Annotated in this window: 212 protein-coding genes and 1 riboswitch; of the genes, 107 read left to right on the top strand and 105 right to left on the bottom strand. The window is 67.8% G+C overall.

Translation table 11 applies throughout. From position 1 onward, the window contains the following. Positions 1-11 precede the first annotated feature (11 nt). The 5 genes from NRB20_RS01055 (at position 12) to NRB20_RS01035 (ending at position 7,188) form a co-directional block, all read left to right on the top strand. Positions 12-1,652, top strand: a complete 1,641-nt coding sequence (locus NRB20_RS01055) for a hotdog family protein (RefSeq protein WP_319944283.1) — start codon at positions 12-14, stop codon at positions 1,650-1,652. 88 nt (positions 1,653-1,740) lie between these two features. Further along, entirely contained in the window at positions 1,741-3,309 is a 1,569-nt protein-coding gene (locus NRB20_RS01050; protein ID WP_153407290.1) for a PfaD family polyunsaturated fatty acid/polyketide biosynthesis protein, read from the top strand. Continuing rightward, positions 3,306-5,285, top strand: coding sequence for an acetyl-CoA carboxylase, carboxyltransferase subunit beta (gene accD / locus NRB20_RS01045; protein ID WP_153407289.1), 1,980 nt, complete (start codon positions 3,306-3,308; stop codon positions 5,283-5,285). The genes NRB20_RS01050 and accD overlap by 4 nt, the downstream gene beginning before the upstream one ends. 14 nt (positions 5,286-5,299) lie before the next feature. After that, the gene (locus NRB20_RS01040) at positions 5,300-5,818 is read left to right on the top strand and encodes an acetyl-CoA carboxylase biotin carboxyl carrier protein (RefSeq protein ID WP_227833097.1); all 519 of its coding nucleotides are present in this window, start codon (positions 5,300-5,302) and stop codon (positions 5,816-5,818) included. Further along, the gene (locus tag NRB20_RS01035; protein WP_319944282.1) at positions 5,815-7,188 is read left to right on the top strand and encodes an acetyl-CoA carboxylase biotin carboxylase subunit; all 1,374 of its coding nucleotides are present in this window, start codon (positions 5,815-5,817) and stop codon (positions 7,186-7,188) included. Before NRB20_RS01040 ends, NRB20_RS01035 begins: the two co-directional genes overlap by 4 nt. 75 nt (positions 7,189-7,263) lie before the next feature. Here the strand turns inward: NRB20_RS01035 and NRB20_RS01030 are convergent, their stop codons facing one another. The 8 genes from NRB20_RS01030 to NRB20_RS00995 are packed head-to-tail and all read right to left on the bottom strand — an operon-like array spanning position 7,264 to position 15,035. Continuing rightward, positions 7,264-8,079, bottom strand: a complete 816-nt coding sequence (locus NRB20_RS01030) for a carbohydrate ABC transporter permease (protein ID WP_153407288.1) — start codon at positions 8,077-8,079, stop codon at positions 7,264-7,266. Beyond that, complete coding sequence (locus NRB20_RS01025) at positions 8,069-9,022, bottom strand: carbohydrate ABC transporter permease (RefSeq protein ID WP_153407287.1); 954 nt, start codon at positions 9,020-9,022, stop codon at positions 8,069-8,071. The genes NRB20_RS01030 and NRB20_RS01025 overlap by 11 nt, the downstream gene beginning before the upstream one ends. Further along, positions 9,022-9,876, bottom strand: coding sequence for a metallophosphoesterase (locus tag NRB20_RS01020; RefSeq protein ID WP_153407286.1), 855 nt, complete (start codon positions 9,874-9,876; stop codon positions 9,022-9,024). Before NRB20_RS01020 ends, NRB20_RS01025 begins: the two co-directional genes overlap by 1 nt. Then, positions 9,873-11,249 carry an ABC transporter substrate-binding protein gene (locus tag NRB20_RS01015; RefSeq protein ID WP_319944281.1) on the bottom strand — a complete coding sequence of 459 codons (1,377 nt, stop codon included), beginning with the start codon at positions 11,247-11,249 and terminating at the stop codon, positions 9,873-9,875. Before NRB20_RS01015 ends, NRB20_RS01020 begins: the two co-directional genes overlap by 4 nt. Before the next feature lie 30 nt (positions 11,250-11,279). After that, positions 11,280-12,422: an ABC transporter ATP-binding protein gene (locus NRB20_RS01010; protein WP_319944280.1), complete on the bottom strand. Its 1,143-nt coding sequence runs from the start codon at positions 12,420-12,422 to the stop codon at positions 11,280-11,282. Continuing rightward, a complete protein-coding gene (locus NRB20_RS01005; protein WP_153407284.1) occupies positions 12,423-13,328 on the bottom strand; it encodes an alpha/beta hydrolase family protein in 906 nt (301 codons plus the stop codon). Beyond that, entirely contained in the window at positions 13,325-13,849 is a 525-nt protein-coding gene (locus NRB20_RS01000; RefSeq protein WP_153407283.1) for a YiiD C-terminal domain-containing protein, read from the bottom strand. The genes NRB20_RS01005 and NRB20_RS01000 overlap by 4 nt, the downstream gene beginning before the upstream one ends. A 25-nt stretch (positions 13,850-13,874) precedes the next feature. Next, entirely contained in the window at positions 13,875-15,035 is a 1,161-nt protein-coding gene (locus NRB20_RS00995) for an acyl-CoA dehydrogenase family protein (protein WP_153407282.1), read from the bottom strand. Between the two features lie 147 nt (positions 15,036-15,182). On the opposite strand from NRB20_RS00995, the gene NRB20_RS00990 reads away from it, so the two are divergent. Together NRB20_RS00990 and NRB20_RS00985 are read left to right on the top strand one after the other, a co-directional pair. Further along, positions 15,183-16,115 (top strand): PDR/VanB family oxidoreductase, encoded by a 933-nt coding sequence (locus NRB20_RS00990; RefSeq protein WP_153407281.1) that lies wholly within the window; start codon positions 15,183-15,185, stop codon positions 16,113-16,115. Positions 16,116-16,194: 79 nt separating this feature from the next. Continuing rightward, entirely contained in the window at positions 16,195-16,890 is a 696-nt protein-coding gene (locus NRB20_RS00985) for a hypothetical protein (protein ID WP_153407280.1), read from the top strand. 99 nt (positions 16,891-16,989) lie between these two features. Here NRB20_RS00985 and NRB20_RS00980 read toward each other — a convergent pair whose 3' ends face one another. Then, positions 16,990-18,189, bottom strand: coding sequence for a cytochrome P450 family protein (locus NRB20_RS00980; protein ID WP_319944279.1), 1,200 nt, complete (start codon positions 18,187-18,189; stop codon positions 16,990-16,992). Positions 18,190-18,343: 154 nt separating this feature from the next. On the opposite strand from NRB20_RS00980, the gene NRB20_RS00975 reads away from it, so the two are divergent. Continuing rightward, positions 18,344-18,811 (top strand): PaaI family thioesterase, encoded by a 468-nt coding sequence (locus NRB20_RS00975; RefSeq protein WP_153407279.1) that lies wholly within the window; start codon positions 18,344-18,346, stop codon positions 18,809-18,811. 51 nt (positions 18,812-18,862) lie between these two features. Here the strand turns inward: NRB20_RS00975 and NRB20_RS00970 are convergent, their stop codons facing one another. From NRB20_RS00970 to NRB20_RS00945, 6 genes are read right to left on the bottom strand one after another with little or no spacing between them, the layout of a single operon-like run. Next, a complete protein-coding gene (locus NRB20_RS00970) occupies positions 18,863-19,732 on the bottom strand; it encodes an acyl-ACP desaturase (protein ID WP_153407278.1) in 870 nt (289 codons plus the stop codon). A 13-nt stretch (positions 19,733-19,745) separates the two neighbouring features. Further along, positions 19,746-20,579, bottom strand: coding sequence for an SAM-dependent methyltransferase (locus NRB20_RS00965; RefSeq protein WP_153407277.1), 834 nt, complete (start codon positions 20,577-20,579; stop codon positions 19,746-19,748). Continuing rightward, the gene (locus NRB20_RS00960; protein WP_153407276.1) at positions 20,576-20,842 is read right to left on the bottom strand and encodes an acyl carrier protein; all 267 of its coding nucleotides are present in this window, start codon (positions 20,840-20,842) and stop codon (positions 20,576-20,578) included. Before NRB20_RS00960 ends, NRB20_RS00965 begins: the two co-directional genes overlap by 4 nt. After that, positions 20,839-21,399: a PaaI family thioesterase gene (locus NRB20_RS00955; protein WP_153407275.1), complete on the bottom strand. Its 561-nt coding sequence runs from the start codon at positions 21,397-21,399 to the stop codon at positions 20,839-20,841. Before NRB20_RS00955 ends, NRB20_RS00960 begins: the two co-directional genes overlap by 4 nt. Beyond that, positions 21,386-22,174, bottom strand: coding sequence for a ferritin-like domain-containing protein (locus NRB20_RS00950; RefSeq protein WP_319944278.1), 789 nt, complete (start codon positions 22,172-22,174; stop codon positions 21,386-21,388). Before NRB20_RS00950 ends, NRB20_RS00955 begins: the two co-directional genes overlap by 14 nt. A gap of 16 nt (positions 22,175-22,190) precedes the next feature. Next, entirely contained in the window at positions 22,191-23,852 is a 1,662-nt protein-coding gene (locus NRB20_RS00945; protein ID WP_153407273.1) for an AMP-binding protein, read from the bottom strand. Between the two features lie 254 nt (positions 23,853-24,106). On the opposite strand from NRB20_RS00945, the gene NRB20_RS00940 reads away from it, so the two are divergent. The 11 genes from NRB20_RS00940 to NRB20_RS00890 all read left to right on the top strand — a co-directional run bounded on the left by NRB20_RS00940 (position 24,107) and on the right by NRB20_RS00890 (position 35,549). Continuing rightward, positions 24,107-25,537 carry an NAD(P)/FAD-dependent oxidoreductase gene (locus NRB20_RS00940; RefSeq protein WP_319944277.1) on the top strand — a complete coding sequence of 477 codons (1,431 nt, stop codon included), beginning with the start codon at positions 24,107-24,109 and terminating at the stop codon, positions 25,535-25,537. A 17-nt stretch (positions 25,538-25,554) separates the two neighbouring features. Continuing rightward, complete coding sequence (locus NRB20_RS00935; protein ID WP_153407272.1) at positions 25,555-26,820, top strand: cytochrome P450; 1,266 nt, start codon at positions 25,555-25,557, stop codon at positions 26,818-26,820. Positions 26,821-27,275: 455 nt separating this feature from the next. After that, positions 27,276-28,283, top strand: a complete 1,008-nt coding sequence (locus tag NRB20_RS00930) for an acyl-CoA desaturase (RefSeq protein WP_153407271.1) — start codon at positions 27,276-27,278, stop codon at positions 28,281-28,283. A gap of 12 nt (positions 28,284-28,295) precedes the next feature. Next, positions 28,296-28,553, top strand: a complete 258-nt coding sequence (locus tag NRB20_RS00925) for an acyl carrier protein (RefSeq protein WP_319944276.1) — start codon at positions 28,296-28,298, stop codon at positions 28,551-28,553. A 2-nt stretch (positions 28,554-28,555) separates the two neighbouring features. Beyond that, complete coding sequence (locus NRB20_RS00920) at positions 28,556-29,443, top strand: SAM-dependent methyltransferase (RefSeq protein ID WP_153407270.1); 888 nt, start codon at positions 28,556-28,558, stop codon at positions 29,441-29,443. Beyond that, positions 29,440-30,675 carry a cytochrome P450 gene (locus NRB20_RS00915; RefSeq protein WP_153407269.1) on the top strand — a complete coding sequence of 412 codons (1,236 nt, stop codon included), beginning with the start codon at positions 29,440-29,442 and terminating at the stop codon, positions 30,673-30,675. The genes NRB20_RS00920 and NRB20_RS00915 overlap by 4 nt, the downstream gene beginning before the upstream one ends. Beyond that, positions 30,672-32,414 (top strand): fatty acyl-AMP ligase, encoded by a 1,743-nt coding sequence (locus tag NRB20_RS00910; RefSeq protein ID WP_153407268.1) that lies wholly within the window; start codon positions 30,672-30,674, stop codon positions 32,412-32,414. Before NRB20_RS00915 ends, NRB20_RS00910 begins: the two co-directional genes overlap by 4 nt. A gap of 1 nt (position 32,415) precedes the next feature. Next, the gene (locus NRB20_RS00905) at positions 32,416-32,865 is read left to right on the top strand and encodes a PaaI family thioesterase (RefSeq protein WP_153407267.1); all 450 of its coding nucleotides are present in this window, start codon (positions 32,416-32,418) and stop codon (positions 32,863-32,865) included. Between the two features lie 12 nt (positions 32,866-32,877). Then, the gene (locus tag NRB20_RS00900) at positions 32,878-34,086 is read left to right on the top strand and encodes a cytochrome P450 (protein ID WP_153407266.1); all 1,209 of its coding nucleotides are present in this window, start codon (positions 32,878-32,880) and stop codon (positions 34,084-34,086) included. 35 nt (positions 34,087-34,121) lie between these two features. After that, positions 34,122-34,979: an alpha/beta fold hydrolase gene (locus NRB20_RS00895; RefSeq protein ID WP_153407265.1), complete on the top strand. Its 858-nt coding sequence runs from the start codon at positions 34,122-34,124 to the stop codon at positions 34,977-34,979. Between the two features lie 45 nt (positions 34,980-35,024). Beyond that, the gene (locus NRB20_RS00890) at positions 35,025-35,549 is read left to right on the top strand and encodes an AAA family ATPase (RefSeq protein ID WP_153407264.1); all 525 of its coding nucleotides are present in this window, start codon (positions 35,025-35,027) and stop codon (positions 35,547-35,549) included. Between the two features lie 3 nt (positions 35,550-35,552). Here the strand turns inward: NRB20_RS00890 and NRB20_RS00885 are convergent, their stop codons facing one another. Next, on the bottom strand, positions 35,553-36,602 hold the full coding sequence (locus tag NRB20_RS00885) for an alpha/beta hydrolase (protein WP_153407740.1): 1,050 nt from the start codon (positions 36,600-36,602) through the stop codon (positions 35,553-35,555). A 295-nt stretch (positions 36,603-36,897) separates the two neighbouring features. Here NRB20_RS00885 and NRB20_RS00880 point away from each other — a divergent pair, with 295 nt between their 5' ends. From NRB20_RS00880 to NRB20_RS39195, 5 genes are all read left to right on the top strand, one after another. Further along, on the top strand, positions 36,898-38,316 hold the full coding sequence (locus NRB20_RS00880) for a condensation domain-containing protein (RefSeq protein WP_153407263.1): 1,419 nt from the start codon (positions 36,898-36,900) through the stop codon (positions 38,314-38,316). A 2-nt stretch (positions 38,317-38,318) separates the two neighbouring features. Beyond that, complete coding sequence (locus tag NRB20_RS00875; RefSeq protein ID WP_153407262.1) at positions 38,319-39,965, top strand: MFS transporter; 1,647 nt, start codon at positions 38,319-38,321, stop codon at positions 39,963-39,965. Next, positions 39,962-41,614 carry an ArnT family glycosyltransferase gene (locus NRB20_RS00870; RefSeq protein ID WP_194289678.1) on the top strand — a complete coding sequence of 551 codons (1,653 nt, stop codon included), beginning with the start codon at positions 39,962-39,964 and terminating at the stop codon, positions 41,612-41,614. The genes NRB20_RS00875 and NRB20_RS00870 overlap by 4 nt, the downstream gene beginning before the upstream one ends. A 19-nt stretch (positions 41,615-41,633) precedes the next feature. Further along, complete coding sequence (locus tag NRB20_RS00865) at positions 41,634-42,596, top strand: glucosyl-3-phosphoglycerate synthase (RefSeq protein WP_153407260.1); 963 nt, start codon at positions 41,634-41,636, stop codon at positions 42,594-42,596. Positions 42,597-43,052: 456 nt separating this feature from the next. Beyond that, positions 43,053-44,660: a PucR family transcriptional regulator gene (locus tag NRB20_RS39195; protein WP_153407259.1), complete on the top strand. Its 1,608-nt coding sequence runs from the start codon at positions 43,053-43,055 to the stop codon at positions 44,658-44,660. A 246-nt stretch (positions 44,661-44,906) separates the two neighbouring features. Here NRB20_RS39195 and NRB20_RS37835 read toward each other — a convergent pair whose 3' ends face one another. Further along, positions 44,907-45,440, bottom strand: coding sequence for a LysR family substrate-binding domain-containing protein (locus NRB20_RS37835; RefSeq protein ID WP_319944275.1), 534 nt, complete (start codon positions 45,438-45,440; stop codon positions 44,907-44,909). Here NRB20_RS37835 and NRB20_RS00850 point away from each other — a divergent pair. The 3 genes from NRB20_RS00850 to NRB20_RS00840 all read left to right on the top strand — a co-directional run bounded on the left by NRB20_RS00850 (position 45,322) and on the right by NRB20_RS00840 (position 48,060). After that, entirely contained in the window at positions 45,322-45,948 is a 627-nt protein-coding gene (locus NRB20_RS00850) for an SDR family NAD(P)-dependent oxidoreductase (RefSeq protein WP_227833096.1), read from the top strand. The two genes, NRB20_RS37835 and NRB20_RS00850, sit on opposite strands and share 119 nt — an antisense overlap. 157 nt (positions 45,949-46,105) lie before the next feature. Then, positions 46,106-47,434, top strand: a complete 1,329-nt coding sequence (locus NRB20_RS00845) for a class I SAM-dependent methyltransferase (RefSeq protein ID WP_153407257.1) — start codon at positions 46,106-46,108, stop codon at positions 47,432-47,434. A gap of 173 nt (positions 47,435-47,607) precedes the next feature. Continuing rightward, entirely contained in the window at positions 47,608-48,060 is a 453-nt protein-coding gene (locus NRB20_RS00840) for a hypothetical protein (protein ID WP_153407256.1), read from the top strand. 66 nt (positions 48,061-48,126) lie between these two features. Here the strand turns inward: NRB20_RS00840 and NRB20_RS00835 are convergent, their stop codons facing one another. The 4 genes from NRB20_RS00835 to NRB20_RS00820 all read right to left on the bottom strand — a co-directional run bounded on the left by NRB20_RS00835 (position 48,127) and on the right by NRB20_RS00820 (position 50,989). Continuing rightward, positions 48,127-48,804, bottom strand: a complete 678-nt coding sequence (locus NRB20_RS00835) for a CPBP family intramembrane glutamic endopeptidase (RefSeq protein WP_153407255.1) — start codon at positions 48,802-48,804, stop codon at positions 48,127-48,129. 36 nt (positions 48,805-48,840) lie between these two features. After that, positions 48,841-49,632 (bottom strand): SGNH/GDSL hydrolase family protein, encoded by a 792-nt coding sequence (locus NRB20_RS00830; protein ID WP_153407254.1) that lies wholly within the window; start codon positions 49,630-49,632, stop codon positions 48,841-48,843. Positions 49,633-49,759: 127 nt separating this feature from the next. Next, positions 49,760-50,416 (bottom strand): maleylpyruvate isomerase N-terminal domain-containing protein, encoded by a 657-nt coding sequence (locus NRB20_RS00825; protein ID WP_319944274.1) that lies wholly within the window; start codon positions 50,414-50,416, stop codon positions 49,760-49,762. Positions 50,417-50,512: 96 nt separating this feature from the next. Further along, positions 50,513-50,989: a hypothetical protein gene (locus NRB20_RS00820; protein WP_194289677.1), complete on the bottom strand. Its 477-nt coding sequence runs from the start codon at positions 50,987-50,989 to the stop codon at positions 50,513-50,515. Here NRB20_RS00820 and NRB20_RS37430 point away from each other — a divergent pair. Further along, on the top strand, positions 50,969-51,241 hold the full coding sequence (locus NRB20_RS37430; protein ID WP_194289676.1) for a hypothetical protein: 273 nt from the start codon (positions 50,969-50,971) through the stop codon (positions 51,239-51,241). The two genes, NRB20_RS00820 and NRB20_RS37430, sit on opposite strands and share 21 nt — an antisense overlap. A 38-nt stretch (positions 51,242-51,279) precedes the next feature. Here NRB20_RS37430 and NRB20_RS00815 read toward each other — a convergent pair whose 3' ends face one another. The 4 genes from NRB20_RS00815 to NRB20_RS00800 all read right to left on the bottom strand — a co-directional run bounded on the left by NRB20_RS00815 (position 51,280) and on the right by NRB20_RS00800 (position 54,482). Beyond that, entirely contained in the window at positions 51,280-51,888 is a 609-nt protein-coding gene (locus NRB20_RS00815) for a TetR/AcrR family transcriptional regulator (RefSeq protein ID WP_319944273.1), read from the bottom strand. Between the two features lie 74 nt (positions 51,889-51,962). Further along, on the bottom strand, positions 51,963-53,303 hold the full coding sequence (locus tag NRB20_RS00810; RefSeq protein WP_153407252.1) for a cytochrome P450: 1,341 nt from the start codon (positions 53,301-53,303) through the stop codon (positions 51,963-51,965). Positions 53,304-53,384: 81 nt separating this feature from the next. Further along, positions 53,385-53,627: a hypothetical protein gene (locus NRB20_RS00805; protein WP_153407251.1), complete on the bottom strand. Its 243-nt coding sequence runs from the start codon at positions 53,625-53,627 to the stop codon at positions 53,385-53,387. A gap of 207 nt (positions 53,628-53,834) precedes the next feature. Further along, positions 53,835-54,482, bottom strand: a complete 648-nt coding sequence (locus NRB20_RS00800; RefSeq protein WP_153407250.1) for a TetR/AcrR family transcriptional regulator — start codon at positions 54,480-54,482, stop codon at positions 53,835-53,837. Positions 54,483-54,641: 159 nt separating this feature from the next. Here NRB20_RS00800 and NRB20_RS00795 point away from each other — a divergent pair, with 159 nt between their 5' ends. Both NRB20_RS00795 and NRB20_RS00790 read left to right on the top strand, forming a co-directional pair. Continuing rightward, complete coding sequence (locus tag NRB20_RS00795) at positions 54,642-56,021, top strand: NAD(P)/FAD-dependent oxidoreductase (protein WP_319944272.1); 1,380 nt, start codon at positions 54,642-54,644, stop codon at positions 56,019-56,021. Positions 56,022-56,763: 742 nt separating this feature from the next. After that, entirely contained in the window at positions 56,764-58,839 is a 2,076-nt protein-coding gene (locus NRB20_RS00790; RefSeq protein ID WP_153407248.1) for an AMP-binding protein, read from the top strand. A 206-nt stretch (positions 58,840-59,045) separates the two neighbouring features. Here the strand turns inward: NRB20_RS00790 and NRB20_RS00785 are convergent, their stop codons facing one another. The 3 genes from NRB20_RS00785 to NRB20_RS00775 all read right to left on the bottom strand — a co-directional run bounded on the left by NRB20_RS00785 (position 59,046) and on the right by NRB20_RS00775 (position 61,215). After that, on the bottom strand, positions 59,046-59,996 hold the full coding sequence (locus NRB20_RS00785) for an FAS1-like dehydratase domain-containing protein (RefSeq protein ID WP_194289675.1): 951 nt from the start codon (positions 59,994-59,996) through the stop codon (positions 59,046-59,048). Positions 59,997-60,747: 751 nt separating this feature from the next. Further along, positions 60,748-60,894, bottom strand: coding sequence for a DUF1059 domain-containing protein (locus tag NRB20_RS00780; RefSeq protein WP_153407246.1), 147 nt, complete (start codon positions 60,892-60,894; stop codon positions 60,748-60,750). Between the two features lie 54 nt (positions 60,895-60,948). Next, positions 60,949-61,215 carry a hypothetical protein gene (locus NRB20_RS00775; RefSeq protein WP_153407245.1) on the bottom strand — a complete coding sequence of 89 codons (267 nt, stop codon included), beginning with the start codon at positions 61,213-61,215 and terminating at the stop codon, positions 60,949-60,951. A 133-nt stretch (positions 61,216-61,348) separates the two neighbouring features. Here NRB20_RS00775 and NRB20_RS00770 point away from each other — a divergent pair, with 133 nt between their 5' ends. After that, positions 61,349-63,013, top strand: a complete 1,665-nt coding sequence (locus NRB20_RS00770) for a 4Fe-4S binding protein (protein ID WP_153407244.1) — start codon at positions 61,349-61,351, stop codon at positions 63,011-63,013. 28 nt (positions 63,014-63,041) lie between these two features. On the opposite strand, the gene NRB20_RS00765 is transcribed toward NRB20_RS00770, so the two are convergent. Next, positions 63,042-63,917, bottom strand: a complete 876-nt coding sequence (locus tag NRB20_RS00765; RefSeq protein WP_153407243.1) for an SDR family NAD(P)-dependent oxidoreductase — start codon at positions 63,915-63,917, stop codon at positions 63,042-63,044. A gap of 142 nt (positions 63,918-64,059) precedes the next feature. Next, positions 64,060-65,529 carry an aldehyde dehydrogenase gene (locus NRB20_RS00760; RefSeq protein WP_153407242.1) on the bottom strand — a complete coding sequence of 490 codons (1,470 nt, stop codon included), beginning with the start codon at positions 65,527-65,529 and terminating at the stop codon, positions 64,060-64,062. 266 nt (positions 65,530-65,795) lie between these two features. Here NRB20_RS00760 and NRB20_RS00755 point away from each other — a divergent pair, with 266 nt between their 5' ends. The 5 genes from NRB20_RS00755 (at position 65,796) to NRB20_RS00735 (ending at position 70,518) form a co-directional block, all read left to right on the top strand. Beyond that, complete coding sequence (locus NRB20_RS00755) at positions 65,796-66,998, top strand: cytochrome P450 (RefSeq protein ID WP_153407241.1); 1,203 nt, start codon at positions 65,796-65,798, stop codon at positions 66,996-66,998. 1 nt (position 66,999) lies between these two features. Further along, positions 67,000-67,797, top strand: coding sequence for an SDR family oxidoreductase (locus NRB20_RS00750; protein ID WP_153407240.1), 798 nt, complete (start codon positions 67,000-67,002; stop codon positions 67,795-67,797). Positions 67,798-67,873: 76 nt separating this feature from the next. Next, positions 67,874-68,422 (top strand): Cif family virulence factor, encoded by a 549-nt coding sequence (locus tag NRB20_RS00745; RefSeq protein ID WP_319944425.1) that lies wholly within the window; start codon positions 67,874-67,876, stop codon positions 68,420-68,422. A gap of 20 nt (positions 68,423-68,442) precedes the next feature. Next, positions 68,443-69,018, top strand: a complete 576-nt coding sequence (locus NRB20_RS00740) for a TetR/AcrR family transcriptional regulator (protein WP_153407238.1) — start codon at positions 68,443-68,445, stop codon at positions 69,016-69,018. 255 nt (positions 69,019-69,273) lie between these two features. Then, positions 69,274-70,518: a cytochrome P450 gene (locus NRB20_RS00735; RefSeq protein WP_319944424.1), complete on the top strand. Its 1,245-nt coding sequence runs from the start codon at positions 69,274-69,276 to the stop codon at positions 70,516-70,518. A 663-nt stretch (positions 70,519-71,181) separates the two neighbouring features. Here NRB20_RS00735 and NRB20_RS00730 read toward each other — a convergent pair. From NRB20_RS00730 to NRB20_RS00715, 4 genes are all read right to left on the bottom strand, one after another. Further along, a complete protein-coding gene (locus tag NRB20_RS00730; RefSeq protein WP_153407237.1) occupies positions 71,182-72,723 on the bottom strand; it encodes an HNH endonuclease signature motif containing protein in 1,542 nt (513 codons plus the stop codon). 481 nt (positions 72,724-73,204) lie between these two features. Then, positions 73,205-73,837, bottom strand: a complete 633-nt coding sequence (locus NRB20_RS00725) for an MBL fold metallo-hydrolase (RefSeq protein WP_319944271.1) — start codon at positions 73,835-73,837, stop codon at positions 73,205-73,207. Next, positions 73,834-74,919 (bottom strand): S-(hydroxymethyl)mycothiol dehydrogenase, encoded by a 1,086-nt coding sequence (locus tag NRB20_RS00720; RefSeq protein WP_153407236.1) that lies wholly within the window; start codon positions 74,917-74,919, stop codon positions 73,834-73,836. Before NRB20_RS00720 ends, NRB20_RS00725 begins: the two co-directional genes overlap by 4 nt. Positions 74,920-74,991: 72 nt before the next feature. Continuing rightward, complete coding sequence (locus NRB20_RS00715; protein ID WP_153407235.1) at positions 74,992-75,729, bottom strand: glucose 1-dehydrogenase; 738 nt, start codon at positions 75,727-75,729, stop codon at positions 74,992-74,994. A 114-nt stretch (positions 75,730-75,843) separates the two neighbouring features. Between NRB20_RS00715 and NRB20_RS00710 the strand changes: the two genes are divergently transcribed. Then, positions 75,844-76,920, top strand: coding sequence for an NAD(P)H-dependent amine dehydrogenase family protein (locus NRB20_RS00710; protein ID WP_153407234.1), 1,077 nt, complete (start codon positions 75,844-75,846; stop codon positions 76,918-76,920). A gap of 63 nt (positions 76,921-76,983) precedes the next feature. Here NRB20_RS00710 and NRB20_RS00705 read toward each other — a convergent pair whose 3' ends face one another. The 9 genes from NRB20_RS00705 to NRB20_RS00665 are packed head-to-tail and all read right to left on the bottom strand — an operon-like array spanning position 76,984 to position 85,665. Next, a complete protein-coding gene (locus tag NRB20_RS00705; RefSeq protein ID WP_227833095.1) occupies positions 76,984-77,640 on the bottom strand; it encodes a hypothetical protein in 657 nt (218 codons plus the stop codon). Between the two features lie 44 nt (positions 77,641-77,684). Continuing rightward, positions 77,685-78,623, bottom strand: a complete 939-nt coding sequence (locus NRB20_RS00700) for an MlaD family protein (RefSeq protein ID WP_319944270.1) — start codon at positions 78,621-78,623, stop codon at positions 77,685-77,687. Positions 78,624-78,637: 14 nt separating this feature from the next. After that, positions 78,638-79,735: an MlaD family protein gene (locus tag NRB20_RS00695; RefSeq protein ID WP_153407233.1), complete on the bottom strand. Its 1,098-nt coding sequence runs from the start codon at positions 79,733-79,735 to the stop codon at positions 78,638-78,640. Continuing rightward, positions 79,732-80,835 (bottom strand): MlaD family protein, encoded by a 1,104-nt coding sequence (locus NRB20_RS00690; RefSeq protein ID WP_227833094.1) that lies wholly within the window; start codon positions 80,833-80,835, stop codon positions 79,732-79,734. The genes NRB20_RS00695 and NRB20_RS00690 overlap by 4 nt, the downstream gene beginning before the upstream one ends. Continuing rightward, entirely contained in the window at positions 80,835-81,872 is a 1,038-nt protein-coding gene (locus tag NRB20_RS00685; protein WP_319944269.1) for an MlaD family protein, read from the bottom strand. The genes NRB20_RS00690 and NRB20_RS00685 overlap by 1 nt, the downstream gene beginning before the upstream one ends. After that, complete coding sequence (locus tag NRB20_RS00680) at positions 81,860-82,864, bottom strand: MlaD family protein (RefSeq protein ID WP_153407231.1); 1,005 nt, start codon at positions 82,862-82,864, stop codon at positions 81,860-81,862. The genes NRB20_RS00685 and NRB20_RS00680 overlap by 13 nt, the downstream gene beginning before the upstream one ends. Then, positions 82,864-83,922: an MlaD family protein gene (locus NRB20_RS00675; protein ID WP_153407230.1), complete on the bottom strand. Its 1,059-nt coding sequence runs from the start codon at positions 83,920-83,922 to the stop codon at positions 82,864-82,866. Before NRB20_RS00675 ends, NRB20_RS00680 begins: the two co-directional genes overlap by 1 nt. A gap of 4 nt (positions 83,923-83,926) precedes the next feature. Continuing rightward, positions 83,927-84,790 (bottom strand): ABC transporter permease, encoded by an 864-nt coding sequence (locus tag NRB20_RS00670; RefSeq protein ID WP_153407229.1) that lies wholly within the window; start codon positions 84,788-84,790, stop codon positions 83,927-83,929. Beyond that, entirely contained in the window at positions 84,790-85,665 is an 876-nt protein-coding gene (locus NRB20_RS00665; protein ID WP_153407228.1) for an MlaE family ABC transporter permease, read from the bottom strand. Before NRB20_RS00665 ends, NRB20_RS00670 begins: the two co-directional genes overlap by 1 nt. 257 nt (positions 85,666-85,922) lie before the next feature. On the opposite strand from NRB20_RS00665, the gene NRB20_RS00660 reads away from it, so the two are divergent. Next, entirely contained in the window at positions 85,923-86,543 is a 621-nt protein-coding gene (locus tag NRB20_RS00660; protein ID WP_319944268.1) for a TetR/AcrR family transcriptional regulator, read from the top strand. A gap of 22 nt (positions 86,544-86,565) precedes the next feature. Here NRB20_RS00660 and NRB20_RS00655 read toward each other — a convergent pair whose 3' ends face one another. From NRB20_RS00655 to NRB20_RS00635, 5 genes are all read right to left on the bottom strand, one after another. Next, positions 86,566-87,330 (bottom strand): hypothetical protein, encoded by a 765-nt coding sequence (locus tag NRB20_RS00655; protein ID WP_227833093.1) that lies wholly within the window; start codon positions 87,328-87,330, stop codon positions 86,566-86,568. A 30-nt stretch (positions 87,331-87,360) separates the two neighbouring features. Then, entirely contained in the window at positions 87,361-89,163 is a 1,803-nt protein-coding gene (locus NRB20_RS00650; protein ID WP_153407227.1) for a serine/threonine-protein kinase, read from the bottom strand. A gap of 440 nt (positions 89,164-89,603) precedes the next feature. After that, on the bottom strand, positions 89,604-90,971 hold the full coding sequence (locus NRB20_RS00645; protein WP_319944267.1) for an amidohydrolase family protein: 1,368 nt from the start codon (positions 90,969-90,971) through the stop codon (positions 89,604-89,606). Positions 90,972-91,740: 769 nt separating this feature from the next. Further along, positions 91,741-92,985: a CoA transferase gene (locus tag NRB20_RS00640; protein WP_153407225.1), complete on the bottom strand. Its 1,245-nt coding sequence runs from the start codon at positions 92,983-92,985 to the stop codon at positions 91,741-91,743. After that, a complete protein-coding gene (locus tag NRB20_RS00635) occupies positions 92,972-94,033 on the bottom strand; it encodes an enoyl-CoA hydratase/isomerase family protein (protein ID WP_227833092.1) in 1,062 nt (353 codons plus the stop codon). Before NRB20_RS00635 ends, NRB20_RS00640 begins: the two co-directional genes overlap by 14 nt. A 369-nt stretch (positions 94,034-94,402) precedes the next feature. Between NRB20_RS00635 and NRB20_RS00630 the strand changes: the two genes are divergently transcribed. Further along, positions 94,403-95,158 carry an SDR family NAD(P)-dependent oxidoreductase gene (locus NRB20_RS00630; RefSeq protein WP_153407224.1) on the top strand — a complete coding sequence of 252 codons (756 nt, stop codon included), beginning with the start codon at positions 94,403-94,405 and terminating at the stop codon, positions 95,156-95,158. Between the two features lie 351 nt (positions 95,159-95,509). Here the strand turns inward: NRB20_RS00630 and NRB20_RS00625 are convergent, their stop codons facing one another. From NRB20_RS00625 to msrB, 5 genes are all read right to left on the bottom strand, one after another. Next, positions 95,510-97,540 (bottom strand): ArnT family glycosyltransferase, encoded by a 2,031-nt coding sequence (locus tag NRB20_RS00625; protein ID WP_153407223.1) that lies wholly within the window; start codon positions 97,538-97,540, stop codon positions 95,510-95,512. A 74-nt stretch (positions 97,541-97,614) separates the two neighbouring features. Next, the gene (locus NRB20_RS00620) at positions 97,615-98,514 is read right to left on the bottom strand and encodes an alpha/beta hydrolase (RefSeq protein ID WP_153407222.1); all 900 of its coding nucleotides are present in this window, start codon (positions 98,512-98,514) and stop codon (positions 97,615-97,617) included. 16 nt (positions 98,515-98,530) lie between these two features. Beyond that, on the bottom strand, positions 98,531-100,096 hold the full coding sequence (locus NRB20_RS00615) for an aldehyde dehydrogenase family protein (RefSeq protein WP_319944266.1): 1,566 nt from the start codon (positions 100,094-100,096) through the stop codon (positions 98,531-98,533). 101 nt (positions 100,097-100,197) lie between these two features. Next, positions 100,198-100,713, bottom strand: coding sequence for a peptide-methionine (S)-S-oxide reductase MsrA (gene msrA / locus NRB20_RS00610; protein WP_319944265.1), 516 nt, complete (start codon positions 100,711-100,713; stop codon positions 100,198-100,200). After that, positions 100,710-101,165 (bottom strand): peptide-methionine (R)-S-oxide reductase MsrB, encoded by a 456-nt coding sequence (gene msrB, locus NRB20_RS00605; RefSeq protein ID WP_319944264.1) that lies wholly within the window; start codon positions 101,163-101,165, stop codon positions 100,710-100,712. Before msrB ends, msrA begins: the two co-directional genes overlap by 4 nt. Before the next feature lie 253 nt (positions 101,166-101,418). Here msrB and NRB20_RS00600 point away from each other — a divergent pair, with 253 nt between their 5' ends. The 6 genes from NRB20_RS00600 to NRB20_RS00575 all read left to right on the top strand — a co-directional run bounded on the left by NRB20_RS00600 (position 101,419) and on the right by NRB20_RS00575 (position 107,046). Continuing rightward, a complete protein-coding gene (locus NRB20_RS00600; RefSeq protein ID WP_153407221.1) occupies positions 101,419-102,060 on the top strand; it encodes a hypothetical protein in 642 nt (213 codons plus the stop codon). A gap of 105 nt (positions 102,061-102,165) precedes the next feature. Then, the gene (locus tag NRB20_RS00595) at positions 102,166-103,104 is read left to right on the top strand and encodes a TauD/TfdA dioxygenase family protein (RefSeq protein WP_153407220.1); all 939 of its coding nucleotides are present in this window, start codon (positions 102,166-102,168) and stop codon (positions 103,102-103,104) included. 273 nt (positions 103,105-103,377) lie between these two features. Next, on the top strand, positions 103,378-104,022 hold the full coding sequence (locus NRB20_RS00590; protein WP_153407219.1) for an ABC transporter permease: 645 nt from the start codon (positions 103,378-103,380) through the stop codon (positions 104,020-104,022). After that, on the top strand, positions 104,019-105,338 hold the full coding sequence (locus NRB20_RS00585; RefSeq protein ID WP_153407218.1) for an ABC transporter ATP-binding protein: 1,320 nt from the start codon (positions 104,019-104,021) through the stop codon (positions 105,336-105,338). The genes NRB20_RS00590 and NRB20_RS00585 overlap by 4 nt, the downstream gene beginning before the upstream one ends. Beyond that, positions 105,335-106,072, top strand: a complete 738-nt coding sequence (locus tag NRB20_RS00580; RefSeq protein ID WP_153407217.1) for an ABC transporter permease — start codon at positions 105,335-105,337, stop codon at positions 106,070-106,072. Before NRB20_RS00585 ends, NRB20_RS00580 begins: the two co-directional genes overlap by 4 nt. Then, positions 106,069-107,046, top strand: a complete 978-nt coding sequence (locus tag NRB20_RS00575; protein WP_153407216.1) for a glycine betaine ABC transporter substrate-binding protein — start codon at positions 106,069-106,071, stop codon at positions 107,044-107,046. Before NRB20_RS00580 ends, NRB20_RS00575 begins: the two co-directional genes overlap by 4 nt. A 171-nt stretch (positions 107,047-107,217) precedes the next feature. On the opposite strand, the gene NRB20_RS00570 is transcribed toward NRB20_RS00575, so the two are convergent. From NRB20_RS00570 to NRB20_RS00535, 8 genes are all read right to left on the bottom strand, one after another. Further along, positions 107,218-107,922: a TetR/AcrR family transcriptional regulator gene (locus tag NRB20_RS00570; protein ID WP_153407215.1), complete on the bottom strand. Its 705-nt coding sequence runs from the start codon at positions 107,920-107,922 to the stop codon at positions 107,218-107,220. Positions 107,923-108,015: 93 nt separating this feature from the next. Then, a complete protein-coding gene (locus NRB20_RS00565) occupies positions 108,016-109,203 on the bottom strand; it encodes a phosphotransferase family protein (protein ID WP_319944263.1) in 1,188 nt (395 codons plus the stop codon). 33 nt (positions 109,204-109,236) lie between these two features. Beyond that, positions 109,237-109,671 carry a hypothetical protein gene (locus NRB20_RS00560; protein ID WP_153407214.1) on the bottom strand — a complete coding sequence of 145 codons (435 nt, stop codon included), beginning with the start codon at positions 109,669-109,671 and terminating at the stop codon, positions 109,237-109,239. A gap of 27 nt (positions 109,672-109,698) precedes the next feature. Further along, complete coding sequence (locus tag NRB20_RS00555; protein WP_153407213.1) at positions 109,699-110,424, bottom strand: hypothetical protein; 726 nt, start codon at positions 110,422-110,424, stop codon at positions 109,699-109,701. Positions 110,425-110,548: 124 nt separating this feature from the next. Continuing rightward, entirely contained in the window at positions 110,549-111,346 is a 798-nt protein-coding gene (locus NRB20_RS00550) for an AAA family ATPase (RefSeq protein ID WP_153407212.1), read from the bottom strand. A 14-nt stretch (positions 111,347-111,360) separates the two neighbouring features. Next, entirely contained in the window at positions 111,361-112,884 is a 1,524-nt protein-coding gene (locus NRB20_RS00545) for a nitric oxide reductase activation protein NorD (RefSeq protein WP_153407211.1), read from the bottom strand. Between the two features lie 187 nt (positions 112,885-113,071). Next, positions 113,072-113,680 carry a TetR family transcriptional regulator gene (locus NRB20_RS00540; RefSeq protein ID WP_153407210.1) on the bottom strand — a complete coding sequence of 203 codons (609 nt, stop codon included), beginning with the start codon at positions 113,678-113,680 and terminating at the stop codon, positions 113,072-113,074. A 303-nt stretch (positions 113,681-113,983) separates the two neighbouring features. Beyond that, complete coding sequence (locus tag NRB20_RS00535; protein ID WP_153407209.1) at positions 113,984-114,424, bottom strand: hypothetical protein; 441 nt, start codon at positions 114,422-114,424, stop codon at positions 113,984-113,986. Between the two features lie 548 nt (positions 114,425-114,972). Here NRB20_RS00535 and NRB20_RS00530 point away from each other — a divergent pair. Continuing rightward, positions 114,973-115,434: an NUDIX hydrolase gene (locus NRB20_RS00530; protein ID WP_227833091.1), complete on the top strand. Its 462-nt coding sequence runs from the start codon at positions 114,973-114,975 to the stop codon at positions 115,432-115,434. 169 nt (positions 115,435-115,603) lie between these two features. On the opposite strand, the gene NRB20_RS00525 is transcribed toward NRB20_RS00530, so the two are convergent. Both NRB20_RS00525 and NRB20_RS00520 read right to left on the bottom strand, forming a co-directional pair. Continuing rightward, a complete protein-coding gene (locus NRB20_RS00525; protein WP_153407208.1) occupies positions 115,604-116,839 on the bottom strand; it encodes a cytochrome P450 family protein in 1,236 nt (411 codons plus the stop codon). A gap of 321 nt (positions 116,840-117,160) precedes the next feature. Next, complete coding sequence (locus NRB20_RS00520; RefSeq protein WP_153407207.1) at positions 117,161-118,258, bottom strand: LacI family DNA-binding transcriptional regulator; 1,098 nt, start codon at positions 118,256-118,258, stop codon at positions 117,161-117,163. 116 nt (positions 118,259-118,374) lie between these two features. Here NRB20_RS00520 and NRB20_RS00515 point away from each other — a divergent pair, with 116 nt between their 5' ends. From NRB20_RS00515 to NRB20_RS00500, 4 genes are read left to right on the top strand one after another with little or no spacing between them, the layout of a single operon-like run. Further along, positions 118,375-119,706, top strand: coding sequence for an arylsulfotransferase family protein (locus NRB20_RS00515; protein ID WP_153407206.1), 1,332 nt, complete (start codon positions 118,375-118,377; stop codon positions 119,704-119,706). Positions 119,707-119,721: 15 nt separating this feature from the next. Continuing rightward, positions 119,722-120,576 (top strand): ABC transporter permease, encoded by an 855-nt coding sequence (locus tag NRB20_RS00510; RefSeq protein WP_153407205.1) that lies wholly within the window; start codon positions 119,722-119,724, stop codon positions 120,574-120,576. A 1-nt stretch (position 120,577) separates the two neighbouring features. Next, a complete protein-coding gene (locus NRB20_RS00505) occupies positions 120,578-121,351 on the top strand; it encodes an ABC transporter ATP-binding protein (protein WP_153407204.1) in 774 nt (257 codons plus the stop codon). Positions 121,352-121,380: 29 nt separating this feature from the next. Beyond that, positions 121,381-122,346, top strand: a complete 966-nt coding sequence (locus tag NRB20_RS00500) for an ABC transporter substrate-binding protein (protein ID WP_153407203.1) — start codon at positions 121,381-121,383, stop codon at positions 122,344-122,346. A gap of 355 nt (positions 122,347-122,701) precedes the next feature. Here the strand turns inward: NRB20_RS00500 and NRB20_RS00495 are convergent, their stop codons facing one another. Together NRB20_RS00495 and NRB20_RS00490 are read right to left on the bottom strand one after the other, a co-directional pair. Next, the gene (locus tag NRB20_RS00495) at positions 122,702-123,163 is read right to left on the bottom strand and encodes a VOC family protein (RefSeq protein WP_153407202.1); all 462 of its coding nucleotides are present in this window, start codon (positions 123,161-123,163) and stop codon (positions 122,702-122,704) included. After that, on the bottom strand, positions 123,160-123,735 hold the full coding sequence (locus NRB20_RS00490) for a DinB family protein (protein ID WP_153407201.1): 576 nt from the start codon (positions 123,733-123,735) through the stop codon (positions 123,160-123,162). The genes NRB20_RS00495 and NRB20_RS00490 overlap by 4 nt, the downstream gene beginning before the upstream one ends. A gap of 61 nt (positions 123,736-123,796) precedes the next feature. On the opposite strand from NRB20_RS00490, the gene NRB20_RS00485 reads away from it, so the two are divergent. Then, positions 123,797-124,768 (top strand): helix-turn-helix transcriptional regulator, encoded by a 972-nt coding sequence (locus NRB20_RS00485; RefSeq protein WP_153407200.1) that lies wholly within the window; start codon positions 123,797-123,799, stop codon positions 124,766-124,768. A 10-nt stretch (positions 124,769-124,778) separates the two neighbouring features. Here the strand turns inward: NRB20_RS00485 and NRB20_RS00480 are convergent, their stop codons facing one another. The 3 genes from NRB20_RS00480 to NRB20_RS00470 all read right to left on the bottom strand — a co-directional run bounded on the left by NRB20_RS00480 (position 124,779) and on the right by NRB20_RS00470 (position 127,830). Further along, on the bottom strand, positions 124,779-126,095 hold the full coding sequence (locus tag NRB20_RS00480) for a DUF1003 domain-containing protein (RefSeq protein ID WP_153407199.1): 1,317 nt from the start codon (positions 126,093-126,095) through the stop codon (positions 124,779-124,781). Between the two features lie 183 nt (positions 126,096-126,278). After that, positions 126,279-126,584, bottom strand: coding sequence for a hypothetical protein (locus NRB20_RS00475; RefSeq protein WP_153407198.1), 306 nt, complete (start codon positions 126,582-126,584; stop codon positions 126,279-126,281). A gap of 214 nt (positions 126,585-126,798) precedes the next feature. Next, complete coding sequence (locus tag NRB20_RS00470; protein ID WP_153407197.1) at positions 126,799-127,830, bottom strand: zinc-binding dehydrogenase; 1,032 nt, start codon at positions 127,828-127,830, stop codon at positions 126,799-126,801. 54 nt (positions 127,831-127,884) lie between these two features. Between NRB20_RS00470 and NRB20_RS39190 the strand changes: the two genes are divergently transcribed. The 3 genes from NRB20_RS39190 to NRB20_RS00455 all read left to right on the top strand — a co-directional run bounded on the left by NRB20_RS39190 (position 127,885) and on the right by NRB20_RS00455 (position 131,891). Next, on the top strand, positions 127,885-128,664 hold the full coding sequence (locus tag NRB20_RS39190) for an AraC family transcriptional regulator (protein ID WP_319944262.1): 780 nt from the start codon (positions 127,885-127,887) through the stop codon (positions 128,662-128,664). A 353-nt stretch (positions 128,665-129,017) separates the two neighbouring features. Then, positions 129,018-130,925 carry an FUSC family protein gene (locus NRB20_RS00460; protein ID WP_153407196.1) on the top strand — a complete coding sequence of 636 codons (1,908 nt, stop codon included), beginning with the start codon at positions 129,018-129,020 and terminating at the stop codon, positions 130,923-130,925. A gap of 72 nt (positions 130,926-130,997) precedes the next feature. After that, positions 130,998-131,891 carry a TIGR03621 family F420-dependent LLM class oxidoreductase gene (locus tag NRB20_RS00455; RefSeq protein WP_319944261.1) on the top strand — a complete coding sequence of 298 codons (894 nt, stop codon included), beginning with the start codon at positions 130,998-131,000 and terminating at the stop codon, positions 131,889-131,891. Positions 131,892-131,921: 30 nt separating this feature from the next. Here NRB20_RS00455 and NRB20_RS00450 read toward each other — a convergent pair whose 3' ends face one another. Beyond that, complete coding sequence (locus NRB20_RS00450; protein WP_227833090.1) at positions 131,922-132,131, bottom strand: hypothetical protein; 210 nt, start codon at positions 132,129-132,131, stop codon at positions 131,922-131,924. Between the two features lie 288 nt (positions 132,132-132,419). Here NRB20_RS00450 and NRB20_RS00445 point away from each other — a divergent pair, with 288 nt between their 5' ends. Continuing rightward, a complete protein-coding gene (locus NRB20_RS00445; RefSeq protein WP_153407722.1) occupies positions 132,420-133,292 on the top strand; it encodes a TIGR03619 family F420-dependent LLM class oxidoreductase in 873 nt (290 codons plus the stop codon). Between the two features lie 54 nt (positions 133,293-133,346). Here NRB20_RS00445 and NRB20_RS00440 read toward each other — a convergent pair whose 3' ends face one another. The 8 genes from NRB20_RS00440 to NRB20_RS00405 form a co-directional block, all read right to left on the bottom strand. Then, complete coding sequence (locus NRB20_RS00440; RefSeq protein WP_319944260.1) at positions 133,347-133,814, bottom strand: nuclear transport factor 2 family protein; 468 nt, start codon at positions 133,812-133,814, stop codon at positions 133,347-133,349. Next, positions 133,807-134,646, bottom strand: coding sequence for an SDR family NAD(P)-dependent oxidoreductase (locus NRB20_RS00435; RefSeq protein WP_153407195.1), 840 nt, complete (start codon positions 134,644-134,646; stop codon positions 133,807-133,809). Before NRB20_RS00435 ends, NRB20_RS00440 begins: the two co-directional genes overlap by 8 nt. Positions 134,647-134,789: 143 nt before the next feature. After that, positions 134,790-135,191 carry a cupin domain-containing protein gene (locus NRB20_RS00430; RefSeq protein ID WP_227833089.1) on the bottom strand — a complete coding sequence of 134 codons (402 nt, stop codon included), beginning with the start codon at positions 135,189-135,191 and terminating at the stop codon, positions 134,790-134,792. A gap of 127 nt (positions 135,192-135,318) precedes the next feature. Continuing rightward, the gene (locus tag NRB20_RS00425; protein ID WP_153407194.1) at positions 135,319-136,257 is read right to left on the bottom strand and encodes a polysaccharide deacetylase family protein; all 939 of its coding nucleotides are present in this window, start codon (positions 136,255-136,257) and stop codon (positions 135,319-135,321) included. Further along, on the bottom strand, positions 136,250-137,689 hold the full coding sequence (locus NRB20_RS00420; protein ID WP_153407193.1) for an NCS1 family nucleobase:cation symporter-1: 1,440 nt from the start codon (positions 137,687-137,689) through the stop codon (positions 136,250-136,252). Before NRB20_RS00420 ends, NRB20_RS00425 begins: the two co-directional genes overlap by 8 nt. Positions 137,690-137,706: 17 nt before the next feature. After that, a complete protein-coding gene (locus tag NRB20_RS00415; protein ID WP_194289674.1) occupies positions 137,707-138,135 on the bottom strand; it encodes a GAF domain-containing protein in 429 nt (142 codons plus the stop codon). Beyond that, positions 138,135-139,454, bottom strand: a complete 1,320-nt coding sequence (locus tag NRB20_RS00410; protein WP_153407191.1) for an MFS transporter — start codon at positions 139,452-139,454, stop codon at positions 138,135-138,137. The genes NRB20_RS00415 and NRB20_RS00410 overlap by 1 nt, the downstream gene beginning before the upstream one ends. Then, positions 139,451-140,392, bottom strand: coding sequence for a polysaccharide deacetylase family protein (locus tag NRB20_RS00405; protein ID WP_153407190.1), 942 nt, complete (start codon positions 140,390-140,392; stop codon positions 139,451-139,453). The genes NRB20_RS00410 and NRB20_RS00405 overlap by 4 nt, the downstream gene beginning before the upstream one ends. Before the next feature lie 170 nt (positions 140,393-140,562). Here NRB20_RS00405 and NRB20_RS00400 point away from each other — a divergent pair, with 170 nt between their 5' ends. The 3 genes from NRB20_RS00400 to NRB20_RS00390 all read left to right on the top strand — a co-directional run bounded on the left by NRB20_RS00400 (position 140,563) and on the right by NRB20_RS00390 (position 144,340). After that, positions 140,563-141,276 (top strand): GntR family transcriptional regulator, encoded by a 714-nt coding sequence (locus NRB20_RS00400; protein ID WP_194289673.1) that lies wholly within the window; start codon positions 140,563-140,565, stop codon positions 141,274-141,276. Between the two features lie 245 nt (positions 141,277-141,521). After that, positions 141,522-142,694, top strand: a complete 1,173-nt coding sequence (locus NRB20_RS00395) for an aminoglycoside phosphotransferase family protein (protein WP_153407188.1) — start codon at positions 141,522-141,524, stop codon at positions 142,692-142,694. Between the two features lie 353 nt (positions 142,695-143,047). Beyond that, entirely contained in the window at positions 143,048-144,340 is a 1,293-nt protein-coding gene (locus NRB20_RS00390) for a cytochrome P450 (protein ID WP_227833088.1), read from the top strand. Between the two features lie 14 nt (positions 144,341-144,354). On the opposite strand, the gene NRB20_RS00385 is transcribed toward NRB20_RS00390, so the two are convergent. Then, entirely contained in the window at positions 144,355-144,801 is a 447-nt protein-coding gene (locus tag NRB20_RS00385; RefSeq protein ID WP_194289712.1) for a peroxiredoxin, read from the bottom strand. Between the two features lie 263 nt (positions 144,802-145,064). Between NRB20_RS00385 and NRB20_RS00380 the strand changes: the two genes are divergently transcribed. Then, positions 145,065-147,896: a tetratricopeptide repeat protein gene (locus tag NRB20_RS00380; protein ID WP_194289672.1), complete on the top strand. Its 2,832-nt coding sequence runs from the start codon at positions 145,065-145,067 to the stop codon at positions 147,894-147,896. A 17-nt stretch (positions 147,897-147,913) separates the two neighbouring features. Here NRB20_RS00380 and prpB read toward each other — a convergent pair whose 3' ends face one another. Then, the gene (prpB, locus tag NRB20_RS00375) at positions 147,914-148,828 is read right to left on the bottom strand and encodes a methylisocitrate lyase (protein ID WP_153407184.1); all 915 of its coding nucleotides are present in this window, start codon (positions 148,826-148,828) and stop codon (positions 147,914-147,916) included. Between the two features lie 11 nt (positions 148,829-148,839). Then, entirely contained in the window at positions 148,840-149,202 is a 363-nt protein-coding gene (locus NRB20_RS00370; protein WP_153407183.1) for an ArsR/SmtB family transcription factor, read from the bottom strand. Positions 149,203-149,299: 97 nt separating this feature from the next. Between NRB20_RS00370 and NRB20_RS00365 the strand changes: the two genes are divergently transcribed. Continuing rightward, complete coding sequence (locus tag NRB20_RS00365) at positions 149,300-151,261, top strand: heavy metal translocating P-type ATPase (protein ID WP_319944259.1); 1,962 nt, start codon at positions 149,300-149,302, stop codon at positions 151,259-151,261. 30 nt (positions 151,262-151,291) lie between these two features. Here NRB20_RS00365 and NRB20_RS00360 read toward each other — a convergent pair whose 3' ends face one another. Further along, the gene (locus NRB20_RS00360) at positions 151,292-152,347 is read right to left on the bottom strand and encodes an LLM class flavin-dependent oxidoreductase (RefSeq protein WP_153407182.1); all 1,056 of its coding nucleotides are present in this window, start codon (positions 152,345-152,347) and stop codon (positions 151,292-151,294) included. Between the two features lie 383 nt (positions 152,348-152,730). Between NRB20_RS00360 and NRB20_RS00355 the strand changes: the two genes are divergently transcribed. Beyond that, positions 152,731-154,323: an FAD-dependent oxidoreductase gene (locus NRB20_RS00355; protein WP_153407181.1), complete on the top strand. Its 1,593-nt coding sequence runs from the start codon at positions 152,731-152,733 to the stop codon at positions 154,321-154,323. Then, a complete protein-coding gene (locus NRB20_RS00350; RefSeq protein WP_153407180.1) occupies positions 154,323-154,658 on the top strand; it encodes a 4Fe-4S binding protein in 336 nt (111 codons plus the stop codon). The genes NRB20_RS00355 and NRB20_RS00350 overlap by 1 nt, the downstream gene beginning before the upstream one ends. Before the next feature lie 70 nt (positions 154,659-154,728). Here NRB20_RS00350 and NRB20_RS00345 read toward each other — a convergent pair whose 3' ends face one another. Then, on the bottom strand, positions 154,729-155,232 hold the full coding sequence (locus NRB20_RS00345; RefSeq protein WP_153407179.1) for a thioesterase family protein: 504 nt from the start codon (positions 155,230-155,232) through the stop codon (positions 154,729-154,731). A 478-nt stretch (positions 155,233-155,710) separates the two neighbouring features. Then, positions 155,711-156,568, bottom strand: a complete 858-nt coding sequence (locus tag NRB20_RS00340) for an SCO6745 family protein (protein ID WP_153407178.1) — start codon at positions 156,566-156,568, stop codon at positions 155,711-155,713. Between the two features lie 374 nt (positions 156,569-156,942). On the opposite strand from NRB20_RS00340, the gene NRB20_RS00335 reads away from it, so the two are divergent. Continuing rightward, a complete protein-coding gene (locus NRB20_RS00335; protein ID WP_153407177.1) occupies positions 156,943-157,485 on the top strand; it encodes a hypothetical protein in 543 nt (180 codons plus the stop codon). A gap of 48 nt (positions 157,486-157,533) precedes the next feature. Here NRB20_RS00335 and NRB20_RS00330 read toward each other — a convergent pair whose 3' ends face one another. Then, positions 157,534-158,205, bottom strand: coding sequence for a class I SAM-dependent DNA methyltransferase (locus NRB20_RS00330; RefSeq protein WP_153407176.1), 672 nt, complete (start codon positions 158,203-158,205; stop codon positions 157,534-157,536). A gap of 322 nt (positions 158,206-158,527) precedes the next feature. Between NRB20_RS00330 and NRB20_RS00325 the strand changes: the two genes are divergently transcribed. The 13 genes from NRB20_RS00325 to NRB20_RS00265 all read left to right on the top strand — a co-directional run bounded on the left by NRB20_RS00325 (position 158,528) and on the right by NRB20_RS00265 (position 171,040). Next, positions 158,528-159,136 carry a TetR/AcrR family transcriptional regulator gene (locus NRB20_RS00325; RefSeq protein WP_153407718.1) on the top strand — a complete coding sequence of 203 codons (609 nt, stop codon included), beginning with the start codon at positions 158,528-158,530 and terminating at the stop codon, positions 159,134-159,136. 188 nt (positions 159,137-159,324) lie between these two features. Further along, positions 159,325-160,605 carry a cytochrome P450 gene (locus tag NRB20_RS00320; protein WP_319944257.1) on the top strand — a complete coding sequence of 427 codons (1,281 nt, stop codon included), beginning with the start codon at positions 159,325-159,327 and terminating at the stop codon, positions 160,603-160,605. 16 nt (positions 160,606-160,621) lie between these two features. Continuing rightward, positions 160,622-161,392: an SDR family NAD(P)-dependent oxidoreductase gene (locus NRB20_RS00315; RefSeq protein ID WP_153407174.1), complete on the top strand. Its 771-nt coding sequence runs from the start codon at positions 160,622-160,624 to the stop codon at positions 161,390-161,392. A 33-nt stretch (positions 161,393-161,425) separates the two neighbouring features. Beyond that, on the top strand, positions 161,426-161,626 hold the full coding sequence (locus tag NRB20_RS00310; RefSeq protein ID WP_153407173.1) for a ferredoxin: 201 nt from the start codon (positions 161,426-161,428) through the stop codon (positions 161,624-161,626). A 32-nt stretch (positions 161,627-161,658) separates the two neighbouring features. After that, the gene (locus NRB20_RS00305; RefSeq protein WP_319944256.1) at positions 161,659-162,948 is read left to right on the top strand and encodes an MlaD family protein; all 1,290 of its coding nucleotides are present in this window, start codon (positions 161,659-161,661) and stop codon (positions 162,946-162,948) included. Then, positions 162,945-163,982: an MlaD family protein gene (locus NRB20_RS00300; RefSeq protein WP_319944255.1), complete on the top strand. Its 1,038-nt coding sequence runs from the start codon at positions 162,945-162,947 to the stop codon at positions 163,980-163,982. Before NRB20_RS00305 ends, NRB20_RS00300 begins: the two co-directional genes overlap by 4 nt. Before the next feature lie 5 nt (positions 163,983-163,987). After that, entirely contained in the window at positions 163,988-165,016 is a 1,029-nt protein-coding gene (locus tag NRB20_RS00295) for an MCE family protein (RefSeq protein ID WP_153407172.1), read from the top strand. Beyond that, positions 165,013-166,137: an MCE family protein gene (locus NRB20_RS00290; protein WP_153407171.1), complete on the top strand. Its 1,125-nt coding sequence runs from the start codon at positions 165,013-165,015 to the stop codon at positions 166,135-166,137. Before NRB20_RS00295 ends, NRB20_RS00290 begins: the two co-directional genes overlap by 4 nt. Then, on the top strand, positions 166,134-167,243 hold the full coding sequence (locus NRB20_RS00285; protein WP_153407170.1) for an MCE family protein: 1,110 nt from the start codon (positions 166,134-166,136) through the stop codon (positions 167,241-167,243). Before NRB20_RS00290 ends, NRB20_RS00285 begins: the two co-directional genes overlap by 4 nt. Before the next feature lie 29 nt (positions 167,244-167,272). Beyond that, positions 167,273-168,505, top strand: coding sequence for an MlaD family protein (locus tag NRB20_RS00280; RefSeq protein WP_153407169.1), 1,233 nt, complete (start codon positions 167,273-167,275; stop codon positions 168,503-168,505). Between the two features lie 428 nt (positions 168,506-168,933). Next, on the top strand, positions 168,934-169,353 hold the full coding sequence (locus NRB20_RS00275; protein ID WP_153407168.1) for an Mce protein: 420 nt from the start codon (positions 168,934-168,936) through the stop codon (positions 169,351-169,353). Then, positions 169,353-170,183, top strand: coding sequence for an MlaE family ABC transporter permease (locus NRB20_RS00270; protein ID WP_153407167.1), 831 nt, complete (start codon positions 169,353-169,355; stop codon positions 170,181-170,183). The genes NRB20_RS00275 and NRB20_RS00270 overlap by 1 nt, the downstream gene beginning before the upstream one ends. Before the next feature lie 2 nt (positions 170,184-170,185). Further along, a complete protein-coding gene (locus NRB20_RS00265; RefSeq protein ID WP_153407166.1) occupies positions 170,186-171,040 on the top strand; it encodes an ABC transporter permease in 855 nt (284 codons plus the stop codon). 6 nt (positions 171,041-171,046) lie between these two features. On the opposite strand, the gene NRB20_RS00260 is transcribed toward NRB20_RS00265, so the two are convergent. Next, on the bottom strand, positions 171,047-172,435 hold the full coding sequence (locus NRB20_RS00260) for an MFS transporter (protein WP_319944254.1): 1,389 nt from the start codon (positions 172,433-172,435) through the stop codon (positions 171,047-171,049). A gap of 191 nt (positions 172,436-172,626) precedes the next feature. Between NRB20_RS00260 and NRB20_RS00255 the strand changes: the two genes are divergently transcribed. The 3 genes from NRB20_RS00255 to NRB20_RS00245 all read left to right on the top strand — a co-directional run bounded on the left by NRB20_RS00255 (position 172,627) and on the right by NRB20_RS00245 (position 175,499). Further along, positions 172,627-172,998 carry an ArsR/SmtB family transcription factor gene (locus NRB20_RS00255; RefSeq protein WP_153407165.1) on the top strand — a complete coding sequence of 124 codons (372 nt, stop codon included), beginning with the start codon at positions 172,627-172,629 and terminating at the stop codon, positions 172,996-172,998. 825 nt (positions 172,999-173,823) lie between these two features. After that, entirely contained in the window at positions 173,824-174,438 is a 615-nt protein-coding gene (locus NRB20_RS00250) for a class I SAM-dependent methyltransferase (RefSeq protein WP_153407164.1), read from the top strand. Positions 174,439-174,533: 95 nt separating this feature from the next. Beyond that, complete coding sequence (locus NRB20_RS00245; protein ID WP_153407163.1) at positions 174,534-175,499, top strand: esterase/lipase family protein; 966 nt, start codon at positions 174,534-174,536, stop codon at positions 175,497-175,499. 404 nt (positions 175,500-175,903) lie between these two features. Here the strand turns inward: NRB20_RS00245 and NRB20_RS00240 are convergent, their stop codons facing one another. Next, positions 175,904-177,130, bottom strand: coding sequence for a PucR family transcriptional regulator (locus NRB20_RS00240; RefSeq protein WP_153407162.1), 1,227 nt, complete (start codon positions 177,128-177,130; stop codon positions 175,904-175,906). A 329-nt stretch (positions 177,131-177,459) separates the two neighbouring features. Beyond that, the gene (locus tag NRB20_RS39185) at positions 177,460-178,092 is read right to left on the bottom strand and encodes a TetR/AcrR family transcriptional regulator (protein WP_319944253.1); all 633 of its coding nucleotides are present in this window, start codon (positions 178,090-178,092) and stop codon (positions 177,460-177,462) included. Between the two features lie 321 nt (positions 178,093-178,413). On the opposite strand from NRB20_RS39185, the gene NRB20_RS00230 reads away from it, so the two are divergent. The 6 genes from NRB20_RS00230 (at position 178,414) to NRB20_RS00205 (ending at position 185,074) form a co-directional block, all read left to right on the top strand. Continuing rightward, complete coding sequence (locus NRB20_RS00230; RefSeq protein ID WP_406603765.1) at positions 178,414-178,794, top strand: Zn-ribbon domain-containing OB-fold protein; 381 nt, start codon at positions 178,414-178,416, stop codon at positions 178,792-178,794. Next, positions 178,787-179,989, top strand: a complete 1,203-nt coding sequence (locus NRB20_RS00225) for a lipid-transfer protein (RefSeq protein WP_153407161.1) — start codon at positions 178,787-178,789, stop codon at positions 179,987-179,989. The genes NRB20_RS00230 and NRB20_RS00225 overlap by 8 nt, the downstream gene beginning before the upstream one ends. Positions 179,990-180,073: 84 nt before the next feature. Next, positions 180,074-180,182, top strand: a riboswitch (cobalamin riboswitch). A gap of 166 nt (positions 180,183-180,348) precedes the next feature. Beyond that, on the top strand, positions 180,349-181,806 hold the full coding sequence (locus NRB20_RS00220) for an ABC transporter substrate-binding protein (RefSeq protein WP_319944252.1): 1,458 nt from the start codon (positions 180,349-180,351) through the stop codon (positions 181,804-181,806). Positions 181,807-181,840: 34 nt separating this feature from the next. Then, a complete protein-coding gene (locus NRB20_RS00215) occupies positions 181,841-182,797 on the top strand; it encodes an ABC transporter permease (protein ID WP_319944251.1) in 957 nt (318 codons plus the stop codon). Beyond that, positions 182,794-183,618, top strand: coding sequence for an ABC transporter permease (locus NRB20_RS00210; RefSeq protein WP_319944250.1), 825 nt, complete (start codon positions 182,794-182,796; stop codon positions 183,616-183,618). The genes NRB20_RS00215 and NRB20_RS00210 overlap by 4 nt, the downstream gene beginning before the upstream one ends. Before the next feature lie 61 nt (positions 183,619-183,679). Next, complete coding sequence (locus NRB20_RS00205) at positions 183,680-185,074, top strand: ABC transporter ATP-binding protein (RefSeq protein WP_194289671.1); 1,395 nt, start codon at positions 183,680-183,682, stop codon at positions 185,072-185,074. Positions 185,075-185,686: 612 nt separating this feature from the next. Here the strand turns inward: NRB20_RS00205 and NRB20_RS00200 are convergent. After that, positions 185,687-186,187: a cupin domain-containing protein gene (locus NRB20_RS00200; protein ID WP_153407158.1), complete on the bottom strand. Its 501-nt coding sequence runs from the start codon at positions 186,185-186,187 to the stop codon at positions 185,687-185,689. A 311-nt stretch (positions 186,188-186,498) separates the two neighbouring features. Here NRB20_RS00200 and NRB20_RS00195 point away from each other — a divergent pair, with 311 nt between their 5' ends. Together NRB20_RS00195 and NRB20_RS00190 are read left to right on the top strand one after the other, a co-directional pair. Then, a complete protein-coding gene (locus NRB20_RS00195; RefSeq protein ID WP_153407712.1) occupies positions 186,499-187,665 on the top strand; it encodes an MFS transporter in 1,167 nt (388 codons plus the stop codon). After that, positions 187,662-188,426, top strand: coding sequence for an AraC family transcriptional regulator (locus NRB20_RS00190; RefSeq protein ID WP_153407157.1), 765 nt, complete (start codon positions 187,662-187,664; stop codon positions 188,424-188,426). The genes NRB20_RS00195 and NRB20_RS00190 overlap by 4 nt, the downstream gene beginning before the upstream one ends. Before the next feature lie 23 nt (positions 188,427-188,449). Here NRB20_RS00190 and NRB20_RS00185 read toward each other — a convergent pair whose 3' ends face one another. The 6 genes from NRB20_RS00185 to NRB20_RS00160 all read right to left on the bottom strand — a co-directional run bounded on the left by NRB20_RS00185 (position 188,450) and on the right by NRB20_RS00160 (position 194,930). Next, on the bottom strand, positions 188,450-189,730 hold the full coding sequence (locus tag NRB20_RS00185; RefSeq protein ID WP_153407156.1) for an MFS transporter: 1,281 nt from the start codon (positions 189,728-189,730) through the stop codon (positions 188,450-188,452). Positions 189,731-189,863: 133 nt separating this feature from the next. Then, positions 189,864-191,276: an MmgE/PrpD family protein gene (locus NRB20_RS00180; RefSeq protein ID WP_319944249.1), complete on the bottom strand. Its 1,413-nt coding sequence runs from the start codon at positions 191,274-191,276 to the stop codon at positions 189,864-189,866. Then, on the bottom strand, positions 191,273-192,094 hold the full coding sequence (locus tag NRB20_RS00175; RefSeq protein ID WP_153407155.1) for a cyclase family protein: 822 nt from the start codon (positions 192,092-192,094) through the stop codon (positions 191,273-191,275). The genes NRB20_RS00180 and NRB20_RS00175 overlap by 4 nt, the downstream gene beginning before the upstream one ends. After that, the gene (locus NRB20_RS00170; protein WP_319944248.1) at positions 192,091-192,951 is read right to left on the bottom strand and encodes an HpcH/HpaI aldolase/citrate lyase family protein; all 861 of its coding nucleotides are present in this window, start codon (positions 192,949-192,951) and stop codon (positions 192,091-192,093) included. The genes NRB20_RS00175 and NRB20_RS00170 overlap by 4 nt, the downstream gene beginning before the upstream one ends. Continuing rightward, positions 192,948-194,135, bottom strand: coding sequence for a CaiB/BaiF CoA transferase family protein (locus NRB20_RS00165; RefSeq protein WP_153407154.1), 1,188 nt, complete (start codon positions 194,133-194,135; stop codon positions 192,948-192,950). Before NRB20_RS00165 ends, NRB20_RS00170 begins: the two co-directional genes overlap by 4 nt. 27 nt (positions 194,136-194,162) lie before the next feature. Next, complete coding sequence (locus tag NRB20_RS00160) at positions 194,163-194,930, bottom strand: IclR family transcriptional regulator (RefSeq protein ID WP_153407153.1); 768 nt, start codon at positions 194,928-194,930, stop codon at positions 194,163-194,165. Between the two features lie 211 nt (positions 194,931-195,141). Between NRB20_RS00160 and NRB20_RS00155 the strand changes: the two genes are divergently transcribed. The 6 genes from NRB20_RS00155 (at position 195,142) to NRB20_RS00130 (ending at position 203,321) form a co-directional block, all read left to right on the top strand. Further along, positions 195,142-196,500: an MmgE/PrpD family protein gene (locus NRB20_RS00155; protein WP_153407152.1), complete on the top strand. Its 1,359-nt coding sequence runs from the start codon at positions 195,142-195,144 to the stop codon at positions 196,498-196,500. 26 nt (positions 196,501-196,526) lie between these two features. Next, a complete protein-coding gene (locus NRB20_RS00150; protein ID WP_153407151.1) occupies positions 196,527-197,135 on the top strand; it encodes an aspartate/glutamate racemase family protein in 609 nt (202 codons plus the stop codon). A gap of 124 nt (positions 197,136-197,259) precedes the next feature. Continuing rightward, positions 197,260-198,633 carry an FAD-dependent oxidoreductase gene (locus NRB20_RS00145; protein ID WP_153407150.1) on the top strand — a complete coding sequence of 458 codons (1,374 nt, stop codon included), beginning with the start codon at positions 197,260-197,262 and terminating at the stop codon, positions 198,631-198,633. A gap of 3 nt (positions 198,634-198,636) precedes the next feature. Further along, positions 198,637-200,103: a dihydroorotase gene (locus tag NRB20_RS00140; protein ID WP_153407149.1), complete on the top strand. Its 1,467-nt coding sequence runs from the start codon at positions 198,637-198,639 to the stop codon at positions 200,101-200,103. A gap of 266 nt (positions 200,104-200,369) precedes the next feature. Next, entirely contained in the window at positions 200,370-202,019 is a 1,650-nt protein-coding gene (locus NRB20_RS39180) for a hypothetical protein (RefSeq protein WP_319944247.1), read from the top strand. A gap of 156 nt (positions 202,020-202,175) precedes the next feature. Next, positions 202,176-203,321 (top strand): alpha/beta hydrolase, encoded by a 1,146-nt coding sequence (locus NRB20_RS00130; RefSeq protein ID WP_153407148.1) that lies wholly within the window; start codon positions 202,176-202,178, stop codon positions 203,319-203,321. Here NRB20_RS00130 and NRB20_RS00125 read toward each other — a convergent pair whose 3' ends face one another. Further along, on the bottom strand, positions 203,322-204,542 hold the full coding sequence (locus NRB20_RS00125; protein ID WP_319944246.1) for an MFS transporter: 1,221 nt from the start codon (positions 204,540-204,542) through the stop codon (positions 203,322-203,324). An 80-nt stretch (positions 204,543-204,622) separates the two neighbouring features. Here NRB20_RS00125 and NRB20_RS00120 point away from each other — a divergent pair, with 80 nt between their 5' ends. Together NRB20_RS00120 and NRB20_RS00115 are read left to right on the top strand one after the other, a co-directional pair. After that, complete coding sequence (locus NRB20_RS00120; protein WP_153407147.1) at positions 204,623-205,534, top strand: LysR family transcriptional regulator; 912 nt, start codon at positions 204,623-204,625, stop codon at positions 205,532-205,534. A gap of 198 nt (positions 205,535-205,732) precedes the next feature. After that, positions 205,733-207,778 carry a CocE/NonD family hydrolase gene (locus NRB20_RS00115; RefSeq protein ID WP_227833087.1) on the top strand — a complete coding sequence of 682 codons (2,046 nt, stop codon included), beginning with the start codon at positions 205,733-205,735 and terminating at the stop codon, positions 207,776-207,778. Between the two features lie 475 nt (positions 207,779-208,253). Here the strand turns inward: NRB20_RS00115 and NRB20_RS00110 are convergent, their stop codons facing one another. From NRB20_RS00110 to NRB20_RS00090, 5 genes are all read right to left on the bottom strand, one after another. Then, complete coding sequence (locus NRB20_RS00110; RefSeq protein ID WP_153407146.1) at positions 208,254-208,529, bottom strand: hypothetical protein; 276 nt, start codon at positions 208,527-208,529, stop codon at positions 208,254-208,256. Positions 208,530-208,541: 12 nt separating this feature from the next. Further along, positions 208,542-209,792, bottom strand: a complete 1,251-nt coding sequence (locus NRB20_RS00105) for a bifunctional 3,4-dihydroxy-2-butanone-4-phosphate synthase/GTP cyclohydrolase II (protein WP_319944245.1) — start codon at positions 209,790-209,792, stop codon at positions 208,542-208,544. After that, entirely contained in the window at positions 209,789-211,252 is a 1,464-nt protein-coding gene (locus NRB20_RS00100) for a purine-cytosine permease family protein (protein WP_153407145.1), read from the bottom strand. The genes NRB20_RS00105 and NRB20_RS00100 overlap by 4 nt, the downstream gene beginning before the upstream one ends. 67 nt (positions 211,253-211,319) lie before the next feature. Beyond that, complete coding sequence (locus tag NRB20_RS00095) at positions 211,320-211,826, bottom strand: flavin reductase family protein (RefSeq protein WP_153407144.1); 507 nt, start codon at positions 211,824-211,826, stop codon at positions 211,320-211,322. Between the two features lie 29 nt (positions 211,827-211,855). Beyond that, positions 211,856-212,281 (bottom strand): ester cyclase, encoded by a 426-nt coding sequence (locus NRB20_RS00090; protein WP_153407143.1) that lies wholly within the window; start codon positions 212,279-212,281, stop codon positions 211,856-211,858. A 388-nt stretch (positions 212,282-212,669) separates the two neighbouring features. Between NRB20_RS00090 and NRB20_RS00085 the strand changes: the two genes are divergently transcribed. The 6 genes from NRB20_RS00085 to NRB20_RS00060 all read left to right on the top strand — a co-directional run bounded on the left by NRB20_RS00085 (position 212,670) and on the right by NRB20_RS00060 (position 218,001). Continuing rightward, entirely contained in the window at positions 212,670-213,293 is a 624-nt protein-coding gene (locus tag NRB20_RS00085) for an amino acid synthesis family protein (RefSeq protein ID WP_153407142.1), read from the top strand. Further along, a complete protein-coding gene (locus tag NRB20_RS00080) occupies positions 213,290-213,841 on the top strand; it encodes an amino acid synthesis family protein (protein WP_153407141.1) in 552 nt (183 codons plus the stop codon). The genes NRB20_RS00085 and NRB20_RS00080 overlap by 4 nt, the downstream gene beginning before the upstream one ends. Positions 213,842-213,843: 2 nt before the next feature. After that, positions 213,844-214,575 carry an alpha/beta fold hydrolase gene (locus tag NRB20_RS00075; RefSeq protein WP_153407140.1) on the top strand — a complete coding sequence of 244 codons (732 nt, stop codon included), beginning with the start codon at positions 213,844-213,846 and terminating at the stop codon, positions 214,573-214,575. After that, positions 214,568-216,055: an aldehyde dehydrogenase gene (locus NRB20_RS00070; protein WP_153407139.1), complete on the top strand. Its 1,488-nt coding sequence runs from the start codon at positions 214,568-214,570 to the stop codon at positions 216,053-216,055. Before NRB20_RS00075 ends, NRB20_RS00070 begins: the two co-directional genes overlap by 8 nt. 12 nt (positions 216,056-216,067) lie before the next feature. After that, complete coding sequence (locus tag NRB20_RS00065) at positions 216,068-217,111, top strand: LLM class flavin-dependent oxidoreductase (protein ID WP_153407138.1); 1,044 nt, start codon at positions 216,068-216,070, stop codon at positions 217,109-217,111. Positions 217,112-217,272: 161 nt separating this feature from the next. Continuing rightward, a complete protein-coding gene (locus NRB20_RS00060; RefSeq protein ID WP_227833086.1) occupies positions 217,273-218,001 on the top strand; it encodes a GntR family transcriptional regulator in 729 nt (242 codons plus the stop codon). A gap of 32 nt (positions 218,002-218,033) precedes the next feature. Here the strand turns inward: NRB20_RS00060 and NRB20_RS00055 are convergent, their stop codons facing one another. Next, entirely contained in the window at positions 218,034-218,789 is a 756-nt protein-coding gene (locus NRB20_RS00055; protein WP_319944244.1) for an amino acid ABC transporter ATP-binding protein, read from the bottom strand. Between the two features lie 152 nt (positions 218,790-218,941). Here NRB20_RS00055 and NRB20_RS00050 point away from each other — a divergent pair, with 152 nt between their 5' ends. From NRB20_RS00050 to NRB20_RS00030, 5 genes are all read left to right on the top strand, one after another. Further along, a complete protein-coding gene (locus NRB20_RS00050; protein ID WP_153407137.1) occupies positions 218,942-219,877 on the top strand; it encodes an ABC transporter ATP-binding protein in 936 nt (311 codons plus the stop codon). Further along, positions 219,874-220,713 carry an ABC transporter permease subunit gene (locus tag NRB20_RS00045; RefSeq protein ID WP_153407136.1) on the top strand — a complete coding sequence of 280 codons (840 nt, stop codon included), beginning with the start codon at positions 219,874-219,876 and terminating at the stop codon, positions 220,711-220,713. The genes NRB20_RS00050 and NRB20_RS00045 overlap by 4 nt, the downstream gene beginning before the upstream one ends. Positions 220,714-220,804: 91 nt before the next feature. After that, positions 220,805-222,136 carry a sensor histidine kinase gene (locus NRB20_RS00040; protein WP_153407704.1) on the top strand — a complete coding sequence of 444 codons (1,332 nt, stop codon included), beginning with the start codon at positions 220,805-220,807 and terminating at the stop codon, positions 222,134-222,136. Then, positions 222,133-222,810, top strand: a complete 678-nt coding sequence (locus NRB20_RS00035; RefSeq protein WP_319944243.1) for a response regulator transcription factor — start codon at positions 222,133-222,135, stop codon at positions 222,808-222,810. Before NRB20_RS00040 ends, NRB20_RS00035 begins: the two co-directional genes overlap by 4 nt. A 426-nt stretch (positions 222,811-223,236) precedes the next feature. Beyond that, positions 223,237-224,979: a hypothetical protein gene (locus NRB20_RS00030; protein ID WP_227833085.1), complete on the top strand. Its 1,743-nt coding sequence runs from the start codon at positions 223,237-223,239 to the stop codon at positions 224,977-224,979. A 68-nt stretch (positions 224,980-225,047) separates the two neighbouring features. On the opposite strand, the gene NRB20_RS00025 is transcribed toward NRB20_RS00030, so the two are convergent. Then, positions 225,048-226,496 (bottom strand): aldehyde dehydrogenase family protein, encoded by a 1,449-nt coding sequence (locus tag NRB20_RS00025; RefSeq protein ID WP_319944242.1) that lies wholly within the window; start codon positions 226,494-226,496, stop codon positions 225,048-225,050. A 218-nt stretch (positions 226,497-226,714) separates the two neighbouring features. Here NRB20_RS00025 and NRB20_RS00020 point away from each other — a divergent pair, with 218 nt between their 5' ends. Beyond that, entirely contained in the window at positions 226,715-227,818 is a 1,104-nt protein-coding gene (locus NRB20_RS00020) for a 4Fe-4S binding protein (RefSeq protein ID WP_227833084.1), read from the top strand. A gap of 3 nt (positions 227,819-227,821) precedes the next feature. On the opposite strand, the gene dhaL is transcribed toward NRB20_RS00020, so the two are convergent. From dhaL to NRB20_RS00005, 3 genes are all read right to left on the bottom strand, one after another. After that, complete coding sequence (dhaL, locus tag NRB20_RS00015) at positions 227,822-228,433, bottom strand: dihydroxyacetone kinase subunit DhaL (protein WP_153407135.1); 612 nt, start codon at positions 228,431-228,433, stop codon at positions 227,822-227,824. Next, complete coding sequence (locus NRB20_RS00010) at positions 228,430-229,452, bottom strand: dihydroxyacetone kinase subunit DhaK (RefSeq protein ID WP_153407134.1); 1,023 nt, start codon at positions 229,450-229,452, stop codon at positions 228,430-228,432. Before NRB20_RS00010 ends, dhaL begins: the two co-directional genes overlap by 4 nt. A 138-nt stretch (positions 229,453-229,590) precedes the next feature. Further along, positions 229,591-230,451, bottom strand: a complete 861-nt coding sequence (locus NRB20_RS00005) for a hypothetical protein (protein ID WP_319944241.1) — start codon at positions 230,449-230,451, stop codon at positions 229,591-229,593. Positions 230,452-230,686: the final 235 nt, after the last annotated feature.

Below are 230,686 nucleotides of genomic sequence, written 5' to 3'. Positions count from 1 at the left end.
TGGCGGCCGGCGTGTCGATCGCCGCCGAGGACGCCTTCAAACCGCTGGCTCGTTCCGCACGCACCACTCTCGACCGGACTGCGCTCGAGCAACTCACCCGAGGCGAGGTGACCGAGGTGTTCGGTCCGGCATACCGGCGGGCGGGCACGGTGTCGGCGGTTCGCCTGGCCGCCGCGCAGCCGTTGGTCCTGACGCGGGTCGAGGCGTTGGAATTGCGCGGTGGTAACGGAAAAGGTCGGCTGGCAGCCGAATTCGAGGGTGATGTGCGGGCGGCGGCGGTACAGGCCGCCGAGGTGTTCGCGATCTTCACGGGTATGCACCTGTGCCTGTCCGGCTGCACGCTGACCGCCGTGGTCGAGGGTGTGGACGGCACGGGCGCGGGGCGGATCGAACTGGTCGTCGGTGATGTCGACCTGATTCCCCGGCCGCACGTGGAGGCCATCGCGCACACCGCCGCCGGAACACTCACGGTGACGGTGACGGCCGGGGAACCCACCGGTGCCGGAGTAGGTCCGGGTGCGGTCTCAACGGGCTTGCTGCTCAACGAATTTCACATGGTGCACCTCTCGCGTGGCGATCAGGCCATCGCGATGGGCCCGGAATTCGCGGAGTACACCGGGGTCCGTGCGACCCGGCTGCCGACCGGTGGACTGCTGCTGGTGGACCGGGTGATCACTTCCGACGGCGCCCGCGGCGTCCTCGAGGGCGTCTCCTACACCAGCGAATACGACTCACCGGCCGATTCCTGGTACTACGGCGACACCGCCAACGATTCCATGCCGCACTTCGTCTACATGGAGACCTCATTGCAGGCGGCGCTGCTGATGGGCTACTACGCCGGTCCGACGCTGACCCAGCCGGGCACCACGCTGAGCCTGCGCAACCTCGGCGGCAGCGCACGGGTACTGCGCCGGATCGACCTGCGGGACAAGACGATTCAGCAATTCTCGCGCCTGCTGTCGACCACGCTGCTGCCCGGATCCTCATTGCAGACCTTCGACTACACGCTCGCGGTCGACGGCGAGCCGTTCTATGTCGGCGAGACCATGTTCGGCTACTTCAGCGACGAGGCCCTGGCCAATCAGACCGGCCTCGACGCGGGCCGCTCGGTGCCCAGCTGGCGGGCCGAACATCCGCGGGTTCCGGCCCGGGTGATCGACGTGGCCGCGCGCCGCGCCGATCCGGCCGCACCGCTGTGCGCCCGCGATACGCTGGCGCTTATCGACCGTGTCGAGGTGATCGACGACGGCGGCAGATATCAGGCCGGGTACCTGCACTCGCTACGCGAGATCGACGGCACAGATTGGTATTTCGCGCGTCACTTCCATCTCGATCCGGTGATTCCGGGCTCGCTCGGGGTGGAGTCGGTGATCCACGCGGTGCAGGCGTGGATGCTCGACGCGGGATTCGCGGCGGGGATGACCGATCCGGTGTTCCGCATTCCGTGCGGTATCGAATTCTCCTGGCGTTATCGCGGACAGTTCCTGCCCAGCGACGGCACCGTGGAACTCGAGGCGCACATCAAGCAGGTGTGCCGGGAAACGCACACCGTCACCGTGGTGGTGGACGGTTCGCTGTGGAAGCCGGGCCTGCGCATCTACGAACTCACCGATCTCGCAATCGAACTCGCCGACCGGGCGGTGCTGCCGTGAGCGTCGCCATGCGGTCGGGCGCGCGCGGCCACAGTCCCCACGGGCGGAGAAAACCGGCATCCGGTGCCGGAGGCAGGACGGAACGGCCATGACGACCTTCGGGACTCCCGCGCTCGCCGAGAGCGAGGCGGACATCTCGGCGATACTGCTGGATCTGGCGATACCCTGCTGGGTGGTCCGGCACGAGGGCCGGACCGGGGTGACCTCCTCCCAGGCGCTGGCGGTGCGCTCGCAGATCCTCACTGCCGTCGGCCCACTGCCGCCGGAACGGCTGGGCGACAGTGCCTTCCGGGCGGCACACGGCGTGCGCGCCGCCTACGCCGCGGGCGCGATGGCCAACGGGATCGCCTCGCCCGCCCTGGTGGCCGCCATGTCGCGGGCGGGATATCTGGCCTCCTACGGCGCGGCCGGGGTGACACCGGCGGTGGTGGACGCCGCGCTGGGCGAACTCGGCCGCACGCTGTCCGGAAATCCGTTCGCCTGCAATCTGATTCACAGCCCCTCCGAACCCGCGCTGGAACGCGCCATCGTCGATGCCTGCCTGCGGCACGGCGTGCGGTGCGTGGAGGCGTCGGCGTTCATGGACCTCACCACCGAGGTGGTGCGGTACCGCGCGGCCGGGCTCGCGGTGGACCGGCAGGGCAATATCGAACGCCGACATCGGTTGATAGCCAAGGTATCCCGGGTGGAGGTCGCCGAACTGTTCCTGCGGCCCGCCCCCGCGCGGCTGCTCGCGGTCCTCACCGAACGCGGTGAGATCACCGCCGAGCAGGCCCGGCTGGCCGCGCGGATTCCGATGGCCGACGACATCACCGCCGAGGCCGATTCCGGCGGACACACCGACCGCCGCCCGCTCACGGTGCTGTTCCCGGAGATCGTCGCGGCCCGCGACCGGATCGCCCGCGACCTGCCCGACGTGGCGGCGGTGCGGATCGGCGTGGGCGGCGGGATCGGCACCCCGGACGCGGTCGCCGCGGCCTTCGCGCTCGGCGCGGCCTACGTGGTGACCGGCTCGGTGAACCAGTCCTGCCGCGAGGCCGCGCAGTGCGACCACACCAAGAAGCTCTTGGCCGCAGCCGAATTCGCGGACTGCACGATGGCCCCGTCCTCGGACATGTTCGAGCTCGGGGTACAGGTGCAGGTGCTGCGCCGGGGCACCATGTTCGCCGCCCGCGCGCAGCGGCTCTACGACCTGTACCGGGCGTACGGCGGACTCGACGACATTCCCGCCGAGCAGCGGTCGGACCTGGAGCGGACCGTGCTGCGCCGGCCGGTGGACGATATCTGGCGCGACTGCGTCGAATTCTTCACCGAGCGCGATCCGGCGCAGCTGGCCGGCGCCGCGCAGGACCCGAAACACCGGATGGCCCTGGTGTTCCGGTGGTATCTCGGGCTGTCGTCGGGGTGGAGCATCCGCGGCGAGGCCGACCGCGCCGCGGACTATCAGATCTGGTGCGGCCCGGCGATGGGCGCGTTCAACACCTGGGTGGCGGGCACCTACCTGGCCGCCCCCAGCCACCGCTACGTCGCGGATGTCGCCGACGAATTGATGTGCGGCGCGGCGTACCTCACCCGCGTGGCCCAGCTGCGGACCGCCGGGGTCCGGCTGCCCGCGGCCTGCACCCGCTACGTGCCTCGGCCTCTGGAGGATCGATGACCATACTCGAGACCCGCCCGGCCACATCCAACGCCTGGATGCGGTGCCCCGGTTGCGGCGACATGATCTACCGCAAGCGTTACGACCGCGCCGACCGGGTGTGCCCGGAGTGCGACAGCCACGGCCCGCTCACCGCCGACGAGCGCATCGCCCTGCTGCTGGACGCGGATTCCGCCGAGCAGATCGTGACCGCGCCGACGATCCCGGATCCGTTGCGGTTCACCGACACTCGCGACTATCCCGCACGGCTGGCCGACGCCCGGCGACGCACCGGGATGTCGGATGCGGCCCGCTGTGTGCGCGGCCGGATGGGCGGCGTCCCGGTCGTACTGGTCGTGCTGGACTTCCGCTTCTTCGGCGGCAGCCTGGGCGCGGCGGTGGGGGAGGCGGTGACCACGGCCGCCGAGACCGCGCTCGCCGACCGCGCCCCGCTCGTCATCGTCAGCGCCTCCGGCGGCGCCCGGATGCAGGAGGGCATCCTGGCGCTCATGCAGATGGCCAAGACCAGCCACGCACTACAGCGGCTGGACGAGGCCGGAGTACTGACCGTCTCGGTCGTCACCGACCCCACCTACGGCGGCGTGGCGGCCTCCTTCGCCACCTCCACCGACATCATCATCGCGGAACCCGGTGCGCGCCTGGGCTTCGCGGGGCCCCGGGTGATCGCCCAAACCATCGGCGAAACCCTGCCCGAAGGCTTCCAAACCGCCGAATTCCTCCTCGCCCACGGCTGCATAGACCTCATCTGCCACCGCAACACCCTCCGCGACCGGCTCACCCGCCTGGTCGCGACGACCGTCCGTGAAGCGGCGGAAGATATTGCAGCACAGTCAAATATGTCGACCACGATGGGCTTCTGTGAGTCCTCGGTGAACGTGTCGCCCGATACGTCGGCGCAGCCGGGCTCCTCGGCGGAGATGCCCGGAGAGCCACGGGCGACCATTGCGGTCGGCATGCAGGCCGAGCCGGGTTCGGAGGTTGCGGCAGGCTTTCACGATGACGTTGTGGTGCAACCGGACTCGTCGGGTGCACGCGACATGGTGGAGCAGTTCGGTCGGCTGGGTGAGATGCCCGAGGACGAGTCGGCCGATGCGTCGCGGCAGCCCGATCCGCTCGTGGTGACCGATCCTGACTCGGTGGCCGAACGGGATCCCTGGGAATGTGTGAGGGCCGCACGGGAATTGGGCCGGCCGACGACATTGGACTACCTTGCCGGTGCCTTCGATGAATTCATCGAACTGCACGGGGATCGGCTCGCCGCCGACTGCCCGGCATTGATCGCGGGCCTGGCGCGGCTGGACGGTAAGCCGGTGGTCGCCATCGGCACCCAGAAGGGCCACACCGCAGCCGAATTGACCCGGCACAACTACGGGATGCCCACTCCGGCGGGGTATCGCAAAGCGGCGCGACTCGCGCGGCTGGCGGCCAAGCTGGAGTTGCCGGTGGTCACCCTGATCGACACCGCCGGTGCCTATCCGGGCGTGGCCGCGGAGGAGAACGGTCAGGCGGTGGCCATCGCCGAGTCCCTCAAACTCTTTGCCGGACTTGATGTCCCGGTGGTGGCCGTGATCACCGGTGAAGGCGGCAGCGGTGGGGCGCTGGCGCTCGGCGTGGCCGATCGGGTGCTGGTGTGCGAGAACGCCGTCTACTCGGTGATCAGTCCGGAAGGGTGCGCGTCGATCCTGTGGAAGGACGCCGCCGCTGCCCCGCGTGCGGCCCGCGCGCTGCGGGTGGACTCCGGATCACTGCTGCGGTTGGGCGTCGCCGACGCCGTACTGCTCGAACCGCCCGGCGGCGCGCACCGCGATCCGGTCGCGATGATCGGCCGGGTGCGCACCGCGGTCACCCGGATGCTGTCCACCTTGCGCGCGCTTTCGCCCGACGAGCTGTCCGAGGCCCGCTACCAGCGCTTCCGCGCCTTCGGCCGCGTGAGTGCCGACGGGCCGGACGCCACCACCACGACCCCTGACGCGTAACCCGAGGAGATGCGATGACCGACACCGTCACCACCGAGACCATCGGCCGCGCCGTGGACGCGACCGCCGCCGACCGCACCCTCACCGTGCTCACCCGGCACGCCCTGGGCGTGCGCTCGGCCTCCACCGCCACCTCCGTGACCGTCGCGAACGGCCCGGTCTCGCTGCGGATCAGCTGGGACGCGGATACGGCGACCGAGCCGAATGCCACACCGCCCGCCGGGACCGTGCCGCAGCCCGCGCTCGCCACCGCCGAACCGGCGCACGTCGAGACCACCAGCCCCGCAGACACATTCACCATCACCACCGAAACCGTCGGCGTCTTCTACCGCGCCACCGAGCCCGGCGCGGACCCGTTCGTCAGCGAGGGCGATCCGGTGCGCGTGGGCCAGCAGGTCGGCATCGTCGAGGCGATGAAGCTGATGATCCCGGTGATCGCCGAGCAGGAGGGCCGGGTGGTGCGGTTCCTGGCCGAGAACGGCGACGCCGTCGAACACGGTCAGGGCCTACTGGTCCTCGAGGTGGTGCGGTGACCGCCCGCCCGATCGGCAAGCTGCTGGTCGCCAATCGCGGCGAGATCGCGGTGCGGATCATCCGCACCTGCGCCGAACTCGGAATCCCCACGGTCGCAGCGTATTCCGCCGCCGACCGGGACAGCGCCGCGGTGCGGCTGGCCGACGAACGCATTCGCATCGGCCCCGGCCCCGCCAAACGCAGCTACCTCTACATCCCGGCGATCATCGAGGCGGCCCGCGCCACCGGGGCCGACGCCATCCACCCGGGCTACGGATTCCTTTCGGAGAACCCGGATTTCGCGGAGGTGTGCGAGAGCGAGGGGCTGGTCTTCGTGGGCGCACCGGCCCCGGTGATGGCCGAACTGGGCGACAAGTCCAGCGCCCGCGCGTTGATGACGGCGGCCGGACTGCCCCTGCTGCCCGGCAGCCGCGACCCGATCGACGCGGTCGAGGACGCCGAGGCGCTGGCCGACGAGATCGGCTATCCGGTGATCATCAAGGCCGTCGCGGGCGGCGGCGGCCGCGGTATGCGGGTGGTGCGCGACCACGCCGATTTCGCCGCGGCCTGGCAGGAGACCAGGGCCAATGCCGCCGCAGTCTTCGGCGACGGCCGCCTGTACGTCGAGCGTTACCTGGACTCCGCGCGGCACGTGGAGGCGCAGATCCTCGCCGACACCCACGGCACCGTCGTACATCTGGGCCTGCGCGACTGCTCCCTGCAACGCCGCCACCAGAAACTCGTCGAGGAGTCACCCGCGCCGGGCCTGTCCCCGGAACTCGTCGAGCGCATCGGCGCGACGGCCGTGCGCGGCGCCGAGGCGGTCGGCTACGTCGGCGCGGGCACCTTCGAATTCCTGCTCGCCCCCGACGGCCGGTTCTACTTCATGGAGGTGAATTGCCGTCTGCAAGTGGAACATCCGGTCACCGAGATGGTCACCGGCCTGGATCTGGTTGCCGAACAGCTGCGCATAGCGGCGGGGGAGCGCCTGTCGATCCCGCCCGCTGCGGCCCACCCGAACGGCGTGTCGATCGAATGCCGGATCAACGCGGAGGACCCGCGCCGCGAATTCGCCCCGGCCCCGGGCACTCTCACCGAATGTGTGCTGCCCGGCGGCCCGTTCGTGCGGGTGGACACCCATATCGAGACCGGGTATTCGATTCCGCCGCACTATGATTCGCTGCTGGCGAAGATCGTGGTGTGGGCCCCGACCCGGGACGCGGCCATCGCGCGCATGCGACGTGCGCTGGCGGAGACCAGGATCGACGGCCGCGGCGTCGCCACCACCACCGAATTCCTGCACGACATCCTCGACCATCCCCGCTTCCGGGCGGGCGAACACGACACCGCGCTCATCGGCTCGCTCACCACGCCGGTCGCGACGCGCTGAGACCGAACGAATCGGGGCCGGTCCGGGAATCTCCCGGACCGGCCCCGATTCCGTTGTCCCCGTACGTGATCCGCGCTATTTCAACCCGGACCGCACGAAGGCGTTGACGATCTGCCGCTGCAACACCAGATACAGCACCATCACCGGCAGACACGCCAGACTGGCCACCGCCATCATCGGCCCCCACTGATCCTGCTCGGCACTGCTGAGGAAACTCCGCAGGCCCAGCTGCAACACCCCGTTGGACTTGCGCAGCACCACCGCGGGCCAGAAATACTCGTTCCACTCGTTGATGAACAGCAGAATCGCCAGCGCGGCCAGCGCGGGCCGCAGATTCGGCACCACCACGGTCCACAGGATCGACCAGGACGAGCGCCCGTCCATCTTCGCCGCCGCCACCAACTCCTTCGGAAACGCCGCCAGATGCTGCCGCAGCAGCAGCACCGCCAATGCCGAACACAATGTCGGCAGCACCACGCCGACCAGCGTGTTCAGCAACCCCAGCTGATTGAGCAGGATGTAGTTGGGCAGCATGGTCACCTGGAACGGCACCAGCCAGGTCCCGACGAACGCCAGGTACAAGATCCGTTGCAGCGGAAAGGTGTACATGGTGAACGCGTACGAGGCCAGCAGCGCCACCAGCAGTTGCCCGGCCGCGGACAGCGCGGCGATGAAGAACGTATTCCCGATCAGCCCGAGCACATCGACCTGACGAGCGGCATCGAGGTAGTTCGCCGTGGACAGCGGCCAGGGGATCGGCGACAGCGACCACACGTCCTGCGGCCGCCGCAACGCCGTGGCGAACAACCAGTAGATCGGGAACGCGCACAGCAGCGCCGTCACCGCCAGCAGCAGATGGCTGCCGGCGCCGCGCAGGCGGTCAATCATCATGGAAGGACACCCTTTCCGAGACCCACACCAGCACCCCGGCCACCATCCCGAACCCGAGGAACAGCAGCACCCCCGCCGCCGCGCTGAGCCCGGCGTCGAAACTGTGGAAGGCGTAGTCCCACAACAGGTAATAGATATTCGTGGTGGACTGCGTCGGCCCGCCCTGGGTGAGGGTGTCGATCAGCGGGAAGGTCAGCACCGGGCTGAGCAGCACCGTGGTCAACGTCAGGAACAGCAGCGTCGGCGTCAGCAGCGGCAGGGTGATCCAGCGCAGGATCTGCCCGGGCCGCGCGCCGTCCACCCGGGCCGCCTCGTCGTAATCCCCACTGATACCGGCGAATCCGGCCCACACCACCAGTACCGCGAACCCCAGCAATTGCCAGCCGGTGATCACGATGATCACCCACGGCGCACTGGACGGCTCGTACACCCAGTTGCGATTCGACCCCAGCGCCCGATCCACCGCGCCGCTGCCGGGATTGAGCAGCCAGCGCCACACCGCGGCGGCCGCGACCGGCGCGACCAGGAACGGCGCGAAGACGAATGCCTGGTAGACGGTGCGCGCCCGCTCGGACACCCGCCGCGCGGCCAGCGCGAGCAGCAGCGGCAGCACCACCGTGAACGGCAGCAGCCCGAGAATGAGCACGGCGGTGCGCCCGATGGAGTCGGTGAACGACGGAAGATCCAGCAGCCGACGGTAATTCGACATCCCCACCGCCTCGGCCGGTGAGGTGGGCAGCAGATTCCACGAGTACGTCGAGAGCTGCACCGCCTGCACCAGCGGCCGATAGGTCCACACCACCAGCAGCACCAGCGCCGGCGCCAGGTACAGATACGGCACGGCGCGCCGCCCCGCCCGGCGAAGGGCAGAGCGGCGCGCCGGAACCGACTGGGCCGCAACAGTTTCGGGTTGCGACTCGGCGGTGGTGTCGATGACCAGCATCACTGCTGTTCGGCGGCCGACGCCGCCAGCTGAGCGAGTATCTCGGACTGCGGCCGGTCGTAGACCACCGACACCGGAGTCGCCTCCACCGCCGTGGCCACGAACGCCGAACCCACCACATCGATGCGGCTGTAACCGAATCCGCTGATGCCGCGGTGCCGTCCTTCCGGCGCCATCGGGTCGAGCCGATAGGCCACCGCCGGTCCCAACCACACCGGGATCCCGGCCAGCGACGAGGCCGCCGTGAAGTGGTTGTGCCCGCACACGATCATCCGCACGTCGGTGCCGACGACGACCGCCGCCAGTTCCTCGGCCCGCTGGAGTTTGAGCACCTCGGCCGCCGGATTCGCGGACGGAATCGGCGGATGATGCAGCACCAGCAACGTGCCGCGCGGCGCGGGCGTGCTCAATTGCGCTGCGAGCCACTCCAATTGGTCCGCGTCGAGATGGCCGTTGTGGCAACCCTGGCTCGAGCTGTCCAGCGCGACGATCCGCAACCCCTCGACCATGACGACCGAATCGTGCGGCTGCTCCGGATCCAGGCCCTCGGCGTCCATACCGAGCAACTCCACGCCGAACGCGACCCGCTCGTCGTGATTGCCCATGGCGTAGACGACCGCCGCGCCGAGTTCGGCCGCCACCGGTTCCACGGCCGCGGCCAGCCGCCGGTACGCCTCGGGCGACCCGTTGTCGGTGAGATCGCCGGACAACACCAGCGCGTCGATTCGTGTCCCGTTGCGCAACCCGTCCAGCACGACGTTCAGATTCGCCATCGTGTCGACGCAGCCGTGCAGCAGTTCCCCGGCGGCGCGGATGTGGGTGTCGGTCAGCTGGATGATGGTGAGCGTGTTCATGACGCGGGCAGCAGTCGTGCACCGGCCTGCTGGGCGGTGCTGAGGGTGGAGCGGGCGTCCTTGCCCTGGAACACCACCGATTCGACGGCGTCCATCATGTTGTCCCGGATCTGGAGATAGTTGGCGCCCGGCATGGACACCCACGGCTCCATCCGCTCGAGCTGCGCGACGTTCGGCGTGACCAGCGGGTTCTGCTCGGCCCAGGGCCGCAGGCCGTCGGGGTCGTCGAGCAGGCCGGTGCGCAGCGGCAGGTAGCCGATGCCCTTGGAGATCATGGTGAACGCCTCCGGACTGGTGAGGAACTTGATCAACTCCCACGCGGCGCGCTGCTTGGCCGGGTCGTTGGACAGAATGTGCAGTCCCGCACCGGAATTCGTGGGGACCGTGGGCTTGCCGTCGAAGCTGGGCATTTGCGCGTCGCGCAGATCCCACTTGCCCTTCGCGCCCTTCTCGAACACGCCCTGCACCGAACTGGTCTCCAGGATCATCCCGACGTCACCGCGCGCGAAACCCTCGTAACCCTGCTTCTGGTCGAGCTTGGGCATCACGCCGCTCGCGACCAGCTGCTGCCCGAACTGCGCGACCTGCACCGCGGGCGCGTCGGCGTAGGTGAGCGTCTTGCGATCCGCGGAGATCACCCGGCCGCCGTTGGAGCGGACCATCGACTGGAAGCACCAGTCCTTCGCGGTCTTGGTCAGGCAGTCGATGTAGACCCCGCCCTTACCGGTCTTGTCCACGATGGCGCGCGCGGCGTCGGAGACCTGCTGCCAGGTGGTCGGCGGCGTGGCCGGATCCAGTCCGGCCTGCTGGAACAGCGAGGCGTTGTAGTACAGCACCGGCGTGGAGAACACGAACGGGACTCCGTAGGTGTGCCCGTCCCAGTCGTCGAGCGTGCGGGCGCGCGCCGCGTAGGGGTACTTCGGTCCGTCGAACTCGGCCTGCACCTCCTGCTTGCCGACCAGTTCGTCCAGCGGCTTGGCGCCCAGCTGGTGGATGGTGAAATCCAGGTCGCTGAAACCCAATTGGGCGACGTCCGGCGGGGTGCCCGCGGCCATCTGGTTCTGGATGCTGGAGATGGTGTCGGTCGCCGGGTTGGGGCTGTTGCCCTGCGGCTTCTGCGCGGTGACCTTGATATTCGGATGTTCCTTGGAGAACGCGGCGATCAGCGCGTTGAAGGTGTCGGTCCACGATCCGGCCAGGCCGTAGTTGTAGGACTCGAACACGATCGACACCTGCTGATCCGGCTTCAGCTGCGGGATCTGCGCGACGCTCGTCGCGGTGGTGCCTCCGGTGGTGCCGCCGATACCACCGCAGGCGCTCAATGCCAGGGTGCAGGCGAGTACCAGGCCCAGGACGGGCATGGTGCGTTTCACGGTTTCTCTCCTCATCGAGTGGTGGCTGAGTCAGGGGACCGGCACGACGGGACGGGCGTCCTCGGGTGCGGCCGGGATCTCGGACTGCTGCGGGCGCAGTCGCAGTCCGGATTCGGGATCGAACAGGTGGATGCGGTCGGGCGCGACCCGGGCGCCGATCTGCGCGCCGACCGCGACTCCGGCCGGACGCGCGACCCGCGCGCACAGCGACAGCTCGCCGATCGAGAAGTGCACCAGCTCTTCGCTGCCCAGATTCTCGACCATGGTCACGGTGCCGCGGATGTCGGTGGCGTCGGCGTCCAGGAGCAGATGTTCCGGACGGACGCCCGCGACGACCGGTTGCTCGTCGGTGTCCGGGTCGTCCTCCGACGCGAAAATGCCCAGGGCGGTGTCGATTCCGTCGGCGATCACCCGCAACTCGCCGTCGCGCTCGCGCGCCACGGCGGGAAACAGATTCATCGGCGGCGACCCCAGGAATCCGGCCACGAAGACCGACCGCGGCCGGTCGTACAGCTCCTCGGGCGCGCCCACCTGCTCGACCCGGCCCGCGTTCAGCAGCGCGATCCGGGTCGCCATCGTCATCGCCTCGACCTGGTCGTGCGTGACGTACAGGAAGGTCGCCCCGAGCCGCCGATGCAGCGCGATCAGTTCGGCGCGGGTGGCGCTGCGCAGTTTGGCGTCCAGATTCGAGAGCGGTTCGTCCATCAGGAACGCGCCAGGATCGCGAACCATGGCCCGCGCCAACGCGACTCGCTGCCGCTGGCCACCGGACAGCGCGGCCGGGCGGCGACCCAGCAACTCGTCCAGTTGCAGCGTGGCGGCCACCTCGGCGACCCGCTCGCGGATCCACGCCCGCCGCCGCCGACGGGCCCGCAGCGGGAACGCGATGTTCTGCGCGACGGTCAGGTGCGGATACAGCGCGTAACTCTGGAACACCATCGCCAGATCCCGGCGTTGCGCCGGGGCGTCGGTGATATCGTTGCCGTCCAACAGGATTCGACCCGAACTGGGTTCCTCCAGTCCCGCGATCATGCGCAGCAGCGTCGATTTACCGCATCCGCTGGGGCCGAGCAGCACCAGGAATTCACCGTCCGCGATGTCCAGGCTCACCTCGTCCACGGCGGAGGTGCCGCCGAACCGCTTGGAAACCGCCTCGAGGCGTAGTCCGGCCACCTAACGCTCCTCGGGCTCGGGCACGGTCCCGGACGAAATCCATTGCGCCACACCGGCCGCGATCGCGGGCGCATCCTTGATCCAGGCGAAGTGATCGCGGTGCACGACCGCCGAGCGCTCGTCCAGATGCCAGCTGGTCACCCGCGCGGACGGCATCCGCGACACCAGGAAGTCCACATTGGATTTCGGGCCGAGCGAATCCTCCGACAGTGAGATCGCCAGCACCGGCAGCCGCATCGCGGCCAGCAGCGTGTTGTACCGGCGACGGGTGCCGCGCGGGCGGTAGTAGCTGGTCAGCGAGTGCAGCGACCAGTCCCGCATGACGCCCCCGGCCATCGGCGCCGGGATCAGCACACCACCGGGCCAGTGCCCCTTGACCCGCGCCACCAGCCCGATCCACTGGATCCGGCTCAATGCCTCGAACCAGCGGCGGATGCCGAACGCCCACCAGAACACGGTGCCGGTGCCGATCACGGCCACCCCGGCCACGCGCTCGGGTTCGGCCGCGGCGAACAGCAGCGCGACCTGACCGCCCAGGCTGTGCCCGAACAGCCGCAGCGGTGCGTCCGGAAAACGCCGCTCGACCGCCGAGACGACGGCGGGCATATCGACCTCGAGCAACTCCCGGTAACCGAAGTCGGCGTGCTCACCGAACGGCGGCCGGGCCTCGCCCTGGGCCCGCAGATCGCAGGTCGCCACCGAAAGTCCCTGTGCGTGCAGCGCTTTCGCGAGGAAGAAATACGCCTTGGCCTTCATCGCCATGGCCGGCAGCAGCAGCACCACGGGCGCGTCGGCGCGTTCGGCGGGCAGCCAGCGCAGCGTGAACTCCACCCCGTCCGCACTGGTCACGGTGGTGGATTCCAGAGTGCCGAAGCCGGAACGGGATTCGGGGGTGGCGGTGGTCATGACCGGCCCTCGCCGAGGGTGACGTCCACGACGTAGTCGAAGGTGAATTTCGCGACCACCACGTCGTTGTCGTCCCGCAGCAATGCCTTGACGCCCAGTTCGAAACGTGCGGACCGCTCGGCGGCCAGCATGTCGGCCAACTCGCGCTGATCCACCGTGGCGATCGCGCGGATCCGGCCCACGGCGGGCTTGCGGTAGGAGGCGGTGCCGCCGCGCAGCACCAGCCGCTCGACGATGGTCAGCCGGGTCGCGGCCGCGCCCACGAACGCCGCCGCGCCCGCGATATCCGCGGCGGTGAACAGCGCGCCCGCGTGCACGGTGCCCATGTGGTTGCGGGCGTGGTCGATCGCGGGGATCTCCACGACGGCCTGGTCAGGGCTGATCTCGGTGATCAGGGTGCCCACGTGCCGACCGAAGGGCACCATGTCCTGCGACGCCGCGCGCAGGTATTCGTAATCGACCGCGGCCGGGTCGAGGTCGGGATAGGCGGCGGCGAATCCGCCGGTCACATGCGTGGTCATGAGGTTCTCCTGGGGTCGGCTCGGGTCAGCGGGGTCCGCGCAGGGCACGGCGGGCGATCGACCACCGCAGCACCTCCGACGGACCCTCGTAGATGCGGAATGCCCTGGCCTCCACCAGGAATCGGGCCACCAGGTGGTCCTCGCAGACGCCGAGTCCGCCGTGCAGCTGCACCGCGCGATCCAGCACCCGCCAGACCGCCTCGGAGACGAAGGTCTTGGCGATCGAGGTCTCGTGCCGGGCCTGTGCGGAGACCGCGCCCTCGGTGTCGATGGTGGTGGCCGCGGTGCGGATCAGGCCGCGCGCGGCGGCGATATCGATCTCGCTGTCCGCGATCAGCCCCTGGGCCAGGCCGTGTTCGGCGATCGGCGCGCCGAATGCGGTGCGGCGCACCACATGATCCACGGTCAGCTGCTGGGCTCGCACGGCCAGACCGAGCCAGTTCATGCAGAACGTCAGCCGCGAGGGCGCCAGGCGCACCGCGGCCAGTTCCAGTCCGTGCCCGACCGTGCCGAGCACCGCCGAGTCGGGGACCTCGCAGTCGGCGAATTCGACCTCGCAGTGGCCGCCGGGCGCGCTGCTGTGGTCCAGGGTCGGCATCCGGCGGCCGACGCGCAGTCCGGGATTGTCCCGGTCGACCAGGAACATGGTCGGACCGTCGGGGGTGCGGGCCACGCAGATGACGAAGGCCGCGCCCTGCGCGCCGGTGGTGAAGTGCTTGGCGCCGTTGATGATCCAGCCCGCGTCGGTCTCCTCGGCGACGGTGCGCAGCATCCGCGGATCCGAGCCCGCGCCGGGCGCCGGTTCGGTCATCGCGATCGCCGAGCGAACCTCACCGGAGGCCAGCGGCGCGAGATAACGCTCCCGTTGCTCGGCGTCGGCGACGTGGGCCAGCAGGTGGATGTTGCCGTCGTCGGGGGCCCAGGCGTTCACCGCGAGCGGGCCGATCAGACTGGCGCCGGCGGCCTCCAGCACCTGAGCCTGGGCGCGGGTGTCCAGGCCCAGACCGCCGTACTCGGGGGCGGACAGCGGGCCGAAGACGCCCGCCTCCTTGGCCTTCTTCTGCAGGTCCAGGCGGAGCGCGTCGTCCATGACGCGGCCGCCGACCACTATCTCGCGCTCGATCGGTATGACATGCTCTCGAACAAACTCGCTGGTCTTGTCGACCAGTTCCGTCACCGGGGTCATGCGCTCAGTGTCGGTCCGGTTCGTCCCGATACTCCGGACGATAGTCAATGCCGATCGGTCTAGAAGAGTCCGCGCAACCATCGTGCATCCGGTTCGCGCGTCGGCCACGGTGGTGGCGACGAACGACAGGGCCGAGGGGACTGCAGGATGACGGAGTTCGGGGTGCGGGTCCAGGCCCGCCGGGACGAGGCCGAGGGCGTGTTCGGCCTCGAGCTCGCCGCCACCGACGGCACGCCACTACCGGCCTGGTCACCGGGTGCGCACATCGATATCGGCGTGGGTTCGTACGGCGTGCGGCAGTATTCGCTGTGCGGGGATCCCGCCGATGCACGGTGCTGGCGGGTCGCGATTCTGCGCGAACCGGCCGGACGTGGCGGTTCGGAGCACCTGTTCCGGACCGCGCTGCCGGGCACGGAACTTCGGGTTTCGCTGCCGCGCAACAACTTCGAGCTGCTGGAGCGGCCGTCCTACGTATTCGTCGCGGGCGGCATCGGCATCACGCCGCTGCTGCCGATGGTCGCCGCCGCGGCCGCCGCGGGCGCGGACTGGACGCTCTACTACGGCGCGCGCAGCCGGGCGCACCTGGCCTTCACCGCCGAACTGGCCCGCCACGGCGACCGGGTGACGCTGGTGCCGCAGGATCGGGACGGTCTGCTGCCGATCGCGCGAATCATCGGCGCGGCCGGGGCCGCGGCGGTCTACTGCTGCGGCCCCGAACCCCTGCTGGCGGCGGTGGAGGATGCGGGCCGCGCGTCCGATGTCCCGGTGCACCTCGAACGATTCGCGCCGAAAGCGTTGTCGCACACTGAGAACCGCCCCTTCGAGGTGCGACTCTCGGGCAGCGGCGACACCTTCCGGATCGGGGCCGGGCAGTCGATCGCCGACGTGCTCGAGTCCGCCGGAATCCCGATCGTCACCTCGTGTCGCGAGGGCGCCTGCGGCAGTTGCGAAACCCCCGTCCTGTCCGGCGCGGTCGACCATCGCGACAGCGTGCTCACCGAGGCCGAGCGCGAGCGCGGCGACACCATGATGCTCTGCGTCTCCCGAGCCCACTCGCAGGTCCTGGTCCTGGATCTGTGACCGCGTCGTCACCACAGACGTGCGCGCAACCGCGCGCCGATCCGATTCGAAGAACAGCACGAGAAGAAGGCAGCAAAGGATGAGGAAATTCGCTGCGGCGTCGACCCTGCTGGCCACGACGCTGGCCGTCACGGCCGGTGTGGCCGGTGCGACGCCCGCGGACAGCGGTGCGGTGAACTACAAGGCCACCACCACCCAGCAGGCAACCATCATCTCGACCGACGCGGGCTCGATGACCGCGCAGGACGGGGTTTTCAAGATCCGGGCCGCCGACGGCAAGGTGCTCGCGGGCACCGAATTGTCGTTCCGGGTGGACGATTTCGTCTTCCCGATCGCGGCCGACATCCACGGTCACACCGCGACGCTGACCCCCCAGTTCGATATGGCGCACGCGACCTACAAGCCGGTCGCGCTGCCCTACGAGAACACCGCGCCGTGGAAGACCCCCTACGACCGTGAACAGGCGGCCTGGAACCGCATGGTGACCACCATCTCCACCGGTGCCGCGATCGGCACCCTGGTCGGTGGCATCGCCGGTGGCGCTGTGGGCTGCGTGCTCGGCGGCGTCGCGGGTGCGACGGTGGCCTCGGCGGCCATCGTCGGACTGTTCGGCGCCTTCGTGCCGGCCGCTGTGGTCGGTTGTGTCGGTGGCATCCTCGCCGTCGGCGCGCTGGGCACCCTGGCCGGTCAGTTGCTGATCACCGCCCCGGTCGCGATCGCGGCCGCGGCGCAGTACTTCACCACCATCAATCAGCCGTTCACCCCGGCCAAGTAGAAGACGCCCCGGCGGCGAGCGCCGGGGGGACACCAGGCCCCGCTCCGGAATTTCCGGGCGGGGCTTTCGGTCCGTGTTGGCACCTCCAGTGCGAATTACTCAGTCGCGCAACAGGACCGGCAGTTCCACCAGTCCGCGGATCAGGGTGCTCTCGTGCCAGCGCAGGGGAGCGGCGTCCGGATCCGGGCGCAGCGCCGGAAAGCGTCGCAGCAGTGCGGTGAAGGCGACGGCCGCCTCCATCCGGGCCAGCGGTGCGCCGAGACAGTGGTGGATGCCGTGGCCGAAGGCGAGATGGCCGGTGCGGTCGGCGGCGGGGTCCAGGACGTCCGGCCGCCCGAAGCGGGACGGGTCGTGATCGGCGGCGGCCAGCGCGACGTAGACGATCTCACCGGCCGGAATCTCGGTGTCGCCCAGGGTGATCGGTGCGGCGGTGAAGCGGGCCATGGACAGACCCACGGGCCCGTCGAAGCGCAGGAATTCCTCGACGGCGGCGGGGATCAGGGTCGGGTCGGCGCGCAGTCCGGTCACGTGCTCGGGGTGGCGCAGCAGTGCCAGGGCGCCGTTGCCGATCAGGTTCACGGTGGTCTCGTGCCCGGCCACCAGCAGCAGGAAGGCCATCGACACCAGTTCGGCCGGAGTGAGGCGATCGCCGTCGTCGGTGGTGTGGGCCAGCGCGGACAGCAGATCCTCGCCGGGGCGGGAGAGCTTGTCCCGCACCAGATCTCGCAGGAACTCGGCCATCGCCGCGGTGGATTCGCGGCGCTGCTGCTCCCGTCCGGCCACCCCGACCACATCGGTGGTCCAGCGGCGGAAGGAGTCGCGGTCGGTGACGGCGACTCCGAGGATTTCGCAGATGACCGTGATCGGCAGTGGCACAGCGAATTCCGCGATCAGGTCCGTTCGCTCCCGACCGCGCAGGGCGTCGAGCAACTCGTCGGCGATCTGCTCGACGCGCGGTCGCAACAGCGCGATCCGGCGCGCGGTGAACGCCTTGGTGACCAGTTTGCGCAAGCGGGTGTGCGCGGGCGGATCGCTGTTGAGCAGGTGCGAGAGCAGGGCCAGCGTGCGCGGATCGGCCCCGGGCTCGCCGCGCTGGGCGCTGATCAACGCGTCCAGGCGGCTGAAATCCTTGCACAGCCGCGAATCGGCCAGTGCCGCACGGGCTTCCGGATACCCGATCACCACCCAGCGATCGGTGCCGTCGGGGAAGCGCACCCGGTGCACCGGCCCCCGGGCGCGCCAGCGCCGGTAGTAGGACTGCGGATCGGCGAAGAAATCGGCACCCAGCGTCTCGGCCACGGCCGCGACGGTACCGGCCGGGCCCGCCGTCGGGGGTCCGCCGCGCGTGTTCCGATCAGCCGATCGGACCTGGATATCGAGGCCCGCGTGGCAATACGCAGTTCACCGCGCGCTGTTCGAATGAACCGACATCGTTCGCACGGGAGGAAAACCTATGACCAGCACCGATATTCAGGCCGCCGATACGGTGGCGGCCCGGGTCGGCGAACTCACCGAGATCTTCGAGCGCGGCCTGCGCGAGAAGCTCGGCGTCGGGGCCTCGCTCGGCATCCGGCTCGACTCCGCGGGCGCCGGATTCACCCGGTACCACCTGGACCCGAACGCGGCGACGATCAACGCCATGTTCACCGTGCACGGCGGCGTGCTGGCGACGCTGATGGACACCGCGATGGGCAGCGCGGTGTTCACCATGCTCGGCGACGGGGTGGCGTACACGACGCTCGAGCTGAAGGTGAACTTCATCCGCCCGGTCGCCCTCGACGGCAGTCGGCTCACCTGTGAGGCCACCGCCGTGCACGTCGGTCGCCGGACCGCGACCGCGGAGGGCCGGATCACCGATGCCGCGGGCAAATTGATCGCGCACGGCTCCACCACGATCCTGGTGTTGCAGCCGCAGCAGTAGCGCGCGAATCGGCCCGGTCGCGGTGTGGCGACCGGGCCGAGGCCGGCGGTGTCAGGTCAGTGCGCGGCAGCGGTCCAGGAATCGGACCAGCTCGTCCAGCGGCTCGGTGCGGGTGTCCACCGCCCGATCGATGATCCTCACCAGATGCGCGTAGGCGGCGGTGTGGTCGTAGTCCGCGACGTCGGCGATCCGCAGCGCCCACCGCCAGTAGCCACGCATGGTGTCCGCCAACGGCATTCGGAATCCGGCGACCACCTCCCGGATCGGTTCCACCACCGCGTCACCCTGCGTGCGCAGGTAGCGACCCACCACGTCGGCCATGAAACTGAAGTGCCGGGCCTCGTCCCGGGCCAGCCGGGACAGCACCGCCGCCAGCACCGGATCGCCCGAAACCTCGCGCAGCGACTGGTAATACAGCTGCGTCGCCTTCTCCTGCACCAGCGCGTAGGCGAAGAACTGCACCGGATGCCGGTACGGCAGATCGAACGGTTTACGCCCTTCCACCGCGAGTTCGTCTCGGAGCGTCGACCTTTCGGCCATCCCGGCGGCCTGCTGATACCGCGCCAGCGCGCGGGCGTGGGTGTCCTCCTCGAGCGCCCACCGCACCGTGAAGTGGTACAGCTCCCGATTGTGCACGAAGGTGTCCTGGTCGACGCGGCCGTCCACCGGGAAATACCGTTGGTACACATCAAAATAGCCGGGGAGATGATCCTCGATGTAGGTGACGAACTGCACCGCCGACCGCTGCCCCTCGGTGAGCCGGTCCGCGGCGGCGCGGTCCCAGTCGAACGCGGTCTCCACGTCCCAGGCGCGCGCGGCCGGTGACGCGGCCAGGAAGCCGTCCACCGCCGCGCACATCTCGTCGGTGGGCAGCAGGATCGCCGCGGTGGGGATTTCGGTCCCGGGAAGCTCTCGCGTCATCGGCTTGCTCCCGTCAGCGCGCGTTGCGGCAGGTCAGCGCGTAATGCTTGGTGGTGTAACCCCAACCGGCATTGGCGATTTCGAGATAGCGCCGCAGGGTCGCGGCCAGCTCCGGGCGGTGCGCGTCGATCCGGTCCGCGGCGGCGTCCACGTTGGCGATCCACGCCTCGATGGTGCGGCGGTAGTCCGTGGTCAGATCGTCCACCGCGATCACCGAGAATCCGGCGTTCTCGGCGGCGGTGATCAGTTCCGAGAGCGGGCGCAGCTCACCGAAGCCGAAGATGTCCGAGCGCACGAACCGGGTGCCGTCCCGCTCGTCGAAAGCCGTTCGCGCCGAGGCGTTCCGGAAACAGCTCTCCGAGACGTACAGCGTGCCGCCGCGCCGCAGCACCCCGCGCGCCCGGCGGAACACCGCGTCCGTATCGGGCATGTGCACGATCGAGCCCAGCAGCGTCACCGCGTCGAAACCCTTTGCGGGCAGCTCGATCTCCTCGAAATGCCCGACCCGCGTGTGCACCCGGTCGGTCAGCCGGCGGGCGGCGGCCTGTTCGGCGATGTACTCGTGCTGGCGCGGCGCCGGGCTGATTCCCAGTGCGTCGCAGTCGAATTCCCACGCCATGAACAGGATCAGCGCACCCCAGCCGCATCCGATGTCGAGCAGCCGTTCCCCGCCGCGCAGGCCGAGCCGGTCCGCGACGAACCGCAACTTGTTCCGCTGCGCCTGTTCCAGGGTGTCGTCCGCGTGCAGGTACAGCCCGGAACTGTACTTGCGCAACGGATCCAGGAATTCGCCGAAGATCTCCGGATCCAGATCGTAATGCTGATTGGTGTCCGCGGTGACGGTCATGCCGCCGCCTCGGCCCGCAACGCGCGGTCCACCACGGTCACCACGTCGGCGAGGGTGGACATGCCGAACACGTCGGAGTCCTCGAGTTCGATGTCGTAGGTCCGCTCGATGCGGGCCACCATGCGCAGCACGCGCACCGAATCGACGCCCGCCATGCCGCGCAGGTCGACGTCGGGGCGCAGGTCGGCGGCCGGGATGGCGGTCTCGGCGACCGCGATCTCGGTGACGGTGGACAGGATCTGCTCGCCGGTGGGCACGGTCATGGGTGGTCTCCGTTCCGGTGCGGGAAATGCGGGTCGGGGGTGGACAGGGCGTGTTGGAGCCGGGCGACGTCGGCGTCGCCGAGGGTGAGCTGGTGGCGGACGTCGGCCAACGCGAAGGGCCGGTAGACCGCGCTGGACGAGGCGCACAGTCCGTCGTCCTCGTCGAGGATGTCCGCGACCGCGGCGATGGTGCCGTCCTTGTCGGCGGAAAGCGTTGCGACACAGCGATAGTCGTGCTCGATGAGCAGTGGGGTGAGGAACCGCGTGCGCTGCGAGACGGTGAAGGCCGGAACCCGCCGCGCCAGCACGATCAGATTGCCCATCACCTCGTCACAGATGACGCCGATGAGCCCGCCGTGCACCACGCCGGGATAGGACTCGAAGCGGCGATCCAGCCGGAACCGGGCCAGCAGGCCGTCGCCGTGCGGGGTGAAGCGCAGTCCCAGACCCGAAGAATTGTGCGGTGAGCAGCCGAAACAATGATATTCCGGCACCACCGACCAGGGCACGGTGACGGTCTCGGCGATGTGGCCGGTCAGCGGTTCAGGCGATCGCATCGGCCAGCGCCCGCCGCACCTTGGCATTGGAGGACAGGTCCAGCCCGGTGATCCCGGTGAACGTGCGGCGCACCTTGTCGTGCAGCACCTCGAGTTCACCGTCCTCGGCGATCTGCTCGAGGAACAGCTCGAATCCGGTGTCGATGGTCGCGTGCTCGCCCAATTCGGCGATCCCGGATTTGAACGTGCTCACCGGATGTTTGATCTTCGCCTCGGAACTGTAGACGTACAGCGTCTCGAGCACCGACGGCAACTCCGCGGGCCGGCGGGCCAGCCGCTCGGTGGTGTAGTGGATGAATTCGCGGGCGTGCCCGGCCTCGTCGCGACTGGCCTCGAGCAGCAGCCGTTGCAGCACCGGTTCGGTCACCCAGCGCGACATGGTGCGATACACGTGGTTGACGGTGAGTTCGGAGATGATGTTGGTGGCCAGCGTCGCCGAGGGGGTGGTGCCCGGCGCGTACGGGGCGCGCATGGCGTGGATCGCGGTGTCCTCGACGTGCTCGCCGATCGCGGCGAGCCAGGCGCGAAAAGCGTAGTGGTGCTGCACTTCCTGGAAACCCCACACCACCGCGAAGGTGGAGAAGTCGTAGTCGTCCACGAATTCGTCGAGGAAGCCGTGCACCGCGGCGATGACATTGGACTCGCCCATCGTGGCGCTCTTGGCGAGCGTCACGTGCTCGGGGCGGACCAGCGTCGGATCGATGCTCTCCAGATCCAGGTCGCCCAGTTTCCAGTGCAGGCGTTCGTAATGGCGGAAGACGTCGTAGCTGTGCACGGTGGCTCCGGTTTCTCTACGGACGGTGTTGCGCGGCAATACCGTTGGCGATCAGTTCACGGGCGGCCGGTCGCCGCGGCTTGCCGCTGCTGGTGCGCGGAATGCTGCGCGGCGCGGCCAGATACACCCGCACCGCGGCCAGGCCCAGCCGGGCGGCGACACGGGCCTCGACGGCGGTGACGAGGTCGTGCGCGGCGGTACCGGTGTAATCGGTCTCCACGATGAGAGCGATGATGTCGGCATCGTCCGGATCGGTGGTGGCGGTGCACCGGCCCCGGTGGATGCCGCCGAGATCGCCGACGGCGGCCTCGACGTCCTGTGCGTAGTAGTTGACCCCGCGCACGGTGATCATGTCCTTGCTGCGGCCGGTGACGAACAGCTCCCCGTCGCGCAGATAGCCGAGATCGCCGGTGCGCAGCCAGCCGTCGGCGAACAATTCGGCCGTGCGCGCCGGATCGGCGGTCAGGTAGCCGCCGGTCACCGCGTCGCCGCGGATGCGGATCTCCCCGACCTCCCCGTCGGGCAGCGCGATGCCCGCGTCCGGGTCGACCACGCGCAGCCGCATCCCGGCCACCGGCGCGCCCACCCCGGCGACCGCGCGAGCGCCCGGCGTCTCCGGCGAAACATGGTGTGCCCAACCGGAATCCGAGAGCGTCGCGCGATCCACCCAGTCGAACAGCGGCGCGCGGCCCAGCGGCGGGAAGGTGACCGCGAGGGTGGCCTCGGCCATGCCGTATACCGCGAACATCGCGGCCGGGTCGAATCCGGCCGGTGCGAAACGCTCGCAGAACGCGGTGACCACGTCGCGGGAGATGGGTTCGGCTCCGTTGAACGCGATCCGCCAGTGCCGCAGATCGTATCCGGCCGCCCGCTCCGGCGGCACCGCGGCCAGCAGCGCCTCGTAGCCGAAGTTCGGCATCGCGGTGATAGTCGTTGCGCTGGAGGTGAATTCGCGTAACCAGCGGGCGGGATCCTTGACGAAGGCGGTGGGTGACCAGATGTGCGCGGGGATGCCGCGCAGGATGGCCGACAGGGTGCCGAACAGGCCCATGTCGTGGAACAGCGGCAGCCAGAAACCACCCTGATCGGACAGGCTCAGGTCGATGCCCGAGCGGATCGCCGCCAAACCGGCCGTGACATTGCGGTGGGTGAGGCGCACGCCCTTCGGTGCGGCGGTGCTGCCCGAGGTGAATTGCACGATCGCCGGGTCCTCGGGCCGTACGAGCGGCAGGTCGGCATCGGCTGTCTCGGCGAACAGTGTTGCGGTGTCGACGAATTCGACCGGAACATCGGACAGCGCGTCGATCATGGTCACGAACTGCGGGGAGACCAGCACGGTCCGCATTCCCGCGGCGCTGACGATGGCGGCCAGCGTGTCCGGATACGCCTGTAGCTGCCGGGCCCCGGCGGGCAGCGGCAGCGGTGTGGCCGCGGCTCCGGCGGCGGTGATCGCGAACAGGCCGATGAGGAATTCCGGCGCGTTCGGGCACAGGATGCCCACCGGTTCGCCCTGCCCCACCCCGCGCCGGACCAGCGCGGCGGCCGCGGCGGTCGCCTCCCGGTGCAGCGTGGCGTAGTCCAGGGTCCGCGACAGCGACCAGAACGTGGCCGATATCTCGGGATGGCGGGCGGCGACGGCGGCCAGCTGTTCCGGCAGGGTCCCGGTCGATATCGTCATGCGGCCAGCCCACCAGCACCGGGTTGCCGATCGGCGAACGGGCTGTGAAATGCGGCCGCTGATCGGTCTTGTCTATCGTCCAATTGTCCTGCCACATAGGGAAATTGGGCTATCGCTCGATAGGAGCCGGTAATCGCCACCGGGTTTGCCGGATGCCGGGGACAGGATGGTCGCCGACAGGGTTCCGTGCCGCATCGAGGCGGGACGACGCAACCGCTTCCTCGCTGCCCGTTCGTGTTTGAGGAGTTGTCCAGGTGAGTTCCGACCAGACCGCGGCGACGACCCCGGCCCACCCCGACGCACCGCGTGCTCGCGGCGCGGCCGAGCATGCCGTGCCGGGCGAGGGACACGCGATCGTGCTCGGGGCCGGAATCGCCGGACTGCTCGCGACACGGGTGCTGGCCGATCGTTTCGCCCGGGTCACCCTGGTCGAACGTGACGAGCTCACCGAAACCGACGGGGGCGGGCCCGACGTGCGGCGCGGTGTCCCGCAGGCCCGCCACCTGCACGGACTCCTCGATCGCGGCCGCACCGCCATCGAACAGCTGTACCCGGGTTTCACCGCCGAGATGGCCCGGCGCGGCGCCGCCACCGCCGAGGTGCTGATCGGAACCCGTTGGTACGTAGCGGGTTTGCGGGTCGCGACGGCCGACACCGGACTGACCTCGGTGCTGGCCACGCGGCCGCTGCTGGAAGCGGTACTGCGCGACCGCACGCTGGCCCTGCCCGGCGTGCGACCGCTGCCGGGCACCACCGCGCGCGGACTGCTCGGCGCCGCACACCGGGTACGCGGCGTACTCGCCGTCACCGATGACGAAACCCGCACGCTCCCAGCCGATCTGGTCGTCGACGCCACCGGACGCGGCTCGCGCGCCGGGGAATGGCTCACCCGCCTCGGTGCCCACGCGCCGCAGGAGGAACGGCTCGAGGTCGACCTCGGCTACAGCTCCCGATTCTTCCGATGTGCCCCCGGGGACGCGGACGGACCCGCCTCGATCATCATGTCCACCGGCGCGAACGGGCACGGCGGCGGTGCGATCCGGGTCGAGGGCGACCGCTGGCACGTCACCCTGGCGGGCATGCTCGGCGACCACCCGCCCACCGATCCGGCCGAGTTCGCGGCCTTCGCGGCCGGTCTGTCCGGACCCGACATCCACGACATCGTCACCGGCCGCGAACCGCTCGGCGATCCGGTGCCGCACCGGTTCCGCCAGTCGGTGCGACGGCGGTTCGACCGGCAGCCGATCGTCCCGCGGGGCTTCCTCGTCCTGGGCGACGCGCTGTGCAGCTTCAACCCGTTGTACGCGCAGGGGATGACCGTCGCCGCCCAGCAGGCACTCGCCCTGCGCGACTGCCTGCACGTCCCGGAACACGAACTGCCGCAACGCTTCTACGCCGCCGCCGGAGCCGCCGTGACGGCCGCCTGGCAGCTGGCCACCTCGGCGGATCTGGCGCACGACGGCCTCGTCGCGCGACGCACCCTGCGCACCCGGGTCACCAACGCCTACGTCGCGCGGGCGCAGCGCGCGGCACACCTGGATCCGCGGGTCGCGCGCGCGTTCCTACGCGTGACCAATCTCGTGGAATCCCCGGCGGCCCTGCTCGATCCGCGGATCGCCGGACGAATCCTGCTGCACGGCAACGTATCACCCACCGCTCCGGCATCGGAGCCGGGCAACCACTGATCAGGAGGTACTCCGAGATGGACCTGGCAGCACCGACCACCGTCGCCGGGACGGATCCGGCGATCGCCACCGCGATAGAGCACCTGTTCGGCCCCGCCGGGCGCGCCGACCCCTACACCCCGGGCCGGGTCCTGCGCGAGGCGGGCCCGCTGCACGATACTCCGTTGGGGCACAAGGTGATCACGCGTTACGAGGACTGCACCGCGGTGCTGTCCACCACCGCGTGGAGCCACGCCGAGGAGGCCGGGATGATGCATCCCACCGTCTCCCCGGACGACGCGCCCGAGGAGTTGCCGACCTCCTTCCTGTGGATGGAGCCGCCGGACCACACCCGGCTGCGCAACCTGGTCACCAAGGGTTTCACCCCGCGCATGGTGACCCGGCTGCGGCCCCGGATCCTCGAGGTGACCGAGCAGCTGGTCGACAATGCCTTGGCCGCAGGCGAATTCGATCTGATCGAGATGATCGCCTACCCGCTGCCACTGACCATCGCCGCCGAGCTGATCGGCGTGCCGAGGGAGGCGTACGACCAGGTGCACCGCTGGTCGCAGGATCTGGCCCGCGGCTTCGACCACGACTACACGCTGCCGCGCGAGGCGCTGGGTGCCCGCAGCGTCGCCGCGCGCGGGTTCATGGGCTATTTCCGGGAGCTGCTGGATGAGCGTCGCCACCAGCCGACCGACGATCTGCTGAGCGTGTTGTCGCAGGTCGAGGACCGTGGTGACGTGCTGACCGAACAGGAACTGCTGGCCACCTGCATCACCACCTTCGTCGCCGGTCACGAGACCACCGCGAACCTGGTCGGCACCGGCATGCTCCAGCTGCTGCGCAACCCCGATCAGCTCGAACTGCTGCGCCGGCGTCCGGAGCTGACCGAGTACGCGCCCGACGAACTGCTGCGCCTCGAACCCTCGGTGCAGGTCACCACTCGCGCGGCGACCAAGCCGATCACGGTGGCGGGCCACGACTTCGAACCCGGCGAAGGCGTTGTGGTGCTGATCAATTCGGCCAATCGCGACGACGCCGCCTACACCGACCCGGACAAGGTCGACGTGGCGCGCTACTCCGATCCGATGAATCCGGCCAAGAAGCACCTGGGCTTCAGCCTCGGCATCCACTACTGCCTCGGCGCACCGCTGGCGCTGCTGGAGATGGAAGTGCTGCTGGACGTGCTGCTGCGCCGGGTGAAACAGCTCGAGGTGCTCACCGAAACCCCTTCCTACAAGCCGAATGTCGTGATCCGCGGCTTGGAGTCACTGCCGGTTCGGTTCACCGCCGCATGATCCGCCCGAGCACACGCGCCTGCGGTCGATGGCGTCGCCGTCGTTCACCGTCCGCGCGATCGCCGCGCTGCGCGACCGGATCACCCGTACGGCCGTGGCGCTGCTCGACCGCGCCGTCGCGGCCGGTGAGGTCGATTTCGTCGCCGATGTCGCCTACCCGCCGCCACTGACCGCGATCTGCTCGGCGTGCCCGCCGCCGACCACGCGCTGTTCGGTGTGTGGACCGCCGCGGCCCGGACCCGGACGCCCTGCTGTCGCCGCAGGAGAAGCGGGCTCGCGTCGAGGCGGTGGGACCCGGACGCGTTCACCGATCCGGATTCGCGGACGGTTGATAAGGAATTCCGATCCGCCGATCGGCAGACGCGCACCGCGCCGGCGTTCGGGAGATACGGCGCTATCGTCGAAATCGTCCGGGAGACAACCGGATCCGGTATTCGTGAAGGTGTTGGATACAGATGACCACAGACCATGATCCGGACCGTCCCGCGGTGTCCGGGGACGAGACCGTCAAAAGTGAGCCGCGTCGCAAGACGATCGACAGCCCCTACATCCACCGGCTCCAGCGCAGGCACTTCCTGATCTTCGACGTGCTGCCCATCTTCGGGACGGTCGCCGCGGTCGCCTTCCTGCTGGTGCGCCCGTTCGGAATCGTCGATTTCGCACTGCTTTTCGTGATGTGGGTGGTGACGGGGCTGGGCATCACCGTCGGCTATCACCGCCTGTTCACGCACCGCACGTTCAAGGCCGCGCCCTGGGTCGGCGCGGGGCTGGCGATCATGGGATCGATGGCCGGCCAGGGCGCGGTGGTGTCCTGGGTGGCGCTGCATCGGCGGCACCACGAATACAGCGACCGCGCGGGAGATCCGCACTCGCCCAACCTATCCGGCGCGGGCTGGGGCGGGCGGCTGCGCGGGCTGATGCACTCGCACTTCCTGTGGATGCGCCGGCACGAGTACCCGAACGTCGTGCACTACGCGCCGGATCTGCTCAAGGACCGTGGCCTGGTCCGGGTGGCCCGGCTCTACTACTGGTGGGTGGGGCTGGGTCTGCTGATCCCCACGGTGTTGGGCGGCCTGTTGACGCTGAGCTGGACCGGCACGGTCGCCGGACTGCTGTGGGGCGGATTCGCGCGCATGTTCATCCTCGAGCACACCGTGTGGGCGATCAACTCCTTCCTGCACATGTTCGGCACCCGCGCCTACGAATCCCGCGAGAACAGCCACAACGGCGGCGTTTTCGCGCTACTGACCTTCGGCGAGTCGTGGCACAACAACCACCACGCGTTCCCGACCTCGCCGTCCTTCGGCCTGAACTGGTACCGCCTCGACCCGGGGTACTGGCTGATCAGGAGTCTGGCCGCGCTCGGTCTGGCCTGGGACCTGGAACTGCCGTCCGATGAACGGATGGCGGCCAAACGAATCTCCGGAAAATCCACCGCCGCGGGCAATGCGGCTGCAGCGTAAGGAAATACGATCGTGGATACCAGCAAGGACGCCATCATCGCCTGGTGTCAGGACTACCTGGCCGACCTGCTCGAGGTTCCGGCCCGGAGCCTGGACCCGACCGCCGACTTCGACCGGCTGGGCGTGGACTCGGCACTGGCCGTCGCGCTGCTGATGGAGGTCGAGGACCGCTACGGCATCGACATCTCGCCCGAGGACCTCTACGAGCACCCCAATCTCGACGCCGTCGCCACCTATCTGCACGAGCAGAGCACCCGGAGCGCGGCCTGATCATGGTCGCCCCCACCGACCGGGCGGTCGCCGCGGCGGCCGCGATCCGGCACCACTACGACGTCGGCAACGACTTCTACCGGCTGTGGCTGGACCCCACGCTCAGCTACTCCTGCGCGTTGCGCGAGCACGCCGAGGACACGCTGGAGACCGCGCAGCAGCGCAAACTCCGGTACCACCTCGACGCGATCGCCGCCGACCGGGCCGCTGCGGTGCTCGATATCGGATGCGGCTGGGGCGCGATCCTGCGCGAGGCGTCGCAGCGGTGCGGGGTGGCCTGCTCGGTCGGGCTCACGCTGAGCCCGGAGCAGGCGGAATACGTTGGTGCGCAGGAACTTCCGGGCGTCGAGGTGCGGACGGAGAACTGGCTGCACTACGAGCCGGACAGCCGCTTCGACGGGATCATCTCGATCGGGGCCTTCGAGCACTTCGCTCGCCCGGACGATTCGACAGCCGCGAAGATCCGGGTGTACCGGGACTTCTTCACCCGCTGCCGGGACTGGCTGACCGACTCCGGGACGTTGTCGTTGCAGACCATCACCTACGGTGACATGTCCCGCGAGCAGGCCAGCGCCTTCATCCAGCAGGAGATCTTCCCCGACGCGGATCTGCCGACCCCGGCGGAGATCCTCACCGCCGCCGAGGGCATCTTCGAGGTCCGGTCCATGACCACCGGCCGCGAGGACTACGCGTGGACCTGCGGGCAGTGGGCCGCGCGGCTGCGCGAGAACCGCACGCGGGCAACGGAACTGGTCGGCGAGAAGACCGTCGACCGGTACCGGCGTTATCTGGCGCAGTCGGCGCTGGGTTTCCGGATGGGCAAGATCGGGCTGTACCGGATCGTGTTGCGGCCGTACACGGGCAAGTATTTCGCCGGGCGGACGCGATGACCGTCGCACCCGGCCGGATCCGGTTCAATCCCTTCGGCGCCGAATTCCGGCGCGACCCGTATCCCATGTATTCGCAACTGCGCGAGGCGCATCCGGTGCACCGGACGCTGGGAATGTGGGTGCTGACCCGGTACGAGGACGTGCGCGCGGTGCTGCACGACCGCTCGTTCAGCGCGAGCCTGATCCCGCGTCTGGTGGACGAGCAGGCCGCGCGGCTCGGGCAGAACGGGGTGGACCGGATCGGCCGGTTGGGGCGAAAGTCCTTGGTGTTCACCGACAATCCGGATCACGCGCGGTTGCGCGGACTGGTCAACCGCGTGTTCACCGCCCCAGCGGTGGCCGAACTGCGGCCGCTGGTGAGTGCGGTCACCGCGCGGCTGATGGCACCGGCCTGGGATGCCGGGCAACTGGACGTGATCGCGGATCTCGCTGCGCCACTGCCGATCACGGTGCTGTGCGAGTGGATGGCGCTGCCGCCGGAGCTGCGCGCGCAGGTCGGGCCGTGGACCCACGACATCCGCTTCCTGCTCGAGCCGGGGATGATGAAGGCGGCCGACTTCGCGCGGGTGCGCGAGGTGGTGGAACTTTTCGCCGCGGCGTTGTCGGAGGTGATCGACGAACGTCGGCGGCGTCCCGGTGACGACCTGATCAGCCGACTGCTGGCCGCCCACACCGCGGGCGGTGACCGGCTCACCGACGAGGAACTGATCTTCGTCTGCATGATGTGCTTCGTCGCCGGTAACGAGACCACCAAATCGCTGATCGGCAACGGTGTCCTGGCCCTGCTGCGCCACCCCGCCCAGGACGCGCTGCTGCGGGAGCGCCCGGAACGGGTGGACGCCGCGGTCACCGAGGCGCTGCGTTACGACTGTCCGCTCCAGCTGACCAAACGGCTGGCCACCCGCGACGTGCAGATCGGCGGACAGTTGCTGCACGCCGGTGATCAGGTGCTGGTGTGCCTGGGTGCGGCCAATCGCGATCCGGAATCGTTCGAGCGGCCCGACGAGTTCGACCTCACCCGGGATGCGTCCGGCCACTTGGCATTCGGCCACGGCATGCACGGCTGCCTGGGTGGTCTGCTGGCCGAACTACAGGCGCGGGCGGTGTTCGAATTCCTGTACCGGCATTCGTCGAGCATGACGTTGCTGGACAGCGAATTATCTTGGCAGGAACACAGTTTCATCGTGCGCGGGCTGACCGGACTGCCGGTCGCGGTACGGAGGGCGGCATGAGCACCGATATCGAACTGCTCCCCGAGATCCTGACGCGTCGCGCCGGTGCGGAACCCGACCGCACCGCCTACGTCTTCCTGAACGAAAACGGTACGGAGAGCGACGTTCTGAGCTATCGGGACCTGCATCGCCGGGCGCTTGCCGTGGCCGCCGAACTGGGCGCACGCTGCGTACCCGGTGATCGGGCGCTGCTGATCTTCCCGCAGTGCCCCGAATTCCTCGTCGCCTACTTCGGCTGCCTGTACGCGGGAGTCGTCGCGGTGCCGTTGAATCCGCCGCGCCCCACCGGGATTCCGGCGGCGACCCGCTCCATCGTGCAGGACTGCCGCCCGGCCGCGGTGCTCACCCTCGGGGCCGGAGTCGACCTGCTGTGCGCCCTGCCGGAGCAGTGGTGCCCGGCCGAGCACTGGATCGGCGTCGACCTGCTGCCGCCGGTCGACACGGCCACAGTCGTTGCCGCGCAACCTGATTCGATCGCCTTCCTGCAATACACCTCGGGATCCACCGCCGCGCCCAAGGGTGTCATGGTCTCGCACGGCAACCTGATCGCCAACGAGGAGATGATCCGGACCTCCTTCGGTCACGACCGCGATTCGACGTTGGTCGGCTGGGCCCCGTTCTTCCACGATCAGGGCCTGATCGGCAATGCGCTGCAACCGCTCTACGTCGGTGCGCAGGGTGTGCAGATGGCCCCCACCACGTTCATCCGGCGGCCGCTGCTGTGGCTCTCGGCGATCTCCCGGTATCGCGGACACACCAGTGGCGGACCGAATTTCGCCTTCGACGCCTGTGTCGCGCGCCTGGCCGCGGGTGCGGAACCGGAACCCGGGCTCGATCTGAGCTGCTGGCAGGTCGCGTTCAACGGTGCCGAACCGATCCGCGCGGACACCCTGGAGCGATTCGCGGAAGCGTTCGCCCCCTACGGATTCCGGGCGCGGGGGCTGTATCCCTGCTACGGATTGGCGGAGGCCACGCTGCTGGCCGCCGGAAGCGTGAAGGGGCGCGGCGCACTCACCCTCGAGGTCGACCCCGACGCGCTCGCACAGCGCCGATACGCCCCGGCGGGGGAGCGGTCCCGCACCCTGATCGCCTCGGGCCGAGCGCCGCGCGGCGAGACGCTGCGCATCGTGGATCCGGAGACCGGCCGGGTCTGCCCGCCGGATCGGGTCGGCGAGATCTGGTTATCCGGAGGCCATGTCGCCCAAGGCTATTGGGAACGCGAGGCGGCCACCGCCAAAACCTTCCACGCCCGCTGCGCCGACGAACCCGGCCTCGATTTCCTGCGCACCGGCGATCTCGGGCTGCTGCTGGACGACGAACTGTACGTGGTCGGCCGCCTCGAGGACGTGGTGATCATCCGCGGCCGCAATATCTACCCCCAGGACATCGAACTCACCGTGCAAGCCGCGCACCCCGCCCTGCGGCCCGGCGCGTGCGCCGCGTTCGCCGTGCCCGGCGGCGAGGCCGAGCGCCTGGTGGTGGTTCAGGAAGTGCTGCGCGAGTACCTCGACGTCGCCGACCCCGCCGACGTGCTCGGCGCGATCCGGGCTGCGGTGGTGCGTGAACACTCGCTGTCCCTGGGCGATCTGGTGCTGACTCTGCCGAGCCGGTTGCCGAAGACCAGTAGCGGCAAGATCATGCGGGCGGCGGCGCGCCGGAACTATCTGGCGGCCGAATTCGAGAGCTGGCCGCAGCTGCCGTCGCCGCGGGAAGCGACCGAATCACAGGCGAGGAGCTGACATGGCGCAGAACTGGGAAGTGCTCGATCCGGATTTCGAGCAGAAGGTGCGGTCGGTGGTGCTGAGCATGCCCGCCGCGCGGCATCTGGGCTTCGACTTCGAGGAGATCGCGCCCGGCCGGGTCGAGATCGTGCAGCCACATCGCCCGGAACTGACCCAGCACAACGGATATTTCCAGGGTGGGGTACTCGGTTCGCTGGCGGATTTCGCGGCCGGTTCGGCGGCGGGAACCCTGCTGCGGCCGGGCTGGGTGAACATGACCATCGACTACACCGTGAAGATCCTCGCCCCGGCCAAGGGGGACGCGGTGGTGGCCCGCGGCCGGGTGATCAACCCCGGCGCGCTGCTGACGGTCGCCGCCGCGGAGGTCTTCTCCGTCGAACCGGAGGGTGAAAGCCTCTGTGCCACAGCACTTGTCACCATGCGGAACGTGAAGCTGGCCACATCCTGACCGGGAGCCGTCATGACAGAGACCGCCGTGTTCGATCCGTTCGCCCCCGGCTTCGCCGCCGATCCCTATCCGCACTACGCCCGGTTGCGCGATCGGGCTCCCGCCTACGAACATCCCCTCGGTTTCCGGCTGGTCTCCCGATACGCGGATGTGGTTGCGCTGCAACGCTCCTCGGTGCAATCGGTGGACGAGCGGCATCTCACCCGGCTGCCCGCCTGGAAGAGTGACAGCGCCCGGCTCGGCCGCGCGAATCGCATCATGGGCGGACTGTCGATGCTGGATCAGGACCCGCCCGACCACACCCGGCTGCGGCGGCTGGTCGCCAAGGCGTTCACGCCCCGCGCGGTGGACGCCCTGCACTCGCGGGTGGCCGCCCGCGTCGCCGAATCCCTGGACCGGATCGCGGCGGCCGGACAGGCGGATGTCGTTGCGGAACTGACGTTTCCGTTGCCCTTCACGACCATTTCCGAGCTGCTGGGCATCCCGGTGCTGGACAGCGCGCGGTTGCGGGAGCTGACCGCGGTGCTGGTGCTCGCGCTGGAACCGCTCGCCGATCCGGCCCTGCAAGCCAGGATCCGGGCCGCCGACGCGGAGCTGCGCGCGATCGTGACGGATCTGGTCCGCTGGAAGCGCGACAATCCCGGTGAAGACCTGATCACCCGCCTCATCACCGCCGAACACGAGGGTGATGTGCTGGGTGCGGAGGAGTTGGTCGCGCAGGTCATGCTGCTGTACATCGCCGGGCACGAGACGACGGTGAACCACCTCGCCAACGGCATCCTGGCGCTGCTGCGGCACCCCGATCAGGCGCGGCGGCTGCGCGAGGACCCGGAACTGAGCGGTGCCGCGGTGGAGGAACTGCTGCGCTACGACACCCCCGTGCATCTGATGCGGCGAATCACCCTGACGCCGATGCGCGTGTGCGACAACGAGATTCCCGCCGGTTCCTGGGTCGTGGCCTGCCTGGCCGCGGCCAATCGCGATCCCGAGTTCTGGGGTGCGGACGCGGATGAATTGAGGTTGGACCGCCCCGAGGCTGCCCGCAACGTGACCTTCGGCGCGGGCATCCACCACTGCCTGGGTGCGGCGCTGGTCCGCATGCAGGCTCGAATCATGTTCCCGCGCTTCGTGTCCCGATTCCCCTCCGCCGAGGTGGACGAGGTGCGCTGGAACGGACGGATCAATGTGCGCGGACCGGCGCTGCTGTCGGTCCGGGTGTGAACCGGGCGCCGACGCGGCCGGAGAACGAGGAGATCATGCCCATCATCGACATCCACGGCGTGCCGATCGCGTACACCGACACCGGTGTCCCGCCCTGCCGCCCCGACGCCGCGACCATCGTGTTCGGGCACGGATTGCTGTTCGGCGGCTGGATGTTCCGGCCGCAGATCCAGGCCCTGCGCGACCGCTTCCGCTGCGTCACCCTGGACTGGCGCGGCCAGGGCGAGACCCCGCCCACCCCCGACGGCTACGACATGGACAGCCTCACCGCCGACGCGCTGGGCCTGATCCGCGCGCTGGATTCCCGCCCGGTGCACTGGGTCGGCCTGTCGATGGGCGGATTCGTCGGCCTGCGCCTCGCGGCCCGCCACGGCGAACACCTGCGCTCACTGACCCTCCTGGACACCAGCGCCGGCCCCGAGGACCCGGAGCACATCGGCGAATACAAGCGCCTGGCCCGCGCCCTGCACTGGTTCGGCGTCCGCCCCATCCGCCCCCTGATCACCCCGCACCTGTTCGGCCCCGCCATCCGCGCCGACCGCACCCGCCGCGCCGTCATCGACGAGTGGTCCACCCGCCTGTCCCACTGCCACCGCCCCGCCATCCGACGCGCCGTCCTCGCCGTAGCCGACCGCCCCACCATCGAACCCGAACTCCCCGCCATCACCCTCCCCACCCTCGTCGCGGTAGGCGCCGACGACCGCGCCACCCCACCCGCCCGCTCCCACCGAATCACCACCCTCATCCCCAAGAGCCACTACCACCTCATCCCCAACTCCGGCCACACCACCACCCTCGAACAACCCGAAGCCGTAACCACCCTCCTGACCGATTTCCTCGACTCGACAGCCAGCGTCGACACCCCCAAACCGACCCTCCCCCAACAACACTGACGAACCTCCGCTCACGCCCACCCCGATGAGCGGCAGTATGACCCGATGCCCAACCTGCTCGTCATGGTCAACGGCCTCCCCGGATCGGGCAAATCCACCCTGGGGCAAGCCCTGGCCCGCAACCTCCACGCCCGCTTCCTGTCGAAGGACGAGGTGAAGGAAGCCCTCGCCGCAACCGTCACCGGAGCAGGTGCACTGCCCACACTGGGCGCCATCGCCATGGACACGATATGGACTCTGGCACAGGCGATCCCGGACGACATCGTGATCGACTCATGGTGGTTCGCACCACGCGATCGAGCCCTGGTCCGCGCCGGTCTGGTCCGCGCCGGGGCAGCCCGCACCGTCGAAATCTGGTGCGATGTCCCGCCCGAGATCGCCCGCGCACGCTACGAGAGCCGTGCGCGCCCCGGCTTCTACCGCGACCGCGAGCATCTCACGAACGACTGGAACGACTGGGTGTCACGCGCCGAGCCCCTCGGCCTGGCCGCCACCACGATTCCGATCGACACCTCAACCCCGGTCGACACCGCGCTCTTGGCCGAGCGGGTTCGTCGCGATGGGAGCTGAATTCTATTGTGCGGGTGTGGGGTTCAGGCGGGGTGGGTTGGTTTGCAGGGCTCGGCTGAAGAGGGGCCAGGAGTTGTGGAGGTCTTCCTGCCAGTAGCCCCAGGAGTGGGTGCCTGCGGGGCGGAAGTTGAAGGTGGCGGGGATGTGGAGTTGGGTGAGGCGGTCGTGCATGTGGTGGGTGCACTGGTTGGTGGCGGCTTCCAGGATGCTGCCGCTGGTGAGTTGGGATGCCAGTTTGGTGGGGTCGTGGTGGATGCCGGGGCCGTCCAGGGTGTCCAGGGGGCCGGGGAGGCCGGTGCCCGACGAGACGTAGATTGCGGTGCCGCGCAGGCGATCCGCGTGCAGGTACGGGTCGTTGGCGGCCCAGGCGGGGTCTCCGGGTGGGCCCCACATGTTGGCCGCGTTGCCGGCCCAGCGGCCCACGACGGCGGTCACGTATGCCTCGCCGAGCAGGTTGCTGGTCTGCGCGCAGCCGCTGTACGCGCCGATGGCCTGATACAGGCCCGGCGAGTCCAGGGCCAGCTGGAACACCGACGTTCCGGCCATCGAGATCCCGGCCAGCGCGTTCTTCCCGGTGCCGTGGAAGGTGGAGTTCATGATCGGCGGCAGCTCCCGGGTCAGGAAGGTGCTCCACCGCTGGCGGCCCAGCACCGGATCGTCGGTGCGCCAATCGGTGAAGTAACTGCCGCGCCCGCCCAGCGGAATCGCGACGGTGACCTGCTTGTCGGCGAAGAATTCGGCGATATCGGTCTGCTCGGTCCAACTCGACTCGTCGACGCCCCCGTTCGCGCCGTTGAGCAGATACAGCACCGGCGCCGGTTTCGAATGATCCGGTGCGCGAAGCACTTTCACGGTGATCACGGAATTCATCGCCGCCGAGTACACCCGCATGTTCACCATCCGCCCGGCCTCCGGGACGACGTTCACCAGATGCGAACCGTCCACCGCGGGCCGCGCGGCCGCGGTGAGCGCCGGAATCGAAGCCGGCGCGACCGGATCGGCGTGCGCGGTGCCCGCCCACCCGGTGGCCAGTGCCACCACGGGCGCGAGCATCGTCGCCTGCCGACCGCGCGCGCGTGACCTGCGTGGTGCGGAGTGTTTGCCCACCTGGTCCTCCCCGGAGTGTCCGTTGGCCTGTGTACGGCCACGGTAGGGACGAATCATCAAGAGCGGCAATCACTGTCGGTGAAGATTGGAAACGGATGCCGCTTCCCTCGGGGTGTGCTGTCAATCCTCACAACATCGCCGAGAACCTGTAGTCGGGGTTGCTCCGGCTGCCGTTGACTGGCCCGGAGCCGCCGTGGAATCGGGCGGCGCCTCATCCCGACGCTGTGAATCGAGGGCACTCGTGGTCAATTTCGGTTTCTTCGACGACTGGCACCCGCAACCGGGCCGGGTCACCAGCTGGGGTGTTCCGCCCACCGCGCTGGCCCTCATGTACACCGCGCCCGAACATCCGATCCCGCCCACCTACCAGCAACGGGAATACCTGCGCACGACGCACCGCACCGCCGCCGCGGGCCACCGCGCCTCCCGGCTGTGCATGATCTCCTACGACATCCCCGACAGGCCGAACATCGCGGCGATGACCCGCGCGGTCACCGCCTTCGTCCGCAGGCACGAATCGTTCGCCAGCTGGTTCACCGTGGAGCCCGACGACCGTGTGGTCCGGCACGTCGTCGACACGCAGACGCTCGAACTGGTCCCCACCGAATACGGGGAATTCACCGACAGCGAGGCGATCCGCCGGCACGTCCAGGACACCACACCCGATGCGCTGCACTGGAATTGCTTCAGCTTCGGAATCATCGAACACGACAACGGCTTCACCGTCTACGCCGCGGTCGACCACTTACACACCGACGGCGTCGCCCAGGCACTGACCTGCGTGGACCTGTTGATGCTCTACGGCGCGGCGCTGTCCGGCACCGAACCCGCACTCGCCCCCGTCGACGGGCATCTGGCCTACTGCGCCCGCGAACGCGACTACAACGCCGCCCTCACCGCGCAGTCCCCGCAGGTCGCCACCTGGCTGAAGTTGTTGCAGCGCAACGGCGGTCAGCTCCCGACCTTCCCGCTGTACCTGGGCACCGCGACCACCACGGGCTACGTGCGCGGCGCGGTACGAACCATGCCACTGTTCACCGAGGACGACGCCCAGCGTTTCGAGTGGGCGTGCGAGGCGGGCGGCGGCCGATTCCTCGGCGGCCTGTTCGCCGCGCTGGCCCTCACCGAGGTCGAATTGACCGGCAACGATTGGCATTTCATCCTCAGCCCCGCCAATACTCGCAGCACGCCCGGCGAGACCGGCGCGGTCGGCTACTACACGAATCTGCTCCCCATCGCCTTCGACGTGCCACCCGACGCGCGCTTCTCCGCGCTGGTCGCCGCCGCCCAGACCGCCGCCGACGGGGCCAAGGCCCTCACCGACGTCTCCCCGCACCGCGTGCTGGAACTGGCCACCCCCGAACTGGGTATCCGTGTGCAACCGGGCTGGGCCGCGATGATGCTGTCCTACGTCGACGTGCGCAAGATCGCCGGGGTGGAGATGTTCGACCGGATCAACGGCGGCCTGTTCGCCAATCGGGCCGCGGCCAGCGAGGTTTACCTCTGGATCAACCGATTTCCCGACGTGACCACCCTGAGCCTGGTCTACCCCGACACCGAGGACGCCGACGAATCCATCGGCCGCTACGTGAAGACGCTGACCGAGATCACCGCCGCGGTGGCCGATGACGGCGACTACGCCCTGCGGGTCGACGCCTGACCATGGCGATTCGGGGTATACCGCTGCGGGCGGCACGCGATATCGCGGATCCGCCCGCCTCGGATCGGCGCGCGTGGGCGGCCCTGACGGCCTGCCTGCTCGCGGTGTTCATGCAGATGCTGGACCTGACCATCGTCAACACCGCACTGCCGGTGCTGGCCCACGACCTGTCCGCCACCGGCTCGACACAGCTGCTGGTCGTAACCGTCTACGGGGTGGCGTTCGCGGGCACCCTGCTGACCGCCGCCCGGCTGGGCGACCGTTTCGGACGGCGACGACTGTTCCTGATCGGCATGACGGTCTTCACCACCGCATCACTGGGCTGCGGTCTGGCCCGGCTCCCGATCGAACTGGTCGCCGGGCGGGTCGCGCAGGGCGTGGGTGCCGCGGCGGTGTCGGCGCAGACGATTGCCATTGTGGCAGCGGCATTTTCGGTCCAGCGGCGGCCGCTGGTGTTCGGTGTCTACGGTGCGGTCGCGGGTCTGGCGGGATTGTCCGGGCCGCTGCTGGGCGGGCTGATCGTCGCGCTGAATCCGGGTGGGCTCGGCTGGCGGTCCATCTTCCTGCTGAATCTGCCGCTGGGGCTGATCGCCCTGGTCCTGGCCGCGCGCTATCTGGATATCGGACGAGCCGAGCGTGCGGTCCGGGTGGATGTCCCGGGCGCGGTGCTCTCGATGGTCGGTGTGGCCGCGGTGCTGTATCCGCTGTCCACCGGCCGTGATTCGGGGTGGCCGCTCAGCGCGGTGGGACTGCTGGTGGCAGGTCTGGTGGTACTGGCCGTATTCGGCTGGCGGCAGTGGCGGGTGACGGTGCACGGCGGGACGCCGCTGATTTCCGGAGAAGTGTTCCGCGACAAGGGTTTCAGTATCGGATCGGTGTTGCTGCTGGTGTTCTACGGGCTGTTCGCGGCATTGCTGTTCACGGTGTCGATGACCGCGCAGACCGGGATGGGCTGGTCCGCCTGGCAGACCGCGCGGCTGTTGCTGCCGTTCGCGCTGGGGGCGTTACTGGCGGCCTTGACCTCCCCGATCCTGGTGGCCCGCTTGGGATCTCGCGCATTGACCGCCGGGATCGCGCTGTTCGCGCTGGGCGTGGCGCAGATGGCGTTGACCGTGCATCCCGCGTCCGGCGGTGTGGATACCCGGGCGCTGAGCGAACCGGTGCTGTTGGCCGGGGCGGGGATGGGCTGGTTCGCCGCACCGCTGCCCGCGATCATGGTGGCCGGACTGGGTCAGGAGCCGACCGGGAGCGCTTCGGGGCTCGCGCCGACCGTGCAGCAACTCGGCAGCGCGATCGGCGCGGCCGTGCTCGGCAGTGTGTTCTTCGCCCGCATCGCCGCGGGCTCCGGCGTGGATGGCGCGAAATCGCTTCTCGCCCAGCATCTGTCGGACCGTGACGCAACGCCCGGTGAGCGGGTCGAGCTGGTGCGCCGCTTCGGTGATTGCGCGCACGCCGCTTTCGCCTCGCCGTCACATGTGCTGCCGGTGGACGGATGCGCGGGCGCCTTCGACGCGACCGTGGCGTCGGCGGCCACCGCGCCGACGTTCCTTCAGGCGTGTGTGACGGTGCTGTGGATCGTCGCGGCGGTCGCGGGCGTGCTCACGGCACTCACGCTGGCGCTACCCCGACGACCGGAAGCCCGGCCGTGACCGCGATCTCCGGCCGCACCGGTCGAGGGAATCAACCTGTCGCGGAACAGGATCCGAACACTCCGGAGGTTCGTTTCGCCACGCTTGCGGTAACTGCCGTCGCACTCGTCACCGGCATCGTCCTGCTCGTCCGGTCGGCCCGCTACGGATACTTCGGTGACGAACTGTATTTCGTGGCAGCCGGGAATCACCTCGCCCCGAGCTACGTCGATCAGGGACCGCTGATCCCCCTGCTCGCCCGAGCCGCGTGGACGCTGGTGCCGGGATCTGTTGTCGCACTCCGTATCCCGTCGATCCTGGCCGCCATCGCCGGGGTACTGCTGGCTGGAGCATTCGCCCGCGAACTGGGCGGCCGTCGCCTCGCCCAGGTCCTCGCCGCACTGGCCTACGCCACCTGTCCCTACCTGATCACCCAGGCCGCGACCCTGTCCACCTTCGCGCTCGACAGCACCCTGAGCGCAACCGCCCTGTGGTTGCTGACCCGCTGGATTCGCCTGCGCCACGACCGGCTGCTATTGGCCTTCGCGGCCGTGATCGCACTGGACCTCCAGATAAAACTGCTGATCACAGTTCTGTTGGCCGGAATTCTCACCGGCATCGCCCTCGCCGGCCCACGAAACCTGCTGCGCCGCTCGACGCTCTGGTGTGCCCTTCCCGTAGTCGCCCTCACCGCGCTCCCCGGAATACTCTGGCAACAACACCACCACTGGCCCCAACTGGCCATGGGCGCGATCATCCGCACCGAACAACACTCCGCCACCGGCGGCCCCCTCGGCCTACCACTCCAATGGGCCCTGCTCACCGGCCTCCTCGGCGGCCTGCTGGCTCTTCTCGGCTGCTGGACCCTACTGCGCCACAACATGTTCCGAGCCCACCGCTGGATCGCCATCACCGTAATAGTGGAGATCCTGTTCGTAATCCTCACCGGCGGCCGCCCCTACTACGTCGCCGGACTGTTCCCAGCCCTGTTCGCCGCCGGTGCCACAGCACTCCAGAACATTCGCCGCCGCACCACCAGCACTGTCGTAGACAATCCGGATCGTGCCACACGATTCTCTGGTTCTGTTGCAGCACAATATATCCCGAGACGATTGGCTCGAACTGCGGGGATCGCGGTGGTCGTTGTGCCCATCGCCATCTCCCTGACCGTGGTGTTCGTCCTGCCGCTGCCGCTCGGCCGAATCGACAGGCCGGTCCGCTCGCAGGCCGAATTATCTACCCGTATGCGAACATTCGGTACGACGGGTTGGTCGCACCTGGTTGAAGGTGTGGATGCCGCGTATCGCGCGCTGCCGGAGGATGACCGCGCAGGTGCCGTAATACTCACCCAAACCTATTGGCAGGCAGCGGCTCTCGAAGATCTCTCGCCACCCGATCATCCGGCCGTGTTCAGTGCGGATCGTGGATACGCGTACTTCGGCCGTCCGCCCGATACCGCGCGCACCGTGCTGTATGTCAGTGCGGGTGGACCGAAGGAACTGCCGCGCAACATCTTCGGAGTCGCCGAACCGGTTGCGCACATCGACGATCCGCTCGGCTTCCCGGGCATCGATCGTGGAGTGACCGTATGGCGTTGCCGGTATCCGCGTGAGCCCTGGGTCGCGTTGTGGCCGCACCTGACCACCCTCGTCCTGGATCCCGGACTCTGACCACTGGAAAGGCTGCCTCATGCCCGTCTCCCACACCGGCCCGACCTGGTTCGATCGCCGCTGGTCCATTCCCGAACTCGTGCAACGCAAACAGGGCCGCCGGGTGTCGGTGGTTCTGCCCGCACTCGACGAGGAGGCCACCGTCGCCGGGGTGATCGCCTCGATCCGCCCGCTGGTGGGTGGTCTGGTGGACGAATTGCTGCTGATCGATTCCGGTTCCACCGATGGCACCATCGCGGCCGCCCGCGCTGCCGGTGCCACGGTTCACACTCGCGAGCAGGCGTTCCCGCAGTTGCCGCCGCGCGCGGGCAAGGGCGAGGTGCTGTGGCGTTCACTGGCCGTCGCGCAGGGCGATCTGATCGTGTTCGTCGACTCCGATCTCATCTCACCCAGCCCGATGTTCGTCCCGTCCCTACTCGCACCGCTGCTCTTCGATGACGCCCTGCACCTGGTCAAAGGCTTCTACCGTCGCCCGTTGCGCACCGAAGGCCGCACCGACGCCGACGGCGGCGGCCGGGTCACCCAACTGGTCGCCCGCCCGCTACTGTCCGCCTTGGCCCCCGAACTCGCCGAGATCGTGCAACCACTCGGCGGCGAGTACGCCGCCACCCGCGAACTCCTCACCGCCATCCCGTTCGCCCCCGGCTACGGCGTCGAAATCGGCATCCTCCTGGACTGTTTCGCGCGCCACGGCATCGCCGCCATCGGCCAGGTGGACCTGGGCACCCGCCTGCACCGCAACCGCCCGAACGACGAGCTCGCCGCCATGAGCCGCCAGATCATCGCGACAATGCTGGACCGTCTCGGCCTCGAGGACTCCGGTCGCGGTCTGCCCCAGTTCATTCCGCACGGCACCGGCTGGCGGCGCACGGTCACCGAACCGAGTTTCGCGGACCGCCCGCCGATGAGCCTGACCATCGACCCGCCGGGCGCCGACGCGGGGGAGTGGGCCGCGCTGGATTCGCGTTTGGGTATCGCGTGAATCGTCCTCGCCGCTGATTTCCCATACGGCGCGATATTCGAGAGTCTCCTTTTGGGAAATGTCACTCGATTCGATCGGGCGATCACGGTGAATTTCACAATCGCCGACTCAGGGTATGCCACTGCCGACGGCGCAGATGATCGATAACCTCGAGTGCGTCGGCAGCTGATTCGGCCGCCGCACAAGGTGTTTCGTGCCATCGGCGGAACAGTCTGGATCCGGTTCTCCGGGCATCATTGCCGCCTGTCGCATCTACCAGCAGATTTGCCGACCCACCGCAGGCTCGATCCACTTCGGTGGCATTACACAATGAGCACGGGCCGCATTGTGTACTTCGAGACATCCGCGCGGCCCCGCACCCTCGGTAGAGTCGATAGGCGGCAGTAACGACAAATCCTGAAGGAATTGTTCATGACCCGCATGAGGGCGAGCGCTATGTATTCCAACCGAGCGCCCGTGCGAACCGGACCGCAACCGGTGCACCCCACGACATTGGTGCGTTCGGTGGTGGAGAACCTGGACCTCACGGCCATCGCGAGCCGAATGGACCGGCGGCTCCGGGCGGATCTGGTCGAACTCGTGCGATACAGCGTGCGCGAACTGACCGAACCCGCCGACCCCGACACCGACACCGAATCGGTCACCGAACGCCTCGAATCGATCGCCCGCCGCTGGGCACAGCGTGAGCTGCCGATCGAGATCCTGCATCGCGCCGTCCACGCGGCGGTCTCGGCATCCCTGCAATGGTGGGCGCGCGGCGTCACCTGGTCCGACGGCCGGATCGTGCGCGCGGAGGGCGCGGATCTGATCGACGCCCTGCGCACCCTCTCGGCGGCGGTCGCCCGCGGTTACGCCGCCGAGGTCCGCGCGATGACCACCGAGGGCCGCATCGCCGCGGTGAGCCTGGCCTCGGGCCTGCTGGCCGGCCGCGCCGACGGCACCCGCACCGCCGGATACGCTGCGGCACTGTCGAATTCGTACCTGGTCGTCGCCATCGCCATCGGCGCGCATCCGCAGGAGAACGACCCGCGACTCGACGCCCGCGTCGTCGCCCGCCGCAAACTCCGCCGCATCCAAGCCGAACTGGCCACCGGCTGCCGCCCCCACACACTCTCCCTGCTCAGCGTCGACGGCGGCACGATCCTGATCCCCGCCGACACCCCAGCCGCCGACACCCCAGCCGCCGACACACCGGCCGTCGATACAGATGACGTCGATACCGGTGACGTCGCGACCGATCATGTCGGGACTGGTGATGTCGCGACCGATCATGTCGGGACTGGTGATGTCGCGACCGATCATGTCGGGACTGGTGATGTCGCGACCGATCATGTCGGGACCGGTGACGTCGAGACTGGTGATGTCGGGATCGGTGGTGTCGGGACCAGCGACGTCAGGATCGGTGGCGTCGGGATTGGTGATGTCGGGATCGGTGGGGTCGGGACTGGTGATGTCGGGATCGGTGGTGTCGGGACCAGCGACGTCAGGATCGGTGGCGTCGGGACTGGTGATGTCGGGACTGGTGACGTTGGAACCGACCACCCCGGGACCGAGCAGCGAGTGAGCGAGCTGATCGATCGACTCACCGAGGTCGCAGGCGCACCGATCACCGCGACATTCGTCGAAGCAGCCCAAGCCGCGATCCCGCAATCCGCCGACCTGGCACACGAATTACTCGATCTGGCAATGCATCTGGGCCGCGGCCCGGGCCTGCACCGCTTCCGAGACCTGGCCTGCGAATACCAGTTGTCCCGACCTGGCCGAGCCAACCGACGCATCCGCTCGGTCCTGGACCCGCTGCGCGCCGAGCCGACCCTGCTGGACACCCTCCGCGCCTACCTCGGCCCACCCGGCACCCAGGACACGATCGCCCGGCGACTCGGCATATCGGTCGGCACCCTGCGCCGCCGACTCACCCGCATAGAGGCCCTGACCGGCCTGAACCCGGAGACCGCAACCGACTCGTGGCACCTCCGCTCCAGCCTGGTCGCCCACACGGTGACCGGCGAAAAGCTCGGCAGCAACGCCGAGAACACGGGGTCGCCGCTGGACAGAGCCGGTTGACCCGACGGAACCGGTCGCGCCCTCAGGAATCGGTGAGCCGCGCTGCGTTGTTGGGAATCGGCACGTGGGCTTCAGATCCGACGAATCTGGCGTTCAGTGAATTCTCCTCTGACCGTTGATAATTCGCTGGAGGTTCCGAGTCGCGCTTCGCCTGGGTCACGTGAATGACCGCCCTTTTCAGGGTGGTTCGAGTTCCTCGACGGTGCGCGATGACCCCGCGAGGGTGTCGATCGGCGGGGCCGGGTGTCATGGGTGAGGTGGTGTGGTGTTGACCAGGGTGGCGGCTCGGGCGTAGCCGCGTACCAGGGTGCGGGTGTCCTCGGCGCGCCAGGCGAGGGCCAGGTGAGCGGGGGAAATGCCGGTGACCGGGCGGATGACCACGCCGCCGCGGGTCAGCAGCGGAGCGTTGCCTTCGGCGAGCAGGCAGATCCCGCGCCCGTCGACGAGCGCTTCATAGGTTTCGTCCGGGTTGTCGATCACCGCGCCGATGTGCGGTGGGTGGCCGTCGCGGGCGTCCAGGGCCAGCCAGTGCTCGCGCAGCGGACCCGCGGATTCCGGTAGTGCCAGAAACGGTTCGTCGATCAGGTCGGCGAATGCGATCGTGTCCCTGGCTGCCAGCCGATGGTGTACTGGGAGTGCGACGCGGCGGGGCTCGGAAACCATGACGACCCAGCGGAAGCGGTGGTCGTCGGGTAGCGGTAGCCAGACGAACGCCACGTCGGTCGAGCCGTCCGCCAGTCCGGCCGTGGGGTCGTGCCAGCCGACTTGGCGCAGCTCCACCCGGGTTGAGGGGAACTCGGCAGTGAACCGGGACCGCACGGCCGGCAGCATGCCGTCACGGCCGGGGCTGGTCCAGCTCAGCAGCATGGGCGGGCAGATGTCGTTTGCCGGATTCGCCGCTTACAGCGCAACCAAGTTCGCGTTGGAGGGCTTGTCCGAGGCGCTGGCCGACGAGGTCGGGTCACTGGGGATCAAGGTACTGGTCGTGGAACCCGGCGCCTTCCGCACCGGCCTGTTCGGCAATGCTTCGACCCGCACCCGGATCGCCGACTACGACGCCACCGTCGACGCCACCAGGTCCATGGTCGGCGGCGGCGACGGCGGGCAGCCCGGCGACCCGGCCAAGGCCGCCGCAGCGGTGCTGGCGGCGCTGGCAGCCGAGCACACACCGCTGCGGCTGCCACTGGGCAGCGACGCAGTGGACGCGATACTCCAGCACACGGAATCAGTGCGAACCGAGATCGAGCAATGGGAACACACCACGCGAGCCACGACGTTCGACGACTGAACGACCACCGTGCGAGCCGGGGTCTCGGATCGGCTCTACCCGAATTCGAGAAATCTGGCGCTGGGGAGTTACCGCACACAGCGTCAGACGGTGAGCCCCGCGGATTGACACCGAGTCGTTGTCATTACCCTCGCCCGTCGCGCGCCATAGTGATCCCATGGGCAACAGTGAAGAGATGGCCGATCACGAATCCGTCGCCGACACACTTCGCCCGCTGCTCCGCGCCGCCTTCGGACCGGATCCGGGGGTGGCGTTCGAATTCTGGGACGGCAGCGCGATCCGGCCCGCCGGTACCTCCCACGGCACGCTGCGGGTGCGGTCGAAAGAGGCGCTCGCTCATCTGGTCTGGGCACCGGGCCAACTCGGTCTGGGCCGCGCATTCGTTTCCGGCACAGCGGATCTCGACGGCGATATCTTCGGGATGATGCGCGCACTGCGTTCCTCCGCGCCACACGCCCCCGGCGCGGGCATCACCCTCGGGCCCGGCGCGGTGTTCCAGGCGGTCAATGCCGCACGCAGACTCGGCGCGCTGGGCCGACCGCCCGAACCGCCGCCGGAGGAGATGCGCACCCGCACCGGCGGCCTGCACACCCGCCGCCGCGACGCCGCCGCGATCAGCCACCACTACGACGTCGGCAACGACTTCTACGCCCTGGTCCTCGGCCCGAGCATGACCTACTCCTGCGCCCGGTTCGCCGGTGCGGGCGAGCGGCCCGACGACACCGTGTCCCTGGCCGACGCCCAACGTGCCAAACACGACCTGATCTGCCGCAAGCTGGGCCTGGACGCGCGCCCCGGCATGCGCCTGCTGGATGTGGGCTGCGGCTGGGGTTCGATGGCCATCCACGCGGCCGCCACCTACGACGCACACGTCGTCGGAGTGACGCTGAGCCACGAACAAGCCGAGCTCGCCCGCAAACGCGTTGCCGCCGAAGGACTTTCCGATCTCGTCGAGATCCGTCTGTCGGACTACCGCGACCTGCGCGGCGAACGGTTCGACGCGATCTCCTCGATCGGCATGTTCGAACACGTGGGTTCCAAACGCGCCGCGGAGTACTTCGCCACCGTGCACGCGCTGCTGCGCCCCGAGGGCCGGTTGCTCAACCACGCGATCTCCGCGATCGGCGGTTCGGCGATGGGCGGCCGCTCCTTCGTCGGCCGCTACGTGTTCCCGGACGGCGAGCTGATCGATGTCGGCCGGGTCGTACTGGCCATGGAGGACGCCGGATTCGAGGTCCGCGACGTCGAGAGTCTGCGCGAGCACTACGCGCTCACCCTGCGCGGCTGGGTTGCGAATCTGGAACAGGAGTGGGATCGCGCGGTCGAACTCGTCGGCGAGGGCCGCGCCCGGGTCTGGCGGTTGTACATGGCGGCCTCGGCGCTGGGTTTCGAGGACGGCACCCTCGGTCTGCACCAGGTACTGGGCGTCGTCCCGAGCGGCGACGGTGCTTCGGGCATGCCCGCCACCCGCCGCGCCTGGGGCTGAAACCGAAGCCGAAACCCCGCCGACGCGCGGTCCCGCCGAGAAACGCCGAACGCGGCCCGCAGCGAACCCGGATGGCTACACTGCTGACCAAGCCGACCGCTGTTCGCGTGCGCGGGACCCGGAGCACGGTTCGAGGCCGGTCGGAAAATTGGCTTTCACAGTGAGGTGATGTCGTGTCCGTTCGAGGAACCGTGCTGGTGGCGGCGTTGGCATGCGCCGTCCCGCTGGTGGTCGCCGCGCCGGGGCACAGCGCTCCCGCGGCCGGCGGCTGCGCGGACGGCGGCGTGATGACCGGCCGGATGATCCCCGGCACCGGCAGTGCCGGACAGAGCATCCAGCGCGAGGTCACCCTGCGTGACTGCCTCAGCCCGTTCCTGCCGGGCATCCGTGGCGGACAGTTCTCGGTGACCATCCCGTGGAACGCCACGACGGTACCCACCGCCGCCCGGTTCACCTGGTCCGACGGCAGCATCAGCACCGCGACCGGCTTCGGCAACGGCGTCTGGCGCATCACCGCGGGCCCCGCCACCGGACACGCCATCCAGCTCGACGTCGCCGACACCTGGAACGGCTGGTACCTCAGCTCCGCCGACGTGACGGTCACCGGAGCCCAGTTCGTCTCCTGAATCCGCTACGCCCGCAGCAGCTTTCGCCACACCGCACAGGCACTCGGCTCAGGGGGGACATTCGGCTCAGGCGGCGCCGAGCGCGCGCGACCCGCCCGGCGCCACCGCACCGTGGTAGAAATACCGCCCCAACCCGATCGTGAAGATCAGGATCCCGTACACCGAATGCTCCACCGACGCGGTGAACAGCGACCGGCTCCGCAGGTAGCGCGAGGCGAACAGCCACCCGCCCACCCCGCTGGCGGCCACCGAGAACCAGCTCCCGAAGATGATGTGCACGTATCCGAACGCCGCCGCACTGGCCGCGACCAGTCCGGGCCCCTCCCCGAACACCGGCGCGTACCGATGGAACAGGAACGACCGGAACACCAGCTCCTGCGGATACACGCTCACCGCCGGATACAGCACCATCACCGCCAGCCACAGCCAGGGATTCCGGCGCGGCAGATCGAACAGATCCTCCCGCCGCAGCACCGTGGTCGCCGCGGTGAGGGCGAGGGCGTTGGCGCCCGCCGACACCGCCATCGACCGCGCCTGCTCACCGAATGCCGCACTGCGCCACAGTGATTCGCGATCGAAATCGGGGGAGCGGCGCAGATACACCGTCGCCCCGGCGGCCAGCGCGAGCAACGCCGGGATCGGCGGCTTACCGCGGAACAGCGCGTTGTAGGCGGTGGCGCCGCCGAAGAACAACCCCGCGTACTCCGCGGCCAGATACACCCGCCGCCATCGTCGAATTCTCATGTGCGCACCGTCATTTCGCGAAATCCTCGCTCGTGGTCAGGTCACCGGAAGCAGTTCGGGCCGTTTGGCCGCGATCCGGTTCCCCGAGGAGACCCCGCGGATGCGGCGGCCCACCCAGGGCAGCAGATGGCGTGTGGCCCACCGCAATTCGTCGGTGAGCGCGGCCGGGCGCGGCTGATTCGGATCCGGCGGCAGCGCGGTGCGCCAGGTGTCGTCCGCGCCCGGGAGCCCGAGGCCGTCGGCGACCGCCCGGCTGACCAGTTCGTGGCCCAGCGGATTGAGGTGCAACCGGTCGTCGGTCCACACCCGACGATCGGTGGTCGCGGGCACGGGTTCGAAATCGATCACCGTCACCCGATGCCGCGCGGCGACTGCGCGCAAGGCGATGTTCATCTCCCGGACGCGTCCGGACAGCGGCCGCACCAGCGGGGCCACCGCGCCGATATCGGGAAAGGTGAAGGTGACCACCTGCGCGCCGATGGCCGCGAACGCCGCGAACATGCTCTCGATATCGGCCAGCACCGCGTCGCGGTCGTAGCGCGGCCGCAGCAGATCGTTCATCCCGGCCACCACCGACACCAGATCCGGCTTCATCGCCAGCGCCGGGGCGAGCTGTTCGGCCCGGATCTGGTTCGCGCACCGGCCGCGAACGGCCAGGTTGGCGTAGTTGAGCCCGGACTGCATGTGGGCGAGCACCTGCGCGAGGCGATCGGCCCAGCCGAGCAATCCGCCGGTGCCGTCGGGGTCGCCGACCCCTTCGGTCTGCGAATCACCGAGTGCGACGAAGCGGGTGAACTGCGGTATCGGAGAGGGACTCGACCTGGTCATGCTCGGCCTCCGGGATCGGTTCGACGCGCGGGGCTCGGCGTCGAGCGGTCCGGGTGTTCAGGGACGGGAACATTCAATAGATACACCAACCGGCAGGACCTGTCCCGCTGGTTGGCCGGGTGTTCACTCAGCCCAGGACGAAGGGCAACTTGTCGGCCAGCGCACCCAGTTCGTCGCGCTCGGTGGCGCTGGGCGCGCGGCGTCCGGTGCCGATCAACAGGGCGTCGCGGTCCGGCAGAGTGGACGGGAACGTCGCACCGGCGATCTGCTCGAGCATGTGCCGGGCGTGCGCGAGACTCGCGGCGGGCGGTTCGGGTTCCCCGGGCAGCTGCGCGATCAGATCGAGGTGGTGCAGCGTCCACTCCAGTACGTAGGCGTCGAGATAGTCTGCGGTGGTGAGGATTTCGCCCCGGGTGGCGACGCGGCGGTCCGGATCGGCGAGTTCGGCCGCGCGCCCGGCGGCCGAGGCGACGTCGTCGAAATGCAGTTTCAGCAGCTGCGGCGCCTGATAGGCCGCGGCCAGCCGCACGATCAGCGCGTCGAGCGGATCGTCACCGGTGGGTGTGGTGGCGCCGATGTCCCAGTACGACAGCGCGGTGCGGGTCGGTTCGGCCGCGGCCGGGGTGACCAGCGTGATCAGAACGTCCTGAGCGCCGATGAGCAAGTGGCACACCAGATCTCGCACCAGCCACCCGGTGCATCCGGATGGCAGCGCGAAGTCCTCGTCGTGCAGTTCGGCTATCGTGGCGCGCAGTGCCGACCACGAGTGTGCGAAGAGATCCACCGGCGCAAGCTAGCAGCGTCGAGCGGGTGTTGTGAACGTTTCCCGATCCGGCGAAGGGGATATTCCGGGCCGGGGCGAGCCGATCGGGCGCACGGACTATGCCGAACCGGCCGAGCCGAGGACGGACAGCAGTATCAGCAGCAGCGGAACGACGATCGGGATCAGCAATCCGAGTGCCCCGGGCCGCTGGAACAGCGGCTTACCCGGATCCATCGGGCGGCCCGGCATACCCGGCAGCGGCGGCGCGAGCTTCGAAATGCTGTTGTAGGCAGCGAGATTGATCAACATCGTGATCGGATTGATGATCGAGGACGCCACACCCCACCAGCCCAGCCACGCGCTCTCCACGGTCATCCGCCGGTAGGTGGACAGCCCGCAGTCGCGGCAGAACGGCCCCGACATCCGCAGGAACTGCATGAAGACGATGAAGCCGCGATGTCCCCGGATGGTCACCGCCGCGGCCGGGGTCGCGCCGCAGTGCGCGCAATACACCATCGGCTGCTGCATCATGGGCTGCTGTACGGGTTGCTGCTGCATCATCGGCTGCTGCATGTGCTGTTGCTGTCGCATCATGGGCTGCTGCATATGCTGTTGCGGCGGCGGCATCATCGGCTGCGCCTGTGGTGGAACACCGTGCAGCGCACCAGGATTCGTCATGTTCATACCCCTACCCCCGAACACGGCGGCGACGCCGCGATCGATCCGAGAAAATTGATCCGAAATGAAGCTGGGCGCGAATGTTACCCGGACATTCCGCGGGTCGCCAACCTCATTTCGAAGGCTCGGCGTGAAACCGACATTTCGGTGAAAACGGTTGGCGCGTAAACGGTTCCCGTTGTCGTTTCAACACCGACACGCGCGCCTCACCGCGGCCCGATGAGCGCGATCGCGGTCTCCACCGCGACATCGACGATCTCGCCGATATCCCCGCCCGCCTCGACGGTGGAGGCGATGAGTTCGCGGTACCCGCCGTACAGGATCGTCGCCATCGCCCGCGAGGGCGGATGCAGTTCTGCCGACTGGAATTGCGGTGTGGCGGTGAGGTTTCGGATCAGGGTGACGAACGCGTCGCCGGTCGTGCGATGTAGTTCCCGGGCGTCGTCGCCGAGGGCGGGGATGTCGCGGATCCAGGCCAGCGTGATCGTCGGATCGTGCTGGGAGGCCGCGATCCACGCCTCGATCGCCTGCCGGACCTGGATGTCCCACGCGGCCGCGGGATCGACCGCCTGATAGATCTGCCGGATCGTATCGCTGTTGCGTTCGGCCAGCAGTTCGATGAAACAGTCCTGCTTACTGCTGAAATGTTCGTAGAAGGTGCGCCGCGAGGTGCGGGCCTCGCGCACCACATCCGCGACGGTGGCCTCCCGGTAGCCGTGTTTGCGCACCGTCTCGGCCATACCGTCGAGCAGCCGACGCCGGAATCCGGGTTCGGCCGCGGCGGCGGGGCTGGATTCGGGCTCGGCGCGGGTCACCGTTCGAGCGTAGTGGCCGCGCCCGTGCCCGACCACATCCGCACGCTGCCGCCGATGGCTCGATCGCCCGGTGCTCAGGCGTTGGCCTCGGCCTGCTCGACCACGTCGATCGTGGGCCGGACGGCGCGGCGGTGGACCACCGCGCGGCCCTTGCGGCCGGGAGCCAGTGCCACGCCACGGAAGTGTGGGCGTTCGTCCGGCGCGTCGGTCGGTTCGAGCGTGAAGTCCCGCAGCAGGGTGCGCAGCACGACGTTCATCTCCAACGTCGCGAACGACGCCCCGATGCACCGGCGCGCGCCGCCGCCGAACGGAATCCAGCTGAACGTCCCCGGCCGCGCGCCCAGGAACCGATCCGGATCGAAGGTGCGCGCCCGGGGGAACAGTTCCTCGTTGTCGTGCATGAGCCGAATGCTGACCAGCACGTTCTGCCCCTTCGGCAGCGTCCACCGGCCCAGTCGCAGTTCCTCGACGCGGATCTGCCGGGGCGTCACATCGATCACCGGCCGCACCCGCTGCACCTCCAGCAGAGTCGCCTCGCGCAGTTCCGAACCGCCCGCGTCGGCCTCGGATACCAAGCGGCGCAGCACATCCGGGTGACGGCGCAGTCGCTCGACGGTCCAGGCCAGGGTGGTCGCGGTGGTTTCGTGACCGGCGGTGAGCAGCGTGAGCAGTTCGTCGGCGATCTCGCTGCGGGACATGGCCGTACCGTCGTCGTACCGGGATTGCAGCAGCATCGTCAGTACGTCGTCGCGGCCGTCGAGTCCGGCGGCCTCGGCGCGATCGATGAGGCGATCCACGATCCGGTCGTAGCGGCGGCGATGGGTGGCGAATCGTGCCCAGGGACCGAAGCGGCCCAGCAGGTTTCGCGGGATCGGCAGGGCGACCAGCGCCGAACCGAGCAGCACGATCCTGGGCAGGACCGCGCGCAGTTCGTCGAATTCCGCGCCGTCCGCGCCGAAGACCGCGCGCAGGATCGCGTTGAGGGTGATCCGCATCATCGATTCCATCGTGGCGAATTCCCGGTTCGAGGGCCACGAGGCCATCTCCCGGACGGCCTCCTGCTCGATCATCTCCTCGTACGCCTGCAACCGGCGGCCGTGGAACGGCGGGGTGAGCAGTTTGCGCTGCTTGCGGTGCTCGTCGCCGGTGATCGAGAACAGTGAGCCCGGCCCGAGGACCTGACCGAGGTTCACATCCATGTTGTCGGCCACCTCGGGACCCGCGGTGAACAGCGCCTTCACCTCGGCCGGATCGGACAGCACGACGGTGCGGCCCAGGCGCGGGGTGGTGACGGTGAACGCCGAACCGTAGCGATCGTGCAGGCGTCGCCAGGCCCGCGTGCGCCCGGACAGGATCTCCAGGATCTGTACGAAGCCCGGTGACGTCGGTCCGCCGGGCAGTCCCACTGTGGTCATCCGCAACCCCTCGCGCTCTGGTACGTCTCTGTACCAGAGGTACGGTACGCGCACGTACCGGGTGGCGGCAAGGGGTGCGGATCAGCGCCAGAGACGGCGGCAGGGCAGCGGGCGCAGATCGGGCCGGATCTTGCGATCCACGGTGATGGCCAGACCGCTTCGCACTGCGGCAGAGGCGAATTCGCACGCCTCGGTATATGTTGCGGCGTATTCGAGAACGAGATCGCCGGTGGTGTCCTGATTCTCGAAATACACGATGACCCTGCGGGTCGGGCGGTCACTGCACGTGCAGTTGCCGTCGGCGGGATGTGTCGTGCCCGTCATGTCGTGCTCCTTTGCATCGCGCTCCGAACGATCCGGTCGGCGGATCCTCGAAGCGACGGCGACGGATTCCACGGTAGGTTCGGCCGGGCGCGGTGAACAGGTTTCATGGCGGTGTTCGGGCAGGTCACAGCGGCCCCCGCCGGGACTTGGTGCACGCGGACATCACAGGCGGGACATTGCGCCCTACAATGCCGTGCCCGGCCGGGCTCACTCCGGCGGCGCGGTGCGCTCGCCGTAGACGGTCAGCCAGATCGTGCGGCCGAGGGTGTGTGCCAGCAGATTGTCGTCCGGTGCCGGATCGGCGAGGAACGCGTACTGGATGGAGCGTTCGACCATGGCGGTCAACACGATCGCGGTCGTCACCGGATCGATCGAGGTATCGATGCGACCCGCGGCCTGCTCCCGGACCAGCCGCTCGCACACCACGGCCACGAAGCGCGCGATCCGGCCCTGCCAGTACGCCCCGACCTCCCGGTCGTAGGCCGCGACCTCGATCAGCGCCTGGAGCAGATGTCCGTGGGCGCGCGCACCGGCGATCATCGCGTGCATGGCCGCGCGCACGCCGGGCTCACCCTCGGAATGATCCTGGGACCACCAGGTTTCGGCGGTGCCGAACAGGTCGGCGGTGGCCAATTCGGCCATCCGGATCAGCAGCCGGCTCTTGTCCGGGAAGTAGCGGTAGAAGGTGGAACGGGCCATCTCGGCCTCGGCGGCGATGCGCTGGACGGCGATCTCGGTGAAGGAGGTCCCGTCGGACAGCAGTCGGTCGACCGCGGCCAGTACCCGGCGTTCGATGGCCTCCCGGTGTCCGTCGCGTTCCCCGCGCGCCCGGGAGATCCGGGTCAGCGAGGCCATGGGCGGTCGGTTCCGAGTGGTGCGGGCATGCGGCCATTGTGCCGTAGACGTCGGCGGCGGTGTCGAATCCGGGGCGCTTGACATCATTGCGCCGACCTCTCATCCTCCTTTATAGGACATAGTGTCCGAACATAGTGTCCCGTACTGGTGGGAGGCGCCGTGGGCGCAGCACAGACCGACGTCGTGATCGTCGGAACCCGTTGTGCCGGAACGGCTACCGCGATCGCGTTCGCGCGGGCCGGTCGCCGGGTGATCGGCCTGGACAGTGCCTCGTTTCCGTCCGAGACGTTGTCCACACATCTGCTGTGGTCCTCGGGAGTGTTCGAACTGCGGCAGCTCGGCGCGCTCGAACGGGTTCGCGCCCTGGGTGCGCCGCCGCTGACCACGGGGATGGCGGCGGGCGCCGGACACACCGTGGCCGCGCCGTTCACCCCGTACGGCGGGATCGATCACTCGATGTGCGTGCGCCGGGTGGGATTGGATGCGGCACTGGTGGATACGGCCCGCGCGGCGGGCGCCGAACTGCGCGAACAGGTTCGGGTCGACGAGGTGCTGTGGGAGAACGGGCGCGCCTGCGGCGTGCGGTACCACGATCGGGGCGGCGCCTCGCACGAGATCCGCGCGCGCCTGGTCGTCGGCGCGGATGGCCGGCGCAGCACCGTGGCCGAACAGGTCGGCACGACCGAGCCGTATCGCCGCTCGCCCAGCGGTCGGGCCTGCTGCTACGGCTACTGGGAGGACACCGGCGAGGCGGACCGGTCGATCGCCGCGCAGTGGCGGGCCGGGCGGCTGCTGGGCACCGCGTTCCCGTGCGACGACGGGTTGGTGCTGTGCCTGATCCAGCCGCCGGTGGAACTCGCGCCGCGCGGCGTGGGCCGCGCCGAACAGTCCTACCGCGAGATGATCGCCGAAATCCCGGGCCTGGCAACGAGATTGACCGGTTGCACGCTGCGCGGCCGGATCCGCTCGACGGCCGATATCGCCTCCTACTTCCGCCGCTCCACCGGACCCGGCTGGGCGCTGCCCGGCGACGCCGGTCACTTCAAGGACCCGGTGACCGCGCAGGGCATCCGTGACGCCCTGCGCTACGGCAGACTGCTCGGCGAATCCACCGCCGCCGTCCTGGACGACCCGATCGCCCTGGACCGCCGCCTCGCCGAATGGGAACTGCGCCGCGAGACCGACTGCCTGGAGATCTACCAGTACACCAACCGCCTGGCCCGCGGCACCGAGATGAACCCGCTGGAGATCGAGCTCTACCGCGAGGCCGCCGCCGATCCGAAACTCGCTGTCGCGGTGATGGAAACGATCTCCCGCGTCCGCGCCCCCCGCCACATGCTCACCCCGCCCCGCCAACTCCTGCTCGCCACCCGCGCCCTGCGCCACACCCCCGACCCCCGCACCGCCCTGTCCGCCATCACCCTCGAGGCCCGCGACACCCTCACTGAACTCTACGAACGCACCCGAGCCCACCACTCCGGCCTCGCGCCGATACCTGCGACGTCCGCGGAATCTCTTGCTGTTGAGATGAATTCGTAGTGGTGGCTGGGAGTGTTGGGGTCTCGACTGTGACGGACTTTGTGAATATGCCTGTGTCCGGCGCTTCGGCCTGGCGTCGATATCTGTGGGATCCGCGGAAGCCATTGCTGTTGAGATGAATTCGTAGCGGTGGCTGGGAGTGTTGGGGTCTCGGCCGTGGTGGGATTTTGTGAAGGTGCCTGTGTCCGGCGCTCCGGTCTGGCGTCGATGCCTGTGGGATCCGCGGAAGCCATTGCTGTTGAGATGAATTCGTAGCGGTGGCTGGGAGTGTTGGGGTCTCGGCCGTGACGGGGCTTTGTGAATGTGCCTGCGCCCGGCGCTCGGTCTCGCAACGATGCCCGCAGCGTCGGCCGAAGCTGTTCCCTCCCGAATGGCTCCCGGCAGCCTGTAGGGTCTCGGGTCCGGTTCTGCCGCAGCCATCTTGGCGAGTAGCTGGGAGCCCACCTGTTCGTACCGTGTGGATCCGACCTTCTGGGCCACGCCGTAATTGTTGTGGCGCAATGTAGTAGGCGCGGCGGTGGGGCTGGGGTCGATGCCGGGCGGTCCGGCATCGGTGGTGGCGACTTGTCGGCGGGTGGGCGGAACGGGCGGTTCGTGCGGTCCAGTGACGGTGCACCACAGTGGCCGACGAGTGGCTGGTGAGCTCTCCAATAAGGCTTTGAGCAGCGGAAATTCGGGGATTGCGGGGTTAGCTTCGAATTATCGCCGGGCAGTGAGGCCGGGCCGACGGGAGTGCGCGCAGATGGTTACCGAAGTCGTCGAAACCACCGTGGATATGCCGATTCCGCTGGATCGCATCTGGGATGCGCTGAACGATCCGGCCACCTACGCGCGAATGTTCCGGGGGATCGGCGACTGCCGCCCGGTGGTCAGCGCGGGCGAGCGGCTGGACCTGGAATTCCGGATCGGTACGCTGCGCACCGGTGTGCGCCGGGTGGAGGTGCGGTTGATCCCGGGGCGGCCCTATCGCGATCTCGAGCTGTACTGTCCGACGCTGGGCAGCCTGGCCTCGGTGCGCCTGGGCGCGCGACCGGAATGCACCCATGTGGCGGTGACCGTCTTCGCGCCCGGACGCGTCCATCCGATGGTGCCGGAACTACCGAATTCGGCTGTGTCGGAATGGATTCGCGCGGGCCTGCAACGAGTGGCCGAGTACTGCACGGGCGCGCGGACCGCCGTGGTGAAGGACGGTACCGGAGCACCGGTGCGGCGTCAGGTCGTGGTGGCCCGCCAGATGCTGAGTTCCGGTGTGGTGCAGGCACATCGGCTCGATCACGGGGTCCGGCAGCTGGCCGGTCTGGCCAAATGGGGCCTGAGCCTGGCCGGTGGTTACGCGACGGCGTCGGGCTGCACCCCGTCCCGCGCCTGCCTGATCGACGACCGGGCGCACCGCACCTTCGCCGAGCTGCACAAGCGCACCAACGCCCAGGCCCGCGCCCTGCTCGCGCTGGGTATCGATCACCACCACACGGTGGGGTTGCTGAGTCGCAACCACATCGCGACCGTCGAGGCCATGGTCGCCGCGGGTAAGGCGGGCGTCGACCTGATCCTGCTGAACGCGGGACTGTCCGGCCGCCAACTCGAGGAGATCGCCCAGCGCGACCGGATCTCGGTGCTGCTGCTGGACGCGGAGCTGGGACACCTTGTCCGCTACCTGCATCCGGGAATCCAGCGGTTCACCATCGACGGCGATCCGCCCACCCCGGAACGCACCACACTCGAGGAACTCTCGGCCCTGTCGCCCGGCACCTGCCGACGTCCCGCGCGCCCGGGCCGGCTCATCGTGCTGACCTTCGGGACGAGCGGCACACCGAAGGGCGCGCGCCGACCACATCCGGCCGGACTGGATCCGGTGGCGGCCGTGCTGTCCCGGATTCCGCTGCGCATGCACGAGACGATGCTGATCGCCTCGCCGCTGTTCCACACCTGGGGGCTGGGCATCCTGCAACTGAGTACGGCGTTGCGCGCCACGGTCGTGCTGCAACGCCGGTTCGACGCCGAGGCGTGCCTGCGTGCGGTGGCCGAGCACCGGGTGCGCACGCTGGTGCTGGTTCCGACTCTGCTGCAACGGATTCTGGAGTTGCCGCCGCACGTGCGGGCCCGGTACGACACCTCCTCGCTGGAGATCGTCGCCTGCGGTGGCGCGCCGCTGCCGGGCGGGACCGCACTGCATTTCATGAACGCCTTCGGTGACGTGCTCTACAACGTCTACGGCTCCACCGAGGTCTCCTGGGCGACCATCGCCACCCCGCAGGACCTGCGCGAATCACCCGAAACCGTGGGCCGGCCACCGGCCGGGACGACCGTGGCCGTCCTGGGCCCGAACATGCTGCCGGTGCCGGTCGGCGCGGTCGGACGGATCTTCGTCGGCAATCCGATGCTGTTCGACGGCTACGTCAACGCCGCGCCCCCGGACGAGGTCGGCGGCCTGCTGGACACCGGTGATCTGGGCTATCTCGACGTCTCGCACCGCCTGTTCGTGGCCGGACGCGGTGACGAGCTGGTCATCTCCGGCGGCGAGAAATTCTTCCCGCGCCCGGTCGAGGAGGCGCTCGAACATCTGCCGCAGGTGCGGGAGGCGGCCGTGGTCGGCGTCCCGGACGCCGATTTCGGTCAGCGGATGGCCGCGTTCGTGGTCAAGACCGAGGGCAGCGGCCTGGATGCGCAGATGGTGCGGGACTACATCCGCAATCGGCTCGGGCGTTTCGCGGTGCCGCGCGACGTGTCGTTCATTCCGGCGCTGCCGCGCGGTGAGACCGGCAAGATCCTCAAGCGCCTGCTGATCATGCCGAACTCCGGTGCGTCACAGGCGATGTGATCGGGTCGAACGGATCACCGGGACCGGTCGGCACATCTCCAATTCGCCGCGCACGGCATTCCGCCGGATATATCCGGAAACTACAGTGAGAATATGACACCGCAATGCGCGGCCGGTGTCATGAAACCCGCTCGACGGTTCTCACCCTGTCGAACTGTAGGCCCAACGGTCGGGGCCGTCGAGCGGGGCCTCGAAACGACCGGATATCACGCCGGGATATGTTGTCTCGCCCGCACCGCCAGCGACGCACCGGCTCGCACGAACAATCTGCGTCCGGCCGATACCGCGTCCACCGCGATCTCCGCGGTTCCCGTCGAATCGTCGATATCGGTGATACGTCCGCTGAATTCGATGTCGGAGGTTCTCGCCGGTCCGCGCACGCAATAGTGACTGAATTCGGCTCGATAGGTGGTGATCGCCGCGGGATGGTCGAATCGCGAGCCGAGATATCGTGCCAGCCAGCCGAATCGCAATAGTCCGGGGGCCGCACCGGCTGTGGAGGTCAGGTGCGGGAGCCCGTCGTTCATCATGCGGCGGAATCCGGTGATGTCACCGTGGCGTGGCCGAATGACGTTGCGCGGCAACTCGTCTCCGACGCGAAGGCGGTCGGTGTGCGGGCGTTCGAGTGGATCGTGCGGTGGGTGCGTGGTCAGCCGCGCCCGGGCGGTGTCCAGCGCCGGTGAGGTCGCGATGCGGTCGCGAATGCGGGTACCGCAGGACAGCAGGGTGCTCGTCCCGACCTGCACCACGATGCCGAATTTGTCGGTGAGAACTGTTGTGACACAGAACTTCTCGTAGTCGTTGAACTGCTCCGCCGATTCGATGTACACATCCGTGGCGATCACGTCTCCGGCGACGAGCAACCGCCCGATCCGGAGAGTCTGCTCGGTGTGCAGCAACCGCACCGAACCCGAGTCGTCCAGCAGCGTCGGCAGGATCCGGCGTTCGGCCCGCAGCCACAGCAGCGAGGCGAAGGTGGGCGGTGCGACGAGTCCGCCGAATCCGAATGCGGCCGCGGCCTCCGGGGTCGCGTACGCCGGATGGTCGTCGCCGATCATCCGGGCGTACCGGCGGATGTCCTCGGCCCGCACCTCCTGACGTTCCGTGGGGCAATATCGGCGGCCCTCGGAAATATGCGGGCGGCCAACGGAATTCATGGTGCGAGGATGCATGAGGTCTCCTCGGCGGAGGTGGCGAACAGTGGTGGTGCTCGACCGTGCCCACCGGACGGAGTTGGGCCGTCCGGTGGGCCGGGGTCACATATCAGCGCGCGCTCATCGCCGACCCGACATCGGTGAGCGCTGAAAACGCCGGATAGGTGACATATCGCGACGCCCTGCGAGTTTCGGGGAATGGTGGGGCAACTCGCCGGTGCCGCGTATCCGGGTGGTCGAGCACATTCTCGACTTTAGCGGCTGAATGGGGTTCGGAGCACTCGGCCGCCCGGTTCTGTGCATCGGACGGTGTGAGTTCTGTCGATAATGTGCATTTTCCCAACCGAATACTGCGTTCAGGACGCGAGAGCTCGGATTCGGCAGCGAATCTGATAAATGGCGATATCCGTTGTGATGATGCCCAGAGAAATCGCCGATGGTTTCGGCATCGGGCGAAATGCCCCCGATTCCGATAACGGCACGACACAGCGCCCGATGGCATTCATGTCGGAGATTCCGGCATTCGAAGTGGGATTGGGAAGGATATCCGGATGATCACTGTTCTCCTGGACATCGTGCACGTGATACTGGGGACCGGCAGTGCGGCCGTCACCGGTAGCGCGAATACCGGCAGCGCATTCCTGTTCGGCTGATCGGCCGTTCGGCGGTATCGCGCCTGCCGGGTCGTCCCTGGGGCGGCCCGGCAGGGTCCGGACACCGTGCGATGCCGGATCCGCAGGCGCGATGAACCGGATCAGTAGGCGATGAAGAGGATCTCGTCGCGGCTGTAGTTGTGGTCCGGGTGCTTCTCGGACAGGTGCGACTGCGTCTTCTGGATCAGGTCTTCCTCGTCTGTGCCGCGGATGTACTCCCCGCACGGGCAGTTGAGTCGTGTCTTCATGGAATCGCTTCCTTTCGCGATGCGGTGTCGCCCGCGAGGACGGCCCCGTCGATCTCAGTGCCGATTCAGTATGCGATGTGCCACATGGTCGATCGACCGGGACCCGTCGGTGTGGGTGGCGTACCCCTCTCCGGCGTCGAGTAGCGCGCTCGCGTAGAGGGCCGCGAGGCGTTCGGCGGCGATCGGGTCGGCATCGGGTCCGAGTGCGGCCCGCACGCGCAGCTGGATCTGTGCCTCGAGCTGGGAGGTGAGCGCTGGGGCGGCGGGTCGCCCGGCCTCGGAGCGGGTGGCCGAGCCTGCCTCGTACACGGGACCGTACATGTGTCTGAATACTAGTCCGGACAGTAATGATAGACAACATGGGTAAGTGTCGGGCGCGTCACTGGTATTGATTCGGATTACTGTCCGAAATACTATCCAGACACATGTCCAATCGAACCTGTCAGGACGCGCCATGGCCTACGTGATCACTCAGCGCTGCTGCAACGACGCCAGCTGCGTCACCGAATGCCCGGTCGACTGCATCCGCCCGCGACCCGAGGATCCGGGCTTCGCCACGGCCGAGCTGCTGCACATCGACCCCGACACCTGCATCGACTGCGGTGCCTGCGTCGAGGCGTGTCCGGTCGGGGCGATCCACGCCGAGGAGGAGTTGCCGCCGGGCCTCGAGCGGTACGCGGACATCAATGCCGCGTACTTCCGCCATCACCCGCTGGATCTGGGCATCACGCCGGTGACGAGCCCGGTGCGGATCTCGCGCGAGCAGGGGCCGCTGCGGGTCGCCATCGTCGGCACCGGTCCCGCCGCCTGCTACGCCGCCGAACATCTGCTCGGCCGCGGCGAGGTCGAGGTCGAGATGTTCGACCGGCTGCCCGCGCCCTGGGGCCTGGCGCGGTACGGCGTCGCGCCCGACCACTCCGAGACGCGCGGTGTGACGACGATGTTCGCCTCGGCCTTCAAACGCGACGCCGTGCGCTTCCATCTGAATGTCGAAGTCGGGCGCGATATCTCGCACGAGGAGTTGCTCGCGCACGCGCACGCGGTGATCTACGCGGTCGGCGCGTCGGGGGACCGGCGGCTGGACATCCCCGGCGAGGATCTGCCCGGAAGTCATTCGGCGACCGAATTCGTCGCCTGGTACAACGGCCATCCCGACTACGCGGACCGGCGATTCGATCTGTCCGGGGAACGGGCGGTGATCGTCGGCAACGGGAATGTCGCGCTGGACATCGCCCGGGTGCTGACCGCCGATCCGGACACGCTGGCCGGTACGGATATCGCCGATTACGCGTTGGATGCGTTGCGGGAGAGCAATATTCGCGAGGTGTTGCTGCTGGGTCGCCGCGGGTTGACGCATGCGGCGTACACCGGACCGGAATTCCTTGCCTTGGGCGAGCTCCCGGACGTGGATGTGATCATCGATCCGGCGGACCTGGACGGTGTCGAGGCGATACTCGCCGACCCGGCCACCGATCCCACGACCCACCTGAAACTGACTCTGGTACAGGAATACTCGCGCCGTCCCGGCACGGGCACGAACAAGCGGATCGTCTTCCGGTTCCGCACCTCACCGTACGAGGTACTCGGCGCGGAGCGGGCCGAGGCGATCCGGCTGTGCCGCAACGAGATCCGCGACACCGCGGCAGGTTCGATCGCGGTTCCGGTCGCGGCGGACGAGGACCTGGACACCGGCCTCGTGCTGCGCGCGGTCGGCTATCGGGGCGCGCCGATGCCGGACGTCCCGTTCGATCCCGATACCGGAGTCATCCCGAACATTGCTGGGCGAGTGGTGGATTCGACCGGAGTGCCGCAACCGGGCGTCTACGTCGCGGGCTGGATCAAGCGCGGCGCACGCGGCGTCATCGGCACCAACCGAGGCGATGCGGGCGAGACGATCTCGGCCGTGGTGGACGATTTCCGCGCCGGCGGTCTCCGGACCCCGACCGGAGACCGCGATGATCTGCTCGCTCTTCTCACCGCACGCTGCCCGAACCTGGTCGACCGGGACGGCTGGAATCTGATCGACTCCGCCGAACGTGCCAACGGCGCCGAATCCGGCCGCCCCCGAGTCAAATTCACCCGCACCACCGACCTGCTGACCGCGGCGCGCCGCAGCTAGCCGAACCGGTGGCGGGCCTCCGGGCCCGTCACCGCTTCTCGAACAGCGCACCGAGTTCCGCCACGGACCACGGCGGCTGCTGGCCGTGGTCGCGATACCCGATCGCCGACATCGCCGGACGCGCGAAGGTACCCACGAATCCCCCTGCGGCAATGAAGATTTCACCGGTCACCGCCCGCGCGGCGTCCGAGGCGAGGAACAGGTACAGCGCCGCGGCGTATTCCGGCGGCGGTGCGTCCAGCGACCCCTGCATGGTGACCGCGTCGAGCAAGCCGCGTCGATGCAGATCGCGAATGTGTTCCTCGTACTCCGGCCCGGTCGACAGCCGCGTCTTAGCCCCGGGACACACGACATTCACCCGCACGCCGGACTGTTTCAGCTCGGCGGCCATCGCCAGGCTCAGACTGGTGACCGCGCCCTTCCCGGCCGGATACCCGGTACCGCCGTAATCGCCCAGGTAGGCGAACGATCCGGTATTGACGATCGCCCCACCGCGCTCGGCCAGCAGCGGTGCGGCGGCCCGGCAGGTGTGGAACACCGTGGACAGGTGCGAGTCGAGCAGTTCACGCCAATCCGCCACGCTCACATCGAGAATCGAGGATTTGCGCGGTTCGGCGATCCCGGCGCAGTTGATCAGGACATCGATGCCGCCGTACGTCTCGACACACGTGGTGATCAGGCTTCCGGCGACCTGTTCGTCCGCCGCCGACCCCGCGATACCGACGGCTCGCCCGCCCGCGTCGACGATGGTGTCGGTGACTGCGCGCACCGAGGATTCGGTGCGGGAGTTCACCACCACGCCCGCACCCGATGCCGCGAGCAGTTCCGCGACCGCCCGCCCGACGCCGCTACCGCCGCCCACCACGACCGCGCCGCGGCCCGCGAGCAGAGATGTATCGGTCATATCCGTCTCCTCACCGTCCCGGCAGCGAATCCGCGGCCGGTCGAATCTCGGTGCGGGACAGGAATATCCGGACCTCCCGCGCGGCCCGTGAGCGCCGAATGCCGGAACCGGCGAACCGATTCCGGCATCGAACCGAACCTTCTCAGGCAGGCGTGGCGACGAGCTTGGTTTCGAGATACTCCTCGAAACCGGCCACACCCATCTCCCGGCCGATACCGGACTGCTTGTAACCGCCGAACGGCGCGTCGGCGTTGTACCACTGGCCGCCGTTGACGCCGAGCGTACCGGTCCGCACACCCGCGACCGCCCGCTCCACGCGCTCGGGATCGGTGCCCCAGATCGAGCCCGACAGGCCGTACGGGGATTCGTTCGCGATGCGCACCGCGTCCTGGTCGCCGTCGTGCGGGATCACCACGAGCACCGGCCCGAAGATCTCCTCCTGCGAGACGGTCGCGGAGTTGTCCAGTCCGGCGATGACGGTCGGCTCGATGAAGAAGCCGCGGTCCCGGTCCGCCGGTCGGCCACCGCCGGTCGCGAACCGTCCGCCCTCGCGCAACGCACTGTCCAGATAGCTCTGCACCCGATCCCGCTGACGCGCGGAAATCAGTGGGCCGCAAATGGTTCCGGGCTTGGTCGGATCACCCGCGCCGAGCCCGGCCATGGCCTTGGCCGCGGCCTCGACCGCGGCGTCGTAGGACGCCCGCGGCACCACCAGCCGGGTGGTCAGCGCGCACCCCTGGCCCGCGTGCACCGCGACCGAGAACGCGGTGAACCCCGCCGCGCCCGCGATATCGGCGTCGTCCAGCACCACGGCGGCGGATTTGCCACCGAGTTCGAGGAACGTCCGCTTGAGCGTCGCGGCCGCACCGGTCATCACCGCGCGCCCGGTATTGGTGGATCCGGTGAAGGTGATCATGTCCACCCGCGGGTCCTCCACCAGCCGCGCGCCGAGCGAATGATCCTGCGAGGTAACGATATTGAGCACACCGGCCGGAATGTCGGTGTGCTCTACCACCAGCTTGCCGAGCACCGCCGCGCACCACGGCGTATCGGGCGCGGGCTTGAGCACGACGGTATTGCCCGCCGCCAGTGCGGGGCCGATCTTGGCGAGATTGATCTGGTGCGGGAAGTTCCACGGCGTGATCGCCCCGACGACGCCCACCGCCTCGCGCCGCAGCACCCGGCGGCTCGAGATGCCCATGGTCTCGCCGAGCCCGAGATCGGTTTCCCAGCTGTAACTTTCGGCCAGATCGGCCGCGAAGGACAGATCCGCGACCGGCCCCTCGAGCTGGGGTCCGCTGGTGAGCATGACCGGCGCGCCGACCTCGGCGATGGTGATCTCGCGCAGCTCTTCGATATGGGCCTGCATGGCGTCGCGCAGCTGGCGGACGCAGTGGGCGCGGAACGCGTGATCGCGGGACCAGTCGGTGTCGTCGAACGCTGCCCGGGCCGCGGCGATGGCCGCGTCCATATCCTCGGGCGAGGCGTCGGCGGCGTGGCCGAGCACCTCTTCGGTGGCGGGGTTGATCGTCGCGAAGACGCCCGACCCGCCGGGGACCAGTTTGCCGCCGATCAGCAGGGGAGTGCCGTCCGCGGGAACGAGACCGTTCATCTGTCATCTCCGATGCATGTCTGGACAGGTGTTCGGAATATAATTCGGTTTACCGACCCGACGCAAGGAGGGACCGGAAAACCGCTCGTGCCCGGACCTTTCGTGACGGCCCTGCCATCTGGTGCGAATGCCTCGCCGCAGGGTACCCGTTGTGATGAGCTGGTGTCGGTGATACCGTCCAGACACATGTCCAGCTATGTGTCTCTCGGTCGCCGGGTTCCGTTCCGGCTCCGAAGGCGCGCGTTCACGAATTCGAGGTAGGCGCGATGACTTCGGCACTGGAGCCGTTCACGTTCGATCCGTACGACTACCGGTTCCACGACGACCCGTACCCGACCTATGAGCGCCTGCGCGCCGATGCGCCGCTGTATCACAACCCGGACCTGGGATTCTGGGCGTTGTCCCGGCATGCGGACGTGATCACCGGATTCCGGGACAACGTGCGGCTGTCTAGCGCAATGGGTGTGTCGCTGGATCCGGCCGCGTGGGGACCGCACGCGCACAGGACGATGTCGTTCCTGGCCATGGACGATCCCCGGCATGTGCGCATGCGGCGGCTGGTCTACAAGGGCTTCACGCCCCGGCGCGTGAACGAGATGGACGCGCGTATCCACGAGCTGACCCTGGAACATCTCGAACCGGCGCTCGAGCGCGGAAGTTTCGACTGGATCGAGGATTTCGCCGGGAAGCTGCCCATGGACGTGATCTCCGAACTCATGGGCGTCCCCGCCTCCGATCGCGCCGAGATCCGCCGGCTCGCGGACCTGGTGGTGCACCGCGACGAGGGCGTACTCGACGTCCCGGTCCCCGCGATCGAGGCGGCGCTGTCGCTGATCACGTACTACAGCGAGATGGTCGAGGCGCGGCGGTCGAATCCGACCGAGGATCTGACCTCCGCGCTGCTGGACGCCGAGATCGACGGTGACCGGCTCTCGGCCGAGGAGATCATCGGATTCATGTTCCTGATGGTCGTCGCCGGGAACGAGACCACCACCAAACTGCTCGGCAACGCCCTGTACTGGGCCGGACGCAACCCGGCCGAATACGCGAAGGTGCAGGCCGAACCCGATCTGGTGCCGGACTGGGTCGAGGAGACGCTGCGTTACGACACCTCGAGTCAGCTCGTGGCCCGCAGCGCCGCAACGGATATCGAGATGCACGGGCTCACCATCCCCGAGGGCGCGAAGGTACTGCTGCTGATCGGTTCGGCCAACCGCGATTCGGAGGTGTTCGACGACGGCGACACCTACCGCATCGATCGCGCCGACAAGGGCAATCTCGCGAGTTTCGGTGCGGGCGTGCACTTCTGCCTCGGTGCGCACCTCGCGCGGCTGGAGGCGACCATCGCGCTGCGTGAATTCACCACGCGCGTCAAGCGTTACGGCCTGGCCGAGACCGGGATCGAGCGGGTGCACTCGACGAACGTGCGCGGTTTCGCGCATCTACCGGTTCAGGTGGAGGTTGCCTGAGATGCCACGTTTCGAACCCAATCCGGATCGTCGGCCGGTGCTGATCGCGGGGGCGTCCTCGGGGATCGGCGCGGCCACTGCGGAATCGCTTGCGCAACAGGGCTATCCGGTGGCGCTGGGCGCGCGCCGGGTGGACGAGTGCGAGCAACTGGCCGAGAAGATCCGGGCCGCGGGCGGCGAAGCCATCGCGCACCGGCTGGACGTCACCGACGACGACTCTGTGGATGCCTTCGTCACCGCCGCCGAGGCCGCACTGGGCCCCACGGAGGTCGTCGTCTCCGGTGCGGGAGATGTGGAATTCGCCCTCGTGCACGAGATGAGTACCGCGGACTTCGCCCGCCAGGTCGACGTCCATCTCGTCGGCCCGCATCGCCTCGCCCGCCGACTGGTTCCCGACATGATCACCAGGGGCCGTGGGGATTTCGTTCTGATCAGCTCGGACTGCGCGCACGCGCCCCGCCCGCGCATGGGTGCCTACAACGCAGCCAAGGCGGGTCTCGAGGGCATGGCCGAGCAGATGCGGATGGAACTCGAGGGCACCGGCGTCCGGGTGAGCCTGGTACGTCCCGGGCCGACCCGCACCGGCATGGGCGTGAACGCCGAGGCCGAGGTGGTCGGCCCGCTGATCGAGGACTGGGTGGCCTGGGGTTTCGCCCGGCACCCCTACCTGCTGCGTCCCTCGGACATGGCCGCGGCGATCAGCTCGGTCGTCAACACGCCCCGGGGCAGCCAGCTGATCCTGGTCGAGGTACAACCCGAAGCGCCGCGCAAGACCGAATCATCCAGCAGCGCAGGCTGATTCGCGCACAACCACGCGCCACACCGACACGTTCGTATACACATTCATGATCTCCACCGACGAAAGGTCCACCGCCGTGCCGAAATTCGATCGCGCCGAACTCGACGAGATGGTCACCCGCTGGGAGCAGGCCAACAAGGACTGCGAGGCCACCGGCGACTGGCATCCCCTGGCCGACTACTACACCGAGGACGCCACCTACGGCTGGAACTACGGCCCCAAGCAGGAATTCATGGCGGTGGGCCGCAACGAGATCCGCGATATCGCCGTCGGCCTCGAGATGGACGGCCTGGAGGGGTGGAGCTATCCGTATCAGGAATTCGTCGTCGACGACCGCAGCGGCACGGTGATCGGCCTGTGGAAGCAGGTCAGCGACGCGACCCGCCCCGACGGCCGGAACTATTCCGCGGAGGGCATCGGCGGCAGCTGGTTCCGCTACGGCGGTAACTTCCAGTGGTCCTGGCAGCGTGACTTCTTCGACTTCGGCAACGTCAGCGCGCTGTTCCTGGAGATGATCACCAACGACGCGCTGTCCGACGGCATGCGCAAGCGCATCGAGCGCACGGGTGCGGGCCCGCTGCCGGGCTGGTACAAGATCGGCGAAGCGCCCGTTCCGCTGTGGTGATCCGGGTATAGTTCAGACGCATGTCCGAACAAGTGTCCACCAACCGGGAAGCCACGCGTAGGCGGCTGACCGAGAAACAGGCCGACACCGTCGATCGCCTGACCGCCGCGGCCGTGGAGGTGTTGTCCCGGGAGGGGTATCCCGGGACGACCATCCGGCTGGTCGCCGCGGCGGCCGGGGTCGGCACGGCCACCGCGTACACCTATTTCTCCTCCAAGGAGCATCTGATCGCGGAGGTATTCTGGCGGCGGCTGGTCGCCGCGCCGCCGGTGCGGGTGGACGAGGCGGATCGGGTGGCGCACGTGGTCGCGGTGCTGCGGCAGGTTTCGATGCTGGTCGCCGACGAACCGGCGCTCGCGGGGGCGGTGAGCAGTGCGCTGCTGGGTGCGGATCCGGATGTGAAGCATCTGCGGGTGTGCATCGGCATCGAGATCCGGCGGCGGTTGGGCGAGGCGCTGGGCTCGGGTGAGCAGGAGACCATCGCCATTCTCGAGGTGCTCTATTCGGGTGCGCTGCTGCATGGCGGGATGGGGCATCTGTCGTATGAGCAGGTCGCGGATCTGCTGGAGGCGTGCGCGCGTCGGCTGCTCGGTTGATTTGCGGGCGAGTCTCGGTTTCCCGCGAGCTGTCGCACGCCCGCGAGTTGTCGCGTCCCACTGCCCATGACTCGAATCCGTCCGGATCCGACCTTGTCGTGGAGAGGTTTCCGTAGTAGCGTCCAGACATGTGTCCATGATGTGTCTGGGCAAGTATTCCCACCGCTTCGGGCGGTAACGATCAGCGCCGCGGTGGCCAGCCCCGACGCGGCCGATATCCGGTCCACGACGACGTCGACCTTCCAGGAGGCAGCAGTGTCCGCGCCCTCGCTACCCGCAGGATTCGATTTCACCGATCCCGCGCTGTGGGAGACCCGAAATCCGGTCCAGGAGTTCGCCCAGCTCCGCCGCACCGCACCGGTCTGGTGGAACGCCCAGGCCGACGCGGAGTCCGGCGGTTTCCACGACGGCGGCTACTGGGTGGTGAGCAAGCACGAGGACATCAAGGAAATCTCGCGCAGACCCGAGCTGTTCTCCTCGCAGCAGAAGGGCGCGATCATCCGGCTGCCCGGTGAGATCACCGTCGATCAGATCGAGCTGACCGGTGCACTGCTGATCAACATGGATCCGCCCAAGCACACCAAGATCCGCCGCATCATCTCCAAGGGTTTCACCCCGCGCGGGGTGGAGAGCCTGCGTGCGGCGCTGACCGAGCGCGCCGCGGCGATCGTGCACGCCGCCAGGAAGGAGGGCCGCGGCGACTTCGTCGAGCAGGTCGCCTGCGAGCTGCCGTTGCAGGCGATCGCCGAATTGCTCGGTGTGCCACAGGAAGACCGCCGCAAGGTCTTCGAATGGTCCAACCAGATGCTCAACTACGACGACCCGGAATACGGCGACACCACCAACACCGATTCCGCCTCGAACGCGTCGATGGAAATCCTCGGCTACGCCTGGAACATGGCCGAACAGCGCCGCGCCAACGCCCTGGACGACATCGTCAGCCAACTCGTGCACGCCGACCTCGACGGCGAGGCCCTGGGCTCGGACGAATTCGGCTTCTTCGTCATCCTCCTCGCCGTAGCCGGCAACGAAACCACGCGCAACGCCATCACCCACGGCATGAAGGCATTCGTCGACAACCCCGACCAGTGGGACCTCTACAAGCGCGAACGCCCCCGCACCGCCCCCGACGAGATCGTCCGCTGGGCCACCCCCGTCACGGTCTTCCAACGCACCGCCACCGAAGACACCGAACTCGGCGGCCAACAGATCCGCGCGGGTCAGCGCCTCGGATTGTTCTACAGCTCGGCCAATTTCGACGAAGATGCCTTCGAGGACCCCTTCCGCTTCGACATCACCCGAGACCCCAACCCCCACCTCGCCTTCGGCGGCACCGGCGCCCACTACTGCGTAGGCGCCAACCTCGCCCGCCTCGAAATCGACCTGATGTTCAACGCCCTGGCCGACGCTATGCCAGACCTCACCCAACTGGCCGAACCCGAACGCCTCCGCTCCGGCTGGATCAACGGCATCAAACACTGGGAAGTCAAGTACGCCTGACCACCGAAACGGCAAGGGCCCCAGCAGGATTGCTCGGGCCCTTGCTGTCCGTCGGCCTGCCCGCGAGTAATCGAACCGGACCGCTCACGCCCTGTGCTCTTCGAGAATCTGCGGCAGCAATCCGGACGTCCATTGTCTGTTCAGCAAGGGCAGCACCGCCCTGGGAGACTTCCGCAGTACGGCTGCTTCGATATCGGTACCGCCCAGTGCGTCCACGATTTCATACTTCGCGGAGAGCGCGAGTTGGTGTCCCGACTCCGTCCAGCGACGGCAGCTCCCGCACCAGACGATGATGGCCCCGATATTCGCAGTCCACGGATCTCGTAGTAGTACCAGCGAACCGAGTGTTCGTCGCAGTTCGGGCAAACACCTTCCGCAGCGCGATGGATCACAGGCCCATCGCGCGCCAGATCTTCCAATTGCTCCGGCGTGTACGGGATCCACTCATATGTCATCGCGGCTAGCTCTCCTTCGAGGTTTTGCAGGCGACAGCGTCCGCCTGCCTCGCCTTCGCGGCTGTCCTGTCGATCCGAGTCTCGAGTGCCCATGACGTGCTGAGTCCGTTCGCGCGCGGGCTCCCGCGCTTGACACGGTCGCAGTTCACCGGCAGGTCGGAACGCCCCGTAGAGGCATCTCTCCGGGGTACACCGTGGCATCGCCAAGTCATGATCTCGCAGGGTGTGTAGTTGCTGCCCGGGTCCGGGCTGCGGGGCCGTTGGGTTGTTGTTTTCGGAGCCAGCGTCGGTGTGCTGCTCGATCTTGTTGGCGGTCGTGTTCTCGTTGCCGGTGGAGGTTGGTTACTACCTCGGCGAGGAGTTCTGCGGTGTGATGGCGGTGGTTGATTCGTGGAGTTCGGGTGGGGTCGATGTGTGCGGGTGCGATCCACGCGGTGCGGCCGGGGAATTGTGAGTCCTTGGCCAGGACAACGGTTTTCCAGCCGGTGTCGGTGTCGTTGATCAGTGAGTGGCAGTGATCGCAGGCCAGGACCAGGTTCTCGATATCGGTGGGGCCGCCGGTGCGGTAGTCCCGCACATGATGCACTGCGCACAGTGACGCGGGTGCGTCGCAGCCCGGGCGGGAGCATCCGTTCAGTGCCGCGATCAACGACAGGCGTTGCGCGGGGGAAGCAAGTCGGCGGGTCCGGCCCAGATGTAGCGGTAGACCGGCGTGGTCGAATACCGCCAGATACGGTCGGGACTTCTCTGCCAGGCGTAACGCCTCACTGATCGGAATGGTGCCACCGGTCGCGGTTGTCGCGACCCCCGAGAGGCGTTCCACATCTTCTACGCGCATGGTGAGCACCGTGGTGACCGGAAGGCCGCGATGCGACCCGAGCCCAGATCCGGTGCCCTCGACCGCGCCGCTGAGCAAGAGCGTGAACGCGTCGTGAGTGCGTTGTGTGGCGGTGCGTGAATCACGCTCGGCCGCTGCGGCGATCAGACTCGGGTCCACTCGATCCACCTCGGTTCCGGGACTGGCCGCGTCATTGGGATTGCCTACACCCGGTCGCGCGTACTTGGCCAGCATCGGGTCCAGCAGGGCCCGCAGGGTCGGGGTGATCTCTCCGCTGATCGGGGACATCCCGTCGGGGCGTTGGCGTCCGATCCGGATCCCCCGCATCCGGGCGCGATCACTATCGTCGGTGACGGTTCCGTCTGGGTCCAGGTGGGCCAGGATGTTCTCGCCGATCTTGGGTATGTCGTCGGGGGATCCGGTGATCGCGAACTCGGTCAGGATCTGCTCGGCCGCGACCCGGTCGAGGTCTTGGACCGCACCGGGGATACGGGTCATCACCGTCGTGATCCGCCGGGCATGCTCGATCGAGATATCACCACGCCGCAAAGCTGCTGCCGTACACGGGAGTTCCGGCTCACGCTCATCACCGGCAAGATCACGAAATATCCCGACCCGTGTGGCCGCATGAACCCGCGCGCCAGCCTCAGCATGCGACAGACGCAGGGTTTCCATCAGGAACCGCTTGATCGTCTTCGTGCCCGAATGCGCTGGGATCGACCGAGAATCGACCTCGATCAACAACTGATGCTGCACCGCGACCGTCATCCGTGCCGCACGCTCGACCTCGCGCAGCAACTCCACCAGCTCACCATCGGTCAACGGTGTCAGCGGCCGCTCGAGCAACTCACCCACCCCGGCCAGCAACGTATCCGCGCTTACCTTCCCTTGCTCCACCCCTGTCGAATGCATGTTCGAATACTACCTCCGAATCAACCCTGTCAACACCCCTGAATCAAAGTGAAATCAGAATCTTCAACCTGGACATCCGACCCAAATATTCACGCACACATTAGCTTTCGCCGCGCAGTGGTCTCGGCAGTCGAGGTGAACCATCTGATCAGCACATTGAGGGGATCTTTCGCTGAGGGAGTGGTCGAGAGCGCGGAGAAACCGCAAGTCGTCGATGCAAGCGACCACCGAAATGCATTCAGAGGCTCCTCGATGTTCCCGATCGCTGGCGTTCCCGGCTTTGTGGCCGAGGTGGGTCGACGCCTGGACTGATTGCATGTTTGCAGGCCGCAGCGGTCGCCCGGTGCGTGAACGGTGCTGGTGGTGGCCGGTCCGGGGTAAGGGATCGCGTGGATCTGGACGAATTCGAAACGGACGGAGCCTGGGCGAGAATGTCGCTCAGGCCCCGCCCGTCGTCGAGAGAGTTTGTGCTGCTGGGGAATCAGTGGCCGCGGGCGATCCATTCCTCCAGGTGGGGGCTTTCGGTGCCGAGTTCGGTTGTGTCGCCGTGGCCTGTGCGGACCGTGGTCTGCGGGGGCAGCGCGAAGAGTTTGTCTCGGATGGAGCCGATGATGGTGGGGAAGTCGGAGAAGGAGCGGCCGGTGGCTCCGGGGCCGCCGGAGAAGAGGGTGTCGCCGCTGAAGAGCGTTTCCAGTTCCGGGGCCCAGAGGCAGATCGAGCCGGGGGAGTGGCCGGGGGTGTGGACGACCTGGATGTCGGTGCCTGCCACCGGGATTCGCTGGTCGTCGGCGAGGGGGCCGAAGTCCAGGTCGGGGTAGACCACGTGCCAGAGCATTTCGTCGCCGGGGTGGAGCAGGATTTGTGCGCCGGTTTCGGTCGAAAGCTGTTGGGCCGCACCGATGTGGTCGTTGTGGCCGTGGGTGCAGACGATCGCGCGTACGGTGCGGTCGCCGACCGCTGCCAGGATGGGGGCGGGATCGTGGGCGGCGTCGACGATCACCACCTCGCTGTCGTCGCCGACGATCCAGATATTGTTCTCGACCTCCCAGCTGCCGCCGTCGAGTTCGAAAGTGCCTGCGGTGACGACCTTTTCGATGCGAGCGCCGGAACTCACAGCGTGACCACCGAGCGCAGCACCTTACCGGACTTCATGGTGGTGAAGGCCGCTTCGACCGCGTCCAGGCCGACTCGCTCGGAGACGAATGCCTCCAGCGGCAGGCGGCCCTGGCGATACAGTTCGATCAGCGTGGGGAAATCGCGTTCGGGCAGGCAGTCGCCGTACCAGGAGGATTTCAGCGCGCCGCCGTGTGAGAAGAAGTCCAGCAGCGGCATCTCCAGGCGCATGTCGGGTGTGGGGACGCCCACCAGCACCACGGTTCCGGCCAGGTCGCGGGCGTAGAACGCCTGCTTCCAGGTTTCCGGGCGGCCGACCGCGTCGATCACCACATCCGCGCCGAAACTGTTGGTGTACTCCTGAATTCGCTCGACCGCGTCCTCGGTGGCCGCGGCGACGGTGTGCGTCGCGCCGAGCTGGACCGCGGTGGTCAGCTTGGACTCGTCGCGGTCGACGGCGATGATGGTGGTCGCCCCGGCCAGCCGCGCGCCCGCGATGGCCGCCGCGCCGACGCCGCCGCAGCCGATGACGGCAACGCTGTCACCGCGCCCGACATTGCCGGTGTTCATCGCCGCGCCCAGCCCGGCCATCACGCCACAGCCCAGCAGCCCCGCCACGGCCGGATCGGTCGCGGAATCCACTACGGTGCACTGACCTTCGTGCACCAGGGTCTTGTCGGCGAACGCGCCGATACCCAGCGCCGGGGTGAGTTCGGTGCCGTCGGTGAGCGTCATCTTCTGCTCGGCGTTGAACGTGTCGAAGCAGTACCAGGGCCGCCCGCGACGGCACGCGCGGCACCGGCCGCACACCGCGCGCCAGTTCAGTACGACGAAATCGCCGATCTCGACGTGCGTGACCGAATTACCCACGCGCTCAACGATTCCCGCGGCCTCGTGCCCGAGCAGGAACGGGAACTCGTCGTTGATCCCGCCCTCCCGATAGGTCAGATCGGTATGGCAGACGCCGCACGCCTGCACCCGGACGACGACCTCGTGCGGTCCGGGATCGGGTATGACGATATCGACCAGTTCGACTGGCGCTCCGGTTGAACGAGCGATGACACCGCGCACGGTTTCCGTCATCGTCACCACCTTTCCCATGATGTGAGAACCTCGGGTACCGCGAATGTCATCGTAGCCTCCGGCCCGACCCGTTCAGGACTTGTGCGGAACCGCGGTGACCAGGCCGCCGTCCACGATGAATTCCGAGCCGGTGGCGTACGAGGATTCGTCGCTGGCCAGGAACAACACGAAGGTCGCGACCTCCTCGGGCTGGGCGGGGCGGCCCAGCGGGATGGTCACCAGATCGTCCGGGATGTTCTCGGTCATCGGCGTCCGGATCAGGCCCGGGTGCAGGGAGTTCACCCGGATCTTGTGCGGCGCGAGTTCCAGCGCCGCGGACTTGGCCAGCCCGCGCACACCCCACTTGGAGGCCACGTACCCGTGCGCCCAGGGCGCGCCGCGCAGACCCTCGATGGAGGAGACGTTGACGATCGAGCCGCCACCCGCGGCGATCATCGGCTCCACCACCGCGCGCATGCCCAGGAACGTGCCGGTCAGGTTCACATCCAGGATGCGCCGCCACTTGTCGATGTCGAACTTCTGCAACGGGCCGCCGTTGACGATGCCCGCGTTGTTCACCAGGACGTTCAGCAGGCCGAACTCCTGCTGCGCGAGCGTCACCGCGGCGTCCCACGCCTCGGGCTCGGACACGTCGAGATGCACGTAACGCGCTGCGGCGCCGAGTGATTCGGCCAGCGCCTTACCTTCGTCGTCGAGGACGTCGCCGATGACGACGCGCGCTCCCTCGGCCACCAACAACTGTGCGTGCGCCGCACCCATCCCGCGAGCGCCGCCACTGATGAGGGCGACTTTGCCGTCTACACGTCCCATGGCGGCCACGCTAACATACAAACTGGAACCTGTTCCAGACTACTGTCCGGAAAACTGCACGGACTCTGGCCAGCGGTGTATGCGACCCGCGGCCACCTGCCCCTGAGGAGAAATATGCCCATCCGCGTCGCCCACCTCGGCACCGGCAATGTCGGCCGCCTGGCCCTGGCCGGACTCATCGAAAGTCCGCACTACGAGCTGACCGGAGTGTGGGTGTCCACCCCCGAGAAGGTCGGCAAGGACGCCGGAACCCTTGCCGGACTGGATGTTTCGACCGGAATCGCCGCGGTCGACTCGATCGACGCCCTGCTGGCCACCGAACCGGACTGCGTCGTCTACTGCGCGATGGGCGACACCCGTATCCAGGAGGCCATCGCCGACTGCCGCAAGATCCTGTCCGCGGGCGTGAACATCGTCGGCTCCTCGCCCGGCCTGCTGATGTACCCGTGGCAGGTGCTGCCGAACAAGTACATCGACCCGGTCCAGGAGGCCGCCAAGGAGGGTAACGCGAGCTTGTTCGTCACCGGTGTCGATCCGGGATTCGCCAACGATCTGCTGCCACTGGCGCTGGCGGGCACCTGCCAGACCGTCGAGCAGGTGCGGTGTTCGGAGATCGCCGACTACGCCACCTACGACGGCGCGATCGTCATGTTCGACGTGATGGGATTCGGCAAGCCGCTGGACGAGGTGCCGATGCTGTTGCAGCCCGGCGTGCTGAGCATCGCGTGGGGCCCGGCGATCCGGCAGTTGGCCGTCGGGCTGGGCATCGAGATCGATTCCATCACAGAGGAATACGAGCGGATCCCCGCGCCCGAGACGTTCGAGGTCGCGGCCGGGACGATTCCGGCGGGCGGCCTCGCGGCGCTGCGTTTCGAGGTGCGCGGCATGGTCGGCGACGCACCGGTGATCGTCGTCGAGCACATCACCCGGCTGCGCGAGGAGCTGTGCCCGGACTGGCCGCAGCCCGCGCAGGCCGGCGGTTCCTATCGGGTCGAGATCACCGGTGAGCCCAACTATCTCGTGGACATCTGCCCGACCAGCCGCAAGGGCGACCACAACCACGCCGCGATCGTCGCGGCCGCGGGCCGGATCGTGAACGCGATTCCCGCGGTGGTGGCGGCCGAGCCGGGTATCCGCACCACGCTCGACCTGCCGTTGATCGGCCGGCCGGGCGTCATCGCACCGCGCTGAGCCGTACGGCCGTACGGCGGTGGCGCGCCCGCCAGCCCTGGGCGCACCACCGCGGTACGGCCGTCACTTGGTGGGCAGCGCGTTCTCCAGGCCGCCCACGTCGGTGATCTTCCAGCCCGAATCGCGGTCGATCGTCAGCGAGTAGGTCACCGTGGTCTGCGCGCCGTCGGGGGTCTGCGCACTGGTCGAATTGACGTTGAGATAGGCGTTCACCTTGTAGATGCCGCCGGATTCCGACGTCACCGCCGCCGAGAGCGGCGTGGCCTTGGAGGTCCACTGCAACGGCAGCAGGATCTGCTCCAATTGCGGTGCGGTGGCGTCGAATTTGGCCGACAGCTGCGGATTCGTGCCGTCCTTCAGCCGGGCGATCCAGCCCTTCACATCGTGGTAGTCGATGGTCGACGCGCCGACCGCGTACTTCGAGGCGATGTCCGTGGCGTGCTTGTCGTCCGCGGCGCGGGCACTGGTGTCGGAGATGGTCGAGCGCGCCGAGAAGTACAGCCAGCCGAAGACCACCGACAACACCAGCAGCGCGACGATCACCAGCGTGGTGAGCACCGTCGACAATCGGATGGCCAGGGTGAGCGGCTGGCGCGGTTCTCTTGGCGGAGCGGCCTTTTCGGCAGCGTCGGCCTTGTCGGCGGCCTCGGCCTTCGCTACGCCGTCGGCCTTGTCGGCCACGGCCTGCTCGTCGGTCTTGTCGTCTGTCGCGGTGCCCATATGTTCTCCTCCTACCGGGCCGGTCTCGGTGCTGTCCGGATCGGCTATTTGAGCTGGATCCGGAAATGCAATGTCCCGTCGGGGCTCACGCCCTGGAGCGCCTGACCGATCAGAGCGCTGATATCCAGGCGCGGTGCGTGCGCCACGGCATTGGTCACCACGGGTTGCAGCGCCGGGGCCAGCGGGGCGACGCCGGGCCCGATCTTCTGCAACAGCGCGGTCAGATCGCTCAGGAACGGGGTGAGTCCGGTGCCGCTGAAATACGAAGGGACAGGACGTTTTCCGGACAGAATCGAGCCCGATTCCACGATCTCGGTCAGCGAGGTGCCGAACAGCCCGAGCTGCGGTCCGGCGGTGGTCAGCGACGGCCCCAGCCACGACATGTTCGCGCCCATCGCCTGCATATCCGCGAACAGCTGCCGAGTCGCGTCGGTGCGGCTCAGCAGCGTGGCCGCGAGCAGATCGGTGGACCGCTGCAAGGTCTGCATCGCCGCGTCGGTGCCGGACAGGGCGGTGTCGAAGGTGCCGACCAGATGCGAAACCGCTTCGGGGTGAAGCTGATCCAGCAATTGCACCAGCCGCGCCGACAACGCCGTGATGGTCATCGGCATGTGGATCCGGTCGGCCGCGAGCACCTGGCCGTCGCGCAGATACGGTCCGCCGGTGCTGCTGGGCGAGAACTCGATATACGGTTCGCCCAGCGCCGAGAGCTGCTCGATGTGCACGGTGCTGGCTTCGGGAATGCGATACCGGTCGTCGATCCGCAGCTGCACCAGCACGCCCGTGGCCTGCTTGCTGACGGTCTGGGTGCGCCCGACCTGCACGCCGTCCAACAGCACCGGCGAATTCGCGCCGAGCCCACCGGAGTCGTCCAGCCGCATCTGCGCGGTGATGTACCCGCGTCGCGGATCCAGGTGCAGCACGCCCACCGCCATGTAGACCACGCCGAGCACGAGCACCGCCGCGATGGCGGAAAGCGACACTGCCGCACGGACATTCACCGGACGACTCCGATCATGCGCAGGGTATCGATGACGCGCCCGGTCTGCTCGTCCGGCGACATCGCCGAGGCGGGCGACGGTCCGACGGAGACGCCGACCATATTGATCTTCGGCCCCCGATCCACGAACGGAATGAGCTTGTTCTGAATGAGATCGGCGAGTTTCGCGTAGTTGGACGGCGAGCCGGTGTCGAGCGGATGCGCGCCGAACAGCATCGGCACGAACGCGCGCAACGTGGCGTCGGCCGAACTCAGCACCGGACCCAGCCAGGCCGAGGCGGGACCGACCGGCCCGAGGGCGGTGAGCACGAAGATGACGCCGATCTCGGCATTCATCACATCGGTGGTGTGCTGCACCCCGTACGGGGTGAGCAGCGGATCCAGCGTCGGGGTGTTCTTCAGCAGCCCGTCGTCGACGGTGGCCTGAATTCCGTTGACCACCTGGTGAATCGCGTTCGTGTGGTCGGCCAGATCGCCCAGATCCGCGCCGAGCGTTCCGGCGATGCGCGCGGTGTCGGCGGGATTGCGGGGCATGATCCCGTTCATCTTGCGGACGATGTCCTGGATATCGGTGATCGCACCACTGCCGACGAAGGTGGACAGTCGCGCGAGGATGTCCTCGATCGGCGGCGACTGCGTCGTATTCGCCAGGGGGATGGTCGAATTCGGCGGGATGTCGCCGGAGTGCGCGTCGACGGGTTCGGTGAGCGCGATGTGCACGTCACCCAGCGGGGTCTCCTGCCGCAGTTCGGCGGTGGTGCCGACGGGCAGCTTGGTCGCGGAACCGATGTCGACGTCGGCGATCACATAGCCCTTGTGCGCGGGCTGATCAGCCGCTGCCGCAACGGGATTCACCAGGGTCACATGTGTCAGCTGCCCGACCCGCACGCCGTCGGCGATCACCTTCGCGCCCTGCGGGAGGTTCAGCACGTCGGCGAATTCGATGCGCAGGTGATAGGTCGGACCGTCGACGCCGGTGCCCGGGACGGGAATATCGGCGGGCTGGAAATCGCATGCACCGCAGGCCACCGCGAGGGTCGCGGCCAATAGCGCGTGCGCGGCGATCCGGCGGGCGGGCAGCTTCGGGTGCTTCATTTCGCACTCACCGCCGCCAGCAGTGCGGGCAGTGCTGGCACGGTCACCGAGCCGTTGGCCGCAGTCCGGCAGTGCTGCCCGGTGACGGTCTGCATCGCCGCGCACAGTTGTGTCGTATTCTGCTGCGGCAGAGCCAGTTTCGGTGGCGCGTAACCGATGGTGAACTGCCCGCTGACCGGATCGATCGCCCCCGCGAAACCGCTGGCGATCCCGGGGGCCATCCGGATGACGTCCGCGAGCGACCCGACACCGGCGCTGATCAACTGCGCTAGATTCGGAATCGAATCGAGTGCCTTCAGCGCGGGCGAGCCGAACATCATGATCACGTCGTTGAGCTGGGGCAGCACGTCGATCAGGGCGGTGACCATCTCCACCACGGGCGGGAAGGCCAGGGTGTTGATATCGCTGAACGTCCGGGTCAGGTTCACGACCGTTGTCTCGACCGTGGGCCAGCCCTTGCGGGCGCGATGCGCCAGCTCGGTCAGATCGTCCATGAGTTTGCCGATGTGCCCGATCGCGGCGTCCGGTGCGGTCAGCGCCCGGCTCAATTGTGTGATGAGCGCGTTGATCTCGGCTCCCGTACCGGAAGTCGCGTTATCGAGCGCATCCAGTCCCGCACCGATCGCGTTGTGCTGCGCGGGATCCTTCGCCGCGTCGAGCTGATCGGCCAGCGAGGCCAGCGCCTCGAAGGTCTGCGAAAGGCTCTTGGGTGTCAGGGTTTTGGTGATGCACCTGCTCGAATCCCAACCGGGACCGGCGGGTTCGTCACCGATCAATGCCAGATTGCGGTCGGCGATGATGGTGTTGCTGACCGTCACCGCGCCGACGTCGCGGGGGAGTTTGCGATCCGCCCGCACGGTGAAACGCACTCGCGCGGTGGGCCCGTCGGGTTCGATACTGGTCACCTTGCCGACCTGCACACCCATCACGGTGACCGCGCTGTCCTTGTACAGGCCGATACTGTCGGGCATCTCGGCGCAGTAACTGCGTTCGGCCGGAGCGGATTTCGTGAGTTTCAACCCCACACCAGCGACGACCACGAGTACGACGATCACGGCGGCGGACATCAGTCCCCGCGAACCCAGGATCTTGGCCAGCATCAGCATCCCCCTCCCGGAATCGGCACGCACACACCGGAAGTGGTGGCCGCGGACTGGTCGATCGTGACGCCCCTACCCGACTGGGTGAACGGGACGAGACGTTGTTCGAGGGTCTTCAACGAGTCCAGCAGTGTGGTCATCTGGCCGCCGAGCGCCTGCAACTTCGGGATCGCGTCGGCCAGCGGCTGGGCGCGCTGTTTCAACGACGTGTCCCAGGCCCGGCCGAGCGGGCTGAAATCCTTCAGCACCTCCGCCAGACCGTGCAGCGCGTCGCTGATCTGCTCGCGATTGTTCGCCACCAGGACCTCGAGTGTGCCCAGCGTGGTCAGAAGTTGTGCCAGCACATCGGAATTCGTGTTCAGCGCGGTCAGGTACTCGTCGGCCAGGGACAGCGTCCGCGAGATGTCCGCGTTCTGCCGATCCATGATGCCGACCAGATCACCCACCGCGTGGATCGCGCTGCGCAGCGAATCCGGGCTCGCGTTCACCGAGGAGGTCAGCGCGGCCAGATCCTGGCGGATCACGTTCCCGTCGGTGTGTTCGACCGGCGTGACCGCGTCCTGGAACGCCTGCGTCAGGTTGTAGGGCAGGATGACCCGTTGCGGCGGAATGGTTTTCGACCCGAGCGACTGGGTCCCGGCGGGTTCGACGGCGAGGTAGTAGCCGCCGACGATCGTCAGCATGCGCACCGCGAGCGTGGTCTGATCGCCGAGGAATACGTTGTCGCGCACGGTGAATCGCATCCTGACCCGATCGGGCAGCAGCGTCAGCGACGTCACCTTGCCGACCGGGATTCCCGCGATCCGCACATCGTCACCGGTGCGCACCGAACCCGCGTCGCTCAGATCGGCGGTGTAGGTGCGTTCGGGTGTGGTGCCGACGATATTGATCACGCCGATCGCGACGACCAGCACGATCACCCCGCAGATCCCCGCGATTCCCCAGCGCAGGTCACGGGCGCCTTCGTCGTCGCCGCGTGAGGCGGTGCGAAATATCTTGGGGCGCATGCTTATCCGCCCGTTGCTCAGCGATGGCACAGCGTGATCCTCTGTCCGGCGATGAGGACCGCGAGCGGTGCGGGGGCCACCGCGACACCGTGCGAGCAGGTCATCTTCGCATCGGGTCCGGTCGGCGGAATGGTCGCGGCCATGGTCTGCACGAGTCCGGGCAACCGGCCCAGCACCGCGGTGGCCTGATGCGGATCGGGCAGTGCGCGACGCAGCAGCGCGTCCAGATCCTTGTTGCTGTCCCCGGTGACACCGAGCACGCGCATCATGTCGCGCAGCGGCCGCAGCACCGGCGGGATCGTCAGCGCGAACTGGATCAGACCGGGCAGCTTGTCGGTGATGGTGACGAACAGTTCGGTCAGGTTCGTCATCAATTTCATTGCGTTGCCGGACTTTCCGGCCATGTGCTGCGACACCTGCGCGAAATTGTTCACCAGCGTCGAGAGCACCGCCTGCCGGTCCGAGGTGTAGCGGCTGAGCTTGTCGATCGCGGTCAGGGCCGGGCCGAGTCCGGCGCCGTCGCCCTGGATGACCGCGAGCATGCTGGTCGCGAACTGGTTGAGATCATCGGGTGACATCTGCGCCAGCACCGGCTGCAAACCGTTGAACAGCGTGGTGATGTCGAATGCCGGAATCGTCTCCGAGGTGCCGAACACCGCCTTGGTATCGCGGTGCGCGCCAGGCTGATCGGGCTGTTCGATATCCAGATAGCGGAAGCCGGTGAGGTTCTGGTAGCGCACCGCGATCTTGGTGTTCGCGAACAGCGGATGACCGCGCGTCACCGTGAAATGCACGCGGGCCTCGGCGCCGTCCAGATCGACGTTCTGCACCTTGCCGACCTGCACCCCGTACAACCGCACGTCGTCGCCGAGCCGCAGCCCGTTCGCATCGGTGAACATCGCGGTGTAGGTGTCGGTCCGGCCGTTGACCGGCCGTTGGATCAGCCGGAACACCCCGATCAGCGCGACGGCCATCACGAGCACCACCACGGATACTCGGAGCAACAGGGACCGGGTCGGCATCAGCGCCCTCCTGCGGTGGGACGGTGGGCGAGCGCGGCGGCCAGCGGCGCGGCGAGCCCGGGGACGGTGTCCAGCTCGACGCGGGTGTTCAGCACCGGGCCCGAGGGCGAGTCGTGGAACGCGGTGTCGAGCCGAGAGATCAACTGGCTCAACTGTTCTCCCGACAGCGCGGGTGTGCTGACCGATCCGGCGAGCTGATTCAGGATCAGCGGCGCGAGCGGAATGAGGTCGCCGAAGTAGGTTTGCGCGACCCCGAAGGTCTGCGTGACGACCGGCAGCAGCTGATTCTGCACATTGCCGAACATCTGCTTGAAGCGCGTCAGCTCCTCGGTGGTCCGCAGCTGCGGATTCATCAGATCCGAATGCAGCAGATCCATCGCGCCGGACAGCATCGGCGGAATCCCGTTCAGCGTGGAGCCGAACTGGGTGAGCAGGACCGACGGTGGCAGGCGCTGAGTCTCGGTGAAGGACCGGGCCGTACTGCCGATCGCCTGCATGAGCGGAGTGAACGCGCTGATGTCACGTGACATTGTGCTCAGCAGCTGGGCGAGCCTGGGGGTGAGCACATCGTTGGTGAGCGTTCCGGTGGATTCCAGCAGCGCCGCGAGGGTCGCGTCGCTGACCCGAGCCGCATCGCGACCGGTCAGATCGACCGTCGAACCGTCGGTCAGCGTGGCACCACCGTGCGCGGAATTCAGTTGCAGCGCAGTGATTCCGAACAGATTGCCGGGCGCGTAATCGACGGTGAGCGCGTCGGTCAGGCCGAACAGCTGCGAGCGCAACAGACTCAGATCGATGCGCTGCCGCCCCTGACCGGCGATGGCCACCGAATCGACCGACCCGACCCGGACCCCGTCGAGCCGCACATCGGTGCCCTTCGCGACACCCTCGCCGACCCGATCGGTGACCAGCGCGACGTGGATCTCGTCGGCGGGCGGCGAATTCGGCACGACGCGCCACACGATGAGTATCAGCAGCGCCAGCACCACCGCGCCGATCCCGAGAATCCGCGCGCGACGTGGCCCGACCTCGGTGCCGGGCAGAGCATAGGCAGGCATGGCGTCACCCGGTGAACGTGATGGGGGACTGGAATCCCCACAGAACGATGGTAGCGAGCATGTCCAGGGCGATGATCGACACCAGGCTGGCGCGGATGGCGCGGCCGGAGCCGATGCCCACGCCCTCCGGTCCACCGGTGGCGAAAAACCCTTGGTAGCAATGGATCAGGACGACCGCGATGGCGAACACCATCACCTTGATGGTCGCCGCGATCACGTCCCAGCCCAGTACGAACTGGTCGAAGTAGTGGTCGTAGGTGCCCGCGGGCGTGCCGTGGATGGTGGTCACGATCAGCTCGCAGGAGAAGTAGCTCAGGATCAGCGCGACCACGAAAGCCGGTGCGACCGCGATGATTCCGGCGATGACGCGGGTGGTCACCACGAACGGCACCGAACGCACGCCGAGCGATTCCAGGGCGTCGATCTCCTCGGAGATGCGCATGGAGCCGATCTCGGCGGTCATCCGGCACCCGGCCTGCGCGGCGAATCCGACCCCCGCCGCGATCGGCGCGAGCTCGCGGGTGACGCCGAAGGCGGAGATCAGGCCGCTGAGCTGGCCGAGGGAGAGCAGATTCAACGCGCTGTAGGCCTCGATGCCGATGGACGCGCCCATGGCCGCACCCATCAGCAGCATCAGCGGGACCACGCCGCCGCCGATGATCACCGAACCGCGGCCCCAGGTCATATCGGTGATCACCGTGATGGTCTGCCGCCGGTAGTGCACGAGCGTGTACGGCAGCGAGGAGAACACCTGCCAGATGAATCCGAGGACGAATCCGATCGACTCGAACGGGGCCAGGGGATGGATCCGCCGACGGATCCGGCTGATCCATTGCAGCCCGGCCGGGGTATATGGGGTGGCGGTCATCAGGCCATCCTCACCGGGAAGAACATCGTAACGACCTGTGTCACAGCGGTATTGAGCACCGTGACCGCGGCGATCGACATGACCACGGCGGCGTTCACCCCGTCGGCCACCCCGCGCGGGCCGCCCTTGGCCTCGAGTCCGCGCTGACAGGCGATGACCACGACCAGGAACCCGAAGATCAGCGCCTTGAACAGCGAGACCCAGATATCGACCGGCGCGGTGAACGAGCCGAACGACTCCCAGTAACTCCCCGGCGTGACACCCAGGGCCGTGACCGCGACGGCGAATCCGGACGCGATGCCCACCACGATGATCAGCACGTTCAGGATCGGCGCGACCAGCATCATCGCCGCCATCCGTGGCACGACCAGCCGCTGCACCGGATCGATGCCCATCACCCGCATGGCGTCGACCTCCTCGCGCACCGTGCGCGCGCCCAGGTCCGAGGCGATGGCGGCGGATCCCGCGCCGCCGAGCATGATCGCGGCGGCCATCGGCGCACCCTGTTTGATCACCCCGAGGCCGCCCGCCGCGCCGATCATCGAGTCCGCGCCGAGCTGGGAGACGATATTGCCGACCTGCGTGGAGACGATGACGCCGAACGGAATGGCCATCAGGATGCTCGGAATCGCGGTCACCTTGATGAGAAACCATGCCTGCGTGAGGGTTTCGTGCGTCTGGAAACGCATCCGCAGCGCATCGGTCGCACCGATGCGCACGGCGTCCACGCCCATGCGCAGTGCGCGGCCGAGGGTGGCCAGACTCGACAGCACCGTGTCGGAGAAGTTGCGGCGCAGGGCCGCACCGGCTTTCGGCCGCGCGACGGGGGGAGTGTCCGAAACCTCGGGCAGCGTATCCGAATCAGTGGTCGACATCGCACCTCCTTGTCCGACCGCATTGCCGTACCCGAGCCATGCGGCCGAACCTACCATATGATCTGGACCACATTCCAGACATCAGTCCGGAAACGTGCTCTGTTTTCCGGGACGGAGTCGGTTGCCGAGTCGTGAATACCGGACAAAACGCGCGAAAAGGCTCGCGAGCAGCGGCGATACCGCGTCGTCGGATGTGGGAACCGCCCCCGGACAGTGCGGAGTGTATGCGGTCGCGTCGATGATGGGACGATGATTCGGTGAGCGCACCCAAACTGTGGCGAGGGCAGACGTTGCAGGATCGATCCGTCGACCGGCGCGAGCAGATGCTCGCGGTCGCCTTCGATCTGCTCGGCACCGCCGGACCCGCGGCGGTCACCATGCGCGCGGTGACGCGGGAGGCGAATCTGAGCCCGCGCTACTTCTACGAGAGTTTCCCGAACCGCGAGGATCTGCTGGTCGCGGTCTACGACCGGGTCGAGGACGGGCTGCGCGAGCGGATGAAAGACGTTCCGCGCCAACTGGATCCGACGTCCACCGTGCGGGCCGCGCTGGAGATCTGCGCGAGCTACTTCGAGGAGGATCCGCGCCGGGCGCACGTACTGCTGCGGGAACCGCTCGCCGACGACGTGCTGCGCCGCCACAGTGCCAGTCGCGCACCGGTTTTCGTGACGACCCTGGCCGAGGTGCTGGGCTCGGACATCGGCGCGCTGGTGCCCGGCGACGCGCAGGCGCTGGCGGTGGCCAGTACCGCGCTGAGCGGTTCGCTGGTGGCGCTGTACCTGGACTGGATCGACGGGCGGCTGGCGATCTCCCGGGATCGGCTCGCCGAATCCGCGACCACCATCGCGCTGGCGGTGGTGGTGGCCGCGCAGGTCTGAGCGAGCGTCCGGACCGGACGGCTCACTCGTCGATGATGTCGATCAGCCGCAGATCCGGCGGGACCAGGGTGGTGCTGTCGATGAGTTCGCGAATCAGGTTGTGGTTCAGCATGTTTCCTACCGGCTCACCCACTTCCTCACGCATCAGACCGGGTGTTCCGGCCGCGGAGAGCCGGTCGCGGACGTGTCGGGCGAGGCGCTCGACCTTCCGTTCGGTCCACTCGCCGTCGGGTTGGAGCATGTGCAGCTGCTCCGCGGCCTGATCTCGGCTGATCGGCTGCGGATACGGCTCCTGCAACAGGTAGCGCTGCGCCAGCACCACCAGGGCCAGGCGTTCGGTCGCCGAGAGCCGGTAGGTGCGCGGTGGGGTGGTCGGCGCGGCCGGACCTCGCGTCGTCCGGTCCGACTCACCGTCCGAGACATACAGTTCCAGCAGATGTTCTTGACTCCCCGACCCGCGCACGAACAGCGGCAGATATCCGGCGGCGAGCGGAATCGGCTCCTCGTCGGTGAACAGCATGCGCGAGCCGGGCATCCGCAGCGGCCGTCGCCCGGAGTTGGTCAGCCACCAGCGGCCCGCTCGGCAGCTGACGGTGCCCTGCGTCCGGGAGACGCCCTGATCGTGACCGCCGATACACAGATCGACCTCGTCCCAGTTGCGGCCGAACACGATTCGGCGGCCCTCCACCGGTCCGGCGGAGATCGATCCGCTGATCGAGAGCGTGTGCAGCGTGCCGGGCGCGGCGGCCGGCACGCCGAAGGCGAGACTTCCACGATCGGTGTGCACAGTTCTCCTCCTCGGGTCGGTGCCAGCATGTCACCGGGGCGGCGGGACCCCTCCCGCCTCGGTGCCCGATACTGCGGGCAGGTGCTGTGCGACCGAGCCGGCGATCTCGGTGGCCTTGCGGCAGCGTAGGTCCGGGGGCAGCGGTCCCAGGATCACCACTAGAGCGAGTTCCTCTGCGGTCGTGGAGAATTGGGTGGTGTAATCACGGTGGACGATCTTCGCCGCGCAGGTTCCGGCGCCGAAACCGTCGGATTCGGTGTAGACGGTGTGCCCGCTTTCGCGTGTCGGGGTGCCGTCGGCGGCGGTCAGCGGGGTGTTGCGGTCGAAGATGACCAGCAGGGTGCCCGAACCGGTGGTGCTGAGCCAGCGGCACTGCCAGTTGCCGAAGCCCGGGATGGGGCGGTTGGCGTCGATACCGGGGAATCGGGCCAGGGCCTCGGCGTCCGGCAGGCCGCACGTGTCCTGATTGATCAGCGAATCTTCCGCAATCGGCGCCTTGCGGCGCGGAATTCCGGAGTGCGACAGCCGATTCACCACATCGGTGGCGGCGGCCTGACTGATCTCGCACAGCTGGGCGCCGCCGCCGGTGTGCACGGTGTCGATGGAGATCTGGTAGCGGTCCGGCAGCAGGATCGTGCGGTCACAGTCGTCGCTGTTGCCCGGCGGGCCCATGATCCGCAGTTCGCCGTGCCGTTCGATGGGACCGGTCGGGTCGTCAGCGGTCGGGTCCCCGAAGACGAGTTTGACGTCGGTCGGATCGTCCTCCGGGCCGATCATGATATCGCAGCGATCGAAATTGCCCTGGTCGGGATCGATTCTGGCGGAACCGAATCGGCTCAGATTCGCGGCGTCCTCGAGGCCGCACGGGTCCGCGGTGTGGGTGTCGCCGATGCGCAGGCCGGGTGCGACGGCCGCGGCGGTTTGCGCGGTCGTCGGCCGGTCGGCTGCGGCGAGCATCGCCACGACCGCGCCTCCGAGGACGGCGAGCGCCGTGCGTCGGGCGATCCGGTAACGCTGCGTGCGGCGTTCCAGTGTTCGGCTGATCTCCTGGGCGCGATCGGCGGTGTCGCGCAACAGTGTTCGCGCCTGCGCGGCGGTCGGGCGGCGGGCCGGATCGGCGCGCAGCAGGGCGGACAGGGCCGGGCGCAGGATCGGGCTGCGGTGGGGTGCGGCGATATTCTTCGCCGTGGTGTTGCGGAGCAGGACCAGGGGATTCTCGTCGCGCGGACCGAACGGGGTGCTGCCCTCGAGCGCGGCGAAAAGGGTTGCGCCCAGGGCGAAGACATCGGATTCGGGGGTCGGCGCGCCGCCCTCGGCGATCTCCGGCGCGAGGTAGCCGGGGGTGCCTTGGACGAGTGGTCCGCTGTCGAGGGTCGCGTCCAGGTGTACGTCGCGGGCGATGCCGAAATCGCTCAGTTTCGCCGTGCCCGCCTTGGTGAGCAGCACATTCGCGGGGGTGATGTCGCAGTGCAGGATATCCGCGTCGTGCACCGCTGCCAGGCCGTCGGCCAGCGCGGCCCCGAGCCGGGCCACCTGCTCCTCGGACAGCCGCCCGGCATCGGCCAGGGTGCGTTCGGGCAGATACTCCATCACCAGCCAGGTCTGGCCGTCGGTCCGGACGAAGTCCAGCACCTGCACCACATTCGGATGCCGCGCCTTCGCGAGCTTGCGGGCCTCCCGCTCGGAGATCGGCGCGGATCCGGCCCGAGCGTGTTTGAGCGCCACCGCGCAGTCGAGCACCTCGTCCGTGGCGTGCCACACCACGCCGTGCCCACCCGAACGCCCTTCCGCGACAAGCCGATACCGGCCCGCGATCAACTGGCCCGCGTACACGCTGCTCCGAACTCCATCACTGTCCCCACAGAAGATCGAGCCTAGCCCCGGTCATGGTTCCCGCGCGGGCCATCCGGAGGAACTGTCGCCGTTTCGGAGTGCGGCGAGTTTTCGGCAACATCTTCGGAGTGGGACAACGTAATCCGGATATTGCGGTGTGAATGTGCAACCGGTGGCGGTGTTTCCGATGCGGATCGAGGCATCGGCGTGATCGTCGACCTGATCTCGCCGGACCAGGCGTTCGCCTACCGGAATGCTTCGGTTCTGCGTGTCGTCCGTAGCGTCTCATGGCTGCGGACAGCGCGGTTGCCGGAGTCGGTTCGAGAGGTTTGAATTGATTCCGGCGAGAGCGGCGGTGTCGTCAGCGATGGGTGCATGGTGCTGCGGTGTGTAGTTGCGAGGACTCGAATTGTGTTGTGGTGCGGCTGAGTTCGTGCTGTCTAGCGCGTCGTGGTGTCGGTCGCGGGGAGGTCTTCGGCGACGAATCGGCCTGCGATCATGACGGATCGGACGAGGTGGCTGTCGAGTTCGTGGAGTGCTTGTCGGAGGGGGACGTGCAGGAGGCACAGGTCCGCGGGAGTGCCCGGGACGAGGCGGCGGGGTTCTCCGCCGGGGGAGTCGGGGGCGGAGAGGTAACCGGCGAGGGCGGTGGCGGGGGGTACGCGGTCGGCGGGGCCGAGAGTTCTTCCGGTGCGGGTGGTTCGGTGTACCGCGGCGCGCATCACGGTCCATGGGTCGGTGGGGCCGTAGGGGGCATCGCTGGACAGGGCGACCGGGATGCCCGCGTGCAGGAGGGTGGCGTGGGGGTAGAGGCAGGGGAGGTCGTCGGGGGCGACGTCGCGGGCGTAGTCGTCGCCGCGGTGCCACAGGAAGCCTGGTTGGGTGATCACGGGGATGCCGAGGTCGGCCATGGTTTCGGTGACGTCGGCGGGGACCACTCCGGCGTGTTCGATGCGGTCGCCGGGGATACTGCCGACGTCCTGGAGGATCGCGAGGGTCAGCAGCAGCGATTCCCGGGTCACGCAGTGCACCGCGATCGCGCGACCCTCCCGGTGGCTGTGCACGATGGCGGCGGCCAGTTCGTCGTAGCCGGGCAGGTCGTGATCGCGGAGCAGGATCTTGCGCGGGCCCACGCCGAACCCCGCCTCGAGCGGCTGGCCGGTGGCAGCCCCGAGCAGTGTGATCCGTTGGGGCACAAGGCCGGTACGGTGCGCGTCGGACAGCAGCGCGATCGCGGAATCGTCCAGATCCGGGGTCGCGTCGGTGACACCGGTAATGCCGTACCCGGCCAACCGCGCCCCGACCGCCCCGAGATCGGGTGGATCATCCGGCAACGCCGCCCGCAACCGCGCGTCGTACCGCCACAGCCGCCCGTTCGGCACCCCGTCCGCACCCCGCTCGACATCCGCCGATTCATCCAGCGCCCCCGAAACCTCCTGCAACGCCCTCGAATTCAGCATCCACAACGCACCACTACGATGCTGAATCCGCACCGGCCGATCAGGCACCAGCGCATCGAGCACACCCCGATCCAACACCCCCGCCACCGACTCGTGATACCCGTTGCCGCGCACCCACCCTCGTCCACCCGCCCCCGCCAACGCCCGCCCGAGCCCCACCAGATCCCCCACCTCCGGCGGCCCACAAGCCACCGACCGCAACGCAGCCCCCATAGCCAGCAGATGTAGATGATGATCATGCAACCCCGGCAACAGCCCCCCACCCCCACCCTCGACCACCCGGGCATCCGTCAACGCCAGACCAACACCGATCTCCTCCACACGATCACCCCGCACCCGCAAATCCACTCGCACACCATCGATTTCGACATCACGAAACACGACGCCCGAGCTGTCGGATCGCTTACCGCGCGTGTTCACGAGAGCCCGCTTATTTGGCGGCTGCGTTGTGACAATTCGATTCGCCTGCAATGTGATTCGACACCACGGCCGTAGGTGACCGTGTTGGCCTCGCGGGCGTGGCGTGTGCGCATGGCAGCAAGCTCATCGACATTGCGAAACACGACGCCGGTGCCATCGGATCGCTCAACGCGCGCGTTCACGCGAGTAGGTTTCGTCGGCCGATGTGTTGTGGCAATTCGATTCGTGTGTGCGGGGATTCGGCAGCACAGCAGTAGGTTACGGTGGCGGTTGGGTGGGTGTGGCCTGTGTACGGTAGCAAACTCATCCTTGTGGCTGCGCTTCGGCAAATTGCGTCGTGTGCAATGTAATTCGTCCTCGCAGCGGTGGGGCGCACGGGTGTTGGGGCGAGGGTGGGTTGTGTTCGTGGCTGTGGACTCGCTCGGTGGTCCGGCTCTCGTGGATCGACTCGTGTGCAACGGGATTCGGTCTCGGAGTGGTGAGTGAGTGGTGGGGGCGGCGAGGCGGGAGTGTGTTGTGGAGATGCGTTCTTCGGGATGGGTATGTGTTCGGAATTGATCGACTTCGATACCGGCGGCGGAGAGGTGAGCGGCGTGGGGAGCGGGATCGGCAGGGGGTGGGGTTGGCTGTGGAACTGGTTGTCGGCCAATGGGTTTCGGTGCCGGTGTGTGGTGAGTTGGATGTGGTCGGTGGAGTTTCATGGGAGCGCGCTGAGGTAGGTGGGGTTGTCTGCGCCGAGGGGTTTTGCCGGGGTGGGGGTTGGGCGGGCGGTGGGGGTGGCGACGGGGTATGTGCCGGTGTCGGATTCGACGAGCCAGGTGTTGTCGCGGCGGTGGACGGTGTGGGGTTCTGTTGTGGGCGTGGTGGTTTCGGCGGTCAGGTGCAGCATCGAGATGTCGATCAGTTGGGTGGTTTCGGCGGTCAGGGCTCGAGTGGCTGCTTCGGCGGCGCAGGCTCCGGTGAGGGGGTCTGCCAGGGCGTCGCCGCAGGGGAGTAGGTCGTCGGCGTCGGGGACGACGAGACCGGCGGCGGCTGCTATGTCGTCGCCGAAGCCGACGGTGTTGCTGGTGCGGCCGCGGGCGGTGATGGAGAGCCACGAGGTGCCCGCGGTGGCGCAGGCGGTGGCGTCGATGCCGAGTTGGCGCAGGGCGCGGGCTCGGGATGCCTCGAGGACCAGGTCGGCGTTCGCGATCAGGGTCCGTAGTCGGTCGATGTCCCGGGGGTCGTGAAAGTCCAAGCCCACCATGGCATGTCCGTGATGGAGTAGATCGAAGAAGGCGGGTGGGCCGAATCGTGCGCCGTCGGGGCGGGAGATGCTCTCCACCTTGATCACTCGCGCGCCGCCCAGGCCGAGTAGGTGTGCGCACAGGGGTCCGGCCCAGAGTGCGGTCAGATCGATGACGATCGGATGCTCGCGGCCGTGTCGGCGCGGGCCGAATTCGGTGATCTCCACTCCCGCACGGGAATTCACCTCCGGTGCGGGAATCGCGGACCCTGCCAACCCGAGTAGCGCGATTCGTTGCGTGGCCTCGCTCGTCGTCGTCCGCCGTGCCCACCGCTGCACGGTCTCCCACGGATCTGCTTCCTGCGCAGCACATTCCGTGAGTGCCGGGATGAGTTCGAGATCCTCGGCGCGAGGGAGTGAGAGCCCAACCCTGCCGTCGGCGGTGCGCAGTACCCGGAACGCGCCGCCGCAGGACATCGGGCCGCGTCGGGTGAGTCCGGCGATGGCGGCTCGTTCGCCGAGAATTTCGACACCGGGCAGCGCAGGTCTAGTGCCTGTGCGCACTCGGGTCAGTTCGCCGACGCGGTTCAATGCCTCGGCGACCCGGGCGGCGGGCCGTCCGGGAGCGGCACGCGGCGGGCCGTCCGGTCGCCCGGTGAGCGCCATCGCGCCCGAGGCCGCCCAGGCCCGCAATGGCGAGACCTCAGACCCGTTCATCGACCAGGCCCCACGCCAGTGCGGTATCGACGTCGATGTCCTGACCGGTGAGCGCGAGAAATGCGGTGCGCCAGCGGCCGATTCGGCGAGTGATCCCGACCGTGCCACCGGCTCCCGGTACCAGTCCCATGGCCAATTCGGGCAGCCGGATCCGAGTGTCGTCGGCGGCCTGCACCCGGCCCGCGAACGACGGCACCTCGATCCCCGCGCCGATACACGCGCCGTGCAGGATCGCCCGCGTGCGCGGTGCGAGCCGATGTACCGCGAGAGCGGCACTCTGCTGGATCCGGACCAGGTGGGCCGCGGAAACGTCCGTCGCGGTGCCGAATTCGTCGAGATCCCCACCGCTGCAAAAGGATCGGCCGTTGCCGCGCAGCACGATCTCGCGGATCGAGTCATCGTATTCGGCGACCGCCAGCCCGGCCAGCACACCGTCACGCACCGCGCGGCCGAACGCATTGTGCCGATCCGGGCGGTTCAACGTCACCGTCAGCACGTCACCCGCGCGGTCGAGCAGCACCGGATCCACTGTCTCGGGAATGTCCCGCCGCGCCCGCCCGGCCCGCCAAGCGGCGAATTCCGGACCGGCCAGCAACATCGAATAGGCCAGCGATTCGGCCACCAGCCCATCGGCGACGTTCGCGCGAGAGGTCACCTCGAGCAGCCCGGCCAGAGTCAGTGCCGCGCGGGGTGCGGCGGTGACGGTGTCGGCAATCTGCGCGAGATCGTCGACGGTCCCGGGAGTCCACGCACGCCCCGGCCCGTCCGGCGCGAGTGTGCAGGTCAATGCCTCGACAACAGGTACGGCGGCCGCTGGCAGCGGTGTCTCGCTGAACCCGACCACGACGACGGTGCGCCGCTTCAACGCCGCGACTGCAGCATCGGCACAATCCCACTGCGCCCGATTCAAATCGACCACAACCACCGGGTTCGCGGGCAGGCTCGTCTCATCCACCGCGAGATCGGCCGCGCCCGCCGCGACCTCGGCGAGCCCGACAGTGGGTATGTCGCCGCGATCCATCCCGCGCGCGTCAACCGATGCCACCATGCCTCGACTTTTCCACAACCGCCGGACGATGTGCCGCACTGCCCGTCGCAATCCGACAGAGAAGAAGGCTCTGAACTGAATAACCTGCCCGGCGCAGCAACTACCGTCCTCCGAGCCGAGCCGAGCCGAGCCGAGCCGAGCCGAGCCGAGCCGAGCCGAGCCGAGCCGAGCCGAGCCGAGCCGAGCCGAGCCGAGCCGAGCCGAGCCGAGCCGAGCCGAGCCGAGCCGAGCCGAGCCGAGCCGAGCCGAGCCGAGCCGGTCGAATCACCATTCAGTAGCAAATTTATGGCTACACTCGCGGTCGAGTTCAGGGCGTTTCGGAAGACAAAGCCGATCGCATCGGGCGTTCGGCTCGGAGAGGAGTCGGATATGGCTGTCTACGATGTGGCGAACCGCTCGGCGATCGTGAGCGGCGGTGGTTCCGGTATCGGCCGCGCGGTGGCGCTGGAGCTGGCCCGCAGCGGCGCGGGGGTGCTGGTCTTCGATCTGAACGCGAGTCACGCCTCGGATGTGGCCGAGGAGATCCGCGCCGCGGGAGGTAAGGCCGCCCCGTTCGACGGCGACGCCTCCGACCCCGACACCGCGCGCCGCAGCGTGGAGGCCGCCCGCGAACTCGGCTCGCTGCGGATCGCGGTGAACAATGCCGGAATCGGCGGCGAGGCCGTCCCGGTCGGCGAATACTCGACCGAGAGCTGGCGCAAGGTGCTGTCGGTCAACCTCGACGGCGTGTTCTACGGTATGCGCGAACAGCTTCCGGCGATCGCGTCGGCCGGTGGCGGGGCCATCGTCAACATGGCCTCGGTCCTGGGCAGCGTCGGCTTCCCGAACTCCTCGGCCTACGTCACCTCCAAACACGGCCTGCTCGGCCTGACTCAGAACGCCGCACTCGAATACGCGCCGCAGCAGGTGCGGGTCACCGCCGTGGGCCCCGGCTTCATCGAAACACCACTGCTTTCCGCCACGATGGACGAGGAGGCGCACACCTTCCTGGCGAGCAAGCACGCCTTGGGTCGGTTGGGCACCCCCGAGGAGGTCGCGGGGCTGGTCGCCTTCCTGGCCAGCGACGCGGCCACCTTCATCACCGGCAGCTACCACCTGGTGGACGGCGGCTACACCGCGCAATAGCCGAATTATTCTCGGCCCCTGCATAATTCGTCTTCCGAATCGCCGGAGAATGTAGCTCGACCGTGCTGTGCGATATCTGCCGATACGCAATTAGCAAGAGCCCGGTGCGTACGGGATTCGCAAGAGCCCGGTGCGTATCGGATTCGGAAGAGCCGGGTGTGTATCGGATTCGCAAGAGCCGGGTGTGTATCGGATTCGCAAGAGCCGGGTGTGTATCGGTTTTGCAAAAAGCGCGATGCGTATCGGAGTGATCGATTCGTGAGAGTCGTCCCGAATACTGCTGCCCGACAATGGAAAAGGCCCGGAGTGCACCGAAAGTGGTTGCACACCGGGCCTTTCCGTATGACAGGCTCAGTCGCGATAACCGCTCAGATCGTAAACCGTGGCGTTGCCGACCTGCTGCGGCGTGAACGTCGCGGTCACCCAGTTGGTGATGTCGGCGTGCTGATTGCGGCCGAAACCGCCTGCCCCACTGCGCATCTGCGTGGCATCGGCGTTCTGCTGTGTGCGTCCACCGGTCCCCTCGGACGTGGTGTCGAACGTCCGCCCGCCACCCTGACCACGACCGTTGGACTGCACGATGTAGTAGCCGATCTTGCCCGCTTTCACATCGGCCTGGAACTCGGCCAGCGTCGGGGTCGGATCGCTACCGGAGAACCCGCCGATCGCCATGACGGACTTACCGCTCTGCAACTCCAGCCCGGCCGCGCTGGACGAACCGTCGACCGCCGCGGCCCACGTCGAATCCGTCTGCTGCAACAGCGCGGTGAGCCGCGGATTCGCCTGCGTCTGACCCCAGCCGCCACCACGCCCGTCGGCCTGTGCCGGACCCACGGTGGGCCCGCCGCCGGAATGCGCGGTCGCGACCGTCGCCACCGAGTAGGCCGCCGCGCCGGAGAGCCCGGCCAGGACACCGACCGTCAGCACCGCCGCCGCGAGCCTGCGGTGCGCCCGATGCGTCCACGGGACCGCGAACAGCACCGCGGCCACGATCGTCACGACCAGGATCGCCCATCGCAGTTCCGGATACCAGCCGCTGTTGCGTTGCAGCAGAACGAAACTCCACACTCCGGTCACCGCGAGCAGTGCCGCCGCGCCGAGCCGTCCGAAGACGCTCTCGCGCCGAGTCCACATCTCCCGCACCCCGAGCGCGAACATGCCGGCCACCGCGGGCGCGATCGACAGGCAGTAGTACGGATGCACCATGCCGCTCATATAGCTGAGCACGCCGCCGTCGATGATCATCCAGCCACCGAACACGATCGCCGCCGCACGCATCAGATCGGTGCGCGGCGCACGCCCCCGCGAGACGAGCACCAGCACGAAGGCCAGCAGCGCGGCGGGCAGCAGCCAGCCGATCTCGAAGCCGAACTCACCGCTGAACAGCCGTTCCACGCCGCGAACCTGTCCGCCGAACCCGCCGAATCCGGGATGGTTCGCGGTCATGTGCGTGGCAGCGGACTGCGCGGCGTCGTGCGTCGCCGGGGTCGGTGTGTGCCCGCCCCCGCCGTGGTTGCGGCCCAGCACCCGGGCGAATCCGTTGTAGCCCAACACCAGATTCATGAAGTTGTTGTCGGTCGACCCGGCCAGGTACGGACGGCTCGAGGCGGGCCACCACAGCGTCACCAGCACGTACCAACCGCTGGCTGCCAGCATCGCGACCAACGCGCCGAACAACTGCACGACGCGGGTGCGAATCGGATTGGGCGCGGCGATCAGATACGCCAGCCCGAGCGCGGGCAGCACCATCAGGCCCTCGAGCATCTTGGCCAGGAACGCGAAACCCAGTGTGGCTCCGGCCAATACGAGCCACAGCGTGGAGGCGCGCTGCAACGCACGCACGGTCGCGTAGCCGGCGGCCATCATGAGCAGGACCATGGCCGCGTCGGGATTGTTGAACCGGAACATCAGCGCGGCCACCGGTGTCAACGCCAGCGCCGCCCCGGCGAGCAGACCGGTGTGGTGGCTGTTGCTGACCCGCCGGATCGCGCCGTACAGCAGCGCCACCGCCGCCACCGCCATCAGCGCCTGCGGAACGAGCATGCTCGCACTGGAGAAGCCGAAGATGCGGCCGGACAGGCCCATCACCCACTGCGAGACCGGCGGTTTGTCGACGGTGATGAAGTTGCCTGGGTCCAGCGACCCGAACAGCAGGGCCTCCCAGCTCTTGGAACCGGCCCAGGCCGCACCGGCATAGAACTGGTTACCCATCCCGTTGACAGTGATGTTCCACAGGTAGAACACTGCCGTCGCGATCAGGAGCGCGGCCAGGCCCGAGCGTTCGACGGCTCGGCCGCCGAACCTGCGGGCCGATGCGGGGGCCGCGGGGTGCGGCGGGACCACCGATGCGGTGTCCAGAACTGATGTCGTCACGCTGACCATTGAGCGCGCCGGAGTCGGTAGCTACCTGTGAGCAGCCAGTGAGCTTGCCGTGGACGACATGTGTCCGCCCGCGTTCACCCGCCGAATGCGTTGCGCAACGCGGTGACCTGCGCACGGAAGAACGCCCTGGACACCCCGGTCCTGGCCTCGACGTGGTCGAAACCGTGATACGCGCCCGGGACGATCTCGAGTTCGCAGTCCACTCCCGCCGCGCGCAGCCGCCGCGCGTACGCGACGTCCTCGTCGTGGAACAGGTCGTGGGTGCCGACCCCGATCCAGGCCGGTGGCAGCCCGGTGAGGTCCTCGTGCCGGGCCGGGACCGCGAGCGGTGGAATCGTGGCCGCCGACGAGCCGAGATAGGAGCGCCAGCCCAGCCGGTTGCTGTCCTGGTCCCACATCCGGAACCTGCGCGGATCGATGTCGGTGCGGTCGCTGCTGCGGTCGTCGAGCATCGGATAGGCCAGCAGTTGCAGCACCGGTCGGATCCGTCCGCGATCCCGGGCCAGGATCGCCAGGGCCGCGCTCAACCCACCGCCCGCACTGTCCCCGCCGATCGCGATCCGATCCGTGTCGACATCGGGATGCGCTGCGAGCCAACGCAATCCGGTGTAGCAGTCCTCCAGCGGAATCGGGAACGGATATTCCGGAGCGAGACGGTAGTCGACCGACACCACGATCGCGCCCAGCCGATCGGCCAGCGCCCGGCACTTGCGGTCGTCCCCGGCGGCGGATCCCATGATCAACCCGCCACCGTGTATCCACAGCAGTCCGGGGCGCGGTCCGGATACCGAGGCGGGCCGGAACACCCGGACCGAAACCCCGGGCCCGGCCTGCTCGACCACCGCGTGCGTATCGCGGCGGGTCGGTTGCAGGAGCATGAGCCCCCGGATCAACCGCAACCGGCGCGGCCCCACCACCGAATGTGGCAGGAACCGCGCCAGGCGCAGGTCGGGGTGGAAATCTGTTGTTGTCATCGCACTACCCGAGGGTTCAGGAGAGCAGTCGGCGCAGCACCCGGTTGCCGAATCCGTACCGGATCAGTCCGTCCAAACTCTGAATCGTCTTCTCCGAGTATGGATACCAGATGCTCTCCCGTTTCGGTTGCCATCGATCGATGAGCACCGGCTGGGCGTGCGTGAAGCCGCGCAGCGCGTCGGTGCCGTTGACGTGGCCCAGCCCGCTGTCCTTGCGGCCGCCGAACGGAGCCTCCGGCACGCCGTAGATCACCGCGGCGTCGTTGTGCACCACAGAACCCGTGGTCAGCCGGGCGGCGATGCCGCGCGCCTTGGCGGCGTCCTTGGTGAAGACCGAACCGCTGAGCCCGTACTTGCACTCGTTGGCGAGTCGGATGGCCTCGTCCTCGTCGCGCACCCGCATCACCGCGGCGATCGGCCCGAAGGTCTCCTCGGTCATCAGCTGCATATCGTGATTCGCGTCGACGACCAGCGTCGGCTGGAAGTACAGCCCGTCCCCGTCGCCGCGCGCACCACCGACGACGACCTGCGCCCCCTTCTGCTTGGCGTCGTCGACGTGCCGGGTGACGATATCCATCTGCCGATCCCAGAACAGCGGACCCATATCGGTATCGCCTGGGCCGTAAGTGATTTCGGCGGCCTTCTGCGTGACCAGCCGGATGAATTCGTCCGCGACGCTCTCGACCACGTAGATCCGCTCGACGCTCATGCACACCTGACCGGTGTTGAACATCGACAGGTACACCGCGCCCGCCGCGGCCCGTTCCAGATCGGCGTCGGCGCACACGATCATCGCGTCCTTGCCGCCGAGTTCCAGAGTGCAGGGCAGCAGCCTTTCGGCGCACGCCGCGGCGATCTTGCGGCCGGTGACGACGCTGCCGGTGAAGCAGACCTTGTCGATCTCCGAGGCGACGAGCGCGGCGCCGGTCTCGCCGTCACCGCGCAGCACCTGCACGACGTCCTCGGGAACGCCCGCCTCGTGCAGTACCTTCGCGACCCATTCGCCGCCGCGCGGGGTCACCTCGGACGGTTTGAACACCACCGTGTTGCCCGCCAGCAGCGCCTGCACGACCGGATTGAGCGACAGCACGAACGGCGCGTTCCACGGTGTGATCACACCGACCACACCGAGCGGCTGATACTGGATGAACAACTTCTTGAACGGCCGCAGATAGCCGTGCAGCTTCTGCTTGTGCGTGCGCAGGTCCTTGCGCGCCCGCCCGCACCAGTAGTTGAGGAAATCGCATGCCGGAACGATCTCCACGCCGAGCGCCTCGGCCTCGGGCTTACCGGTCTCCTCACGCACGGTCGCGGCGATCTCCGCGCGCCGCCGCACGATGACGCCCACCGCGGCCCGCAGGATCTCGGCGCGCTCACCGATATCGCGCGCGGCCCAGGCCGGTTGCGCGGCGCGGGCCCGGGCGACGGCGGCGCTGACCTCGGTGCTGTTCTGCACCTCGAGTTCGCCGATGGACGTGCGGTCCACCGGACTGTCCAGAGCCAACCGGCGGCGGTCGCCGTCGGCCGACGGCAGGGTGCGGACGATGGCCATGGTCTTCTCCTCGATGAGCTGGATGGACACCTGTCTGGAAGGTACTACGCTCATCTGTGCACAACAAGACTCGGGTCACCGAACGGGAAAAGCCGTGGGGGAGCGGCCCCACGGCTTTCCGGATCGAACCGCTACTGCGCGGCGGCCGCACGCCTGGGCAACTTCCAGCCCGGACGCGGGAAGTGGCAGGTGTAGCCCTCGGGATAACGCAGCAGATAGTCCTGATGCTCGGGCTCGGCCTCCCAGAACGGCACGGCCGCGGTCACCTGGGTGACGACCTTGCCCGGCCACAGCCCCGACGCGTCGACATCGGCGATGGTGTCCACCGCGACGCGCCGCTGATCCTCGTCGAGGTAGAAGATCGCCGATCGATAGCTCGAGCCGACGTCGTTACCCTGCCGATCCCTGGTGCTCGGATCGTGGATCTGGAAGAAGAACTCCAGCAGCGCCCGGTAATCGGTCTGCGCCGGGTCGTAGACGATCTCGACGGCCTCGGCGTGACCCGGGTGATTGCGGTAGGTGGGGTGGTCGTTGAGACCTCCGGTGTAGCCGACCCGCGTCGAGAGCACCCCGGGCTGCTTGCGGATCAGGTCCTGCATGCCCCAGAAACATCCACCGGCCAGGATCGCGGTCTTCGTGTCGGTCACACTTGCTCCTTCGTGAACAGATTCTTGTACGGACCGTAACCCTCCGCCTCGAGGTCGTCGAGGTGGACGAAACGCAGTGCCGCGGAATTGATGCAGTACCGCAGGCCGCCCGCCTCGCGGGGACCGTCGGTGAACACGTGCCCGAGATGACTGTCGCCGAATACCGAGCGGACCTCGGTGCGGATCATCCGGTGGCTCAGATCGCGGGTGTCGACCAGCGCGTCGGCACTGACCGGTTTGGTGAAACTCGGCCAGCCACAACCACTGTCGAACTTGTCCAGCGAGGTGAACAGCGGCTCACCCGATACCACGTCCACGTAGATGCCCGGCTCGTGATGGTCCCAGAACTCGCCGGTGAAGGCGCGCTCGGTCCCGCTCTCCTGGGTGACGTGGTACTGCTCGGGCGTCAGCGCCGCGACGGCCTCGGGGGTGCGGTTGTATTCCTGTGCCACATGACCTCCTCGTATCGACTACCCGTTCAACGTGCGGACCCGGCCGGAAAATCCCGAGGTGGACCGGACGTCATACTTCGGTCACAGATCGCCGGGGCGGTGGTTTTGGCATCTGCCTCAGCGCCCGCGGCGGTTCGTTCGTGCCTGGTCACAGAGTTTGCCGCGACAGCTGGATAGCGCGTTGATTGCTGTCGTACGTTGAGGCGGTAGGCGCGGGCGATGTGGCCCGTGGTGTCCGTGAGATGAGGTACCGATGGTCGATCTCGGATGGTTCGACGCGTGGCGGCCGCGCTCCGGCCGCCTGATCACCTGGACCGTACTGCCGTCGGCGCGGGCAGCGATGCTGGAGACACCGGCCTGCGGGGTGCCGGTGCCGGGTTGGCAACAGCGGTATATGCGGGCGGCCTACCGGCTCGCGGGGACCGAGTGCCGCCCGCCCCGGCTGTACGTCGCGGAGTTCGATGTCGCCGGTCACCCGGAGATCGCCGCGATGACCCGGGCGATCACCGGATTTGTGCGCCGTCACGAGATGTTCCGCAGCTGGTTCGCCGTCGAGCCGGACGGCCGGGTGGTGTGTCACCGGCTCGCGCCGGACGAGGTGGAGCTGGTCGCCAGGGTGCGTGAGGACGTCATCGACAGCGCCTCGATCGGGGAGATCGTGCGGACCGGGGTGCCGGACGCATTGCATTGGGACTGTTTCGGTTTCGGCGTGATCGAGCACGAACGGTCCTTCACGACGTACCTCGCGCTGGATCGGCTGCACACCGGTACGGTCGCCACCCTGCCTGCCGACGCGGATCTGCTGGCGTTGTATCGGCGGGAAACCTGTTCGGGCGGCGAGGTTCGGTCGATGATGCGCGGTCGGTCCTCGCCACGGCGATATCTCGTGCACTGAGCCCGGCGCGGGCATTCGGATCCGGGTGACCGTAATGCTGGTGGCGGGGGCGGCCGGATGGTTTCCTCATGGTCCGATCCCGAGGTTCGAGTGAAAGGCCATGCGATGCCCGTCGACGAGGCAACCGGCAGCCCGGCCGGTGTGCAGATGGTGCAACTCGGTGCGCATATCGGCGCGCGAATCGAGGGAGTGCGGCTGGGCGGTGAGCTGGACGCGCGGACGGTGGCGACGATCCGGCAGGCGCTGAACACGCATCGGGTGATCTTCTTCCGCGGTCAGGAGCATCTCACCGAGGACGGGCAGTACGAATTCACCGAACTGCTGGGCGAGCCGACGACGCCGCATCCGACGGTGACCTCGGCGGGTGCGAAGAGTCTGGCGATCGATTCGCGGTTCGGCCGCTCCAACAGCTGGCACACCGACGTCACCTTCGTGGACCGGGTGCCGAGAGCCTCTGTGCTGCGCGCTGTTTCGCTGCCCAGCTATGGCGGGTCCACGACCTGGGCCTCGACCGTCGCGGCCTACGAGTCGCTGCCCGAACCGCTGCGCACGCTGGCCGAGGGGCTGCGCGCGCGGCACACGAATCTGTACGACTACGCGGCGACCGCCGAGGATCACGCGGACGACACCGTGCGGGCGTATCGGCGCGAATTCGAGGCGACCTACTTCGAAACCGAACATCCGGTGGTGGAAGTACACCCGGAGACCGGCGAACGGGCCTTGCTGCTGGGCGGTTTCGTGCAGCGGATCGTCGGGGTGTCGCGCGCGGAATCCGATGCGCTGCTGCGGATCTTCCAGGATCGGGTGACCCGGCTGGAACACACCGTGCGATGGGACTGGTCGCTCGGCGACGTGGCGATCTGGGACAACCGTGCCACTCAACATTACGCGGTGGACGATTACGACGGCGGTCAGCAGCGCACGCTGACTCGCATCACGCTCGCCGGTCCGGTTCCCGTGGGCGTCGACGGTGCGCCGAGCACGGTGATCGCGGGCGATGCCGGGCACTATTCATCGATCGAGCCGTTGCCGCGAGCCGCCTGATCGGGCGTCGTGAGAGTTCGAGGTGCTGTGCCTGAAGTTTTTGTGTCGCAAGATATTTCGGGAGGATATCGAGGTCAGGTGGAATTGCGGCGAAATGCGTTGCGGCAGTGGGGCGGCCGCGTAGATAGCGACAAAAAGGGCGAAACGCCCGAAGTTCGTTCGGCGCGAATGTCGCGAATGGATGCACACGGTCGAGTATTCTTCGACGACTTGCGGGTCCGGTGACATGCGCGGGCAACTACCGGCCGAAACCCGGCCGACGATGGGATTCCCATGAATTTGTGGAACTATGTGCGAGGACGGGGCGAGTTCCTGGCATTCCTGACGTATCAGCATGCCTCCCTTGCCTTTCAGACCGTGCTGGTCGGAACGATCGTCGCGGTGCTGATCGCGGTGGCGGTGTATCGCCTGCCGCTGGTGGCGGCGCTGTCGCTGACCTCGAGCCGGGTCGCGCTGACGATTCCGTCCCTGGCGCTGCTGGCACTGCTGCTGGTGCCGTTCGGGTTGGGCGTGGTGCCCTCGTTCATCATGCTGGCGTTCTTCGCGGCGCTGCCGGTCATCGGAAATGCGATCGTCGGCCTGCGATCGGTACCGGCCTCGGTGGTGGAATCCGCCCGCGGGATCGGCTTTTCGCGCTGGCGGATCCTGCTGACCGTCGAATTGCCGATCGCCTGGCCGGTGATCCTGACCGGCATCCGGGTCTCCACCCAGATGATCGTGGGTGTCGGCGCGATCGTCGCCTATGTACTCGGCCCGGGGCTGGGATCGCTGATCTTCAACGGACTTTCGCGTCTCGGCGGCGCGAACGCACTCGAAATGGCTTTGACCGGAACCATTCTCATCGTCCTCATCGCGTTGGTCTTCGACGCGCTGCTCGTCCTGCTCGGACGGCTCACGATCGCAAAGGGATTGTCATGACCGACGAGGTGACCAGTCCGCCCGCGCCGGAACGCACGGTGACGGGTGTTTCGATCACGCTGGACGGGGTGGTGAAACGCTATCGGGGACAGGATGTTCCGGCCGTCGAGCGGTTGGATCTGGAGATCGAGGCGGGGGATATCGTCGCGTTCGTCGGGCCGTCCGGATGCGGTAAGACCACGACGTTGAAGATGATCAACCGGTTGATCGAGCCGAGCGAGGGCCGCATCCTGATCGGCGGTCGCGATGTGACCAACGAACATCCGGACAAACTGCGGCAGTCCATCGGATACGTCATCCAGTCCGGTGGCCTGTTCCCGCACTGGACGGTCGCGAAGAACGTCGGCGCGATTCCGCGGGTGCTGGGGTGGGATCGCAAGCGGATCGCCGAACGCACCGAATATCTGCTCGATCTGGTCGGGCTGGATCCGGCGACGTTCGCCGACCGGCTGCCCAAGGACATGTCCGGCGGGCAGCAGCAGCGCGTCGGCGTGGCGCGGGCGCTGGCGGCGGATCCGCCGGTGCTGCTGATGGACGAACCGTTCGGCGCGGTCGATCCGATCACTCGAGTTCGGTTGCAGGACAGCCTGATCGCGATTCAGCACGAGTTGGGCAAGACCATCGTCATCGTGACGCACGATTTCGAGGAGGCCACCAAACTCGGCGACAAGGTGCTCATCCTGTCCGAGGGCGGGCATATCGAGCAGTACGCGCGGCCGGAGGAGATTCTCACGAGTCCCGCGACGCCGTTCGTGCAGGAATTCGTCGGGTCCGGGGCGAAACTGGCCTATCTGACGGTGCAGCGGGTGCGCGATGTCGAATGCGATGCGGTGGTCACCGCGCGGATCGGTGAGCCCTCGCGGACGGTGATCGATCGGGCGAAGGCGGCCGGACAGAGCTGGGTGGTCGTGGTGGACGAGGCCGGGCGGCCGCGGTCGTGGCCGACGCTCGACGAGGTCGGCAGCAAGCCGGAGGTGTCGGACTATCTGGATCGGCGGCTGCCGGTGATCGCGCGGTCCTCCACACTCAACGACGCGCTCGACGCCATGCTCGCGGCCAGCCAGGGCGCGGCGCTGGTGACCGACGGGCGCGGCGCGGTGGTCGGGTCGCTGAGTATCGGGTCGGTGACCGAAACGATTCAGACCAAACTCGCCGACGTCCGGTCCGAGGAGCCGGAGTTGTCGTACGAAACGTATGTGGACGGCACCGATCCCGCGCCGACGCCGGTGGTGGCCGCCGAGGACGAGCCGGGAACACCCGGCGACGAGCCGGGAACTTCCCAGGGCGAGCCGGGAGCGCAGGCGGAGGTGTCATGAACCGGTTGCGCCGCATCCCGCTGGACGTGTGGTTCGAGCCGATCATCATCCTGGTCATCGGTATCGGCTATTTCCTCTGGTACCGGTCCACGACGTTGACCGAGACCGAGCAGGCTTCGCTGGGCTGGTCCAATCTGCAGACGACCATTCTGAGCCATATCAAACTGACCGTGGTGGCGACGTTGATCGTGGTGGTCGTGGCGATTCCGCTGGGGATCCTGCTGACCCGGCCCGCGGCCAAACGCTTCGAACCGCTCGTGGTGAATATCGCCAATATCGGCCAGGCCGCACCCGCTGTCGGGCTGCTGGTGCTGTTCACGTTCTGGCTGGGCACCGGATTCCGGACCGCGATCGTCGGTCTGGTCGTGTACGCGATCCTGCCGATCCTGCAGAATACGATCGTCGGGCTGCGGCAGGTGGATCAGCGCACCATCGAGGCGTCGCGCGGGATCGGATTCTCTTCGGCCCGAACGCTTTTCCAGGTGGAGTTGCCCTTGGCGGTGCCGGTGATCCTGAACGGTGTGCGGACCGCGCTGGTGATCCTGGTGGGCACCGCGACGTTGAGTACGTTCATCGGCGCGACGAGCTTGGGCACGCTGATCACCACCGGAGTGACGCTGTTCCTGCCGAAACTGCTCGTCTCGGGCGCGATCCTGGTGGGCCTGCTGGCTCTGATCATCGATTGGCTGGGCAGATTGGTCGAACTGGCCGCGACACCGCGGGGGGTGTCATGAGAGCACGGTTGCTGACGCTGATATCCGTTGTGGCGGTGAGTCTTTCGGTGCTGACGGGCTGCGGTCTGGTCAGCTCCTCGGGGACGTTCCACCACACCACGCTGCCGGGCGGGGCGCAGCCGCTGGCCGGGGCGAAGATCGTGGTGACCTCGAAGAGTTTCACCGAGGGCGTGCTGCTGGGCAAGATCACCGCGACGTATCTGGCCGCGGCGGGCGCGCACGTCACCGATCTGACCGGCGCACCCGGTTCGGCCTCCTCGCGACAGGCCCAGCTCAACGGCGACGCCGACGTGCTGTGGGAGTACACCGGCACCGGATGGGTGAACTACCACAACAAGACCGAGACGATCTCCGATCCGCACGAACTGTGGCAGCGGGTGCACGATATCGAGAAGCAGGACTACGACCTGGAATGGTTGTCACCCGCGAACTTCAACGACACCTACGCTTTCGGCGCCTCCGCGCCCACCGCGCAACGGCTGCGCGTGAAGTCGCTGTCCGATGTCGCCGCACTCCCCGTCGCGGACCGCACCTTCTGCGTCGACGACGAATTCTTCAGTCGCTCCGACGGTTTCATCCCGATGCTGCAGAAATACGGCATCCCCTACAACACCCCCAACGGCGTCCCGTCCGGCAATGTGACCCGCATGGACGCCGGTGTCGTCTACACCGCGACCGCCAAGAGCGCGCCGTGCAACTTCGGCATGATCTACACCACCGACGGCCGGGTCAAGAACCTGAAACTCGTTGTGCTGGACGACGACCGGAAGTTCTTCCTCCCCTACAGCGGCACCGCCGTGGTCCGCGGAGTAGTCCTGGATCGCTACCCGCAGCTGCGGCCACTGCTGGCCGCGATCTCCGAACGCCTGACCAACGATCTGATGCAGGAGCTCAACGGACGCGTCGACATCGAGGGGCAGGATCCCTCGGATGTCGCCTACGACTGGTTGAAGAGTCAGAAACTGGTCGAATAACAAGCGGCAGAGGATAATTCGCCCGGCCGCACGGTCGAGTCGGATTCCGTCATCGGCAGGAGGTCGCGTCGATGGTGGATCGGATCGCCACAGCGCGCCGATGCTCGAAGCGTGCCGCATGCGACGACCAGCGTTGGCTCGGTATCCGTTGGGGTGGAATGGATTCGGTGACTATTCGCGGCCGACGAGCGCTGCGGCATGGTCGAGGATGCAGTCCAGCCCGTATTCGAAATTCCGGTCGTCGGGCGCACCGCTGTGCAGGCCGTCGGCGGCGGCCCGGGCCAGCAGCGGGGTGGTGGCCGGGGAGATGGCCAGGGTGTCGTAGTAAGCGCTCGCGCCCGACCCGGATTCGGTGTTCTTGTCCGAGAGACGTTGCAGCACAACGCATCCGCGCACGTGCAGCTGGATCGCGGAGTAGGTGTCCACGGCGTCCTCGACCGTGAACCCGGCCTCGACGAGGGTGGCGATCACCTGCTCGGTCTGCTGGGTGCCCAGCTGTGCGGCCTGCGGGCTGAGCTGGGATCGGATCAGGATCAGATCGCACAGGATGGGATTGGCCAGGAAGGTGGTGCGCATGGTGCGGGCGTGCTCGCGCAGCGAACCGCGCCAATCGCCGGCGTCCACGAACCGGGTGACGAAGCTCGCGTACCGGCGCAGCGCGCGGTCGGTCATGGCATTGAGCAGGTCGTCCTTCTTGCGGAAATACCAGTAGATGCTGGTCACCCCGACGTCGAGGTGCTTGCCCAGCATCGGCATGCTCATATTGTCCAGGGACACCTGCTCGGCAAGCTCGAACGCGGCGTCGAGGATGTCCTCGGGGTTCAGCGAGCCGCGTTCGCGCCGCGGCCTCTTGTCCGCGGTTGCCTGCTTGGCCATCTGTGCGACCACCTCCGTGATCCTCGGTTGCCTATCGGTGCGAGCTCTCACCGTAGACCATACCGGGAGGCATTCGATTCGGGTGTGGCCACGTCATCGGGCGTCGCCGCCGTCGATGAGCGTGCGCAACACCTCGAAACTGTCGTGCGCGGTGACCGCGGCGGCGGCCCGCTCGACCCCGACCCGGGAGATCTCGAAGGGCTGCATGCGATCTCCGGCCTCGGCGGTGCACACGGCCGCGAGGAAGAATTCGGTGATCGCGGCCCGATAGAGCGTCCAGAGCCGGTCGGGGTCGACGCGCACACCGGCGGCGTCGAATCGGGCGGCGTAGCGCTCCACCAGATCGCGCTCGATACCGCGGAGCAGTTCCGGTTCGACCGAGGCGGTGGCGAAATAGGCGAGATCGCGGATGCCCGCGCTGGTCTGGGCGACCTGCCAGTCCAGGAAGCCGGGGCCGTCGTCGGTGAAGTACAGGTTCCCCAGATGCGGGTCGGCGTGGATCAGGGTCTGCGGCTGGGCGGCCCAGAACGCGTCGATGTCGGCGCTGCGCTCGTAGAAGATCCGGCACCGGCGTTTGACCTCGTCCGGGATGAGATCGGCGGTGTGACCGGTGATCTCGCCGAGGAACCGGCGTCGGATCATATCGCCTAGGCGCACATCGGCGGTGGTGCGCACGGTCAGCGGCCGCAGGTCCCCGGCGAAACGCTCGCTGTCCTGGAAGGTGCGGTGCAGATCGGCCAGGGCGTCGGTGACCGCCTCGGCCTCGGCGCGGCTGACGCTGTCGGTCACCGTGCGGAACCGCGCGGTCTCGGACAGATCCTCCAGCACCAGCGCGGTCCGGCGACGTCGCGGATCTATCTGCGCGACATAGCATTTCGGCACCCGAACCGGCGGCTTGTCGCCGAGCGCGCGGTAGGCCAGGATCTCGTGCTCGCCGAGGTGGAACACGTTCATCAGCACGTGCTGGAGATAGTTGCGCGGCGGCAGTTTGACGAACAGGTGCGCGGGCAGGTCGGTGTCGCGGGAGTCGACGGCGATGCGGGCGCGGGCCGCGGTGCCCGAATTCGCGTCGAGCACCCGGATATCGGTGATCGCGTCGGCGGGCAGGTCCAGCGCCGCGGCCAGCCACGACGCGCGCACCTGCTCGATCCGCAGCGGAACCCCCGAGGAGGTGGGGACGAGGCGATCGTATCCGGCGCGGATCGCCTCCCCGATGGCCATGCCGATCGCGCTCACCGTCGCTGCCGGACCCACCGGATTACCTGGAACATACTGTGACACGGGCGGATTCTATGACCGTTACGCCGCGAGCGCTCACCGGTGTGCCTGCTGCTGTGACTTCTCTCGCGCGATGCGGTCGTTGTGGATCTTCACCAGCTGCCGGAAGCCGATGTGCTGCCATTCGGGTTTGGGCTGTACGCCCCACTGATCGCGCGCGGTCCTCTGGCCCGCGGCCTCGGGGCGTCCGCCCAGCGGTGGTGCGTCGATCGCGCCCTGTTTGCAGGTCAGGGTGTCGTCGGAGTAGCGGACCTTCATCATCTCGTCGCAGATCTGGGTGAGCGAGAGCGTGGGCCAGCCGTACCACAGCGCCAGCGCCGGGACGGTCAGCGAACCCTCGATGACCAGGGCGACCAGGCAGACCAGGATGCCGCGCTGCAACCAGCGGTGCATGCGGGCGAACGGCGCGGTGGTGCCGGGCTGTAATTCGGGCTCGGGAGGTGTTGCGGCAGTGGTCGATTCGGTGCTCATGAGATTCTCCTGGATTCACGGTCGGGGTCAGTCGGCGAAGATCTCGCGGTTGACCGTGTGCAGATAGGGGATCGCCAGGAACGGGGTGATGTAGAAGATGTCGTACAACCACCAGCCGGTCACCGGCAGCACGATGCCGTGGAAGCGCACATCGGCGTACATCGTCATGTTGACCACGTAGCCGACCCAGATCACCACGCCGAACCAGCACGTCACGATGAGCCACTGATGCCCCCACCGCTTCATCTGCAGGAAGGCGATGGCCGCGGCCACCCGCATCGGGAAGACGGTGAAGATCAGCGCGACCTCCCAGCCCTTCTCGCCCGGCGCCGCCGCCCCGCCGATCCACATCTCGTTGTAGTGCCAGAAATAGCCCGCGTCGACGAAATTGCCCCAGGCGGTGAAGAATACGCGGGTGACGATGGTGTGACTGGCGCCCAGATCCAGCACCCAGCCGATGCTGTTGAGGAACGCGTCGAGGATGACCAGGTAGCCGATCAGCGTGACGATCAGCGGTCGCACCGACAGCCCGTCGCGTTGTGCCTTGCGCTGCAACCACATTCCGCGCAGGAACAGCGGCAGCCCGAGGAAGCCGAAGATGAACGTCCCCATCAGGGCGGTGCCGCCGGTGAGCCAGCGATCGGCGCGGCGCTGGGCGCGACGGCTCTCGTCGTGGTGTTCGTCGTAGCCGGACGGATCCTGCGCGGCGGCCTTGGCGGCCCCGCGGCGCAGGGCGAATGCGGGCATGTTCATGGGAGCACCTACCAGTCCCGGGTGAGATACATGTGGATTTGGATGAGGAACATCGCCAGCAGGAAGCCGTAGATGGCGATCTGGAAGACGATCAGCGCGCGGCGGCGCTGGCGGTCCTGGTTGTTCATTCGAGGGTTCCTCCCGGCGTGAGCAGACTGGCCACCGCGATTTCGCGCAGGCCCTGGACGAGTGCGCCGTCACTGCTGAGCGGCGCGAGGATGCATGCGTGCGCGGCCTCGAGTTCGTGCGCGCCCGCGGCGATGAGGCGGGCGGCGGCGACCAGGACGCGGGTGGAGGGCGGTTCGAATCCGAAGACCTCGTCGGCGGTGCGAATCGTGGTGGCGCAGTGCACGAGCCGGGCGGCGACCGCGATGTCCACGCCGGTTTCGGCGACGATCACCTCGGCCTCGCGGTCGGGCGGCAGATAGTCCATCGCGAGGGTCACGAAACGTTGCCGAAAGGAGGGTTTCAACTCCTTGAGCGAGCTGCGGTAGGCCGGGTTGTAGGAGCAGACCAGCATGAAAGTCTCCGGGGCGGTGACGATTTCACCGGCGCGGTCCAGGTACAGCGTGCGGCGGTGGTCGGTGAGCGAGTGCAGGATCGCCAGCGAATCGTGCCGGGCCTCCACGACCTCGTCCAGGTAGCAGATCGCACCGGATTTCACCGCCCTGGTCAGCGGGCCGTCGGTCCACACCACGTCGCCGCCGGAGACCAGGAACCGGCCCACCAGATCCGAGCTGGTCAGGTCGTCGTGGCAGCTGATGGTGAGCACCGGGCGATCCAGCAGCCGGCCCATGTGCTCGACGAAGCGGGTCTTGCCGCAGCCGGTGGGGCCGGTCAGCATGACCGGCAGGTGCTGGCGGTACGCCCATTCGAACAGCCGCACCTCGCCGGCGGCGGCGATATACAGATCGGTGGTCATCGGCACTCCTGTTGTCAGTGGGCGACCAGTTCGCGATGGATGTACGCGAGCACGCGCGGCAGTTCCTCGACGCGGCGGATGCGCTGGGATCGGTTGGGGCCGAACACTTCCGGCAGCGGATCGACCCGGACCGGACCCACCCCGAGGTAGTAGATCGAGATCCCGGTCTCCTCGGCTTCGGTGACCGCGTGCGCCACATCGGCCCAGGCGTAGCGGCCCTCGTAGCCCTCGTCGGACATCAGGCCGTCGCCGATGACGATCAGCAGGCGGCGTGCGGCGGGCCGGTCCAGCAGGCGCCGGGTCAGGTGCCGCACGGGCGCGCCCAGGCGGGTGTAGCCGCCGGTGCTCAGGTGCAGCGCGCCGGGGTCCACGAAGCGGCGTTCGTCGAAATCCTTCAGGCAGCGCACCTCGACGCGGTGGCGGGTGTTGCCGGTGAAGACGAACAGTCCGTGCGGTTCTCGCGCCAGGGTCATCGCCCTGGACAGGGCGTCGGCACAGGCGAGTTCGAGACGGAACGTGCGGCCGCCGTGGATGCCGAGCGAGGAGCTGCCGTCCAGCAGGACCGCGGTGGTGACATCGCGCGAGTGCGGCAGCAGGTCACGGAACACCCGAGGTTCGGGCGCCGGGCCGCAGCGGGTGTCGATGTAGTGGCCGACGTAGCGGTCCACGTCCAGATCCGAGCCGTCCTCGAGGCCGTTGCGCAGGGCGCGGTGGGTGCGTTGCTCGAACCAGCGGCGGATCTCGGGGGAGACCGGCGCGATCGGATGCGAGCGGGTCGGGTGGGGCAGTTCGAGGACCGAAACATGGTCGCGCAGAAAGCTTTCCGTCCACCGGTTCCATTCCGGGTAGGGCAGGCCGGGGCGCTGGTCGGCGCGGATCTCGGGGTCGTCGTCCTCGGGTCGGCTGGGTGGTGGCAGGTTGACGTTGCGGTTGCCGCCCTCGCCGCCGACGGGGATCGACATCACGCGCTGGGCGTCGCTGCGCTGCGAGGTCCACGGCATGCGGGCGTAGGCGCGGCGCGCGGCGACCGCGAGTGCGCCGCGTCCGGGGGCGGCCAGCGGGAGGGTGCCCAGCAGGGGATGCGCGGTGATCGAAGTGCGGGTGCGCGCCAGGGCCAGGGCGTTGTCGAGGATGTCGCGGGCGGTCAGGTCGTGGTCGGCGAGTTCGAGGCGGGGTAGGCGGTGGCGTAGTTCGGGCAGCAGGCCCGGTAGGCGCTCGGCGATCCAGCCCGCGGCGACGCCGCCCTCCACGAGGGAGAGCGCGCCGCGTTCGCGGGGCGACAGTTCGTGCAGCGGGTACTGCGCGATGCGATCCTTGGAGGGTGAACATTGCAGTGCCACACCGCAACTCAGAGTTCCGAGCGTCCAGTCCGGTGCGACGGGCGGGTGGGGGACGTGGACCAGGCGGCGGGTGGAGCTCAGGCCGAAGCCGCGGCGTTCGCCGGTGACCAGCCGCGCGCCTTCGCGGCGGCGGCCGGAGAAGGCGACGGCGGTCAGGGCGCAGGTGCGTTCGAGGCCGAGTCCGTGGGTGTCGGTCATGGTGGGCTCCCGGATTCGCCGGTGCGGGCCGGACAGCTCAGAAAGTGTTGATGTTCTTCATGATCCAGTACCAGAAGGCGATGACCAGCAGGATCACGATCCAGACGAGGGCGATGCGGCCGAGGTCGAGCAGCATGGGGGTGACTCCGTATTCGTGAGATGGGTTGCGGCGCAGCCGGTGTGGCGTTCATCGTGGCTCCAGGCTGCGCAGCACGGTGATCAGGTAGTTGTCCAAAGCGTTGGCGCGCAACGTTTTCGAGGTCGAGGTGGTGGTGAGCATCGCGTACAGGCCCAGCAGGAAGAACACCGCGCTGTGGTACGGGTCCACGGCGATCTGGGCCTCACCGGCGTCGCGCGCGCGTTCGATCTCCTCGACGACCAGCACGATCATCCGGTGATCGCGCCACTCGTCGTTCAATGGGCGGGCGGGGGAGAAGTGGATGGCCAGCAGCTCCTTGAACAGCACGCTGCCCAGGCGGCGTTCGAGTCCGAGGACCAGCTGAATTGCCTTGTGCAGCGCGGATTTCAGATCGTGTGGGGTGGCCAGGAACTTGGTGAGTTCCTTGGCGATGCGGGCCTCCTCGCGTGCCTCGAGTTCGAGCAGTACGTGTTCCTTGGCGGGGAAGTGGAAGTAGAAGGTGCCTCGTGCGACGCCCGCGGCCTCGGCGATCGCGCCGATATCGGCCTCGGCCATGCCGACGCTCTTGAACTCCCTGATCGCCGCGTCCAATACGCGTTGACGGGTGCGCAGGCGCTGGGCCTCGCGTCCGGTGGGCTTGTCCTGAACTTCGCTCATAGCCCGATTTCTAACCCCTGTTGCTGATACGCGTCAACGAACGGCCGCGCGGAATCTGCGCAGGCCCCGGGAAATCCTCTCCCGCTTGTGGTTTCGCCCGCCGCGGGCCGAGTGCTCTGCGGCGTCGTCATCGATACTGACATCAGTCACTGAACAATGTCAGCAGAATCGATGGAATGGTCGAAATCGATTACCGCCGTGGCGATGTCGTGCGCGCAGCAAAAAGCCCGACGGTCGCGACGATGCGCGAACGCCGGGCGTCGGGCACCGGAACAGGTCCGGTGCGGAGGATGTAGTGCCGGTTCAGGCGACCATATCGTCGGCTTCGAACGGAGCGAAGAACGCACTGATCCCGGTGGGGCTCAACGCATCACCGAGCGCGACGAAATCGAACGCGCCCCCGCCGCCCCCGCGCCCGGCCCGCACCAGCGCCTCGTGCCCACCGTCGGCGATCAGCGCCCGATGCAACCGAATCAGATCGGGATCCACCATCCGCCCGTGCGTCTGGGTCCGGCTGATCATCAGGTGCAGACACAGATGTTGTGCTGGCGTATCGGGATTCGGCTCAAGCCCCTCACGCAGCCCCCGCAGCAGAGCACTGAACGTCTGCTCGATGTAATACAGGAACACCGGCCGCGGACTGTGCAGGATCCGGGTCCGCACATCGTGCGCCAGCGCCTCCCCCGCATCGATCAACGCTTGCGCGGATCGGGGTGTGAGACCAGGGATTTCGCAGTCACTCATCAGCTCTCCTTGCGCGACGGCGCCGTCTCCGGCGCGGCCCCGAGTGGCGGTGACCGCCCTCACCTCCGTTGGTCGGTTAACTGTATCTACTTCAGTAGCTCCCGGCAAGAGCTGAGAACGGAATATCCCCAGCGGAGTGACATTCTCGCAGGTGAACGATGAGATTCTCTCAGGTTTCCGATCGGGTTGCTCGGGGGAGTTCGGCCACCGCCGTCACGATGAATCAGGCATCGGCGGTGATCGGTTCGTAGTTGCCATCTTTATATGGTCGGAATCCGACCGCGCTGGACGATGTGTGGTCAGGTCCGTGTTGGCCTCGATGGAATCGGATTCGGTTGATCTTCGGCAAGCCGATACGCATCGCCGGACGTCCTGGAACGTCCGGTGATGCGTCCCGAACGCGGTTACGCTGTCCTGGCTGTTGCGGCCGGTATGTCTGACCGCGAAAGGGGCAGGGGGTCGGTGTGTTTCGGGTGCCGGACGATGGTAGGTCTGGTGTGGGCTGCGCCGGGTCTGTTGGCTTGCTCGTTTCATACCGGATGGATTCGATGAATTCGCAGGAAGGGGTGCGCCTGATGCCGGAGAAGGTCGTCAAGGAGAAGGTGCTGGTTTACGTTGTGCGGGACGGTGAGTTGCTGGTGTTTCGGCATACCGATTACTCGTATGAGCAGGTCGGGATCCAGGTCCCTGCGGGAAGTATTCGTGCCGGGGAGTCTCCGCGGGATGCGGCGTTGCGGGAGGCTCGGGAGGAAACGGGCCTGAGCGGGTTCAAGGTCTTGCGCAAGCTGGGCGAGTTCATGTACGACATCTCGCCGTATCGGTGGGAGTTGCTGCGGTGTCATGTGTTCGAGTTGGAGTTGTGTGAGCCCGCACCGGAGCGGTGGGACAGTCAGGAGGACCACGACGGGGTGGGGGAGCCGACGCGGTTCGAGTGTTTCTGGATTCCGTTGGAGGCCGCGCACATTCTGCAATCCGGCCAGGGCACGTTGCTGGGCCGTCTGTACGACTGAGCCGAATCGCTGGGGCCTGTTCGATCGGGAGAGCTCGCGCCTGTCACAGCGGGACGCGCTGAGTGGCGGCAGCCCCGCGATCGTGGCGCAGCGGTCGGGCGGCTTCCTGCACGCAACGTGCAACCGAGTCCGGCGTGCTGATCGTGAGATCTGCGGTCGATGGGGCGGGTCAGCCGAGATGCATCGGTGGGCAGGCCGGGAACAGGACCGGCAGGGTTGCCAGGGCCCGGTGGAATTGGCCTGGGCGCCAATCCAATTGCTGGGCTGGTGTTTGCGGTCGGATGTCCGGTAAGGCGTCGAGTAGTAGATCGATGGCTTGTGAGGCGATTGTCAAGGCGAGGGGTTGGGCCGGGCAGGCGTGCGGGCCGGCGCCCCATGCCAGGTGTGATCGGTTGCCTCGGCGGTCGCCGCCGCTGACGGCGGGATCGTTGTTGCACGCGGCGAGGCTGATGAGCACCGGTTGGTCGGCGGGCAGCCAGGTGTCGCCGACGAGTTGGGGCTGTCTGGGGTAGCTCACGCACCAGTTGGCCAGCGGTGGGTCCTCGAAGAGCACGGCGTCGATGGCGTCGCGGGTGGCCATGGCGCCGCTGAGCACCTCGCCGCCGTACTGCTCGTCGGTCATCAACAGCAGCAACGCGTTCAGGATGAGATTGCAGGCCGGTTCCGTGCCCATCGAGAACAGCAGCGCCGACTGATAGACCATCTCCATGACGTCGAGACCGTCCGGATGCCCCAGCAGTCGCGAGGTGAGATCGTCGCCCGGTTCGGCCTGCTTGCGGTGCACGACTCCCATCAGGGCCTCGACGAAACGCCGTTGCCCCTCCTCGGCGCCCGTTCCCTCCAGCATCGCCGCGAGCCCCTCGTAGGCCTCGGCCGCGGCGTCTTCGGGAAAGCCCATCAGCTCGCTCAGGACGCGGAAGGTCAGCGGATACGCGTAGTCCATCCGCAGATCGGCGGTGCCGCGTTCGCAGAAGCTGTTGATCAGGGCCTCGGCGGCCCGCGCGACCGCGTCGTGCACCTTGTGCAGGTCGACGGTTTCCAGTGCCGCGATGATGGTGCGCCGGTACCGCTCGTGTTCCTGGCCCGCGGTGCGCAGCGCGTTCTTGTGATAGCCCAGCACCGGCACCAGCGGACAATCCGGGCCGGCGTTCGCCTCCCAGCGGCGCGAGTCGGCGGGGAAATGGGCCTCGTCGTTGAGGATCTGGACGGCCACCTGGTAGCCGATCACGAGCGTCGCCGGAACACCCGGGGCGAGTTCGACCGGTGCCAGCGGGCCGTGCTGTCGCATATCCGCGTAGGCGCGGTGCGGGTCGGCCGCGAAGGACGGCGTGTCCAGCCGGAGGGGTGCGTCGGCAGAGCGCGGGGACCGGTAGGCGATCGGGGAGTTCGGATCCGTATTGCTCAACGCATGCCCCTCGCGCGTGGTGCGCAGGCGTATCCCTTCCTGCCTGCTACGGGACGGCTTGGCCTTTGTTGTGTGGGCACGGTGGGGACCCTACCGGAAATTGTTGCGGTCCAACGAGTTCGAAGAGTATCGGTGCGGCAACCGTTGCGTGCTCGTAGCTGTCGGCGAATCGTGTTTCGTTCCGCGCATGGAATGGTCGAGATCAAAGTGATGTATTCGGTTGTCTGCCAAGGGTTAGCCCGGATCCTTCCTGCGCTCACGTGTCGTGATCGCGCACCATGCGGAACGGGAAGTACTGCCGTGTCTGATCTGTCGCTGTGGTCAGGTGTTCGCCGGAGCGAGTGACACCGGGTGCGCGCTTGTGCAGCCGCAACTTTCGCCGATGGTGAGGTGGATGTCGATCGGGGGGATGGGGGTGTCGGAGGTGCGGGGGGTGGTGTCCAGGATGCGGGACAGGGCTGCCCGGGCGATGGTGGCGATGGGTTGTTGCACGGTGGTGAGGGTGAGTTGGGTGTAGGTGCCGGTGGGGTCGGCGTCGTAGCCGACGAGTGAAATGTCTTGGGGGATACGAAGACCCGCGTCCGTTACCGCGCGGACGGTGGCCGCGGCTTGGGCGTAGGTGCCCACGACGAGGGCGTCGAGGGGTGGTTGGGTGCTGAGGTGGTGACGCATCGCGTGGTACGCGCCCGACGGGGTGAGGTCGGTGGGAATGTGGCGTGCCGCGCTCTCGCCGACGACCTCGAGGTATCCGGCGTAGCGCTGCGCAACGGTTTCCCGGTCACCGTGCTGGACGTCCGCGGCCGTGAAACCGCCTACGAATGCGATGTTCTCGCGATGATGGACCTGTGTCAGGTGGGTGGTGGCGAGCCTGCCCGCGTCGAGGTGGTCGGCGCCGACCACCTGCGATTCGACGTGGTCGCGATTGTTGTGCACCCACACGATCGGGATGCGGGCCTGGCGGCACAGTGCGGCGGTGGCCGCGCCGTTCGCGCCGCCGACCACGATGAGGCCGTCGATGCCGGAATCGGTGAAGGCGGCGGCGAATTCGATTTCGCGTTCCGGGTCGTACCCGGTGTTGCCCAGCAGGGTGAGGTGGTCGCGTTCGCGGGCCTGGACCTCGAGCTGGCCGACCAGGGTGCCGAACAGCGGCAGCCGCACGTCGGGCACCAGCAGGCCCAGATGTCGCCGGCGGCGGACCCGGCGCAGGGCGCGCGCGGCATGGTCGGGGCGGTAGTCCAGCTCGTCGAGGGCGTGAAGAACCTTGGCGCGCAAGCGATCCGACACCGGGCGCGGCCCGTCGTTGAGTACGTAGCTGACCACCGCCGTGGAGGTGCCCGCGTGGCGGGCCACATCGGCGAGGGTGGTGCGTTTGGGTGTCACATCCGGTCCAATATCCTCGCCCGGACCGTTCCGGGCCATGCTTGAAATCGTTCTGATTCTTACAGTCTCGATGGGCATAACGTTCTGCGCAAATCGATTAGATTCGTAACATCCGCGATCCGGATGCTTAACACCCGACTGATGGAGTGAACTGCATGGCCTTCGTAAGACTCACCGGAGTCACCTACCACGACCCGGATTCGGCGCATGACAGTTACATCCTGTTCACCGGTGCGGACTCGGTCACCCGGCTGATCGACACCAACGGCGCGGTGCGGCACGAGTGGCCATTCGGGGGCGTGCCGCCGCGCGTCATCGATCCCGCGTTGACCGGTGGGCGGCTCGGCGATGTGGGGCTCCGGCTCTCCGCCAGCGGCGACCCGCGCGGCGGCATCTACGGGAACGGCACTGTGGGACAACTGACTTGGTCCGGCGAGCGCGTCTGGGAGTGGGGCACCCGGGCGCCCGGCGGCGCGGCGCGGCAGAACCACGACTGGGAGCTGCTGCCCAACGGGAATCGGCTGCTGCTGGTGACCATTCCGCGGATCGTGCCCGAGTTGGGGCCGCATCCGGTGGGGGATCAGGGGCTCTACGAGGTCGATCCGGACGGCGCGATCGTGTGGGAGTGGCGGGCGGGTGACCATCTGGCCGAGCTCGGTTTCTCCGAGGCGGGCTGGAATGCGTTGCGCGAGACCGTTGCTCGCGACCCGGACGATCCGTGGGGTTATCTCGAGATCAACAGCGCCAAGACGCTCGGACCCAATCGCTGGCATCGCGCGGACCCGGACGGTGTGTTCGATCCGGACAACATCCTGATCAGCTCCCGCAAGGCCAATATCATCGCGCTGATCGACAAGCAGTCGAAATCCATTGTGTGGCAGGTGGGCCCGTACTTCGACGCGATTCCGGGCGCACAGCATCAGCGGATCAACGCGCACAAGGTGCCGCGGGCGCTGGATCAGATCTCCGGGCAGCACAATCCGCATCTGATCGCGGACGGACTGCCCGGCGCGGGCAATATTCTCGTCTTCGACAATCAGGGCGGAGCCGGGTATCCGCCTGCGCCGCTGGGGATCTACGCCGGATCGCGGGTGCTGGAGATCGATCCGGTGACCGAGCAGATCGTGTGGCAGTACACCGCGGAGGATTCCGGACTGCCCTCGTGGACGTTCTTCAGCTCCTTCGTCGGCAACGCGCAGCGGCTGCCCAACGGCAACACGTTGATCACCGAGGGGATGCAGGGGCGGATCTTCCAGGTCACGCCCGACGGGCGGGTGGTGTGGGAGTACGTCTCGCCCTACGAGGGGCTCGGTGTGGGTGGCGAACCCGAGGTTCGGGAGCCACGGGTGCCGGGCGTGGACCGGCTCACCTCGACGCCGATGGTTTATCGGGCCCAAGCCGTGCCCTTCGAATGGGTGCCGCTCGAGGTGCCCGAAACCGCGCCTGCCGCAGTCGATTTGCGCACCGACGTGCGTTCCGGCGGATAGCACCGGGAGAGGCAGATGACATCGAGCGTGCAGACGAGGGCCGGGCGTGTGGATCCGGCGGCGGGGTCCGCTGCGGGCCGGGGGTGGCGGCGGTTGCCGGCGGTGTTCGGCGGGCGGTGGCGCGTTGCCGGGGGCACGATCGCGGGGATCGCGCTGGCGGCGGTGCTGTGGTCGGTGGTGGCGGCCACGGGATTATTCCCGCGCCAACTGTTTCCGACCGTCGCGCAGATCGCGCGCGCCGGTCACGGACTGTATGCCGAGGGGCTGCTGATACCCGATCTGGGGGCGAGTCTGCGCCGGGCCGTGTTCGGGTTGGTGGTCGGTGGCGTCGTCGGTATCGGGGCGGCGATTGCGACCGCCACCACCGGTGCGGGGCGTCGGCTGTTGCAGCCGGTGTTGCGGTTGTTGTCGCCGGTGCCGACGATCGGCCTTGTGCCGCTGGCGATTCTGTGGTTCGGACTCGGGGAGAACAGCAAGATCCTGGTCATCGCGCTCGGCGTGTTCGTGCCGGTCTGGATGAACAGTCATTCCGGATTCGCCGGTACCCCACCGGATTATCTGCAAGCCGCGCGGTGCCTGGGTGCGGGGCGCTGGCAGACGTTGACCCGCGTCGTGATTCCCGAGGCCGTGCCCGATGTGGTCGCGGGGGTGAGGGTCGGTGCGGCAATGGCTTTCGTGCTGATCGTCGTCGCCGAGATGACCGGGACCACCGCGGGCATCGGTTACCGGATCTATCAGGCGCAGCTGTATTCACAGGCGGATCGGCTGATCTTCTGCCTGGTCGTGCTCGGAATACTCGGCGCGGCATGTGATCTGGTGATCGTCGCGGTGACCGCGCCGGTGCTGCGCTGGGCCAAGGAGGTGCGTTGAAATGGCTGTGGTGACAACGGATCTGGTGGTCCGGTTTCCGGGAAATCCGCATCCGACGTTGCGGGGGATCGATCTGACCGTGCCCGATGGTGCGTTCACAGTGCTGGTCGGTGCGTCCGGGAGCGGGAAATCGACGCTGCTGCACTGTCTGGCCGGGCTGATCGCGCCCACCTCGGGGACGGTCACCGAGGACGGGGAGTCGGTGCGCGGGCCCGATCCGCGTCGTGGTGTGGCGTTCCAGCGCGACGTGCTGTTCCCCTGGATGAGCGTCGCGGGCAATATCGAATTTGCCTTGCGGGCAAGGAAATTCGCTTCCGGTCGGCGGCGGGGGCGGATCGAGGAGTTGCTCGATCTGGTCGGTCTGCCCGCCGACATCGCCGGGAAACGACCCAACCAGCTCTCCGGCGGTATGCGGCAGCGGGTGGGGCTGGCGCGGATGCTGGCCGGTGAGCCCGACATCATGCTGATGGATGAGCCGTTCGCCGCGCTGGACGCTCTGACCAGGCTCAACATGCAGGATCTGCTCATCGATCTGTGGACGCGGCTGGGACGCACGATCGTCTTCGTCACCCACGATGTGGACGAGGCGATCCGGCTGTCCGACACGATCGGCGTGCTGCACGGCGGGCGCATCACGAACCGGATCACCAATCCACTCGCCCGTCCCCGGCCCGCGGACACCCTCGCCGACCAACCCGGTTACAGCGAGCTGCGGCGCACCCTGCATCACGAACTCGGTATCGACACCGAGATTCGTTCTCCGGCAACAACTTAGATCCAACACTGCTCGACGAAGGCAAGAATATGACATCGCGTACTCTCCGGCCGATCACCGTGGTCGCCGCACTCCTGGCCCTGCTCGGCTCCCTGGTCGCCTGCACCGGCTCGGGTGATTCCGATCCGAAGTCGCTCACGGTCGGTTTCGTCGTGGACCCCTCCTGGGCGCAGATTCCCGTCGCCGAACAGGGCGGATATTTCACCGCACGGGGCGTGAAGGTGAAGGTTGTCAACTTCGCCACCGGTGTGGAAGCGCTCCAGGCACTGGCCGCACATCAGGTCGACATCGCCACCGCCGCAGACGTTCCCGCCGCCGCGGCACTCACCCGCACCCCGTCGTTGCGCATCGTCGCGGACGGATCCCGTTGGCAGGGTTCACGAATCGTGGCCCGGCGCAGCGCCGGAATCACCTCGGTCGACGACCTGTCCGGGAAATCGATCGGCACCCCCTTGGGCACCAGCGCGGCCTACTTCGCCTCGAATGCATTGTCCCACAGCAACATCACCGCCAAACTCGTCCAGGTGGCGCCCCCGGCAGCAGTCACCGCCGCAACCCAGCACAACGTCGACGCGATCGCCATCTTCCAGCCCTACCAGGCCCAGGTGGAACAATCCCTCGGCACCGACGCAATAGAACTCGCCGCCGGAACCTACAACCAACACAGCCTCTACCTGGCCACCGACACCGCCGTGTCCGCCAAGCCCGCCGCCCTGTCCGCCTTCCTCGCCGCCCTGAACGACGCGAGCACCCAACTCGCCACCCGCACCACCCCCGCGATCTCCGCGGTCGCCACCGCCACCCAACTCCCTGCGGACCTGCTCACCCGCATCCTCCCGGAATTCGACTACACCCTCACCCTCCCCGCCGACCTCCCCGAAGCCCTCACCGCCCAAGCGAACTGGGCCAAATCTCAAGGCGCGATCGATCATTCGGCAACCCTCCCGAACTACACCACCTTCCTGGACCGCGCCTTCCTGCCACACGCCGGATAGCGACACGGGGCGCGCGTTCGATCGAATACCCGGTCCTGTCTTTCCAGTACGGAATGAGGTTTTCGTAGTGGATGTTGCGCCGGCCCTCGAACGCGGCCGCGGTCATCCGGCCACAGCTCCCGGCCGAACGCCGCCTCCTCAGCTCGCGTCCGGTCTCGAGCCGATGTCGGGACAGGTCGCCGAACCTACGCTGAACACATAGTCATCGGCTGCGGAGCGGCGTTTCGTCTATGAGATCGATTGGGAAGGAATGGAATTGGTGACTGGCGGTTTCGCTGGTTCCGATCCGCGAGACGAGTTGGGGCATCACCGGTGCTGCGGGACTCGTTGCGGTGCAACGAGTCCCGGGGAGCCCTCAGTCGAGGCAGAATTCGTTGCCCTCCGGGTCGGCCATGATGATGTGGCCGGATTCGAGTGGGGGAGTGGGGTTGTGGCGGTGGAGGCGGGTGGCGCCCAGGGCTTGCAGGCGGGTGCATTCGGATTCGAGGGCGGCCATGCGGGCGGGGCCCTGGAGGCCGGGGGCGGCTCGGAGGTCCAGGTGTAGGCGGTTCTTGGTGGTTTTGGGTTCGGGGACCTGCTGGAAGAAGAGGCGGGGGCCTCGGGATTCGGGGTCTTCTATTGCCGATCGGGTGTTGAGTTGGTCTGCGGGGATGCCGAGTGCGGTGAGGAATTCGTCCCAGGCGGCGAGGGGGTCGGCGTCGGGTGGGAGGGTGATGCCGGGTGGGGCGGGGTGGATGTAGTGCAGGGCCTCGCGCCAGAAGGTGGACAGGGCGCGGGGGTCGTGGGCGTCGATGGTGACCTGGAATTCGACCGTCATCGCGGGGTGCCCTTCGTGTGCAGGTAAAGGTCGCGCAGCAGACAGATTTCGGCCATGTGGTGGATGAATTCGCGGTGGATGTGCAGGACCAAGGCGGCCATCGGTTCGTCGGGGAAGAGTTCCTTCGCGCCGAGCGGTGTTTGCAGATCGGCTTCGGTCAGGCCGCGCAGGCCGGTCAGCCAGATGTCGAGTTGGGTTTCCAGCTGCCGGATCGCGGTGGCCGCATCACCGGCGTAGTCCCAGGTGTTGTAATCGGTTGCGGGAGCGCCGAAATGGGACGCGTTGCGCATGGCGAAGACGCCGACGATGACGTGCCCGAGTCGCCACGCGATCGTGGTGAACGGGACGGGGTCCGGTTCGGGATAGGCGAAATCGATGGTGAAATCACCCGAACCGCCCTGGATGGCGGCCGATGACGCGCCACGCGGGGTGACATTCCACGGATTCGGCACCGGCGACCAGAAGTACTCCTCGTCGGTCAGCCCCGCCAGGCGCGGCCGCACCTGGCGTTCCCAGTGGTCCTCGCACTGCTCACGCAACGTACGGTTCCAATCGAACTGGTCTGTGGTCATGCACACACCATGGCACGACCTGCGGACAGCATCGGTCCGCTGTCTCTGGCACGCTGGAAATATGGAAACGGCGGACGGCGACGGACGGGGAACCACCGAACGGGTGCTGACCCTGCTGGGCCTGCTGCAACAACGTCAGATCTGGACCGGCCCCGAACTCGCCGACCGGCTCGGCGTCACCGCCCGCACGGTCCGGCGCGATGTGGAACGGCTGCGCACACTCGGCTACACCGTTCATTCCGAACACGGTATCGGCGGCGGCTACCAACTCGGTCCCGGCCCGGACGTGCCGCCGCTGCTGCTGGACGACGAGGAGGCCATCGCCACCGCGGTCTCACTGCTGGTCGGCGCGGGCGGCGCGATCACCGGCGACGGTGACGCCGGCCTGCGGGCGCTGACCAAACTGGATCGGGTGCTGCCCACCCGCCTGCGGCACGAGGTGGCCGCGCTGGCCGGTGCGGTGGAATCCTTCGGCGGGGGTCGCGCGCCGGTCGATCCGCGCGTGCTGATGACCCTGGCCCGCGCCTGCCGCGACGAAGTGGAGGCCGGATTCGGCTACCCGTCCTCGACCCCGCCGGACCGGCGGCGGGTCGAACCCTATCGCCTGGTCGCCTCGGATCGGCGCTGGTATCTGCTCGCCTACGACCTGGATCGGGACGACTGGCGCAGCTTCCGGGTGGACCGGATGCGCGAGGTCGCCGCCCGCACCTGGCGTTTCCGCCCGCGCGAAATGCCCGCCGCGGCATCGTATGTGCAGGAGGGCGTCGCGGTGCGGGCGTATCCGAACCAGGCGCGACTGCTCGTGCGAGCACCGGCCGACACGGTGCGCGCGCAGGTTCCCGCGCAGGCCGCGGTGGTGCGCCCGCGCGACCAGGAGAGCTGCGAAATCCTCAGTGGCGCAGACAATCTGGACCTGGTCCTGATGCACGTCGCGCTGCTCGGGCACGATTTCACCGTGCTCGACCCGCCCGAACTCGCCCAGCGCTGCCGCCTGCTCGCGGAACGACTCGCCGCCGCCGGCGCCGAACCCTGAGCCGCGTCGCTCACACCGCGCCGGGACCACCGCGCAACACCTGAAAACCCGCCTGCTCCACCACGATCGGGATCCGCCGCGCCGCCCGCAGATGCGGAAGCCTTGCGGCGTCGGGTAATTCGACCCACGGCAGCGGAATCGCGTCGTCCAGGTCGTGCTGCTCGGACAGATTCCTGAATCGCGCCGCGATCCGATCCTGCATCCAGTGGTGGTACTCCAGCTCGGCGAGCCGGCGAACCTCGGCGTCGTCGAAATTCGCGGCCAGCTCCGCATCGAAGGCCGGAACCATGAAACAGCCTATCGCGGCGAGGTTTTCGCCGATCCGGCGCGCCTGCATCCGGCGGTCGTCCTGTTTGCGGACCGGCAGATCCGACCACGCGCGCAGCACATCGGCCTCGGCGGGCGCGCGACCGGTGGTCATCGCCTCGTGCACCCGCTCCTGATGGGCCACCCGTTCGCTCGTGTCGTGCATCGCCCGCGCCAGCCGCTCGGTGACCTGAACGGTGACATAGCCGGTGAGGCTGTCGATCACCCGGTCCTGCGCGTTGAACCGCTCCTTCATCCGGCGGCACTCGTGCAGGATGGCCTGGGCGTCCAGGAACGTCTGCTCCGAACGCCGATCTCCGGTGCGGCCCAACACATCCTGGCCGACCATGATCACGATCATGAAGATCAGCTGGGCCAGTGAGGACAGAAAAGTCATGAACAGGAACGGATATCGGTCGAACCGCTGAACTCCGGTCTGCGCCAACACGATCCACAGCACCTGGGTTCCGGCCGCCAGATAGAACGCCCACACGCTGCCGAGCTTGGTGGTGAGCCAGGCCGCGATCCGATCGTTGAGGGTGACCGCCTGATCCGCGGCCTGCGGCGGATCCTGCACCCGATGCTGTTCGATCCACGGATGCGGACTCGACTCCAGCAGGCTCAGCCCGCGGCTCAACTCCCGATCCTGCCGGTCCAGATGCGCCTGCAGATCCGCGACCTGGTGGAACACCATCTCGGTGTTCTCGTAGGTCTGCACCGAGCGGCGGTCGGCCGCGGCGCTGAGCACCCGCTGGCCGACCAGGATGACCAGGCACAACACCAGCTGGACGACATTGTTCAGGAACAGCAGGAACTGGAACGGGTACGGATCGGCCCGATGCAGCGGCGGCCACCAGGTCGCCAGCGCCGCATAGACGGTGAACGCCACCAGCACCAGATACAGGGCGGGCATCGACCCCACCGACCGGGTCACCGCGGCCGCCACCGCGTCGTTCAGGCCCATCCGCTCATCGGCCATCAGCACCGGATGCTGCTCGGGCGCTGCGCTACCGCTGCTCAACAGTTCAGTCTCCTCGATGCGAAACCGGATCGGCCATGGGCTCAACGGTATATGGCCGCATCGGGACCGGTCCGAACCGCGCGCGACCCGCAGCGTGCTGTCGGTCACGTCGGCCCGGGAGACCGTGTCGAATCAGGAGAGTGGTGGGGACCGCCGCCCGTGCTTCGGGCGGCAGGCGGGCCGTTATCCGATGACGGCGTTCATGATCGTGCCCGCGCTGGTCGCGACCATGCCGCCGATCATGGCCCCCGCCACCATCTTCGGTGACTGCGAGCCGCCGCCGGTCCACTTCTCCCAGGCGAAATGGCCTCCGGCGTAGACGATTGCGAGGATGCCGGACATGATGACGAACCAGGTGAAGTACCGCACCAGCTTCATCAGTTTGTCCGCCGCGGGCGGGGTTTCCGGTGTGGGGTTGCCGACCTGCGCGAGAACGACCTCGTGGTGTGCGAGAACGGTCTCGTGAAGCTGAAGGGCCACGAGGATCATGACGAGGCTCTTTTCCGCAATCGTGGAGCTTTCCCGATAACTGTCGTGAGAATCATAGTGGCAGACGGGGATTGAACGCCAGCGGATCGAACGCCGTTGCCCCGCAACGTCGGCAGAGGCAGCGCAGGGGCCGTGAACAGTTGGTGAATCGGCAGGGAATGTGCAGTGCCGTTCTGCCGCAGCGGGATCTATCATGTGAGCCACCATCGGGAGGTCAGGGGAGCAGCACGATCTTGCCCACTGCCGCGTTGTCCTCCATACATCGATGAGCTGCGGCGATCTGGTCCAGGTGCACGACGCGATCGATGATCGGGTGATAGCTGCCGGACTCCACCTGGTGGACGATGCGCTGGAGGACGCCCGCGCCCGCCGCGCCGCGAAAGTCGTTGCTGTGGAAGGCGGTGAGCCTGGTTCCGGAGGGGATCATCGCGATCGGCTCGAAGTCGCGGAGTGTCCAGCCGCTCAGCGAACCCGCCACGCACACCGTGCCGCCGCGACGCACCAGCCGTAGCGAATCCACGGCGGTGGCGGCTCCGACCAGGTCGAGGATGCGATCGGGGCCCTCGGGCCAGACGGCGCGCAGATCGTCGGCGAGTGTTGGGCTGTCGATGAGGACGTGGTTAGCGCCCGCCGTGCGGAGTGTGTCGATGCGGTCCGGTCGCCGGGTCGTGGTCGCGATCTCGACGCCGTATGCCGCGGCGATCGATAACGCGGCCAGCCCGACCGACGAAGTCCCGCCGCGGATCAGCAACCGACCGGCGGTGCCGGAGGTGACTCCGGCCGCGTCGAGCGCGCCCTGGGCGGTGAGATATGTCTCGGGCAGTGCGGCCAGGACGTCCCAGGGCAGTGTGGTCGTGATCGGCATCAGCAACGCGTTGGGCAACAGCGCGTATTGCGCGTAGCCGCCGTCGAATTCGCGTCCCATCTCACCCATCACCGCTGCGACGGTCGTCCCCTCGGGCAGCGCCGGATCGGTCGAGGCGGCCACGCTGCCCACGCATTCGATACCAAGCACGCGCGGGAAGGCGACGTCGGGGGAGTGGCCCTGGCGGGTGCGCAGTTCCGAGCGGTTCAGGCCCGCGCCCCGCACCCGGATCAGACTCCAGCCGGGGCGGATCGATGGCACGGGCAGGTCCCGGATCTCGAGCATGTCCGGGCCACCGGGGCCGACGCACACCGCCGCCCGCATGGTCGTTGGCGCCGGGGAGGTGGCACCGGTCGTATTCGTTCGAAGCGTGTCGTGCATAGGCCCACTGTTCAGCAGCGATGGGTCGGCCGACCACCGATAGAATGCCGAGTTGTGCCCATTGCCCGCCAACCCTCCCGGCCGGATGTCACCTCGCGGCTGTGGCCCTCCGGCGGCGCGCATCAGTGGCCGACGGGCGCGATGAGTTCACTGCACACCCATCGGCGCGGACATCTGGTGTACGCGGCGCGCGGCGTGCTCTCGGTGCGCACCGAACGCGGCACCTCGATCGTCCCGGCCAACCGGATCGCCTGGACCCCAGCCGAATTCGCCCATCGTCACCGCGCGCACGGCGACACCGACATGCGGATCGTCTTCCTGCCGCCGTCCCTGTCCCGGCTCATGCCCGAGCGGCCCGCCGTCTTCACCGCCTCCGGCCTGACCCGCGAAATCGTGCTGAGCCTGACCGGTACTCGCGACCACGACCGCGCGGCCCGCGCCCGACTGCACCGCGTCCTGGTCGACGACCTGCGCGAAGCGTCCGAGCAGCCACTGCAACTTCCCGAACCGCGCGACGACCGGCTCCGCGCCGTCGCCCGCCTGCTGTACGAAACCCCTTCGGACAACACATCATTGGCCGACCTCGGCCACATGATCGGCGCAGGCGCCCGCACCCTCAGCCGCCTGTTCCACACCGAACTCGGCATGACCTTCTACGAATGGCGCACCCAGATCCGCATCCACCACGCCCTGCTCCTGCTGGCCGACGGCCACGACATCACCCACGTCGCCCACGCCTGCGGCTGGTCCAACCCCAGCGGCTTCATCACCGCCTTCACCACCCTCGTCGGCACCACCCCCGGCCGCTACCGAACCGGCCGGGACCCCGACTGACAGTGCATTCCCCCTCTGGATCCGGCTGGGGTGAGCTCTGTCTGGATCCGGCTGGGGTGAGCTCTGTCTGGATCCGGCTGGGGTGAGCTCTGTCTGGATCCGGCTGGGGTGAGCTCTGTCTGGATCCGGCTGGGGTGAGCCCTGTCCGGACCCGGCTGGGGCGAGCCTCTCTGGATCTGGCTGGGGTGAGCCCTGTCCGGATCCGGCTGGGGCGAGTCTCTCTGGATCCGACTGGGGCAACAGAATTGTGCTGAAAATTTGCTGGCGCGTGTCGAACTTGCCGAATGCGCGGGTGAGGTTGGCTATCGTGGCGATGCTGTGCGGTTTCCGGTTCCCGAGGGCGAGGTTCAGGTATGAGCAGGGAGTGGGGGTCGCGGCGGGCGATCGTGGACTTCGCGCCAGGGTGGTTGGTGGAGGTGGTGCGGCCCGCGCCCGCGACGCCGCAGTGGGGTCGGATGACGTTGTGTCTGATCGCGGTGGTGACGCCGTTGGCGGTCGCGGTCGCCGCCGGGCGGCTGATCGATGGGACGCTGCCCGCGATGGGGGCGCTCACCGCGGTGGCCGCCGATCAGGGCGGTTCGTATCGGGCGCGCTCGCTGCGGTTCGCGGTGGTGGCCGTCGCGGGTGCGGCCGGATTCCTCGCGGGCGGCTACATTCGCGGGTCGGGCTGGTGGACGGTCTTGGCGATCACGGCATTGTCGCTGGTGGCGGCCTTGCTGAGCGGTGCGGGTGGGACGGGATCGGTGGCGGGGCTGAACCTGCTGGTGACCTCCATCGTCGCGACCGGGATGCCGCTGGCCGGAGCGCCCTGGCACAACGCGGTCATGTTCGTCGCGGGCGCGTGCTGGACGATTCTGCTGGTCGCGGTGGTCTGGCCGCTGCATCCGACGCTGCCCGAACGCGAGGGCGTCGCGGCCACCTACCGTGCCCTGGCGGATTTCCTGCGCACCCCGAACGCCGCCACCACCGCGGTGTTCGCGCGGGCCCGGCGCACCGCGTACGAATCCGTGCTCGCCGCGCGGTCGTGGTCGCCGGGCTCACAGCGTGAACGCACCAAACTCGTTGCGCTGCTGAATCAATCGAGTGTGGTGCGGGATGCGGGTGTGGCGCTGGACCTGGAGAGTATCGACGCGGCCCCGCGGTCGGCGCGGTATGCCGAGGAGGTCGCCGCGGCGATTCTGGGCGAATCGCGCACCTACGCGGCGATGCCCGACGTGGACAGCGGGGCGACCCCGGCCCGGCGCGCGCTGCGGTCGGCGCTGGCCGGTGCGATGGAACTGGTCGACACCACCTATCTGAGCGACGAGGTGCAGTCCTCGACCGGTGCGCGCCCGCGCAGGCCGGTGCGGTCGGTGCTGGCCGAGATGTGGACCGGGCGGCTGCTGCGGCTGTTCGCGTTGCGGTTGGCGGTGTGTATGGCGGTGGCCGGTGCGGTGAGCGAGTTGTTCCCGCTGCAACGTTCGTACTGGGTGATGCTGACCGTGGCGGTGGTGCTCAAACCCGATTTCGGTTCGGTGTTCGCCCGCGCGCTGCAACGTGGTTTGGGCACCACGGTCGGCGCGGTGATCGGGGCCGCGCTGCTGGCCATCGCCTCGGACGGTCCGTGGCTGCTGATCCCGATCGCGGTGCTGGCGTTCGCGATGCCGTATGGCAAGCGCCGCAACTGGGGGCTGTTCTCCACGTTCCAGACCCCGCTGGTGATCCTGTTCATCGATCTACCTGCGCATATCGGTTGGAAGCTGGCCGAGATCCGGTTGGCGGACGCGGTCGTCGGCTGCGCGATCGTGCTGATCCTGGGCTATCTGCCGTGGCCGGGCAGCTGGCAAGCGCCGGTGCGGCCGCGCCTGGCCGACGCCCTCGACGCGATCGCCGAATACTTCGGCGGCGCTTTCGGCGCCGCGGAGGCGAATCTGCCGCAGCTGCGGCGCGCGGCCTACGATCGGCTCGCGGATCTGCGCACCTCGTTCCAGCGGGCGATCGCCGAACCCGCGGCGGTGAGCCGTCGCACGCTGGCCTGGTGGCCCGCGGTGATCGCGGCGGAACGGGCGTTGGACGTGGCCACCGCGACGGTCGCGCGCACAGCGCACGGGGCCGCGCCACCGGACGCCGCGGGATTGGCCGAGACCGTGCACGCGATGGCCGAGGACATCCGCGCCGGCCGCCCGATCCGGGAGGTGCCCGAACCGCCCGACGAGCAGAGTCGTCCGTTGAGCGACGCCGTGCGCGGCGTGCGGCACGCGTTGTCGGGCGAGGCGCGGTGACACGCCCTGCTCGGTGACACGGCCGAACTAATCAGGTGCTGTCCCGCCCGCCCGCGACTACCGTGGGCGGACGTGGACGACAATCGAAATGACTTGACACCGCGGCCTTTTCGTTTCGCGGTAGGTATCACGGCAACCAGCACCCGTAGTGAGTGGCAGGACCGGGCCCGCAAGGCCGAGGATCTGGGCTTCGACGTGGTCCAGGTCGCCGATCACCTGGGCATGGTCTCGCCGTTTCCGGCGCTGATCACGATGGCCGAGGCGACCAGCCGGGTCCGGGTCGGCACGATGGTGCTGAACTCCGGCTTCTACCGCCCCGCGCTGCTGGCCCGCGACGTGGCGAGTATGGGTCTGCTCACCGACGGCCGGTTCGATTTCGGCATCGGCGCGGGCCCGGACTTCGCCAAGCCCGAATTCGAGGTCGCCGGGCTGCCCTTCCCGGGCGGGCGGCAGCGCATCGAGAACCTGGCGCAGACCCTCACCGAGATCCGGAAACTGTTCGCCGGCGACCATCAACCGCCGGTGCCGCACCCGATCCCGGTGCTGGTGGCCGGCGCCGGTGACCGGTTGATCCGGGTGGCGGCCGAATACGCCGACACCGTCGCCATCGCCGGGGTCCCGGTCGCCGCCGACATCGATTCCGACGCGACGGGAGTCGACGCGCTGGCCCGTCGCGTGGAGTTCGTCCGCGCCGCCGCCGGAGCTCGCTTCCCCGACCTCGAACTGGGTCTGACCGTGCAGGGCATCGAAATCCCCGGGCACGAGTCCGACCTGCATATGGTTCGGATGTTCAACCCGGCCCTCACCGAGGAGCAGTACCGCTACCTGCCCGGCGTGTTGCACGGCACGGCCCGCGATGTCGCCGACACCCTGCGGCGCTACCGCGACGAATACTCCGTCACCCACTACTCGGTATCGGAATCCCGCATGGCTGCGCTGGCCGATGTGATCGCCGAATTGCGCTGAGCCGCAACGATATCCGGGACGCGGGAGCGGCTAGACGAGTTCGACCTCGTCGAATGCGACCGTCATCCGATGCCGCCGCTCCCGCAACACCCCGCCCTCGCGATGCACCAGGCCCTCGCCGAATTCGAGGCGGAGGGTGGCGCGCCGCGCGTCCACCTCGTGCACGACACCGCAGATGCCGACGAACGGCCCCTCCGGAAAGTAGACGACATCGCCCGGTCCGTAGTCCTCGAAACCCACGCTGCCACAGTACCGGCTCCGGGTAGCCGGGAGCGGTTGTGAGTTGTGGTGCGGGGAAATCGGTTGCGGCAGTAGATATTCGGTGTTCTGTCAGTTCTCCCGGAGCGTCGCGGTGGCGATATCTGTCGGCGGTCCGGGGCGACTGCCGTCGGGACAGGCCGCCCCCAGGTCCCGGTCACCGGACGAGCGGGTCGGGTCGCCGGGGGGCGGCAGTAGCGTGGGCGGCGCGGGGTGTCCGCGTGAGCGCAGGTGGCGGTGGTGGTGATCGGAGGCAGTGTGACGGTGAGAATGGGGATCAGCACCCCGGTGGTGCTGGACATTCCGGGACGGTCCGCGGCGTGGGAGGGCACGGCCGGGATCGAGGAGATCGCGCGGATCGCCGAGGCCGGGGACCGGCTCGGATTCGATCATCTCACCTGTAGCGAACATGTCGCGCTGGCCGAGCATTCCACCTCGACGATGCTGAAAGGCGGTCGGGGGACACGCTATTGGGATCCGTTGGCCACCCTGTCGTACGTGGCGGCCCGGACACGCCGGATTCGGTTGTGCACCAGCGTGATCGTGCTCGGATACCACCATCCGCTGGCCCTGGCCAAGCGGTACGGCACATTGGACCGGATCAGCGGCGGTCGCGTCGTGCTGGGCGTCGGAGTCGGTACCGCGCGTGAGGAATTCGAGCTGCTGGGCGCGTCGTTCACCGATCGGGGCCGGCGTGCGGACGAGTCGATCGCGGCACTGCGGGCCGCGTTCGGGCGGCGGACGCCCGAATTCGAGGGCGAGTACTTCAGTTTCGGCGATCTGGTGGTCGATCCGCACGGGGTGCAGGAACAGCTGCCGATCTGGGTGGGCGGTGTCAGCGATGCCGCGCTGCGGCGGGCCACCCGCCTGGGTGACGGCTGGATTCCCGCTGCGGTGTCCGCGTCCGGATTGCGCGAGCGTTTGGCCGAATGCCAGCCTGCCGCAGCACATTTCGATGTCGTGGTCGGCACGGCGCAGGAACTCGATCCGATTGCCGTACCGGAGCGTGCCGAAGAGGTGATCGGTGAACTCGGCGCCGCCGGAGCCACCATCGTGCAGCCGCGCCTGCGGCACGGATCGCTGACTGAGTATCTCGAGCAGCTCGACGCGCTGTCCCGCCTGACCTGTTTCCAGGCCGCGTAGCGCACGCGAGACGCGGTGAAACGCCTTGTGGCGCAAAACCGCGGCTCGCTTCGCTCAGTCGTTCCGTCCGGTCAGGATCTGCCGGGTCACCGCACTGCCGTCGAGTGGGCGGCTGATCCGGTGCGTGACGCGCCAGCCCTCGGAGGTCCGCCGCAGCCGGATACGATGTGCTCCGGCGCGCCAGATGTAGGGCCCGTCGTCGTTGTGCCGCACCAGAATCGACTCACAGACCGCTACGGCCTCGTCGCCGTCGAGGGTGATGCTGGGTGGGCCGAAGAAGTGCGCGCTGCCGGAGTCGATGATGCGGTGGTGCGCCTCGGATCGGATCATCGCGCGCACCTCGTCGCGACCGCGCATGTGCCAGCCGTCGACGTCGTATTCGCCGTCCTGGGACCAGATTTCGGCGGCGTCGGTGCTGCCGGCGTCGGCCAGTGGGCCGTAGGAGGTGAGCAGGCGCAGGATGGCGAGTTCGTCCTCGACGCGTTGTAGACGTTGTTCGAGACGGGCCAGGGCGTCATCCACGGCGGGGCTCCCCGGCGGGCGGCTCGGCGTCCATCAGCCTCGTCATGGCCTTGTGCGTGGTCAGGATGATCTTCGCGCGGTCCGGGCCGGTGCGCCACGCGACGGACTTCTCGTTGCCGCTGACCACGTGCACCGGGCCGTGCGGCAGCCGCGCCAGACCTTCGCGGGCGACCTCGGCGGGCTCGGAGACGACCATGCCCGGCGCGTCGAAGTTCAGCCCGACACGCTCCATGGCCGGTGTGCGGGTGACGCCGAGTACCAGCGTGAGTACATCCACGCCGTGGTCGCGCAGCTCGAGCCACAACCCCTCGCCGAAGATCCGCACGAACGCCTTCACGCCGCCGTAGACGGTGTGCCGCAGCGAACCGGCGTACTCGGAGAGCGATCCGACCAGCAGGATTCCGCCGCGTCGCCGGTCGCGCAGGAGACGTCCGTAGTGATGGACGAGCGTGAGCGTCGCGGTGAGATTCAGGTCGATCACGCGCTGGAATTCGCGTGGGTCGCCGTCCAGGAATTCCATGCTGTGCGTATTGGCCCCGGCATTGCAGAGCAGCAGGCCGACCTCGAGGTCCGCGGTGGTCTCGATGATCGCCTCGACGCCGCCGTCGGTGAGATCGACTGCGAGGGGTCGTACTTCGACACCCAGCTCCCGGCACGACTCGGCGACCCGTGCCAGCGGTCCCGGTTTACGCGCGACCAGAACCAGGTTCACTCCGGCGTGGGCGAGTTGCCGCGCGAACTCGGCTCCGACACCTTCGGAGCCACCGGCGATCACCGCCCACGGACCGTATTTCGACAGGTCGGGATCGGGAGGAACAGTTGCGTCGGTCATGAACGCCAGTATCATGCCGGGATCGGTCCAGGTCGCTAGGCGTTCCGGTCAACGGGACCGCGTCTGCTGCCCGTGTGTGCTCCCGATTGCGGCGTCCGGGCGCTGCGGACCGGAATTCGCTTGCCGGACAGGCTGTCCCGGGATTACTTCGCGCCGCGCGCCGCGGCCCGTTCGATGGCGTCCATGCACTGCCCGAGGGCGAAGGCCGGGTTGATCTCGAGCGCCTCGGTGGCCTCCTCGTAGATCAGGACGTGACCGGCGGGGAAGAAGTACGCCTCGCCCGCGGTGGCGGTTTCGTCGGGGGTCTCGGTGCCGGGATAGGTGGCGCGGATGGTGCCGGAGAAGATGTAGCCGTAGTGCGGGCACGGGCAGACGCCGCCGGGCATCCCGCCGGCCCGGTAGAGCTCGGTGCAGTCGCGCGCCCCGGCCGCACGGGTGAAGCCGACCTCCATGTCGCCCCAGCGTTCGGAGGCGAAGCCGCGGGCGCTGAACGGCCAGCGTCCGCCTCCGCCGGGGGCGAGATCCTCGGGACGTGCGTGCGGCATGGTCGGCTCCCTTCGGTGGGTCCGTCCCCGGTGGTCGGGTAGAACGTGACTCTCACTGAAGTTAGAACATGATTTCTGCTTTTGGGAGCAAAATTCTCGAACTCGGCGGGCGGGCAATCGGCCGACCTCAGACGAACTCGGCGTGGTGGGCCAGCCACCACTGCGCGATATCGACGCGTCGCGCGAACCAGACCTGTCCGCGTCCGAGCGCGTGCTCGAGGAATTCGCGCACCGCGCGGGAGCGTCCGGGCATTCCCGCCCAACGCCCGTGCAGGCCGATCGTCATCATCCGGGGATGCGTCGCGCCCTCCTCCCAGAGATCGTCGAAGCCCATGGTGAGGTAACGGGTGAAGGAGGTCGGATCGGCGAAACCCGGGAAGGCGAAACGCATGTCGTTGAACGTCAGCGAGTACGGCACGACCAGATGCGAACCGCCGGCGGTGTCGGTGAAGTACGGCAGATCGTCGTTGTAGGCGTCGGAGTCGTAGAGGAATCCGCCTTCTGCTGCGACCAGTTCGCGCGTGTGCACCGACGGTGTGCAGCGCGAGTGCCAGCCGACTGGCCTTGTCCCGCAAAGCTTTTCGATGGTGGTGACGGCGCGGGCGATATCCTCGCGTTCCTGTTGTTCGGACAGCCGCCACGGTTCCTCCCAACGCCAGCCGTGTGCCATCGGTTCGTGCCCGCTGGTTCGAATGTATTCGCCCAGTGCGGGATTCTCGAGCAACGCCCGGCCGCAGCAGTTGACCGTGGCGGGCAGCCCGTACTCGTCCAGGATCCGGGCCAATCGCCAGGTGCCCGAACGGCTTTCGTACTCGAACGCCGATTCCACGCACAGATCGCGAATCCCTGGACGCGTCGGATTTATCGCCACCCCGAACTCACCCACGGCCTCGCGCCGGCCGTCCCCCGAGGCGAAGCTGTACTCGGCCCCGGCCTCGTAGTTGATCACCAGGCTCACCGCCACCCGCGCCCCGCCGGGCCACACCACCTTGGGTGGCACGGGACCGTAGCCGACGAAATCCCTTCGCGGCCCGGCGATTCGGGTGTCGTTCTGCGGTTCAGACATGCGCGGGCTCCTGTCCGGAATCAACCGAATCGACCACACCACGCCGCACCGCGAGATACACCACGGCGGCGACGACCGCGCCCAACGTCCACGAGAACGGCGCTGCCGCATGCCATTGCGGCACCAACGCCACGGGTATCGCGATCACGGCACCGGCCGCGGCCGCCAGCATCGCCCGCGGATTCACCCCGCGCCGATACCAATAGGGACCGCCCCCTTCGACATACAGCGCCGCGACGTCCACGCGCCCACGCCGCACCAGATAGAAATCGGTGACGATCACCCCGAACAACGGCCCGAGCAACGCGCCCAGACCGCCGATGAAGTAGTCGACCACCACCGGACTCGAGTACAACGCCCACGGGCACACCAGGATCGAGCCGATCGCCGCGAGCATGCCGCCGCGTTCGAAGGTGATGTACTTCGGCGCGATATTGGAGAAGTCGAACGCCGGGGACACCACGTTGGCGGCGACGTTCACGCCGATCGTGGCGATGGTGAAGATGATCGTGGCGAAGATCAGCACGGGGGTGTTGTCGATGCGCTGCACGAGTTCGATCGGATCGGTCACCGCCTGTCCGAACAGTTTCGCGCTGCCGGTGGTGACGATCGCGACCGTCACCGCGAACACCAGGAAGTTCACCGGCAGACCCCACAGATTGGCCCGGCGCATCGAGCGCGGCGACGGACTCGACCGGGTGAAATCGCTGATATTGAGCAGGAACGTACCGAAGAACGCCACGATCAGTCCGACGATCGACGCGAACTGCAACACCACCGACCCGCCGTGCACCCGATCGGGGGAGACCTCCACACCCGGCGCGCCGTCGGTGCGGATCAGCACCCAGGCCAGCAGCACGAACATCACCAGATACACCGCCGGTCCGGCCCAATTCTGGTATCTGCGAACGGCTTCCATACCGTGCCGCACGACCAGCAGTTGCAGCACCCACAGCGCCAGGAAGCAGCACCAGCCCAGCCCCGACAGGCCCAGCAGCTTGTGCGCGTTCCAGGATTCGAGTCCCGGCGCCAGCCGCAACGCCAGCGCCGACACCGCCACCGACCCCAGATAGGTCTGCACGCCGTACCAGAACACCGCCAGCACCCCGCGAATCAGCGCGGGCAGATTCGCGCCGAACACCCCGAACGAGAGGCGCGCCACGACCGGGTACGGCACGCCGGTGCGCTGCCCGATCGCGCCACTGAGATTCATCAGCACATAGACGATGACCAGGGCGACCGCCATGGCGGCCAGTACCGTCCAGATACCGAGCCCGCGGAAGAAGAATCCGATCGCGAAGGTGTAGGCGCCGACGTTGTGCAGCACCGACATCCACAGCGCGAACACGCTGTACCCGTTCCAATCCCGGGTCGTCGCGGGGGCCAGATCCGCGTTGTGCAGCCGCGCGCTGACCGGTGGTGAGGTGGACATGAGAACTCCTGGAGGATCTATCGGGCGAGGGTGGATTCGATGTGGTCCCGGCAGCCACGCACCGCGGCGACATCGGCGTCGGAGAACTGCCGGGGATGGTCCTGGAAGTGGACCGAGAGGGTGCCGACCACCTCGCCGCGGTGGCGGATCGGCGCCAAAATCTGTGCGTAGACCCGTAATTCGTCGATCAGCGACCGCGGCGGACGGATCGGATCGGTTCTGGTGTCGGACTGGACCAGCAGCTCACCGGTCTCGACCAGATGGCGATAGGTGGGGAAATCGGCCGGATTGATCCGCGAGGCGGTGCGCATCGAGGGCACGCCCGCCGCGCACTGCTCGGTGACCAGTTCGGGAAAACCGCTCTCGTCCACGAGCCGCACGGTGACCCGCGAGGCCGCGACCTCGGTGAGCAGCCGACGGCACGGAATCGAATAGTCGATGCCCATCACGCACCCGCCTCGAGCACCGTGCCGGGACGCACCCGCGGCGCGCCGAACATCAGCGCGGCGGCGACCACGCAGGCCAGCACCCCTGATCCGGCCGCGGCCGTCGCGGTCCATCCGGCATCCTGCAACCCGCCGTACAGCAGTGGCCCGACGATCCCGCCGAGTGGCCCGACCGCGCCCACCAGCGCCGCGCCGCTACCGCGCACCCGGGTGGGGAACACCTCGCCGAGATAGGTGAACAGCGGTGCGGCCGCGCCCTGGGCGAAGAACAGCGTCGCGGAGTAGGCGATCAGCACGCCCGCGGTACCGTGCGCGGCGAACAGCAGCCAGGCGGTCGAGATCGCGGCGGCGCACTGCGCGAGGATCACCGTCTCCCGGCGTCCGATCCGGTCGCCGAGATGTCCGAGCGCCAGATATCCCGCTATCGCAACGAGATTCGCGACGACCACCATCCACAGCGCACCGGCGATCGATACGCCCTTGACGTCGCGCAGCACCGTGGTGGCCAGCACCGTCAGCTGCGAATCGGCGATCAGCTTGACGAAGAACGCCAGGCACAGCACGATCGTCGGCCGCAGCAGCCGCCCGCGCAGCAGTTCGGCGTAGGTGACCCGGCTCGTGCCGGGCTGTTCGATACCCCACTCGAGGGCGAGCGTGGCGGCCTCGGAAGTCCTTCCGGTGGAACGCAATTCGCGCAGCCGCCGCATCTTCAGGAAGTGGGGCGACTCGCGTAATCCGGTGCGCAACAACAGGATCACCAGCAGCGGGAACGTCGCCACCGCGAACACTCCACGCCACCCCACGACCGGCTCGAGCACCGCGGCCAGCCCGGCCGACAGCATCACTCCGACCGGCCATCCCGCCTGCACCATCGCGTACATCAGCCCCTTGCGACGCGGGCCGTAGATCTCGTTGAGGTACGCGGCGTTGACCGACTGCTCGGCCGCGCCGAAACCGGACAGTGCGCGCGTGAACACCAGGCTGATCGGCCCGATCGCCAGCGCGGCCAACCCGGAGCTGACCGCCGCGCCGGAGGTGGTGATCAGCAGCGCCGGACGGCGGCCGAGCCGGTCGATCACCGGTCCGACGGTGAGCGCGATCAGCATCGAACCCGCCGAAACCGCCGTGGCCACATAGGAACTCGTACTCGACGACCAGGAGAAGTCGTCACCGATCACCGGCAGCAGATTGCCGAAGGTGATCTGGTCGTAGACCGCCAGCGTCCAGGCCAGGAACGCCACGGCGGTGGTGTAGGTGACCCGGCGCGGGGTCAGCGGCGCGAACGTCGTCGCATCGGACGGCGTGGATGTGCGAATCATGCTGCCTGCCTGGAGAGTTCGAGTTCTTCGGCGTGGTCGTAGCACCAGTCCGCGATATCGGCCTTGCGGGCGAACCAGACCGAGCCGCGTTCGAGGCAGTGCTCCAGGAACGCCTGGAGGGCGTGTGCGCGTCCGGGCTGTCCGGCCAGCCGCGGATGCAGCCCGACCGACATCAGCTGCGGGCGCTGCTCGCCTTCGGCCCAGAGCATATCGAAGGTGCGGCGGCAACTGTCCAGGAAATCGGCCGGAGACGAATATGCCTGTCCGGGATGGAAGTGCGAATCATTCGTGACGAAGGTGTACGGAATCACCAGATGCCGCTTGTCGCCGACGCGGGTGAAATACGGTACGTCATCGGCGAAGGAATCGCTGTCGTAACGGAATCCGCCTTCCTCGACCAGTAATTCGCGGGTGCTGAGTGAGGGCGGGCATTTGCTGTACCAGCCGACCGGCCGCTGCCCGCAGGTGCGCCGGATCGAGTCCACCGCCAGCGCGATGTGCTCGCGTTCCACCTCGCGCGGCAGCCGGCTGACCTCCTCCCAGCGCCACCCGTGCGCGCACACCTCGTGCCCGGCCTCGGCGATGTACGCCCCGACCTCGGGAACCAGTTCGAAGGCGCGGGCGCAGCCGTGGAAAGTGGCCCGCAGCCGGTACCGATCCAGCAGGCGCTGCAATCGCCACACCCCGGTCCGGCTGCCGTATTCGAAGATCGACTCGTTGCCCAGATCGCGGATCGCGGGCGCGGGATAGCCGAATTCCTGGGGTGGTTCGTTGCGGTCGTCACCGGCCCAGTAGGAGCGTTCCGCGCCGGATTCGTAATTCACGATCAGGCAGACCGCGACCCGGGCGTCGCCGGGCCAGCGCACCGGCGCGCCGCGGCGGCCGTATCCGGCGAAATCGCGGTCGGGACCGGATCGATCGGGTGCGTCGGGACTCATGAAACTGTTCCTCCGGTATCGGTCCGCGTACTTCGATGCCGATATTCTGGGAATTGCGAATAGTCGAAGTCAATGAATTGCGACGTATACTTCGGCAGGTATACGAAGCCGGAAACATGCCCGAAACACGAACGGCGCGAACACTTAGCATTCCGGTGTTAACAAGGGATATGGAGTTTTCCGCAGCAGTCGTTCCCGGTCACGCGCCGCTTCCGGCGGTGTCGCCCGGGCTGCGCGGCGCGCTGCATCGATGCGGTCCCGGGACGCCGCCGCTGCGCGCCCGGGTGCGGGATGTGTTGCGGGAGTGGATCGTCGAGGGTCGGCTCGCGCCCGGGATGCGGCTGTACGAGCAGGATGTCGCTGCGGCACTGGGGATTTCGCGGGTGCCGATCCGGGAGGCGGTGCGACTGCTGGAGTCGGAGGGGTATGTCGAGGTGCGCGGGCGGCAGGTCCGGGTGCGGTCGCTGGATCCGGTCTCGGTGGCGCATCTGTTCGACGTCTGCGAGACCCTCGAGGCATTGGCCGCGCGACAGGCGGCGCGGTCGATCACCCCGGCCGGTGCGCGGCGGCTGCGCGAACTGCTCGAGATCGGCCGCGCCGGGCTGGCCGGTGGCGGTCGTCCGGTCTCCGACGGCGTGAATATGTCGCTGCACGAGGAGATTTCCCGCCTGGCGGCCAACGAGGTCCTCGACGGGGTGCTGGCACCACTGCGCGGGCGGGTGCAGTGCCTGCTGCGGCACAGCGACGACGGGCACCGGATCTTCGACGAACACGCCGCGATCACCGAGGCCGTGGCGACCGGTGACGCCGAACGTGCCGCCGAACTGGCCGCCCGGCACATGCGGGCCACCGGACAGGAAATTCTCGCGAATCTGCCCGGCTGAACGCACCCGCCGGAGCTGGGCACGCGAGTTCCGCTGTTCGGGAACGAGATTCGAATATCCGGGATCGTTGGAACCGATCCGTCAAGAGGTCGCCAGTACTGGGAAATTTCTGCATCGACGCTGAATGCAGGGCAATTTCCTTGGAGGGCAACCAATTCCGACCGGCTACGGTACTGTCTGCGGTCGTCGGCCGTGGGTCGACGGGGTGTGTCGGTGATGTCGTAGTTCGGAATCGAGGCGAGCACATGAACCACAAACTCTGGTTGCTGGGGCGGTCGGTCACGGTCGGTGCGCATATGGCGGGCGAGGCGGTCACGCGGCCGAAAGCCCGAGCGCTGCACGATGTTCCGGTATCGGGCGAATCGGTCACCCCCGACTGGCTGACCGCAGTGCTGTGCCGCGACGTCCCCGGCGCGCGGGTGCTGTCCTTCGAGAATTCGAACGGCAGCCGCGGCACGTCCACGCGCGTGGCGATCCGGGTCGAATACAACGACGCGGGTATCGAGGCGGGCCTGCCGCGCGAGTTGTTCGCCAAGACGACCACCGCGTTCAGTCAGCGCATCCTGCTCGGCGGCGGCAAGATGATCGACGGCGAGACCCGCTTCTTCAAGGATTTCCGGCCGCGCGTGGAGATGGAAGCCCCGATCGGGTATTGGGGCGCCTCCGACGCCGCGTCCTGGCGTTCGATCGCGCTGATGGAGGATATCGCCGCGACCCGGGGCGCGGTGTTCAGCGAACCGACCGCGCCGATCGGCCGCGAGCAGATCGAGGATCTGGTGCGCAATCTGGCCCGTCTGCACGGGACGTTCTGGGAGAACCCCGCGATCGAGGTGCTCAACACCCCGGCCTACATGCTCGACGCCTACCTGGCCGCGATCGATATGCGCAAACGCTGCGAGGTCGGTCTGGTCCGCGCGCAGGAGGTGGTGCCGGAGACCCTGCACGGGCAGGCGAACCGGCTGTGGGCCGGTGTCGAACGGGCCATCACCATCGCGACCGAGGACATCCCGCCGACGCTGCTGCACGGCGATCCGCACATCGGGCAGACCTACCGCACCCGCGAGGGCCGGATGGGCTACGTGGACTGGCAGGTGGTGATGCGCGGCGGCTGGGCGCACGACTTCGCCTACACCGTCAATTCCGGTTGCGAGCCCGACGATCGCCGCGCCTGGGATCGCGATCTGCTGCGGGCGTATCTGGCGGAGCTGGCCGCGGCCGGTGGTGCGGCGCCGGCGTTCGACGACGCCTGGCTGCTGTATCGTCAGCAGTCGATGTTCGCCTATGCCGCTTGGGCTTTCACGATCGGGCGGGCGGCGTATCAGCCGCGGATGCAGTCCAACGAGACCTGCCTGACGTTGCTGAAACGCATCACCACCGCGATCGACGATCACGACTCCCTGGGCGCGCTCGGCGTCTGAATCGTCCTGCGCGACCACGGCGGCGGCATCCGATCCCGGGGTGCCGCCGCTGTCGCTTTCGGGAAAGATCTTGTGTCCCTGCGCATATCGGCCATTCGGCACATTGGAGACAATCGGCCGACCTGGGCGGACGACTGCGGACGACGTCGTTACCTGCCCATTTGCTGATATGACACGACATTCCGGAAAAAGATTCCGGCAGGCCGGTTTTCATGCTTTTGCCAATGGTTGCGGAACCGGCTGTACCATCGATCGGTCGTTGCGAGGAATGTTCGACGATGATCACCGCAGCAGCGATTCGACACGGTGCAGTACTGCAGCAAATGTGTAAGCCGAAAAGTCTGGAGTCGTCTTTGAGTACGCCGCAGTCCCAGGTGGGTGCCCGATCATGTCCTGTCGCCCACAATCCGCTCACCCAGGGTTCGCCGATCGATACCGACGGCCCCCGGGTATCGCTGCACGCCCCGGAATTCGCCGCCGACCCGCACTCCGCGTATGCCGAGATGCGGCGACGGTATGGTTCGCTGGTCCCGGTCGAGCTGGCGCCGTCGGTCCCGGCGACGCTGGTGATCGGGTATCGCGCCGCGGTCCGGATCCTGAATGATCCCGAACGTTTTCCCGCCGACCCGCGCACCTGGCAGCGGACGGTGCCGCAGGACTCGCCGATCCTGCCGCTGCTGGAGTGGCGGCCGATGGCAAGTCGTTGTGCCGGAGCGGAATTCGACCGGTACCGGCGGGCGATCACCGCGGGTGTGCAGGCGGTGGATCTGTACGCGATGCACGACATCGTCGAGGAGATCGCGATTCCGCTGATCAACGGCTTCTGCGAGAGCGGGCGCGCGGAGTTGATCAGTCAGTACGTGTATCCGCTGGTGTTCGAGGTGGTCAACGCGATGCTGGGCTGCCCTGCGGAGATCGGTCAGCAGGTCGCCGCCGGTACCGCGGCCATGCTCGAGGGCGTGGACGCGGACAAGGGCAGCCAGATGCTCGCCGAGGCATTGATGAATCTGGTGATGCTCAAGAGAGCCTCGCCGGGTAAGGACATCACCTCGGTGCTCCAGCAACACCCGGCCGCCCTGAGCGATGAGGAAGTGTCACACCATGTTTCGGAGTTGTACGGGACCGGGATCGAGTTCGAGCTGAACTTCATCGCCAACAGTCTGCTGCTGGTGCTGGCCGACGATCGTTTCGGCGGCAGCGTGCTGGGCGGGAACCTGTCCTCCCGCGACGCGCTGGACGAGGTGCTGTTCAACGACCCGCCGCTGGCGAACCTCCTGGTCAGCTACCCGCGTCAGCCGATCCTCATCGACGACGTGTGGCTGCCCGCGCACCAACCGGTGGTGATCAGCATGGCCGGGTGCAACAACGACCCGGTGATCCGCGGCACCGAACTCACCGGCAACCGCTCCCATCTGGCCTGGGGTATCGGCCCGCACGCCTGCCCGGCCCAGTCGCTGGCCTATCTGATCGCGCAGGACGCCATCGACCAACTCCTGGACGCCCTGCCCGAGATCCGCTACGACACCAGTGCGGGCGAGCCGAGCTGGCGGCCCGGCCCGTTCCACCGCGCGCTGACCGCGCTGCCGGTGACCTTCCCGGCCACCCCGCAACTGAACGTCCGGAACGAACACAAGTTCATGTTCTGATCCGGACCGGCCGGCTATTTCGCCAGTGCCGCAAGGGCTTTGTCGGCGTGCACGTTCATATTGACCTCGCTGTGCACCGCCGCGAGGATCGTGCGGTCCGGGCCGATGACGAAGGTGGCGCGCTTGGCGGGCAGGCCGGGGATCAGGCGTTTGATGCCGAACTCCCGGGCGACGGCGCCGCCGATGTCGGCCAGCAGCGGATAGCCGAGTTTGTGCGCGTCGTCGAAACGCTTCTGCTTGGCCACGTCGTCGGCGCTGATACCCAGGATGGTCGCCCCGCGCTCGGCGAATTCACCGACGATATCGCGGAAATGGCATGCCTCGCGGGTGCAGCCGGGGCTGAGCGCGGCCGGATAGAAGAACAGCACGACCGGTCCCTGCTCCAGCGCGGTGGCCAGGCGCACGGTCGCACCGTGCTGATCGGAAAGTTCGAATTCGGGCGCGGTGTCGCCTGTTTGCAACATCGTTTCTCCTGAAGGGCGGGATGGGTTCCGGAACGCGGCGAGTGCGGTCCGGAAGTCTTTCCGGACCGGAATTTACAGTGTCAGGATCGGACGGGATCGGGCCGGTACGCGGGTACGCTGGCCGAGTGGCGGTGCGAGGCTCCTCTGAGAACAATGAATTATCTTCCGCGCGTGAACAATTCGCTCAGCGACTGACCGAATTGTTCACTGCCGCAGGATCTCCCACGCTCGACCAGGTCGCTTCGGCCACCAGGGCCCGGATGCGTGCGGCCGGTCACCCCGGTGATCGGGAGCGGATCTCGTTGCAGCGCATCAGCGATTGGCGTGCGGGCCGGAACGTACCGGCCAGATTTGAATCCTTCGTGCCGGTGCTGGTGACCCTGGTGTCGATCGCCGACCGGCGCGGTCCCGTACCGCCGGACCTGCGCGATCGTGCCGTCTGGCGGCGATCGTGGCAGGCGGCCAGGATCGAAGCGGGGTCCGCCGAGCCGCCGCGGCGCGGGGCGAACCGGGAGGTGGCCCCGGAACCCGCACGGCCGCACGTGATTTCGAGTCTGCGGCGAGATCTGCCGACGTTCATCGGCCGCGATGCCGAACTCCGCGCACTCCTGGACGTCACCGATTCGGATCCGGCCGCACCGATCCGGCTGGTGACCGGGATGGCCGGGGTCGGCAAGACCGCGCTGGTCACCCGGGCCGCGCACCGGCTCGCCGAACGGTTTCCCGACGGCCGGTACTTCGTCGAACTGAACGCCCACATGCCCGGCCTGGCCGCGGCCGACCCGTTCGACGTGCTGGCCACGCTGCTCACCGATATCGGCATCGAACCCGGTCACATCCCACCGACCCTGGCCGGTCGCCGCGATCTGTGGCGGGACCGGATCGAGGGCAGGCGCATCCTGCTCGTCCTGGACGACGCGCTGGACCACGCGCAGGTGGAGCCGCTGCTCCCGGGCACTCCCGGCTGCCTGACCCTGATCACCGCCCGGCGTCGCATGGCCGAACTGGACGGGGCCGTCCCGCTGGAACTGGACACCCTCGAGACCGCCTGCGCGGAGGAATTGTTCTGCGCGCTGGGCCGACTCGCCCCGGCGGGCGCGGACGTCGCGGCGGTGGCCCGGATCGTGCGGCTCTGCGGAAATCTGCCGCTGGCGATCGTGCTGCTGGGCGCTCGGCTGCTGCATCACCCGGCGTGGACGGTTGCCGGTCTCGCACAAGAACTTTCGTCCTGTCACGATCGGCTCGCCGAACTCGAGGCCGGACAGCGCGCGGTGCGTGCCGCCTTCACGACCTCGTACCAGGCCCTGCGGCCCGAGCAGCAGCGGCTGTTCCGCAGACTCGGCCTGCATCCCGGTCCGGACGTGGACGCGCACGCCGCGGCCGCGCTGCACGAGATCCCGGTCGCCGAGGCGCGCCGCGGCCTGGACATCCTCTACATGAACCATCTGATCGAGGAGACCGCGCCCGGCCGCTACCGCTCGCACAGCCTGGTGGGCGAATTCGCGCGGTCGCTGGCGGGGGAGGACCCGCGGGCCGATCGGCACCGGGCGGTGGATCGGCTGCTCGGGTACTACGCGCTCGCCGCCTACACGAGCTGGCGGCCGGGTCTGGCGCGCGACCCCGGAACCGACGACGGGACACTCGACAGGCCCGCGCTGTCCACCCAGTCCGACGCGCTGGCGTGGATCCGCGCCGAACGCCCGAATATCCTGGCCTGCTTGGAATTCGCGGCCTCCCGGAACCAGGTCGGGCACGTGGTCGCGCTGACCGCGGCGCTGGCGGTGGAGGTGCGACTGCACGGGCCGTGGCAGGTGGCGGTGTTCGCCCGGCGCGGCTCGGCCGCCGCACCCGCGACCGGCGGTTCGATCGCCGAGGCATTGGCGTTCAAGGATCTGGGCCCGGCCGGATACCTGCCGGACGGACACGCGATCGCCGCCGATTTGCTGCGTCGGCAACTGAACCGCGACACCGATATCGCGCCGCCGCTGCGCACCGCTGCCGCGCGCACCCTGGTGCTGGCCTATGTGCTCGCGGGTGACCCGCGCGCGGCGGTGACCGTGCAGGAGTGGATCTGCGATCGGTATCGCGAGGCGGGGGATCTGGCGCGGGAGGGGGTCGCGGTCGGGATATCCGGTTGGCTGCATCATCTGTGCGGCGACGAGGACGTCGCGATCGATCTGCTGCACCGGGCGCTGGCCATCACCGAATTGCACGGCAAGGGGCGGCGTGCGGCGGATATTCGATGCAGCCTGGCCTGGGTGTATTGCGTGCGCGCCGAATACCGGGCGGCCACCGAGCAGTTCCGGCAGGCGCGGGCGATCTACCGCGCGCGTGGACGGCGTGCGCAGGAGGCGTTCGCGCTCGCCGCCGAAGCCTGGACGGCGTTTCTGATGGGCGAGTGGAGTCGCGCGCGGTCGCTCGGGCTGCGATCGGTGACGATCTATCAGGAACTGGGCGATCTGTCCGCGCAGGCCGTCGGCGGCAACGCCATGGGGCTGATCAGTTTGCTGACCGGTGACTACGCGGTCGCACTCGCACAGTTCCGGCAGGCGCGGGCGTTGTACGAGAGCGCCGGGAATCCGTTCGGAATCTCTTCCGCGCTCAATTATCTCGGGCGGGCGCACGCGTGTCTGGGAGACTGGTCGACCGCCGAGACGCTGCTGCGGCGGGCATTGGGGATCTGTACGGACATCGGCAATCGGGTGGGGCTGGCCGAGGCGAAGGGCAACCTCGGTTGGGTCGAGCATCTGCGGGGGCGGCAGGAGAGTGCGGCCGAGCTGCTGGGTGAGTCGTTGGCGGTCTTCCGGGCCATCTCCTACGGGCCGGGGGAGACCGAGACTCACAATCGGATGGGCTTCGTTGCTCTGGCGGTCGGTGATATCGCTTGCGCGAGAGCGTCATTCGATGCGGCGCTGGTTTCGGCGTGTCGGTTGCACGACCGGATCGAGGAGGCTCGCGCGTTGGAGGGCACCGCGCGTTGTCTCGCGCGTGACGGTGATGTGGGCGCGGCGCGGGCGATGCTGGACGAGGCGCTGTCCAGCTATGCGCGATTGGGTGCGGCCGAGGCGCGATCGGTGTCGCGGGAGCTGTGAGAGTCCGCCGCGCGGAGTCACTGATCCTTCGGCCGCGTGAAATTGGCTATGCCGGAATCGAATTCGCCGTAGCGTTCGTATTGCAGGAGTTCGTAGAGCCTGTCGGTCGGCTGCATGCGGTCCAGCAGGTCCGATTGTGTTCCCCGCGTGAAGATTTCGCGCAGACCGGCCTCGGCGGCGTGCATGGCCAGTCGCAGGGTGGACAGCGGGTAGATGACGGCGTTGTAGCCGATCTGCTCGAGCGTGCGGGCCGAGATCAGTTCGGACTTACCGAATTCGTTCATATTGGCCAGCAGCGGTGTCGCGACGGATTCGCGGACCTTCTCGAAATCGGCTGTGGCGGTGAGTGCTTCGACGAAGATGAGGTCCGCACCGGCCTCGGCGTAGGCTCGCGCGCGGTCGATCGCCGCATCGATGCCCTCGATATTCGCGGCGTCGGTGCGGGCGCAGATCACGAAGTTCGGATCCCGTCGCGCCGAGACCGCCGCGCGCAGTCGCCGCACCATGTCCGCGGTCGGCACCACGGCTTTGCCGTCCAGGTGGCCGCAGCGTTTCGGGTTGACCTGGTCCTCGAGGTGACAGCCCGCGATTCCGGCGTCCTCGAGGACGGTCACGGTGCGCGCGGCGTTCATCGGCTCACCGAATCCGGTGTCGGCGTCGATGAGGGACGGCAGGTCGGTGACCCGCGCGATCTGCTGACCGCGCCCGGCCACCTCGCTCAACGTGGTCAGGCCGATATCGGGCAGCCCCAGATCGGCCGCGAGCATCGCCCCGGAGATGTGCACTCCTTCGAAGCCGATCTCCTGAATCAGCTTGGCCACCAAGGGATTGAACGTTCCGGGGAAGCGCTGGATCCGGCCCGAGGCGAGTCCGGCGCGGAACGCGGCGCGCTTGTCGGCCGCGGAGGTGTCGGCGGCGAGTAGTCCGGTCATGCGAACAGGCTTCAACCCGCCGTTTCGGGGCGGTCGCTCAGGCCGAGGCGCAGATGCTCGCTGTGGTAGACCGCCTCGTCGAGCAGTTGGGCGACGTGGTTGTCGTAGAGGCTGTAGATGATGCTGCGGCCCGCGCGGGTGCCGACGACCAGGCCGAGGTTGCGCAGCAGGCGGAGCTGATGGGAGACCGCGGACTGTTCCATGCCGACCGACTCGGCGAGTTCGGTCACCGGAAGTGGGCCTTGGCGCAGCTGGGTGAGGATCAACAGGCGGCTGGGGGTCGCCAGCGCCTGGAGGGTGTTGGCCACGTGAGCTGCGGCGTCGGCGTCCAGGCGCGTCACCGGCCGGTCGCGTCCCTCGACTCCGTGTCCCATGTCGAGGCAGTTTACCCGGCGCAGGAGACATGAAGACGTCTTCATGTTTTCTGTTATTGTGGGCTCGGTTGGCAGTATCCGTTCCTGGAGGTGATCCGTGGCCACACCGACTCTTGCCCCGCAGCGCGCGACCCCGGCCGAGGTCCGCGTGCCGGTGCGGCGCACGAGGCTGTTCGCCCTGCCGGAGATGCGTTGGGCCGCAGCGGCATCGGCGCTGTTCCTGGTGGGTCTGGCGGCGCAGTTGGCGGGCGCGCCCGCGTGGTCGTGGTGGGTGCTGTACCTGGCCTGTTACGCTGCGGGCGGCTGGGAACCCGGGCTCGCCGGGCTGCAAGCGCTGCGCGAGAAAACCCTGGACGTGGACCTGCTGATGGTGGTCGCCGCGATCGGGGCGGCCGGGATCGGCCAGATCACCGACGGTGCGCTGTTGATCGTCATCTTCGCCACCTCCGGCGCGCTCGAGGCCCTGGCGACCGCGCGCACCGAGGACTCCGTGCGCGGACTGCTGGATCTCGCGCCCGAAACCGCGACCCGCGTCGGCTCCGACGGCGACGAGGACACGGTGGCGGTGGCGGATCTCGAGGTCGGCGATGTGCTGCTGGTGCGTCCGGGCGAGCGCATCGCGGCCGATGCCACCGTGATCGGCGGTGGCAGCGAGGTCGATCAGGCCACCATCACCGGGGAACCGCTGCCGGTGGACAAGACTACCGGTGACGAGGTATTCGCCGGAACCCTCAATGGCACAGGCACTTTGCGTATCCGGGTGGATCGGCGCGCGCAGGATTCGGTGGTCGCGCGGATCGCCGCCCTGGTCGATCAGGCCGCCGGGACCAAGGCGCGCACCCAGCTGTTCATCGAGAAGGTCGAGCAGCGGTATTCGCTCGGCATGGTCGCGGTGACCATCGCGGTGTTCGTGATTCCTTTGCTCGCAGGAGATTCCGTGCAGCGGGCGCTGCTGCGCGCGATGACGTTCATGATCGTCGCGTCCCCGTGCGCGGTGGTGCTGGCGACCATGCCGCCGCTGCTGGCCGCGATCGCCAATGCCGGGCGGCACGGTGTGCTGGCCAAATCGGCGGTGGTGATGGAACAACTCGGCAGTGTGGACCGGGTGGTGTTCGACAAGACCGGCACGCTCACCCGAGGCACTCCCGAATTGGCCGAAATCCACAGTGTGGAAACGGCTTTCACCGATGCGGAGATACTGCGGCTGGCTGCGGCGGTCGAGCATCCCAGTGAGCACCCGCTCGCCGCGGCGGTTGTGCGTGCGGCTCGGGCGCGAGATCTGGAACTGCCCGCCGTGGACGAATTCACCGCCCATCCGGGTAAGGGAGTGTCGGCGCTGGTGCATGGGCAGCGGGTCGGCGTCGGGTCACCGGCGTCGCTGACCGCGGCGGGACTCGAGGTCGTCGCCGGTCCGGTGGCGCAGCTGCGGGCGCGCGGTTACACCGCCGTCGTGGTGACCCGCGATTCCCGGCCGATCGGTGTGCTCGGGATCAGCGATCAGCTCCGTGCCGAGGCCGAAGCCGCGGTGGCGGCCGTCGCGCGGGTGACCGGTTCTCCGGTGCTGTTGACCGGGGACAATGCCGCGACCGCCGAACGTCTGGCGCAACAGGTCGGCATCACCGACGTGCGCGCGGAACTGCTGCCGGAGGGCAAGGTCGAGGCCGTTCGCGCACTACAGGCCGACGGGGCGAGGATCGCCATGGTCGGCGACGGTATCAACGACGCTCCCGCCCTCGCCACCTCGGATGTCGGCATCGCGATGGGTGGCGCGGGTTCGGACCTCACCCTGCAAACCGCCGATGCCGTGGTGGTTCGGGACGATCTCACGACGGTCCCGGCGGTCATCGCGCTGTCCCGCCGGACGCGTCGCGTGGTGATCGCCAACCTGACCATCGCCGCCACCTTCATCGGCATTCTGGTCCTGTGGGATCTGTTCGGGACGCTGCCGCTGCCGCTCGGTGTGGCCGGACACGAGGGTTCCACCGTGATCGTGGGCCTCAACGGTTTGCGGTTGCTGCGGGAGGCGGCGTGGAAGCGGGCGGTGCGGACCGGTCGATAGATCCTGCGCGGGTGGAGTTTTCGCCTCGGGTCAGGCCAGGAGGGGGAGTAGCTGCTCGCCTTGACGTCGGAGTTCGCGCAGGTACGGGGTGTCGGACAGGACGAAGTGGGTGATGCCCAGATCCTGGTATCGGCGAAGGGATTTGGCGACGTCGTCGGGGGAGCCGACCAGCCAGGTGGTGCCCGCGCCACCGCCGCCGACGCGGCCGGGCGCGGTGTAGAGATTGTCGTCGAGGATCTCGCCGCGGGCCGCGAGATCGTAGAGGCGCTGTTGGCCGACGGCGGTCCTGCGTTGGGTATCCAGTTCCGCGCCGGTGCTTTTCGCCATCTCGGCCACGCGGGCTCGGGCGTCGGCCCAGGCCTGTTCGGTGGTGTCGCGCACGACGGTGGTCACGCGCAGGCCGAATTGCAGTGGTGGGAGTTCGCGGTCCCGCTTGCTGAGCTGCTGTAGCCGCTCGATGCGGTCGCGGATGTCGGCGAGCGGTTCACCCCAGAACAGTTGCACGTCAGCGACTTTCGCGGCGACCTGTGCGGCGGCGGGTGACGCGCCGCCGAAGTAGAGCGTCGGATGCGGCCTGCCCGCGCGCGCGGTGACTCGGGGCAGCACGGTGGAATCGGTGACGCGGTAATGCTTTCCGTGATGGGTGACGTTCTGCTCGGTCCACAATCGCCGCACCAGCCGGATGAACTCCTCGGTCCGTGCGTAACGGTCGGCCTGCTCCGGCTCGGTTTCGCCGTAGGCCGCCGCGTCGTCCGATCCCGAGACGATATTGATGCGGACCCGGCCGCCGGAGATCTGGTCGAGAGTCGCTGCGGCGGAGGCGAAATGAGCGGGTCGCCAATATCCGGGCCGGATCGCGACGAGCGGTTCGAACGTCCGGGTGCGCGCGGCCAGGGCGGTCGCGACGGTGAGCGTATCCGGCCGGCCCCATCCGGTGCCGACCAACGCTCCCCGCCAGCCGTACCGCTCCAACGCCTGCGCTTGGGTGGCGAGTGTATCGAGACTGTTGTGCTCGGCGCTGACCGGCTCGCCCCGGTGCCCCGGAATCGACTGATTCGGTACGTACCAAAGGAATTCGGCGCTCATCGGACGGTCCTGTCGGTGGTCGTGCCCTGCGGCGGATCGCGCCGCAGACCACGATCGGTGCGGATCTGTTCGGCGTGGCGAACATCGAAAGTATGCCCCGCGCCCGTGCCGGTCGATCCGGACGTGTTCCGCGCGCCGGACCGCCGAAATATGCGGTGAACTGTGCGGATTCGACCCCGGCGGAGATAAATTCCGGTCGATTCGAGAAATCGGCGCGGTGCGGTGGCCGCCGGTGCGCACAGAATCGCTGTGATCGTAAGGATTTCCTCGATACCGGCCGACATCGATGATGGGGATCGGTTCGACCGGCAGTGGCGCGACCTGCCCGCGTCCGGGCATTCCTGAATCGCGGCGAGCCGATGCGCACCGAAGGAGTGAGACAGATGAGCGATCCGGAGCAGATCCACACCGACGTGCTGGTGATCGGTGGGGGACCGGCGGCATGTTGGGCGGCGCTGGCGGCGCGCGCCTCCGGTGCGGAAGTCGTGCTGGTGGACAAGGGATACTGCGGGACCAGCGGCGCGACCGCACCGGCCGGAACCGGAGTCTGGTATGTCGCACCGGATCCGGCGGCGCGTGCGGCGGCGAAGGCGAGCCGGGAGGAACTCGGCGGATATCTGGCCGAACACCACTGGATGGATCGGGTGCTGGACCAGACCTACGAGAACATGGAGCGGCTGGCGCGTGAGGGGCGCTACCCGTTCCCGGTGGATCCGGCCACCGGACGCGAGATCCGCACCGGCGTACAGGGTCCGGAGTATATGCGGCGGATGCGAATCTGGGTGCGGCGGAGGGGAATTCGTATCCTCGATCACGCTCCGGCGCTGGAGTTGCTGGTGGATGCGGCCGGGACGGTGCGCGGTGCGGCCGGATATCTGTCGCGGGCCGATCGGGACTACCGGGTCGCCGCCGGTGCGGTCGTGCTGGCGACCGGCGGTTGCGCGTTCCTGTCCCGGGCGTTGGGCACCAATGTGGACACCGGTGACGGGGCGTTGATGGCGGCCGAGGTCGGGGCGCGTTTCTCGGGGATGGAGTTCTCCAACGCGTACGGGATCGCGGTGAAGGGGTCCACGATCACCAAGACCGCGTACTACGGCTATGCCACGTTCTTCCACGAGGACGGGCGGGTGCTCGAGGGCGCGGGCTCGGCGCGCGGGCGGTCGGTGATCGCCCGAACCCTGTTGCACGAACGGGTTTTCGCGCAGATCGATCGTGCCGACGAGGCGGTGCGGGCTCGAATGCGGTTGGGGCAGCCCAATTTCTTCCTTCAGTTCGACCGTCGCGGTATCGATCCGTTCACCCAGCGGTTCGAGGTGGATCTGCTCGCGGAAGGCACCGTGCGGGGGACCGGCGGTATCGATATCGTCGGCGATGATTGCGCGACAACGGTTCCCGGGTTGTATGCCGCCGGTGACGCGGCGACCCGCGAGCGGATCTGCGGTGGTTTCACCGGTGGTGGTAGTCACAATGCGGCGTGGGCGATGTCCTCGGGCACCTGGGCGGGCCGGGGTGCGGCCGGACACGCGCTGCGGAATCGTTCGCTCGTGGTCGGTGAGCTGCGTGGTGCCGGACGAACGGGATTGCGGCCCAGCGGATCCGGATCTGTCGAGGCCGCGGACATCCTGTCGGCAGCGCAGGACGAGCTGCTGCCGTTGGAGAAGAATTATCTGCGGGACGGCGTGAGGATCGAGCGTGCGGCCGATGCGCTGGATGCGGTGTGGCACACCGCTGCCGAAGCGCTGGCGGGGACGAGTGGTCCTGAACGGGTGCATGCCCGGCGCGCGGCCGCGATCACCGCAGTGGGGCGTCTGATGTATCGATCGGTTTTGGCGCGCACCGAATCTCGCGGCATGAGCAAACGTGCCGACTTCCCGGATCAGGATCCGGGACAGCATCATCACATCGTGAGTGGTGGACTCGGCACGGTGTGGACCGGTACCGATCGGCCGCATCCCGCGGTCGCGGCGGTGGCGTGATGATCGAACTCGTCCGGGCGGAGGTCTGCGTCTCCTGCGATGTCTGCATCCAGGTCTGCCCCACCGATGTCTTCGATGCCGGTCCCGGCGGAATCCCGCTCATCGCACGGCAATCCGACTGCCAGACCTGTTTCATGTGTGAGGCGTACTGTCCCGCGGACGCGCTCTACGTGGATCCCGAATCGACTCCTTTGCCGCCCGATCGCGCCGTCCCCGCCGAACATGTCGGGCGCTACCGCCGTGAGATCGGTTGGGGCCGTGGACGTCGCCCCGGCAGCTCCACCGCGATCGGCCCGGAACTGCCGAAGAGTTCGCCACCACGGTTGAGCCGGTGAGGGTCGCTGGCTTCGGCACTGCTCGGAGCCAGCGGTCGGCGGGATGAAAGCGACGGCAGGGCAGCGGAATTCACCGACGCAGCGCGATGGCTCCGCAGGTGGGCGCGGGCCAGTCCAGGGCGGCGGAGCGGGCGATGTGATCGTCCAGGCCGGTGGCGATGTCCTCGGGAATCGCGACGGAGCGGCGGACGGTGAAGTCGACGTGGACGAGCATGATCTCGAGCGTGTTCGACAACTGTTCGCGGGTGCGGTCGAGCAGGAACGTCATCAGGTGCACGGCCTTGTCGGTGCGGCCGAGGATGCGCGTGTGCACCGAGAACTTGTCGCCCTCGCGCAGTTCGCTGAGATACACCAGATGATGTTCGGCGGTGAACAGCGTCATCTGCCGCTGCGACCGGTAGGTCTGATCGACCCCGATCCGCTTCAGCACCGAATCCGCACCCACCGACCCCTGGTACAGGTAGTGCACGACGTTCATGTGACCGTTCATATCGATGAGGTCAGCGGTGACGGTCGCCTCGGTCGGATCCGGTATCGCGAGAACCTGGTCGTAGCTGGGTAGCGCAGTTGCCATGACTCCATGGTTGCCCACTGACCTCGACCGATCCGACACCGGGTGATCTTTCCGCCCGATCACCACCCCATAACCTTGTCCACCAACAAGAACAAGACGAACACCCCACCCACAACCACCAGCCCGTAATGCCCCGAACTCCGACTGTAGTCATAAACCGAGGCCCCGACGAGCACCGCCATCACAAGAAACAGAACCCGCTGCCGCATAGCCGACTCCCTCGAACCTTCCCCCAGCCTAGGAAGCCCGTCTTCCATTGCGCCACAGCACAATAACCGAGTGGCAGCACAGAGGCGACATCAGGGCAGCGCCAGCACGCCCTGGGATCTCCTGCCGGACAGTCGATTACACCCGCGTCGAGGCGATGCTGCTGGTTAGCTCGGTTGGTGACATGTACGAACCGTGTGAATCCGGCGGAAGCTCGTCCCGGTGCGCGGTTGGCTGTCCGACACCGGTGAATGCGTTGGCGCGCAGTGGTTCAGGTCTGTTTCGGCAGGCCCATGGGGTTGTTCTCGGCGAAGGCGTCGCTGGTGGTTATGGTTCGGGTGAGGGGGTGGACGAGGGTGGCCAGGTGGGCGGTTGCGGTGGGGCCCAGGGTGTTCCAAGGGTGCTGGGAGGCTTGGTCGGTTCGGGATTCGACCCAGGCGCGCAGGGCGTGGCCTTCGGGGGTGAGGGTGCCGGAGTCGTTCAGGAGGTTGCGGTCGCGGAGGCGGGTGGTTGCCGCGGTCCATTCCGGTTCGGTCCAACTGCGGGAGGTGCGGACGCGGTCGGCGGTGACCTTGCCGTCGGCGGCGAAGATGACCAGGGCCTCGCAGGGGTCCAGGCCGCCGGCCAGGAGTGCGGCGATGTGGGCGTCGCCGCGTGACTCGCGCAGGATCGTCTGGGCGTGCCAGAGAACCAGGTGAGGTTCGGTCGGCCAGTCCAGGGCGGCGTTGGCCGCGCCGAGCGGGCGTCCGGCGATGGGGGCGGCCAGTGCGGCCGTGCGAGCCAACTCGGCGGCTTCGGTGATACGGAGTGAATGGATCTCGTCGCCGAGGACGCGGTGCAGGATGCGCGAGACGCTTTCCGGACGGGCCCGCAGATAGTCGGCGGGGGAGGCCGCCTCCCAGGCGGCAGGGATGGCGTGGGCGACCTTGCGCGGGTGGAAGTTGTAGAACGTCGCGACGACCACCTCGGCGGGGACCGCGCCCAGTGGCGCGGCCCGGAGCGCGAAGTAGCTCATCCAGAAACCCTTGGCCCCCAACGCCTCACATGCCTGCTGGGATTCGTGCGCGAAGTAGGTGACCGCGTGATACGGCTCCAGCAGCTCCCACATGCGCCGCGCGGTTTCGTTCATCACTCCACGATAACGACCGCCGCCTCGGGCTCGCCATCTCCTCGGGCGGTAGGCGCACCGCACACGGGCCGTTCGGATGTGATTGCCGACACGGTTCTCCCGGGCAGGGACCGGGGGTGACGTGGTCTTTTGCCGATTGCCCACCGGGCCGTGAGCGCGTGAGCGTTCCATGATGTGGGATCGCCCGGTCAGGAGGCGGGAAGGGGTCGGTATTGTGGTTCGAGTCCGAAACCAAACGGTCCGCTGATGAGGCGTCATAGCAATGGACTCCTGTCTGGACAGGGCTACGAAGGCCGGTGTAGCCTCCTTCGCTATACCTGCCGGAAGTGTGGTCCACGGAGTGCACGGAGCCGGTCACCCTGCCAGAGAACGATATGTGTTATCAAAGTTCCGGGAGCCCGGCCGTATCGCGGGCGACCACCGCGACGATCGATCACGCAGACGTCGCCACCACACCGGTATCGGCCGGTGCGCAGGACGGCGCCGACGGCGGCCCGTTCGATTCGTTACCGGGTCCGGATATCGCCTGCTCGATTCGGCGGGATGATCTGAGCGTCATCGAGGCGCATCGCATCATGCAGCGGCATCGGGCGTGCGCGGGCACCGAGTGTGCGGCGCGGGCCGCGGCATTAGAGGTGCTGGTCGATTCGGGCCGCTACGTGTTGAGCACCTCGCGGCGGCATGTGCACATCGAATTCGGTTCGGTGGGGATCGGGCTGGACTACCAGTGCCCGCACGCGGTCGCGGAGGAATTCGCCGAACGTATGCGCACCCACCCCGACGCCTCGGTCACCATCGATCACGACCTGCATCCCGATCTGCCACCGCTGCCGTGCGCGGGGCTGTGGCCGGGAACAGGAGTCGACATGGACCAGACGCGGTCCGACCTCCCGGCCGCGGCCGTGGACTTCGGCTGAGCATCGACTCACGCGCGCTGATTTCGTTGATGCGCAGCTCGTTTCGGGCTACCTGGCAGCGCTCGACGGACGCCTGGCCCGGACATACAGTTCGACTTCGGGAACCGCGTCCGGCCCCTCGGGGGTATAGGAGACGGCCTCGAACTCCTCGATCACGAACCCCGCCCGCTCCACGACGGAACGCAGCTCCGCGCGCGGATAGCCGCTGACCCGCACATCGGCGGTGAGGAATCGGATCGGCGTGTCGTCCAGATCGGCCTCCACCATACTGACCAGAACGTACCCACCCGGCTCCACGGCATCGCGCAGAATCGACAGCGCCAGTGGGATTTCCGCGCGGGGCAGCATCAGCAGCGAGAAGAACGCGACGGCGGCGTCGAAGCCGGTCTCGGTGAAATCGACGATATCGCAGCAGCGGATGCTCGCCTCGGGAACCGCCGCCGCGGCCGCCGCGACCGTGGCGGGCGAGATATCGATGCCGACCACCTCGAGCCCGCCGTCGGCGAGCTGCCGCGCGGTCGGCACCCCGGTACCGCAACCGACGTCCAGCACCCGCGCCCCGGGGCGCAGCCGCTCGATCAACCCGGCGACCGCGCGATCCTGCTCGGGCCGGTGCGCGAACGCCGAGTCGTATTGCCGCACAAGCTGATCGAAAGCCGCGGCCTGTTCGGTGCGGCGTCGCGTCCGGTCCGCGCGCTGTGGTGAATCCGGCTGTCCCATGGTTCGCACCCTGCCCCTCGCCTGTGCCGACATCGCGACGATACCTGCGCGGACGATCTCGCGCGGGCCGATGCCCGAACGAGTTTCGGCCGGATGCGGCGCGGCAGCGGGCGAACCTCTGAATTGGTGTGTTACGCAGTCGAATTCATGAGGTAACTCGTCGCGCAACAGTCGGGCGCGGTGTCGCGGCGGAACGTTTCCCGGCTGATACCGTGTGTCGCCGGGCTCGTCGGAACGCCGGGGATACCGGTGCCCGGTCGAACCTCGGCGGAGGTGCGCCGCGATCATGGGATTCGGTGACGTGGAATTCGGAGGTCGGATGATGGCATCGACACGGCGGATCGGTTCGCCGGACGCGAAGAACCGGACGGTACTGCTGGACGCGGCGGAGCAGCTCATGCTCGAGGAAGGCTATGCCGCGGTCAGCTCGCGCAATGTCGCGCGCAAGGCCGGCTTGAAGTATCAGCTGGTCTACTACTACTTCCGGACCATGGACGAGTTGTTCCTCGCGGTCTTCCAGCGGCGGGCCGAGGAGGGGCTCAAACGTCAGCAGACCCTGCTCGAGGCGGAGAATCCGTTGCGCGCGCTGTGGCAGTTCGACCTGGACGCGGCCTCGAGCGGGGCCCTGACGATGGAGTTCGTCGCGCTGTCCAACCACCGCAAGGTGATTCGCGAGGCGCTGGTGGAGTACTCACGCCGTTTCCGCGAGACGGAGATCGAGATCGTGCGGACCGTGCTGCGGCGCTATCGCATCGATCCGGAGGTGTGGCCGCCCGAGGTGGTCGCCTTCGTGATGGCCGGAGTGTCCCGCACCATGGCGCTGGAAGGCGCGCTCGGGATGACCACCGCGCACGACGAGACGCTGTCCTTCGTCCGCGAGCATCTGGCGCGTCTGGGTGACCCGCCCGCGGAAACGGTTGTGGACGAGTAACTTTCACCGCTCTCACGTCGGCCCTGGTCAGGTCCGTGAACCTTGACCGCTCTCGCCGAGGTGTGCTAAGCATATGCTCAGCATTGCTGAGCACTTGATTAGCATTCGGGTGCGGACAACGTCCGAGACGGCGCGGACCGCGACGTCCGGCGGCCGTGCCGATGCTGCCTGATCACCGGGAGTCCGTCGTGAGCATGTTCGATGAGATCGACTTCTTCACCGACAAATCGATTGTCGAGAACCCCTACCCCTACTTCGAATCGCTGCGGGCGCGGTGTCCGGTGGCGCGCGAGCCGCACCACGGCGTACTGGCCGTGACCGGGTACGACGCGGCCGTGGAGGTCTACCGCAAGCACGAGACCTTCTCCAGTTGCATCGCCCCGACCGGCCCGTTTCCGGGGCTGCCGTTCGATCCGGCCGAGGGCGATATCGCCGCGTTGATCGAGAAACACCGCGAGGCGTTCCCGCTGCACGAGCACATGGTCACCTTCGATCAGCCGAAGCACACCATGCACCGCGACCTGCTCAAGGCCCTGTTCACCCCGCGCCGCCTGCGGGAGAACGAGGAATTCATGTGGGTGCAGGCGGACCGCATGCTCGACGAGTTCATCGGGCAGGGCCGGGTCGAATTCCTGCGCAACTACGCGCAACCCTTCGCCATGCTGGTGATCGCCAATCTGCTGGGCGTGCCGGAGGAGGACTTCCTGGAATTCCGGCGGGTGCTGTCGAACACCACGCCGCCGGGCGCGATCGACGACGAGGTGATGGTCGGCAATCCGCTGGAATTCCTGGCCGAACGCTTCACCGGCTACCTCACCGAACGGCGACGCGAACCAGGCTCGGACGTGTTGTCCGCCTTGGCATCCGCGCGATTCCCGGACGGTTCGCTGCCGGAGGTCGCAGATCTGGTGCACCTGGCCTCGTTCCTGTTCGCCGCCGGACAGGAGACCACCGCCAAACTCATGACCGCCGGTCTGCGGGTGCTCGCGGAGAACTCGGAACTCCAGGACGAGTTGCGCGCGGACATCGACCGCATCGGCAGTTTCGTGGAGGAATGCCTGCGGCTGGAAGCACCGGTCAAGACCGATTTCCGGCTGGCCTGCGAGGCCACCACGCTGGGCGGCGTGGAGGTTCCGGCGGGCAGCATGGTCATGGTGCTGCCCGGCGCGGCGAACCGCGATCCGTCGCGCTTCGAGAATCCGGGCGAGTTCGTGCTCGATCGGCCCAACGCCCGCGAGCACATCTCGTTCGCCCGCGGCATCCACACCTGTCCGGGAGGTCCGTTGGCGCGCATGGAATCTCGGGTCAGCTTCGAACGGATCCTGCACCGGATGCGGGACATCCGGATCTCCGAGACCGACCACGGCCCGGCGGGCGCCCGCAATTTCGGCTACGAGCCGACCTATGTCCTGCGCGGTTTGAGTTCGTTGCACATCGAATTCACTCCGGTCGGCACGGACGCGAAATGACGAGCGAGGACAACCGATGGACGGGAACGATGGCGGGGAGAATTCGTCACGCGTGGCAATTGTCAGTGGTGCTGCTTCGGGCATCGGCCTGGCGATTGCGCGAAAGCTTGCGCGGGAATCCCACCGGGTAGCGCTGTTCGATCTGAGCGGTGAGGCCGTGCGGAAGGCGGCGGCCGAACTGGTGGCCGACGGTCTGCGCGCGGTCGCCTATCAGGTGGACGTGGCCGACGCCGAAGCGGTGGCGGCGGCGGTTCGCCTGGTGCGCAAGGACTTCGGGCCGGTGCAGATCGTGGTCACCAGCGCCGGGGTGGAGGAGTACACCGCGTTCGAGGAGATCACCCGGGAGCAGTGGAATCGCATTCTGGCGGTCAATTTGAACGGCACCTTCGCGTGTATTCAGGCCGTTGTTCCGGATATGGTCGCCGCGGGCTGGGGACGCATCGTGACGATCTCCTCCTCGAGTGCGCAATCCGGCGCGAAGAACATGGCGCACTACGTCGCTTCCAAGGGCGGCGTCATCGGCCTGACCAAGGCGCTGGCGGCGGAACTGTCGCCGAAAGGCATTACCGTCAACAGCATTCCGCCCTCGATCATCGATACGCCGATGGCGCAGCAGGCCACCGCGGCGGGGTTCTTCCCGGGTGTGGAGGTGATCGCGCCGATGACGCCGGTGCGGCGGGTCGGCACGCCCGAGGACGTGGCGGCCGCGTGCGCGTACTTGTGTTCGGACAGTGCGGGTTTCGTCACCGGGCAGCTGATCGGCGTCAACGGCGGTCTGTACATCTGACCGGTCGGCGTGATCGGTATTTCGGAGGAAATCATGGAGATACACATCGATCCGCGCAGGTGTGAGGGCCACGCACTGTGCGCGAGTATCGCGCCGACCGTCTTCGAGGTCGGTGCGGACGACCTGTCCGCCGTCGTGCAGCCGAATCCACCCGCGGACCTCGAGCCGAAAGTACGCATGGCCGTGGATGCCTGTCCGACACTGGCGATTTCGCTCGGAGGTCCGGCATCGTGAGAGTGCGTCGCGGGCACGGGAGCGAGTGACCGGTGTCCATTCTGTTCGAGCCCGACGGGCGCGGGCCCTCGGCGTGGCGGCTGCTGCTCAGCGGCATCTGCTTCCTGATCGTCGTGGCCGGGGTGGCCACGACGATGGTCGAGGTCTCGCGCGGCGCGTTCCGACGCACCGTGCCGGTCACCGCGATACTGGCCGATGTCGGCGACGGGCTGCCCGCGAAATCGGATGTGAAGTATCTGGGCGTGCGGGTCGGGCTGGTGACCGGGGTCGCGCCCGCGTCCGAGCCGGGTATGAACGCGGTGCGCATTCAACTCGATCCGCGCTATGCCGGGCAGATCCCGCGGTCGGTGACAGCTCGGGTGGTGCCGAGCAACGTGTTCGCCGTGCCGTCGATTCAGTTGCTGTACAACGGATCCGCGGCCGCGGTGACCGGCGGTGAGCTGATCCGGCAGGATCACAGCCGGGCGACCGTGCGGTTGCAGACCTCGCTGGATCAGCTGCGCCGGATCCTGGCCGCAGTGGGCCGGGATCAGACCGATACCGCCGTCGGGATGCTGGAGACGCTGGCCGAGGCCACCTCGGGGCGCGGGGCCTCGCTCGCGGACGCGGGCGCGCAACTGCGCGAGATCGTCATCGAGCTGAACAAGGTGATCTCGGTCCAGGCTGCTCCCTCCGCGCTCGACGCGCTCTCGGCCGCGCTGCGCGAGGTGCGGGTGACCGCGCCGGAACTGCTGGACACGCTGCATCACACCGTCGGGCCGATGCTGACGGTCGCCCGGGAACGGGAGCAGCTGACCGCTCTGCTCACCGGTGGTGCGCACACCTTCGACACGGTCGGAAATGCCTTGGGACACAACAGTGATCGGCTGATCTTCATCACCTCGAACCTGTCGCCCGCGCTGGACGTGCTGGGCGACGGGGCGAGCCACTTCCCGCAGATCAGCAGTTCGGTGATCCGGATGAGCGACAAGTTCAACCACACCTTCGATCCGCGGGTGCAGCGGGTTACCGCGAAGGTGATCGTGCAGTTGACCCCGAACCGGCAGTACACCCGCGCGGACTGTCCGCGTTACGGAGCCCTGGTGGGGACCAGTTGTTCGACCGCACCCGGCTCTGCGTCGAATGCCGTGCAGCCCAGTGCGTTTCGTCCGGATGATCGGTCGGCGACCGATATCGGCCCGGCCGGCAGTGCGACCGAACAGCGGCAGATCGCCGAGATTCTCGGCGGGACACCGAATGCGGCCGCCGACATCCTGTTCGGGCCGTTGGCTCGCGGGGCGAAAGTCACGGTCACCGCCGATCCGAGCGGGGGCGCGCGGTGAGTTATCGACGGTCGCTGCTGGTCCTGGTCGTTTTCGTGATCGTGTCGGCACTGCTGTCGTGGACCGTCATCGTCACCCTCGAACGCGGCGTGAGCGGGGCGACGGCGAAGTATTCGGCCGTGTTCACCGATGTGTCGGGGTTGAGTACCGGTGACGATGTCCGGATGGCCGGGGTGCGGGTGGGCCGGGTGGACTCGATCGAACTCGACGGCAATCGGGCCCGGGTGGGATTCGAAATCCAGCGTGAGCAAACACTTTTCGGCACCACGGTCGTCTCGGTGACGTATCAGAATCTGATCGGGCAGCGATATCTGGGCCTGTCCCGGGGCACGCGCGGCAACCCGGTGGCGCTGCGACCCGGTGCGGTCATCCCGGTCGCGAATACCGAACCGTCCTTCGATATCTCCAAGCTGCTCGAGGGATTCGAGCCGCTGTTCGGCACCCTGGATCGCAGCGCGGTCGACAACATCACCCAGGCGCTGATCAAGGCGCTACAGGGCGACAACGGTTCGCTGACCGCCCTGGTCGCCGAGACCACCCAGCTCGCGCAATCCTTCGCCGGGCCCGATCAGGTGCTGGGACAGGTGATCACGAACCTCACCACGATCGTCGACGGCCTCGCCGCGCAGAGCGGCGACCTCACCACCGTCATCGGCCGGACGCGCGCGATATTCGAAGGGCTGCAACGGAACAAGGACTCGCTACTGGGTTCGGTGGATCATCTCTCGCAGGCGGTCGATCGGGTCGCGCGGATCGTCGATACCGATCAGCCCGCGCTCGAGGCGTTCCTGAACCGGAATCCGGGCTTCGCGCAACATCTTCTGGACAACAAATACAAGTTCGGTGTGATGGGTTTCAACCTGCCGCTCATTCTGAAGGGTCTGGCTCGCATCACCCAGGAGGGCGGATACGCGGATGCGGATATCTGCGATGTGACCTTCTCACTGGCACCTGGGATGTCGCCGCTGATTCCGGGCATCCTGGCGGCGCTGACTCCGGGCGGAGTCGTCAAGCATACGGCCAAGTGCAGGTGAGGCGGATGCGCGGATTCCGTTGGCGGGCAAAGCCACTCGAAGAATACAACCGGGTGTCGCTGGGTCTGCTCGCACTCGGCGGGCTGACGGCGGCGATCGTGATCGCCCTGGTGGTCAATTCGATGAATTTCGGGGACCGGGATGTGCGGGTCGATTTCGCGCAGGCGGCGCAGCTCGGCGCGGGGGACCGGGTGACCATCGCCGGGGTGCCGGTCGGGCAGGTCACGACGATCCGGCTCGCGGACGGTCATGTCGCGGTGACGCTGAGCATCCATCGCTCGGTGCATCTGGGTGCGGATACCACCGCCGCGATCAAACTCACAACGCTGCTGGGCAACCGCTACGTCGAACTCGATCCGGCCGGTTCCGGAGATTCGAATCGGATTCCCTTGCAGCACAGCGGTGTTCCCTACGATCTGGAATCGGCGCTCGCCGACGCCACGACGACCTTCGACCAGGTCGACGCGGACCAGGTGGCCAAGGCGCTGACGGATCTGACCGGCAAGCTGAACGGGCTGCCCGCGCTGATTCCGTCGGTGCTGCAGAACGTCCGGACACTCTCGACGGTGATCGCCGAACGACGCGGCCAGATCGGCACGCTGCTGACGGCCACCAGCAAGCTGACCGGCGTGCTGAACAGCCAGCAGGCCGATCTGGGAGTCCTGTTCGGTCAGGGCGGAGACCTGCTGCGCGAACTCGTGGCCCGCAAACAGGCGATCGAGTCCATGGTCGCTGCCACCACGACACTCGTGGACCGGCTCACCCCGCTGGCTGTGCGGGATCAGCCCGAAATCCGTGCGCTGCTTGGTAATTTGCGGGAGATCACCGCCATGCTGAGCAGGCACGACGATCTGTTGCGCAATATCCTTCAGGCCCTGCCGGTTCCGTGGCGGTCCTGGGCCAATCTCACCGGCACCGGGCCCGAGTTGGACGCGACCGCCTCGTCCGGAGCGTTCCTCGATTCGTTCATGTGCACACTCGTGGGACGCGCACCGCAGGTGCACATCTCGCCGTATTCGGAGGAATGCCGATGAGTGCGGCGCGGATCGCGGATGTGCCGCGGTGGGTGAAGGCCGCGGTTCTCGTCGCGGTGGCCGCGGTGCTCGGTGTGGCGAGCGTGCCGCTGAGCCAGCTGGGCAGTGGAACCATCACGGTGACAGCGCAATTCGCCGATGCGGCCGGGCTGTACAGCGGAAATCCGGTGGAGGTGCTCGGTATTCGGGTCGGCAGGATCGACAGCATCACCGAGCGTGGTGATTTCGTCGAGGTGCGGATGACCGTCGATCGGGCGATCCGGATTCCGGCGACTGCGAAGGCGGTGACGGTCTCGGATTCGGTGCTCACCGATCGGCACATCGAATTCACCCCCGCCTACCGGACCGGGCCGGTATTGCGTGACGGCACCGTGCTGCCGGTCGAGCGGACGCGCACGCCGGTCGAATTCGACAGCCTGTTGTCCACCGCCGACAGATTGTCCCGTGCGCTCGGCGGAGACGGCAAGGGCGGTGGGCCCCTGGCGAATATGGTCGATCTCGGCGCGTCGACGACCGCACACAACGGCGGGGATATCAAGGCCGCGCTGGACGAGTTGTCCCGTGCGCTGCGCATGGGTGACGACGGCGGGGCGGCGAGCAGGAATGCCATCACGCGGATCGTGAACGATCTGAACTCGCTGACCGCCACCGCCGCGACCAACGACCAGAAGGTCCGCTCCTTCGCCGCGGCCGTCCACCAGATGAGCGATATGCTCGCCGAGTTGAACCTCGGGTCCGGGGACACCGGGACCAAGTTGGACCAGATCCTCACGCAGACAGCGGATCTCATGCAGGCCGAACGCGGCACGCTGTCCGGCACCGCCTCCGATGCGAACGTACTGCTGCGGAGTCTGGCGGACTATCAGGGCAGTATCGGCGAATTCCTGGACCTGTTCCCGCTCGTCACCGACAACGCCTACAACGCGATCGATCAGCAGGCCGGTGCCGGACGCGTGCACGTGAACATCGACAAGATCGCGCTCGACGGCCAGATGGTGAAACAGGTGTGCAATCTACTGCAACTGAAACAGCTGGGATGCGCGACCGGAAAGGCGTCGGACATGGGCCCGGATTTCGGGGTCACCGCGATGTTGGCCGGAATCGCAGGGATGCGGAAATGACTGGCGGACAGCGTCTTCGGCGCGGACTGAGCGCGGCGGCGATGGCCGGTGCGCTCACGACGACGGCGTGTTCGGCGGGACTGGATTCACTGCCGTTGCCCGCCCCGTCGGTCGGCGCGCACAGCTACCTGATCACCGCGAATTTCGCCAATGCGCTCAATCTGCCGACCAAGGCCAAGGTCAAGTTGCAGGGCGCGGATATCGGTGAGGTCGAGGATATGCGTGCGCGTGATTTCACCGCTGTGGTCTCGTTGCGTATTCGGTCGGGTGTGGAGCTGCCCGTCGGCACCACGGCCGAATTGCGTTCGGCCACACCGATGGGCGATGTCTTCGTCGCGTTGACACCACCCGACGGCGCGGGATCCGCACTGCTGCACGATGGTTCGGTCATCCCGGAATCCTCGACCTCGGACGCGGCGACTATCGAAGCGGTCCTGAGCCGGGCGGCGCTGCTGGTGAACGGCGGCGCGGTCCGCGATCTGGCGAAGGTCGTCAACGGGCTCGGGGCTGATCTGGGCGGTCGCGGAAATCGCTTGGCGGACTTGATCTCCCAGACTTCGACCCTGGTGCACACGCTGTCGCAGCGGTCCGATCAGATTCGGGCCGCGATCCGCGACACCGGGGCGCTGACCGATACCATCGCCGCGCAGCAGTCGACGGTGAACGCGGCGGTGGCCGCGGCGGGTCCGGCCGTGCAAGCTGTCGGTGACAATACGCAGAACATCGTCGATCTCGCGGCCCGATTGAGCCGGATCGCCGGGGAACTGGAGAAGTTTCCGTCGGTGAACGGGACCGGAAAACGCAGTCTCATCACGGATATGAACAATCTGTCGGCCGGATTGAACGCCGCCGCCAATCAGCCGGGACTCGACCTGAACGTACTGAACGCATCGATCGGGATCGTCGGCGGCAAAGTGGCTTCGTCCACCGGTGCGGGTGCGGACGCGGACGTCACCAAGATCGCGATCGGTGCGGTACCCGATCCGAATTTTCCGGGGAACGATCAGGCCCGCATTCCGGAGCAGACCGATTGGGCGAATTTCGTCGGATCACTGGCATATACGTTGCAGCGCTTGCGCGATCGAGTGATCGGGCCCGGACGGTGAACGCGCGGCGGCGGGGGCTCGGTGAACGAATGAGCACGGCTGCGAAATACCTTGCGGGACACCGGCTGACCGTTTCGTGGCTCGCATTGGTGCTGACGACGGTGCTGGGGGCCGCTTACCTGGTTTTCGGGTCGTTACAGGCGGATCCGTTCCGATCGACGTACGTCGTGCGCGTGCGCTTCGCGGAATCGGGTGGGCTGCAACCGAACCGGGATGTGACCGTGCGCGGCGTGCGGGTCGGTGAGGTGAGATCCGTGGATATCGCCGACGGCGTCGTGGTGGCGGTGGCCGCGATCGACAGTTCGGTGCGGATACCGGCCGACAGCACCGCCCGGGTGGCCGCGCTCTCACCCGCCGGTGAGCAGTACCTGGATTTCGTCCCGCAAACCTCGGCGGGACCGTATCTGCACGACGGCGCGACGGTGAGCGCCGACCGGACCTCCTCACCGGTGACCCTCGCGCAACTGCTCGGCGATATGAACGGCGCTGTCGTACAACTGGATCCGGCGAAACTCGCGTCCATCGTGCACGAACTGGGCGGCAGTCCGCAGGCCCCGGAGAAACTGGCCGCGATCATCCAGGGCGGCACCTTCCTGATCACGACCCTGGGGTCGGTGCTGCCGCAGACGGTCGGGCTGCTGCACAACAGCGAGATCGTGCTCTCGACGGTGCGTGATCTGGCCCCGGGGCTGGGTGCGACCGTCGCGAACCTGGATCGGACCGCCGCCGGGGTGGACCGGATGACCGGCGGATATCGGACGCTGGTCAGCGAGAGTCCGCGGGCGCTGCATGCGATGGATCAGATCATCGCGGACAACTCGCCCACGATGGTGCAACTGCTCGGCAATCTCGCCACCGTCGCGCAGATGTCGTATCTGCACGTCCCGGCGATGCGGGAATTCTTCTTCCCGCAACAACGTCCGGGCTCGGCGGTCGACGCGCTGGCCAAGGCATTTCACGACAACGCGGTGTGGGCGCTGGTGAATCTGTACCCCCGCAAACAATGCGACTACAACCTGCCCCGCAAACCCATCACCGTGCCGAACTACCCCGAGCCGTATCTGTACACCTTCTGCACGGACCCGGACCCGAGCCTGGTGGTGCGCGGTGCGCGCAACGCGCCGCAGCCGCCCGGCGACGACACCGCCCAGCTGCCGCCCGGCGTGAACCCGCTCGCCACCACCGATCCGACACCGCAGGGACGATGGTCGATTCCCACGCCCTACGGCGGCGTACCCGAGCCCTACCTTCCACCGAAATAACCTTCCCGGCAACATATTTCAGGAGTGGACCGATGTCGACATCGCAGTTGAAGCCGGGGCCGGAGGTCTCGGAGGCCGATCCGGAGCCGGCCGTCACCGAGAGTTCCGGAGGAGCAGAGCCCGAGGGTGACAGACTTCCGGCTGGCCGACGGGAGGGTGCCGGGCTCGAAGCCGCCGAGTGCGAAGAGGTTGCTCACGATGCCGATGAGCATGAACGTGCGGGCCGCGAACGTGCGGGGGCCGACGGCACGACCGGCGGGCGTGGCGGAGCTCGAGGCGCGAGCGGCGAATATGAGAACGGCGACGGTGCGGAGCTCGGAAATGGTTCGGAGGCAGCAGGATCCGACCCGGGACCCCGCGGTTCGAAACGGTGGGTGCGGCGATCCTGCGCCGCCCTGATCATCGTCGTCGCTATCGTATCCTCGGTATTGGCAGGAGTTTTCGGCTGGAAACTCAGCAATCGCGACGCCGTGGACACCGCGGCGCAGCAGGCGCTGTCCACCGCGCAAACCTATGCGGTCACCCTCACCAGTATCGATTCCCAGCACATCGACGACGACTACACCCACGTGTTGGACGGTGCCACAGGCGATTTCAAGAACATGTACTCGCAATCGAGTGCTCAGCTGAAGAAGATGCTGATCGACAACAAGGCCCGCAGCGTCGGCAAGGTCGTGGACGCGAGTGTGCGGAGCGCCTCGACGGATCAGGTCGTGGTCATGTTGTTCGTCGATCAGGAGATCACCAACACCGTGAGCCCCGATCCGCGGATCGACCGCAGCCGCATCATCATGACGATGCGATCGGTCGGCGGCCGGTGGCTGGCTTCGAAGGTGGAGATGGCCTGATGACGTTCACGGCAACCGATATCACCGGATGGGGGCGCGGTTATCTGCGGCGTCATCCGATCGCCTCGCTCGATACCGTCGGCTCCCAATTCGTCCTGGGGGTGCGCGCGGTGCAGTACCTGATCACGGATATCGTGAAGGGCCGGTTCGTATTTCGCGAATTCGTGCAGCAGGCCGCGTTCATGGTGAAGACCTCGTACGTGCCGACGATCGCGGTCGCACTGCCGATCAGCGCGACGTTGTCCATTCAGTTCGGATTGATCGCCGGACAGGTCGGGGCGAGTTCGCTCGCGGGGGCGGCGAGTGGTCTGGCCGTCATCCGCCAGGCCGCGCCGGTCGTGACGGCGATGCTGCTGGCCGCGGCGGTGGGCTCGGCGATCTGCGCGGATCTGGGGTCGCGCACGATTCGCGAGGAGATCGACGCGATGACCGTGATGGGAGTGGAGGTGATCCACCGACTGGTGGTGCCGCGGGTGGCGGCCGGGGTGGTGGTCGCGGTCGGGCTGACCGGGTTGAGCGCCTTCGTCGGGTTCATCGCCGGATATCTGTTCGACGTCTACGTCCAGGGCGGGACGCCGGGCAGTTTCGTGGCGACGTTCTCCTCCTTCGCCACGATCGGGGATATGTATCTCGCGGTGGTGAAAGCGGTCGTGTTCGGGCTGATCGTGACCGTCGTCGCGTGTCAGAAGGGGTTGAGCACCAAGGGCGGTCCCAGTGGCGTGGCGGATTCGGTGAACGCCGCGGTCGTCGCCTCGATCGTGCTGCTCATGGTCGTGAACGTGGGTTTCACCGAGATCTACACCCTGCTGTTCCCGCGTGAGGCGCTGTAGCGATGGCGGCGCCGTACTATCCGATCGGGCTCGGCGGTCTCGTGCGGGCGGGGGCCGCGCCGCTGCGGCTGATCATGCGGTTCGGGCACATGGGACGCTTCTTCGTGCGGGCGATCGTCTCGATTCCCGTTGTGCTGCGGCACTATCGGAACGAATTCCTGCGTCTGGTGTCGGTGGTGGCGTGGGGGAACGGGTCGCTGATCGTCGGCGGCGGGACGGCCGGAATCATCATCGTGCTCGGTGCGAGCGCGGGTGCGCTGGTCGGCATCGAGGGCTACAGCGCGTTGAAACTGCTGGGGCTCGGTCCGGCGACAGGGTTGATCTCGGCGACCGCCTCCACCCGTGAGCTCGCGCCGATCATGGCCTCGATCGCGTTCGCCTCGCAGGCCGGGTGCCGGTTCACCGCGCAGCTGGGAGCCATGCGGATCTCCGAGGAGATCGATGCGATGGAGACGTTGGCCATCCGGTCCATCCCGTATCCGGTGACCACCCGGCTGATGGCGGCGGTGGCGGCGATCGTGCCGCTGTATCTGGTCTGTCTGGCAATGAATTTCGTCGCCGTCCAGATCGCGATCGGGGTCGCGGGCAGTCAGACGCCGGGGACATACGAGCATTACTTCCGGATGGTGCTCAGCGGCACCGATATCGTGTACTCGCTGGCGAAAGCCGTTGTGTTCGTGATTATCACGACGACCATCCAGTGTTACTACGGGTACTACTCGACCGGCGGACCCGAGGGGGTCGGGGTGGCGGCGGGACGTGCGATGCGGGCGAGTATCACGGTGATGATCTGCGTGAATCTGCTTCTCACACTGGCGCTTTGGGGATTCGACTCGGGTGCTCGGCTCAGTGGTTGAGGGGGATCATCGGCTGACGAGCTTGCCTGCCGCGGGCCAGGAACGGTGATCGGCGTCGATGACGATGGGATGGGCGTGGACGTGGCTGCCGTCGGGCAACACCCGCGCGTCGGTGAGATGTGCTGGGTCGGTGCCGAATTCGTGAACGTGGGGGAGCGGTTCGGCGTCGCGTCGCGGCCAGCGGGTGATCGCGACGCTCGCGCCCAGCACGGCCAGGATCGTCAGCACGGTCCAGGTGGTGGTGAAACCGGCGGTGGTGGCGAGCCAGCCGGTGATCGGGTAGGCCAGCAGCCAGCAGGCGTGGGACAGGGAGAACTGGGCGGCGAAGACCGCGGGGAGGTCTTCGGCGCTGCTCGAGCGGCGCAGCACTCGTCCGGTGGGGGTCAGGACCAGGCCGGTGCCCGCGCCGATCGCCGCCCAGATCGGGAACAGGACCGGCCAGCGCCAGTCGCCGCCACCCGCGGTCGAGATCGCGAGCGCGGCCAGGATCGCGGTGAGCAATACCCCGGCCCCGCCGAGCATGACGGTGCGTTCGGCGATCCGTTCCAGCAGGCGCGGCGCCGACAGGGCCACGATGATCACACCGAGTCCGTTGGCGGCCAGTAGCCACGCCACGTCGGATTCGGAGCGGTTCAGGGTCTGCTGGACGAGGTTCACGGTGTTGACCATGACGATCGAACCGGCCGCTGCCACAACGAGATTCAGGCCCAGCAGGCCGCGCAGGCGCGGTGTGGCGGTGAAGATCCGCACGCCAGCCAGGATCCGGTCGACCACGGCGGTGTTCGTGGCCCGGCGTACGGCATCGGGAATTCGGCTCGAGACCACCAGCGACGCGGAGATCAGGAATCCGGCGGCGGTGCCGGTGAACAGCCAGTGGAAGGACACGACCCCGATCAGCGCGGCGGCCAAGAGGGGGCTCAGCAGCGACTCCAGGCTCGAGGCCAGTTGGGAGTACGACAGGGCCCGGGTGTAGTCGCGTTCATCGGGCAGGATGTCGGGCAGTACCGCCTGGAACGTCGGGGTGAACGCGGCCGATGCCGACTGCAACACGGCGATCAGCACATATATCTGCCAAACCTGTCCGATGAACGGCAGCAGCACCACCACCGAAGCCCGCACCAGATCGAGACCGACCAGCGCCAGCCGTCGCGGCACCCGGTCCGCCCAGGCGCCGGCCAGCGGCGCGATGAGCACGTAGGCGACCATCTTGATCGTCAACGCCGTGCCCAGCACCGCACCCGCGCGCGGACCTGCCAGCTGGTAGGCGAGCAGACCCAATGCGACGGTGGTCAGGCCGTTGCCGAACAGCGCCACCAGCTGTGCGCCGAACAGATGCCGGTAGTCACGTTGGGCGAACAACGTCAGTGCGGGGCCTGCGGATCGAGGAGATGACACCCGCCCATTATATGTGCATGAGTGCGCACATAAGTGGGGTAACTGCTGTGCGCATCTCCGGCGGCTATCGTCGCGACTCGGATCGCGGCGGCAGCGTGCGACGAGGGATCGTTATAATCGCTGCTACACAACCCCTTCCCTGAGGTATCGCCGGTGGTGAGCGGGAGGACGACACGAAGGCGGTGACGGCGATGGCGGAGGCGACCGGCACCGAAACCGCATCGGCGCAGCCCAGCCTGGTCCACTCCGCCAGCCCGGATCAGCAACGCCTGGATGTCGCGACGAACACCTTCCGCATGCTCGCCGACCCGACCCGTCTGCACATCCTGGCAACCCTCGCCGACGCCGAAGCCGATGTCACCGCGCTGACCGAAGCCTGCGGCGTCTCCCGCACCGCCGTCAGCCAACACCTCGCCAAACTCCGATTCACCGGCCTGGTCGACACCCGCAAGGAAGGCCGCCGAGTGATCTACCGCATCCGCGACGGCCACCTCGCCCGCCTGGTCCGCGAGGGCCTCAACCACGCCGACCATGTGGTCACCGGCGAACCCGCCCACGACTGACCTCGACTCGGCAACGCTGTTTCGCGCGAATCCTCTGCTCCCGCAGGTGTATCGGTTCAGGCGCCAGTGTTTGCCGCTTGGTGCTGGGGACGGTGTGTCGTCGCACTGTTGCGGAATTCGGCGGGTTCGCGCGCTGATGAACCTTGATGCCCCCTGTGGGTATTTCCGTTTCGGGCGAATCCTCCGCTGTCGCAGGCATATCGGTTCAGGTGTGAGTGTCTGCCGCTCGGTGTTGAGGACGGTGTGTCGTCGCACTGTTGCGGAATTCGGCGGGTTCGCGCGCTGATGAACCTTGATGCCCCCTGTGGGTATTTCCGTTTCGGGCGAATCCTCCGCTGTCGCAGGCATATCGGTTCAGGTGTGAGTGTCTGCCGCTCGGTGTTGAGGACGGTGCGTCGCCGCACTGTTGCGGAATTCGGCGAGTTCGCGCGCTGATGAACATTGATTGCTCTTGTGGACATTTTCCGTCGTGAGTATCCGGAATTCGGCTCGGGTCCCTGTCTCCGGCGAGCTCCGCCGGCGTGCGCGCCCCAATCGGATTCAGGTGCCTGCCTGTCGATTCCGGCGGTGCCGCCAATAGCCGTTCGGCGTGGACCCGCCGCACTGGCTGTCGTGATGTCGGCGCGCGTGGTCGCCGGGCCGGAACCGGGCGTCGGACCCCGGGGTCGCATCGTGCCGAGAATGGTTGTGGCGGGGGGCAATCCGTACTCGGTGCTGCTGGTGGGCTCGGTGGTGAGGGTGGGGTGAATGCCGCATCGGGGCCTTCGCGCAGAATCGTGGGTGTCCGCACGATTCGCGGCGGGCCCGATGTGGAAGGAGTGGGCGATGAGTTCGCGGGTGCTGAGTCAGTGGGAGGAGATCACCGCTGCCGATCCGACACATTCGGCGCGGTATGCGGAGCGGTTCCGGAATCTGGCGGCCGAGGGGCAGGACATCTTCGGTGAGGCGCGGATGATCGACGCGATGCTGGGGCGGGGGGCGCGGGTGCTCGATGCCGGATGTGGCGCCGGGCGGTTGGGCGGGTATCTGCATCGGGCCGGGCACGAGGTGGTCGGGGTGGATGTCGACCCGGTGCTGATCGAGGCCGCCGAGCTCGACTTTCCGGGCCCGCGCTGGCTGGTCGGGGATCTGGCCCAGCTCGATCTACCCGGTCACGACGTCCCGGCCGACTTCGACGTGGTGTTGTGCGCGGGCAATGTGATGGGTTTCGTGGCGGTCTCGACCCGGCGCGACGTGCTGGCAGGATTCGCTCGCCACCTCGCCTCGGACGGCCGCGTCGTCGTCGGCTTCGGCAGCGGTCGCGGATACTCGTTCGACGATTTCCTCGCCGACGCCGAAGCCGCGGGCCTGCGCCCCGACGTACTCCTGTCCACCTGGGATCTGCGCCCGTTCACCCCGCGGTCCGACTTCCTGGTGGCGGTGTTCTCGCGGGCCGTCTGAACGCTCGGCGTTGTGCCGCGACACCAGTCCGGGCGCGAATTTCCTTGGAGTGCAACCTATTCGCGACTCCTTTCCGGCATGTCATAGTCGGCATCATGGCAGGTAGAACTACAGCACCGGCGCGGCGGTGGGCCCTGTCGGCTCTCGCGGCGGCCGTGACCGCGTTGCTCCCGTGCATCGAATCCGGCCCGGTCCGCGCGGATCCGCCGCCGCTCTATCCGGTCCCGTACAGCTTCATCCTCGACGCCACCCTGAGCGCTCTCCAGGGGCCGAACGCCGCACCCCCGGGCACGAACAACTGGAAGTGCCGCCCCACCGCGGCGCACCCCGAACCGGTGATCCTCGTGCACGGATTCCTCGCCAACCGCAACGACAACTGGCAGACCTACGGCCCCCTGCTGGCGAACAACGGGTACTGCGTCTTCGCGCTCACCTATGGCAACGACAGCGGTGGTTCGTCGGCCGGAATCGTCGGTGGTCTGGGCGCGATGGAGGCCAGCGCTCGAACCCTCGGCGCCTTCATCGATCGGGTGCGCGCGGCCACCGGAGCGGACAAGGTCGACATCGTCGGACATTCCGAGGGCGCGACCATGCCGTACTGGTACATCAAACAGGACCACGGCGCGGCGAAGGTCGCCAAGATGATCGGCCTGGCCCCACTGGTGCACGGCATCGGCATCCCCGCCGGTGCGAACACAGGTTCCAACACCGGCTCCGCCGACGGTCCCGCACTGGCCGAATTCTTCGCGACGTCGGCCTTCATCCAACACCTCGACGCCGGCGGAATCACCGTCCCGGGCGTCACCTACACCCAGATCGTCACCAGATTCGACGAATTGGTCATCCCCTACACCAGCGGCATTGTCGCAGAACCGAATTCAACCAACATCACCGTCCAGGACCAGTGCCCCCAAGACCTCGCCGACCACCTGTCCCTCGCCTCCGACCCCACAGCCGCCCGCGACGTCCTCAACGCCCTGGACCCCACCCACCCCGCACCCGTCCAGTGCAGCCTGGTACTTCCCGCCATCGGCGCGGTGTCCAGCGGATCAGGCCGATAGCGCCGTCAGCATCGGCGCGACACACCCCGGTTCCGGTCTCAATTACTGTCCGACGCAACAGATTCCGACCATCGAATCCACCGCTACTGGTCCCTGACGTCCCATTTCCTCGACGCCCGCGTCACCGTGGGGCAGGCCCACAACTGGGTGTACGACGCCTTGGCTCGTTCGGCTGGGCAAGCGGCTTCCGCACTCTGATTATGCGGTGCCGCAGTGGCATTCGTTCCGCCGGCTACCTGTGTCGAAGTTGTCGACCTCGGTATTCCGTTGTGGGACTTGCGTATCGCGACTTCGGTCGGGGGATTCGTTGTGGCAGTGTGTCAAGCGGTCGACAGCATCTGAGATTCGGTGCGGCTCTTACCAATTCACTTCTCGCCAACGGTGAGTAGTGGCCGAGATTTGCCTCAGGGGCGTTGGTCGGGTTCCATGCGGACGGTGGAGAGGTCGGGGAAGACCTGGATGGCTTCGAGGGCGGCGGCGAATTCGGCGTGTTTGATGGGGTCGTCGAGGGCTATGCCCAGGCGGTCCTCCACGCGGCGCATGCGGTAGCGGATGGTGTTCTCGTGGCAGTAGAGCATGCGGCCGGCTTCGGCGGCGGAGCCGTGGGCGGCGATCCAGGCCTGGGCGGTGGAGAGCAGGGTGCCGCGGTCCTCGTCGGGGAGGGTGAGGATTTCGCCGAGGACGCGGCGGACGAAGCGGCGGGTGGTGTCGGGGTGGCTCAGGACGAGTTCGCCGAGCGGGGTGTCGGGGAGTTGTTTCATGCCGGTGGATCCGGCGGGCATCGTCTCCAGCGCGATGCTGGCGAATCTCGCGCCGCGGGAGGTGCGGTCCAGGCAGGTGTACTCCGGGCTGACGCCGACCCGGGCCGTGGCGGTGGTGGAGATCAGTTCGAGCAGGCTCTCGGCGGTGTGGCGGTGGTTGCGGTGCACGATGCCGATCTCGCGGTCGGGCTGCGAGCGCCACGCCGAGCGGATGTCGCGCAGCGAGAGGTGGTCCTCGAGATGCGGCAGGGCCCGATCGCCGGCCGGTGGCGTCTCGGCCACCACCACGACGAACCGGCCTTCGAACGGCATATCGAGCAGTTGCGCTATCTCCCAAGGGGTTTGGTGATCACCGAGGGTGCCGTCGATGAGCCCGGCGACCAGTGCGGAGCGGCGGCGATCCAGCGCGACGGCCTGCCGGGTCTTCTCCTGCCGATACGCCTCGGTGACGGCGGTGGAGAATTCGTCGCTGAGGATCCACAGTTCGGAGACCGAATCGATGAGCGCGGTGACCGCGTGCTCGTCGCGCGCGCGGGCGGCCGCGAGCAGCCAGTCCCAGAAGCAGACGAACCCGAGCCGAAACGCGCGCAGCACCTCCGGCAGCGCGATATCCTGTGCCGCGCGTTCCTGACCGGTGCGGCGAGCGGCGCTGATATCGGCCTCCTGGCCGAATTCGAGGAAATTCAGGATGCCCTCGAGGTTGCTGCGCGCCGAACGATGCAGCAGCGCGGTCGGAACCACGGTCTCGTCCCGGTACATGTCGATGTTCTCGCGGATCATCGCGACCAGTTCGGTGGCGACCTCGTCGAGTCGCCGTCGTTCTGATACCAGCAGCTCCCGCAGGTCCGGATGTGGTTCACGACGACGCATCTACGCGATGCTACCGCCGGTGAGTGCCCGCGGGCGAGGGTCGTCCACCCCGGGCGACGCGGCGAGCCCGCCGATGCGGGGTTGTTGCCGCCGACAAAATGTGGCCGATCGACTTTGTCGGCGGCGCTATGGGGTATCGGCGGCCGGGCGACGACAATTGATCTTGCACGCGGAGATCGGCAGAGCATTGAGCCGCCCGGTCGGTCTGCGCGGGCAACGGATATTCGGTCGATACCGTCGAAAGATGTTGGCGTGGCACGGTATCGGCGAAAGTGTGATGGCCGGACCCTTATCCGGGGGGCCCGGCCATCACACTGTTCGGCCCCCGTTCAGGCTGCCGGTTCGTAGGCCCGCAGGAACGTGTCGACCGCGCTGTCGGCGATCGCGCGCAACTCTGCGACCGTGACCTTGCGGGTCCCCGCCCGCGAACGAATCTGTAACGGCCCGGTCAGCAGCGCCAGGAACTGCTCGGCCGCCGTGGCCGGATCGGCCGTCCGCAGTCGACCGGCGAGCATCAGATGAGCCATCCGATCACCCAGCGCCTCGGCCACCCCGCCGGACGTGCGCTCCTGCACGAGCACGATCAGATCGGGAAAGACCGGCAACTGCGCGGCGGTCAGCGCCCGCAACGACCGGGACTGCTCACCCGCGCAGATCCGCAACAACCGCAGCGCCGAATCCCCCAGCGCCACACGCAGATCCGCGTCCGCCTCCCGCAACGGCCCGACCGCCGCGAGACATTGCGCCCCCACCGCGTCCGCCACCGCCTCGACCGCATGCCGGAACAGCGTCTCCTTGTCGGTGAGATGGTTGTAGACGGTCGGCTTGGCAACCCCCGCCTCATTCGCGATCTCCTGCACACAAGCCTGGCTGTACCCCCGTCGCGCGAACACGGCGAACGCCCCGTCGAGAATCGCCTGCCGCTTATCGATCCGCCCATGCGCACCCACAGCTTTCGTCACCCTCCCAGATTATCCCGGTGCAAACCCTTGAACCCACCGGTGTAACCGCATGCCGCACGGTTGCCACGTCGGTACGGGTATCGATGTCGAATCGGCCCGAACTGGCTAGAGATTCCGGACCGCCGGATTCGGGCGATGGGCGAGGCGCGATCGGGCAGAGTGGACATCTCTCGGGTCCGGCGGTCGTGCCCCGACTGCGGATCGGGGAGCGGGAGGGTCTCGCCAAAGTAGAACGTGTTCCTATAACGTCGGGGTGTGCAGAAAGAACAACGCCCTGCGGTGGCAGATTGGTTCACTGCGGATGACGGACAGGTGCGGCTCGTGGGGAGTCGGTGTGCGGTGTGTGCGACGCCGTACTTCCCGTGCAACACGCTGGCCTGCCGGAATCCGCAGTGCGCGAGTCCGAAGGACGGCTCCGAACTGGCCGAATACCTGTTCTCCACGCGGGGGCGGATCTGGTCGTATGCCGACGCCCGGTACAAACCGCCCGCGCCGTACGTTTCGCCGGATCCGTTCGTGCCCTACGTCGTCGCGGCGGTGGAGCTCGAGGTCGAGCAGATGGTGATCCTCGGGCAGGTGGTGCGCGGGCTGACCGTGGACGATCTGGCCGTCGGCATGCCGGTCGAGTTGACCCTCGGCGTGCTGTACGAGGACGAGGAAGCCGAGCACACGGTGTGGATGTGGAGGCCCGTCGATGCCTGATACGAACAATCGCGACATCGCCGTACTCGGTGCCGGAATGCACCAGTGGGGTAAATGGGGTCGCAATTTCGTCGAATACGGGCTGGTCGCGGCGCGTGCGGCGCTCGCGGATGCCGGGGTGGACCACCGCGACGTCGGGTACATCGCGGGCGCGGACACCATCCGCAACGGGTACCCGGGTTTCGTGTCCGGCGCGACCTTCGCCCAGGCGCTGGGCTGGTCGGGCGCGCGGATCTCGAGCAGTTACGCCGCCTGCGCGTCGGGTGCGCAGGCCATCGCCAACGCCCGCGCCCAGATCCTGGCCGGACTGACCGATGTGGCGCTGGTGATCGGCGCGGACGCCGCGCCCAAGGGCTTCTTCCAGCCGGTCGGCGGCGAACGCCGCGACGATCCGGACTGGCTGCGCTTCCACCTGCTCGGCGCCACCAACCCGATCTACTTCGCCCTCTACGCCCGCCGCCGGATGGCGTTGCACGGCGCCACGCTCGACGATTTCGCCGCGGTGAAGGTGAAGAACGCCAAGCACGGCCTGAACAACCCGTATGCCCGCTACCGCAAGGAGGTCTCGGCCGAGGAGGTCGCGGCCTCCGCGATCGTCTCGGATCCGCTGCGGCTGCTGGACATCTGCGCGACCAGTGACGGCGGCGCGGCCCTCGTGCTGACCTCGATGGAGTACGCGCGGCGGCACGGCACCAGCGATCCGGTCCGGATTCGCGGCTTGTCGACGGTGACCCCGACCTTCCCGAAAACTGTGCTCGACCTGCCGGATTTCGCGACCGATTCGGCCGTGGCATTCGACGAGCCGTCGCGCCCGTTCCGGGCGGCGATCGCGGACGCGGCGTACGAGGAGGCCGGAATCGGCCCTTCGGAGCTGTCCTTCGCGGAGGTCTACGACCTGTCGACCGCGCTGGAACTCGACTGGTACGAGGATATCGGGCTGTGCGAGGTCGGCGGCGCCGAGGAGTTGTTGCGCAGTGGCGCAACGACTTTGGGCGGCCGGGTACCGGTCAACCCGAGCGGCGGGCTGGCCTGCTTCGGTGAGGCGATCCCCGCGCAGGCGATCGCGCAGATCTGCGAACTCACCTGGCAGTTGCGCGGGCAGGCCGACGGACGTCAGGTGGAGAACGCGCAGGCGGGAATCGCGGTGAACCAGGGCCTGTTCGGCCACGGTTCAGCGATCATCGCCACCCGCTGATCCACGGCCGACGACGAAAACCCGGGCCCCGCCCGGGTTTTCGCATGTTCAGCACCGTGGCCGCCGCGACCCGCGCCGGGTATGCGTAGTATGTCGCTTGTCCGTAGGGAAGTCCGGTGCGAATCCGGCGCTGTCCCGCAACTGTGAGGCTCCCGAGCCGAAGCCAGATACCTGCGGACAGCGGTACCGGGACGGTCACGATCACGCGGATATGGTCGATGCGCCGAGCGAGTCACCTCGGGTGGCTCGACTTGTGCATATCTCCTCGCGTGCAGTGCCAGACGCGATGGGAGTCGGACATGCGGTCGGGTTTGAGTCGGCGAGATCTCTTGCTGGGCAGTGTCATTGCCGCGGGAGCGGTGGTCACGGGGTGTGGGACGAGATCCGGTGCGCCGAGCACCGAGACGTTCACTGCCGCGTTCCAGGGCTCCGGCGCGGCCGAGGGGATCGATCCGGGCGTGGCCTCGCTGTTCATCGACGAGGCGCGGATGAAGACGGTCTACGACGGGCTGTTCGAGATCGATCACACGATGACGGCGACACCGCGACTGGCCGCGTCGAGCGAACCGAACGCCGATGGCACCGGATGGCGAATCACATTGCGCGACACCGCATGGCACGACGGGAAGAAACTCACCTCCCACGACGTGCTGTACACCTTGGCGCGGGTGCTCGGGCCGCCGCAGCGCTCGCCGTTCATCGCCGCCGCCACGCTCGCGCAGGTCGATCTGTCGAGGTGCCGGGCCGTGGACGATCGAACCGTCGAAATCGCCTTGCGCACACCGTCGTTCGAACTTCCGCTCGCGTTGTCGGCCTACGGTACGAAGATCGTTCAGGACGGCGCGACGGACTTCTCGAAACCGGTGGGAACGGGCCCGTTCGTCTTCGAATCCTTCGAGGCGGGACGGCAATTCACCGCGCGAGCCAACGAACGGTACTGGGATGGCCCGCCCTCCATCGGGCACCTGCGGTTGGTCAGCGCGGATGCGGACGCGCGCCTGGCGGCGGTGCAGAGCGGCCAGGTGGATTACGCCGACAATCTGACCCCGTCCGCGGCGCGGGTGCTGCGCGGCCGGGCGGGCATCTCGGTCCGGTCGACGCCGAACAGCGGCATCTACTTCTTCGCCATGAAGACCGATCGCGCGCCCTTCGACAATCCCGACGTGCGCCGGGCGGTGATGCGGATGGTCGATCGCGATGAACTGGTGAAGGTCGCGCTCGAGGGTGACGGTGAGGTCGCCAACGACGTCTTCGGCAAGGGCTCCCAGTACTACGCCGAATTGCCGCAGCACACTTACGATCCCGATGAGGCGGGGCGATTGCTGAGCCGCGCCGGTGTGCGCGATCTGTCCTTCGATCTGTTCACCGCGCCGGTGGATTTCGGATTCGTCGAAGCGGCAAGGCTTTTCGCCGACCAGGCCGCGAAATGTGGTGTGCGGGTGAACGTCGTCATCGGCTCCAAGGACAGTTACTACGCCGATGCGTTGAAGACCGGCCAGCTCACGATGGGCCAGTCCGGTCCGCTGGCCATTCCCAACCATTTCGCCTCGCGGCTGCTCACCACCGCGCCGCAGAACCGCACGAAATGGGCCGATCCGGAATTCGACGCGCTGTACGCCAGGGCGCAGGCGACCCCGACCGTCGAGGGCCGGACCGCGATCTATCGCACGATGCACGAAATCCTCTACGACCGTGGCGGATTCGTCTTCTTCGGCAGTACACACTGGAATACCGCCGCGCGCGACGGATTCCGCAATACTCCTGCCGCGGTGCCGAATTCGCACGAGTGGGCGCGTTTCGACAAGGTGACCGCGTGAGACCCGGAATCGGGCGCAGCGTGGGCGTGGTCCGGTGACCTCACGCTTCGTCCTGCGGCGGAGCGTGATCGGGATCGGGCAACTCGTCGTACTGCTGGTGCTGGTGTTCGTGCTGTCGCTGCTGCTGCCCGGTGATGCCGCCGACGTGCGGAGCAACGACATCCTCGGCCCCGATCAGCGGGCTGCGGCCCGGCACCTGCTCGGACTGGATGTCGCACCGGCACAACGCTTCACGAACTGGCTCGGGCATGCGGTGACGGGCGATTTCGGGGTGTCCTACGCCAGCGGTCGCGATGTCGGGAGTCTGATCGCGCAACCGTTCCTGATGACGGGTCTGGTCGCCGTGCTCGCACTGGCGCTGCTGGTGCCCGTCGCGGTGACGGCCGGATTCGCCGCCGGGCTGCGGCCGGGTTCGGTGCGCGATCGGGTCATCACCTCGATCAGTATCGGCCTGGATTCGATACCGGATTTCGTGCTGGCGGTGCTGTTGGTGACCTATGTGGCGGTGGATCTGCGGCTGCTGCCCGCGACGTTCGTCGGCACTGATCCGCACACCGTGCTGACTCGGCCCGAATATCTGGTGTTGCCGCTGATCGTGATGGTCGCCCGGGTGGCCGCGCCCCTGGTGCGTTTGGTGCGGTCCGGTGTGGTCGACGTACTGGACCAGCCGTATGTGCGGCAGGCGCGTCGGCTCGGGGTACGGCGCGGATCGCTGCTGATCCGGCACGTCGCGCCGAACGCGCTGGGACCGGCGCTCCAGGAACTGGGTCGCACCGGCGACGGACTGCTCTCGGGCGTGCTGATCGTGGAGGCGGTGTTCGTGATGCCCGGGGTCGCTTCCGAGCTGATCGGGGCGATCGGCAATCGGGATGATCCGGTGATTCTGGCGATCGTGCTGATCACGGGTGTGCTCGCGATCGTGGTCAATCTCGGGATCGATCTGCTGGGTGGCCGGATGGTGCCGCGTTCCCGCGAAGGTGTCGGCGGGTGAGTGTGCGGCGGTGGTTCGCGTTGTCGTTGGTCGTCGTGCCCTTGCTGATCGCGGTGGTCGGGCCCGCGTTCACCGGGTCGGTGCCGAGTGCGCGGCAGGCGCCGTTCGGTCCGTCGTCGTGGTCGCCATTCGGAACCGACCGGCTCGGTCGCGACGTGCTCGCTACGGCCCTGGTCGGTGGGCGCACCTTTCTCCTGGTGGCCGCTCTGACCGTAATCGGTTCCTACACAGTGGGATTCGTGATCGGTGTGGCTGCTGCCGCGGCATCGCGCGCTTGGCTCGACGAATTGCTGATGCGGCCGATGGACGTGCTGTTGTGTCTGCCTTCGCTGCTGATCATCATGGTGGCCGCGTTGCGCACGCGGGGGTCGGTGGTGGCGATCGCCGTTGCCATCGGTATCGCGCTGGTCGCGCCGATCGCTCGTTTCGTGCGGATGGCAGCGCGTCCGGTCGTGCACGGTCCGGTGATGGACGCGTTGCGGATGCAGGGGGAGAGTCGACGCTATCGATACGTGAATTACACTGTGCGCGAGATGATCCGGCCGATCGCGGCGGATGTCGGGGTGCGGTTCACCGCCGCCGTGTACATTCTGGCGTCCGCGAACTTCCTGGGGCTGGGTTTCGACACCACCTCGACCGACTGGGCTGTCTCGGTCGCAGCGAACAAGGATGCGTTGACCATCGCGCCCTGGTCGGTCGCCCTGCCCGCCGGGCTGATCGTGCTGCTGATGATCGGGGTGAATCTGCTGTGTGACGATCTGCTCGCCGATCCGCGCACGGTCGCGATGCGTGAATCCGGGCGGGTGAGTCGGGGTGAATGAGGCTGGCGGAGTGCTTGTTTCGCTCGGCGGAGTGCGAGTGTGCGCCGGGGATTCAGTGTTGGTGGAGGATATTGATCTAGAGGTTCGGGCGGGGGAGATCCTGACCCTGTTCGGGCCGTCGGGAGCTGGGAAGACGACCATCGCATGTGTGCTCGCCGGTATCGATCGGCCCGAAGTTGCTGTGTCCGGTGAGATCCGACGCGGCAACAGCACGCGCATCGGATTCCTGCCGCAGTATGCCGCGGCGACCCTGAACCCGGCGCGGCGCATCGGTGCGGCCCTGGGTGAGCTGGTGGGATTGCATCATGCTCGGCCGGAACGGCGGCGGGATCGGCGGGCCCTGCGCCGAGAGCTGGTGGCACAAGCTCTTTCGGCCGCGGGTTTCCAGGATGACGCTGGCGACCGCATCACCAGGCGGTTCCCCCACGAGTTCTCCGGCGGTGAGCGCGCCCGGCTGGCACTGGCCCAGGTGCTGGCGTGTGAACCCGATGTCGTGGTGGTCGACGAGCCGACCGTGGGGCTGGACCCGATCGCGCGGGCCGCACTGTTGAGCGGGCTGGTGGCGTTGCGGCGGTCCGGGAAGGCGGTGGTACTCGTCACCCACGACCGGCTCGCCGTAGCGCAGATCAGTGACCGGACGGTATTCGCGCGCCGGGGTCGGCTGGTTGAGGACGAGCCAGCCGACCCGCCCGCATCGGCGAGGCCCGCACGATCGCCGGTCGGTGAACCTGTACTGCGGGTGCGCAATGTCTCTGTGACGCTACGTAATTCGGCCATTCTCCACGAGATCGATCTCGACCTGCGACGCGGCGAACTGGTGGGCATGATCGGAGCCTCCGGCGCGGGCAAGACGACGATCGCACGTTGCGTCGCGGGCCTGGTGGGTCCGAGCGCCGGTTCGATCGAACTCGACGGCGATCCGATCCCGGTGCTACGCAAGCGTTCTCGCGCCCAGATCGCCGCCGTCCAGTACGTATGGCAGGAATCCGCGGCCTCCTTCGAACCCCGCCGCACGGTCCTGGACCAGGTCGCGGCCACCGCCGTACGCCTACGCGGACTCGACTGGGCCGCCGCACGCGAACAGGCCGCCGAAACCCTGCACAATCTCGAGATCACCGCCGACCAGGCCGCCCGCCACCCGACCGCACTCTCCGGCGGCCAACTGCAACGCGCCGCCCTGGCCCGCGCCCTACTGGCCCACCCCCGAGTCCTGATCTGCGACGAGATCACCACAGCCCTGGATCATCCACTGGCACAACGCATCCTGACCCATCTCGACCGAATCCGCCACAACACCGGCACCGCGGTCCTACTCATCACCCACGACCCCGCCACCCACCTGAACCGCGCCGACCGCCTGACCATGGTCTCCAACGGCCGCATCCTCGCAACCGGCACACCCCAGGATTTGCTCGCGGCCCGACCCGCCCAGAACTGGCCCGCCTACTGGCCGTAGAAACCCCAGCCCAGCTGAACCGCTAACGCTCGTTGTGCCCGGCATGCGGTGTCCAGCACTTGCCGACGTCGGCCCATCTGGCTGCTGCGGAAGCTCAGGTGAAATTGGGCGCTGTGCCGTCGACTCGCTGTGGAACCCCAGCCCTGCTGAATCGCTGGCGCCCGTGCGGCCCGGTATACGGTGCTCAGTGCTTGCCGATGTCGGTCCGCGTGGAAACTCGGGTGAAGTTGGGACACTGTGCCGTCTACTCGCTGTGGAACCCTAGCCCTGCGAACCGCTGACGCCCGTTGCGACCAGACATGCGGTGCTCGGCACTTGCCGATGTCGGCCGATCTGGCTGCTGCGGAAACTCGGCGCAGTTGGGGCGCTGACAAACGGCCCGATGTGCCGTTCGAGGTACATGGCGCTCGCCGGTCTGCTTTCCATGGCAACTTGCCGATGTAACTGGGCCGGACATCGATTCGGTGGCGGTTCGACACTTCCCGGCACACGCCCGTGCCGATTCGCCTGCTGGCGCTGGCGACTCCGGTGCGGCTGGACTGCCGACAATCGGCTCGTCGGTGGATCGGCGCGGCGTTTGTGGCCGAGCCGAACACTCGGCGAGTTTTCCGATCAGGCGGCGTCGTCGGGGAGGTCGGCGGGGGTCATGCCGGGCGGACCGAGGATGATATCGCCCTGTTCAGCGGTGATTTTGTCGAACAGGGCGAGGTCCCATTCGGTGTCCGGGGTTGCTTCGGACCGAGGGGTACCGGCTCGGCGGATGAGGTCGACGAAGTACGCGGGAGAACTCATGGTCAGGGTTCGCGCGCCTTCGGGACCGGCCTCGATCGTGTGCGCCGTGTTCATCGTGATGGTGTAGAAATCGCCCGGGCCCAAGGTGTAGGTGTCGGTGCCAGCCCATACGGTCAGTGCGCCCTCGATGACCCAGATGCGTTCCTCGTAGCGAGTGTGCTTGTGCAGCGGGGTGTTCGAGCCCGGCGGCAGGGTGATGTCGGCCAGATCGTGGCGGCCGTCGGTTTCCTCGGGGGCGGTGAGGACGGTCAGGCTCAGGTGCGTGCCGAGAACGAACCGGCGGTCGAGGGCCGGTGCGGGCGGGGCGGGAAAATCGGTCATTGAGATTCCGTTCGGTACTCGTGAGTGTTGTTGCGTTGCGCGGGTTTTCGCTACCGAAGTCTGAATCGGATAGCGCGGTCGCGGTATCGGTCAGATGACGCAGTCGGTGACGTAATACGAACCCGTCGGGATGTCGGCCTGCGCTCCGGGCTCTCGACAACAGGCTTGGCGCGGGTGGCGGATTCCAGATACGGATCGGCTGAATACGGGAAGCGCGCCAGCGCCGGATTGCCGATCGTGGATACGTGAGTGCGATTCGGGAAGTGCTGCGGGCGCGGGATGTCGGTGACGGGATCGGGCATTGGCGGCGGATGCGGGTCTGGGCGGCGGCGCATGCGGTCGATGATTTCTATCAGGGGCTCGTGCCCGCCGCGGTGCCGTATTTCGTGTTGGAGCGGCATTTCGGTTATGTCGAAGCGTCCGGGCTGGCGTTGGCCGCGACGTTGGGCAGTGCGTTGCCGCAGGTCGGGATAGGTCTGCTGGCGGATCGTCGGCGGTTGCGGTGGATGGCACCGGTGGGCGTGGGGCTGGCGGGTGTCGGGACCGGGCTGTCGGGGCTGGTGCCGAGTTATCCGCTGGTGTTCGGGTTGCTGCTGCTGGCCGGGTTCGGGATCGCGATGTTCCATCCGCCCGCCGGACGCGATGCCCGCCGCGCGGCTGGGGGGAGCGCGACGGCGATGAGTTACTTCGCGGCCGGCGGCAGCGTCGGATTCTTCGTCGGACCGGCACTGGTCACACCGGCGCTGGACACCCTGGGCATCGGCGCGACCGCGCTGTTCATCCCGCCCGCGGTTCTGATGGGATTCATCCTGTTCCGCCGGAACGGCCGGAGCGCGCACGCCGCGACCAGCAGAATCGTGCGCGGCGGCCGGGACCGGATCGGGCTGTTCGCGGGGCTCACCGCGGTCGAGGTGGTGCGCTCGACCATCTCGACGGGACTGAACACCTTCATCTCGCTGTACTGGATCCGGCATCTGGGCGCGAGCAGCGCCCTGGGCGGCCTCGCGCTGACACTCGAACTCGGCGGCGGCGTGCTGGGCACACTGCTGGGCGGCGGGCTGGCGGACCGGATCGGGATGGTGCGCACGGTGCAGATCGGCAATGCGGCCATGCTGCCCGCGCTGTGGCTCATGCTGACCTGCCACGACAAGTACGCCGCGCTGCCGCTGGCATTGCTCGTCGGGTTGATCTCGAACATCCCGTTCGCCGTGCTGATCAAACTCGGCCAGGACTATCTGCCGAGCCGCCCCGGAACCGCCGCCGGGGTGACGCTCGGGCTCGCGGTGAGTGCGGGCGGCTTGTTCATGCCGTTGCTGGGATTGGTTGCGGGACACCATGGTCCGCGCGGTGCGCTGATGGTGCTGGCGACGGTTCCGGTGCTTGCGATCGCCATGTCGACGGTGCTGCGGGAACCGGCACCGTCGAGCGTGACCGGCAATTCCACCCTGGCGGATGCACCGTATTCTGAACAGCGATGATTGCGATCCGCCATACGCCGGTTGCGCCGACGACGTCCTATGCCCGCGAGGGCGGGGACGTCATCGATCGTCACCGCCACGACGACCATCAGCTGATCTACGTCAGCTCCGGCGTCCTGGCGATCCACACCGAACACGGTTCCTGGATCACGCCGAACGACCGGGCCCTGTGGATTCCGGCGAACACCTGGCACGAACATCGGTTCTACGGCCGCAGCCGATTTCACGCGGTCGGCTTCCCCGCGCGGGGGAGCGCCCCGCTGCTGGATGTGCGGACCCCGACGATCATCGCCGTCGACGCCCTGGTCCGGGAGGTGCTCATCGCCCTCACCAGCCCGACGCTCACCACCACCGAAACCCGGCACCTGCGGGCGGTGCTGCGGGACCGGCTGCACCGGGTCGCGGAACAGCCGTTCACCCTGCCCGTGCCGCGAGATATCCGGCTGGCCAACGCATGTCGTCTGGTGGAGGCCGATCTGAGCGTGCCTCGCACCCTCGCCGATGTGGCCCGCGACGTGCACACCGGCGAACGCACCCTGTCCCGCCTGTTCCGCACCGAATTCGCCATGACCTACCCGCAATGGCGAACGCGCACAAGGGTTTTCGCCGCGATGGTGATGCTCGCCGAGGGCGCGGCGGTCACCGATACCGCGCACGCCTGCGGCTGGGCGACCACGAGTGCGTTCGTGCACACCTTCGCCCAGACGATGGGCACGACTCCGGGTGCGTACCGCGCGGGCATGCGCGCCGAGCGGGACTGAACGCCTCCGGGGTCGTGCCACGATCACGCGGCGGTGGTCTGCGCCTCGGTCGTCTCCCGCGCGGGTTCGCGGGTGCCGAACAACATCAGCCCCGCGCCGAGCAGCGCCAGCACCACCATGACCACGAATCCGCTGGCGAACGTCCCGGTGCTCTGCACGATGAACCCCATCACCAGCGGCGCGACCACACCCGAGAGCGCGAAGCAGGCGTCGGCGAATCCGGCGGCGGTGCCGGGCTGGCTCGGCTCGGCGTCGATCGCGGCCACCCACCAGATGCCACCGGTGACGAACCCGCAGCCGACACCGATCGAGATGAACACCACGGCCGTGACCAGCGAGGGCGCGGACACGATCGGAATCAGCGCGGCCCCGGCCAGCAGCAGCGCGATACCCATGATGGTGAAGCGACTGCGAATCTTTCCGGTGCGGGCATACACCTTGTCGACCAGCACACCGCCGATGAGCGCGCCGACCACACCCGCGGCCCACGGCGCGACGGTGAACGCGCCGACCTGCTTGACGCTCAAATGGTATGAGGTGGACAGGTATTCGGGCAGCCAGTACATGAACGCCCAGAAGATGTAACCCCAGGCGAAGTAGCCGACGCCGACGATCCACAGATTGCGGTTGGTGAGGATCCGCCGCCAGTTCACCTTCTCCTGACGTTCGGAGGTCTCCTCGGCCAGCTGCCCGGATTCGATGTACGCGCGTTCCGCCGCCGACACGCGCGTGGTGGCCGCCGGTGTGTTGTACAGCAGCCCGATCGCGACCAGCGCCCACAGCACCCCGAGCCCGGCCAGCACCCAGAACATGCCGCGCCAGCCCAGACCCGCGATGAGCTGGGTGACGATCGGCCCGCCGATCAGCAGACTGCCCGATACCGCGACGCCGCCGACCAGCGCCAGCGCGAAACCGCGCTCCACACTCGGCAGCCAGCGGCTGATCACCCGGGTCGCCGCGGGGAAGCAGGGCGCCTCGCCCGCACCGAGCACGATGCGGATCAGCAGCAGTCCGGTGAAACCGCCGGAAATCGGCGTGACGGCGGTGGCGACCGACCAGAACACCATGCCCACCAACAGAATTCGGCGGGGCCCGAATTTGTCGACCAGCGGACCGGCGAGAAATGCGAACACCATGTATCCGATGGAGAACGCGGAACTGATGACGCCGTAATCGGCGTGGTCGATGCCGAATTCGGCCTCGAGGGGTTTCACCGCATACGACACCGCGCTGCGATCGATGTAATTGATGATGACGAGCACGACGATCATTGCGACCGTGGCCCAGCGGAAATGTTGGCGCATGGTGGTTACCTCATCGTCCACCGTTCCGGCTGGCGGAACTTATTGAATAAAAGGTGCTGAAACTATGTGTCATAAATTGTTTCGGCACAGCGTTTTCGCGTAACTACCCCGTGAATTCGGGAAATTGTGCGGATTATGTTCCGCTGACGGGAACACTTGGGAGAATGTCGTTCACCGCGCCGCCCGAGGGCAGCCGCCAGATCGCCTCGGCGAGCCGGTCGGCGGTCTCGGCGGGAACAGCGCGCGTGGCGTTCGAGGTGAATTTCAGCGTGAGTTCCCGCTCGGACAACGGGTTCGCCGGGCCGCCGCGATTCTGCGAAATCCGTTCCGTGCGTGTGGTTCCGTCGTCCAGGTGCGCGGTGAGCACGGCGGGGAACTGCCGGGGGAAGATCCGGGTGCATTCCGGATCGGCCACCACATTCACCTTGTCCGCGATCGCCAGTCGCGCCGGATCCCGGACGGCGGCATCGGTGAAATCCTCGTGGAACACCCCGAGCCCGCCGCCGCCGAGCAGCGCCGCGGCCACGGTATACGGGCCGCTGAACGCCCCGTGATAGCCCGAACGCGGCCGCCGCTTCTCCTCGATCGGCTCGCCGATGGTGCGCAGCACCGGTTCGGGCACACCGAGAGTCAGTTCGGTGATCCGCGCCGGATCGATCCCCGCCCGCCGCAACCGCAGCGCGGCGTCCACGCCCGCATGGGTGAAGTGATTGCACGGATAGGGTTTGAAGAAGATGCCCGGCGTCTCCCAGCGCTCGCCGAGACCGCGGGTGACCTGCTCGATATCGAATCGGTCGCCGCAGAACGCCTGGAGGAAGCCGAAACGCCCCTCGAGGACCGTGGGCGGCCCGGTGAGCCCGTGCTGCGCCATCTGCGCGGCGACCACACCCGCGTGCGCGGCCCAGCCGCAGTGGATGCGTTTGACGGTGCCACCGGTGCGATTCGCCTCGATCACCCCCGAACCCATGCTGCACGCGATGCCGATGGCCGAGGTGATCTGCTCGGCGTCCAGGCCCAGCAGCATGCCCGCGGCGACCGCGGCGCCGACCGCGCCGCAGATCGCGGTGGCGTGCTGGCCGCGGTCGAAGAACACCGAATTCGCGTTCTCCTCGTCGTAGCCGGCCATCCCCAGGCGGCAGGTGACCTCGATGCCGACGGTCGCGGCGTCCAGGAAGGACGGCCCGCTCGCGCCGGTGCGTTCGGCGACCGCGAGGGCGGCGGGGATCACCGCCGAGGACGGATGCAGGACCGAGGGCAGGTGGGTGTCGTCGAAATCCAAACTGTGCGCGAGGGTTCCGTTGACCAGGGCGGCCGAGGGGGCGGGGAGCTTGTCCGCGATGCCCAGGGCGGTGCCGGCCGGATTGCCGCCCCAGTCGGCGACCACGGCGCGCACCACCTCGGCGGGTTTCTCGCCGAGTGCGGCCAGGCAGTTGCCCAGCAGGTCCAGGACGCGTCCGGCCAGATCGGTGCGCAGGTCGGCGGACAGGCCGTCGGCGTGGACGCGGGCGGCCAGTGCGCCGAGTTGTTGTGCGGGAGTGGGGGTCACGCGCCCACCACCGCGACCGGGCGGATCGGGGAGCCGGTGCCGCCGACGATGCGCAGCGGGGCGACCACGAACAGGAATTCGGCCAGTCCCTCGGCGGCGACCGCTTCCAGGTTCAGATGTTCCATGATGTAGATTCCGTTCTCCACCAACAGAACTCGGTGCACAGGCAGTTCGCGGTGTCCGGCCCCGGCGGGGATCTGCTCGTAGGCGGTGGTGTCCGCGCCGGTGGCGACGACGCCGCGGGCGGCCAGCCACGAGGCGGCGTCGACGGTCAGGCCCGGGACGCCGGTGTCGTGGCCGAGATACGTTGCGGCGTCGTCGAAATTGCGTGCCCAGCCGGTGCGCACCAGGGCGACGTCACCGGCCTCGGGTGTGACTCCGGCGCGTTCGGCCGCGGCGATCAGATCGGCTTCGGTCACCCCGTAACCCGGCTCGAGGGTGTCCACGCCCTTGGCGCCCGCCACGTCCAGCAGCACGCCGCGGGTGATCATGGGCGGGATCTTCTCGGTGCCGTGTTCGCTGAATTTCCCTCCGCGCTGGGCGGATTCGGCGTCGACGTCGCCGTGCAGCTTGCCGTTGTGGCTCACGTGCGAGAGGGAATCGATGTGGGTGCCGACGTGGCCGCCGGTGATGATCACCTCGTTGCTCGCCGAACCGCCGTCGGGGCGCATCATGTCCCCGTGGCGGCGGGCGAGTGTCATGCGGAAGCCGGGGTGGTTGGGGGAGCAGGGCATCCCGGTGAACAGTGGCTGGCCCAGTTCGATCGTGCGCAGTCCCTGCGCGACGGCCTGGAGCAGGGTACCGGTGACGGCGTTCATGATGTGGTTCCTCGGGTGTCGGGGCTGGTGGATGGTCGTTCGACGTCGAACTGCTCGGTGAGGTCGAGCACCCAGCGGCTGCGGGCGACGACGGCCGGGTCGACGAAGCGACCCTGATCGTCGAGCCAGGCGGCGGAATCCTTGCCGTGCAAGGAGTTCAGGAGTCGGCGGGCGTCGTCGATCTCGGTGTGGCTCGGGGTGAATACGGCGTTGACGGGTTCGATCTGTTTCGGGTGCACGACCGAGCGGCCGAAGAAGCCGCGGTCGCGGGCGGTGGTGCTGTCGGTGACGAGTCCGTGCAGGTCCGCGACGTCGGTCCAGACCGCGTGCGGCGGGCTGGGCAGACCGGCCGCGCGGTTGGCCGTGACCACGCGCTGCCGTGCCCACTCCAGCGCGGTGCTGTCGCGGACCCGCAGGTCGGCGAGTAGATCGGCCTCGCCGAGGGAGACCGAGGCGACCAGCGGATGGCAGGCGGCCAGCCGGAACGCGTGCTCCACGGCCAGCGCCGATTCCACGAGCAGATGCAGGGGAGCCGCGAGGCGGTCGGCGATGCGCGCGACGGCATCGGGGTCATCGCATTTGGGCACCCGGATTCCGGCGATCTCGTATTCGGCGAGGGCCTCGATATCGCTGTCGCCCCAAGGGGTTTCGGGCGAATTGATCCTGATCCACAGTGGTTTGGGCCAGGGCTGTGACACCGCGGTGACGGCGTTCGCGCGGGCGGTCGCCTTGTGCGGCGCGGCGACCGCGTCCTCGAGGTCGTACACCACCGCGTCGGCCGGGCCCGCCATCGCCTTCACGAGCAGTTCGGGCCGATGCGCCGGAACATACAGCCAGCTGCGCGCCTTGCCGATCACGCCACACCCTGCTCACGCAGTTCGCTCAACCGCTGTTCGCCGACGCCGAAGCGGGCCAGGATCTCCGCGGTGTGTTCGCCGAGTCTCGGTCCGGTGGAACGGATTTCGCCGGGGGTGTCGCTGAGCCGGAACGGGATGTTGGGCATCCGCAGCGTGCCCAGTTCCGGATCCTCGATGCGCAGCACGCTGCCGAGTGCGGCGTACTGCGGATCGGACATGATGTCCGCGGCGGTGTAGATCGGGGCGACCGCGGCCTGTGCCTCCTCGAAGGCGCTGACCACCTCGTCGCGTCCGCGCGCGGCGATCCAGGAACCCACCGCGTCGTCCAGTTCGTCGGCGTGTTCGGCGCGGGTGCGTCCGGCCGCGAACCACGGCTCCTCGATCAGTTCCGGCCGCCCGACCAGGCGCATCACGCGTTCGGCGATGGACTGGGCGCTGGTGGAGACCGCGACCCAGCTGCCGTCGCTGCACTGGTAGGTGTTGCGCGGTGCGTTGTTGGTGGAGCGGTTGCCGGTGCGCGGTTGCAGCACGCCGAGTTGGTCGTAGGCGGTGATCTGCGGGCCCAGCACGGTGAGCAGCGGTTCGATGATCGCCATGTCCAGGATCTGGCCGCGGCCGGTGGCGTGCCGGGCGTGCAGGGCGGTCATGATGCCGAATGCGGTGGTCAGCGCGGCGACGCCGTCGGCGAGGCCGAACGGCGGCAGGGTGGGCGGGCCGTCCGGTTCGCCGGTGAGCGCGGCGAATCCGCTCATGGCCTCGGCGAGCGTGCCGAAACCCGGTCGGGTGGCGTAGGGGCCGAACTGGCCGAATCCGGTGACCCGGGCCAGGATCAGGCCCGGATTGTCCTGTGCGAGAACGTCATAGCCCAGTCCCCAGCGTTCGAGGGTGCCCGGACGGAAGTTCTCGATGATGACGTCGGCGTCGGCGGCCAGCTCGCGGAACAACCGCTGCCCCTCCGGTGACCCGAGATAGAGCGTGAGCGATTTCTTGTTGCGCCCCAACATCTTCCACCACAGCCCGATGCCGTCCTTACTGGCGCCGTGGGTGCGGGACGGATCGCCGCGCGGATGTTCCACCTTGATCACCTCGGCCCCGTGATCCCCGAGCAGGGTCGCGGCCATCGGCCCGGCGAACAGGGTGGCCACATCGAGCACCTTGATCCCGGCCAATGCTTGCACAGACATCTGAATTCCCTTCGTACAGCGGTGTTCTCAGCCGCCATGACCCATGCGGCGGGAGATGCGCCCGGCGGTGTCCACCACGCGCGGCGCGATCTTCTCGACGAATTCCTCGGTGACCCGGTAGCGCGGCCCGCACACCGAGATCGAGCCGATCACCTCGCCGGTGATGCCGAAGACGGGCGCGGCCACCGAACCCGCGTCGGCCTGACGTTCGCCGCCCGACTGCGCGAAACCGCGGGCGCGCACCTCGTCGAGTTCGGCGGCCAGGGAGTCCGGATCGGTGACGGTGCTCGCGGTGAGCGCGGGGAGCGGTTCGGCCAGGGCGCGGCGGCGCGCGTCCTCGGGCAGGAAGGCGAGCATGCATTTGCCGGAACTGCCCGCGTGCAACGGGAAACGGCGGCCCAGTTCGACGGTCATCTTGATCTCGTGGGTGCCCTCGACCTGGTCGAGGTAGATCCGGCCGTCGGGGACCAGGGCGGTCAGCGTCGCGGTCTCGCCGGTCTCGTCGCGCAGTGCCCGGAGCAGGTCCAGTGCGCTGGCGCGCAGATCCGAATCGCGAAATGCCCTGGCCCCCAGGGCTGTTGCCGCCGCGCCGAGCCGGTACTGCCGAGTTTCGGGATCCAGCACGACCATGCCGCGGGTGGCGAGTGATTGCAGGATGCGATGCACCACCGCCTTGCTCAGGCCGAGTTCGCGCGCGATCGCACTGACCCCGAGCCGGGACGGCCCGTCGGTGAACAGCAGCAGCACGTCTGCGACGCGTGCGGCGGCCTCGGTGCCCGGCGTGGGCTCGGTCATGGCTCTCCCGGAGGTCGTACCGTTCAGCGGAACGGCTCGAATACTGTCGTCTTCCAGCAAAGCATCAGGTATGGCACTGCTGTCAAGTGTGTCTTTTCGGATTTACGGCCAGCGGTTGACGTTTAGTCAGGCTAAGTGTCAGGATCGAAGGCATATGCAGTGGTCCGCTGAGCGGTACAGCTGAAATTCTGGAAGGCGGTGAAGGTCGGTCATGACCTGTTCGGTTACCGAATCCGTGACGGCGCTGGGGACCTGGGTGTCCGAATTGCGTTGGGAGACCGTGCCCGAGCCCGTCGCCGAGCGGTTGGGCACCGTCCTGTTAGATGTGCTGGCCGCCAATGCGGTGGGTGCGCGGACCGAGGGGCAGCGTGCGCTGCGGGCCGCGTGGCCCGCGCCGACGGGGCACAGTCCGGTGGTCGGCGGGGGTGCGCTGACCGATCCGGTCACCGCGGCCTGGCTCAACGGTCCCGCGACGGTGTGTCTGGAGTTGGACGAGGGCAACAAGTACGCCAAGGGGCATCCGGCGGCGCACGTGTTTCCGGCGGTTCTCGCCATGGCTGCCGAAAACGATGCTGCCGGAACGGATCTGGCGGCGGCGCTGCTGGCCGGTTACGAGGTGGCCGCGCGGTTCGGCCGGGCCACCTCGCTGCGGCGGGGTACGCATCCGCACGGGAACTGGGGTGTGGCCGGTGCCGCGGCGGGGTGCGCCCGCCTGCTGGGGTTGGATGCCGAACGTACTGCGGCGGCGATCGATGCCGGGTCCGGGTTGCCGGTGGCCGGGCATTTCGCCGCGGCATTGGACGGCAATCCGGTGCGTGATGCCTGGGTGGGGGCGGCGAACGCGTCCGGGATTGCCGCGGCTCGGTTCGCGCTGGCCGGTGCGGCGCGCAATACCGGGACCGCCGCGCGTTCGCTGGGGGAGTTGCTCGGGACTTTCGCGCCGGAGGAATTGAGTCGGGAGTTGGGGACCCGGTTCGATATCACCGGAAATTATTTCAAGCGGCATTCGTCGTGTTCGTACACGCATCCCGTGGCGGATCTGCTGATCGATGCCCGTACCGCGTTGTTCGGCGCGGAGCCCGACGTAGCCGAAATCGCCGCTGCGACAGTCGGAATCGATGTGCGGACGCATGCTCTGGCCGCCGGGCTCGATCGGACGACGTGGCACAACCAGTTGTCCGCGATGTTCTCGGTGCCGTTCGTCGCGGCCACCGCCCTGCTGCACGGCGAGGTCACGCCCCGCTATACCGAACTCCTGCCCGACGACGCCCCCGAGATCGCGAAAGTCGCTGCCGCAGTGCGGATGAGCGAAGCTCCCGAACTCACCACGAAACTCCCCGACAACCGCGCCGCACGGATCTCGGTACGCCTGGCCGACGGGCGCACACACACCGCCGAGACCGGAAATCCGGTCGGCGACACCGACTTCCGGCCCTTCGACCGCGACCGGCTCGCCGCGCTGTTCACCGGGCTGCTCGACCGGACCACAGTGCGCACGATCGGCGCGGTCGTGGACGGGATGATCACCGCTCCCGGCGCCCGCGCCCTGCTCGCCCCGCTCGCCGCATGACCGTTCCATCGCACGAAGGAGTCCTGATGCGCCGTATCTTCTCGGTGACGCCGATCCACGTCGACCAGGAGGAACTGGACCGCCGACGCCGCCGCTACGACGAGCTGGCCCCCGCCGGCATCACCGTGGAGCTCGTGGACGCCGGACCTTCCGCTCCAACCCAACTGGCCAGCGCCGATGACCTGCGGGCCTCGGAAAAAGCCGTCGCCGCCGCGTTCGCCACCGCCGAGGGCTACGACTTCCGGATGCCGGACTGCGTACTGGATCCGGGCGTACCCGCCGGAGACCGCGGCATGTTGCAGGTCGTCGTGGAGCGGCTCGTCGCCGACGGCCACCGGGTCGCGGCCGTCACGCGCAATCAGGTGATCGCCGACGAACTGACCCGCAAGGTCCGCGAATATGGTTGCGGCGACGCATTTCTCGGTGTCGCGGTGCTGGACTTGGAGCTGAGCGCGGTAGCCGACGGCGCTCGCTGGAACGCCGCGATGCGATCCGCGCTGGAGGATCTGTCGGCCCGGGGCGCGACAGCGGTGATCAACGGTTGCTCCGCGGTTGACGTCGAGCACACCGAGGGCGGACCGCTCGTCGTCGATCCGGTCGCTGACGCCCTGCGACTGCTGGCAGGTCAGGCATGAGCGGTCGGCGTCGGAATCCGCAGTCGAGCGTTGCCGTGTCGTGCGCTGAACCAGGCCGCATCATGAGTTCCCCAGGGCGAAAACAGAATTGGATCATTTCGGTTCGGGCCGCGGAGGGCGCGGTATGAGCGAGGTCGATCTGGTCGTGGCCGGGGCGGGTGGTGGGCTCGCCGGGGCGCTGCGTGCAGCTGAATTGGGTGCGCGGGTGCTCGTCGTGGAGGCGAACGAGCATTATTTGCGCGGCAACAATACGTCGATGTCGACCGCGATGATTCCGGGTGCGGGGTCGCGGTGGCAGCGCGCTGCCGGGATCGAGGACTCGCCGGAGAAATTCCTCGGCGATATCGCGGCGAAGACGCACGGCGACTTCGCGAAACCCGTCGCCGAGGCGTTGGCCGGGATGAGCGCGGAGTTGGTCGAATGGTTGGGTGATCACGTCGGGCTGCCGATCGAATTGCCGACCGATTTCGACTATCCGGGGCACAGTGCGCAGCGGGTGCACTCGATTCCCGGGCGGCACGGCGCACGGCTGTTGCGGCACCTCGCCGACGCGGTGGCGCGGGAGCCGCTGATCGATACGCTCGTTCCCGCTCGGGTCACTGCGGCACGACGCACAGGTGAGGGTCTGCTGGTCACGGTGTCCTATCCGGACGGCCGTGCGGAGGAGATCTCCACGGGCGCACTTCTGTTGGCCACCAACGGTTATGGCGCGAATCGGGATCTGGTCACCGAACATCTGCCGGAGATCGCCGGGGCCGAATACCACGGCAGCGAATACTCGACCGGGGATGCGCTGCGCATCGGCGCGAACTTCGGTGCGGCGTCGTCCTATCTGGACGCCTACCAAGGCCACGCCGGACTGTCCGCCGAGGCACGCACGCTCGTCACCTGGACCATAGTGATGCACGGCGGCTTCGTGGTCGCCGCCGACGGCCGCCGGTTCGGGGACGAATCCACCGGCTATTCCGAGTACGCCGCGATCCTGGCCGGGCAGCCGGGTGCCTCCGGTTGGCTGATCTACGATGAGCGAATCCACGGTGCCACAATGGCTTTCGGAGACTACGTCGACGTCGTGAACAGCGGCGCGGTGCGGCACGGCGATTCGGTCCAGGAACTCGCGAACACGATCGGCGTTCCCGCGACGGCGCTCGCCGCCGAGTTGGTCGAGGCATCCGCTGTCGCTCGCGGTGACGAGCAGCGAGATCGCTTCGGCCGCACCAGATTCGAACAACCACTGACCGCCCCGCTGTACGCGGTGCGCATCCTGCCCGCGCTGTTCCACACCCAGGGCGGCCTGCTGGTCGACGCCGATGCCCGTGTGCTGGACGCGAATTCGGATCCGATTCCGGGCCTGTATGCCTCCGGCGGCGCGGCCGTCGGCATCTCCGGGCACGGCGCCGCCGGATATCTGGCCGGTAACGGGCTGCTGCCCGCGCTGGGCCTCGCCTACCTCGCGGCCACGCACTCGGTGGCCGAAATCCCAAGTAGTGAAAGGTAATTCATGACCAACCACGATCTGATCATCCGTAATGTGCGCGTGGTCCGGCCCGGGGTGCAGGACACTCCGCTCGCGGATATCGCGGTGCGCGACGGGAAGGTCACCGAAGTCGGTCCGGACCTCGACATCTCCTCGGCCCGCGAGGTCGTGGACGGCGGCGGCAAGCTGGCCTTTCCCGGTGTGGTCGACGCGCACCAGCACTGGGGCATCTACAACCCGCTCGAGGAGGACACCCGCACCGAGAGCCGCGCGTGCGCGCAGGGCGGGGTCACCACGTCGCTGACCTACATGCGCACCGGGCAGTACTACCTCAATCGGGGTGGTGACTATGCGGAGGTGTTCCCCCAGGTGCTCGCCGCGTCCGAGGGAAAGTCCTTCGTGGACTACGCCTTTCACCTCGCACCCATGCAGTCCTCGCACATCGCGGAGATTCCCGAGCTGATCCGCGAGCACGGGGTGAGCTCGTTCAAGATCTTCATGTTCTACGGCAGCCACGGCCTGCACGGCGCTTCCAACGACCAGAACTCGTTCCTGATGATTCCCGAGGGCGAGCGCTACGACATCGCGCACTTCGAATTCGTCATGCGCGGGGTGCAGGCGGCGCGCGAGCGGTTCCCCGAGATCGCCGATTCGATCTCGCTGTCGCTGCACTGCGAGACGGCCGAGATCATGACCGCGTACACCAAGATCGTGCAGCGGGAAGGCAAGCTGACCGGGCTCGAGGCGTACAGCGCGTCCCGGCCGCCGCATTCGGAGGGGCTCGCGGTCACCATCGCCTCCTATCTCGCGCACGAGACGCAGCTGCCGAACATCAACCTGCTGCACCTGTCCTCGGCCAAGGCGCTCGAAGCGGCCATGCTGATGGCGAAAACCTTTCCGCACGTGGACTTCCGGCGTGAGGTAACGATCGGGCACCTGCTCACCGACATCACCACCGCGGACGGTATCGGCGGCAAGGTGAACCCGCCGCTGCGCCCGCGTGAGGATGTCGAGGCGCTGTGGGAGCATCTGCTCGCCGGCGACATCAGCTGGGTGGTCTCCGACCACGCCTGCTGCAAGGAGGCCACCAAGTTCGGCGACGACCCGACCGACATCTTCGCCGCCAAATCCGGCTTCGGTGGCTGCGAATACCTGCTGGCCGGTCTGGTCGGCGAGGGTCGCAAACGCGGCCTGCCCCTGCATCAGGTCGCCGAACTCACCGCCTGGAACCCCGCCCAGCGCTACGGCCTGCACACCAAGGGCGACATCGCCCCCGGCTTCGACGCCGACATCGCCCTGGTCGACCCCGACCGCTCCTGGACCATTCACCCGGAAGACTCCGAATCCACCCAGGAATACACCCCCTTCCGCGGCCTCGAAGTCCCCTCCACGGTGACCGACACCTTCCTGCGCGGCACCCGAATCTTCGCCGACGGCAAGGTGATCGGCCACCCCACCGGCCGCTACGTCCATCGCCCCGCCACCCGCTGACCACTGCCGTCACCCGACCCGGGCGTTCGTGAGGGGACGCCCGGTCCGGGATGAATCCACCGGCGGACGGTCGGTCCTCACTACCCGCAACACACCCTGATCCGTCGAAGTCGGTCCGGTTCGTAGCTCCGTGGTCGTCGCTGCCGAGGGGAATCGCTTGGTGGCGAGCGGTGTTGCGGCGGTACTCGAATTCTGGGACGGTGTGGGTTGGGTCACATCGGTTGTGGTGGCGGTCGCGTCGGGATTCAACTCGTAGAGGAGTTCGTGTGCGTAGTTCATACACTTTTCCGGTTGTCGAGGTGGTCGGGGCGGTTCCGGCGCGGACGGCGTATCTGATCGCCAGTGGGGATCTGCGGCCGGCGGCCAATGAGATGGGGTGGCCCACGCAGGTCGAGTTGGAGCGGATCGTGGCCGAGGCGTTCGGCAGGTTCGGGTGGAATGTGGTGCGGGGCAACGAGATCGATCCGGAGACGGGGCACGGGTTCATCAGCGGTCAGCGGATGGGCCTGGACGTGTTCGCCACCATTCCGCCGGATGCGCCGTTGATCGTGGCCGAGGCGGTGTGGCAGTACAGCCATCATGTGCTGGCGGGGCTGCGCACGCACCAGGGGCCGATTCTCACCGTGGCGAACTTCGCGGGGAAGTGGCCGGGACTGGTCGGATTGCTGAATCTCAATGCGGGACTTACGAAGATGCGTAAGCCGTATTCCACGATCTGGACGGTCGACGGCACCGATGAGTGGTTCCGCGACGGGATCCGCAGCTGGATCGAGACCGGGACGATCGCGCACGACGACTCGCATGTGCGTCCGCTGCCGGAACTGCCCGCGAGCCCGGAACGGGATCTGGGTGTCGCGCTGGCCGGAAAGCTGTTGCGGGACAAGGCCATCATCGGAATCTTCGATGAAGGCTGCATGGGTATGTACAACGCGATCTTCGACGACGAGATACTCAACGCGATCGGCATCTACAAGGAGCGCCTGTCGCAGAGCGCGCTGTGGGCCGAGATGCTCACCGTGCGTGAGGATGAGGCCGCCGAGATCGGTCGCTGGCTGCTCGACGCGGGGATGACCTTCAAACTCGGCACCGATCCGCGCACCGAACTGACGCAGGACCAACTGGACCTGCAATACAAGATGTACATCGCGGCACTGCGCATCGCCGACGACTTCGGCCTCGACGCGGTCGGAATCCAGTACCAGCAGGGCTTGAAGGATCTCGCCCCGGCATCCGACCTGGTCGAGGGCCTGATGAACAATGTCGAGCGGCCGCCGGTGCGCAGCCGCGACGGGCGGCGCGTGCTGTGGGAGGGCCGCGCGATCCCGAACTTCAACGAGGTCGACGAGGGCGTCGCGGTCGACTCGCTGGTGACCAACCGCGTCTGGACGGCGATGGGCCTGGACCCGGCCACCACCCTGCACGACATCCGCTGGGGCGAGGAATACGACGGACAGTTCGTCTGGGTCCTCGAGATCTCCGGTTCGGTGCCGCCCTCGCACTTCGCGAACGGTTACGCCGACGCCGAGGGCTGGCGGCAGGGACACATGTTCTTCCCCGCGGGCGGCGCCACCATCAACGGTATCTCCAAACCGGGCGAAATCGTCTGGTCCCGTGTGTATCTCGCGGACGGACGGCTCAATGTGGACATCGGCCGCGGCACGGTGGTCGCGCTGCCGCTCGAGGAGAGCCTGCGGCGCAAGAACGCCACCAACCCCGAATGGCCGATCATGAACGCCGTCCTGCACGGGGTGAGCCGCGATCAGTTCATGGCGCGGCACAAGGCGAACCACGCCAACGTGGTCTACGCACCCGACGCCGCGACCGCCGACAACGCGCTGCTGGTCAAGGCGGCCTGCTTCGACGCGCTGGGACTCGCCGTGCACCTGTGCGGCACAACGGCTTCGGTCGCGGACTGATCCGCGGCGGCGCGAGTCGGTTGGGGCGCACCGGCTTCGGGGGATCGGCGGGCCGAAGGTGCGGCGCGGCACGGTATTATGCGGGCCGCTGTCCGCTCTCGACGATCACCCGAAGCACTCGGGCAGCCCGAGGACATCGATGCGAGGCTTGTGGTGTTGAGTTTGACCGGCGACGCGCTGTTCTACACGGTCGTCGTCACGGCCGTGGTGGCGGTCGGCGTCACCCTGGTGGGCTGGAACCGATTGCGCGGACCGCGCGCGGTGCGGTGGCTGACCCGGCTATCGATGATCGTGTGCTGTCAATGTGCCGCAGTGGTTTCCGTCGCGGTGTGGGTCAACGACGCCAACGGCCTCTACACCTCGTGGGACGATCTGCTGGGTCGCACCCGGATGCCGACGGTGACCGCCGCCGACGCCACCGAGGAACCGCCGGTGACCTTCGAGAAGGCCGGTGACCGGCTCGTCGAAACCGATTACCAGGGCCCCGAATCCGGCCTGGACGGTGAGGTATTGGTCTGGACGCCACCGCAATACGACCAGGCCGCCTACCGCGATCACCGCTTCCCGGTGATCATGCTGCTGCACGGCGTGCCGGGGAGTCCGCTGGCGTGGATCAGGGGCGGGCGCGCCCCGGAGCTGCTCGGCGCGCTGATGCGGGACGGGACGCTGCCGCCCGCGATCCTGGTGATGCCGCGCATCAATCCGGGCAGCAACACCGACTGCGTCAACGTGCCCGGCGGCGCGCAGACCGCGACCTGGCTGGCACACGATGTGCCGCGAATGATCAGCTCCCAGTTCAGAGTTCGCGCCGACGCCAAGGGCTGGGCCCTGGCCGGAGACTCCACCGGCGGCTACTGCGCGGCCAAGCTACCGCTGCAATATCCGAAGGTGTTCGCCACCGGACTCGCCCTGAGCCCCGACGACTTCCACGGCGATCCGGCCATCATCGACGATCCGGCACTGCGCGCGGCCAACGATCCGACCCAGCTGGCCGCCCGGGGCATACCGGTGTCGCTGATGGTGGTCACCAGCTCCAGCGATCCGTCCAGCAGCCCGGCCAATGCTCGCGCGCTGTTCGATGCCGCTCGCGCGCCGACCCGGGTCGCCGCACCGCTGATCCTGCCCGAAGGCGGGCACAACTGGGGCACCTGGCAGGCCACGTATCCGACCGTATTCGGTTGGGTCGGTACACATTTGCGGCCGCCGTCGGACGGTCCGCTGATGAAACAGGCGACCGCTGTCACGCACGAGAACACCACCTACGTGTGTCCGCCGGATCAGCGTTGCGCGGGGACCCGGTAGCTAGCGCGGCTGCGCCTGCGGGAGTTTGCGCAGCGTGAACGCCAGGATCAGCACGCCCAGCACCAGCGCGCCGACGTAGACCGTGACCCCCGGCCACCCGTACGACCCGTAGGCCAGCCCGCCCAGCGACCCGCCGACGCTCGACCCGAGATAGTAGCAGAACAGGTACACCGCCGGACCCTGCACGTTCAGCGTCGCCGCCCGCGGCCCGACCCAGCCGCTGGCCACCGAGTGCGCGGCGAAGAATCCGGCCGTGGTGACGATCAGCCCGATCACGACGAACACGATGTTCGACGGCAGCATCAGGGCGATCCCGGCGAGGGTGATCAGCGCGGTGACCGGCAGCATGCGTGGGCGGCCCAGCACATCGACCAGGCGACCGGCGACGGTGGAGGAGATCGACCCCGCCAGATACACCACGAAGATCAGTCCGACGACGACCGGAGCCAGCGCGAACGGCGGGCGCAGCAGCCGGAAGCCGAGGTAGTTGTAGACCGTCACGAAGCAGCCCATCAGCAGGAAGCCACAGGCGAACAGCCGGACCAGACCCGAATCGGTGAAGCAGCGTCCCACGGCCCCGGCCAGATGTCGCACCCGCGGCGGACTCGGCTCGAAATGCGCCGAGGGCACGATATTGACCCGGAACACCACCGCGCACAGCAGCGCGACCACACCCACCACCGCGAGCGCCCAGCGCCAATTCGACAGGTCCAGTACGAAACTCGCGATCAGGCGGCCCGCCATCCCGCCGATCCCGTTGCCCGCGATGTACAGGCCCATCGCGAATCCCAGTGAGCGCCGGTCGATCTCCTCGGCCAGATACGACATCGCGGTGGCCTGCAATCCGGCCAGGGCCAGACCCTGGAGGGCGCGCAGCACGAGCAGGACCGCGAAGGTCGGGCTGAATGCCTGCGCGATACCGAGTACCGCGGCCGCGAACAGCGAGGCGGTCATCATCGAGGTGCGCCCGACGACGCCGGACAGCGCCGTCAGCGGGATGACGCCCACGGCCAGGCCCGCGGTGCCGAGCGACACCGCCAGGCTCGACGCGGCCGGGGTCAGCCCGAATTGCGTACTCAACGCGGGCAGCAGCGCCTGGACGCAGTACAGCGTCGTGAAAGTCGCCAGTCCGGACGCGAACAGCGCCAGCGTGATGCGGCGGAAACCGGGGGTGCCGTGCAGATGCCGCAGCACAGTGGATTCGGAAGGCAGGGTTTTCACGTGTATCGACCGTAAGCAGTGCCGTATGATTCGTCCAATACGCAGAAATTCCGAAAACAATTCACTGGTGGATTATTGCCATGGACGACCCGCTGACCACGAACCTGCTGGCCCTGGCGCCGCGCCTGGCGCTGCTGGACGCCCTGGTCGATGAGAGCAACCTCACCCGAGCAGCCGCGATAGTGGGCGTCCCGCAGCCGACCGCGAGCCGCTGGCTCACCGAACTGGCCGAGCATCTGGGCACGCCCGTGGTCAGCCGGATCGGTCGGGGGATCCGGCTCACCCATGCCGGACAGCAGCTGGCCGAGTCGGCGCGGCGGGCGTCGGCGGAGCTGCGGTTGGGGTTGCGGGCCGCGTTGTCCGAGGCCGATCCGGAGCGCGGACACGTCTCGCTGGCCTTCCTGCACACCATGGGCGGTGTGCGTGTGCCCGAACTGCTGGCCGGATTCCGTGCCGCGCATCCGGGCGTCCGGTTCACCCTCGTGCAGGGCGCGAGCGAGGATCTGCTGCACCGGCTCAGCATCGGGGAGGCGGATCTGGTGCTCACCGCGCCGCTGCCGGTCCACGATCCGGGTTTCGAAACCTCGGCCATCGCGAAGCAGCCACTGGTGGCCGTGGTTCCGACCGGACATCCGCTGGCCGCCCGCGCTCGCGTCGGGCTCACCGAACTCATCGAGTCCGAATTCGTCTCGCTCAAACCGGGTTTCGGTTTGCGGCGCATCATCGACGACCTGTTCGCGCAGGCGGGCTGCACGCCGCGGGTCTCGTTCGAAGGTGAGGAAGCGGATACGCTGCGCGGTATGGTCGCCGCGCGTCTGGGTGTCGCGATCCTCCCGGAATCCGAGCCGCTGCCCAATCCGGGCACGATCGAAATCCCGCTGCACCCAGCGGCTTTCCGGGAGATCGGCCTGGCGTGGTCGGCGGATCGGACGTTGGCGCCGGTGGTGCGGATGTTCCGCGATTACGTCGAGAGATCGTCCGACCGCACCTGAGGTCGGAGCGCATTCTACGGCTCGGGGCGGTGGTGGCCGTTGTGAACGGGGCCAAGATCGGGTCGGGGCGGCAGGGAATGGGCTCAATCGTGCGGTGATGCGGGGGTTCGGTGTGGACCCGATGTTAGGTTCGGGGAAATCTCGAATCGATCGCTTCCCGCTGCCCGCGCGGTGTGCCGGGGAGGGGATGAGGTGACGATGTTGTCACGGTGGGGAATTCGCGTGGGGGCGATGCGCCGGGCCGGGGTGTTCGCCTGTGTGATGTTGCTGGTCGCGGGTGGGGTGTGGGGTTTGCGGGCCGCTTCCGCCTCACCGGTCACCACCGGGGTGGGCGCGTGGACCGCGACCGCGGACGGGCCGCAGCGCTACACCGCTGTGCACGTCGACTGGGATGTGCCGATCCGGATGAGTGACGGAATCGTGTTGAAGGCCAACATCTATCGTCCGATGGACGCGGCCGGACACATCGTCTCGGACCCGTTGCCGACGATCGTGAACCTGACGCCGTACACGAAACTCGTCACCAATCTGATCGATTCGGCCATGGCGATCCCGAAGCTGCAACCGCTGGCACTCGAACTGGCCCGCTCGATCGATCTGACCGGAACTCCGATCAGCGGTTTCGGCGATCTGGTGCACGCGATCAACGGTGGTGCGATCTCGATCTTCGGGGTCGACCGGAACCTCATCCGCAGCGGCTACACGATGGTGGTGGCCGATGTGCGCGGCACCGGATTCTCGCAGGGGGATTGGCAGACCCTGTGCGCGCGTGAGCAATTGGACACCCGTGAGGTGATCGACTGGGCCGCTGGCCAGCCGTGGTCGGACGGCAAGGTCGGGATGAGCGGCATGTCGTATTCGGGTATCAACCAGTTGCAGGCCGCCGAGAACGCGCCCGCGCCCCTGAAGGCGATCTTCCCTGTCGAACCGGGCAGCGATCTGGTCCGTGACGTGGTCGCACCCGGCGGCGGTCTGGGCACGACGTTCATGCCGCTGTGGCTGTCCCTGGTCAACGTGCTCAAACTCGTCCCGGACGTGCGATCCATGTTGACCGGGACGTTCGACTGGAAGTGGCTCGCGGACCGGGTGGCCGATCCGCTGACCATGTTCGACGCACTGCTGGCGGCGCTGACCGTCCCCACCGTGGACGCCGTACCCCCGACGCTGGCGACGCTGTTGCGCTCGGATTCCCCGTTCCGCGAAGGGGTTACGGGTCATCCGGAACGAATCACGGTGCCCGCGTTCGTCTATGACGGCTGGCACGACATCTTCGCCAACAGTGCTGCGAACATCTACAACGCCATCCCGCTGCCCGCGGGCGACAAACAGCTGCTGATGGGCGACACCTATCACATGAGCCCCGGCTCCGGCACCGGAATGCCCGGCGGCCCACCACGATTGGACGTATTGCAGCGCGCCTGGTTCGACCACTGGCTCAAGGGCGTCGACAACGGCATCACCTCCTACGGTCCGGTGACGATGCGTCAGCAGGGCGGCGGCTGGGTGACCAGCACCCGATTCCCCGAACCGGGCATCGAATACCGCCGCGTCTACCTGTCGGCGGCCCCCAGCGGCACCGCCTCCGGCACCATTCACGACGGCTCCCTGACCCCCACCGTGCCCGGCCGCGACCGCCTCACCATCGCCCCCGGCCTGACCAACATCTGCTCCCGCGACGCCGCCCAGGGCTCCATGGGCATCACCGCCGTACTCGACGTGTGCGCGAAGGACAACCGCGTCGCGGAAACCAACGGCCTCACCTTCACCAGCCCACCCGTGACCACGTCGACGGTGATCTCCGGCCCCATCAGCATCCACCTGAACACGGTGCAGGACGCCCTCGACGGCTACTGGGACGTCACCGTCGACGACGTCGCCCCCGACGGCACCTCGACGGTCCTGACCACCGGCCAACTCACCGCCTCCCTACGCGCGGTCGACCAGTCCAAGAGCCTGCGTTCCCCCAACGGCGACTACACCCAGCCCTACAACGACCTCACCCTCGCCACCCTCCGCCCCGCCATCCCCGGCCAACCAACCCCCTTGGACATCGCCATCATCCCCACCGACGCCGTCCTCCAACCAGCCCACCGCCTCCGCATAGACATCTTCGCCGGCAACTTCCCCAAATCCCTGGCCCTCCGCCCCCTCCTCAACAACACCCAACTCGCCCCCCAACACCTCGACCTGGACCCCACATCCCCGAGCTTCGTCAACCTCCCCACCACCACACCGATCCCGTAATACAACGGTATTGCCAAGTTGCGCAGCGTATTTCGCATTTCAGCCACGGCCCGGCGACGGGCTGGATGTCGTACGTTGAACGGATACCGGTCCGATCGGCGGATACCTACCGTGGAACTGAGCTCGACATCGCTCGATGCTCGAAGTATCCGCCGATCAATGAAGGAGAGTTCCGATGGCGTGTACGTGCCAATGTGCGTGGTGCAAAGAGGCTCGCGTGAACCAGTACTCGAATCACCGTTGCAGCCAGATCCCGAAATGCTCTCAGACGAAGGCGAATTAGCGTCTGCGCCGGGGTGGCGGGGACCAGGGGTGCGGTCACGGTGATGGGCCGGATCCAGGGGCGAACTCGCCACGTCGGTGGATCGAACTGCTTGCCGCGAATGCTCGGGCGGTGACGAGCGGGCGGCTGGCTGTGCGGTCCTCGGGGCTACTTTGCTCGGAATCCTTTGGAGAGCAGTGCATTCAGAGTGTTTCAGTAGTTTTCGTCGTCGACGAGGTCGCAGATTTCGGTGGTGGGGGTGCCGATGAAACCGGCTCGGGCGATGATGGCGCGGAGGGCGGGGTCGGTGAGGAAAGCTTCGACGGCAGCGGGGGTGGGGAAGTCGGTGAGGACGGTGATGTCGTTGCCGGTGCGGTAGATGCGGTGGGCGGTTGCGCCGTGGGTGCGGCGGTTGGTTCGGTGGGCGGCGAAGGCGGTGCGCCAGGTTTCGAAGTTCTCGACGCGGTGGCGGGTGATGAGGGTGGTCATGGGGCTCCTGGGTCAGGCGTGGGCGGCGGTGGGAGCTCGGTGGCCGAGGCGGTCCTGTTTGGTGTGGAGGTAGTGGAGGTTGTCGGGGGTGGGGGTGGTGTGCAGTGGGGTGGTGCGTAGGACGGTGGTGCCCAGGGTGGTCAGTTCGGATTCCTTGTGGGGGTTGTTCGTCATCAGGTTGATCGAGCGGATGTGCAGGGCGGCAAGGATTTTCGCGGCGATGGTGTAGTCGCGGGCGTCGACGGGGAGGCCGAGGGCGGTGTTGGCGTCCACGGTGTCGTAGCCGTGTTCCTGGAGTTGGTAGGCGCGTAGTTTCCGCAGCAGGCCGATGCCGCGGCCTTCATGGCCGCGCAGGTAGATCACCGCACCGGTCCCCACTCGCGCGATTTCGGTGAGGGCGTGGTCGAGTTGTGGGCCGCAGTCGCAGCGGTGGGAGCCGAAGACGTCGCCGGTGAGGCATTCGGAATGTACGCGGATCAGCACGTCGTCGCGGTCGGTGAGGTCGCCGAGGGTCAGTACGAGATGTTCGGCACCGTCGTCGGTGGCGACGGCGGTGGCCTCGAAGACACCGTGCGGGGTGGGCAGGCGGACGGCGGGGCCGGTGATCAGCGGTGCCTGCCAGCGGCGGTAGCGGATCAGGTCGGCGATGGCGAGCCGGTGCAGGTGGTGCGTCTCGCAGAAGCGGTCGAGGTCCGCGCCGCGGGTCATGGTGCCGTCGTCGTTCACGATCTCGCAGATCGCCCCGGCGGGCCGAAGCCCGGCCATCGTGACCAGATCGATCGCCGCCTCGGTGTGCCCGGCGCGTTCGAGCACCCCGCCGGGGCGGGCCCGCAGCGGGAAGACGTGGCCCGGCCGGGTGAGCTGGTCGGGGCGGGTGTCCCCGGCGGCGAGCAGACGGATCGTGCGCGCGCGGTCCGCCGCCGAAATGCCGGTGCTCACACCGTCTTTCGCATCCACGCTGATCGCGTACGCGGTGCCCTTGGGATCCTGATTGTGCGCGCAGATCGGCGGCAGCGCCAGCGCGTCGAGCCGCTCACCCGACATCGGCACGCACAACACCCCCGAGCCGTGCCGGACCGTGAAGGCCACCAGCTCCGGCGTCGCGCATTCGGCGGCGAAGATCAGATCACCCTCGTTCTCCCGGTCGTGATCGTCGACCACGACCACCGCGCGTCCGGCCGCGATCTCGGCCACCGCGCGCTCGACCTCGGCCACGAACGGTGCGTCAGGGGCGGGTAGCGGACGAAATACGTTGCCGCTCACAGTGATTCCTCACCCAGCGCGATCGGTGCCGCCACCGGCCCGGCGAGCCGCGCAGCCCGCACCGACCCGCTGCTGCGACGCAACCCCGGCAGCCGATAGGTGAGCAGATACACCACCGAAGCCACCACGAACCCGACCACATAGGTCAGATCCCCCCAGCCGGGCTGATGCACGCTCACCCACCCCTGATAGAAGGACAGATTCCAGAACGGCACCGAGGCGATCACACCGACGACCCACGCGACGAAACCCCATTCCAGCAAACGGTTTTCGTCGTAGAGCTCGCCGATCCGCTCCTTGTTCCTGCGCCCGCCGACGAAGTAGTCGAACAGCAGCGCCGCACCGAACGGCGCGATCAGATACGCGCCCAGGAACAGGAAGTTCTTGAACTTCGCCTCGAACCCCGCGTCCGCCCACAGGCTGATGACATACGAGATGACGCAGATCGCGATCACCGCGGTCCGCCGGCTCACCGGAATCCGCAGTGTCTGAACGGAAATCGCGCCACCGTAGACGTTCAGGAAGTTCTGCGAGAACGAGGACAGCATCACCACGATCAGCGCCAGCGGAGCCCACGACCCGGTCAGCCGGGCCAGCGCGTCGATCGGCTGCTCACCGGTCACGGCCGAACCGCCCAGTACCGCACCGGCGATCCCCAGCCAGCTCAGCGTGATGAAGTTACCGGCCACCGTGTACGCCCCGGCCCGCTTGGCGGTGCCGTCGTCATCGGGCAGATACCGCGAATAATCCGAGGCGAACGGCCACCAGGCGATCAGGAAGGACAGGAAGAATCCCGCGAAGGTGATCCAGCCACCGGCTCCGCCGATGTAGAAGCGCGCGTGCGGATTCGCGTGGAAACCCACTGTCGTGCTGTGCGTGATCGAGACGACGGTGATCATGACGAACCCGAGGAACAGCACCACCGACAGGATCTTCTGCAGGAAGTGGATCATGTTGTACCCGAACACGGCCACCACCAGCTGAATGCTGACCAGCACCAACGCCGAGAGCCAGAACGGCACCGCGGGCGCGAGCCGGTGGATGGCCTGCGCGCCCAGGATGATCGTCACCGCCGCCCAGCCGATCCCGGCGAAGATGTTGATGTATGCCACCGGCACGAAGTTGCCGAAGAACCCCAGCGGCCCCCGCGACTGGATCTGCTGCGGCACCCCCAGCCGCGCGCCCATCTGCGACAGCACGCCCATCACGATCGCCCCGAGCAGGGAGCCGAGCACGATCGCCGTCACCGCCGCGGTCAGCGACAGCCCGTAGCTGACCGCCGAGAACCCGAGCACCATGATCGGAAAGTTCATCCCCGCGGCGAACCAGATGGAGAACTGCGACCGCGGGGTGCCGTGCCGTTCGACGTCGGGTATGTGATCGACGCCGTACGGCTCGATCGCGGCGACCTTGCTGCGATACTGCCGGTCTTCGGTGTCCGAGGACGGAGTCTGGGACATGGGTACCTCCGGAAAAGCCACGTCGTTATGGCTGTGATGAGTGAGATCTGTTGTCGGAGAGCTGAGTTCAGGGCAGTGGGGTGAGCTTGCCGCCGTCGTGGAACCGGCCCGCGCTGTAGATCATCGGCGCCTGCGCACCGACCTCGGCGTGCACGACCCGGCAGATGAACACGGTGTGCGTGAGCGTCTGCAACCGTTCGCGGATCTCGGTTTCCATCCGCGCGCTGCTGCCCTCCAGCAGTGGACTGCCGAAAGGGCCTGGCCGCCAATCCGATTCGCGGAACTTGTCGTCGGATTTGGACGCGAACCGCGCCGCGACCTCGCCCTGAGCCGCGGACAGGATGTTGATCGCGAGATGCTCGGCGCGGAACAGGCAGTCGTGCGTGTTCGAGGTGCGCTGCACGCAGACCATCACGGTCGGCGGGGTCAGCGAGATACTGGCGAATGCGTTGACCGCCAAGCCTTTCGGCCGCTGCTCGTCCATCGCGGTGATCACGGTGACGCCGGTGACGAACTGCCGGTTGACCTGTTTCATCAGGTCCGGATCGGCGGTCTGCTGGGAGAGCTGGGACATGGTGGGAACTCCGGGTTGTCGCGGTGGATTCAGTCCTGGCCGAGGCTGATGATGCCCAGGGCGGACAGCAGTGCGCGGGGATCCCACGTCACGTGCTCCTCGGTGATGCGGTCGTCCTCGAAGCGGGCGAAGGTCGCCCCGCTCACCCGCACGCTGCGGCCGGTGGTGGGGATGCCGAGGAATTCGCCGGTGTGGCTGCCGGTGCTGTGCCAGCGGATCGCGGCCGAATCCCGGTCCAGCACGATCTCGTCGATGGTGGTGCTCAGATCCGGGAACGCGGCGCGGGTGGACAGTATCGACGCCTTGAAATTCTCCAGATCCTGCGCCGGTGCGTGCGTGCCGTGGCGCTGGTAACCCGGGCTCAGCAGGGCGTCGAACGCGTCGACCTCCCCGTGATCCCAGGCGCGTGCCCACGCGTCGGCGATGCGGGTGCGCCGTGCGGTGAGGTCGGTCATGGGTACTCCTGATCAGGTTCGCCCGACGCGGATTCGGGATCCGTGGCGGCGAACGCGGACTCGGCGCGTCGATCGCGCCGCGGTGTGCTCGATGTGATGTGACCCGGTCGGTCATCGGGCGACGGTGTCGCGGATCGATGGCCCGGCGTGGGGGAGAGGCTTGTCGAGCGACTCTCCGGCCGCTCTGCCATGCAAGAGATTATTAGGCGCGTCACATTCCGGTGTCAATGGCTTCGCGGTGCGCAATTGCGGCCGGAGCTCTCGAAGCGCCGAATAAATGCGGGTCTACATGCATAGATGCGGCATTCGGGAGCGTATTCACCGCCGTGGAGACGTTGTTTGCATCATCCCCTTGACCGAATCAACGGCCCGCTCTACTGTTCCTTGTATGCAAGCGTCCAATGGTGTCGGGGCCCACATAGAGATCCGCAAGCTATCGCTCTATCGCGAGGAGACCCTGACCGAGGCGGGCCGCCCGCCCGCCCGTCCGGCATTCCGCGCCAGCGTCGCGGCCGTGGTGTCCAACCCGTGGGTGGGCACCCCGGCCACCACCGACCTGTCCGCCGCGGCGATCGCGATGGCGCCGCGACTGGCAAAGGTGTTGACCGACAAGCTGATTCAAGCGCTCGGCGGCGTCGATGCGATCGAGGCGTTCGGCAAGGCCGCCATCGTCGGCACCGCCGGGGAGATCGAGCACGGCGGCGCGCTGATCCACACCCCGTATTTCGGGAATCTCGTGCGCGAGTTCCTGGCGGGGGAGTCGATCATCTGCTTCGCCGACGCCCGCGCCGATGCCGGGGAGACGCTGGTCGTGCCGCTCTGGCACAAGGAGCACGCCGCGACGCGCAGTCACTACCAGACCGTCAGCGCCCGGGTGCCCGACGCACCCCGCGCCGACGAGATCGTCGTCATCGCCGCCGCGTCGACCGGCCCGCGCCCGCATCCGCGCATCGGCGACCGCACCACCGACCCCGCAGTCACCGCCCAGAAACTGGAGGAAGTCCGCTCATGATCGTCCGCAAGATCGTCACCGTCGTCGAGGAGATCCTGACCGAGGGCGGCCGGGCCGTCAGCCCGGCCGCGCGCGTTGCCATCGTGGCCGCCGTCATCGAGAATCCTTGGGCCGGACAGGGTTTCGTGGAGGATCTGAGTTCCGGCATCGAGGACAACGCCTCACCGCTGGGAGAACTGTTGGCCCCCAAGGTGATCGAGGCGCTCGGCGCGGAGGCGCAGGCGTACGGCAAGGCCGCGATCGTGGGCCTGAACGGGGAGATCGAGCACGGTTCGGGCCTGATCCACACGCTGAAGTTCGGTGACCACTTCCGCAAGGCCGCCAATGCCACCACCCTGCTGCCCGCGGTGGAGAAGCGCGGCCCGGCCGGGATCGTGTTCGACATCCCGCTCAAACACATCACCGACGCGACCATCCGCTCGCACCACCAGACCGTCGAGGTGCGCATCGCCGACGCCCCCCATCCGGACGAGATCGTCATCGCGCTGGCCGCGGCCGCCCAGGGCCGCCCGCAGCAGCGCCTCGCACCACTGACCACCGAGCAGTAGGCATGGGCGAACCAACCCTGGTACTGCTGCACGGCGTCGGGCTCGATCACACCGTGTGGGAGCCGGTCGCCGAACTGCTCGCCGACCGGTACACGCTGATCACCCCCGATCTGCCGGGGCACGGTGCGCGCCCGCCCGTCCCGGCGGGCACCACACTCGCCGACCTCTCTGAGGGGGTGGTCGGTGAGATTCCGCCCGGTTCGCATCTGGTGGGCTTCTCGCTCGGCGCGCTGGTCGCGCAGTATCTCGCACTGCACCGGCCCGGCCTGGCGGCCACGCTGACCTCGGTGAGTTCGGTATGCCGCCGCACCGAGGCCGAACGCACGGCCGTGCTGTCCCGGTTGCGGACCGCCCAGGTCGATTTCGAGGCGAGTACCGCCGCGTCGATCGATCGCTGGTACGAGGGCACCGGGGTCGATCCGGAATGGGTGCGCAGGACGCGAGAGACGTTGGCGGGCAACGACATCGACTCCTTCGTGAACTGCTATCGCGTCTTCGCCACCGCGGACGCCGACCTGGCCCCCGCCCTGGGCGACATCACCGTTCCGGCGCTGGCCGTCACCGGCGCGGACGATCCCGGTTCCACCCCGGAGATGACCCACCGCCTGGCGACGGCCCTGCCGGACTGTCGCGAGGTGATCATCCCGAACGCCCGGCACATGCTTCCCGTGCAGCGCCCACGCGAACTCGTCGCCGCCATCACCACTTTCATCGGAGAGCACGCACATGTCTGATCTCGACCAACTACAGCACTTCATCGGCGGCGAGCCGGTCGCGCCCGATTCCGGTGAATACTTCGAGAGCACCAACCCGGCCAACCGCGAGACGCTGTATCAGGCGGCGCGCGGCAACGCCGCCGACGTCCAGCGCGCCGTCGCCGCGGCCAGGACCGCGTTCGAGAATCCGCGCTGGCGCGATCTGAGCCAGACCCGCCGCGGCCGGCTGCTGCGCCGCCTCGGCGATCTGATCGGTGAGAACGCCGAGGAACTCGCGCGCATGGAGGTACTCGACAACGGAAAGTTGTTGCGCGAGATGCGAGGTCAGCTCGCGACCGTGCCCGAGTACTACTATTACTACGCCGGTCTGGCCGACAAGATCCACGGCGATGTGGTCCCGGCCTCGGACCGCCGGGTGCTCAACTACACGCTGCGCGAGCCGCTCGGCGTCGTCGGCGCGATCACGCCCTGGAATTCGCCGCTGACCCTCACCACCAGCAAGCTCGCCCCCGCGCTCGCGGTCGGGAATACGGTGGTGGTCAAGCCTTCCGAACACACCTCACGCACGGCGCTGCGGCTGGCCGAACTCGCGCTGGAGGCGGGTTTTCCCGCAGGCGTGGTGAACGTCGTGACCGGTTTCGGGGCCGAGGCCGGGCAGGCGCTGGTCGATCATCCGGACCTGGCGAAGATCTCGTTCACCGGCAGCACCGCGACCGGAGCCCGGATCGCCGCGGCCACCGCGCGCCGCTTCATCGGCTCCACGCTCGAACTCGGCGGCAAGTCCCCGAACATCGTCTTCGCCGACGCCGACGTGGCCAATGCCGCGATGGGCGTGGTCGCGGGCATCTTCGCCGCGGCCGGGCAGACCTGCATCGCGGGCAGCCGCGTCTTCGCCCAGCGCGCGGTCTACGACGAGCTGCTCGAGCGGGTCACCGAGCGCGCCAGGACGATTCGCATCGGCGACCCGCTGGACGCCGACACCGAACTCGGCCCGCTGGCCTTCGAGGATCAGCGCGACAAGGTCGCCGGATACGTCGATCTGGGCCGCAGCGAGGGCGCGCGGGTGGTGACCGGCGGACAGGTCAGCGACGGCGGCCTGGGCGGCTACTTCTACGAGCCCACCATCCTGGTCGACGTGCACAACGACATGCGCGTGGTGCGCGAGGAGATCTTCGGCCCGGTCGTGGCGATCATGCCGTTCGACACCGAGGACGAGGTGGTCCGGCTCGCCAACGACACCGACTACGGCCTGGCCGCCGGTGTCTGGACCACGAATCTCGCTCGCGCACACCGGATGGCCTCGCGCCTGGACGCGGGCACGGTGTGGGTGAACACCTATCGCGCCATGTCACCGATGTCGCCGCGGCAGGGCTTCAAGAGCAGTGGCGTGGGCATCGAGCACGGCACCGAGACGGTCAAGGAGTACACGCGCCTGAAGAGCGTCTGGATCAACACGAGCGAGGATCCGGTCGCGGACCCGTTCACCATGCGGAGCTGAGGAGAGACAGCCATGAGATTTTCGTTGTTCGCGCACATGGAGCGCTGGGACGAGAACGTCACGCACCGAGAGCTTTTCGAGAATCTGGCCGAGCTGACGCTGCTGGCCGAAGCCGGTGGATTCGAGACCGTGTGGATCGGTGAGCACCACGCGATGGAGTACACCATCTCGCCGAGCCCGATGCCGCTGCTGGCCTATCTGGCCGGGCAGACCTCGACGATCCGGCTCGGTGCGGGCACCATCATCGCGCCGTTCTGGAATCCGATCCGCGCGGCCGGGGAATGCGCGCTGCTGGACGTGATCAGCAACGGCCGCATGGAGGTCGGCATCGCGCGCGGCGCCTACCAGATCGAATTCGACCGTCTCGCAAGCGGATTGCGTGCCACCGACGGCGGTAAGCACCTGCGCGAACTGGTGCCCGCGGTGCGCGCGCTGTGGCAGGGCGACTACGCGCACGACGGCGAGATCTGGCAGTTCCCGACCGCGACGAGCGTGCCCAAGCCGGTACAGCGGCCCACCCCGCCGATGTGGATCGCCGCGCGCGATCCGGACTCGCACGATTTCGCCGTCGCGCAGGGCTGCAATGTGATGGTGACGCCGCTGATGAAGGGCGACGAGGAGGTCGTGGACCTCAAGCGCAAGTTCGACACCGCCGTCGGCAATCATCCCGAGGTGAGCAAACCGCAGATCATGGTGCTGCGGCACACCTACGTGCACGCGGCGAGCGATCCGGACGGCTGGCGGCCCGCGGCCGAGGGCATCCAGAAGTACTACCGGACCTTCGACGCCTGGTTCGGCAACAAGACCGTGCCGTCGAACGGATTCCTCGAGCCGAGCCCGGTGTCGAAATTCGCCGAAAGGCCGGAATTCGCACCGGAATCGCTGCACAAGACCGCGATGATCGGCACCCCGGAAGAGGTGATCGATCGGCTGCGGTTCTATCAGGAACTCGGTATCGACGAGTTCAGCTTCTGGACCGACAACACGCTCTCGCACGAGCAGAAGCGCACATCGCTGGAATTGTTCATCAACGAAGTGGTTCCGGCGTTCCGCTGAGGTAGGGGTCGCACCATGCAAGCACCCGATCGCCGTCGTGGCGAGTCGTTCGCGATCGGCGGTCGGGTGTGCGGCGATCACGTTGTGCGCGCACAGGACTCGGTGTGTCGCCGGGCCGAGTCCGCCGCGTGGGCCGCCCGGCCGCATACCGTACCGTTGACATGCAAGATACATATGAGACCGCCGAGGGGGTCATGATGGTCGCCGCATCGCGAAGAATCGATACGAGCAATTTCCAGGAACGCGCGGCCGACGGGCTGCGCGAGATGATCATCTCCGGTGAACTCGCCCCCGGTCAGCCGCTGTCCGAGATCACCCTGGCGGAGATCTTCGGCATCAGCCGCACGCCGATCCGCGAGGCGCTCAAACAATTGCAGATCGAGGGCCTGGTGGAGATCCGGCCGCGGATCGGCACCTTCGTCACCGTGCCGTCGCGCCGGGAGATCAACGAGCTGTTCGAGATGAAACAGCTGCTTGAGGGCGGCGCGGCGCGGCTGATGGCCGCGCGCGGCGACATTCCCGAACTCACCGCGATGAAGGCGAACGTCCGCGCCGCCGACGCCGCCGTCGAGGCCGGGGACGTGGAACGCTATTCCGAACTGGTGCACGAATTCCACGAGATCCTCATCGCCGGCGCCGACAACGGCAAACTGGCCACCCACTACCGCCTGCTGATGAATCAGCTCGCCTACGGCCGCCTGGTGAAAACCTCACTCGCGCAACCGGGCCGGTCCATCGAATCCGAACACGAACACCACACCGTGCTCGAACTGATCATCGCCAAGGACGGCATCGGCGCGGAGAACTGCATGCGCCGCCACGTGCACGCCAGCCAGCAGGCCCTGATGTCCCAACTCGAGACCTGGCCGCCGCCGCTGCATACTCCCTGACCGACGCCGAACATGGTGCGCGGCTTCGGGTTTCAGTGTGTGAGGATTTTGGAGAGGAACTCGCGGGCGCGATCGGTGCGCGGCCCGGCGAAGAAGTCTCGCGGTGGTGCGGATTCCACGATCCGTCCGGCGTCGAGGAACACCACCCGGTCCGCGACGCGGCGGGCGAAGCCCATCTCGTGGGTGACCACGAGCATGGTCATCCCTTCGCGTGCCAGTTCGCTCATCACGTCCAGGACCTCGTTGGTCATTTCCGGATCCAGTGCGGAGGTCGGTTCGTCGAACAGCAGCACCCGGGGTTCCATGGCCAGGGCGCGGGCGATCGCGACCCGCTGCTGCTGGCCGCCGGACAGTTGCGCGGGATAGGCGGATGCCTTGTCGGCCAGGCCGACCCGGGCCAACAGTTCGTGCGCGCGTTCCTGTGCCTGACGTGCCGGTACGCCCCTCACGCGTACCGGGGCCAGGGTGATGTTCTCCAGCACCGTCTTGTGCCCGAACAGGTTGAACGACTGGAACACCATGCCCACCTGTGCCCGCATCCGTGCCAGCTCGCGTCCCTCCAGGGGCATCGGGACACCGTCCAGCAGGATCTCCCCGGCATCGATCGTCTCGAGCCGGTTGACGCAGCGGATCAGCGTCGACTTACCGGAACCGGACGCGCCGAGCAGCACGACCACCTCCCCGGCGCGCAGCTCGAGATCGATGCCGTGGAGCACCTGATGCGCCCCGAACGACTTGTCGACCCCGCCGAGGCGCAGCAGCGGGGGCGAGGTGGAATCGGCAGGCATACCGAAAGCATGACACCCGACCCGTAGTACTTCGGTACCACGGCCCCGGGCGTATTTCCTGCCGCGGTACCACGATCCCGGCCGCAGCGCTCCTACCTTGGGTTATGGAGGCGAGCCGGAGCGGCCGGACCGCGTGGACACAGGGACGAGTGATGATCGAGGCACATCGGCTCACCAAGAGGTACGGCGAGAAGACGGCGGTGGACGGACTGGACTTCACGGTTCGGCCGGGGGTGGTGACCGGATTCCTGGGGCCGAACGGCGCGGGGAAATCCACCACCATGCGGATGATCGTGGGACTGGACGCGCCGAGCGAGGGCACCGTGACGGTGAACGGCCGGCGGTACGCGGATCATGCTGCGCCGCTGCGGGAGGTCGGTGCGCTGCTGGAGGCGCGCTCGATCCATCCGGGGCGTTCGGCGTTCAATCATCTACTGGCACAGGCGCAGACGCACGGCATACCGCGTCGCCGGGTGAGCGAGGTGATCGAGCTGACCGGACTCGAGGCGGTGGCCGGGAAACGCGCGGGTGGTTTCTCGCTCGGTATGGGGCAGCGGCTGGGTATCGCCGCGGCGCTGCTGGGTGATCCGGAGACCGTCATGCTGGACGAGCCGGTGAACGGCCTGGATCCCGAAGGCGTGCTGTGGATCCGCAACCTGCTCACCGCGTTGGCGCAGGAGGGCCGCACGGTGTTCGTCTCCTCCCATCTGATGAGCGAAATGGCTTTGGTCGCAGAACATCTCATCATCGTCGGGCGCGGCAGGCTGCTCGCCGACACCACCGTGAGCGAGCTGGTGCGCGAGGCCGGTGGCGATACGGTCACCGTCGCGAGCGCGGATCCGGTCCGGTTGCGCGAGGTGCTGGCCGGGCCCGGTGTGCAGATCACCGGACGTTCCGGTTCGGAGACCCTCCAGGTGAGCGGATTGTCCACGCGCGCAATCGGTTCCAGGGCCGCCGAGCACGGCATCGCACTGTACGAGCTGACCGCGCGGACCGTGTCGCTGGAACAGGCGTTCATGGATCTGACCCGCGATTCGGTCGAATATCACGGCAATACCGGCATCGACACCCTCGGGAGGGCGGCATGACCACGACACTCGCGCAGGCTCCGGCTCCGGCGCAATCCACCCGTCCCGAATATCGCGTCACCGCGGCGCGGGTGCTGCGGTCGGAGTGGACGAAACTCTGGTCGCTGCGCTCCACCTGGATCACCCTCGTCCTGGGGCTGGTGTTCCTGGTCGGTTTCGGTGTGATCGCCGCGGTCCAGTACAAGTCCAAGGTGCATTCCGGGCAGACGCTCGACACCCAGTGGGTCGGTTCGACCGTGCTGAGCCTGTCCCTGTTCGGCATCAACTTCGCGGAACTGGCGATGGGTGTGCTGGGGGTGCTGGTCGTCGCGGGGGAGTACTCGACGGGGATGATCCGCTCCACGCTGGCCGCGGTGCCGCGTCGGTTGCCCGTATTGTGGTCCAAGGCAGCGGTTTTCGGGGTGGTCGCGTTGGTCGTCGGGACGGTCGGGGCCTTCGCCACCTATCTGATCGATCATGCCATTCTTGCCGGAACCCCTGCGGCGCAATCGATTACCGATGCCGGTGTGCTGCGCAGCCTGTTCGGCGCGGGGTTGTATCTCGCGCTGGTCGGTGTGATCGGGGCGGCCCTGGGTGTGCTGATGCGGTCGGTCGCGGGCAGCGTCGCGGTGTTGATCGGTGCGCTGCTGCTGATTCCGAGCCTGGTCTCGCTGCTGCCGCACAGCTGGCAGGACCACGTCAGCCAGTATCTGCCGAGCAATGCCGGGCAGGCGATGTTCGCGCTGCACCACGATGCGAGCGCGTTGTCGCCGACGGCCGGGCTGCTGGTCTTCGTGGGCTGGACGGTGCTCGCGCTGGGCGGCGCGGCCTATCGGCTGGCGCGAACCGACGCCTGAGCACATGGGTGATTTCGACGAAACGCGGCAGCGGGCACGGTCCCGGTGTCGCGTTTCGCCGCTGGTCGGACACGATGGACGGGTGACATCGATGGGCACCGACACCACCACGGCACCTGCCGCCTGGCCGCTGCCGGGATTCGCCGCACCGCTGATCGAGCGGTTGGGACGGTTCCGGCGGCGGCTGCTGCGGGTGGACCGGGCGCATCCGTGGATTCTCGATGCCGCGGTGACGCTGCTGGTCTTCCTGGCCTTCGGTGGGCCGGATCTGTGGGAGCCGCAGCATTCCGGTGGGCCGCACGACCCGCAGATCGTGCTCACCCAACTTCCCGCACCCGTCGCGGTGGCGTTTCAGGCCGGGTTGCTGCTGCCGCTGCTGTGGCGACGTCGCGCGCCGACGGCCGCGTTCGGGGTGATCGCGGCGGTGTTCCTGGTGCAGTGGCTGCTGGGTGCGGGTCTGCGTGTGGACGCCGCCCTGCTCGTCGCGTTGTACAGCGTGGCGCTGCGGGCCCGGCCGGACCGCCTGCTGTGGGCGTGTGCCGCGGCTGCGGCGGTCATGGTGCCGGTCTCGTTCCGGGTCGCGAGTGGCGGGTTGCGGTGGGAGGTGCTGTTCTTCCTGCTCAGTGCGGTGACCGCGGCCGTCGCGCTGGGACTTGTGGTGCGTGCGCGGCGAATTCAACTCGCCGCTCTGCGCGAACGCGCTGCCCAACTCGAGATAGAGCGCGACCAGCGCAGCAGACTGGCCGCCGCCACCGAACGCACCCGGGTCGCGCGGGAGATGCACGACATCATCGGGCACAACCTGTCGGTCATCATCACCGTGGCCGACGGTGGGGCGTACGCCGCCGAGACCGATCCGGCGCGCGGCCGGGAGGCGCTACTGCTCATCGGAGACGCCGGACGTCAGGCGTTGGGTGAGTTGCGTCGCATGCTCGGTGTGCTGCGCGAGCGCGGTCCCGAACACGCCGAGGCCCTCGAACTCGAACCGCAACCGGGCATCGCCGACCTCGAGACACTCTTCTCCCGGGTGCGAGCCGCCGGAACCGAAGTCGTGTATCACAGCGGCGGCGTCCTGGACGGCCTCGATCGTGGCGTGCAGTTGATGGCGTACCGCATCGTGCAGGAGGCGCTGACCAACACACTCAAACACGTCGGCCCTGGTAGCCGGGCCGATGTCACGGTCACCGCCGAGGACTCGCGCTTGCGGATCAGCGTGCGCGACTCCGGACGACGCGACGGCAGCGCGGCGCCGGCATCCCCCGGAGACGGGCAGGGCCTGGCCGGAATGCGGGAGCGCGCCGCACTCTACGGCGGCACCGTCACCGCGGGCCCGACCTCCGCCGGCGGCTGGCTGGTGGAGGCTATCCTCGTTCTCACCGACACCATCCGGCCCTCGAATTCCGCAGGCGGACAACAACCGTGACCACCGTCCTGATCGTCGACGACCAGCCGCTCCAGCGCTACGGCCTGCGCATGCTGCTCGACGCCGCCCCCGAGACCGAGGTCCTGGGCGAGGCTTCGCACGGCGCCGAGGCCGTCCGCGCGGCCGCGGAACTACGTCCCGACGTCGTACTCATGGACATCCGGATGCCCGGCATGGACGGTATCGAGGCCACCCGCCGCATCATCGCGGCCGGCGGACGCTCCCGCATCCTCGTGATGACCACCTTCGACCTCGACGAATACGCCTACGCCGCGCTCCGCGCCGGAGCCAGCGGCTTCCTGCTCAAGGACGCCCAACCCGAGGAACTCCTGGCCGGAATCCGCGCGGTGGCAGGCGGCGACGCGGTCATCGCCCCCACCCTCACCCGCCGCCTCCTGGACACCTACGCCCAACACCTGCCCTCGGGCCCAGCCACCCCACCCGGCGGCGACGACCCACGCTGGCTCTCGCTCACCGACCGCGAACGCGAAATCCTCACCGCCATCGGCCACGGCTGGACCAACGGCGAGATCGCCGAACGCCTCGTCCTGTCCGAATCCACCGTCAAAACCCACGTCGGCCGCGTCCTGTCGAAACTCGGTGCGCGCGACCGCATCCAAGCCGTCATCATCGCCTACGACCTCGGCCTCACCCGCCCCAACTCGTCGGGTTGACCTGCCTCAACTTGGGCTGGGCTGCCTCAACTTGTCGGGCTGAGCTGCTCCAACTTGTCGGGCTGATCGGAAAACCTCTGGGCGGCAACATATTCCACACTGTCGCCGGATAGGTCTGTGCTTGACCGGACTCGTAGTTGGCCCGGCCGTTTTCGGACCTGGATCGCAATCGGACTCGGGGCGCAGTCGCGATCGGACTTCATGGAAGAGCATCGGCAGTCGGGTTGGCGTGGTCTTCAGGTGCGGGGAGGTGTTTCGAGAGTGCAGGGTGGCTCTTCGACTGTGCGACTGTGGCGGATCACAGTGCGGGAGTGTGGATTTCCGGGTATCGGACAGTGTCGATCCGGGCCTGCCGCCGCTCGGTGACCGTACGCTACCCGCGGGTAGAGCGACGCTTGCCAGGATCTCGATGAGGAGAGTGGTCCGATGCGACGAGGCATCACCGGCTCGATGTTCCGGCTGCTGGTCGTGGCGGCGAGTGCGGCGGCGGCCGCGGTGCCGGTCGCTCCGGTTGCGGGTGCGGATCCGGAAGGGGCGGATCGGGTGGAGACGCCGGTGCGGATCGCCTCGCCGGTTACCTCTGTGGACGAATCCGTTGTGCGCGTGCGTGTTCCGCTACCGGACTCGGTCGGCGCGCAGCCTGCGGCCTGTGATTGGCTGTCGTATCTGCGATACCGGGATGCGAACGGGCCGTCCGTCGCGGCCGAGGCCGATCGGATTCTGATCGCTCAACCCGGAATCCTGGAGGGTGCCGGGGCATTCGACAGCGTCGCCCGCAACACCGTGGCCGCGGCGGCTCGGCGCGGTGAGCACATCGAATTCTGGGCGCTGGATCGCCGGTCCAACTGCCTGGACGACCACACCGGCGTGCGCGCGGGTCTGGCCGCGCACAACTACGACGTCGCGCTCGACTATTACTATCACCACCGCCCCGTCGACGGGCACACCTTCGCGGGCTTCCTCGGCAACGATCAGGTGGCGTGGCTGGCGAACGTCGGTATCGCGCAGACGATCACCGACGAGTACGACCTGCTGGTCCACGAACTCCCCGATCCGGCACTACGTGAGCGAAAGGTGTTGTGCGGCGGGCATTCCCTGGGTGGGGTGGTGACGGCGTTCTTCGCCGACGCGGACTTCGGCGGCACTCCCGGATACCGCCAGTGCGCGGGCTATTTCGCGCTGGACACCGCGATCTCTCCGACGCTGTCCGCGCTCTCGGGCCTGCCCTCGCCGTGGTCGATCCTGCCCAGCGGCGGCCTGGACTACGAGGCGACCCAGGCCGCGCTGCGCTCCGGTGTCGCGCCGCGCACGCTGAATCTGCCCGTGCTCATCGGCCCCGAGACCATGACGTTGCTGGGCATCGTCGGCCTGGCCGCAGACGTGGATCCGGACGGGCAGAGCCATCTCGCCGCGGCCCTGCCGCGCACGCCGAACCTGGACACCACGCTGCGATTCCTGTTCTCCCGGGACGCGACCACCTTCGCCGCGGGCTCGCCCTCGGTCCGGCAGTTCCGCCTCACCAACGCCGCCGTGCTCGGTGCCCTCATGGGCAACGCCTCCCAGCCGCTGGCCTTCCTACAGACCAGTCCCGGATTCTTCGACGGAGGTCCGGTGCGCGACAAGGACTTTCCGCTACCTCAGGACCTCGCGCACAACCCGGCCCTGACCCCGCTCACCCGCGCAGCCCTCGGCCCGGACACCCTCGGCATCCCCGACCAACCGGACGGCCCGCTCTACACCTGGCGCAATTATGACCGCATCACCGCACCGGGAGCAACGGTCTACCGCGACAGCGCCGGAAAGCCTTACGCCACACCGGAAACCGAGGTGACCGATATCGGCGAACTGGCGCGCAGCCTGGCCGCGCAACCGCTACCGTTCACCGAGGACTACTTCCCGACCAAACTGGCCACCGACATCTTCCAGGTCGACGATCCGCAGATCGCCCGCCTGCTGGTGCACCCCGAGGGCGTCACGGCCCATCCGACGATCAACCTTCTCGGCGGTTCGGGGCTGGTGATCGGCAACGGCCCACCACGTTCGGGCCGCTTGGTAATCGCGCCGGGCTATCACCACCTGGATGTTCTGACCGCCTCGGCCCAGCAGAACAACCATCGGCCCGAGCCGATCTCCACATCTCTCGCCGACTTCGCCGTCGACCCGCGATAGCGTTGACCTGTCGAGCGAGAGCCGTTGTTCGGGGACCACCGACCAGCCGGCGATCCCCGAACCCGCGATCAGTGTCCGATGTACACGGACTTCAGGTTGAAGTAGGCCTCGATCCCCTTACGTCCCCGCTCGCCGCCCCAACCCGACTGCTTGTGTCCGGAGATCGGCATCGAGGGATCCGAGGCGAGAGCGGAATTCACCCAGATCTGGCCTGCGCGAAGCTCGTTCACGACGCGGTGGGCGCGGCTGAGGTTCTCGGTCCAGATCGATCCGGCGAGCCCGTAGTGCGTATCGTTCGCGGCAGCGATCACCTCGTCCTCGTCGTCGAAGGGGATCACCGAACCCACGGGCCCGAAGATCTCCTCCTGGATCAGCCGCATATCGGGCGTGGTGCCGGTGATGATGGTCGCCTGATAGAAGTAGCCGCGGCGATCGAGCGGCTGCCCACCGGTGATCACCTCCGCGCCCCCGGCGACGCCGTCGTCCACGATGCCCTTCACGCGCTGGCGCTGCTTCTCGCTGATCAGCGGTCCCAGTACGGAATTGGGGTCGTCGCTGCCGCCCATCGGCAGCATCTGCGCGAAGGCGGCAAGACCCTCCACGACCCGTTCGTAGATGCCGCGCTGCACGTAGATGCGCGAGGTGCACGAGCAGTTCTGCCCGGAACCGGCGAGCAGGCCCATGCCCGCGCCCATGATCGCCTTGTCCAGATTGGCGTCGTCGAACATGATCAGCGGTGATTTGCCGCCGAGTTCGAGGGTGAGGCGCTTGAGGTTGCCGGCGGCCGCGTGCACGATCAGGCGTCCGACCTCGGTCGAGCCGGTGAACGAGATCTTGTCCACGTCGGGGTGCGCGGTGAGCGCCGCGCCGGTGGTCTCGCCGTAGCCGGTGACGACGTTCAGCACGCCGTCGGGCAGCCCGGCCTCGCGGAAGATCTCCTCGAGTTTCAGCGCGGTCAGCGGGGTTTCCTCGGCGGGCTTGAGCACCGCGCTGCATCCGGCGGCCAGCGCGGGCGCGACCTTGAGCATCGCGACGAAGAACGGCCCGTTCCAGGGGATGATCAGCCCGACGACGCCGACCGGCTCGTACTGGGTGAAGGTGTGGTACGTCTCGAATTCGCCCAGCAGACCGTCGGATACGAGATTCGCCGACTCGCCGTGGATCTTGCCGACCCACCCGGCGTAGTACACCAGCATCTCGAGCGACACCTTGATGATGTGGCTGGCGGCGGTGGCGTTCATGCCGTTGTCGCGGGCCTCGAGCTCGGCGAGTTCGTCGATGCGGGCGCGGATGATGTCGGCGGCCCGGAACAGCACCTCGGCGCGGTGCGCGGCGGGCAGTTTGCGCCACACACCCGACTCGAACGTCTCGCGGGCCCGCGCCACCGCCTCGTCGACCGCCTTCTGATCCGAGTCGGCGACCTCGGCGATCAACTCCTCGGTGGACGGGTCGTAGACCGGAATGATCCCCGAGCCGGGGCTTTGGACCGCGGGTTCGACCTCGATCGCGTTACTCACTGTGCCTTGTCCTTTCGCCGAGCCGCCCCGACACGTGCAAGCGCCTCTTCGTGGGTGCGAATGCGACGAGAATATCACTCTCGTCAACGGGGAATCATACTTTCTTCAGAAAAGAGTGGTGATCTACCGGTGTGATGAGCGATGAGTTTCCGCGCGCCGGGGCGTCTATCTCGTTGAGGCCGTGACGGTCTCGGGGAGACAGGCGAGGGAGGCACCCGATGGTGATGGAATCCGAACCCACGACACCGCGGCGGTTGGCGGACCATCCGACCGTGCGGCGGATGGCCGAACAGGGCCGAACGCGGCCCGCGGCCGTGCTGAGCGCGGCGGAGTTGCGCGAGATCTGCCTGGCGGCCGGTGCGGACGACGTGGGATTCGTCGCCGTGGACGATCCACGGGTCGCGCCGGAGTTGGAGCACGCGCGCGGAATCCTGCCGACTGCAAGGACTTTCGTCTCGTTCTGCGTGCGGATGAACCGCGACAACCTGCGCAGCCCGATGCGCAGCCTGGCCAACACCGAGTTCAATCACGCCGACGACGAGACCAACGAGGTGTCCCGCGGGATCACCCGGGCTCTACAGGACGCCGGATACCGCGCGATGTATCCCGCGCCCGGATATCCGATGGAGGTCGACCAGTTCCCCGGACGGATCTGGGTGATCGCGCACAAGGTGGTGGCCGAGGCGGCCGGACTCGGCGTAATGGGCATACACCGCAACGTGATTCACCCGAAGTTCGGCAACTTCATCCTGCTCGGCACGGTCGTCACCGACGCGGTGGTGGACGAGCCGAGTGCGAACCTCGACTTCAATCCCTGCCTCGAGTGCAAACTGTGCGTATCCGCCTGTCCCGTCGGCGCGATCGCCGAGAACGGCGGCTTCGACTTCCAGGCGTGTTACACGCACAACTATCGAGAGTTCATGGGCGGCTTCACCGACTGGGCCGAAACCATCGCCGACAGCGCGGACCGCGACGAGTACCGCGAACGCGTGGCGACGGGCGAATCGTTCTCGATGTGGCAGAGCCTGTCGTTCAAACCCAACTACAAGGCCGGGTACTGCATGGCCGTGTGCCCGGCGGGGGAGGACGTGATCGGCGCGTTCCTGGACAATCGGCGCGAACATCTCGACGAGGTGGTGCGGCCGTTGCAGAACAAGCGGGAGCCGGTGTACGTGTTGTCCGGGTCGGCGGCGGAAGAGCATGTCACGCGACGGTTTCCGCACAAGACCGTCAAGCCGGTCACCAATGGGTTTCCGGATGAGGTCAACGATCTGCTCGACCAGATCGGGCCGCGCCCGCGCCCGCGCGACCCGTCGGAGTGAGGCTCAGCCGGTCTCGGACGAGCCGAAGAGCAACCCGATCGTGATCGCGCCCGGGTCGGGTACGCCGATGGCGTGGTCTCCGACGTAGCTGGCCCGGCCGCGGCGGGCGCGGATGTCTCGGGTACTGCGGGCTCCGGCTACCGCGGCTGTCGCGGCGACGTCGAATGCCTTGTCCAGGTTGGTATCCGGGGCGAGGGCGCGCAGGGCGTCGACGGCGGGGGAGAGGGCGTCGACGAGGGTTTTGTCGCCGACCTGGGCCTCGCCGACGCGCTGGATGGCGGCCAGACCCTCGGCGGCACCCTCGGCCAGTGTTGCGGGAGTGAGGGTTTCGCCGACGGCTCTGCTCAGCGCTTGGAACAGCAGACCGAACAGGGGGCCGCTGGTGCCGCCGACGCGGTCCAGGAAGACATTCGCCGTCGCAGTGAGAACCTCTCGCGCGGACGCGTTTTCGGGCAGAGCGGCCAGTTCGGTGCGCACCAGGGCGACCGCGCCGCCGATGTTGTTGCCGAAGTCGCCGTCGCCCGCGGCCTGGTCGTAGGCGGTGAGCTGAGGCTCGGCGGTGATGACGCGGTCGGCGAAGCCGAGAATCCAAGTGCGGGCGGTATTTTCGGTCATCGGTCATCCTCGCCGGTTCGGGTGGTGGTGGGCCATGCGGCGGTGTGGGCCGGTGCGTCCCACAGTCGGGTCAATTCGTCGTCGGTGCGGGTCAGCGAGAGGGAGAAGCCGCGCATATCCAGCGCGGTGACCAGGGAGCCGACCAGTCGACGTTCGAGCGTGATCCCGTGCTGTTCGAGAATCGTTGCGAGACGGTCGAATGCGCCGTACAGCTCCATCTGCGTAGTCCTACCGAGGCCGTTCACCAGCACGATGACGCGCGATCCGGAACCCAATCCCAGCGCGGAGATCAACGCGACGGTCATATCGCCGACCAGCGCATCGATCTCACCATCGGCGCGCACGAGCCCGGATCGCTCACCGTGAATGCCGACACCGTATTCGATTGCCCCTCTGGGAAGTTCGAACGCCGGTTGTCCGGTCCCGGGCGCGGTCTGCGCGGCGGAGGCGACCGCGATACTGCGACTCGCATCGACGATCCGCTTACCCAGCCCCGCCAATTCACTCAGCGAGCGCCCCTCATCGGCAGCGGCCCCGAGCAACTTCTCCACGATCACCGTCGCCCCGGTACCCCGTCGGCCCACCGCGATATCCTCGGAATCGGTGGCCACATCGTCATCCACCAGCACCCGTTCACAAGCGATTCCGTCGTGCTGCATCCGCTCGGCCGCGATCGCGAAGTTGATCCGATCACCCGTGTAGTTCTTCACGATATGCAGCACCCCACCGGATTTCGCCACCGCCCGCGACGCCTCGTACACCTGCCGATTGTGCGGCGAAGCGAAAACCCTTCCAGGACAAGCGGCATCGAGCATCCCCCGCCCGACGAACCCGCCATGCATCGGCTCATGCCCCGACCCGCCACCGGACACCAACCCGACCACCCGCCCCCGCGCGGGATCCACCGCACTCAGATACCCCGGATCCACTGTGTACGAAACAGTTTCGGCATGCGCGCGAGCGAACCCCGCCAGCGCGCGATCGACCAGGTCATCGGGAGAGTGCGCGAAATAGCTCATCGAGCGGCTCCTACGGGAGAGGGAAGGGTTCATCGACGGTGTCGTCGCCGCGCCCCAACGGTATCGTGCACGTGCCCGTCCGCACTGTCACTCCGATCATCATGCGTTGGCGTTGCCGCACGAACCAGCCATATGGATTCATCGTCGCGGCGGCGGCAGTACCCGCCGGGCGAGGCGAGCCAGCGGCGTCGGCGTCGGATTCCACGGCTCGTCATCGTCCGAATCCCAGGCATATGCGGGAACGTCCCCACACAGCAGCTCGCGCAGTTCCGGAATCCCGAGCTCATCGGCCGACCAGTCGTACAGATCGGCGAACCTGGGCCGAATGACCCCGAAGTCGAGCAACCTCCCGAACCCATGCTCCACGTCGAGATACCGCCCCAACTCACCGACCAGCGGATAGTGATTGGGCAAAACCCGCGACAACGACAGAAAGATCCCCGTCATCCCCAACCGCGGATCCCCCAGCAACGGCGCGACGGGAGCCCCCCAACTCAACGCCAACCGCGGAGCCGCAACCAACGCATGCGCGTAGAGCACTCGAACCAACACAACATTGATGAAGAACCGCTCCACCCGATTCTCCCGCTCGGCCAGCCCCCGATGCTCGAGATAAGCGGACACAACGCTGGCATTGTGAGCCCGATACCAACTCCGCGCCGAAGGCCGCCGCGCAAACTCCACCGCCAGCCCACCACTATGCCCGGACCCCTCACCCCCACCCCCGAAGATCCCCGCCCGCGCCTCACACGTATCCAACAACAACCGCTCATTGACCGCCCGCCACCAATGACTCCCCGGCGCCGCACCCCCCGGCGGATTCAGCAACCCCCGCCGCACCTGCCACCCCATGAACGCCAACGCAGCCCGCCGATACGGCAAATGCCGCCCCCTCCCCTCCACCGGCGGCTCATAAAGCCGCCGCAACAACTCCACCCGCGCCCCCGGATCATCCCGCACCAACGCAACCTGACCCGCATCAAACCCCGCAGCGCCCACCTTCGCCACGCTAACACGGCAATCTTCCCGTTCCACCGATACCACAAGTCTCGCTGCTGCGGCGGCTCGCGCGATCACCGCCGACCTGGCACTTCGATCGGCCACTAACCTCGCGCATTCACCGGAATTCCGACACCGTGTGTCGGTATGAGGAAAGGGTGCTCTGACCTGCGATAATTCGAGTTGTCTAGGTTCGAATATGGCAGTTGCAGGAGCACCCTTTCGGTGAGTCAGT

Origin of the sequence: Nocardia macrotermitis, assembly GCF_009604405.1 — a bacterium.
In the GTDB taxonomy this organism is placed as follows: Bacteria; Actinomycetota; Actinomycetes; order Mycobacteriales; family Mycobacteriaceae; genus Nocardia; species Nocardia macrotermitis.
The sequence above is the reverse complement of the archived record's forward strand: the minus strand, read 5'-3'. Positions and strand labels throughout refer to the sequence as shown.

Excerpts from the sequence above, each read along its gene's own strand:
- NRB20_RS01050 (WP_153407290.1), top strand. The coding sequence starts at position 1,741 with ATGACGACCTTCGGGACTCCCGCGCTCGCCGAGAGCGAGGCGGACATC.
- accD (WP_153407289.1), top strand. The coding sequence starts at position 3,306 with ATGACCATACTCGAGACCCGCCCGGCCACATCCAACGCCTGGATGCGG.
- NRB20_RS01040 (WP_227833097.1), top strand. The coding sequence starts at position 5,300 with ATGACCGACACCGTCACCACCGAGACCATCGGCCGCGCCGTGGACGCG.
- NRB20_RS01030 (WP_153407288.1), bottom strand. The coding sequence starts at position 8,079 with ATGATGATTGACCGCCTGCGCGGCGCCGGCAGCCATCTGCTGCTGGCG.
- NRB20_RS01025 (WP_153407287.1), bottom strand. The coding sequence starts at position 9,022 with ATGCTGGTCATCGACACCACCGCCGAGTCGCAACCCGAAACTGTTGCG.
- NRB20_RS01020 (WP_153407286.1), bottom strand. The coding sequence starts at position 9,876 with ATGAACACGCTCACCATCATCCAGCTGACCGACACCCACATCCGCGCC.
- NRB20_RS01005 (WP_153407284.1), bottom strand. The coding sequence starts at position 13,328 with ATGACCACCGCCACCCCCGAATCCCGTTCCGGCTTCGGCACTCTGGAA.
- NRB20_RS01000 (WP_153407283.1), bottom strand. The coding sequence starts at position 13,849 with ATGACCACGCATGTGACCGGCGGATTCGCCGCCGCCTATCCCGACCTC.
- NRB20_RS00995 (WP_153407282.1), bottom strand. The coding sequence starts at position 15,035 with ATGACCCCGGTGACGGAACTGGTCGACAAGACCAGCGAGTTTGTTCGA.
- NRB20_RS00990 (WP_153407281.1), top strand. The coding sequence starts at position 15,183 with ATGACGGAGTTCGGGGTGCGGGTCCAGGCCCGCCGGGACGAGGCCGAG.
- NRB20_RS00985 (WP_153407280.1), top strand. The coding sequence starts at position 16,195 with ATGAGGAAATTCGCTGCGGCGTCGACCCTGCTGGCCACGACGCTGGCC.
- NRB20_RS00975 (WP_153407279.1), top strand. The coding sequence starts at position 18,344 with ATGACCAGCACCGATATTCAGGCCGCCGATACGGTGGCGGCCCGGGTC.
- NRB20_RS00970 (WP_153407278.1), bottom strand. The coding sequence starts at position 19,732 with ATGACGCGAGAGCTTCCCGGGACCGAAATCCCCACCGCGGCGATCCTG.
- NRB20_RS00965 (WP_153407277.1), bottom strand. The coding sequence starts at position 20,579 with ATGACCGTCACCGCGGACACCAATCAGCATTACGATCTGGATCCGGAG.
- NRB20_RS00960 (WP_153407276.1), bottom strand. The coding sequence starts at position 20,842 with ATGACCGTGCCCACCGGCGAGCAGATCCTGTCCACCGTCACCGAGATC.
- NRB20_RS00955 (WP_153407275.1), bottom strand. The coding sequence starts at position 21,399 with ATGCGATCGCCTGAACCGCTGACCGGCCACATCGCCGAGACCGTCACC.
- NRB20_RS00945 (WP_153407273.1), bottom strand. The coding sequence starts at position 23,852 with ATGACGATATCGACCGGGACCCTGCCGGAACAGCTGGCCGCCGTCGCC.
- NRB20_RS00935 (WP_153407272.1), top strand. The coding sequence starts at position 25,555 with ATGGACCTGGCAGCACCGACCACCGTCGCCGGGACGGATCCGGCGATC.
- NRB20_RS00930 (WP_153407271.1), top strand. The coding sequence starts at position 27,276 with ATGACCACAGACCATGATCCGGACCGTCCCGCGGTGTCCGGGGACGAG.
- NRB20_RS00920 (WP_153407270.1), top strand. The coding sequence starts at position 28,556 with ATGGTCGCCCCCACCGACCGGGCGGTCGCCGCGGCGGCCGCGATCCGG.
- NRB20_RS00915 (WP_153407269.1), top strand. The coding sequence starts at position 29,440 with ATGACCGTCGCACCCGGCCGGATCCGGTTCAATCCCTTCGGCGCCGAA.
- NRB20_RS00910 (WP_153407268.1), top strand. The coding sequence starts at position 30,672 with ATGAGCACCGATATCGAACTGCTCCCCGAGATCCTGACGCGTCGCGCC.
- NRB20_RS00905 (WP_153407267.1), top strand. The coding sequence starts at position 32,416 with ATGGCGCAGAACTGGGAAGTGCTCGATCCGGATTTCGAGCAGAAGGTG.
- NRB20_RS00900 (WP_153407266.1), top strand. The coding sequence starts at position 32,878 with ATGACAGAGACCGCCGTGTTCGATCCGTTCGCCCCCGGCTTCGCCGCC.
- NRB20_RS00895 (WP_153407265.1), top strand. The coding sequence starts at position 34,122 with ATGCCCATCATCGACATCCACGGCGTGCCGATCGCGTACACCGACACC.
- NRB20_RS00890 (WP_153407264.1), top strand. The coding sequence starts at position 35,025 with ATGCCCAACCTGCTCGTCATGGTCAACGGCCTCCCCGGATCGGGCAAA.
- NRB20_RS00885 (WP_153407740.1), bottom strand. The coding sequence starts at position 36,602 with ATGCTCGCGCCCGTGGTGGCACTGGCCACCGGGTGGGCGGGCACCGCG.
- NRB20_RS00875 (WP_153407262.1), top strand. The coding sequence starts at position 38,319 with ATGGCGATTCGGGGTATACCGCTGCGGGCGGCACGCGATATCGCGGAT.
- NRB20_RS00865 (WP_153407260.1), top strand. The coding sequence starts at position 41,634 with ATGCCCGTCTCCCACACCGGCCCGACCTGGTTCGATCGCCGCTGGTCC.
- NRB20_RS00850 (WP_227833096.1), top strand. The coding sequence starts at position 45,322 with ATGACGACCCAGCGGAAGCGGTGGTCGTCGGGTAGCGGTAGCCAGACG.
- NRB20_RS00845 (WP_153407257.1), top strand. The coding sequence starts at position 46,106 with ATGGGCAACAGTGAAGAGATGGCCGATCACGAATCCGTCGCCGACACA.
- NRB20_RS00835 (WP_153407255.1), bottom strand. The coding sequence starts at position 48,804 with ATGAGAATTCGACGATGGCGGCGGGTGTATCTGGCCGCGGAGTACGCG.
- NRB20_RS00830 (WP_153407254.1), bottom strand. The coding sequence starts at position 49,632 with ATGACCAGGTCGAGTCCCTCTCCGATACCGCAGTTCACCCGCTTCGTC.
- NRB20_RS00820 (WP_194289677.1), bottom strand. The coding sequence starts at position 50,989 with ATGATGCGACAGCAACAGCACATGCAGCAGCCGATGATGCAGCAGCAA.
- NRB20_RS00810 (WP_153407252.1), bottom strand. The coding sequence starts at position 53,303 with ATGACCACAGTGGGACTGCCCGGCGGACCGACGTCACCGGGCTTCGTA.
- NRB20_RS00805 (WP_153407251.1), bottom strand. The coding sequence starts at position 53,627 with ATGACGGGCACGACACATCCCGCCGACGGCAACTGCACGTGCAGTGAC.
- NRB20_RS00800 (WP_153407250.1), bottom strand. The coding sequence starts at position 54,482 with ATGGCCTCGCTGACCCGGATCTCCCGGGCGCGCGGGGAACGCGACGGA.
- NRB20_RS00790 (WP_153407248.1), top strand. The coding sequence starts at position 56,764 with ATGGTTACCGAAGTCGTCGAAACCACCGTGGATATGCCGATTCCGCTG.
- NRB20_RS00785 (WP_194289675.1), bottom strand. The coding sequence starts at position 59,996 with ATGAATTCCGTTGGCCGCCCGCATATTTCCGAGGGCCGCCGATATTGC.
- NRB20_RS00780 (WP_153407246.1), bottom strand. The coding sequence starts at position 60,894 with ATGAAGACACGACTCAACTGCCCGTGCGGGGAGTACATCCGCGGCACA.
- NRB20_RS00775 (WP_153407245.1), bottom strand. The coding sequence starts at position 61,215 with ATGTACGGTCCCGTGTACGAGGCAGGCTCGGCCACCCGCTCCGAGGCC.
- NRB20_RS00770 (WP_153407244.1), top strand. The coding sequence starts at position 61,349 with ATGGCCTACGTGATCACTCAGCGCTGCTGCAACGACGCCAGCTGCGTC.
- NRB20_RS00765 (WP_153407243.1), bottom strand. The coding sequence starts at position 63,917 with ATGACCGATACATCTCTGCTCGCGGGCCGCGGCGCGGTCGTGGTGGGC.
- NRB20_RS00760 (WP_153407242.1), bottom strand. The coding sequence starts at position 65,529 with ATGAACGGTCTCGTTCCCGCGGACGGCACTCCCCTGCTGATCGGCGGC.
- NRB20_RS00755 (WP_153407241.1), top strand. The coding sequence starts at position 65,796 with ATGACTTCGGCACTGGAGCCGTTCACGTTCGATCCGTACGACTACCGG.
- NRB20_RS00750 (WP_153407240.1), top strand. The coding sequence starts at position 67,000 with ATGCCACGTTTCGAACCCAATCCGGATCGTCGGCCGGTGCTGATCGCG.
- NRB20_RS00740 (WP_153407238.1), top strand. The coding sequence starts at position 68,443 with ATGTCCGAACAAGTGTCCACCAACCGGGAAGCCACGCGTAGGCGGCTG.
- NRB20_RS00730 (WP_153407237.1), bottom strand. The coding sequence starts at position 72,723 with ATGCATTCGACAGGGGTGGAGCAAGGGAAGGTAAGCGCGGATACGTTG.
- NRB20_RS00720 (WP_153407236.1), bottom strand. The coding sequence starts at position 74,919 with ATGACGGAAACCGTGCGCGGTGTCATCGCTCGTTCAACCGGAGCGCCA.
- NRB20_RS00715 (WP_153407235.1), bottom strand. The coding sequence starts at position 75,729 with ATGGGACGTGTAGACGGCAAAGTCGCCCTCATCAGTGGCGGCGCTCGC.
- NRB20_RS00710 (WP_153407234.1), top strand. The coding sequence starts at position 75,844 with ATGCCCATCCGCGTCGCCCACCTCGGCACCGGCAATGTCGGCCGCCTG.
- NRB20_RS00705 (WP_227833095.1), bottom strand. The coding sequence starts at position 77,640 with ATGGGCACCGCGACAGACGACAAGACCGACGAGCAGGCCGTGGCCGAC.
- NRB20_RS00695 (WP_153407233.1), bottom strand. The coding sequence starts at position 79,735 with ATGAAGCACCCGAAGCTGCCCGCCCGCCGGATCGCCGCGCACGCGCTA.
- NRB20_RS00690 (WP_227833094.1), bottom strand. The coding sequence starts at position 80,835 with ATGCTGGCCAAGATCCTGGGTTCGCGGGGACTGATGTCCGCCGCCGTG.
- NRB20_RS00680 (WP_153407231.1), bottom strand. The coding sequence starts at position 82,864 with ATGCCGACCCGGTCCCTGTTGCTCCGAGTATCCGTGGTGGTGCTCGTG.
- NRB20_RS00675 (WP_153407230.1), bottom strand. The coding sequence starts at position 83,922 with ATGCCTGCCTATGCTCTGCCCGGCACCGAGGTCGGGCCACGTCGCGCG.
- NRB20_RS00670 (WP_153407229.1), bottom strand. The coding sequence starts at position 84,790 with ATGACCGCCACCCCATATACCCCGGCCGGGCTGCAATGGATCAGCCGG.
- NRB20_RS00665 (WP_153407228.1), bottom strand. The coding sequence starts at position 85,665 with ATGTCGACCACTGATTCGGATACGCTGCCCGAGGTTTCGGACACTCCC.
- NRB20_RS00640 (WP_153407225.1), bottom strand. The coding sequence starts at position 92,985 with ATGAACGGGTCTGAGGTCTCGCCATTGCGGGCCTGGGCGGCCTCGGGC.
- NRB20_RS00635 (WP_227833092.1), bottom strand. The coding sequence starts at position 94,033 with ATGGTGGCATCGGTTGACGCGCGCGGGATGGATCGCGGCGACATACCC.
- NRB20_RS00630 (WP_153407224.1), top strand. The coding sequence starts at position 94,403 with ATGGCTGTCTACGATGTGGCGAACCGCTCGGCGATCGTGAGCGGCGGT.
- NRB20_RS00625 (WP_153407223.1), bottom strand. The coding sequence starts at position 97,540 with ATGGTCAGCGTGACGACATCAGTTCTGGACACCGCATCGGTGGTCCCG.
- NRB20_RS00620 (WP_153407222.1), bottom strand. The coding sequence starts at position 98,514 with ATGACAACAACAGATTTCCACCCCGACCTGCGCCTGGCGCGGTTCCTG.
- NRB20_RS00600 (WP_153407221.1), top strand. The coding sequence starts at position 101,419 with ATGGTCGATCTCGGATGGTTCGACGCGTGGCGGCCGCGCTCCGGCCGC.
- NRB20_RS00595 (WP_153407220.1), top strand. The coding sequence starts at position 102,166 with ATGCCCGTCGACGAGGCAACCGGCAGCCCGGCCGGTGTGCAGATGGTG.
- NRB20_RS00590 (WP_153407219.1), top strand. The coding sequence starts at position 103,378 with ATGAATTTGTGGAACTATGTGCGAGGACGGGGCGAGTTCCTGGCATTC.
- NRB20_RS00585 (WP_153407218.1), top strand. The coding sequence starts at position 104,019 with ATGACCGACGAGGTGACCAGTCCGCCCGCGCCGGAACGCACGGTGACG.
- NRB20_RS00580 (WP_153407217.1), top strand. The coding sequence starts at position 105,335 with ATGAACCGGTTGCGCCGCATCCCGCTGGACGTGTGGTTCGAGCCGATC.
- NRB20_RS00575 (WP_153407216.1), top strand. The coding sequence starts at position 106,069 with ATGAGAGCACGGTTGCTGACGCTGATATCCGTTGTGGCGGTGAGTCTT.
- NRB20_RS00570 (WP_153407215.1), bottom strand. The coding sequence starts at position 107,922 with ATGGCCAAGCAGGCAACCGCGGACAAGAGGCCGCGGCGCGAACGCGGC.
- NRB20_RS00560 (WP_153407214.1), bottom strand. The coding sequence starts at position 109,671 with ATGAGCACCGAATCGACCACTGCCGCAACACCTCCCGAGCCCGAATTA.
- NRB20_RS00555 (WP_153407213.1), bottom strand. The coding sequence starts at position 110,424 with ATGAACATGCCCGCATTCGCCCTGCGCCGCGGGGCCGCCAAGGCCGCC.
- NRB20_RS00550 (WP_153407212.1), bottom strand. The coding sequence starts at position 111,346 with ATGACCACCGATCTGTATATCGCCGCCGCCGGCGAGGTGCGGCTGTTC.
- NRB20_RS00545 (WP_153407211.1), bottom strand. The coding sequence starts at position 112,884 with ATGACCGACACCCACGGACTCGGCCTCGAACGCACCTGCGCCCTGACC.
- NRB20_RS00540 (WP_153407210.1), bottom strand. The coding sequence starts at position 113,680 with ATGAGCGAAGTTCAGGACAAGCCCACCGGACGCGAGGCCCAGCGCCTG.
- NRB20_RS00535 (WP_153407209.1), bottom strand. The coding sequence starts at position 114,424 with ATGAGTGACTGCGAAATCCCTGGTCTCACACCCCGATCCGCGCAAGCG.
- NRB20_RS00530 (WP_227833091.1), top strand. The coding sequence starts at position 114,973 with ATGAATTCGCAGGAAGGGGTGCGCCTGATGCCGGAGAAGGTCGTCAAG.
- NRB20_RS00520 (WP_153407207.1), bottom strand. The coding sequence starts at position 118,258 with ATGGCCCGGAACGGTCCGGGCGAGGATATTGGACCGGATGTGACACCC.
- NRB20_RS00515 (WP_153407206.1), top strand. The coding sequence starts at position 118,375 with ATGGCCTTCGTAAGACTCACCGGAGTCACCTACCACGACCCGGATTCG.
- NRB20_RS00510 (WP_153407205.1), top strand. The coding sequence starts at position 119,722 with ATGACATCGAGCGTGCAGACGAGGGCCGGGCGTGTGGATCCGGCGGCG.
- NRB20_RS00505 (WP_153407204.1), top strand. The coding sequence starts at position 120,578 with ATGGCTGTGGTGACAACGGATCTGGTGGTCCGGTTTCCGGGAAATCCG.
- NRB20_RS00500 (WP_153407203.1), top strand. The coding sequence starts at position 121,381 with ATGACATCGCGTACTCTCCGGCCGATCACCGTGGTCGCCGCACTCCTG.
- NRB20_RS00495 (WP_153407202.1), bottom strand. The coding sequence starts at position 123,163 with ATGACGGTCGAATTCCAGGTCACCATCGACGCCCACGACCCCCGCGCC.
- NRB20_RS00490 (WP_153407201.1), bottom strand. The coding sequence starts at position 123,735 with ATGACCACAGACCAGTTCGATTGGAACCGTACGTTGCGTGAGCAGTGC.
- NRB20_RS00485 (WP_153407200.1), top strand. The coding sequence starts at position 123,797 with ATGGAAACGGCGGACGGCGACGGACGGGGAACCACCGAACGGGTGCTG.
- NRB20_RS00475 (WP_153407198.1), bottom strand. The coding sequence starts at position 126,584 with ATGATCCTCGTGGCCCTTCAGCTTCACGAGACCGTTCTCGCACACCAC.
- NRB20_RS00470 (WP_153407197.1), bottom strand. The coding sequence starts at position 127,830 with ATGCACGACACGCTTCGAACGAATACGACCGGTGCCACCTCCCCGGCG.
- NRB20_RS00460 (WP_153407196.1), top strand. The coding sequence starts at position 129,018 with ATGAGCAGGGAGTGGGGGTCGCGGCGGGCGATCGTGGACTTCGCGCCA.
- NRB20_RS00445 (WP_153407722.1), top strand. The coding sequence starts at position 132,420 with ATGGGGATCAGCACCCCGGTGGTGCTGGACATTCCGGGACGGTCCGCG.
- NRB20_RS00435 (WP_153407195.1), bottom strand. The coding sequence starts at position 134,646 with ATGACCGACGCAACTGTTCCTCCCGATCCCGACCTGTCGAAATACGGT.
- NRB20_RS00430 (WP_227833089.1), bottom strand. The coding sequence starts at position 135,191 with ATGCCGCACGCACGTCCCGAGGATCTCGCCCCCGGCGGAGGCGGACGC.
- NRB20_RS00425 (WP_153407194.1), bottom strand. The coding sequence starts at position 136,257 with ATGTCTGAACCGCAGAACGACACCCGAATCGCCGGGCCGCGAAGGGAT.
- NRB20_RS00420 (WP_153407193.1), bottom strand. The coding sequence starts at position 137,689 with ATGTCCACCTCACCACCGGTCAGCGCGCGGCTGCACAACGCGGATCTG.
- NRB20_RS00415 (WP_194289674.1), bottom strand. The coding sequence starts at position 138,135 with ATGGGCATCGACTATTCGATTCCGTGCCGTCGGCTGCTCACCGAGGTC.
- NRB20_RS00410 (WP_153407191.1), bottom strand. The coding sequence starts at position 139,454 with ATGATTCGCACATCCACGCCGTCCGATGCGACGACGTTCGCGCCGCTG.
- NRB20_RS00405 (WP_153407190.1), bottom strand. The coding sequence starts at position 140,392 with ATGAGTCCCGACGCACCCGATCGATCCGGTCCCGACCGCGATTTCGCC.
- NRB20_RS00400 (WP_194289673.1), top strand. The coding sequence starts at position 140,563 with ATGGAGTTTTCCGCAGCAGTCGTTCCCGGTCACGCGCCGCTTCCGGCG.
- NRB20_RS00395 (WP_153407188.1), top strand. The coding sequence starts at position 141,522 with ATGAACCACAAACTCTGGTTGCTGGGGCGGTCGGTCACGGTCGGTGCG.
- NRB20_RS00380 (WP_194289672.1), top strand. The coding sequence starts at position 145,065 with ATGCGTGCGGCCGGTCACCCCGGTGATCGGGAGCGGATCTCGTTGCAG.
- prpB (WP_153407184.1), bottom strand. The coding sequence starts at position 148,828 with ATGACCGGACTACTCGCCGCCGACACCTCCGCGGCCGACAAGCGCGCC.
- NRB20_RS00370 (WP_153407183.1), bottom strand. The coding sequence starts at position 149,202 with ATGGGACACGGAGTCGAGGGACGCGACCGGCCGGTGACGCGCCTGGAC.
- NRB20_RS00360 (WP_153407182.1), bottom strand. The coding sequence starts at position 152,347 with ATGAGCGCCGAATTCCTTTGGTACGTACCGAATCAGTCGATTCCGGGG.
- NRB20_RS00355 (WP_153407181.1), top strand. The coding sequence starts at position 152,731 with ATGAGCGATCCGGAGCAGATCCACACCGACGTGCTGGTGATCGGTGGG.
- NRB20_RS00350 (WP_153407180.1), top strand. The coding sequence starts at position 154,323 with ATGATCGAACTCGTCCGGGCGGAGGTCTGCGTCTCCTGCGATGTCTGC.
- NRB20_RS00345 (WP_153407179.1), bottom strand. The coding sequence starts at position 155,232 with ATGGCAACTGCGCTACCCAGCTACGACCAGGTTCTCGCGATACCGGAT.
- NRB20_RS00340 (WP_153407178.1), bottom strand. The coding sequence starts at position 156,568 with ATGAACGAAACCGCGCGGCGCATGTGGGAGCTGCTGGAGCCGTATCAC.
- NRB20_RS00335 (WP_153407177.1), top strand. The coding sequence starts at position 156,943 with ATGTGTTATCAAAGTTCCGGGAGCCCGGCCGTATCGCGGGCGACCACC.
- NRB20_RS00330 (WP_153407176.1), bottom strand. The coding sequence starts at position 158,205 with ATGGGACAGCCGGATTCACCACAGCGCGCGGACCGGACGCGACGCCGC.
- NRB20_RS00325 (WP_153407718.1), top strand. The coding sequence starts at position 158,528 with ATGGCATCGACACGGCGGATCGGTTCGCCGGACGCGAAGAACCGGACG.
- NRB20_RS00315 (WP_153407174.1), top strand. The coding sequence starts at position 160,622 with ATGGACGGGAACGATGGCGGGGAGAATTCGTCACGCGTGGCAATTGTC.
- NRB20_RS00310 (WP_153407173.1), top strand. The coding sequence starts at position 161,426 with ATGGAGATACACATCGATCCGCGCAGGTGTGAGGGCCACGCACTGTGC.
- NRB20_RS00295 (WP_153407172.1), top strand. The coding sequence starts at position 163,988 with ATGCGCGGATTCCGTTGGCGGGCAAAGCCACTCGAAGAATACAACCGG.
- NRB20_RS00290 (WP_153407171.1), top strand. The coding sequence starts at position 165,013 with ATGAGTGCGGCGCGGATCGCGGATGTGCCGCGGTGGGTGAAGGCCGCG.
- NRB20_RS00285 (WP_153407170.1), top strand. The coding sequence starts at position 166,134 with ATGACTGGCGGACAGCGTCTTCGGCGCGGACTGAGCGCGGCGGCGATG.
- NRB20_RS00280 (WP_153407169.1), top strand. The coding sequence starts at position 167,273 with ATGAGCACGGCTGCGAAATACCTTGCGGGACACCGGCTGACCGTTTCG.
- NRB20_RS00270 (WP_153407167.1), top strand. The coding sequence starts at position 169,353 with ATGACGTTCACGGCAACCGATATCACCGGATGGGGGCGCGGTTATCTG.
- NRB20_RS00265 (WP_153407166.1), top strand. The coding sequence starts at position 170,186 with ATGGCGGCGCCGTACTATCCGATCGGGCTCGGCGGTCTCGTGCGGGCG.
- NRB20_RS00255 (WP_153407165.1), top strand. The coding sequence starts at position 172,627 with ATGGCGGAGGCGACCGGCACCGAAACCGCATCGGCGCAGCCCAGCCTG.
- NRB20_RS00250 (WP_153407164.1), top strand. The coding sequence starts at position 173,824 with ATGAGTTCGCGGGTGCTGAGTCAGTGGGAGGAGATCACCGCTGCCGAT.
- NRB20_RS00245 (WP_153407163.1), top strand. The coding sequence starts at position 174,534 with ATGGCAGGTAGAACTACAGCACCGGCGCGGCGGTGGGCCCTGTCGGCT.
- NRB20_RS00240 (WP_153407162.1), bottom strand. The coding sequence starts at position 177,130 with ATGCGTCGTCGTGAACCACATCCGGACCTGCGGGAGCTGCTGGTATCA.
- NRB20_RS00225 (WP_153407161.1), top strand. The coding sequence starts at position 178,787 with ATGCCTGATACGAACAATCGCGACATCGCCGTACTCGGTGCCGGAATG.
- NRB20_RS00200 (WP_153407158.1), bottom strand. The coding sequence starts at position 186,187 with ATGACCGATTTTCCCGCCCCGCCCGCACCGGCCCTCGACCGCCGGTTC.
- NRB20_RS00195 (WP_153407712.1), top strand. The coding sequence starts at position 186,499 with ATGCGGGTCTGGGCGGCGGCGCATGCGGTCGATGATTTCTATCAGGGG.
- NRB20_RS00190 (WP_153407157.1), top strand. The coding sequence starts at position 187,662 with ATGATTGCGATCCGCCATACGCCGGTTGCGCCGACGACGTCCTATGCC.
- NRB20_RS00185 (WP_153407156.1), bottom strand. The coding sequence starts at position 189,730 with ATGCGCCAACATTTCCGCTGGGCCACGGTCGCAATGATCGTCGTGCTC.
- NRB20_RS00175 (WP_153407155.1), bottom strand. The coding sequence starts at position 192,094 with ATGAACGCCGTCACCGGTACCCTGCTCCAGGCCGTCGCGCAGGGACTG.
- NRB20_RS00165 (WP_153407154.1), bottom strand. The coding sequence starts at position 194,135 with ATGTCTGTGCAAGCATTGGCCGGGATCAAGGTGCTCGATGTGGCCACC.
- NRB20_RS00160 (WP_153407153.1), bottom strand. The coding sequence starts at position 194,930 with ATGACCGAGCCCACGCCGGGCACCGAGGCCGCCGCACGCGTCGCAGAC.
- NRB20_RS00155 (WP_153407152.1), top strand. The coding sequence starts at position 195,142 with ATGACCTGTTCGGTTACCGAATCCGTGACGGCGCTGGGGACCTGGGTG.
- NRB20_RS00150 (WP_153407151.1), top strand. The coding sequence starts at position 196,527 with ATGCGCCGTATCTTCTCGGTGACGCCGATCCACGTCGACCAGGAGGAA.
- NRB20_RS00145 (WP_153407150.1), top strand. The coding sequence starts at position 197,260 with ATGAGCGAGGTCGATCTGGTCGTGGCCGGGGCGGGTGGTGGGCTCGCC.
- NRB20_RS00140 (WP_153407149.1), top strand. The coding sequence starts at position 198,637 with ATGACCAACCACGATCTGATCATCCGTAATGTGCGCGTGGTCCGGCCC.
- NRB20_RS00120 (WP_153407147.1), top strand. The coding sequence starts at position 204,623 with ATGGACGACCCGCTGACCACGAACCTGCTGGCCCTGGCGCCGCGCCTG.
- NRB20_RS00115 (WP_227833087.1), top strand. The coding sequence starts at position 205,733 with ATGTTGTCACGGTGGGGAATTCGCGTGGGGGCGATGCGCCGGGCCGGG.
- NRB20_RS00110 (WP_153407146.1), bottom strand. The coding sequence starts at position 208,529 with ATGACCACCCTCATCACCCGCCACCGCGTCGAGAACTTCGAAACCTGG.
- NRB20_RS00100 (WP_153407145.1), bottom strand. The coding sequence starts at position 211,252 with ATGTCCCAGACTCCGTCCTCGGACACCGAAGACCGGCAGTATCGCAGC.
- NRB20_RS00095 (WP_153407144.1), bottom strand. The coding sequence starts at position 211,826 with ATGTCCCAGCTCTCCCAGCAGACCGCCGATCCGGACCTGATGAAACAG.
- NRB20_RS00090 (WP_153407143.1), bottom strand. The coding sequence starts at position 212,281 with ATGACCGACCTCACCGCACGGCGCACCCGCATCGCCGACGCGTGGGCA.
- NRB20_RS00085 (WP_153407142.1), top strand. The coding sequence starts at position 212,670 with ATGCAAGCGTCCAATGGTGTCGGGGCCCACATAGAGATCCGCAAGCTA.
- NRB20_RS00080 (WP_153407141.1), top strand. The coding sequence starts at position 213,290 with ATGATCGTCCGCAAGATCGTCACCGTCGTCGAGGAGATCCTGACCGAG.
- NRB20_RS00075 (WP_153407140.1), top strand. The coding sequence starts at position 213,844 with ATGGGCGAACCAACCCTGGTACTGCTGCACGGCGTCGGGCTCGATCAC.
- NRB20_RS00070 (WP_153407139.1), top strand. The coding sequence starts at position 214,568 with ATGTCTGATCTCGACCAACTACAGCACTTCATCGGCGGCGAGCCGGTC.
- NRB20_RS00065 (WP_153407138.1), top strand. The coding sequence starts at position 216,068 with ATGAGATTTTCGTTGTTCGCGCACATGGAGCGCTGGGACGAGAACGTC.
- NRB20_RS00060 (WP_227833086.1), top strand. The coding sequence starts at position 217,273 with ATGCAAGATACATATGAGACCGCCGAGGGGGTCATGATGGTCGCCGCA.
- NRB20_RS00055 (WP_319944244.1), bottom strand. The coding sequence starts at position 218,789 with ATGCCTGCCGATTCCACCTCGCCCCCGCTGCTGCGCCTCGGCGGGGTC.
- NRB20_RS00050 (WP_153407137.1), top strand. The coding sequence starts at position 218,942 with ATGATCGAGGCACATCGGCTCACCAAGAGGTACGGCGAGAAGACGGCG.
- NRB20_RS00045 (WP_153407136.1), top strand. The coding sequence starts at position 219,874 with ATGACCACGACACTCGCGCAGGCTCCGGCTCCGGCGCAATCCACCCGT.
- NRB20_RS00040 (WP_153407704.1), top strand. The coding sequence starts at position 220,805 with ATGGGCACCGACACCACCACGGCACCTGCCGCCTGGCCGCTGCCGGGA.
- NRB20_RS00030 (WP_227833085.1), top strand. The coding sequence starts at position 223,237 with ATGCGACGAGGCATCACCGGCTCGATGTTCCGGCTGCTGGTCGTGGCG.
- NRB20_RS00020 (WP_227833084.1), top strand. The coding sequence starts at position 226,715 with ATGGTGATGGAATCCGAACCCACGACACCGCGGCGGTTGGCGGACCAT.
- dhaL (WP_153407135.1), bottom strand. The coding sequence starts at position 228,433 with ATGACCGAAAATACCGCCCGCACTTGGATTCTCGGCTTCGCCGACCGC.
- NRB20_RS00010 (WP_153407134.1), bottom strand. The coding sequence starts at position 229,452 with ATGAGCTATTTCGCGCACTCTCCCGATGACCTGGTCGATCGCGCGCTG.